The sequence below is a fragment of the Bacillus sp. LUNF1 genome (genome assembly GCF_011008975.1).
Classification (GTDB): Bacteria; Bacillota; Bacilli; order Bacillales; family Bacillaceae; genus Bacillus; species Bacillus velezensis.
Map to the genome: position 1 here is coordinate 3,549,170 of NZ_CP048876.1, position 230,686 is coordinate 3,779,855.

The 230,686-nt window shown below is 46.8% G+C and carries 237 protein-coding genes and 7 pseudogenes (2 of these 244 cut by a window edge); 73 read left to right on the forward strand and 171 right to left on the reverse strand.

Annotated elements, in window-relative coordinates; genetic code table 11:
- The 3 genes from G4O42_RS17590 to G4O42_RS17600 form a co-directional block, all read right to left on the reverse strand.
- Positions 1 to 317 carry the 5' portion of an NCS1 family nucleobase:cation symporter-1 gene (locus G4O42_RS17590; protein WP_032875989.1) on the reverse strand. It extends 1,138 nt beyond the left edge of the window, so only the first 317 of its 1,455 coding nucleotides appear in the window; the start codon lies at positions 315 to 317; its stop codon lies beyond the left edge, outside the window.
- Between the two features lie 163 nt (positions 318 to 480).
- The gene (locus G4O42_RS17595) at positions 481 to 1,845 is read right to left on the reverse strand and encodes an MFS transporter (RefSeq protein WP_032875986.1); all 1,365 of its coding nucleotides are present in this window, start codon (positions 1,843 to 1,845) and stop codon (positions 481 to 483) included.
- Positions 1,842 to 2,408, reverse strand: a complete 567-nt coding sequence (locus G4O42_RS17600; RefSeq protein ID WP_003151227.1) for an isochorismatase family protein — start codon at positions 2,406 to 2,408, stop codon at positions 1,842 to 1,844. The genes G4O42_RS17595 and G4O42_RS17600 overlap by 4 nt, the downstream gene beginning before the upstream one ends.
- A gap of 252 nt (positions 2,409 to 2,660) precedes the next feature.
- Here G4O42_RS17600 and G4O42_RS17605 point away from each other — a divergent pair, with 252 nt between their 5' ends.
- Positions 2,661 to 3,872: an ammonium transporter gene (locus G4O42_RS17605; RefSeq protein ID WP_003151223.1), complete on the forward strand. Its 1,212-nt coding sequence runs from the start codon at positions 2,661 to 2,663 to the stop codon at positions 3,870 to 3,872.
- Between the two features lie 17 nt (positions 3,873 to 3,889).
- Complete coding sequence (locus G4O42_RS17610; protein WP_014419080.1) at positions 3,890 to 4,240, forward strand: P-II family nitrogen regulator; 351 nt, start codon at positions 3,890 to 3,892, stop codon at positions 4,238 to 4,240.
- Between the two features lie 53 nt (positions 4,241 to 4,293).
- Here G4O42_RS17610 and ftsW read toward each other — a convergent pair whose 3' ends face one another.
- Positions 4,294 to 5,448, reverse strand: coding sequence for a putative lipid II flippase FtsW (ftsW, locus tag G4O42_RS17615; protein WP_032875983.1), 1,155 nt, complete (start codon positions 5,446 to 5,448; stop codon positions 4,294 to 4,296).
- Positions 5,449 to 5,612: 164 nt separating this feature from the next.
- On the opposite strand from ftsW, the gene G4O42_RS17620 reads away from it, so the two are divergent.
- Positions 5,613 to 6,188, forward strand: coding sequence for an undecaprenyl-diphosphatase (locus tag G4O42_RS17620; protein ID WP_003151220.1), 576 nt, complete (start codon positions 5,613 to 5,615; stop codon positions 6,186 to 6,188).
- A 17-nt stretch (positions 6,189 to 6,205) separates the two neighbouring features.
- Here the strand turns inward: G4O42_RS17620 and G4O42_RS17625 are convergent, their stop codons facing one another.
- Positions 6,206 to 6,628: a VanZ family protein gene (locus tag G4O42_RS17625; RefSeq protein WP_007407570.1), complete on the reverse strand. Its 423-nt coding sequence runs from the start codon at positions 6,626 to 6,628 to the stop codon at positions 6,206 to 6,208.
- 90 nt (positions 6,629 to 6,718) lie between these two features.
- A complete protein-coding gene (spoIIQ, locus tag G4O42_RS17630) occupies positions 6,719 to 7,588 on the reverse strand; it encodes a stage II sporulation protein SpoIIQ (protein ID WP_032875980.1) in 870 nt (289 codons plus the stop codon).
- Between the two features lie 138 nt (positions 7,589 to 7,726).
- On the opposite strand from spoIIQ, the gene G4O42_RS17635 reads away from it, so the two are divergent.
- Entirely contained in the window at positions 7,727 to 8,218 is a 492-nt protein-coding gene (locus tag G4O42_RS17635) for a GNAT family N-acetyltransferase (protein WP_087920810.1), read from the forward strand.
- Positions 8,215 to 8,664: a DUF5362 family protein gene (locus G4O42_RS17640; RefSeq protein WP_032875976.1), complete on the forward strand. Its 450-nt coding sequence runs from the start codon at positions 8,215 to 8,217 to the stop codon at positions 8,662 to 8,664. The genes G4O42_RS17635 and G4O42_RS17640 overlap by 4 nt, the downstream gene beginning before the upstream one ends.
- Before the next feature lie 31 nt (positions 8,665 to 8,695).
- On the opposite strand, the gene G4O42_RS17645 is transcribed toward G4O42_RS17640, so the two are convergent.
- Positions 8,696 to 9,133 carry a DUF5392 family protein gene (locus G4O42_RS17645; protein WP_014419085.1) on the reverse strand — a complete coding sequence of 146 codons (438 nt, stop codon included), beginning with the start codon at positions 9,131 to 9,133 and terminating at the stop codon, positions 8,696 to 8,698.
- Between the two features lie 220 nt (positions 9,134 to 9,353).
- Between G4O42_RS17645 and cls (G4O42_RS17650) the strand changes: the two genes are divergently transcribed.
- A complete protein-coding gene (cls, locus tag G4O42_RS17650; RefSeq protein ID WP_007407575.1) occupies positions 9,354 to 10,802 on the forward strand; it encodes a cardiolipin synthase in 1,449 nt (482 codons plus the stop codon).
- Positions 10,803 to 10,937: 135 nt separating this feature from the next.
- Positions 10,938 to 11,324: a DUF5362 family protein gene (locus G4O42_RS17655; protein ID WP_032875973.1), complete on the forward strand. Its 387-nt coding sequence runs from the start codon at positions 10,938 to 10,940 to the stop codon at positions 11,322 to 11,324.
- 37 nt (positions 11,325 to 11,361) lie between these two features.
- On the opposite strand, the gene G4O42_RS20125 is transcribed toward G4O42_RS17655, so the two are convergent.
- The gene (locus G4O42_RS20125) at positions 11,362 to 11,487 is read right to left on the reverse strand and encodes a hypothetical protein (protein WP_255322061.1); all 126 of its coding nucleotides are present in this window, start codon (positions 11,485 to 11,487) and stop codon (positions 11,362 to 11,364) included.
- A gap of 312 nt (positions 11,488 to 11,799) precedes the next feature.
- Here G4O42_RS20125 and xynA point away from each other — a divergent pair, with 312 nt between their 5' ends.
- Complete coding sequence (gene xynA / locus G4O42_RS17660; RefSeq protein WP_007407578.1) at positions 11,800 to 12,441, forward strand: endo-1,4-beta-xylanase XynA; 642 nt, start codon at positions 11,800 to 11,802, stop codon at positions 12,439 to 12,441.
- 108 nt (positions 12,442 to 12,549) lie between these two features.
- On the opposite strand, the gene G4O42_RS17665 is transcribed toward xynA, so the two are convergent.
- From G4O42_RS17665 to G4O42_RS17745, 17 genes are all read right to left on the reverse strand, one after another.
- Entirely contained in the window at positions 12,550 to 12,726 is a 177-nt protein-coding gene (locus G4O42_RS17665; protein ID WP_223204425.1) for a hypothetical protein, read from the reverse strand.
- Positions 12,727 to 12,771: 45 nt separating this feature from the next.
- Positions 12,772 to 13,176, reverse strand: a complete 405-nt coding sequence (locus G4O42_RS17670) for an Rrf2 family transcriptional regulator (protein ID WP_032875964.1) — start codon at positions 13,174 to 13,176, stop codon at positions 12,772 to 12,774.
- A gap of 141 nt (positions 13,177 to 13,317) precedes the next feature.
- Entirely contained in the window at positions 13,318 to 15,027 is a 1,710-nt protein-coding gene (gene ureC / locus G4O42_RS17675; RefSeq protein WP_032875961.1) for an urease subunit alpha, read from the reverse strand.
- Complete coding sequence (ureB, locus tag G4O42_RS17680; protein WP_003151199.1) at positions 15,024 to 15,398, reverse strand: urease subunit beta; 375 nt, start codon at positions 15,396 to 15,398, stop codon at positions 15,024 to 15,026. Before ureB ends, ureC begins: the two co-directional genes overlap by 4 nt.
- Complete coding sequence (ureA, locus tag G4O42_RS17685; protein ID WP_007407581.1) at positions 15,395 to 15,712, reverse strand: urease subunit gamma; 318 nt, start codon at positions 15,710 to 15,712, stop codon at positions 15,395 to 15,397. The genes ureB and ureA overlap by 4 nt, the downstream gene beginning before the upstream one ends.
- A gap of 353 nt (positions 15,713 to 16,065) precedes the next feature.
- On the reverse strand, positions 16,066 to 16,254 hold the full coding sequence (locus G4O42_RS17690; protein ID WP_003151197.1) for a CsbD family protein: 189 nt from the start codon (positions 16,252 to 16,254) through the stop codon (positions 16,066 to 16,068).
- Between the two features lie 74 nt (positions 16,255 to 16,328).
- Positions 16,329 to 16,808: a hypothetical protein gene (locus tag G4O42_RS17695; RefSeq protein ID WP_012118654.1), complete on the reverse strand. Its 480-nt coding sequence runs from the start codon at positions 16,806 to 16,808 to the stop codon at positions 16,329 to 16,331.
- 121 nt (positions 16,809 to 16,929) lie between these two features.
- Positions 16,930 to 18,060 carry a response regulator aspartate phosphatase gene (locus tag G4O42_RS17700; RefSeq protein ID WP_007407584.1) on the reverse strand — a complete coding sequence of 377 codons (1,131 nt, stop codon included), beginning with the start codon at positions 18,058 to 18,060 and terminating at the stop codon, positions 16,930 to 16,932.
- 190 nt (positions 18,061 to 18,250) lie between these two features.
- A complete protein-coding gene (gene moaA / locus G4O42_RS17705) occupies positions 18,251 to 19,276 on the reverse strand; it encodes a GTP 3',8-cyclase MoaA (protein ID WP_032875958.1) in 1,026 nt (341 codons plus the stop codon).
- 17 nt (positions 19,277 to 19,293) lie between these two features.
- On the reverse strand, positions 19,294 to 20,082 hold the full coding sequence (gene fdhD / locus G4O42_RS17710; RefSeq protein WP_032875955.1) for a formate dehydrogenase accessory sulfurtransferase FdhD: 789 nt from the start codon (positions 20,080 to 20,082) through the stop codon (positions 19,294 to 19,296).
- Between the two features lie 94 nt (positions 20,083 to 20,176).
- On the reverse strand, positions 20,177 to 20,341 hold the full coding sequence (locus G4O42_RS17715) for a hypothetical protein (protein WP_003151191.1): 165 nt from the start codon (positions 20,339 to 20,341) through the stop codon (positions 20,177 to 20,179).
- An 85-nt stretch (positions 20,342 to 20,426) separates the two neighbouring features.
- Positions 20,427 to 21,107, reverse strand: coding sequence for a VWA domain-containing protein (locus G4O42_RS17720; RefSeq protein ID WP_012118657.1), 681 nt, complete (start codon positions 21,105 to 21,107; stop codon positions 20,427 to 20,429).
- 309 nt (positions 21,108 to 21,416) lie between these two features.
- Positions 21,417 to 22,103 carry a VWA domain-containing protein gene (locus G4O42_RS17725; RefSeq protein ID WP_007407590.1) on the reverse strand — a complete coding sequence of 229 codons (687 nt, stop codon included), beginning with the start codon at positions 22,101 to 22,103 and terminating at the stop codon, positions 21,417 to 21,419.
- A gap of 264 nt (positions 22,104 to 22,367) precedes the next feature.
- Positions 22,368 to 23,399 carry a stage II sporulation protein D gene (spoIID, locus tag G4O42_RS17730; protein WP_007614360.1) on the reverse strand — a complete coding sequence of 344 codons (1,032 nt, stop codon included), beginning with the start codon at positions 23,397 to 23,399 and terminating at the stop codon, positions 22,368 to 22,370.
- A gap of 199 nt (positions 23,400 to 23,598) precedes the next feature.
- On the reverse strand, positions 23,599 to 24,909 hold the full coding sequence (murA, locus tag G4O42_RS17735) for a UDP-N-acetylglucosamine 1-carboxyvinyltransferase (RefSeq protein ID WP_007614362.1): 1,311 nt from the start codon (positions 24,907 to 24,909) through the stop codon (positions 23,599 to 23,601).
- A gap of 33 nt (positions 24,910 to 24,942) precedes the next feature.
- Complete coding sequence (locus G4O42_RS17740) at positions 24,943 to 25,683, reverse strand: YwmB family TATA-box binding protein (RefSeq protein WP_032875952.1); 741 nt, start codon at positions 25,681 to 25,683, stop codon at positions 24,943 to 24,945.
- 141 nt (positions 25,684 to 25,824) lie between these two features.
- On the reverse strand, positions 25,825 to 26,055 hold the full coding sequence (locus tag G4O42_RS17745) for a DUF1146 family protein (RefSeq protein WP_007614366.1): 231 nt from the start codon (positions 26,053 to 26,055) through the stop codon (positions 25,825 to 25,827).
- Between the two features lie 172 nt (positions 26,056 to 26,227).
- Here G4O42_RS17745 and G4O42_RS17750 point away from each other — a divergent pair, with 172 nt between their 5' ends.
- A complete protein-coding gene (locus G4O42_RS17750) occupies positions 26,228 to 26,698 on the forward strand; it encodes a hypothetical protein (RefSeq protein ID WP_032875950.1) in 471 nt (156 codons plus the stop codon).
- A 44-nt stretch (positions 26,699 to 26,742) separates the two neighbouring features.
- On the opposite strand, the gene G4O42_RS17755 is transcribed toward G4O42_RS17750, so the two are convergent.
- From G4O42_RS17755 to spoIIR, 18 genes are all read right to left on the reverse strand, one after another.
- Positions 26,743 to 27,141 (reverse strand): F0F1 ATP synthase subunit epsilon, encoded by a 399-nt coding sequence (locus G4O42_RS17755; RefSeq protein ID WP_003151176.1) that lies wholly within the window; start codon positions 27,139 to 27,141, stop codon positions 26,743 to 26,745.
- A 23-nt stretch (positions 27,142 to 27,164) separates the two neighbouring features.
- A complete protein-coding gene (gene atpD, locus G4O42_RS17760) occupies positions 27,165 to 28,586 on the reverse strand; it encodes a F0F1 ATP synthase subunit beta (RefSeq protein WP_003151173.1) in 1,422 nt (473 codons plus the stop codon).
- Positions 28,587 to 28,611: 25 nt separating this feature from the next.
- Positions 28,612 to 29,475, reverse strand: coding sequence for an ATP synthase F1 subunit gamma (gene atpG / locus G4O42_RS17765; protein WP_003151172.1), 864 nt, complete (start codon positions 29,473 to 29,475; stop codon positions 28,612 to 28,614).
- A 75-nt stretch (positions 29,476 to 29,550) separates the two neighbouring features.
- A complete protein-coding gene (atpA, locus tag G4O42_RS17770; RefSeq protein WP_003151170.1) occupies positions 29,551 to 31,059 on the reverse strand; it encodes a F0F1 ATP synthase subunit alpha in 1,509 nt (502 codons plus the stop codon).
- Positions 31,060 to 31,075: 16 nt separating this feature from the next.
- Positions 31,076 to 31,621, reverse strand: coding sequence for a F0F1 ATP synthase subunit delta (locus G4O42_RS17775; RefSeq protein WP_032875948.1), 546 nt, complete (start codon positions 31,619 to 31,621; stop codon positions 31,076 to 31,078).
- Positions 31,618 to 32,130: a F0F1 ATP synthase subunit B gene (gene atpF, locus G4O42_RS17780; protein ID WP_003151168.1), complete on the reverse strand. Its 513-nt coding sequence runs from the start codon at positions 32,128 to 32,130 to the stop codon at positions 31,618 to 31,620. Before atpF ends, G4O42_RS17775 begins: the two co-directional genes overlap by 4 nt.
- A 142-nt stretch (positions 32,131 to 32,272) precedes the next feature.
- Entirely contained in the window at positions 32,273 to 32,485 is a 213-nt protein-coding gene (gene atpE, locus G4O42_RS17785) for a F0F1 ATP synthase subunit C (protein ID WP_003151167.1), read from the reverse strand.
- 45 nt (positions 32,486 to 32,530) lie between these two features.
- Positions 32,531 to 33,265, reverse strand: coding sequence for a F0F1 ATP synthase subunit A (atpB, locus tag G4O42_RS17790; protein WP_029325729.1), 735 nt, complete (start codon positions 33,263 to 33,265; stop codon positions 32,531 to 32,533).
- A 7-nt stretch (positions 33,266 to 33,272) separates the two neighbouring features.
- Positions 33,273 to 33,656 carry an ATP synthase subunit I gene (atpI, locus tag G4O42_RS17795; protein ID WP_003151155.1) on the reverse strand — a complete coding sequence of 128 codons (384 nt, stop codon included), beginning with the start codon at positions 33,654 to 33,656 and terminating at the stop codon, positions 33,273 to 33,275.
- Between the two features lie 421 nt (positions 33,657 to 34,077).
- On the reverse strand, positions 34,078 to 34,707 hold the full coding sequence (gene upp, locus G4O42_RS17800) for a uracil phosphoribosyltransferase (protein ID WP_032875946.1): 630 nt from the start codon (positions 34,705 to 34,707) through the stop codon (positions 34,078 to 34,080).
- A 134-nt stretch (positions 34,708 to 34,841) separates the two neighbouring features.
- Positions 34,842 to 36,089, reverse strand: a complete 1,248-nt coding sequence (gene glyA, locus G4O42_RS17805) for a serine hydroxymethyltransferase (RefSeq protein WP_007614376.1) — start codon at positions 36,087 to 36,089, stop codon at positions 34,842 to 34,844.
- Between the two features lie 147 nt (positions 36,090 to 36,236).
- A complete protein-coding gene (locus G4O42_RS17810; protein WP_007407598.1) occupies positions 36,237 to 36,779 on the reverse strand; it encodes a TIGR01440 family protein in 543 nt (180 codons plus the stop codon).
- A 13-nt stretch (positions 36,780 to 36,792) separates the two neighbouring features.
- A complete protein-coding gene (rpiB, locus tag G4O42_RS17815) occupies positions 36,793 to 37,242 on the reverse strand; it encodes a ribose 5-phosphate isomerase B (RefSeq protein ID WP_003151149.1) in 450 nt (149 codons plus the stop codon).
- Between the two features lie 133 nt (positions 37,243 to 37,375).
- Positions 37,376 to 37,831, reverse strand: a complete 456-nt coding sequence (locus G4O42_RS17820) for a low molecular weight protein arginine phosphatase (RefSeq protein WP_003151148.1) — start codon at positions 37,829 to 37,831, stop codon at positions 37,376 to 37,378.
- A gap of 73 nt (positions 37,832 to 37,904) precedes the next feature.
- Entirely contained in the window at positions 37,905 to 38,462 is a 558-nt protein-coding gene (locus G4O42_RS17825) for a manganese efflux pump MntP (protein ID WP_021494810.1), read from the reverse strand.
- A gap of 68 nt (positions 38,463 to 38,530) precedes the next feature.
- Positions 38,531 to 39,571, reverse strand: a complete 1,041-nt coding sequence (locus G4O42_RS17830) for an L-threonylcarbamoyladenylate synthase (protein WP_032875942.1) — start codon at positions 39,569 to 39,571, stop codon at positions 38,531 to 38,533.
- Between the two features lie 156 nt (positions 39,572 to 39,727).
- Positions 39,728 to 40,171, reverse strand: coding sequence for a GNAT family N-acetyltransferase (locus G4O42_RS17835; protein WP_032875939.1), 444 nt, complete (start codon positions 40,169 to 40,171; stop codon positions 39,728 to 39,730).
- Between the two features lie 70 nt (positions 40,172 to 40,241).
- The gene (gene spoIIR, locus G4O42_RS17840) at positions 40,242 to 40,922 is read right to left on the reverse strand and encodes a stage II sporulation protein R (protein WP_032875936.1); all 681 of its coding nucleotides are present in this window, start codon (positions 40,920 to 40,922) and stop codon (positions 40,242 to 40,244) included.
- Positions 40,923 to 41,082: 160 nt separating this feature from the next.
- Between spoIIR and G4O42_RS17845 the strand changes: the two genes are divergently transcribed.
- Complete coding sequence (locus tag G4O42_RS17845) at positions 41,083 to 41,457, forward strand: UPF0715 family protein (protein WP_032869468.1); 375 nt, start codon at positions 41,083 to 41,085, stop codon at positions 41,455 to 41,457.
- On the opposite strand, the gene G4O42_RS17850 is transcribed toward G4O42_RS17845, so the two are convergent.
- The 3 genes from G4O42_RS17850 to prfA form a co-directional block, all read right to left on the reverse strand.
- The gene (locus G4O42_RS17850; protein WP_045555081.1) at positions 41,444 to 41,677 is read right to left on the reverse strand and encodes a DUF5316 family protein; all 234 of its coding nucleotides are present in this window, start codon (positions 41,675 to 41,677) and stop codon (positions 41,444 to 41,446) included. The two genes, G4O42_RS17845 and G4O42_RS17850, sit on opposite strands and share 14 nt — an antisense overlap.
- 116 nt (positions 41,678 to 41,793) lie before the next feature.
- Entirely contained in the window at positions 41,794 to 42,654 is an 861-nt protein-coding gene (gene prmC, locus G4O42_RS17855; protein ID WP_032875933.1) for a peptide chain release factor N(5)-glutamine methyltransferase, read from the reverse strand.
- Position 42,655: 1 nt separating this feature from the next.
- On the reverse strand, positions 42,656 to 43,726 hold the full coding sequence (gene prfA / locus G4O42_RS17860) for a peptide chain release factor 1 (protein ID WP_003151139.1): 1,071 nt from the start codon (positions 43,724 to 43,726) through the stop codon (positions 42,656 to 42,658).
- 111 nt (positions 43,727 to 43,837) lie between these two features.
- Between prfA and gloA2 the strand changes: the two genes are divergently transcribed.
- On the forward strand, positions 43,838 to 44,221 hold the full coding sequence (gene gloA2 / locus G4O42_RS17865; RefSeq protein WP_007614387.1) for an SMU1112c/YaeR family gloxylase I-like metalloprotein: 384 nt from the start codon (positions 43,838 to 43,840) through the stop codon (positions 44,219 to 44,221).
- A gap of 110 nt (positions 44,222 to 44,331) precedes the next feature.
- Positions 44,332 to 44,895, forward strand: a complete 564-nt coding sequence (racA, locus tag G4O42_RS17870) for a chromosome-anchoring protein RacA (RefSeq protein WP_029325733.1) — start codon at positions 44,332 to 44,334, stop codon at positions 44,893 to 44,895.
- A gap of 33 nt (positions 44,896 to 44,928) precedes the next feature.
- Here racA and G4O42_RS17875 read toward each other — a convergent pair whose 3' ends face one another.
- From G4O42_RS17875 to spo0F, 11 genes and pseudogenes are all read right to left on the reverse strand, one after another.
- Positions 44,929 to 45,885, reverse strand: coding sequence for an AEC family transporter (locus G4O42_RS17875; protein WP_007407608.1), 957 nt, complete (start codon positions 45,883 to 45,885; stop codon positions 44,929 to 44,931).
- Between the two features lie 86 nt (positions 45,886 to 45,971).
- Positions 45,972 to 47,669 carry an oxaloacetate-decarboxylating malate dehydrogenase gene (malS, locus tag G4O42_RS17880; RefSeq protein ID WP_007407609.1) on the reverse strand — a complete coding sequence of 566 codons (1,698 nt, stop codon included), beginning with the start codon at positions 47,667 to 47,669 and terminating at the stop codon, positions 45,972 to 45,974.
- 283 nt (positions 47,670 to 47,952) lie between these two features.
- Positions 47,953 to 48,537, reverse strand: coding sequence for a thymidine kinase (locus tag G4O42_RS17885; RefSeq protein ID WP_007614390.1), 585 nt, complete (start codon positions 48,535 to 48,537; stop codon positions 47,953 to 47,955).
- Between the two features lie 84 nt (positions 48,538 to 48,621).
- Positions 48,622 to 48,822, reverse strand: coding sequence for a 50S ribosomal protein L31 (rpmE, locus tag G4O42_RS17890; protein WP_003151132.1), 201 nt, complete (start codon positions 48,820 to 48,822; stop codon positions 48,622 to 48,624).
- A 121-nt stretch (positions 48,823 to 48,943) separates the two neighbouring features.
- Positions 48,944 to 50,230: a transcription termination factor Rho gene (rho, locus tag G4O42_RS17895; RefSeq protein WP_003151107.1), complete on the reverse strand. Its 1,287-nt coding sequence runs from the start codon at positions 50,228 to 50,230 to the stop codon at positions 48,944 to 48,946.
- Positions 50,227 to 50,436: pseudogene (locus G4O42_RS20295) on the reverse strand (hypothetical protein). Before G4O42_RS20295 ends, rho begins: the two are co-directional and overlap by 4 nt.
- A 201-nt stretch (positions 50,437 to 50,637) precedes the next feature.
- Entirely contained in the window at positions 50,638 to 51,603 is a 966-nt protein-coding gene (gene glpX / locus G4O42_RS17900) for a class II fructose-bisphosphatase (RefSeq protein ID WP_003151105.1), read from the reverse strand.
- 33 nt (positions 51,604 to 51,636) lie between these two features.
- Positions 51,637 to 52,926, reverse strand: a complete 1,290-nt coding sequence (locus G4O42_RS17905) for a UDP-N-acetylglucosamine 1-carboxyvinyltransferase (RefSeq protein ID WP_007407612.1) — start codon at positions 52,924 to 52,926, stop codon at positions 51,637 to 51,639.
- A gap of 309 nt (positions 52,927 to 53,235) precedes the next feature.
- On the reverse strand, positions 53,236 to 53,874 hold the full coding sequence (gene fsa, locus G4O42_RS17910) for a fructose-6-phosphate aldolase (RefSeq protein ID WP_007407613.1): 639 nt from the start codon (positions 53,872 to 53,874) through the stop codon (positions 53,236 to 53,238).
- Positions 53,875 to 53,992: 118 nt separating this feature from the next.
- Positions 53,993 to 54,850 (reverse strand): class II fructose-bisphosphate aldolase, encoded by an 858-nt coding sequence (locus G4O42_RS17915; protein WP_003151102.1) that lies wholly within the window; start codon positions 54,848 to 54,850, stop codon positions 53,993 to 53,995.
- 175 nt (positions 54,851 to 55,025) lie between these two features.
- The gene (gene spo0F / locus G4O42_RS17920) at positions 55,026 to 55,400 is read right to left on the reverse strand and encodes a sporulation initiation phosphotransferase Spo0F (RefSeq protein WP_012118670.1); all 375 of its coding nucleotides are present in this window, start codon (positions 55,398 to 55,400) and stop codon (positions 55,026 to 55,028) included.
- A gap of 164 nt (positions 55,401 to 55,564) precedes the next feature.
- Here spo0F and G4O42_RS17925 point away from each other — a divergent pair, with 164 nt between their 5' ends.
- Complete coding sequence (locus G4O42_RS17925) at positions 55,565 to 56,086, forward strand: DUF2529 domain-containing protein (protein WP_007614394.1); 522 nt, start codon at positions 55,565 to 55,567, stop codon at positions 56,084 to 56,086.
- 47 nt (positions 56,087 to 56,133) lie between these two features.
- Here G4O42_RS17925 and pyrG read toward each other — a convergent pair whose 3' ends face one another.
- From pyrG to G4O42_RS17940, 3 genes are all read right to left on the reverse strand, one after another.
- The gene (gene pyrG, locus G4O42_RS17930; RefSeq protein ID WP_007407615.1) at positions 56,134 to 57,741 is read right to left on the reverse strand and encodes a glutamine hydrolyzing CTP synthase; all 1,608 of its coding nucleotides are present in this window, start codon (positions 57,739 to 57,741) and stop codon (positions 56,134 to 56,136) included.
- Between the two features lie 240 nt (positions 57,742 to 57,981).
- Positions 57,982 to 58,509 (reverse strand): DNA-directed RNA polymerase subunit delta, encoded by a 528-nt coding sequence (gene rpoE, locus G4O42_RS17935; protein WP_032875929.1) that lies wholly within the window; start codon positions 58,507 to 58,509, stop codon positions 57,982 to 57,984.
- 227 nt (positions 58,510 to 58,736) lie between these two features.
- On the reverse strand, positions 58,737 to 60,845 hold the full coding sequence (locus G4O42_RS17940; RefSeq protein WP_032875925.1) for a (Fe-S)-binding protein: 2,109 nt from the start codon (positions 60,843 to 60,845) through the stop codon (positions 58,737 to 58,739).
- Positions 60,846 to 60,983: 138 nt separating this feature from the next.
- On the opposite strand from G4O42_RS17940, the gene cls (G4O42_RS17945) reads away from it, so the two are divergent.
- The 3 genes from cls (G4O42_RS17945) (at position 60,984) to G4O42_RS17955 (ending at position 63,499) form a co-directional block, all read left to right on the forward strand.
- On the forward strand, positions 60,984 to 62,183 hold the full coding sequence (cls, locus tag G4O42_RS17945; RefSeq protein ID WP_032875922.1) for a cardiolipin synthase: 1,200 nt from the start codon (positions 60,984 to 60,986) through the stop codon (positions 62,181 to 62,183).
- A 12-nt stretch (positions 62,184 to 62,195) separates the two neighbouring features.
- The gene (uvsE, locus tag G4O42_RS17950; RefSeq protein WP_014419117.1) at positions 62,196 to 63,158 is read left to right on the forward strand and encodes a UV DNA damage repair endonuclease UvsE; all 963 of its coding nucleotides are present in this window, start codon (positions 62,196 to 62,198) and stop codon (positions 63,156 to 63,158) included.
- A gap of 68 nt (positions 63,159 to 63,226) precedes the next feature.
- A complete protein-coding gene (locus G4O42_RS17955; RefSeq protein ID WP_003151087.1) occupies positions 63,227 to 63,499 on the forward strand; it encodes a hypothetical protein in 273 nt (90 codons plus the stop codon).
- A 66-nt stretch (positions 63,500 to 63,565) separates the two neighbouring features.
- Here the strand turns inward: G4O42_RS17955 and G4O42_RS17960 are convergent, their stop codons facing one another.
- The 8 genes from G4O42_RS17960 to G4O42_RS17995 all read right to left on the reverse strand — a co-directional run bounded on the left by G4O42_RS17960 (position 63,566) and on the right by G4O42_RS17995 (position 74,785).
- Positions 63,566 to 65,293 (reverse strand): ABC transporter ATP-binding protein, encoded by a 1,728-nt coding sequence (locus tag G4O42_RS17960; RefSeq protein ID WP_032875919.1) that lies wholly within the window; start codon positions 65,291 to 65,293, stop codon positions 63,566 to 63,568.
- Between the two features lie 80 nt (positions 65,294 to 65,373).
- On the reverse strand, positions 65,374 to 66,876 hold the full coding sequence (cls, locus tag G4O42_RS17965; RefSeq protein ID WP_032875916.1) for a cardiolipin synthase: 1,503 nt from the start codon (positions 66,874 to 66,876) through the stop codon (positions 65,374 to 65,376).
- A 95-nt stretch (positions 66,877 to 66,971) separates the two neighbouring features.
- A complete protein-coding gene (locus G4O42_RS17970) occupies positions 66,972 to 67,601 on the reverse strand; it encodes a YitT family protein (RefSeq protein WP_032875913.1) in 630 nt (209 codons plus the stop codon).
- A 139-nt stretch (positions 67,602 to 67,740) separates the two neighbouring features.
- Entirely contained in the window at positions 67,741 to 68,412 is a 672-nt protein-coding gene (gene narI, locus G4O42_RS17975) for a respiratory nitrate reductase subunit gamma (RefSeq protein WP_032875911.1), read from the reverse strand.
- A complete protein-coding gene (narJ, locus tag G4O42_RS17980; protein ID WP_032875908.1) occupies positions 68,409 to 68,966 on the reverse strand; it encodes a nitrate reductase molybdenum cofactor assembly chaperone in 558 nt (185 codons plus the stop codon). Before narJ ends, narI begins: the two co-directional genes overlap by 4 nt.
- A 25-nt stretch (positions 68,967 to 68,991) precedes the next feature.
- Complete coding sequence (gene narH, locus G4O42_RS17985) at positions 68,992 to 70,455, reverse strand: nitrate reductase subunit beta (protein ID WP_032875905.1); 1,464 nt, start codon at positions 70,453 to 70,455, stop codon at positions 68,992 to 68,994.
- Entirely contained in the window at positions 70,445 to 74,131 is a 3,687-nt protein-coding gene (locus G4O42_RS17990; RefSeq protein WP_032875902.1) for a nitrate reductase subunit alpha, read from the reverse strand. Before G4O42_RS17990 ends, narH begins: the two co-directional genes overlap by 11 nt.
- A 177-nt stretch (positions 74,132 to 74,308) precedes the next feature.
- Positions 74,309 to 74,785, reverse strand: a complete 477-nt coding sequence (locus tag G4O42_RS17995; RefSeq protein ID WP_032875899.1) for a cyclic nucleotide-binding domain-containing protein — start codon at positions 74,783 to 74,785, stop codon at positions 74,309 to 74,311.
- Positions 74,786 to 74,993: 208 nt separating this feature from the next.
- Here G4O42_RS17995 and G4O42_RS18000 point away from each other — a divergent pair.
- Positions 74,994 to 75,646, forward strand: a pseudogene (locus G4O42_RS18000) (YwiC-like family protein).
- A gap of 31 nt (positions 75,647 to 75,677) precedes the next feature.
- Here the strand turns inward: G4O42_RS18000 and G4O42_RS18005 are convergent.
- The 4 genes from G4O42_RS18005 to G4O42_RS18020 all read right to left on the reverse strand — a co-directional run bounded on the left by G4O42_RS18005 (position 75,678) and on the right by G4O42_RS18020 (position 79,911).
- Entirely contained in the window at positions 75,678 to 76,394 is a 717-nt protein-coding gene (locus tag G4O42_RS18005; protein WP_032875896.1) for a fumarate/nitrate reduction transcriptional regulator Fnr, read from the reverse strand.
- A gap of 97 nt (positions 76,395 to 76,491) precedes the next feature.
- The gene (gene narK, locus G4O42_RS18010; RefSeq protein WP_032875893.1) at positions 76,492 to 77,682 is read right to left on the reverse strand and encodes a nitrate transporter NarK; all 1,191 of its coding nucleotides are present in this window, start codon (positions 77,680 to 77,682) and stop codon (positions 76,492 to 76,494) included.
- 133 nt (positions 77,683 to 77,815) lie between these two features.
- Positions 77,816 to 79,486 (reverse strand): arginine--tRNA ligase, encoded by a 1,671-nt coding sequence (argS, locus tag G4O42_RS18015; RefSeq protein WP_007407633.1) that lies wholly within the window; start codon positions 79,484 to 79,486, stop codon positions 77,816 to 77,818.
- Positions 79,483 to 79,911 carry a YwiB family protein gene (locus G4O42_RS18020; RefSeq protein ID WP_032869448.1) on the reverse strand — a complete coding sequence of 143 codons (429 nt, stop codon included), beginning with the start codon at positions 79,909 to 79,911 and terminating at the stop codon, positions 79,483 to 79,485. Before G4O42_RS18020 ends, argS begins: the two co-directional genes overlap by 4 nt.
- A gap of 153 nt (positions 79,912 to 80,064) precedes the next feature.
- On the opposite strand from G4O42_RS18020, the pseudogene G4O42_RS18025 reads away from it, so the two are divergent.
- Positions 80,065 to 80,577 (forward strand): annotated as a pseudogene (locus G4O42_RS18025) (bacteriocin biosynthesis protein AlbG); the annotation flags it as partial.
- Positions 80,578 to 80,583: 6 nt separating this feature from the next.
- Here G4O42_RS18025 and G4O42_RS18030 read toward each other — a convergent pair.
- Positions 80,584 to 81,960: a YncE family protein gene (locus G4O42_RS18030; protein WP_032875890.1), complete on the reverse strand. Its 1,377-nt coding sequence runs from the start codon at positions 81,958 to 81,960 to the stop codon at positions 80,584 to 80,586.
- Positions 81,961 to 81,999: 39 nt separating this feature from the next.
- Entirely contained in the window at positions 82,000 to 83,355 is a 1,356-nt protein-coding gene (locus G4O42_RS18035; RefSeq protein ID WP_032875887.1) for a YncE family protein, read from the reverse strand.
- Between the two features lie 230 nt (positions 83,356 to 83,585).
- Between G4O42_RS18035 and G4O42_RS18040 the strand changes: the two genes are divergently transcribed.
- Both G4O42_RS18040 and G4O42_RS18045 read left to right on the forward strand, forming a co-directional pair.
- Positions 83,586 to 84,731, forward strand: a complete 1,146-nt coding sequence (locus G4O42_RS18040; RefSeq protein WP_074534220.1) for a Rap family tetratricopeptide repeat protein — start codon at positions 83,586 to 83,588, stop codon at positions 84,729 to 84,731.
- Positions 84,715 to 84,834 carry a PhrC/PhrF family phosphatase-inhibitory pheromone gene (locus tag G4O42_RS18045; protein WP_017418707.1) on the forward strand — a complete coding sequence of 40 codons (120 nt, stop codon included), beginning with the start codon at positions 84,715 to 84,717 and terminating at the stop codon, positions 84,832 to 84,834. The genes G4O42_RS18040 and G4O42_RS18045 overlap by 17 nt, the downstream gene beginning before the upstream one ends.
- A gap of 122 nt (positions 84,835 to 84,956) precedes the next feature.
- Here the strand turns inward: G4O42_RS18045 and speB are convergent, their stop codons facing one another.
- Both speB and speE read right to left on the reverse strand, forming a co-directional pair.
- Positions 84,957 to 85,829, reverse strand: coding sequence for an agmatinase (gene speB / locus G4O42_RS18050; protein ID WP_032875884.1), 873 nt, complete (start codon positions 85,827 to 85,829; stop codon positions 84,957 to 84,959).
- A 58-nt stretch (positions 85,830 to 85,887) separates the two neighbouring features.
- A complete protein-coding gene (gene speE / locus G4O42_RS18055) occupies positions 85,888 to 86,718 on the reverse strand; it encodes a spermidine synthase (RefSeq protein ID WP_003151052.1) in 831 nt (276 codons plus the stop codon).
- Positions 86,719 to 86,917: 199 nt separating this feature from the next.
- Here speE and G4O42_RS18060 point away from each other — a divergent pair, with 199 nt between their 5' ends.
- Positions 86,918 to 88,990, forward strand: a complete 2,073-nt coding sequence (locus G4O42_RS18060; protein WP_032875881.1) for a transglycosylase domain-containing protein — start codon at positions 86,918 to 86,920, stop codon at positions 88,988 to 88,990.
- Between the two features lie 24 nt (positions 88,991 to 89,014).
- Here the strand turns inward: G4O42_RS18060 and G4O42_RS18065 are convergent.
- From G4O42_RS18065 to G4O42_RS18075, 3 genes and pseudogenes are all read right to left on the reverse strand, one after another.
- Positions 89,015 to 89,448, reverse strand: a pseudogene (locus G4O42_RS18065) (hypothetical protein).
- Positions 89,449 to 89,591: 143 nt separating this feature from the next.
- Entirely contained in the window at positions 89,592 to 90,110 is a 519-nt protein-coding gene (locus G4O42_RS18070; protein ID WP_007614452.1) for a YwhD family protein, read from the reverse strand.
- 12 nt (positions 90,111 to 90,122) lie between these two features.
- Positions 90,123 to 90,782, reverse strand: coding sequence for a site-2 protease family protein (locus tag G4O42_RS18075; RefSeq protein WP_003151043.1), 660 nt, complete (start codon positions 90,780 to 90,782; stop codon positions 90,123 to 90,125).
- A 105-nt stretch (positions 90,783 to 90,887) separates the two neighbouring features.
- Between G4O42_RS18075 and G4O42_RS18080 the strand changes: the two genes are divergently transcribed.
- Positions 90,888 to 91,076: a 2-hydroxymuconate tautomerase gene (locus G4O42_RS18080; protein ID WP_003151042.1), complete on the forward strand. Its 189-nt coding sequence runs from the start codon at positions 90,888 to 90,890 to the stop codon at positions 91,074 to 91,076.
- 37 nt (positions 91,077 to 91,113) lie between these two features.
- On the opposite strand, the gene G4O42_RS18085 is transcribed toward G4O42_RS18080, so the two are convergent.
- Positions 91,114 to 91,533, reverse strand: coding sequence for a MarR family winged helix-turn-helix transcriptional regulator (locus G4O42_RS18085; protein WP_007407650.1), 420 nt, complete (start codon positions 91,531 to 91,533; stop codon positions 91,114 to 91,116).
- Positions 91,534 to 91,918: 385 nt separating this feature from the next.
- Between G4O42_RS18085 and G4O42_RS18090 the strand changes: the two genes are divergently transcribed.
- Positions 91,919 to 93,298: an amino acid permease gene (locus G4O42_RS18090; protein ID WP_032864567.1), complete on the forward strand. Its 1,380-nt coding sequence runs from the start codon at positions 91,919 to 91,921 to the stop codon at positions 93,296 to 93,298.
- Between the two features lie 64 nt (positions 93,299 to 93,362).
- Here the strand turns inward: G4O42_RS18090 and G4O42_RS18095 are convergent, their stop codons facing one another.
- The 3 genes from G4O42_RS18095 to G4O42_RS18105 form a co-directional block, all read right to left on the reverse strand.
- Entirely contained in the window at positions 93,363 to 93,863 is a 501-nt protein-coding gene (locus G4O42_RS18095; protein ID WP_007407653.1) for a YwgA family protein, read from the reverse strand.
- 39 nt (positions 93,864 to 93,902) lie between these two features.
- Positions 93,903 to 95,204, reverse strand: a complete 1,302-nt coding sequence (locus G4O42_RS18100) for an HD domain-containing protein (protein WP_032875878.1) — start codon at positions 95,202 to 95,204, stop codon at positions 93,903 to 93,905.
- Positions 95,205 to 95,364: 160 nt separating this feature from the next.
- On the reverse strand, positions 95,365 to 95,589 hold the full coding sequence (locus G4O42_RS18105) for a YuzB family protein (protein WP_003151034.1): 225 nt from the start codon (positions 95,587 to 95,589) through the stop codon (positions 95,365 to 95,367).
- 202 nt (positions 95,590 to 95,791) lie between these two features.
- Between G4O42_RS18105 and G4O42_RS18110 the strand changes: the two genes are divergently transcribed.
- The 5 genes from G4O42_RS18110 (at position 95,792) to G4O42_RS18130 (ending at position 99,663) form a co-directional block, all read left to right on the forward strand.
- Positions 95,792 to 96,565 carry an RsfA family transcriptional regulator gene (locus tag G4O42_RS18110; RefSeq protein WP_012118695.1) on the forward strand — a complete coding sequence of 258 codons (774 nt, stop codon included), beginning with the start codon at positions 95,792 to 95,794 and terminating at the stop codon, positions 96,563 to 96,565.
- Positions 96,566 to 96,825: 260 nt separating this feature from the next.
- Positions 96,826 to 97,140, forward strand: a complete 315-nt coding sequence (locus G4O42_RS18115) for a PadR family transcriptional regulator (protein ID WP_007614461.1) — start codon at positions 96,826 to 96,828, stop codon at positions 97,138 to 97,140.
- Positions 97,141 to 97,695, forward strand: coding sequence for an HAAS signaling domain-containing protein (locus tag G4O42_RS18120; protein ID WP_032875875.1), 555 nt, complete (start codon positions 97,141 to 97,143; stop codon positions 97,693 to 97,695). It begins immediately after the preceding gene.
- Positions 97,696 to 97,792: 97 nt separating this feature from the next.
- Positions 97,793 to 98,713 carry an ATP-binding cassette domain-containing protein gene (locus G4O42_RS18125; RefSeq protein ID WP_032875871.1) on the forward strand — a complete coding sequence of 307 codons (921 nt, stop codon included), beginning with the start codon at positions 97,793 to 97,795 and terminating at the stop codon, positions 98,711 to 98,713.
- Complete coding sequence (locus G4O42_RS18130) at positions 98,710 to 99,663, forward strand: ABC transporter permease (protein WP_007407660.1); 954 nt, start codon at positions 98,710 to 98,712, stop codon at positions 99,661 to 99,663. Before G4O42_RS18125 ends, G4O42_RS18130 begins: the two co-directional genes overlap by 4 nt.
- On the opposite strand, the gene G4O42_RS18135 is transcribed toward G4O42_RS18130, so the two are convergent.
- The 6 genes from G4O42_RS18135 to G4O42_RS18160 all read right to left on the reverse strand — a co-directional run bounded on the left by G4O42_RS18135 (position 99,653) and on the right by G4O42_RS18160 (position 104,359).
- Positions 99,653 to 100,489, reverse strand: a complete 837-nt coding sequence (locus G4O42_RS18135; protein ID WP_032875868.1) for a hypothetical protein — start codon at positions 100,487 to 100,489, stop codon at positions 99,653 to 99,655. The genes G4O42_RS18130 and G4O42_RS18135 overlap by 11 nt on opposite strands.
- The gene (locus tag G4O42_RS18140) at positions 100,480 to 101,277 is read right to left on the reverse strand and encodes a hypothetical protein (protein WP_032875865.1); all 798 of its coding nucleotides are present in this window, start codon (positions 101,275 to 101,277) and stop codon (positions 100,480 to 100,482) included. Before G4O42_RS18140 ends, G4O42_RS18135 begins: the two co-directional genes overlap by 10 nt.
- Positions 101,246 to 102,169, reverse strand: coding sequence for a DUF6895 family protein (locus G4O42_RS18145; RefSeq protein ID WP_032875862.1), 924 nt, complete (start codon positions 102,167 to 102,169; stop codon positions 101,246 to 101,248). Before G4O42_RS18145 ends, G4O42_RS18140 begins: the two co-directional genes overlap by 32 nt.
- A 48-nt stretch (positions 102,170 to 102,217) precedes the next feature.
- Positions 102,218 to 102,397: a hypothetical protein gene (locus G4O42_RS18150; protein WP_003151018.1), complete on the reverse strand. Its 180-nt coding sequence runs from the start codon at positions 102,395 to 102,397 to the stop codon at positions 102,218 to 102,220.
- A gap of 152 nt (positions 102,398 to 102,549) precedes the next feature.
- Complete coding sequence (gene lipL / locus G4O42_RS18155) at positions 102,550 to 103,413, reverse strand: octanoyl-[GcvH]:protein N-octanoyltransferase (RefSeq protein WP_032875859.1); 864 nt, start codon at positions 103,411 to 103,413, stop codon at positions 102,550 to 102,552.
- A gap of 46 nt (positions 103,414 to 103,459) precedes the next feature.
- Complete coding sequence (locus G4O42_RS18160) at positions 103,460 to 104,359, reverse strand: cysJI operon transcriptional regulator CysL (RefSeq protein WP_007614474.1); 900 nt, start codon at positions 104,357 to 104,359, stop codon at positions 103,460 to 103,462.
- A gap of 115 nt (positions 104,360 to 104,474) precedes the next feature.
- On the opposite strand from G4O42_RS18160, the gene G4O42_RS18165 reads away from it, so the two are divergent.
- Positions 104,475 to 105,452 (forward strand): YeiH family protein, encoded by a 978-nt coding sequence (locus G4O42_RS18165; RefSeq protein ID WP_045555059.1) that lies wholly within the window; start codon positions 104,475 to 104,477, stop codon positions 105,450 to 105,452.
- Between the two features lie 38 nt (positions 105,453 to 105,490).
- Here G4O42_RS18165 and pta read toward each other — a convergent pair whose 3' ends face one another.
- A complete protein-coding gene (gene pta / locus G4O42_RS18170; protein WP_003151012.1) occupies positions 105,491 to 106,462 on the reverse strand; it encodes a phosphate acetyltransferase in 972 nt (323 codons plus the stop codon).
- A 257-nt stretch (positions 106,463 to 106,719) separates the two neighbouring features.
- Between pta and hemQ the strand changes: the two genes are divergently transcribed.
- Positions 106,720 to 107,484 carry a hydrogen peroxide-dependent heme synthase gene (gene hemQ, locus G4O42_RS18175; RefSeq protein ID WP_003151011.1) on the forward strand — a complete coding sequence of 255 codons (765 nt, stop codon included), beginning with the start codon at positions 106,720 to 106,722 and terminating at the stop codon, positions 107,482 to 107,484.
- 123 nt (positions 107,485 to 107,607) lie between these two features.
- A complete protein-coding gene (gene bacG / locus G4O42_RS18180) occupies positions 107,608 to 108,387 on the forward strand; it encodes an NADPH-dependent reductase BacG (protein WP_007407669.1) in 780 nt (259 codons plus the stop codon).
- 16 nt (positions 108,388 to 108,403) lie between these two features.
- Here bacG and G4O42_RS18185 read toward each other — a convergent pair whose 3' ends face one another.
- From G4O42_RS18185 to G4O42_RS18215, 7 genes are all read right to left on the reverse strand, one after another.
- Positions 108,404 to 109,603 (reverse strand): transaminase BacF, encoded by a 1,200-nt coding sequence (locus tag G4O42_RS18185; protein WP_032875852.1) that lies wholly within the window; start codon positions 109,601 to 109,603, stop codon positions 108,404 to 108,406.
- Positions 109,604 to 109,616: 13 nt separating this feature from the next.
- Positions 109,617 to 110,798 (reverse strand): bacilysin exporter BacE, encoded by a 1,182-nt coding sequence (locus G4O42_RS18190; protein WP_007407671.1) that lies wholly within the window; start codon positions 110,796 to 110,798, stop codon positions 109,617 to 109,619.
- Entirely contained in the window at positions 110,795 to 112,213 is a 1,419-nt protein-coding gene (gene bacD / locus G4O42_RS18195; protein ID WP_032875848.1) for an alanine--anticapsin ligase, read from the reverse strand. The genes G4O42_RS18190 and bacD overlap by 4 nt, the downstream gene beginning before the upstream one ends.
- 17 nt (positions 112,214 to 112,230) lie before the next feature.
- Positions 112,231 to 112,992, reverse strand: coding sequence for a dihydroanticapsin 7-dehydrogenase (gene bacC / locus G4O42_RS18200; RefSeq protein ID WP_032875845.1), 762 nt, complete (start codon positions 112,990 to 112,992; stop codon positions 112,231 to 112,233).
- Positions 112,989 to 113,699, reverse strand: coding sequence for a 3-((4R)-4-hydroxycyclohexa-1,5-dien-1-yl)-2-oxopropanoate isomerase (bacB, locus tag G4O42_RS18205; protein ID WP_003151000.1), 711 nt, complete (start codon positions 113,697 to 113,699; stop codon positions 112,989 to 112,991). The genes bacC and bacB overlap by 4 nt, the downstream gene beginning before the upstream one ends.
- Positions 113,689 to 114,303 (reverse strand): bacilysin biosynthesis protein BacA, encoded by a 615-nt coding sequence (locus G4O42_RS18210; protein ID WP_032875842.1) that lies wholly within the window; start codon positions 114,301 to 114,303, stop codon positions 113,689 to 113,691. The genes bacB and G4O42_RS18210 overlap by 11 nt, the downstream gene beginning before the upstream one ends.
- 161 nt (positions 114,304 to 114,464) lie before the next feature.
- A complete protein-coding gene (locus G4O42_RS18215) occupies positions 114,465 to 115,703 on the reverse strand; it encodes an MFS transporter (RefSeq protein ID WP_032875839.1) in 1,239 nt (412 codons plus the stop codon).
- A gap of 222 nt (positions 115,704 to 115,925) precedes the next feature.
- Here G4O42_RS18215 and G4O42_RS18220 point away from each other — a divergent pair, with 222 nt between their 5' ends.
- Positions 115,926 to 117,128 carry a multidrug effflux MFS transporter gene (locus tag G4O42_RS18220; RefSeq protein WP_032875836.1) on the forward strand — a complete coding sequence of 401 codons (1,203 nt, stop codon included), beginning with the start codon at positions 115,926 to 115,928 and terminating at the stop codon, positions 117,126 to 117,128.
- Between the two features lie 32 nt (positions 117,129 to 117,160).
- Here the strand turns inward: G4O42_RS18220 and G4O42_RS18225 are convergent, their stop codons facing one another.
- From G4O42_RS18225 to G4O42_RS18320, 20 genes are all read right to left on the reverse strand, one after another.
- Positions 117,161 to 118,579 (reverse strand): amino acid permease, encoded by a 1,419-nt coding sequence (locus G4O42_RS18225; RefSeq protein ID WP_032875833.1) that lies wholly within the window; start codon positions 118,577 to 118,579, stop codon positions 117,161 to 117,163.
- Between the two features lie 24 nt (positions 118,580 to 118,603).
- Complete coding sequence (locus G4O42_RS18230) at positions 118,604 to 120,286, reverse strand: M20 family metallopeptidase (RefSeq protein WP_032875829.1); 1,683 nt, start codon at positions 120,284 to 120,286, stop codon at positions 118,604 to 118,606.
- A gap of 71 nt (positions 120,287 to 120,357) precedes the next feature.
- Positions 120,358 to 121,905: an L-glutamate gamma-semialdehyde dehydrogenase gene (gene pruA / locus G4O42_RS18235; RefSeq protein ID WP_032875826.1), complete on the reverse strand. Its 1,548-nt coding sequence runs from the start codon at positions 121,903 to 121,905 to the stop codon at positions 120,358 to 120,360.
- A 207-nt stretch (positions 121,906 to 122,112) separates the two neighbouring features.
- The gene (locus G4O42_RS18240; protein WP_003150991.1) at positions 122,113 to 123,399 is read right to left on the reverse strand and encodes a Glu/Leu/Phe/Val family dehydrogenase; all 1,287 of its coding nucleotides are present in this window, start codon (positions 123,397 to 123,399) and stop codon (positions 122,113 to 122,115) included.
- A 234-nt stretch (positions 123,400 to 123,633) separates the two neighbouring features.
- Entirely contained in the window at positions 123,634 to 124,569 is a 936-nt protein-coding gene (locus G4O42_RS18245; RefSeq protein ID WP_032875822.1) for a sensor histidine kinase, read from the reverse strand.
- Positions 124,570 to 125,268, reverse strand: coding sequence for a response regulator transcription factor (locus G4O42_RS18250; RefSeq protein WP_032875820.1), 699 nt, complete (start codon positions 125,266 to 125,268; stop codon positions 124,570 to 124,572).
- A gap of 191 nt (positions 125,269 to 125,459) precedes the next feature.
- Entirely contained in the window at positions 125,460 to 126,326 is an 867-nt protein-coding gene (locus G4O42_RS18255; RefSeq protein WP_032875817.1) for a DUF4097 family beta strand repeat-containing protein, read from the reverse strand.
- A gap of 20 nt (positions 126,327 to 126,346) precedes the next feature.
- Complete coding sequence (locus tag G4O42_RS18260) at positions 126,347 to 127,051, reverse strand: ABC transporter permease (RefSeq protein WP_012118718.1); 705 nt, start codon at positions 127,049 to 127,051, stop codon at positions 126,347 to 126,349.
- Between the two features lie 64 nt (positions 127,052 to 127,115).
- Positions 127,116 to 128,042 carry an ABC transporter ATP-binding protein gene (locus G4O42_RS18265; RefSeq protein ID WP_032876931.1) on the reverse strand — a complete coding sequence of 309 codons (927 nt, stop codon included), beginning with the start codon at positions 128,040 to 128,042 and terminating at the stop codon, positions 127,116 to 127,118.
- Positions 128,043 to 128,390: 348 nt separating this feature from the next.
- On the reverse strand, positions 128,391 to 128,846 hold the full coding sequence (locus G4O42_RS18270; protein WP_003150986.1) for a dTDP-4-dehydrorhamnose 3,5-epimerase family protein: 456 nt from the start codon (positions 128,844 to 128,846) through the stop codon (positions 128,391 to 128,393).
- Positions 128,843 to 129,691 carry a dTDP-4-dehydrorhamnose reductase gene (rfbD, locus tag G4O42_RS18275; protein WP_032875814.1) on the reverse strand — a complete coding sequence of 283 codons (849 nt, stop codon included), beginning with the start codon at positions 129,689 to 129,691 and terminating at the stop codon, positions 128,843 to 128,845. Before rfbD ends, G4O42_RS18270 begins: the two co-directional genes overlap by 4 nt.
- Before the next feature lie 20 nt (positions 129,692 to 129,711).
- Positions 129,712 to 130,659 carry a dTDP-glucose 4,6-dehydratase gene (gene rfbB / locus G4O42_RS18280; RefSeq protein WP_032875811.1) on the reverse strand — a complete coding sequence of 316 codons (948 nt, stop codon included), beginning with the start codon at positions 130,657 to 130,659 and terminating at the stop codon, positions 129,712 to 129,714.
- A gap of 2 nt (positions 130,660 to 130,661) precedes the next feature.
- On the reverse strand, positions 130,662 to 131,399 hold the full coding sequence (locus G4O42_RS18285) for a sugar phosphate nucleotidyltransferase (protein WP_032875808.1): 738 nt from the start codon (positions 131,397 to 131,399) through the stop codon (positions 130,662 to 130,664).
- A gap of 27 nt (positions 131,400 to 131,426) precedes the next feature.
- Positions 131,427 to 132,431, reverse strand: coding sequence for a PseG/SpsG family protein (locus G4O42_RS18290; RefSeq protein ID WP_032875805.1), 1,005 nt, complete (start codon positions 132,429 to 132,431; stop codon positions 131,427 to 131,429).
- A gap of 1 nt (position 132,432) precedes the next feature.
- A complete protein-coding gene (locus G4O42_RS18295; protein WP_032875802.1) occupies positions 132,433 to 133,173 on the reverse strand; it encodes a cytidylyltransferase domain-containing protein in 741 nt (246 codons plus the stop codon).
- Positions 133,166 to 134,287: an N-acetylneuraminate synthase family protein gene (locus tag G4O42_RS18300; RefSeq protein ID WP_032875799.1), complete on the reverse strand. Its 1,122-nt coding sequence runs from the start codon at positions 134,285 to 134,287 to the stop codon at positions 133,166 to 133,168. Before G4O42_RS18300 ends, G4O42_RS18295 begins: the two co-directional genes overlap by 8 nt.
- Entirely contained in the window at positions 134,287 to 135,150 is an 864-nt protein-coding gene (locus G4O42_RS18305) for a GNAT family N-acetyltransferase (RefSeq protein ID WP_032875796.1), read from the reverse strand. Before G4O42_RS18305 ends, G4O42_RS18300 begins: the two co-directional genes overlap by 1 nt.
- Positions 135,151 to 136,320, reverse strand: a complete 1,170-nt coding sequence (locus tag G4O42_RS18310; RefSeq protein ID WP_032875793.1) for a DegT/DnrJ/EryC1/StrS family aminotransferase — start codon at positions 136,318 to 136,320, stop codon at positions 135,151 to 135,153. It abuts the gene before it with no gap.
- Positions 136,321 to 136,342: 22 nt separating this feature from the next.
- Positions 136,343 to 137,767 carry a capsular polysaccharide export protein, LipB/KpsS family gene (locus G4O42_RS18315; RefSeq protein ID WP_032875790.1) on the reverse strand — a complete coding sequence of 475 codons (1,425 nt, stop codon included), beginning with the start codon at positions 137,765 to 137,767 and terminating at the stop codon, positions 136,343 to 136,345.
- Positions 137,768 to 137,771: 4 nt separating this feature from the next.
- Positions 137,772 to 138,542 carry a glycosyltransferase family 2 protein gene (locus G4O42_RS18320; RefSeq protein ID WP_032875786.1) on the reverse strand — a complete coding sequence of 257 codons (771 nt, stop codon included), beginning with the start codon at positions 138,540 to 138,542 and terminating at the stop codon, positions 137,772 to 137,774.
- 280 nt (positions 138,543 to 138,822) lie between these two features.
- On the opposite strand from G4O42_RS18320, the gene gerQ reads away from it, so the two are divergent.
- Positions 138,823 to 139,368, forward strand: a complete 546-nt coding sequence (gerQ, locus tag G4O42_RS18325; protein WP_007614539.1) for a spore coat protein GerQ — start codon at positions 138,823 to 138,825, stop codon at positions 139,366 to 139,368.
- Between the two features lie 46 nt (positions 139,369 to 139,414).
- Here gerQ and G4O42_RS18330 read toward each other — a convergent pair whose 3' ends face one another.
- The 8 genes and pseudogenes from G4O42_RS18330 to G4O42_RS18365 all read right to left on the reverse strand — a co-directional run bounded on the left by G4O42_RS18330 (position 139,415) and on the right by G4O42_RS18365 (position 144,795).
- Complete coding sequence (locus G4O42_RS18330; protein WP_003150969.1) at positions 139,415 to 139,786, reverse strand: DUF423 domain-containing protein; 372 nt, start codon at positions 139,784 to 139,786, stop codon at positions 139,415 to 139,417.
- A 63-nt stretch (positions 139,787 to 139,849) separates the two neighbouring features.
- Entirely contained in the window at positions 139,850 to 141,169 is a 1,320-nt protein-coding gene (locus G4O42_RS18335; RefSeq protein ID WP_032875783.1) for a purine/pyrimidine permease, read from the reverse strand.
- Positions 141,170 to 141,187: 18 nt separating this feature from the next.
- Positions 141,188 to 141,610 (reverse strand): YwdI family protein, encoded by a 423-nt coding sequence (locus G4O42_RS18340; RefSeq protein ID WP_032876928.1) that lies wholly within the window; start codon positions 141,608 to 141,610, stop codon positions 141,188 to 141,190.
- A 58-nt stretch (positions 141,611 to 141,668) separates the two neighbouring features.
- Complete coding sequence (locus tag G4O42_RS18345) at positions 141,669 to 142,352, reverse strand: uracil-DNA glycosylase (protein WP_012118732.1); 684 nt, start codon at positions 142,350 to 142,352, stop codon at positions 141,669 to 141,671.
- Between the two features lie 14 nt (positions 142,353 to 142,366).
- Complete coding sequence (locus G4O42_RS18350; protein WP_032876926.1) at positions 142,367 to 143,173, reverse strand: glycosyltransferase family 2 protein; 807 nt, start codon at positions 143,171 to 143,173, stop codon at positions 142,367 to 142,369.
- Between the two features lie 84 nt (positions 143,174 to 143,257).
- Positions 143,258 to 143,785: a hypothetical protein gene (locus G4O42_RS18355; protein WP_032875781.1), complete on the reverse strand. Its 528-nt coding sequence runs from the start codon at positions 143,783 to 143,785 to the stop codon at positions 143,258 to 143,260.
- A 44-nt stretch (positions 143,786 to 143,829) separates the two neighbouring features.
- Positions 143,830 to 144,464, reverse strand: a pseudogene (locus tag G4O42_RS18360) (permease prefix domain 1-containing protein).
- Complete coding sequence (locus tag G4O42_RS18365; protein ID WP_007614551.1) at positions 144,457 to 144,795, reverse strand: PadR family transcriptional regulator; 339 nt, start codon at positions 144,793 to 144,795, stop codon at positions 144,457 to 144,459. Before G4O42_RS18365 ends, G4O42_RS18360 begins: the two are co-directional and overlap by 8 nt.
- A gap of 149 nt (positions 144,796 to 144,944) precedes the next feature.
- Here G4O42_RS18365 and G4O42_RS18370 point away from each other — a divergent pair, with 149 nt between their 5' ends.
- Positions 144,945 to 145,757 carry a bifunctional hydroxymethylpyrimidine kinase/phosphomethylpyrimidine kinase gene (locus G4O42_RS18370; protein ID WP_032875776.1) on the forward strand — a complete coding sequence of 271 codons (813 nt, stop codon included), beginning with the start codon at positions 144,945 to 144,947 and terminating at the stop codon, positions 145,755 to 145,757.
- 30 nt (positions 145,758 to 145,787) lie between these two features.
- On the opposite strand, the gene G4O42_RS18375 is transcribed toward G4O42_RS18370, so the two are convergent.
- From G4O42_RS18375 to G4O42_RS18395, 5 genes are all read right to left on the reverse strand, one after another.
- The gene (locus G4O42_RS18375) at positions 145,788 to 146,063 is read right to left on the reverse strand and encodes a hypothetical protein (RefSeq protein WP_042635591.1); all 276 of its coding nucleotides are present in this window, start codon (positions 146,061 to 146,063) and stop codon (positions 145,788 to 145,790) included.
- Between the two features lie 63 nt (positions 146,064 to 146,126).
- The gene (locus G4O42_RS18380) at positions 146,127 to 147,566 is read right to left on the reverse strand and encodes a sucrose-6-phosphate hydrolase (RefSeq protein WP_032875773.1); all 1,440 of its coding nucleotides are present in this window, start codon (positions 147,564 to 147,566) and stop codon (positions 146,127 to 146,129) included.
- Positions 147,563 to 148,945: a sucrose-specific PTS transporter subunit IIBC gene (locus G4O42_RS18385; RefSeq protein WP_032875772.1), complete on the reverse strand. Its 1,383-nt coding sequence runs from the start codon at positions 148,943 to 148,945 to the stop codon at positions 147,563 to 147,565. The genes G4O42_RS18380 and G4O42_RS18385 overlap by 4 nt, the downstream gene beginning before the upstream one ends.
- A gap of 218 nt (positions 148,946 to 149,163) precedes the next feature.
- Complete coding sequence (locus tag G4O42_RS18390; RefSeq protein ID WP_012118737.1) at positions 149,164 to 149,994, reverse strand: PRD domain-containing protein; 831 nt, start codon at positions 149,992 to 149,994, stop codon at positions 149,164 to 149,166.
- A 23-nt stretch (positions 149,995 to 150,017) separates the two neighbouring features.
- Positions 150,018 to 150,332 (reverse strand): hypothetical protein, encoded by a 315-nt coding sequence (locus G4O42_RS18395; RefSeq protein ID WP_032875769.1) that lies wholly within the window; start codon positions 150,330 to 150,332, stop codon positions 150,018 to 150,020.
- Positions 150,333 to 150,857: 525 nt separating this feature from the next.
- Between G4O42_RS18395 and G4O42_RS18400 the strand changes: the two genes are divergently transcribed.
- Positions 150,858 to 153,269, forward strand: a complete 2,412-nt coding sequence (locus tag G4O42_RS18400) for a S8 family peptidase (RefSeq protein WP_032875766.1) — start codon at positions 150,858 to 150,860, stop codon at positions 153,267 to 153,269.
- Between the two features lie 41 nt (positions 153,270 to 153,310).
- Here the strand turns inward: G4O42_RS18400 and G4O42_RS18405 are convergent, their stop codons facing one another.
- The 4 genes from G4O42_RS18405 to G4O42_RS18420 all read right to left on the reverse strand — a co-directional run bounded on the left by G4O42_RS18405 (position 153,311) and on the right by G4O42_RS18420 (position 157,175).
- Complete coding sequence (locus G4O42_RS18405; RefSeq protein WP_032875763.1) at positions 153,311 to 154,312, reverse strand: LLM class flavin-dependent oxidoreductase; 1,002 nt, start codon at positions 154,310 to 154,312, stop codon at positions 153,311 to 153,313.
- A gap of 163 nt (positions 154,313 to 154,475) precedes the next feature.
- The gene (gene nfsA / locus G4O42_RS18410; protein ID WP_032875761.1) at positions 154,476 to 155,225 is read right to left on the reverse strand and encodes an oxygen-insensitive NADPH nitroreductase; all 750 of its coding nucleotides are present in this window, start codon (positions 155,223 to 155,225) and stop codon (positions 154,476 to 154,478) included.
- A gap of 102 nt (positions 155,226 to 155,327) precedes the next feature.
- The gene (locus G4O42_RS18415; protein ID WP_007614568.1) at positions 155,328 to 156,515 is read right to left on the reverse strand and encodes an FtsW/RodA/SpoVE family cell cycle protein; all 1,188 of its coding nucleotides are present in this window, start codon (positions 156,513 to 156,515) and stop codon (positions 155,328 to 155,330) included.
- A 201-nt stretch (positions 156,516 to 156,716) separates the two neighbouring features.
- Positions 156,717 to 157,175, reverse strand: a complete 459-nt coding sequence (locus G4O42_RS18420) for a GNAT family N-acetyltransferase (RefSeq protein ID WP_032875758.1) — start codon at positions 157,173 to 157,175, stop codon at positions 156,717 to 156,719.
- A 292-nt stretch (positions 157,176 to 157,467) separates the two neighbouring features.
- Between G4O42_RS18420 and ywcE the strand changes: the two genes are divergently transcribed.
- The gene (ywcE, locus tag G4O42_RS18425; RefSeq protein WP_003150937.1) at positions 157,468 to 157,728 is read left to right on the forward strand and encodes a spore morphogenesis/germination protein YwcE; all 261 of its coding nucleotides are present in this window, start codon (positions 157,468 to 157,470) and stop codon (positions 157,726 to 157,728) included.
- A gap of 43 nt (positions 157,729 to 157,771) precedes the next feature.
- Here the strand turns inward: ywcE and qoxD are convergent, their stop codons facing one another.
- From qoxD to qoxA, 4 genes are read right to left on the reverse strand one after another with little or no spacing between them, the layout of a single operon-like run.
- Complete coding sequence (gene qoxD / locus G4O42_RS18430) at positions 157,772 to 158,140, reverse strand: cytochrome aa3 quinol oxidase subunit IV (protein ID WP_014419185.1); 369 nt, start codon at positions 158,138 to 158,140, stop codon at positions 157,772 to 157,774.
- Position 158,141: 1 nt separating this feature from the next.
- The gene (gene qoxC, locus G4O42_RS18435) at positions 158,142 to 158,756 is read right to left on the reverse strand and encodes a cytochrome aa3 quinol oxidase subunit III (RefSeq protein WP_003150930.1); all 615 of its coding nucleotides are present in this window, start codon (positions 158,754 to 158,756) and stop codon (positions 158,142 to 158,144) included.
- A gap of 14 nt (positions 158,757 to 158,770) precedes the next feature.
- Entirely contained in the window at positions 158,771 to 160,720 is a 1,950-nt protein-coding gene (gene qoxB, locus G4O42_RS18440) for a cytochrome aa3 quinol oxidase subunit I (protein WP_007614578.1), read from the reverse strand.
- 27 nt (positions 160,721 to 160,747) lie between these two features.
- Complete coding sequence (gene qoxA, locus G4O42_RS18445) at positions 160,748 to 161,713, reverse strand: cytochrome aa3 quinol oxidase subunit II (protein WP_087920812.1); 966 nt, start codon at positions 161,711 to 161,713, stop codon at positions 160,748 to 160,750.
- Between the two features lie 503 nt (positions 161,714 to 162,216).
- On the opposite strand from qoxA, the gene G4O42_RS18450 reads away from it, so the two are divergent.
- Positions 162,217 to 162,462, forward strand: a complete 246-nt coding sequence (locus tag G4O42_RS18450) for a GlsB/YeaQ/YmgE family stress response membrane protein (protein WP_003150926.1) — start codon at positions 162,217 to 162,219, stop codon at positions 162,460 to 162,462.
- 17 nt (positions 162,463 to 162,479) lie between these two features.
- Here the strand turns inward: G4O42_RS18450 and galT are convergent, their stop codons facing one another.
- The 4 genes from galT to G4O42_RS18470 all read right to left on the reverse strand — a co-directional run bounded on the left by galT (position 162,480) and on the right by G4O42_RS18470 (position 166,336).
- Positions 162,480 to 164,021 carry a UDP-glucose--hexose-1-phosphate uridylyltransferase gene (galT, locus tag G4O42_RS18455; RefSeq protein ID WP_032875756.1) on the reverse strand — a complete coding sequence of 514 codons (1,542 nt, stop codon included), beginning with the start codon at positions 164,019 to 164,021 and terminating at the stop codon, positions 162,480 to 162,482.
- The gene (locus tag G4O42_RS18460; RefSeq protein WP_032875753.1) at positions 164,011 to 165,195 is read right to left on the reverse strand and encodes a galactokinase; all 1,185 of its coding nucleotides are present in this window, start codon (positions 165,193 to 165,195) and stop codon (positions 164,011 to 164,013) included. The genes galT and G4O42_RS18460 overlap by 11 nt, the downstream gene beginning before the upstream one ends.
- 51 nt (positions 165,196 to 165,246) lie before the next feature.
- Positions 165,247 to 165,633, reverse strand: coding sequence for a GtrA family protein (locus G4O42_RS18465; RefSeq protein ID WP_029325749.1), 387 nt, complete (start codon positions 165,631 to 165,633; stop codon positions 165,247 to 165,249).
- A gap of 79 nt (positions 165,634 to 165,712) precedes the next feature.
- Positions 165,713 to 166,336, reverse strand: a complete 624-nt coding sequence (locus G4O42_RS18470) for a TetR/AcrR family transcriptional regulator (RefSeq protein WP_007614590.1) — start codon at positions 166,334 to 166,336, stop codon at positions 165,713 to 165,715.
- A 335-nt stretch (positions 166,337 to 166,671) separates the two neighbouring features.
- On the opposite strand from G4O42_RS18470, the gene G4O42_RS18475 reads away from it, so the two are divergent.
- The 3 genes from G4O42_RS18475 to G4O42_RS18485 all read left to right on the forward strand — a co-directional run bounded on the left by G4O42_RS18475 (position 166,672) and on the right by G4O42_RS18485 (position 168,404).
- Complete coding sequence (locus tag G4O42_RS18475) at positions 166,672 to 166,833, forward strand: anti-repressor SinI family protein (RefSeq protein WP_003150917.1); 162 nt, start codon at positions 166,672 to 166,674, stop codon at positions 166,831 to 166,833.
- Positions 166,834 to 167,049: 216 nt separating this feature from the next.
- Positions 167,050 to 167,730, forward strand: coding sequence for a class I SAM-dependent methyltransferase (locus G4O42_RS18480; protein WP_032875750.1), 681 nt, complete (start codon positions 167,050 to 167,052; stop codon positions 167,728 to 167,730).
- Positions 167,730 to 168,404 (forward strand): glycosyltransferase family protein, encoded by a 675-nt coding sequence (locus G4O42_RS18485; protein WP_032875747.1) that lies wholly within the window; start codon positions 167,730 to 167,732, stop codon positions 168,402 to 168,404. The genes G4O42_RS18480 and G4O42_RS18485 overlap by 1 nt, the downstream gene beginning before the upstream one ends.
- Before the next feature lie 20 nt (positions 168,405 to 168,424).
- Here the strand turns inward: G4O42_RS18485 and G4O42_RS18490 are convergent, their stop codons facing one another.
- The 6 genes and pseudogenes from G4O42_RS18490 to cidR all read right to left on the reverse strand — a co-directional run bounded on the left by G4O42_RS18490 (position 168,425) and on the right by cidR (position 173,182).
- Positions 168,425 to 169,027, reverse strand: coding sequence for a DsbA family oxidoreductase (locus G4O42_RS18490; RefSeq protein WP_012118748.1), 603 nt, complete (start codon positions 169,025 to 169,027; stop codon positions 168,425 to 168,427).
- An 85-nt stretch (positions 169,028 to 169,112) separates the two neighbouring features.
- Positions 169,113 to 170,369: an iron uptake transporter deferrochelatase/peroxidase subunit gene (gene efeB, locus G4O42_RS18495; RefSeq protein WP_032875744.1), complete on the reverse strand. Its 1,257-nt coding sequence runs from the start codon at positions 170,367 to 170,369 to the stop codon at positions 169,113 to 169,115.
- 18 nt (positions 170,370 to 170,387) lie between these two features.
- A pseudogene (locus G4O42_RS19830) lies at positions 170,388 to 170,706 on the reverse strand (Efem/EfeO family lipoprotein); the annotation flags it as partial.
- 75 nt (positions 170,707 to 170,781) lie between these two features.
- Positions 170,782 to 171,456 carry a thiamine phosphate synthase gene (gene thiE, locus G4O42_RS18500; protein WP_032875742.1) on the reverse strand — a complete coding sequence of 225 codons (675 nt, stop codon included), beginning with the start codon at positions 171,454 to 171,456 and terminating at the stop codon, positions 170,782 to 170,784.
- Entirely contained in the window at positions 171,453 to 172,271 is an 819-nt protein-coding gene (gene thiM, locus G4O42_RS18505) for a hydroxyethylthiazole kinase (protein WP_032875739.1), read from the reverse strand. Before thiM ends, thiE begins: the two co-directional genes overlap by 4 nt.
- Before the next feature lie 2 nt (positions 172,272 to 172,273).
- Entirely contained in the window at positions 172,274 to 173,182 is a 909-nt protein-coding gene (cidR, locus tag G4O42_RS18510; protein WP_003150908.1) for a cidABC operon transcriptional activator CidR, read from the reverse strand.
- A 106-nt stretch (positions 173,183 to 173,288) separates the two neighbouring features.
- Between cidR and G4O42_RS18515 the strand changes: the two genes are divergently transcribed.
- From G4O42_RS18515 to G4O42_RS18535, 5 genes are all read left to right on the forward strand, one after another.
- A complete protein-coding gene (locus G4O42_RS18515; RefSeq protein ID WP_007407725.1) occupies positions 173,289 to 173,675 on the forward strand; it encodes a CidA/LrgA family holin-like protein in 387 nt (128 codons plus the stop codon).
- Positions 173,657 to 174,337, forward strand: a complete 681-nt coding sequence (locus G4O42_RS18520; RefSeq protein ID WP_012118753.1) for a CidB/LrgB family autolysis modulator — start codon at positions 173,657 to 173,659, stop codon at positions 174,335 to 174,337. The genes G4O42_RS18515 and G4O42_RS18520 overlap by 19 nt, the downstream gene beginning before the upstream one ends.
- A 129-nt stretch (positions 174,338 to 174,466) precedes the next feature.
- A complete protein-coding gene (locus G4O42_RS18525; protein WP_003150901.1) occupies positions 174,467 to 174,661 on the forward strand; it encodes a YwbE family protein in 195 nt (64 codons plus the stop codon).
- Between the two features lie 153 nt (positions 174,662 to 174,814).
- Complete coding sequence (locus G4O42_RS18530; protein WP_032875736.1) at positions 174,815 to 175,576, forward strand: MerR family transcriptional regulator; 762 nt, start codon at positions 174,815 to 174,817, stop codon at positions 175,574 to 175,576.
- Positions 175,566 to 176,465: a DUF2268 domain-containing putative Zn-dependent protease gene (locus tag G4O42_RS18535; RefSeq protein WP_205067862.1), complete on the forward strand. Its 900-nt coding sequence runs from the start codon at positions 175,566 to 175,568 to the stop codon at positions 176,463 to 176,465. The genes G4O42_RS18530 and G4O42_RS18535 overlap by 11 nt, the downstream gene beginning before the upstream one ends.
- A gap of 89 nt (positions 176,466 to 176,554) precedes the next feature.
- Here the strand turns inward: G4O42_RS18535 and G4O42_RS18540 are convergent, their stop codons facing one another.
- Positions 176,555 to 177,742 carry a class I SAM-dependent rRNA methyltransferase gene (locus G4O42_RS18540; protein WP_032875734.1) on the reverse strand — a complete coding sequence of 396 codons (1,188 nt, stop codon included), beginning with the start codon at positions 177,740 to 177,742 and terminating at the stop codon, positions 176,555 to 176,557.
- Positions 177,743 to 177,836: 94 nt separating this feature from the next.
- Between G4O42_RS18540 and G4O42_RS18545 the strand changes: the two genes are divergently transcribed.
- On the forward strand, positions 177,837 to 178,220 hold the full coding sequence (locus tag G4O42_RS18545; RefSeq protein ID WP_032875731.1) for a glyoxalase GlxA: 384 nt from the start codon (positions 177,837 to 177,839) through the stop codon (positions 178,218 to 178,220).
- A gap of 27 nt (positions 178,221 to 178,247) precedes the next feature.
- Here the strand turns inward: G4O42_RS18545 and celB (G4O42_RS18550) are convergent, their stop codons facing one another.
- A complete protein-coding gene (gene celB, locus G4O42_RS18550; protein ID WP_032875728.1) occupies positions 178,248 to 179,582 on the reverse strand; it encodes a PTS cellobiose transporter subunit IIC in 1,335 nt (444 codons plus the stop codon).
- Positions 179,583 to 179,743: 161 nt separating this feature from the next.
- On the opposite strand from celB (G4O42_RS18550), the gene G4O42_RS18555 reads away from it, so the two are divergent.
- Positions 179,744 to 181,489 (forward strand): S8 family peptidase, encoded by a 1,746-nt coding sequence (locus G4O42_RS18555; protein ID WP_032875725.1) that lies wholly within the window; start codon positions 179,744 to 179,746, stop codon positions 181,487 to 181,489.
- 58 nt (positions 181,490 to 181,547) lie between these two features.
- Here the strand turns inward: G4O42_RS18555 and G4O42_RS18560 are convergent, their stop codons facing one another.
- From G4O42_RS18560 to G4O42_RS18570, 3 genes are all read right to left on the reverse strand, one after another.
- On the reverse strand, positions 181,548 to 182,408 hold the full coding sequence (locus G4O42_RS18560; protein WP_029325753.1) for a glycosyltransferase family 8 protein: 861 nt from the start codon (positions 182,406 to 182,408) through the stop codon (positions 181,548 to 181,550).
- 259 nt (positions 182,409 to 182,667) lie between these two features.
- Positions 182,668 to 183,300 (reverse strand): GTP pyrophosphokinase YwaC, encoded by a 633-nt coding sequence (ywaC, locus tag G4O42_RS18565; RefSeq protein WP_007407732.1) that lies wholly within the window; start codon positions 183,298 to 183,300, stop codon positions 182,668 to 182,670.
- Between the two features lie 130 nt (positions 183,301 to 183,430).
- Positions 183,431 to 184,366 carry a 1,4-dihydroxy-2-naphthoate polyprenyltransferase gene (locus tag G4O42_RS18570; protein ID WP_003150884.1) on the reverse strand — a complete coding sequence of 312 codons (936 nt, stop codon included), beginning with the start codon at positions 184,364 to 184,366 and terminating at the stop codon, positions 183,431 to 183,433.
- Positions 184,367 to 184,808: 442 nt separating this feature from the next.
- On the opposite strand from G4O42_RS18570, the gene G4O42_RS18575 reads away from it, so the two are divergent.
- The 6 genes from G4O42_RS18575 to G4O42_RS18600 all read left to right on the forward strand — a co-directional run bounded on the left by G4O42_RS18575 (position 184,809) and on the right by G4O42_RS18600 (position 190,370).
- Entirely contained in the window at positions 184,809 to 184,958 is a 150-nt protein-coding gene (locus tag G4O42_RS18575; protein WP_003150882.1) for a teichoic acid D-Ala incorporation-associated protein DltX, read from the forward strand.
- A gap of 15 nt (positions 184,959 to 184,973) precedes the next feature.
- A complete protein-coding gene (gene dltA / locus G4O42_RS18580) occupies positions 184,974 to 186,485 on the forward strand; it encodes a D-alanine--poly(phosphoribitol) ligase subunit DltA (protein ID WP_032875723.1) in 1,512 nt (503 codons plus the stop codon).
- Entirely contained in the window at positions 186,482 to 187,663 is a 1,182-nt protein-coding gene (gene dltB, locus G4O42_RS18585) for a D-alanyl-lipoteichoic acid biosynthesis protein DltB (protein ID WP_012118762.1), read from the forward strand. The genes dltA and dltB overlap by 4 nt, the downstream gene beginning before the upstream one ends.
- A 16-nt stretch (positions 187,664 to 187,679) precedes the next feature.
- Positions 187,680 to 187,916 carry a D-alanine--poly(phosphoribitol) ligase subunit 2 gene (gene dltC, locus G4O42_RS18590; protein ID WP_003150875.1) on the forward strand — a complete coding sequence of 79 codons (237 nt, stop codon included), beginning with the start codon at positions 187,680 to 187,682 and terminating at the stop codon, positions 187,914 to 187,916.
- Complete coding sequence (dltD, locus tag G4O42_RS18595) at positions 187,917 to 189,095, forward strand: D-alanyl-lipoteichoic acid biosynthesis protein DltD (RefSeq protein ID WP_032875719.1); 1,179 nt, start codon at positions 187,917 to 187,919, stop codon at positions 189,093 to 189,095.
- Between the two features lie 183 nt (positions 189,096 to 189,278).
- Complete coding sequence (locus tag G4O42_RS18600; RefSeq protein WP_025650062.1) at positions 189,279 to 190,370, forward strand: branched-chain amino acid aminotransferase; 1,092 nt, start codon at positions 189,279 to 189,281, stop codon at positions 190,368 to 190,370.
- Positions 190,371 to 190,411: 41 nt separating this feature from the next.
- Here G4O42_RS18600 and licH read toward each other — a convergent pair whose 3' ends face one another.
- The 7 genes from licH to G4O42_RS18630 all read right to left on the reverse strand — a co-directional run bounded on the left by licH (position 190,412) and on the right by G4O42_RS18630 (position 196,747).
- Positions 190,412 to 191,740: a 6-phospho-beta-glucosidase LicH gene (licH, locus tag G4O42_RS18605; RefSeq protein WP_003150870.1), complete on the reverse strand. Its 1,329-nt coding sequence runs from the start codon at positions 191,738 to 191,740 to the stop codon at positions 190,412 to 190,414.
- Entirely contained in the window at positions 191,737 to 192,069 is a 333-nt protein-coding gene (gene licA, locus G4O42_RS18610; RefSeq protein WP_003150867.1) for a PTS lichenan transporter subunit IIA, read from the reverse strand. Before licA ends, licH begins: the two co-directional genes overlap by 4 nt.
- An 18-nt stretch (positions 192,070 to 192,087) precedes the next feature.
- Complete coding sequence (celB, locus tag G4O42_RS18615; RefSeq protein WP_032875716.1) at positions 192,088 to 193,446, reverse strand: PTS cellobiose transporter subunit IIC; 1,359 nt, start codon at positions 193,444 to 193,446, stop codon at positions 192,088 to 192,090.
- Positions 193,447 to 193,461: 15 nt separating this feature from the next.
- Positions 193,462 to 193,770, reverse strand: a complete 309-nt coding sequence (gene licB / locus G4O42_RS18620) for a PTS lichenan transporter subunit IIB (protein ID WP_003150863.1) — start codon at positions 193,768 to 193,770, stop codon at positions 193,462 to 193,464.
- 98 nt (positions 193,771 to 193,868) lie between these two features.
- Positions 193,869 to 195,824 carry a transcriptional regulator LicR gene (licR, locus tag G4O42_RS18625; protein WP_032875713.1) on the reverse strand — a complete coding sequence of 652 codons (1,956 nt, stop codon included), beginning with the start codon at positions 195,822 to 195,824 and terminating at the stop codon, positions 193,869 to 193,871.
- A 146-nt stretch (positions 195,825 to 195,970) separates the two neighbouring features.
- Complete coding sequence (locus tag G4O42_RS20130; protein ID WP_369719122.1) at positions 195,971 to 196,105, reverse strand: hypothetical protein; 135 nt, start codon at positions 196,103 to 196,105, stop codon at positions 195,971 to 195,973.
- Between the two features lie 51 nt (positions 196,106 to 196,156).
- Positions 196,157 to 196,747, reverse strand: coding sequence for a DNA-3-methyladenine glycosylase (locus G4O42_RS18630; protein WP_032875710.1), 591 nt, complete (start codon positions 196,745 to 196,747; stop codon positions 196,157 to 196,159).
- A gap of 209 nt (positions 196,748 to 196,956) precedes the next feature.
- Between G4O42_RS18630 and G4O42_RS18635 the strand changes: the two genes are divergently transcribed.
- The 13 genes and pseudogenes from G4O42_RS18635 to katX all read left to right on the forward strand — a co-directional run bounded on the left by G4O42_RS18635 (position 196,957) and on the right by katX (position 209,876).
- Positions 196,957 to 197,985 carry a FecCD family ABC transporter permease gene (locus G4O42_RS18635; protein ID WP_032875707.1) on the forward strand — a complete coding sequence of 343 codons (1,029 nt, stop codon included), beginning with the start codon at positions 196,957 to 196,959 and terminating at the stop codon, positions 197,983 to 197,985.
- Positions 197,986 to 198,999 (forward strand): FecCD family ABC transporter permease, encoded by a 1,014-nt coding sequence (locus G4O42_RS18640; RefSeq protein WP_021494727.1) that lies wholly within the window; start codon positions 197,986 to 197,988, stop codon positions 198,997 to 198,999.
- 16 nt (positions 199,000 to 199,015) lie between these two features.
- Positions 199,016 to 199,912: an ABC transporter substrate-binding protein gene (locus G4O42_RS18645; RefSeq protein ID WP_032875702.1), complete on the forward strand. Its 897-nt coding sequence runs from the start codon at positions 199,016 to 199,018 to the stop codon at positions 199,910 to 199,912.
- Between the two features lie 102 nt (positions 199,913 to 200,014).
- Positions 200,015 to 200,365, forward strand: a complete 351-nt coding sequence (locus G4O42_RS18650; RefSeq protein ID WP_032875699.1) for an ArsR/SmtB family transcription factor — start codon at positions 200,015 to 200,017, stop codon at positions 200,363 to 200,365.
- Between the two features lie 13 nt (positions 200,366 to 200,378).
- Entirely contained in the window at positions 200,379 to 201,677 is a 1,299-nt protein-coding gene (locus G4O42_RS18655; RefSeq protein ID WP_032875696.1) for an arsenical efflux pump membrane protein ArsB, read from the forward strand.
- A 153-nt stretch (positions 201,678 to 201,830) separates the two neighbouring features.
- Positions 201,831 to 202,142 carry a PTS sugar transporter subunit IIB gene (locus tag G4O42_RS18660; protein ID WP_007614670.1) on the forward strand — a complete coding sequence of 104 codons (312 nt, stop codon included), beginning with the start codon at positions 201,831 to 201,833 and terminating at the stop codon, positions 202,140 to 202,142.
- 14 nt (positions 202,143 to 202,156) lie between these two features.
- Entirely contained in the window at positions 202,157 to 202,474 is a 318-nt protein-coding gene (locus G4O42_RS18665) for a PTS lactose/cellobiose transporter subunit IIA (RefSeq protein ID WP_032875694.1), read from the forward strand.
- An 18-nt stretch (positions 202,475 to 202,492) separates the two neighbouring features.
- Entirely contained in the window at positions 202,493 to 203,812 is a 1,320-nt protein-coding gene (celB, locus tag G4O42_RS18670; protein WP_032875691.1) for a PTS cellobiose transporter subunit IIC, read from the forward strand.
- Between the two features lie 29 nt (positions 203,813 to 203,841).
- Positions 203,842 to 205,242 carry a glycoside hydrolase family 1 protein gene (locus tag G4O42_RS18675; RefSeq protein WP_032875688.1) on the forward strand — a complete coding sequence of 467 codons (1,401 nt, stop codon included), beginning with the start codon at positions 203,842 to 203,844 and terminating at the stop codon, positions 205,240 to 205,242.
- A gap of 19 nt (positions 205,243 to 205,261) precedes the next feature.
- A pseudogene (locus tag G4O42_RS18680) lies at positions 205,262 to 206,142 on the forward strand (ROK family protein).
- A complete protein-coding gene (gene manA, locus G4O42_RS18685; protein ID WP_032875685.1) occupies positions 206,139 to 207,083 on the forward strand; it encodes a mannose-6-phosphate isomerase, class I in 945 nt (314 codons plus the stop codon). Before G4O42_RS18680 ends, manA begins: the two are co-directional and overlap by 4 nt.
- Before the next feature lie 19 nt (positions 207,084 to 207,102).
- Entirely contained in the window at positions 207,103 to 208,185 is a 1,083-nt protein-coding gene (locus G4O42_RS18690; RefSeq protein ID WP_032875682.1) for a glycosyl hydrolase, read from the forward strand.
- Between the two features lie 77 nt (positions 208,186 to 208,262).
- Positions 208,263 to 209,876, forward strand: a complete 1,614-nt coding sequence (gene katX, locus G4O42_RS18695) for a catalase KatX (RefSeq protein ID WP_032875677.1) — start codon at positions 208,263 to 208,265, stop codon at positions 209,874 to 209,876.
- A 39-nt stretch (positions 209,877 to 209,915) separates the two neighbouring features.
- Here the strand turns inward: katX and G4O42_RS18700 are convergent, their stop codons facing one another.
- Entirely contained in the window at positions 209,916 to 210,902 is a 987-nt protein-coding gene (locus G4O42_RS18700; RefSeq protein ID WP_007614685.1) for a choloylglycine hydrolase family protein, read from the reverse strand.
- Between the two features lie 316 nt (positions 210,903 to 211,218).
- Here G4O42_RS18700 and G4O42_RS18705 point away from each other — a divergent pair, with 316 nt between their 5' ends.
- The 4 genes from G4O42_RS18705 to G4O42_RS18720 all read left to right on the forward strand — a co-directional run bounded on the left by G4O42_RS18705 (position 211,219) and on the right by G4O42_RS18720 (position 215,455).
- Positions 211,219 to 212,616 (forward strand): purine-cytosine permease family protein, encoded by a 1,398-nt coding sequence (locus tag G4O42_RS18705; RefSeq protein WP_032875674.1) that lies wholly within the window; start codon positions 211,219 to 211,221, stop codon positions 212,614 to 212,616.
- Between the two features lie 198 nt (positions 212,617 to 212,814).
- Positions 212,815 to 213,045, forward strand: a complete 231-nt coding sequence (locus G4O42_RS18710; protein WP_017418614.1) for an AMEP412 family response elicitor — start codon at positions 212,815 to 212,817, stop codon at positions 213,043 to 213,045.
- A 125-nt stretch (positions 213,046 to 213,170) separates the two neighbouring features.
- Positions 213,171 to 213,902, forward strand: coding sequence for an ABC transporter ATP-binding protein (locus tag G4O42_RS18715; protein ID WP_017418613.1), 732 nt, complete (start codon positions 213,171 to 213,173; stop codon positions 213,900 to 213,902).
- The gene (locus G4O42_RS18720) at positions 213,899 to 215,455 is read left to right on the forward strand and encodes an elicitor-associated permease-like protein (RefSeq protein WP_032875670.1); all 1,557 of its coding nucleotides are present in this window, start codon (positions 213,899 to 213,901) and stop codon (positions 215,453 to 215,455) included. The genes G4O42_RS18715 and G4O42_RS18720 overlap by 4 nt, the downstream gene beginning before the upstream one ends.
- Positions 215,456 to 215,671: 216 nt before the next feature.
- On the opposite strand, the gene G4O42_RS18725 is transcribed toward G4O42_RS18720, so the two are convergent.
- Positions 215,672 to 216,388: a LytR/AlgR family response regulator transcription factor gene (locus tag G4O42_RS18725; protein ID WP_032875666.1), complete on the reverse strand. Its 717-nt coding sequence runs from the start codon at positions 216,386 to 216,388 to the stop codon at positions 215,672 to 215,674.
- Positions 216,389 to 216,640: 252 nt separating this feature from the next.
- Between G4O42_RS18725 and G4O42_RS18730 the strand changes: the two genes are divergently transcribed.
- Complete coding sequence (locus G4O42_RS18730) at positions 216,641 to 216,850, forward strand: response regulator transcription factor (protein ID WP_017418609.1); 210 nt, start codon at positions 216,641 to 216,643, stop codon at positions 216,848 to 216,850.
- Positions 216,851 to 216,964: 114 nt separating this feature from the next.
- Here the strand turns inward: G4O42_RS18730 and G4O42_RS18735 are convergent, their stop codons facing one another.
- Entirely contained in the window at positions 216,965 to 217,861 is an 897-nt protein-coding gene (locus G4O42_RS18735; RefSeq protein WP_017418608.1) for an ABC transporter ATP-binding protein, read from the reverse strand.
- 246 nt (positions 217,862 to 218,107) lie between these two features.
- Here G4O42_RS18735 and G4O42_RS20185 point away from each other — a divergent pair, with 246 nt between their 5' ends.
- Positions 218,108 to 218,611 (forward strand): hypothetical protein, encoded by a 504-nt coding sequence (locus G4O42_RS20185; RefSeq protein ID WP_322975840.1) that lies wholly within the window; start codon positions 218,108 to 218,110, stop codon positions 218,609 to 218,611.
- Between the two features lie 599 nt (positions 218,612 to 219,210).
- Here G4O42_RS20185 and G4O42_RS18745 read toward each other — a convergent pair.
- The 5 genes from G4O42_RS18745 to G4O42_RS18765 form a co-directional block, all read right to left on the reverse strand.
- Positions 219,211 to 220,041 (reverse strand): NAD(P)H-hydrate dehydratase, encoded by an 831-nt coding sequence (locus G4O42_RS18745; RefSeq protein WP_032875660.1) that lies wholly within the window; start codon positions 220,039 to 220,041, stop codon positions 219,211 to 219,213.
- 90 nt (positions 220,042 to 220,131) lie between these two features.
- Positions 220,132 to 221,862 carry a thiol reductant ABC exporter subunit CydC gene (gene cydC / locus G4O42_RS18750; protein ID WP_032875657.1) on the reverse strand — a complete coding sequence of 577 codons (1,731 nt, stop codon included), beginning with the start codon at positions 221,860 to 221,862 and terminating at the stop codon, positions 220,132 to 220,134.
- The gene (gene cydD, locus G4O42_RS18755) at positions 221,859 to 223,562 is read right to left on the reverse strand and encodes a thiol reductant ABC exporter subunit CydD (RefSeq protein WP_032875654.1); all 1,704 of its coding nucleotides are present in this window, start codon (positions 223,560 to 223,562) and stop codon (positions 221,859 to 221,861) included. The genes cydC and cydD overlap by 4 nt, the downstream gene beginning before the upstream one ends.
- Positions 223,562 to 224,578: a cytochrome d ubiquinol oxidase subunit II gene (gene cydB / locus G4O42_RS18760; protein ID WP_007614694.1), complete on the reverse strand. Its 1,017-nt coding sequence runs from the start codon at positions 224,576 to 224,578 to the stop codon at positions 223,562 to 223,564. Before cydB ends, cydD begins: the two co-directional genes overlap by 1 nt.
- Entirely contained in the window at positions 224,562 to 225,968 is a 1,407-nt protein-coding gene (locus G4O42_RS18765) for a cytochrome ubiquinol oxidase subunit I (protein ID WP_007614697.1), read from the reverse strand. The genes cydB and G4O42_RS18765 overlap by 17 nt, the downstream gene beginning before the upstream one ends.
- A 502-nt stretch (positions 225,969 to 226,470) precedes the next feature.
- On the opposite strand from G4O42_RS18765, the gene cimH reads away from it, so the two are divergent.
- Positions 226,471 to 227,814, forward strand: a complete 1,344-nt coding sequence (gene cimH / locus G4O42_RS18770) for a citrate/malate transporter CimH (protein WP_032875651.1) — start codon at positions 226,471 to 226,473, stop codon at positions 227,812 to 227,814.
- 34 nt (positions 227,815 to 227,848) lie between these two features.
- Here cimH and G4O42_RS18775 read toward each other — a convergent pair whose 3' ends face one another.
- The 3 genes from G4O42_RS18775 to G4O42_RS18785 form a co-directional block, all read right to left on the reverse strand.
- Positions 227,849 to 228,691 (reverse strand): polysaccharide deacetylase family protein, encoded by an 843-nt coding sequence (locus tag G4O42_RS18775; protein WP_032875648.1) that lies wholly within the window; start codon positions 228,689 to 228,691, stop codon positions 227,849 to 227,851.
- A 99-nt stretch (positions 228,692 to 228,790) separates the two neighbouring features.
- On the reverse strand, positions 228,791 to 229,891 hold the full coding sequence (locus G4O42_RS18780; protein ID WP_029325758.1) for an ABC transporter ATP-binding protein: 1,101 nt from the start codon (positions 229,889 to 229,891) through the stop codon (positions 228,791 to 228,793).
- Positions 229,892 to 230,007: 116 nt separating this feature from the next.
- On the reverse strand, positions 230,008 to 230,686 hold the 3' portion of the coding sequence (locus G4O42_RS18785) for a PucR family transcriptional regulator (RefSeq protein ID WP_032875645.1). It continues 215 nt past the right edge of the window; only the last 679 of its 894 coding nucleotides appear in the window; its start codon lies beyond the right edge, outside the window; the stop codon is at positions 230,008 to 230,010.

Sequence of the window (230,686 nt, forward strand, 5' to 3'; positions counted from 1 at the left end):
AGCGCCGGAATGTTAGCTCCGTATATTCCGTAAGAAGCCCTGATAATGACCGGAAAAGGCAGGCCGTATTTCGTTCCGGCATGGCCGTTCAAGGCCAAAGCGGCGAACAAAATGAGTGACGCCGTCACGATAATGGCAAGCACCTGCCACGGAGAAAGGCCGATCGCAATGAGCCCGCCCACAGTCGCATAGGTCGGGATATTATGAATACAGCCCATCCAAATGGATGCAAAATTCACCGCTTTCCATGTCCGTTCGCCGTCTTCTAAAGGCAGTAAATCTTTGTTGCTTAGCCGATCACTCGTTGTTTTTTTCATTTTCTCCCTCCCACATGTACGTTTTCCTTACATCACATGTGAAAAAATATAACTGAAAATTCCGTAAATAACATTGGTCGCTGTCGACAATAATCGTTTTAATTTTTGAGCACATTACACAAAAAAAGAGACGGGGAGAGCCCGTCTCTTTTTTTTGCGCCTGTTAAGAGGCTTTTTTGAGGAGAACCGAAAACCGGAACGCCATCAAAAGGCTTACGGCGCCGACAACGATAAGAATCGTGCCGAGCATATGAAAATGGCCGGAGGTAATTTCTTTTCCGAAAAGAATGCCCAAAATGACAGAAGACAAAATCGAACCGAGATACCGGCAGGTCTGAAACAGGCCGGACGTTGTTCCGACCATGTCGGCGGGGCTCGTTTTCAGCATGGCCGCCTGAAACGTGACATTTCCGAAGCCGTAGCCGACACCCAGCACGGATAGGATCAGCCCTTTTCCTATCATAGGCGCCTGAAGAAAGAAAAACGTTAACAGCACCGCCCCGATCGCGGTCAGACAGGTTCCGGCAACAATCGGCTGAAGAAGCCCTTTCTTATCTATCCATTTTCCGGTCAGGGGCGACACCAGAATACTCATGCCCGACATAAACAGCATAATCAATCCGCTTGTCTGAACGGACAAATGCATTTCATCCTGAAAATAGCTCGGAAGCCCGAAAAAGATGCAGTAAAAGAATATATTCAGCAAAATAAATTGAATATACACCGACGATAGTTTCCGGTGCGTTTTAAACAGCCTGACATCTATAAACGGCTTCTCTGTTTTCAGCTCGCGCCAGATAAACAGCCCGACAAACAAAAGCCCGAATACGCCTTCTGTATAGTGAGGCTTCGTACTGAAGGACAATAAAAACGACAGAAGAAGGATAATCGCTCCGGCAAACAGGAGTATCCCGATCGTATCAAGCTGGCGAAGCACGCCTTTCAAGCCGCCGATCTCGCGTTTTTCATCTTTCGGAAACATATACATTCCGAGAAAAAAGCTGAGAATGATAAACGGCAGATTGACGAAAAAGATTGCCGGCCACCCTCCCCAAACGATCAGAAAACCGCCGAGAGTCGGACCGAGCGCCGTCATGGCTGATGCAAAGATTGACAGGACGGCCAGCGCCGAAGCCTGCTTCTCCTGTATATTTGAACGGATCAATCCGACGCCGGACGGATATATCGCGCTGCTTCCGATCGATTGAAAAAGCCGCATGATCAGCAAAGTCATAAAAGTCGGCGCAAACGGCGCGCCGACCGCCGAGACGGCAACAAGCAGAAGCCCGATCAAAAACAGCTTCTTCCTGCCGAGCATATCACCGAGCTTCCCGGTAACAGGCTGCGCCACCGCGCTGGCAAGATAAAAGGACGATATCAGCCAGGACACCGTTGTAAACGACAGGTGAAATTCATGCTGAATACTGTGAAGCGCAAGAGAAATCATCGACGAGTTCAATGGGTTCAGCATCGTCCCCGAAGCCACGGCCGTCAAAAACAGGACGCGGCTTTTTTTGGAGATTGTCATTTTGTCTGTGCGATAAATTCTTCCGTCGTCCGGCTTCTGCCGATTTTCGGGAAGATAAACTTGAGTGTCGCTTCGTGCTGTTCATCGCTGAATGTCGCCATCGCGTCAGTTACGAAAACTTGCTGATACCCGAGCTGAAAAGCTTCTCGCGCCGTGCTTTCCACACCGATGTTTGTCGCAATCCCGCATAACACAATTGTGTCGATTCCCCGTCTTCTGAGCTGAAGGTCCAGGTCCGTGCCGAAAAACGCGCCCCACTGCCGTTTTGTTACCGTATAATCGTTTTCTTTCACTCCGATTTCAGGCACAAATTCAGCCCAATCCGCCGGCGGAGCCGAATGGCCCGCCGCCTCTTCATCCGTCAGCGGCTTCAGCGCATCCGCTCCGTCATGAAAATCCACGTTTACAAAGCTGATAAATCCGCCTTTTTCCCGGAACACATCAATTAATTTTTTCGCGTTCGGCACAACGGTACCGCTTTTATCCATCGGCACAATGCCTTTTTGTAAATCAATAAGGACCAAAGCCGTTTTTTCAAATTGCAGATTTAATGATGTTGTCATAATGATTCCTCCTGATGCAGTTAGTGTTTCTCACCCCGTTTATTTTACTCTTTCCCGGACAGGATTTCTTCCGCCATGCTCCGGCACTCTTTTTATGGATATAAAGTCGCACGGCACCCATTTGAAAAAGCAGCATTATGAACGCAAAAAACCATGTCAGATAACCTTACACGACAATGTTTTATCGTTCTTTTTTCTCTATAATAATGAATTAATCACAATTACATTCTGAATGAGACGGAGGAATACAACATGCAGATGGGCGATACAGTATTTATGTTCTTTTGCGCTTTACTCGTGTGGCTGATGACCCCCGGGCTGGCTTTGTTTTACGGCGGAATGGTAAAAAGCAAAAACGTGCTCAGCACGGCGATGCATAGTTTTTCTTCTCTCGCCATCGTATCCGTCGTTTGGGTTTTGTACGGATATTCACTTGCTTTTGCCCCCGGGAATACATGGCTTGGCGGGATTGAATGGGCGGGGCTGAAGGGGGTCGGCTTTGAACCCGGAAGTTATAGTGATACGATCCCGCATTCCTTGTTCATGATGTTCCAAATGACGTTTGCCGTACTGACGACGGCCATTATTTCCGGAGCATTTGCTGAACGCATGAGATTCAGTGCTTTTCTTGTATTTTCCTTTTTGTGGGCTTCCCTCGTATATACCCCCGTTGCGCACTGGGTATGGGGCGGCGGCTGGATCGGCCAGATGGGCGCTCTTGACTTCGCAGGCGGAAACGTCGTCCACATTTCTTCCGGAGTCGCCGGGCTCGTGCTGGCGATTGTGCTCGGGAAACGCAAGGACGGCACGGCGGCTTCCCCTCACAACTTAATTTACACGTTCTTGGGCGGAGCGCTCATTTGGTTCGGATGGTTCGGCTTCAATGTCGGCAGTGCCCTCACGCTTGACAGTATCGCGATGTTTGCCTTCATTAACACAAACACCGCGGCTGCGGCCGGAATTATCGGCTGGATTTTAATCGAATGGATGCTGAACAAAAAACCGACCATGCTGGGTGCTGTATCAGGCGCTATTGCCGGGCTTGTCGCCATTACGCCGGCTGCCGGGTTCGTTACGCCATTCTCTTCCATCGTAATCGGTTTCATCGGCGGGCTTGTCTGCTTCTGGGGCGTGTATTGGCTCAAAAAGACTTTCGGTTATGATGATGCGCTTGACGCTTTCGGCCTGCATGGGATCGGCGGGACATGGGGCGGCATTGCGACCGGTTTATTCGCCACCACTTCCGTCAATGACGGCGGGGCAAACGGGCTGTTTTACGGCGATCCGGGACTGCTCTGGAAGCAGATTGCGGCCATTGCGGCAACCTATGTATTTGTATTTATTGTCACTTTCGTTATCATTAAAATTGTAGGTCTGTTCATTCCCCTTCGCGCCAGTGAAGAAGAAGAGTCACTTGGGCTTGATTTAACGATGCACGGGGAAAAAGCATATCAGGACTTATAAAGTGAGGAGTGGCTTAGATGAGCGGTCAAATGTTCAAGGTAGAAATCGTTACGCGTCCGGCTAAGTTTGAAACATTGAAACAGGAACTCGGTAAAATCGGAGTCACATCGCTGACCTTCTCCAACGTACACGGCTGCGGCCTTCAAAAAGCCCACACCGAACTGTACCGCGGAGTCAAAATTGAAAGCAATGTGTATGAACGGCTGAAAGTGGAAATCGTTGTCAGCAAGGTTCCCGTTGATCAAGTCGTGGAAACGGCGAAAAAAGTGCTGAAAACGGGAGAGCCCGGAGACGGCAAAATATTCGTCTATGAAATCGGAAACACGATTAATATCCGCACCGGAGAAGAAGGACCAGAAGCTTTATAAACAGACAGAACGCCCGGAGACAGAAATGTCCCGGGCGTTTTTTTCAGGCTTCATTAAAAAGAAGAAGCCTTTTTTTCATGCGGGACAGGCCGCTTATGCCGTACGGGTTGTTTTTTCGCATATGTACTGATATTGACCAGTATGCCGCATAAAAACAGCGTCATAATCAATGAAGAACCGCCGTAGCTGATAAACGGAAGCGGTACACCCGTAACCGGGAGGAGTCCGCTCATCGCTCCCAAATTCAATACAACCTGAAACATTAATTGAAACGTAATTCCGATGGCAAGAAGCTTCCCGAACGGGTCATCAGCCCGCACGGCCGTTTTTACGCCGAGAAGCATTAACGCAAAATATAATCCCAAAACGATCAGAACACCGAATATCCCCAGCTCTTCGCTGATCACGGCCATAATGAAATCGGTATGCGCCTCAGGCAGATAGTTCATTTTTTCAACACTGTTTCCAAGCCCTCTTCCGAAAAACCCGCCTCCGGAAATAGCAAAATAGGATTGAATCAGCTGATAGCCGTCCCCGTTCGCATCACCAAACGGATTGGTAAAGGAAACGAGGCGCTTCACACGATAGGAAGCGGAAAATGCGAGATAAACAACCCCGGACACCGCCGTCGCGCCGAGCACGAACAGATGGCGCTTTTTCAAGCCGGCACATAATAAAATCGACCCGCATGCCGCCAGGATTAAGGAAGCCGTCCCTAAATCAGGCTCCGCCAATGTCAGCAGAAAAGCGGTCCCCAAAATCACTAAAGGCGGCAGAACCCCTTTCACAAATTGATGAATGTACGGCTGCTTTTTCGTGTAAATCGAAGCGAAATACAAAATCATGGCGATCTTCGCCAATTCAGACGGCTGTACGACAAGCGGGCCCGCTCCCAGCCACCTGCGGGAAAAATTCCGCTCCAGCCCGATTCCCGGTATCAATACGAGCAGCAGCAATACCAGCGAACCGACCACAAACAGCGGTACAAGCCGCGCATACCGCTTATACGGCAGACAGGCGGCAAATAGAAATAAGCATAATCCGATCAGTAAAGAGGTACTTTGTTTATGGAAGAAATAGGATGGATCTCCGTACCGCTGAGACCCCATCACATCACTGGCGCTGTACACCATTAACAAGCCGAATCCGCAAAGCAGCATAATGACAAACACAAGCGGCAGATCGGCGTTTTTCAAACGTTTCAGCAACGGACAAAACTCCTTCGGCTATTCTTTTCCCGCATACTTGACGCACAGTAATACAGTCACGTTTCATTCTGTTTACTTTTTTATGATTATTTTTAATACCAATTGTGTCTCATAGAAAAAAGCATTACACTGTTCATATAAAATAAAGATAAAAGGTGATATTTGTGAATTACGAACTATTTAAAGCGATCAATGGTTTGTCGCACCATAGCGCCATTCTCGACTCTATCATGGTATTTATAACGGAATACGCCATTTACGCCTACGCCCTTTTCCTGCTTGCCATGTGGCTGTTCGGAAGCACAAAAGGCAGACAAAACGCCCTGTACGCGGGCTTCACGGGTGTTGCGGCGCTTATCATCAACTACCTCATCACGAAAGTCTATGTCGAGCCGCGCCCCTTTGTCGAGCATACGGTTCATACGCTGATCCCTCATGCCGCGGATGCTTCATTTCCGAGTGACCATACGACAGGCGCTTTGGCGATTTCAATTGCGATTCTGTTCCGCAACAAAAAACTCGGCTGGCCGCTTGTGATTTTCGGCCTTTTGACCGGCTTCTCAAGAATTTGGGTCGGCCACCATTATCCGATCGATGTGCTCGGAAGCATTATCGTTTCCCTCATTGTCGGATTCCTGCTGTTCAGATTTTCAAATGTGCTTCGTCCGATTGTCGATCTGATCGTGCGAATCTATGAAAGTATCGTTCATAAAAGCAAATCGACAAACCATAATATATAAAAAAAAGCCGGCGTCTGTCACAGACTGCCGGTTTTTGTATGTTTGGCTGTATGCTTTTTCCTTTGTAAAGCACAGAATGCGGCAATGCCGAGACTGTCAATCAGCACATCGCGGAGGCATCCGTTTCTGCCGAAAAAGAGCTGGACGATTTCTGTCAGGAAAGCGGCGGCCAATGCATACAGCACCGCCCTCTTCATGCGCCTGCGCTCCCTGAAAAACAAATAGGCGAGCACAAAAAATGAAAACGCGTGCCCAAGCTTTTGAATCGCCGCTTCCGGTATGGCGAGCTCCGCCATATCGAACACAAAGAAACCGGACACATCCGGATGGGGCGTGAAACGGAAGGACACCGTCTGCGACACAATCATATCGTGAAAGCTTTCAGTCAAAGCAGAAACGAAAACAAAGACGAGCCACCCGGCCGCCAGACATTTATTCATTCAGCATCTCCTCGTTTTCTACTAGTATAAAGGCACATGCGGCAATATGAAAAGCGCCTATCAGAGCTGATAGGCGCTTTGGGATCAAGATTACTTGCCCGAATCTTTCATTGAGCCGTCATCTTTACCATCTGTCTTGTCTTTTGTGCCGTCCTCTTTGTCACCTGGTTTTTCTTCGGTTTCTTTTTTAGGCGTCACATCTTTTTTCTCGGAAGACTGCTGAATTGCCCCTTCCGTTTCTTCTGTCACAGCGTTTTTCTCTTCAGCCGCCGCTTTTTCAATAGATGTTACCGGCTTGTCCATAAAATTGAGCGGGTTCATCGCTACGCCGTCCTTGCGGATTTCAAAGTGCACGTGATTTCCGCTTTCTTCACTGTAAAGGTTTTTTCCGGATTTACCGATGACCTGGTTCTGCTTTACTTTGTCGCCCTGATCCACGCTGACTTCAGATAAAGACTGATAGACAGTAGACAGGCCGTCTGAGTGTTCAATTTCAACCACATATCCCAGCACCGGGTCTTTAGCAGCTTTAACAACCGTACCGCTCAGAGAAGCAGAAACATCAAATGATTTTCCGTCTTTCTCAGCTAAGTCAATTCCTTTACTGAGGCTGTACGTGTTATTATAGTTAACAAGTGCTGCTTCTTTCTCTTTTTTTGCGGCATCAGTTTCATAAAACTTTTTCACAACAGAAACATTTTCAGAATGAGCAGCCGGCATTGCGACGTTTTCCATTGACTTGCCTACTTCGATGGCATCGTCTTTGCCGCTGTCATACGCGGAGTTTCCGCCGTTGTTCGTCAGATTGTCCTTCACATCATTCGAAACGGATTGATACCAAAGGACAGCTGTTAAAATGACGGCCGCACTGACTAAGTAGATTGCAGGGAATATCCAGCGTTTGCGAAAAAACCGCTGAAGTTTTTTGACTTGAGAAGTTTTCTTTTCTTCCTCTCTCATTTGTTCATCACCTCAGCAACATTCTGAACACTTTTCTGAAAATATATACACATCCATAAAAAACTTTTTTGGAAATAGTATGTGCAGATTGCACTTATTTATGTAATGAAATGTGAAGGGAGATCCCGGAATATGAATTTGACCCTGCGCAAAGCCGTATTGGAGGATTTAGATGCGGTGGTGGCCATTTACAACTCGACGATTGCCTCACGAATGGTAACGGCTGATACGGAAGAAGTGACGCCCGCAGACCGGATGGATTGGTTTTTGCGGCACACGGACCGGCGCCCGCTGATGGTCGCGGAAGATGAAACCGGCAAAGTGGCGGCCTGGATCAGCTTTGAAACGTTTTACGGCCGTCCGGCCTATGACAAAACGGCGGAGATCAGCATCTATCTGCATCAGGATTGCCGCGGCAAAGGAGCAGGAAGCTTTCTGCTGAAAGAAGCCCTGGCACTCGCTCCGGCAATCGGCATCCGCAGCCTGATGGCTTTTATCTTCGGACATAATGTGCCGAGCATTAAGCTGTTTGAAAAATTCGGTTTTACCGAATGGGGCGTATTCCCGGGTATCGCCGAAATGGACGGAAAACGATATGACTTGAACATTTTAGGGAGAGAACTGTCATGATCACCATCGATAAAGACAAAGACGAAAACCAGCCGCTCAATAAAAAAACCCGTTCCCTTGCCGACATCGCCAAATGGGGAAAGATCACCGCCGTGTTTCTGATCATCACGGGCTCTCTTTCCGCTCTGTCAGCGATTGTGACGCTGCTTGGAGCCATTCCGGGGGTTCTGCTCATCATTTCCGGCGTTATGCTGATGCGCTCGGCAAAAGCGGCTGCCGCCCTTCAGGAAGGACTAGAAGAAAACGCGGAAGAAAATATGCTTGCACATTACGCCTCATTTATCAAAATGCAGTTTTTTTATGCGGCATCCAGTGTGGTATTGGGCATTCTCGCTTTTATTTTAGTCGTCATCTTCGCTGTCATCGGAATTATCGCTTATCACAGCACTGATACGTATGACACGCCTGATTCATATTACTATGAGAACGACCCGGTGTTTGAATGACAAAAAGAGCTGATCGCGCGTCAGCTCTTTTTTAATAAAGCATTTCTTTTTTCCGGTCTTCTTCCGTTAAAAATTCAATAAAGCTCTTCATCGCAGACGGCTCCTCGGCAATCAGCCGGGTATAGGCGCTTTTCCGTTCCTCGGACAGAATATCGCTTTTTCTGATTCTGTTCAGCATATAAAGGCGGATCGTTTTTTGCACCTGTTTCCGCTGATAGCCGGCTTCCTTAAACAACGCAAGACCCAAGGCCGCAAGGAGTGCAAAAATGCCGGCCGACACGAGAGCTCCTCTCCCGGAAGGGGCCTGAATCAAAAGCGATGCCAGATGAAACAGACTAAAAGCGGCGAGCGGGAAAGCAAGAAAACGGTAAATGATGCTTTTTTTCATCAGCGGCGCAATGGCGATTTGTATTTTCTGAATTTCTTTTTTTATGAATCCCGGCAATTGTTCCGCATGCTCCAGCTTCATGCCCTCTCCCCTTTGCTGTCATTTTTGTCTTCTTTTTCATATATGCATATTTTAACGCACCCGGAACTTCCTTTGAAAGAAAACTGCATTCAACTTTGATTCCGGCTCTTTATTCTTTCAAAATGTCAATGTTATAATTTGAAATGGGAATCAGATTGCTGCACTTGTCGGAATACTAATGGGCACAGTCTTGATAAATATGATATAGCGGGGTTGCAAAGTGAGCATTTCATTTATTTTATTCGGATTTTTTTTCGTTTTAAATATACTTTTGGCCGTCATCATGATTTTCAAAGAAAGACGCGATGCCAGCGCTTCATGGGCTTGGCTCTTGGTTCTTTTTTTTATTCCCATTTTAGGGTTTATTTTATACCTGTTATTCGGCCATAACCTGAGACGCAAGCATCTGTTTCAATGGGAAGACCGTAAAAAAATCGGGATTGAAAAGCTGCTGAAGTCTCAGCTGAAAGATCTGAAGTCGAGGCAATTCCAATTTAACAACAGAGCGACTGTGGATAATAAAGACCTCATCTATATGCTTGTCATGAACAACCACGCAGTCTTTACAGAGGATAATTCGGTGGAGATTCTGACGGACGGGCGCGATAAGTTCAAACGCTTAATGAAGGACATTTCCAACGCAAAAGATCACATTCACCTTCAATACTATATTTATAAAGGTGATGAACTGGGAAAAAAATTGCGCGATGCCTTAGTGAAAAAAGCACGCGAAGGCGTAAAAGTCAGAGTGTTATATGATGAACTCGGTTCAAGATCACTCAGAAAAAAATTCTTCAAACCGCTGCGGGACGCCGGCGGCCATGTGGAAGTCTTTTTTCCTTCCAGGCTTCGTCCGATTAATTTGCGGCTCAATTATCGGAATCACCGCAAGCTCGTCATCATTGACGGCGAAACCGGCTATGTCGGCGGCTTTAACGTCGGAGATGAGTATCTCGGCCTGAATCCGAAATTCGGCTACTGGCGCGATACGCACCTCAGGCTTCAAGGCACGGCGGTACACGCCATTCAGACACGGTTTATCCTCGATTGGAACCAAGCCTCCCATCATCATACGCTCACATACGTTCCGAATCATTTTCCGGAATGCGAGCCGAAGGGCAATGTCGGGATGCAGATTGTCACGAGCGGACCGGATTCAGAATGGGAACAAATTAAAAACGGCTATATCAAGATGATCTCAACGGCCAAACGGTCGATCCTGATTCAGACGCCTTACTTTATTCCTGACTCAAGTCTTTTAGATGCCCTCAGGATCGCCTGTCTGTCAGGCATCGACGTCAAAATCATGATTCCGAACAAGCCGGATCACGCTTTCGTTTACTGGGCGACTTTATCTTACATCGGCGACCTTTTGAAAGCCGGAGCCTCAGTCTACATTTATGATAATGGCTTTATTCATGCAAAAACGATTGTCGTCGATGATGAGACGGCTTCAGTCGGTACGGCGAATATCGACGTCAGAAGCTTCAGACTTAATTTTGAAGTCAACGCCTTTATTTATGACGTCACCATCGCGAAAAAACTCATTTCCTCATTTAAAGAAGATCTGCTCGTCTCCAGAAAATATACGTATGAAGAATATCAGGAGCGTTCGCTGCGGATCCGCATTAAAGAATCGATTTCAAGACTTCTTTCGCCGATTTTGTAATTCCCGGGGTGTTTCTCGGGAATTTTCTGATATAAAAACGGACACGGCACGAAAAAACACATTTTATATTCAAAAGAATGACCGAATAGTGTATAAATGAAAAGTGAGTATTTTTTTGTAAAGGAGTGCCATAGTTTGAAACCTGAATCAGTGAATCGTTCGCTTATTTCTATTTCGAAATGGGGAAAAGCGACAGGTATTTTATTTATTATCATGGGTGCGTTTGCGGCGCTGTCGGGCGCGTTTTTCTTTTTAATCGGAGCCATTCCCGGCGTTCTGCAGATCATTGCCGGCATTTTTCTGATGCGCTCGGCAAATGAAGCGGGACAGATGGCGGAGCAGTTCAATGAACTGACAGAGGAACATATGCTGGAGAATTATGCAAAGTTCGTGAAAATGCAGGGGATCTACCTGATTGTGACGGTCGGCTTGTCCGTTCTCGGTATCGTTCTCTTCATTGTCCTCATGACGCTCGGCATCATGGACGGCGTGTTTAATAATATTGATGCCAATACATATTAAAAAGGAAAATCCCGGCGCATCCGCCCGGGATTTTTTCTTATTCCGCTTCTTCGACAACGGGAAAGTTTTTCTGCTTTGGATTTGCCAATACGGCGATGGCATAATAGCGCAGCTGAGACGCTGTCTGCAGATATTCTTTCAGACATTCCGGCTTCAGCCACACGTGTCGCCGTCACATCAAAAAAGCTTTTCCTCAGAGTTTCAGCTGAAATCACTCAATTGTTCGCCTGTTCCTGATCAGGTTTAGAAGCAAGAATTGTGATTCTGCAAAATAAGGATAAAAGCCATGGTGGAACAAGACCGCTTATCATACATTTTTTTGGGTCTTTGTAATTAAATTACAATTGTTCTTAATATTCACTCATGTATTCATGCTATTATATTGAAAGGAACGATCAAAAGCGTTGGCGTTCGTTAAATATTTACGAGTGCTGCCTCATGTCAAAGTCAGAAAAAATAGTATAGGAGGTAACATATGTTTAAGTTTAAAAAGAAATTCTTAGTTGGATTAACGGCAGCTTTCATGAGTATCAGCATGTTTTCGGCAACCGCTTCTGCAGCTGGCACAGATTACTGGCAAAATTGGACTGATGGGGGCGGAACAGTAAACGCAGTCAATGGATCTGGCGGGAATTACAGTGTTAATTGGTCTAATACCGGAAATTTCGTTGTTGGTAAAGGCTGGACTACAGGCTCGCCATTTAGAACAATAAACTATAATGCCGGAGTCTGGGCGCCGAATGGGAATGGATATTTGACTTTATATGGCTGGACGAGAGCACCTCTCATCGAATATTATGTGGTGGATTCATGGGGTACTTACAGACCTACCGGAACGTATAAAGGTACCGTAAAAAGTGATGGAGGTACATATGACATATATACAACGACACGTTATAACGCACCTTCCATTGATGGCGATAACACTACTTTTACGCAGTACTGGAGTGTTCGCCAGTCGAAGAGACCAACCGGAAGCAACGCTGCAATCACTTTCAGCAATCATGTTAACGCCTGGAAGAGCCATGGAATGAATCTGGGCAGTAATTGGGCTTATCAAGTCTTAGCGACAGAAGGATATAAAAGCAGCGGAAGTTCTAATGTAACAGTGTGGTAACAGCTCATCTTTAATTAGGGGCAGCTAACGGGCTGCTGATCGTTCCTTGAGACATTTTATAATGATTATTAAGAGGCGAACGGTTTTGGCATTGCTGGAAGCAGGATATCATTTTTTGTTTAACTTGCTCACAGCTGACACCTTCACATAAGCCTTAAGCAAAATAAAAATATCCCGGTAACCGCCTCCTTTAGTTTCGGAGGATTTTTTCATTAAACAGATCGCAATCCCGCATCCAGGCTTGTCTGAATATAGAGCCAATACCGTGATTTCCTCATTACCCATTGTAACCATCCTTGTTACACCGATAGCGGGATGAACCATCTCTTTTTAACAAAAGAGATGATTCATTACATCATAAAGGGACTTGCTCGCAAGTTCATTCTCCATTGCCCGCTGTACGCTTCCGAACGTCTCATCGAGCGCGCGCTGAATATTTTTGCCGACCGGACAGTCGGGGTTCGGATTGTCGTGAACCGCAAAAAGCTCTTCCTTATTCTGCACCGCCTTGTAAACCTCTAAGAGGGTGATCTCCGCCGGATCTTTTTTCAGGCTGGCTCCCGGAACACCCGCCCGGGATGTCAGAATACCCGCTTTTTTCAGCTGGCTGATCGTTCTCCGCACGACGACGGGATTGGTGTTTACGCTGCCCGCAATCATGTCCGATGACGCCCGTTCATCCGTTGAGATCAGCGATAGAATGTGAATGGCCACAGCAAGACGGCTGTTAATCATGTTTTTCACCACCGTTGTAACCACAATAGTTACATTTCATTTGTTTGTCAACTACTAATATACACTAAAACGGGCGGCAGGATGAAATCAAGTTGGCAATAGAGGTGTAAACAGGCCGGCGGGAAACCGGCCTGAGAGGGATTAAAATAAGAAATAACGCTGTCCGAGCGGAACATAGCTGACGGGCTGGCATGCCAGCTCTTCTCCGTCGGCGAACACCTGATAGGTTTTCGGATCGACTTGTATATTCGGCATCGCGTCATTCAGCTTCATGTCGAGCTTACTCAGCTTACGGATATTCCGTACGGGAGAAATCATTTTTTCAAGGCCGAGCTTTTCCGGCACACCGTTTGCGATACCGGCCTGGGACATAAATGTAATAGAGGTATTTCGGTTTGCTTTACCGTATGATGCGTACATCTGCCGCATAAACACGGGCTCAGGCGTCGGAATGGAAGCATTCGGATCTCCCATTTGGGCGCGGGCGATCATGCCGCCTTTGAGCACAAGTTCAGGTTTGACGCCGAAGAAAACCGGGTCCCATAGTACGAGGTCGGCGAGCTTTCCTTTTTCAACGGAACCGACTTCATGGCTCAGGCCGTGAGTGACGGCCGGGTTGATCGTGTATTTGGCGATATAGCGTTTGGCGCGCACATTGTCATTGCCGTTTTCTCCTGATAGAGCGCCGCGCTGCTTTTTCATTTTATCGGCCACCTGCCATGTCCGGATAATCACTTCTCCCACCCTGCCCATCGCCTGCGAGTCAGATGACGTCATGCTGATCGCGCCGATATCGTGCAGAATATCCTCCGCCGCAATGGTGGCCGCTCTGATGCGTGAATGACTGAATGCCACGTCTTCAGGCACTTTTGAATCTAAATGATGGCAGACCATCATCATATCAAGATGCTCGTCCATCGTGTTGACGGTATATGGAATCGTCGGCGTCGTAGAGGACGGCAGAATATTGGCGTAAGATGCGAGTTTCATAATATCCGGTGCGTGGCCTCCGCCGGCTCCCTCTATGTGATATGTATGGATAACCCGATCGCCGATCGCATCAAGCGTATTTTCTAAAAAGCCCGCTTCATTTATCGTGTCTGTGTGAATCGCCACCTGAATGTCCGCCTCATCCGCCGCTTCCATACAAGCTTTAATGGCGCTTGGCGTTGATCCCCAATCTTCATGCAGCTTCAGGCCGATCGCGCCTGCTTCCACCTGCTCGATCAGCGGCGCTTTATCGGATGCATTCCCTTTTCCTAAGAAACCGACGTTGATCGGAAACTCCTCGGCCGCTTCCAGCATTCTCGACATGTACCATGCACCGGATGTACAAGTCGTCGCTTTACTTCCCGTCGCAGGACCCGTTCCGCCGCCGAGAAGCGTGGTCACGCCTGAAGAAAGCGCGACTTCCATCTGCTGCGGGCAGATAAAGTGGATATGCGTATCCACCCCGCCGGCCGTTACGATTTTCCCTTCGCCGGAAATGACTTCTGTTCCGGCACCGATAATCATGTGCGGGTCCACCCCATCCATAATATCAGGGTTGCCGCTTTTTCCGACGCCGACAATCCGGCCGTCCTTCACCCCGATATCCGCCTTGACGATTCCGGTATAATCCAGGATAACGGCGTTTGTAATGATCAGATCAAGCGCTCCGTCTTTCCCGGTGATACGCCCGTTCTGCCCCATGCCGTCCCGGATTGTTTTCCCTCCGCCGAAAATCATTTCTTCACCGTAATTCGTGAAATCTTTTTCGACTTCAATCCATAAATCCGTATCTCCGAGTCTGACTTTGTCTCCCGTTGTCGGTCCGAACAGTTCTGCGTATTGCTCACGTGACATTTTCATCGGATCGCCTCCTCCATCCATCCGGCTTTTTTAAGATTTGACAGCGTCTTCTCTTTTCCCCGCTCATCCATATAAGTATCGGCCATGCCGTTGAGACCTCTGACCGTTTTTCGCCCTCCGATTTCCACAAGCGTGACGGTTTTCTCTTCTCCCGGTTCAAAACGGACAGATGTGCCTGACGGGATATCAAGGCGCATGCCGATTGCTTTGTCCCGATTGAAGGAAAGGGCGCCGTTGGCCTCGGCAAAATGAAAATGCGATCCTACCTGCACTGACCGTGTTCCGTTATTGGTGACTGACACCTCCAGCGTCTTCCGGCCTTCGTTAATGGTGATGGTCCCCTTTGCGACTTGAATCGCTCCCGGCTTCATGACTTCACCTCCGCTTTGATCGGCTGATGAACGGTGACAAGCTTAACCCCGTCCGGGAACGTCGCTTCCACCTGAATGCTGTCCAGCATTTCCGGAACGCCTTCCATAACGTCTTTTTCCGTCAATACATTGCGGCCGGATTCCATCAGCTCAGCAACGCTTTTTCCGTCTCTCGCGCCTTCCATCAGATAACAGGTCAAATATGCGGCGGCTTCAGGGTAATTCAGCAGAACGCCGCGCGCCTTCCGCTGCTTAGCGAGCTCTCCCGCCGTAAAAATAAGCAATTTTTCTTGTTCAACCGGTGTCAGTTTCATCTGTATTCCCCCTTAGTGATAGTCAAACACAATCCGCATGGTCATACCGAAACGATGCAGGCGGCCGTCACCCCCTTCACCTCATGAAATGTTAAGTGATAAAAGTTATTCGACGGTGAACGGCCCGATTCCTTTTGCAGAAATTACCGATTTCTCATTTTTTTCTTCAACAAACGTTTAATCAAATGTGAAGAAAGGTTACATTCTATGTGAATATTATAAAGAAATCGTCGATAAATTTATAGAATATTTAAAAATTTAGTGAATATTAACCAAATGAACTGGAATTTTTGTCATTTCTCATAACAAAAAGCCCAAAATATTTTGGGCTTTTGCTGTGTTTCACTATCAAATTAATCATCACTGAGTTTATCTTTCGTTTTGCCGACACCCTTTTGCAGGCTGCCTTTCGCTTTGTCTTTTTTACCTTCCGCTTTTAAGTCGGACTTGTTTGCCATGTCACCTGCTTTGTCCTTTGCTTCCCCTTTCATTTTGTTCATGCCGCCTTTTACTTTGTCTTTTAAACCGTTATCTTCACTCATGATCTCTTCAGCTCCTTTTTTATTCTGTGTACTTGTTTTCTTCCCTTTCAGCCCGAACACAAACATGTAAACTCTCAATTATTGATTTCACAGCGTTCCCCGTAGCGGAGCACTTTGTAAACGGCCAATCCGTCTGACAGCTTATTATCCCCGTATTGCACCGGCAGAAGAGCAAAGAAAACATAATAAGTTGAAAAATAGACAAATTGGTAAAAAAATAAGTTTGGCTCAAGGACATCTTTTATGATCAGCAGATTTATTAAAAAGATAGAAGCGAGATTAAACAGACAGCCTCCGGAATAGACGAGCGCGCTCGTCAGACGGTTATCTATCCGCAATTCGCCGAACTTGCAGAAAGAATCTATGAAGTAGATACGCCGAACCTGAATCGGCCCTACTTTTAAAAGACGTTTCCCCATTCCGATATCCAATGATGCCTTGCCTCCGAACAGCATGGCCATAAAGCTGTGTCCCGCCACATGGATGACAGACACCATCGGCAGAATGATGAGAAATGATACAAAAAACTTTATCATATCATTGAATCCGAACAACAAATCCCTCCTTCCCCTCGTGCTTTTTTCTCTCTTTTGCGATTTTTCCGTTTTTTCCTATGGTCAAACGTTATGATGTGCATAAAAAAATAACCATCTGCTGAGCAGATGGTTAAGAAAATTATATATCGTATAAACACTGTTCTTTTTGAATGTTTTCTCTCATGCGAATCGCTTTTTCATAAAAATACGCCGCTTCTTTATATTGCTCATGTGCGCTTGTGTAAACGGCGGCCTCCAAGGCGAAATCTTCAATATACACATACAGCGATTTTTCATTCATATAGTCAAACACTTCATGGATTAAATCCATATTGAGTGACTCCAAATAAAGCGCTTGTAAAAACTTATACTTCTCTAAACTGAATCGGTCGCCCCGTTCTTTCGCGATCATGACCCCTCTTTCATAATAGGTAAGGGCCGCTTGGTCATCATGCAGCCTGAAAAGGGTGTGCGTTAAGCTGAACAGCGCCTTCGGAAGCTGTTCAAGCTGATGCTCTTCAAAAACGGGAACCGCTTTTCTAAAGTACCGGGCCGCTTCATCCAGATCGCGCTTTTCAGAATAACAATTCCCCAGATTGTAAAGCGAAGACCCGATCAGGCGGGGCTGTCCTTCAAGCAAAGAAAGGCGGAGGGCTTCGTCTAAATGCTCAAGCGCTTTGTCGTAGTTTTTGCAGTCGATGTAGTTTCCTGAGATGACGAAATGGCATTGAATTCTCCGCACTCTGTAGAAATCGTGTTTCATATACGTATCCAGCGCCTGAATCCCGTGATTCATGGAAAAATGAGTCTGCTTCATGACATAAAACACTTCAGACATCTTGAAATGGAATTCCGCCCTCTCTATATCATCCTCGACAAATGAAAGGAGTTTTTCCGCTTTCCGGTAAAAAGAAATAGCCGCAACATAGTTATTGTGATCGAATTCATACATCCCTCTGAACAAATGGAAATAATACTCAGACAGTCCCGATATGCTGTCCGTGCTTTCGATCGTCTTTTGCAGCTCGCTGTACTGAATCTGTGATTGTTCGGTGCATTCCGGCTTGACGTAATCAAGCATAATATGATGGCGGTAGCTGATCAGCTGATAATATAACAGCAGCAGCTGGTCTTCCTCCATACGTTGTATATCCTCATCAATTTCCTCTTTCAGCTTTATGGCATCAGCCGCTTGAAACGCTAAAATGTGCTTGTACCATTTGTTGATCTTAACTCCAACTTGAGATGACGGAATCTCGTATGCGGTCATGCCCCTTTCACAACCTTTTCTAATTTCTATTGGTTATATTTTAACATATTGTATGGCTTTGGAATTGCATAACTTGATTGTCCTGCATCAAAATTCCTATCATATATTTCGGCTGTCATCGGTATTTTTTGAACAGACCGCTCTCATATTGTGAATAAAAAAGCCTGCCCTTGTCCGGGCAAGCTTTTCTTCATCCGCCTATATAAGACATTTCCACTTTCTTTTTCCCATCCGTTTTAGAAAGCGCGCGGTCAATTGAATACTGATCCGTGCGATTTCTCCAGACAGAGGCGATGGATTCCGTCAATTCGTCATCGGTCAGACCGCCGCGCACGAGTTTCCGAACATCATAGCCGCTTGACGCAAACAGGCACGTAAACAGCTCGCCTCTCGCCGACAGGCGCGCTCTGTTGCAGGAGGCGCAGAATGCATCCGAGACGGAGGAAATCACGCCGATTTCGCCGGAACCGTCAAGATAGCCGAACCTGGAAGCGACCTCTCCTTTATAATTCGCTTCTATCGGCTCCGTCGGCATGTGCTGGTTGATCAAATCAATAATCTCGGCCTTCGTGATCACGTCTTTTTTATTCCATTGATTCGTATTGCCGACATCCATAAATTCAATAAACCGGAGAATATGACCCTTTTCTTTAAAATAGCGGGCCATCGGCAGGATATCTTTTTCATTGACGCCCTTTTGAACAACCATATTGATTTTCACACCGAGTCCGGCCGCTTTTGCCGCCTCAATGCCCTCAAGCACCTTGTTCACCGAAACCCCGCGGCCGTTAATGGCCTTAAACCGCTCATCCTCTAAAGAATCGAGGCTGACTGTCACGCGATGCAGCCCCGCCTGCTTCAGTTTTTCCGCATACACGGGAAGCAGAGAGCCGTTTGTCGTCATCGCGATATCTTTAAGTCCGGGGATGCGCGCAAGTTTTTTGATCAATTCAGGCATATCTTTTCTCATGAGCGGCTCTCCGCCCGTCAGCCTGATTTTTTCAACGCCGAAGCGGCCGACAAACAGCTTCGCAAGCCGCTCAAGCTCCTCGAAGGAGAGCAATTCCGTCTTTTGTAAAAATGGATAATCCGGTCCGAATAATTCGGCTGGCATACAGTACGTGCATCTGAAGTTGCAGCGGTCGGTTACAGAGATACGAAGATCCCTGAGCGGCCTTTCCCTTTTGTCTGTCACCCGGCGCGTTTCTGTATTCATAAGCCCAAGACCCCTTTCTATTGTTCAACCCGTTCAGGATGTGTGTATATGTTAAATGATCCGTTTCTGACAAAACCTATCGCGGTTATGTTCAGCTCTTCCGCCATTTGCAGCGCGAGCTCCGTCGGCGCCGATTTTGAAATGACAATCGACACGCCGATTTTTGCGGCTTTTAATAAAACCTCTGAGGAAATCCGGCCGCTGAAGACGATCAGCTTGTCACGGACCGGTATTCCGTTTTTCAAACAGCAGCCGTACAGCTTATCCAGCGCGTTGTGGCGCCCGATATCCGTCCTCATAAAGAGCAGCTTTTCCGTATCGCACAGCGCCGCATTATGGACGCCGCCCGTTTCCCGGAAGGTGCCGCTTCCGCTTTGCATCTCCTTCATCAGGCGAAGGCACGTCTCAGGAGTTATGGTGATACGGCTGACGGCGGTTTTGGCCGTTTTCGCATCCTGCTGAAAGTAAAAATGGCGGCCTTTCCCGCAGCATGAACCGATGACCCTCTTCGTATAGTCTTTTTGCTCAAGCACCCCGGGATTCGTCAGTTCAACATATGCAAACCCGAGACTTTCATCTATAGTAAAGCTTTTGATTTCTTTTTCAAAACGAATGACGCCTTCTGATGCAAGAAATCCGATGACGAGTTCCTCTAAATGGTCAGGCGTGCAGACGAGTGTAACAAATTCCTGTCCGTTCACCATGACGGTCAGCGGATACTCTGAAACCATCCGATCCGCCGTCTTTGTTAATACCCCTTTTTCATAGCGGTATATGTCCCTTACCGCTGTTGTTCTTTTATCCACTGTTTTCCCCTCCGCAGTATCCTTCTCTTTTATTCTTCCACAATCCCTGTATTTTGTCGAATTTGCGGTTTAAAAAAAGAGCCCTCTTAGGACTCTATGTTTCATTGCGATGATGTCTGCTCAGAATGGTGAATAATATAACTGCGGCGATAATGGCCAATATACTGACGAATATGAAGGCGGCAAGCTTCAGAAAAATTCCGATCAGAACAAAAACGACTGCCGCCAGCACTAATATAATGCCTGCTCCTTTTAACAACAGCGTTCATCTCCTTTTATCCGTATCATTCCCACGGTTCCGTTTTCTAAACAAAAAAGACGCCGCGCGGGCGTCCTTTTTTAACCTATTCTTTTGCTAAATCCTTTGCAGCGTCTTCCCAAGCCTGTTTGAACTCGTCCGCGCTGTCAGCTGAGACATATGTGCCGCCTCCCGCTTCCGCCGCTTTTTCAAGGCTTTCGCTTCCTTTCATGCCGAAGTTGAAGCCGATGATATTGACGATCGTGTTGACGTTCGCTTTACGGAGCTTTTGAATTTCGGCCTGAGGATTACCGCCGCATGTTTCTTCACCGTCTGTGATCAGATATACGACGTTTTTCCCCGTGGCGCCGGCCCGCTCAAATTCTTCACGCGTATCAGAAAGCGCTTTCGCTATCGGTGTCCAGCCGGTCGGTTTAATCTTGCTGAGTGATTGCTCAAATGGAGTCACGGCGTACGGCTGAAGGCCGTATAACGTTTCTGTCGCATTACATGATACGGCTTTGCCTGAGTTTTTATTATTGCCCTTATGCCCGAATACCCGAAGCATCAGATTCGTGTCTTCAGGAAGAACTTCCGCAAAAGAAGTGACAGACTCTTTCGCGACATCTATTTTACGCTCTCCCCCTGTTTTTTGTATCATGCTTCCGCTTGCGTCAAACAGCACGGCAACGTTTGTTTCTTCGTGCTTTTTCTCAGCTGCAAAAACAGGTGATCCGAGTGAAAGCGTCAAAAGTCCGACAATCCCCGCAGTGAACATTTTTTTCATTTCCTTCATTCCTCTCCGTTTGTTTTTGGCCGATGGGCCCCCGGCTCTTCTCTATGCTAGATGACGAGTATGCAAAAAGATATAGGGCGGGATTCCTTTTGTATAAGCGGCTGTATGCCGTTAAAAATGAACAGAATTATGCGCATCATCCTAAAAAGATTGGATAAATGATGACAGATTTAATGCCTTTTTCGCCCTTTTTGTAATATAAGTCCGGAATCTGATTCTTTTTACAGTTTTCTCTTCACCTTTTCTTGAAATTTTTGTTAAATAAAAATAAAAAAAAGGGCCGATAAACGGCACCTTTTCTTATTCCGCTAATGAACTCGCTGCCATTGTAAAGATGCGGTTCATATCCTTTTGGCTGTGAGCTTCGTAATATTTTCCTCCGCCCGCTTTGGCAATCTCGTGAAGCTGGCCGTTGAAGCCTTCCTTAAAGTCAAAGCCGATCACGTTGACTTTAATATGCTGTTTGCGAAGTTCTTTCGCTGTCTTAACAGGATCTCCTCCGCATGTCTCCTCGCCGTCCGTCAACAGGAAAACGGATTTACTGCCAAGTTTGTGCAAACCGGTAAAGGAAGCCTTCGCATCCTCTAATGCTTTTGCAATCGGTGTCCAGCCCGTAGGCCCGATTCCGTTAAGAGAGTTAAGGAAGCTCTGTCTGTCAAACCTTTGGAATCCGTACACACCGCGAATGGATTCACAAGATTGAACCTTTCCGGAGTTTTTATTATTGCCTTCCGAACCGAAAACCGTCATTCTGACCTGTGATTTAGATTTAATTTGATCCGCAAAACGGACAATTTCTTCTTTTGCCATGTTGTATTTAGAAACACCGTCAATCCGTTTTGCCATACTGCCGCTCGCATCAAGTAAAATGGCTGTATTGTTTTTAAATGAAAGAGTCTTCTCGTTTGCATTCTCGGCAGCAAAAGCAGGAGATGCAGCAGTCAGCATCAATCCGAGCATGAGTATGAGTGAAAATGTTTTTTTCATTGCTTTTTCCCCTTTTCAATAGATTTACGTTCAACGCCGAACAATATTTATCGTAAATGAGATGAATAGGGAAATAAATAGGACGGCGTTCCTCATTATTTTTGCGTATATTCACATAGAAGCGGCATTTTTATCAGTGATTTACACCCGGCGCTCAGCCTTCAATCGACATTTGTCAGCCTTTAGGCTTTCGTTATATGAGTCTGTTGGTTGCTTTACCGTTTATGGAATAGTTTTCAAAAAAATAGACGCTCATGAAAGCGTCTATTTTTTCGCCATATATTTGTTTAAAAATGAATCTGCTTCGGAAATGTCCACTCCCTGATAATAATGCTTGACGATGTCCGCCACTGATTTTCCCTGCTCCGCCATGTAATTGGCCCCGTACTGGCTCATCCCGACGCCGTGGCCGAATCCTTTTGTCGTAATGGTGATGCTGCCGCCGTTCCGTTTCCATTCAAAGTCGGCAGAACGGAGTCCGAGTTTTTCCCGGATGTCTCTTCCCTTCAGCTTTTTGCCGTTGATAACGGCCGTCGCCACTTGATGGCCCGGCGTTCTGGCTGTAATCTGTCCCACCGTGTTTTGTCCCGAGAGCTGTACGCCGAGCTTTTGCTGAAACTCCGGCACACTGAAGGTCTGGGTGGCGAGATATTTCGGCGATTGCTTATCCCACGGACTTTTCACGCTCTTTAAATAAGGAATGGCGCTTGTCCAATAGGCTTCCGCATTTTCCGTATACCCGTTGCTCGTAGAGAAGAAAGATGCCTCAATCGGCTTGTTATCGTACGTTAAAATCTTTCCTTGCGTGCCGGCCACCGCGTTTGTGATTTTCTTGAGGTTGTGTGCGTACTTAGAACCCCATTCTTTTTTCAGCTGGCTTTTGCTTTGATAGACTTGGAACATTTGCGTATCATCCACCAGTGATCCTTTCGGCGCCTGAACGGCTGAGTCAGCGACCATCAGTCTGACGATGAATGTCCGGGCGGCGAGCGCCTGGGCTTTTAAGGCCTCCGGTTTAAAGTTTGCGGGCATTTCGGAAGCCACGACACCGACCACGTACTCTTCAAGCGGAATGTTCTCTACAGAATGATTGGATGTCCGATAAACCGGAATGGATACAGGTGATTCTTTCAATGTTTCTGCTCCTTTTGTTTCTCGTGTGGTGTGTGCTGTTTTGTGTCCGGGCTCTCTATTTACGGCTGCTCCTTTTTCTGCCTGAAACGGAAGGACGAGAATGGTGGGGACAAGAAGAATAAGTATACACAGCCCGGATAGTAGAAATACAATCGGTTTCATATATCAGCTGCCTCCTGCTTGGGATTCGACTCTACTTCATCTTATGGGCAGGGACAAGCTAATATGACTTCCTTTTGGACAGAATCTTTATTCCATTTTTCACGCGAAAAACGTATTCTTTTTTGGAAATCAGAGCATAATAATGATGATAAACCATAAAAAAACAGTATGCCAGATTGACATACTGTTTTTACAGCCATTATGCGTTTAGGTCAGTTACGACTTCTTTGCTTTCTTGTTCAGCGGCCGTTTCATCAACGACACGCTCGATGTCAGCGCCGAGAGCCGCAAGTTTTTGATGGAAATTCACATAACCGCGATCCAAGTGCTTCAGTTCCGTGACACGTGTATGACCTTCAGCCACTAATCCCGCAAGAATCAGCGCCGCGCCCGCACGCAGGTCCGTAGCGGCAACTTCTGCGCCTTGCAGCTGTACAGGACCATTAATGATCACAGAACGTCCTTCAATTTTAATGTCGCCATTCATCCGGCGGAATTCTTCAGCATGCATAAAACGGTTTTCAAACACAGTTTCAGTAATCATGCTTGTTCCGCTCGCACGGAGAAGCAGCGCCATCATTTGCGACTGCATATCAGTCGGGAATCCTGGGTGAGGCATCGTTTTAATGTCGATCGGCTTCAGCTGGGCAGGACCGATGACACGAAGGCCTTCTCCTTCATCCGTAATTTTGACTCCCATTTCTTCCATCTTCGCAATTAAAGACGTAAGATGCTCAGGAACCGCACCTTTGACTAATACATTTCCTTCCGTGATCGCCGCAGCCACCATGAAAGTACCCGCTTCAATACGGTCAGGAATGATGTTGTGTCTTACGCCGTGAAGCTTTTCGACACCTTCAATTTTAATGGTGCCTGTGCCGGCTCCGCGGATTTTTCCGCCCATCGCATTGATATAGTTCGCTAAGTCAACGATTTCAGGCTCTTTTGCCACGTTTTCAAGCGTTGTTGTTCCTTCAGCTAAAGCAGCTGCCATAATCAAGTTTTCTGTCGCACCCACACTTGGGAAATCTAAATAGATTTTTGCGCCCTGCAGACGGCCTTCCACTTCTGCTTCAATAAAGCCGTTGCCTACTTTGATTTTTGCACCCATTGCTTCAAAGCCTTTTAAATGCTGATCAATCGGTCTTGAGCCGATTGCGCAGCCGCCCGGAAGCGCTACTCTTGAATGACCCGTACGGGCTAACAGAGGGCCCATAACAAGCACTGACGCGCGCATTTTGCGCACATATTCAAAAGGTGCTTCTGTTTCTAAAGCGTAAGAAGCGTTTACGGTAACTTCATTATTCTCAAAATGCACATCTGCTCCTAAATGACGCAACACTTCATTAATTGTATATACATCGGAGAGCGTAGGTACATCACATATTACGCTTTTTTCTTCACTTGCTAATAAAGATGCAGCGATAACTGGTAAAACGGCATTTTTTGCTCCTTCAACTTTCACTGTGCCGTTTAACTTCTGACCGCCGCGGACGATGATTTTTTCCAAGGTATTCCCCTCCGCGTCCCTATATTCTCTATATTAATATTCAGTCGTCACGATTGGTGTGCCAACCGTAACGGTATGTTTTTCGCCCATTCCCGCACTTCTAAGCGCAACTTGCACATTCATCTTATGTTTCGATGTCATGATGTAATCTGTCCACTTATATGTAAATGCAGAAACAGAAACGAAATGAGGCTCAACTACATGTTCAACTGGACTTGCTTCAAATTCTTTCATGAGCTGTTCTGCTTTTTTTTGCAAAACAATACTCATATTATCATTTAAATGACCCTTTAGACAAGTAAAAATAAATACTTTATTTTGAAATATGTCATGTGCCTGCCGTTCAAACTGTTCATATGTATCATTCCAGTTTTTCGGTTGCTCCGGGCTCATTTGCTCATATAATAAATACGAAGTTGGGTTCTGGTTTTTGAGGGTAGTGACGAGCTGCAGTTTAAAAGTTGTGTGATTTTTTTTGTCAGAATACGTGCCGACGGCCTTTACGATTTTATCTTCCCGCGCGGATTCCCAATGATATTGCGGATACTGCGTCTTCAGTTCTTTTACCTTGTCATCAAATTCACTCAGTGACAGGTTCAGATTTTTTTTCGCATGAAGCGTCCATTCATCTACAGTGACCTGCTGCCGCTCCATTCCTTCGGCAATCTGGGCAAGCGGAGACAGCTCACTTGCATGAATGGAATGAAATACCGCTATTAAGGCGCTTAAAAAAACAAAAAACAAGATGATGCGGCCTGCTCTTTTTTTCTTCATATCGATCTCTCCCCCTTACTCCCATTTTTGCCGGAGCCGGGGAAAGCAATACATGGAAAACTTCGTCAAAACTCGCCAAGCGGGTGAAGAAAAATTGGTTTCTCACCCAGCGATTCCCTTCATTTTAACAGACGAAACATCTTAAAATAAGTATGGAAGCTGTTTCGAATAGGTAAGATAATCTAAAAAGAAGTCAGCGACTGCCGTACCGATCGCAATGGTAAGAAGAATGATCAGCAGCCTCGCCTGCACTATTTTTCCTTTTCGGATCAGCGGATCAAAGTTGACGGCCTGAAGCGCCCACCATGTCACCGCAATGCATACCAGGTGAACCAGGATGCTGATTGCGGCCTGCTGCCCCAATACATTCACAAATTCCATCTCCTTTCATTTTTTCCGCCCCTCATATCCTCTCTTATTATATAAGAAGAAGAGAGAAAGATGATCATTTTTACATCAGAATTTTTATCCAAAATTAGGGGCAATCCCCGCTTAAATGTCCGTTCTCCGGCATGATATACTTTTTTGGAAAGGAGATGGGAATATGAATCATTCCTTTTTTCATCCGGAAAAGCAGTATGGAGAAACTCTTCCCGTATTTGACCACGAGTGGGAAGCGATAGCATTCTACTATGATTATAGACAGTCTCAAACAGAGGAACTGAAAGAATTATGTCAGTTTTTCAACATTTCTCTTGATTATTCACGCGGCAGCCTGCTGGAAGTGGAAGCTCTTTACTTCCGCAGCATACAAGAGCTGCTTTTGGCGGATTGGAACCTGCCGATTGACGAATTTGAGAAAATGCTCAGTGTGTATGTCATCGATTGCGCCATCAGACACCATGACGATGCCGAATGGGTCGTCAAACCTTATCCGTATACGGACGGCGCTTATACGACGGGTGTGCGGAGAGGAAACAAAACGTGGCACACCGACAACTGCTGCGAACATTTATATCTGCAAAAAGAAGAGGATCATCCGCTTATCTGCGTCTATGAATCTCTTATGCGTTAATATAGAAAAAGAATCCTTCTCAGACAGCCGAGAAGGATTCTTTTTTAGTTTCCTGCAACATCCAATCTGTTTACAGCCCGCTGTAGCGCAAGCTCAGCCCGACGAATGTCAGTATCATCTGATCGTTTGTTCAAACGGTCTTCCGCCCGCTTTTTCGCAGCAAGGGCGCGCTCTTTATCAATGCTTTCCGCTGTTTCAGCGGCTTGTGCAAGGATAGTGACCTGATCAGGACGGACTTCTAAAAATCCGCCGCTGACAGCCGCCAATTCGGTCTGCCCGTCTTTTTTAAGGCGGACAGCGCCGATTTTAAGCGGAGCCACGGTCGGAATATGGCCAGGCAAGATACCGAGATCACCGCTCTCGGCTCTTACACTTACCATTTCAATATCAGCATCATATACTGGGCCGTCGGGAGTAACGATATTGACTTTAACGGTCTTCATGCTTTTACCCTCCTAGGACCAGATTAAACTTCTACACCCATCTCTTTTGCATTCTCAATGACTTCTTCAATGCGTCCCACAAGACGGAATGCATCTTCCGGAAGATGGTCATATTTACCGGAAAGGATTTCTTTAAAGCCTCGTACCGTTTCTTTAACAGGCACGTAAGAACCCTTTTGTCCCGTAAACTGCTCAGCTACGTGGAAGTTTTGAGAAAGGAAGAACTGGATACGGCGTGCGCGGTGAACGACAAGCTTGTCTTCTTCACCTAATTCGTCCATACCGAGAATCGCGATAATATCCTGAAGTTCTTTGTAACGCTGAAGCGTTGACTGGACTTCACGCGCCACCGCATAATGCTCTTCTCCGACAATTTCCGGAGCAAGCGCGCGGGAAGTGGAAGCCAGCGGATCAACCGCAGGGTAGATACCCATTTCAGTTAATTTACGCTCAAGGTTAGTCGTCGCATCCAAGTGAGCGAACGTTGTCGCCGGAGCCGGGTCAGTGTAGTCATCGGCAGGCACGTAGATCGCCTGGATAGATGTAACTGAACCAACGTTTGTAGACGTAATACGCTCTTGAAGCTGACCCATTTCTGTCGCAAGCGTCGGCTGATAACCAACCGCAGAAGGCATACGGCCGAGAAGCGCGGAAACCTCTGAACCCGCTTGTGTGAAACGGAAAATGTTATCGATAAAGAACAGTACGTCCTGTCCTTGTTTATCACGGAAATGCTCAGCCATTGTAAGACCCGTCAGTGCTACACGCATACGTGCGCCCGGCGGCTCGTTCATTTGTCCGAAGACCATGGCTGTTTTCTTAATAACGCCTGAATCGCTCATTTCGTAGAAAAGGTCGTTCCCTTCACGAGTACGCTCTCCTACACCGGCGAATACGGAAATACCGCCGTGCTCTTGCGCGATATTGTTGATTAATTCCTGGATTAATACGGTTTTACCTACGCCGGCGCCGCCGAACAATCCGATTTTACCGCCCTTGATGTAAGGAGCGAGCAGGTCAACAACCTTAATTCCCGTTTCAAGAATTTCAACCTCAGTTGAAAGCTCATCGAATGAAGGAGCTGATCTGTGGATCGGGTCCTTTTGAGCATCCGCAGGCAGCGGTTCATTTAAATCAATTTTATCTCCCAGTACGTTAAATACGCGTCCGAGAGTCACATCACCGACAGGAACGGAAATCGGAGCACCTGTATCAACTGCTTCCATTCCGCGCTGAATTCCGTCCGTAGATGCCATGGCAATTGTACGGACTGTATCATCGCCTAAATGAAGAGCAACCTCTAGCGTTAGGTCGATGCCTACTTCATTTTCGCCTGTAGCTGGCTGTGAAACTTTAATCGCATTATAAATCGCAGGCAAATGGCCGTCCTCGAAACGTACGTCGACAACCGGTCCAAGCACCTGACTTACGCGTCCTTTCTTCATCGCTATCCCTCCTGACAAAATCTTTCTATTCTAAAGCGGCTGCACCGCCGACAATTTCGGTAATTTCTTGTGTAATCGCCGCTTGACGCGCGCGGTTATATGAAAGCGAAAGTGAATCAATGAGTTCTTTCGCATTATCCGTCGCATTTTTCATTGCTGTCATTCTCGCAGCGTGTTCACTTGCTTTACTGTCAAGAAGCGCGCCGTAAATTAAGCTTTCCGCATATTGAGGAAGCAGCACTTCGAGCACCTCTTCTTCATCCGGTTCGAACTCGTAAGAAGCCGTGCGCTTCCCGCCGCTCGTTCCGAAATCCGTTAAAGGCAGCACTTTTTTCTCCGTCACTTCCTGTGAAATCGCACTGACGAAATGGTTATACACCAAATGCAGTTCATCAAAAGCGCCGTCGATAAACATTTGAACCGTCTGACGGGTCAAATCTTTAATCTGAGCAAAAGTGACCTCGTCGCCAAGCCCCACTAACTCAGACAAAATCGGCATTTCCCGTTTTTTGAAGAAATCGCGGCCGACTCTGCCGATTGCAATCACCGTGTATTCATCTTTAGACTGATGGCGTTCTTGAATGGTGCGGTAAGCGTTTCGCAAAACCGAACTGTTAAACGCACCCGCAAGCCCGCGGTCAGACGTAATGACGAGATACGCCGTCTTTTTCACTTCTCTTGAGACAAGCATCGGGTGTTTCGCGTTTTTCGCGCCTTTTCCGACGTTAAACACAACCTCCTGGATCTTATCCATATACGGAGCAAATGACTTTGCGTTGGTTTCCGCACGGTTCAGCTTCGCAGCGGATACCATCTGCATGGCTTTTGTAATCTGGCTTGTTTTTTTCGTTGACGTGATCCTTGACTTAATATCGCGTAATGAGGCCAAAGATTTCACCACCTTTATTCTTCATTTGCGTAAAAAGAGAGAAAAAGAGAACCTTTTTCTCTCATCTTCTAAGGGTTAGTTGCTTGGTGCAAATGTGCGTTTGAAGCCTTCGATTGCAGCTTTGAAGTCTTCATCAGCAGGAAGGTTTCCTGTTTTCGCAATGCCGTCAAGCAGATCTTTATGGTTTTGATCAAGGTACATGTAGTACTCTTCTTCAAAACGTCTGATATCCGCAACCGGAATATCATCAAGATATCCTTTTGTCAGCGCATAAAGAATGGCTACCTGTTTTTCAACCGGGAGCGGTTTATTCAAGTCTTGTTTCAGCACTTCAACTGTACGCGCACCGCGGTTCAGTTTCGCCTGAGTCGCCTGGTCAAGATCAGATCCGAATTGGGCGAACGCTTCAAGTTCACGGTATGAAGCCAGGTCAAGACGCAATGTTCCAGCTACCTTTTTCATCGCTTTGATTTGGGCTGATCCGCCGACACGGGATACGGATAATCCGGCATTGATCGCAGGACGCACGCCTGAGAAGAATAGGTCGGATTGAAGGAAAATCTGTCCGTCAGTAATGGAAATGACGTTTGTCGGGATATAAGCGGAGATATCTCCTGCTTGTGTTTCGACGAACGGCAGCGCCGTAATTGATCCTGCGCCTTTTGCGTCACTCAGCTTGGCTGCGCGCTCAAGCAGACGGGAGTGAAGATAGAATACATCCCCAGGGAATGCTTCACGGCCCGGCGGACGGCGAAGAAGCAATGACAGCTCACGGTAAGCGGCCGCTTGTTTGGATAAATCATCATATACGACGAGAACGTGCTTGCCGTTGTACATGAATTCTTCACCCATTGTCACCCCTGCATACGGTGCAAGGTAAAGAAGCGGAGCCGGCTGTGAAGCGGACGCCGTCACGACAATCGTGTAATCAAGCGCGCCATGCTTACGAAGTGTTTCCACCACGCCGCGCACTGTAGATTCTTTTTGACCGATCGCTACGTACACACAGATCATGTCTTGATCTTTTTGGTTTAAGATTGTATCAATCGCAACAGATGTTTTACCTGTCTGACGGTCACCGATAATCAGCTCACGCTGTCCGCGGCCGATCGGAATTAACGCGTCAATCGCTTTGATACCCGTTTGCAGCGGCTCATGTACCGATTTACGGTCCATTACGCCTGGAGCCTGGCTTTCGATCGGACGTGTTTTGCTTGTCAGAATCGGACCCAGTCCGTCTACCGGCTGTCCTAACGGGTTGACGATACGTCCGATTAATTCTTCACCTACAGGAACTTCCATGATGCGGCCCGTTCTTTTGACCTCATCACCTTCACGGATATCTCTGTAAGGTCCTAAGATAACGATACCTACGTTGGATTCTTCAAGGTTTTGAGCCATACCCAAAACGCCGTTTGAAAACTCAACAAGTTCACCGGCCATACAATTGTCAAGGCCGTGCACACGCGCAATACCGTCTCCGACTTGGATGACTGTACCTACGTCATGAACTTCAATTTCAGATTGGTAATTTTGAATTTGCTGCTTTATCAGCGTGCTAATCTCTTCAGCTTTGATGCTCACTTAGGTTTCACCCCTTCTATCGATTTCCTCCGGCAAGTTGACGTTCCATGCGCTCAAGCTTTCCGCTTACGCTTCCGTCATATATCCGGTTTCCAATGCGGACTTTAATGCCGCCTATTAAATCCGTCTGCACTTCATTTCTGATTCTGAGCGAAGCGATTCCGGCTTTTTTTGCAAACACTTGAGACAATGATAACATTTCCGCTTCTGACAGCGGTTTTACTGAATAAACAACCGCGTCCTCTGTCTGACGGGCCTGATTGGCAAGTTTGATAAACTCGTCTGTGAGATCAGGCACAATCGAAGACCGGCGGCGGTCAATCAGAAGAAAAATCGTATGCAGCACAGACTCAGACAGTGCGCCGAACGATTGCTGAATCAGCTCTTTTTTCTTAGCGGCCGATACCTTCGGATGGCTTAACACTTCCTGTAATCCGGCTTCGTTCCGGAACACTTCTTTTAGTACGGTAAGCTCTTCTTCGACTTCATTGATTTGAGAAGTCTCAACGGCAATGTCGAAAAGCGCTGACGCGTATCGTTTAGAGACAGCAGATCCACTCATCGGCTTTCTCCTACCTCTTTAAGATAGTCCTGAATCAGTTGTTCCTGGGCTTGTTCATCAAGCTCTTTTTCAATCACTTTCGATGCGATTAAGACAGAAAGTGATGCGACTTGCTCGCGAAGTGCGGAAACCGCTTGTTCTTTTTCTTTAACAATTTCGGTTCTCGCCGCTTCTTTCAATCTTTCAGACTCGGCGCGTGCAGCCTGGATAATGTCTTCCTTCTGCTTTTCACCCAGTTTTTTCGCATTTTCAATGAGTGATTGTGATTCCTGTTTCGCTTCTTTTAAAAGAACACGCTGCTCTTCAATCAGCTTCTGCGCTTCTTTATTTCTTTCTTCAGCGGACGTAATTTCGCCGGCGATATGATCTTCACGCTGTTTCATTATATTTAATAGCGGTCCAAGAGCGAATTTCTTGAGAAGCGCTAATAAAACTAACATAGCTAACAATTGGAATAGGATATCTCCGCCGTTAAACGACAGTCCTAATTCAAGAGGTAATTGAGACATCTACTACGGCAACTCCCTTCTGCAGGTTTTCTCTGCTGATAAAAAGCCGTTTCGGGACGGCCTGCTTATCAGACATAAAGCAATGGCGAAGGTTCTCTTAGAGTGATCTTCGCCATTTTTAGTTCATATAAGGCTTTTTTGCTTAGCCAAAGAACGCTAAGAACGCGATAACGACAGCGATAATCGGAAGGGCCTCAACCAATGCGATACCCATGAACATAAGAGTTCTAAGTTCTTTTCCTGCTTCCGGCTGACGGGCGATTCCCTCTACCGTACGTGAAACGATCAGACCGTTACCAATACCTGCACCAAGTGCACCTAAACCGATTGCAATTGCAGCTGCTATTAAATTCATGAAAAAGTTCCTCCTTTAAAATGTTATCCGAATGGATATATGATTTTAATGATCATGACTGATTTTGTGTGACATGTACACCATCGTCAGCATCGTAAAGATAAATGCCTGGATGGTACCGATGAACAAGCTGAACGCCTGCCATGCAAGCATCGGAAGAATGGCTCCGACTGTGCCGACCAAACCGAGAAAGAAGCTGTTTGAGTAGAAATTCGTCGCCAGATTCGCAAGCAGGCCAAGAAGAATTTCCCCGGCGAAAATGTTACCGTAAAGACGAAGTCCGAGTGTCAGCGTATTCGCAAACTCCTCAATGATCTTCATCGGGAACATAAGCGGAACCGGTCTGAGGTAATCCTTAGAGTATTCCTTCAAACCTTTCATCTTCACGCCGTAATAGTGCGTTAACGACACAACCATAACGGCTAGAGTCAGAGTAATAGCCGGATCGGCCGTCGGTGATTTCCACCAAAGCTCGTGTCCGACCGTTACAGAAAACGGCAGCCCCAGCATATTTGATACAAATATGTACATCAGCAAGGTTACACCAAGCGCCAAGAAGTTAGCCCCTGTTTTTAAATCCATTGTACTGCCTATAATATTGCGGACAAAATCAACAATCCATTCCATGAAGTTCTGGGCTTTTCCTGGACGGATGGACAGCGTTCTCGTAGTGAGAATCGCAATCAGCAGCACAATCACACTTGCCACAGTAATCATCAGAATGTTTGTCAGATTAAAAGTAAGACCAAACAAATCCATAGTTCTGTAATCGTGATTCAATGGGTTTTCACCTCTCTTCCATTGATGAACGTTTGAGCTGAATAATGGAATCTATCATAATGACGGGATAAATTGTCATTAATCCAATAATCACACTTGCCACACTGACTTTATCGGGATATTTAAAGGCGACAGCCATCGCAAGTATCGCATTGCACCAACGCGCTGCGCTCCCGAGTGATCGTATGGACTTTCCTTTCGCCACGGCCTTGTCAAAAGCATTCATTCTTCTGGTCAAGAGCCATAAATTAAACAAACTGAAAACAGTTCCCAAAAAGAGGCCTAGAAAAACAGTTTTATACGCCGTAAGACCATATCCCAGCAAATAGATTGCTAAGATCACAAATACATATCTCCGTTGTCTGCTGAATGTAAGATTGGGATCGTCCATCAACTATCTGTCTCCTGATGAAAATGTAATATAATTCCTGGATACGGCAAAACATGCGGTTAACCCTTTGCAGAAGGCCTTTTTTTGTCCCGCAAAACGGCCTGTTCGAAAAAACCACTCATCCTCCTGATGCCACGGGATGCTGTTTCATTCGCTTAGATAAATCCTCATATAACGGGTTTTTTGGAGGATTTAAAATGAGGATGGATACTAGAAATGAAAGGAATGAAAACCTTCTCATAATACCCTCGTTTAGCATACAATAGCCCCTAACATGTGTCAATCTGTTTAAAGTTAAAAAACTTTTTATACCGAAAGCATACACAGAATGTTCACAAATTCACCTATAAATGTATGAAGTCTGCCCATTCAGCAAATATCTGGATAAAAAAAGAAAACCCCCTGAATGAGGTTTTCCGATTTATTTGGTTCCGTACAGTCTGTCACCCGCGTCACCGAGGCCCGGAACGATATAGCCTTTTTCATTCAGTTTTTCATCAAGGGCGGCGATATAAATATCAACGTCAGAGTGATGTTTCTGCAGCTCTTCCACGCCTTCCGGAGCCGCTACAAGACACATAAAACGAATGTTTCTCGCGCCGCGCTTTTTCAGGCTGTTTATCGCTTCCACCGCAGAACCTCCCGTAGCAAGCAGCGGATCCACGACAATAAATTCGCGTTCTTCTACATCAGAAGGAAGCTTGACATAGTATTCCACCGGTTTTAAGGTTTCCGGATCACGGTATAATCCGACATGTCCCACTTTAGCGGCCGGGATTAATTTCAGCATGCCGTCAACCATTCCGAGACCCGCTCTCAGGATCGGCACGATACCGAGTTTCTTCCCTGAAATCACTTTGGATGTCGCTGTTTGAACAGGTGTTTTCACTTCCACTTCTTTAAGAGGAAGATCACGTGTAATTTCAAACGCCATCAGTGACGCGACTTCGTCCACAAGGTCTCTGAAATCCTTTGTGCCTGTATTTTCATTCCGAATATATGTCAGCTTGTGCTGGATTAAAGGATGATCAAATACGTAAACCTTTCCCATACTGTGTTCAGCTCCTTTTTTGTTGTCCGAGTGACTTTTTCACACTTCTATTGATTCTACAGAAAAAGACAAACAGTTTCAAGAAAATCATAAAAAAACCCGCCGGATTAAGGTTCCGGCGGGTTTCTTCCTTATTAATAGTCCAGTTCTTTATATAAAGGAAACTTTTCAGTCAAGGCAGATACGCGCTGTCTCGCTTCTTCAAGTTTTGCTTCGTCTTCATGATTTTTCAGTGCGAGGCCGATGATGGCGCCGACTTCTTCAAGCGCGTCACCGTCAAAGCCGCGGCTTGTCACAGCTGCCGTACCAAGACGGATTCCGCTTGTGACGAACGGTTTTTCCGGATCGTAAGGGATCGCGTTTTTATTAGATGTAATGCCGATTTCATCAAGAACGTGTTCAGCGACTTTTCCGGTCAGACCGAGAGAACGGAGGTCGACAAGCACAAGGTGGTTATCCGTTCCGCCTGATACGAGCTGAATGCCCTCTTTGTTCAGAGACTCAGCCAGGCGCTTCGCGTTCGAGATGACGTTTTGTGCATACGTTTTGAAATCATCTTCAAGCACTTCTCCGAAAGAAACGGCTTTGGCCGCGATGACATGCATAAGCGGTCCGCCTTGGATTCCCGGGAAAATGGATTTATCAATCTTTTTGCCGAACTCTTCACGGCAAAGGATCATTCCTCCGCGGGGTCCGCGAAGTGTTTTGTGAGTCGTTGTCGTTACAAAGTCAGCGTAAGGAACCGGATTCGGATGAAGACCGGCTGCGACAAGACCCGCGATATGCGCCATGTCTACCATGAAGTAAGCGCCGACTTCATCAGCGATTTCGCGGAATTTTTTAAAGTCGATCGTGCGGGGGTACGCGCTCGCTCCGGCAACGATGAGTTTCGGCTTATGCGCCAGCGCTTTTTCACGCACATCTTCATAATCTATATATTGCGTGTCTTTATCGACACCGTATTCTACAAAGTTGTATTGAACGCCGCTGAAATTAACCGGGCTTCCGTGTGTTAAGTGGCCGCCGTGGGAGAGGTTCATCCCGAGCACCGTGTCGCCGTGCTCTAAAATCGTGAAGTAAACAGCCATGTTCGCCTGAGCGCCTGAGTGCGGCTGAACGTTTACATGCTCAGCTCCGAAAATCTCTTTCGCGCGGTCGCGGGCGATGTCCTCGACGACATCAACATGCTCACAGCCGCCGTAGTAGCGTTTGCCGGGGTAGCCTTCAGCATATTTGTTTGTTAAAACAGAGCCTTGTGCTTCCATTACCGCTTCCGTCACGAAGTTTTCAGAAGCAATTAATTCGATCTTAGTCTGTTGACGCTTACGCTCATCTTTGATGGCGTTAAACACTTGTTTGTCTTGTACAGGTAAATGTTTCATCAGCGAGATCCTCTCCTATCCGTTTCCTGTTCTTTATTTTTACCACCCTTATTGTACATGGTTTTTCAGGTGAATGTAACAGCTTATTTAAAAAAATCACAAAATTTAATTAGAAAACACGAACATTATACAGGAAAAGTATTTTCATCATTCGCATTCATAAACGGCGCGAATTCCGCCTATCAGCTTCGGTCTTGTCCGGGCCATCGTCACATGTGCTTCTCCAAGCTCACGGCTTGATATCCGGACAGGGACGGCAACGGGTTTCAGATGCATGCCGATGAACGTATCACCGATGTCAATCCCGGCGTCAGCCTGAATCGATTCGGCGAGCACGGGAGAACGCATCTGCCGGTATGCATAAGAGGCCATCGCTCCGCCCGCTTTCGGGACGGGGACGGCTGAAACAATGGGGAGCCTGAACCGCTCGGCCGTTTCCGCTTCAATGACAAGCGCCCTGTTTAAATGCTCGCAGCATTGAAAAGCAAGATGCACACCCGTTTTTTCCTTAAACCGGTTAAGTCCGCCGTATATCAATTCAGCCCAATCTCCGCTTCCGGCGGTGCCGATCCGACTTCCGGCGGCTTCACTTGTACTGCACCCGATCACCAGCAGACTGCCGTCCGTCAGTCCTGCCTGCTCTTGAAACTCAGTCAGCATGTCCGTCCATTTTTGCTTCATCTCTTCCATTGTCCAGCACCTCTTACAGATTTTTTTCTTCGTAATCTGCGATTTTGCCGATCCGCCGTTCGTGGCGGCCGCCCGTAAATTCAGTCGTCAGCCAGACTTTTGCGATTTCGCGCGCCAGCCCCGGGCCGATGACGCGTTCGCCCATCGCAAGAACATTCGTGTCATTGTGTTCACGCGTCGCTTTTGCGCTGAAGGTGTCATGGGCAAGCGCACAGCGTATGCCCTTTACCTTATTTGCGGAGATGCTCATGCCGATGCCTGTGCCGCAAATTAAAATTCCCCTGTCAGCTTCGCCGTTCACCACTTTTTCCGCTACCGGAAAAGCGTAGTCTGAATAATCGACAGAGCCGGCGCCGCATTCACAGCCCATATCAATGTATTCAATCTGCAATTCATCCAAAAGACTTTTTATTTCTTCGCGGATATGGACGCCGCCGTGATCTGACGCAATAGCTACTTTCATTCATTTACCTCCTAGGTGTGGCTGGGCGAAGACAGCCCAGTGTGCTTGTCCTTTTTATTACGAAATCCGTTGATTTCATTCTACTCTTTCACATTCGTTTTGCAAATGACCTGTTTGCAGATTTTCTGACAGATTACTTGCTTTTTCCGTCAAGCAATTGATCAGCCAAAAGGGTCAGCAGCTCCTCCAGTTCGTCCCGCGTCTGTTTATAAACATCAAGCGGACCGCCGAACGGGTCAGAGATATCGCCGTTTTCCCCCGTTACGTATTCTTTAATGGTAAAGACTTTGCCCTGACTGTTTTGATACCGGCCTTCAATCAGCTGTTTATGCTGTTCCGTCATCGCCAGCACCAGATCAGCCGTCTCGATATGTTCTTCCGATAAGGGAGATGAACTGTGATTGAGAGCGATCCGTTTTTCAAACAGCGCTTCTACGGCATGGGCCGACGCTTTTCCGTGCGGAGACGCGAATACGCCGGCCGAGCTTACGCTGACATCCAGCCCTTTCGTTTCTGCAATGGATTTAAAAAGAGCCTCAGCCATGGGACTGCGGCATGTATTGCCTGTACATACAAAGATTATTTTCATGTCCGTCACCTCTTACTGCCTATTATAAATGAAGAAAAAAGAAACGGCATCTTCGTTTCTTTTTTTACGTATCTTATATCGGTAAAAGCAGTTTCAGCCCGAATCCGATCAAAATGGCTCCGCCAAGCGCTTCGCTGTAGGAGCCGAGCCACGACTGCACCTTTCTTCCCGCCAAAAGGCCCGCCCATGTTAAAACGGTGCTGAAGACCCCGAACAGCGTAACGGCCAGAAACGGATTGGAGCCGTTCATCCCGAGACTGAGCCCGACAGAAAAGCTGTCCAGACTGACACCGACCGCAAACAGCAACAGTCCCGAGCCTGCCGGAGATATGAGCGGCCCGTCTGATTGTTTAAACGCGGCGATGATCATCTGCACCCCTAAAATGAAAAGAAGAGATCCGCCGATGTAAACGGCGAGCATCCCCAAAAAACCGGACAGCAGATGCCCGGCCGCCATTCCCACAAGCGGCATCATGACATGAAACAGCCCGATGACAACCCCTATATGAAAAATCTGTTTTTTCTTCAGCTGAATCATTCCCATTCCGAGTCCGACGGAAAAGGCATCCGTCCCCAAAGCAAATGCCATGATGCTTAAGGAGACAAGTTCCCCGATGAATAGATTCGACATGAAATAAAAACCCCCTTGGACGTGCCCGCATGTTTAGCTTATGCATGTCCGATAAGGGGTAGAACAAGTTAATGGATAACGGTGCCGCCTGCGGCTTTCATCAGCCTGTTCATCACGGCGAGCCCCACTCCGGTATCCGGAAAGGACTCAGAAATAATCATGTCCACTTCCGCTTCATCAAAGCTGCGGAGCGCATCGTATAAGGCGGATGCCACTGTTTCAAGGTCGGCGCGTCTGCCGCAGACCTTGATATAATCAGCCTGGTAACTATCGGCGTTCTCTTCTGTTGTCAGAATGCCGATTCGTTTTCCCCGGCTTTTATATACGTCTGCCAGTTCTTGAATTCTCCGGGCGCCGCCGTCGGCAATAGCCATCGGCGCAGAAGGCGCGTAATGTGTATATTTCATACCCGGAGAAATAGGAACCTCATCTTCTTCGGTCAGCCCTTTATCCACAAGAACCGGACCGGCGGCGGATTCAATCTGCTCTTTTGTCACGCCGCCCGGACGAAGCAGCACGGGCTGTTTCCCCGTACAGGACAGAACGGTTGATTCCACTCCGATTCCCGTCGCGCCGCCGTCCACAATACCGGCAATGCGGCCGTTTAAATCATGAGCTACATGCTCGGCCTTCGTCGGGCTCGGTTTCCCTGATAAATTGGCGCTCGGCGCGGCGATCGGCAGTCCGGCCGAGCTGATGAGGGCTAATGCCACCGGATGATCAGGCATTCTGACCGCTACCGTCTCAAGTCCCGCGGTGACACGGGGTGACAGCACACCGGGCTTACACGGCAGGACAAGGGTCAGCGCCCCCGGCCAGAATAGCTTCATAAGCTTTTTCGCCGTATCAGGAATATGGCTGATAAAACGATCAAGCTGGCTGATATGGGATATATGCACAATCAGCGGGTTATCGCTCGGCCTTCCTTTCGCCTCATATATTTTCGTTACGGCTTCCGTATTTTCAGCGTTAGCGCCCAGTCCGTAAACGGTTTCTGTCGGAAAAGCCACAACCTCATTCTGCCGGAGCAATTCCGCGGCTTGTGTAATCTGGGGATCGGTTGTGGATAATTCGCGCGAACAATCCACAAACCATCTTTTTGTTTTCATGTATAACCAAACTCCTTATTTTAAAGCGGTAAAACTTTATTTTCTCTCGTGTATTCCTTTTGAAAGTATAAAAGATGTCCTTTAATAAAACAAGTGTTATCCACAAACTGTGGACAACACTTTTTAATAAGTGGATAACCTTGTGTATAAGTTAGATCAGGCAGAGGTTTTCACCATTAAAAACGAACCTTCTGTGTATAACGAGTTGCGGAAATGTTCGGACGTATACAGTTCATCAGGCGCATCGGCGCACGCTTCAAATCCCATCACATTCAGAAACTCAGCAGATGAGGGCTGATTGGCGACTAAGTAGACATCTTGAATCTCATGTTTTTTGCACAGCACATCCATACTTTGAAACAGTGTAACGATATGGCTTTGATTCAGCCTGTCCGACATGACGAGTGAACGGAGAAGCCCTTTTCCGCCGCTGAATTTTTCGATCCCGAGACAGGCGGCAATCTTTTTTTCGCTGTCCTCCAGCACGATAAACCGGCTGATCTGCTGATCGATTTCCGCATGTGCCGTATCAGCCTTTTTCAAAAAGGCCTCCAGCGCCTCCGTATCTTGATCTCTTGCCACTCTCAGCTGATAAAACATATATTTCCCTCCGTTTCGATCAACTCTTTCTTCCAATCTATGAATCGAATCCGGATTTATGCCTTTTGCTTCAGGAAAATAGATCTGAAATCCAATCGACGAGGAAAAACTTCACTTCTGTATCATCGTCTTCTTTATTTTCTTTCTTCGCTTTATCAGCCTTTGCTTTTACGTCATCCAGCACTTTTTTAGTCTGTTTCTGCGTTTCTTCCTGCTTCTGTCCGCCGTCTTCCTGATCTTTCACCGCTTCGCCGTTTGAGAAATCAAGGAAGCACAGCGGCGGAAACAAGACGCACCACCAGTTGGCGCCCTCGCCATTGCCGAGTGTAATTAAAATCGCTTCATATTTTCCGGCCGGATAGACCATATTGCCGTAGAGCTTTGTCGGAAACGAGATTTTATTGAATTGAACTGAAACGGATTGATGCGCACCCTTTTCTTTCATTGTTTGTTTGACGATTTCTTTAATTTCAGGAAGCTTCGAACGAATGAGCCGCCGCGCTTCTTCAATGGAAGTGATATCTTTCACCCAGTCCGTGATTTGCTTGTTTACAGCATCTCTGATCTGGCGCTTGAGCTTTTGATCCTCATCGTTATCACTGTTGGCCAAAATCCTGAGCCGGATCGCTTCATCCGGTATGACAACGGGCTCATTGGCTGATGCCCGCGCCGTTTCTTCTTTTGTCAAACCCGCAAGCGCTCCTGATAATAAAAGAAAAATATATATGCAGATCATCATTGTCTGTTTCATCGGTCCCCACCGTTCCTCTCCGTGCTTTTTTTATCTAGTCCCATTATGGACATGACGGAAAAGGTTTAAACCGGCGGGAAGAAAAAAATCTAGCAAGCTGATAATCTGCATTGACAGATTCAAAATATGGTACGATATTATTTTGATAGGAGGTTTTCAGATGAAATATAATTACACCGTGCTGCTGTCGGCGGCATGCATGTCTGTCATTTATTCTATTTTGTATGTTCATCAATTCATTATCGCGGCTTTCATTTCGATGGCGTTTTATTTTTTGTTTCCTTATTTGATTTTTGCGCTGCCGCTTCAATACTTTCTGAATAAAAAGCCGAAGAGATTTCATCCGCTGTATCTTCTTTATTATTTAGGGGTGTCATTCATTGCAAACGGGATCATCTTCGGTCTTTTGCAGCCGTCAGGCCAATCTCTGTTTTCTAATTCAGCCTTTTATATCTTTGCGGTTTTAACAGCCGTCGTCTATTGGGTATGGGATTCCGTATTGCTGCAAAGACAAAATCCGGCTACAGAAGCGTAATCAGCAGACAGCCGGCTGAAGGGAGAGCGGCGCAAAAGAAAACGGCGGCCATCTTTAAACGGGCGTGCCGTCCTTCTTCTGTTTCAGAATGATAATTGGCCCGCTGCTCCGCTCCGCTTACGGCCAACCCGGAAACGATGATCGCTGTGACGATAAGAACAGCCGTAACGGCGCCGAAAATGATGTCAAAGCCAAACGGCAGAACAAACCCCCGCCGCATAAGCTGCGGCGGCGAGTATACATCCGAAGGCGAACGCTTTTTTCTAGGCGGATGCCCCTTTCATTTTCTTTCCATTGTAACAAAAGCCCGCCGTGTGCGTCACCGGCGGGCTTTTTTCATGATGTGATGATCGCGGATACGGTTCTGTCTTTTCCGTTGATGTCCTGTACGACTTCCACTTCCGCATTCGGAAAGGAATGACGGAACAGGTCTTTCACGGCTTTTCCCTGATTATATCCGATTTCAAAGACGACAAGCGCTTTATCTTTCATGACAAGAGGCAGCTCCTCCATAAACCGCTTGTAGAATTTCAAACCGTCACCGCCGTCCGTAAGAGCATGAAGCGGCTCATGGAAACGGACGATATCCGACAAATCCGCCATTTCTTCTTCAGAAATATACGGCGGATTGGAAACAATAATATCCGCTTTTTTCCCTGATGAAATAAAAGGAGTTAACAGATCTCCCTGCAAAAAACAGACGTCCGCTCCGAGGTTCTGCGCATTTCTTTCCGCCACCTGCAGCGCTTCTTTTGAAATATCCGAAGCCGATATTGAAAAATGTCCGCATTCAAGCGCGAGCGTCACCGCAATGGCTCCGCTCCCCGTACCGATATCAATGACGTTCAGGCGTTCTGCCTCGGAAAATACCCGCTTCTGTCTGTCCAGCAGATGAAAGACGACTTCTTCCGTTTCCGGACGCGGAATGAGAACATCGTCATTCACAAAAAATTCCCTGCCGTAAAACTGTTCTTTCCCGATAATATATTGAATCGGAATACCTTCTTTATGCATCTCCACGTGCCGTCTGAATCGATAAAGCTCGTCCTCGCCGACGGGCTCCTGCAGACTTGCGAGAAGTTTGCTCCGATCCATTCCGGTATCATTTAACAACAGCAGCTCGGCCGCGTTTTTTTCTCTTCCCGCTTCGGTTAAATAAGAAGAAGCCCAGCTTAGGGCTTCAAAAACGGTCTTCATCTTAATTTTCCGCCTGCTGGAGCTTGCTTGACTGGTCTTCTACGATTAACGCTTCAACCACTTCATCAAGCTTGCCTTCCAGGATTTGATCCAGCTTTTGAATCGTCAGGCCGATACGGTGATCCGTCACACGGTTTTGCGGGAAATTGTATGTGCGGATACGCTCGGAACGGTCGCCTGAACCGACGGCTGATTTACGGGTCTGATCATATTCAGCCTGAGCTTCCTGCTGGAATTTGTCATAGATTCTGGCGCGGAGCACCTTCATCGCTTTTTCTTTGTTTTTAATCTGAGATTTTTCATCCTGACAGGATACGACGACACCGGTCGGTAAATGCGTCAGGCGTACGGCCGACATCGTCGTGTTTACGCTTTGTCCGCCCGGTCCGCTTGATGCGAATGTATCGACGCGGATGTCTTTTTCGTGGATGTCCACTTCTACTTCTTCCGCTTCAGGAAGACACGCCACCGTCGCCGTGGATGTATGAATACGGCCGCCTGATTCCGTTTCCGGAACACGCTGTACGCGGTGCGCGCCATTTTCATACTTCAGCTTGGAGTATGCGCCTTTTCCCGTAATCATAAAGATGATTTCTTTGTAACCGCCCGTTCCGGTCACGTTTGCTTCCATGACTTCAGTCTTCCATCCTTGGATTTCGGCGTAACGGGAGTACATTCTGTAGAGATTTCCCGCAAACAGCGCGGCTTCTTCTCCTCCCGCCGCTCCGCGGATCTCCATGATTACGTTTTTGTCATCGTTCGGGTCTTTCGGGATGAGGAGCACTTTCAAACGCTCTGATAAGGTTTCCGTCTCTCCCTGCAGTTCGGAGATTTCTTCCTTCACCATTTCTCTCATATCGGCATCAAGCTTTTCCTCAAGCATCGCTTTCGCATCGGCAAGCTGTTCTGATGCGTCTCTGTATTGTCTATAGACTTCAACGGTTTCTTGTATATCAGATTGCTCTTTCGAATATTCTCTAAGCTTTTTCGGATCGTTGACCACTTCCGGATCACTTAAAAGCTCATTTAATTTTTCGTATCGTTGTTCAATTGACTGTAAACGGTCTAACACGGTCTTCACCTCTGTTTTCCTGTGCGTAACATTCTCATTATAGTATAGGGCTTATCGCCAGTCAAAAGCAATTCGCCTCTGTTATACTGAAGCAAAAAAGGAGGGGCGGATATGCTGAAATCCATCCACCATATAGCAATCATATGCTCTGATTATGAAAAGTCGAAAGCTTTTTACACCGAGATTCTCGGTTTCGGCATTATAAAAGAAACATACCGAAAGGATCGCGGATCTTATAAACTTGATCTGGCGCTGGACGGCGCGTATGCGATTGAATTGTTTTCCTTTCCCGATCCGCCTGAACGGCCGACCAGACCGGAAGCCGCGGGTCTCCGGCATCTTGCCTTCACCGTGAACGATCTTGAAGCAGCCGTCAGGGAGTTAAAGGAAAAGGGCGTCGGCACAGAACCGATCAGAACCGATCCGCTGACGGGGAAACGGTTTACCTTTTTCTTTGATCCCGACAAGCTTCCGCTTGAATTGTATGAAGCGTAACGTTTTTTGAAGAAATGCCGCTTTCTTTGGCGAATTCCTTCTTGTTTTGTCTAACATGAAGGGAACGCCGCCTCATGGTCGAATACCTAGCAAAAAGGAGGTATGTGATCATGAATACAAACATGGCCGCGAAAGAGCTCGGTGTCTCCGCAAAAACGGTGCAAAGGTGGGTCAAGCAGCTGAATCTTCCGGCTGAACGGAATGAGCTCGGACATTATTCCTTTACACCTGAGGATCTTGATGTGCTGAAATCGGTCAAACGGCAAATTTCTGAAGGCACTGCCCTTCTGGACGTTCAAGTGCCCCGGCAGCCGAAAAAACGGACGGGCTTCATTTTGCAGCGTCCGAAAATCAATGGCGGCGCTGAACAAAGATTGGCAGAGCTGGAGCGCAAACTGGACATTCTCACAAAAGAGAAACAAGGTGAGAACCATCTGCTTTCAAGGATAGAGGAGCTTGAACGCCAGCTGAAACAAAAGGCGGATGAAGGGGTGTCTTATCAGCTTCTTCAGCACAGGCGGGAAATTGACGACCTCAATACCGAATTGCAGACATTGGCCTCCCGCATCCAGGAACTTTCCCAGACAGCTCCCCTCTCAGAAACAGCCGCTTCTTCAGAACATAAGAAACCCAGAAAAAAAACGAGATTTTCGCCTTTTAAATTTCAATTCTAATCAAAAAAGCTCCCTGAAACAGGGAGCTTTTGATTATGCAGTCAGCGCAATGATGATCGGCAGTGAGATGAGAGATAAAATCGCACTGATCACGAACGCGGACGCAGTTTCTTCCTCTTGTTTTTCGAAACGTGTGGCAATCATCGCCGCTACCGCAGATCCAGGGAATGCAACGAGCAATACCGCTTTAGTGATCTGGTCAGCCGGAAGTCCGACTGCAAGAGCGATCAAGTACATCAGCGCAGGCTGAACGGCAACTTTTAACAAAGCGATACCGAAAGCCGGCAGACTGAGCTTAATGTTGCGGATACCGACAGTTACACCGACGGCGAAGAGCGCAACACCTGATGTTGTGCTTCCGAGCTGATCAAGCATTTTTTCTCCCAAGCCAGGGAGTGTTACACCGCAGAGTACCAGAATGATACTGATAAGCGGTGCAGCCGCAAGCGGTTCGGAAAGACCGTGAAGAATAGACTTACCAGTCATTTTCCAGAAGTTCTCGTTTTCAGTGTCTTTTTTCTTAGATGACTCACCGACAGTAGCGATAATGATCGCAAGCGGGTCAAGGATGGCGTTAACCACGATACCCGTAACGGCGATAGGAATCGCTACTTCGCTTGCTCCGAATAAGCTTCCTAGTACGGGAATACCCATAAAAGCAAATGTCGGCTGTGCAGAGTTTAAAGAAAATACAGATGAATTCGTTAAATCATACTTGAAGATAAATTTACAAACCAACAGAATGACGATAAAGAATCCGACAATCCCAATGATCAAAGCGACCATCAATGGAACCTGTGATAAAAACGCACTTCTTGAAGTGGTTAAAATACTTGCGATAAAATGCGCCGGAAGCGCGTACTTCGTAACTAAGGTGCTTACCCCTTTTGCTGACTTCGCGTCATAACTTCCGAAGCGACCTGCGAACCATCCCAGCACGATCACGAAAAAGATCGGCGCCAGGAGGATTAAAATATCTAAGAAGCTCAAAATATTCTCCTCCAAATCCTTAATGTCCGTATACTTTAGCCTTTACATAAAAGCTTTCCCTCGGACTGTAAAATTAATCGTAAAAATTATTTAGCGACAACTTGCTTATATTGCGGTTTCCACATTGCATCAAGAACGGCTTGTTCTACATTTTCAGGAATGCGGTTTGCCACGCCTTCTTTAATTGCAGTTTCCGCTACGGCGATCGCAACTTTAATTGAAACTTCTTGTAAGTCGCTCATGCTCGGCAGAAGGCCTGCACCCGGTGTTTCAAAATCAACGCTTTCTGCGATTGCGTCAGCAGTTGCCGCAAACATTGCAGGAGTAATCACTTTCGCTTCTACAACGATTGAACCGAGACCAAGTCCAGGGAACGCGAATGCGTTGTTAGATTGTCCGATTTCATGAGAAACGCCATTGTACTCTACATTGTCAAACGGACTTCCTGTCGCCACAAGCACTTTGCCGTCAGTCCATTTGAAAAGATCGCTAGGAACGGCTTCAGCAAGCGGTGTCGGGTTAGACATCGGCATGATGACCGGACGCTCAACGTGTTTTGCCATTTCTTTGACGATTTCTTCACTGAACGCGCCGCTTTGGCCTGATGTACCGATTAAGATTGTCGGTTTCGCTTGACGGATCACTTCAATGAAAGGAATTTGTCCGTTTTCATCGCGTTTCCAATCTTTAATTTCTTCAGCTGTGCGCAGGTACGGCTCTTGGAAATCAAGAATGTTTTCCATACCTTCAATTAACAAGCCTCTGTAGTCCATTGTGTAGAACGCTTTGTTGGCTTCTTCTTCAGAAAGACCTGCAAGCACCATAGTGTCGCGGATTTGGTCAGCGATTCCGATTCCGGCAGATCCTGCACCGAAGACAACCACACGCTGGTCTTTAATAGACGCGCCTGTTTTCTTCATAGCCGCAAGCACACCTGCAAGCGTAATCGCACCTGTTCCTTGAATGTCATCGTTGAATGTAAGAATTTCATGGTTGTATTTCTTCATGATATTGCGCGCGTTTTTGTTTCCAAGGTCTTCCCAGTGAAGAAGAGCTTTAGGGAAATATTTAAGCGCAGCTTTTACATAAGCGTCAACGAAAGCTTCGTAACGTTCGCCTTGGATACGTTCATGGCGGTTACCGATGTATAAAGGATCGTTCAGAAGTTTTTCATTGTTCGTACCGACGTCAAGAACGACAGGAATAACACGGCTTGGGTCAATACCGGCAGCAGCTGTGTATACCGCTAATTTACCGATGGCGATGTTGATACCGCCTACACCCCAGTCACCGATTCCGAGGATGCTTTCTGAGTCTGTCGCAACGATCAGATCAATATCTCCGGCAGTGGCATGAAGGTTTTCAAATGCCTCTTCGATTCCTTCCACGTTGTCGATAGAAAGGTAAATCCCTTGAGGTCTTCTGTACTCATGGCTGTATTCTTGAATCGCTTCACCGACAGTCGGTGTGTAAACAACCGGCAGCATTTCACGAAGATGGTTTTGAAGCAATTTAAAGAAAAGAACTTCGTTACGGTTTTGCAAATCATTCAAATACACGTTTTGGCGAAGGCGGTCCGGCTGAGCTTGAAACTGCTCGTATGCGCGTTTTGCCTGCTCATCAAGAGACAGAATTGTCGGAGGAAGCAGCCCGTCTAATCCAAGGCTTTTTCTTTCTTCTGCTGAAAACGCAACACCTTTATTTAAAGTAGGGATAGATAGAACTTCTTTTCCTCTTAAAGTAGTTTCTAAGTTGCCTTCCTTCGTTACTTTAATATTATTCAAGAAAATCTCCTTCTTTCTTCAAATAGTTAACAAAGTTAAGTAATTACCCATTTTGGCTAGTGTGATCGCGATCTGCTATATCTTTTTTTGACAATTATTCGAACAATGTCTCATAACTATTTACATTACTTAGTCATTTTATGCCTGTAAAAATGAAAATTCAAGAGATGAAAATTACTTAATTTTTTCATACTCTTTTTTAAGTTATTTAACTACAATTTTTGAAAAAACGTCAAAAAAACACCGGATTTTTTACCGATGTTTTCATGAAAAGGGTTATTTATCAGTCTGTTTTTTTCGGCACTTCGTGATGATGCCTGCATCTCGCTTCGTATGACTCCGACGCGCCGACTAAAATGACCGGATCATCATAGGAAGCGGGCTTCCCGTCAATCAAACGCTGCGTACGGCTTGCCGGCGACCCGCAAACGGAGCAGACCGCCTGCAGCTTCGTCACCGATTCGGCAACCGCCATCAGATTCGGCACCACGCCGAACGGCTCTCCCCGGAAATCCATATCAAGTCCGGCCGCGATGACACGATAGCCTTTATCCGCAAGCGAGGATAAGTCGCCGATGATCGATTCGCCGAAAAACTGCACTTCATCTACCGCGATGACGTCCGTGCTTTCACTGATATGATCCCATATTTCAGCCGAAGACGAGATGACGTGGCTTGTCATGGATGTGCCGTTGTGAGAAACGACGGCCTCCTCACTGTAGCGATTATCAATGGCAGGTTTGAATACTTTGACCTCCTGCTTCGCATATGTCGCTCTTTTCACTCTGCGGATCAGCTCTTCTGATTTCCCAGAGAACATGCTGCCGCATATCAGCTCAAGCCATCCGCTTTGCTTCATTATGTACATAGGCTATCCGCTCCCCTTTTTTCCCTGTTTATGGACATAAAAAACAGGCAAGAAGCAATTCTTGCCTGCCTGTAAAATCTATTATTACTTAAGACCGTATTTTTTGTTAAAGCGATCAACACGACCATCAGCAGAAGCGAATTTTTGACGTCCAGTGTAGAATGGGTGGCATTCAGAGCAAATCTCAACGCGTACCTCTTCTTTTACTGAGCCTGTTTCAAATTCATTTCCGCAAGCGCATTTAACTGTTGCTTTTTTGAAATTAGGATGAATTCCTGCTTTCATTGTATCCATCTCCTTCCGCCCTGAATCCCGTGTGGAAACAGAGTTATTATTCCGGAGTAATCCGGAACGCATATGAGAGAATTATATCAGTCATTTACTGCATTTGCAAATACATTTTTTATCAGCGGCGGGCTGATGATGAAAGGTTTGCCTGCTTCCATTCTTGGTTGATCAAATCGAAGAATTCCTGATTCGTTTTTGTTTTTTTCATTTTTCTCATAAACTTCTCTGCGAAGTCCGGAGAATCAGACATCGATTTGCGGATCGCCCATAGACGGTCAAGATGCTCTTTCGGCACGAGCAGCTCTTCCTTCCGTGTGCCGGAGCGGCGGATATCGATCGCCGGGAAAATCCGTCTTTCCGCAAGAGAACGGTCAAGGTGAAGCTCCATGTTGCCCGTTCCTTTAAACTCTTCATAGATGACGTCATCCATCCGGGAGCCCGTGTCTACGAGCGCCGTCGCCAAAATGGTCAGGCTGCCGCCCTCTTCAATGTTTCGCGCGGCACCGAAAAAGCGCTTCGGACGATGGAACGCAGCCGGGTCAATCCCGCCGGAAAGCGTACGTCCGCTTGGCGGGATAACGAGGTTGTAGGCCCGTGCCAGGCGGGTAATGCTGTCCATCAGAATGATAACGTCTTTTTTGTGTTCAACGAGACGCATCGCCCGTTCAAGCACAAGCTCCGCTACCTTAATGTGATTTTCCGGCACTTCATCGAATGTCGAGCTGACGACATCGCCCGCTACGGAACGTTCAATATCCGTTACTTCTTCTGGTCTTTCATCAATTAAGAGAACGATCAATTCAGCGTCAGGCTGATTTGTCGTAATGCTGTTAGCGATTTCTTTCAACAGCATGGTTTTACCGGCTTTCGGCGGCGCCACGATCAGACCGCGCTGGCCGAAACCGACGGGAGCCATCATATCGAGAATTCTTGTTGAGAGATAATTCGGTTTCGTCTCAAGCACCATTTGGCGGTCCGGATAAAGCGGAGTCAGCGCAGGAAAATGGACGCGCTCTTTCGCAGATTCCGGATCATCTCCATTTACCGCTTCAACGTGCAAAAGTCCGTAATAGCGTTCGTTTTCTTTCGGCGGACGCACCTTGCCGGATACTTTGTCACCGTTTCTTAAATCAAAGCGGCGGATCTGGGAAGCAGAAATGTAGATGTCTTCTGAGCTTGGCGAGTAATTAATCGGTCTGAGGAAGCCGAATCCTTCCGATTGGATGATTTCGAGCACGCCTTCCATAAACAGAAGATCCTCCTGCTCGGCGTTGGCTTTCAGAATGGCAAAGATTAATTCTTTTTTAGTCAGTTTGCTGTAGTAGGAGATTTTATAATGTCTGGCCAGTTCATATAGTTCTTTTAATTTCATATTTTCCAAAGAGGAAATAGATACGTCTTTCATAAAAACACCACGCTTTTCATAGTCAATGTATTGCTGTTTTCATTCAAATCGGCTGCTTCGCATGATTCCGCCAAAGCACATTCTTTTATAAAACGTTAAGGAACTTCTATCGGTAACACTTCCACCCATGATCGGCGCTTTTTTTAAAAAAGGAATGTCTTAATGAGTTTTGAAGGAAGCGAGGACAAAAACTTGAGAAGATCAATATTTATATCGTCTGTATGCGGTAGAATTTGAAAATTTCCCAGTACTCAAAAGAAGGAATGACACAGAAAAATCGCAGCACTCTTTATTTTTACCTCATTTCAAAAAATTATTCAACTTAAATAATGCTTTGACATATAAATGATAGGGTTGACTCTTTATTGCAAAAGAAAAGCGAGACTTTCCGTCCCGCTTTTCTCTATTTATGGCCGGATCACAAGATTTGGTTTTTTCTTCAGGCTGTGTCTTCCGTCAACGAATCGAACCGTTCCTGATTTCGCACGGATGACCAGACTTTCAGTCGTACCGACGGAGCCTTTGAACTGAACGCCTTTCAGCAGCTCTCCGTCCGTGACGCCCGTTGCGGCAAAAATGGCGTCATCCCCTCTCACAAGGTCCTCCATCCGGAGCACTTTGGATACATCAAGGCCCATTCGCTCACAGCGGGCCTGCTCTTCCGCACTTTGCGGCAGAAGCCTGCCGATGATTTCGCCGCCGAGCGCTTTTAACGCAACGGCAGACAGCACGCCTTCAGGAGCCCCGCCTGAACCGAAGAGAATGTCTACTCCCGTATGGTCAAAGGCCGTATTGATGGCGCCCGCGACATCACCGTCGTTGATCAGTTTGATTCTGGCGCCCGCCTCACGCAATTCAGAGATGATTTTTTCGTGTCTGTCACGATTTAAAATGGTTGCCACGACATCTTCAATGTCTTTGTTTTTCGCTTTCGCAACGGCTTTTAAGTTATCAATGACAGGCGCTTCGATATCGATGCAGCCTACCGCTTCGGGACCGACCGCGATTTTTTCCATATACATATCCGGGGCGTTCAGCAGTGTTCCATGGTCGGCGACCGCGATCACCGTCAGCGCATTCCAGCCGCCGCTCGCTACGATGTTTGTGCCTTCAAGAGGATCGACGGCGACATCGACGCGCGGGCCGTATCCGTTTCCGAGCTTTTCGCCGATGTAAAGCATCGGCGCTTCATCCATCTCGCCTTCCCCGATCACGACCGTGCCTTTCATCGGCACCGTGTCAAACACGTCACGCATTGCGCTTGTCGCCGCATCATCAGCTTCATCTTTTTTCCCGCGGCCCATCCATCTGGCAGATGCTAAAGCCGCCGCTTCAGTGACTCGAACCAATTCCATCGATAAGCTTCTTTCCATTTCAACACGATCTCCTCTCAAAAGTCCGCATTTCTATGAATTTTGGAGCTGTTCTATCTCTTCGTCCGTCAGTCTTTGCCGCCAGATTGTGGCGCCCAGACCTTCGAGTTTTTTCTCAAGATTGCTGTAGCCGCGGTCTAAATGCTCGAGACCGGTAATTTCGGTTACGCCGTCAGCCATGAGCCCGGCGACGACCAGACAAGCGCCTGCACGCAGATCGCTCGCCTTTACTTTTGCGCCCTGAAGCTCAGCCGGACCGGTGATAATGGCCGACCTGCCTTCCACTTTCATGTTGGCCCCCATCCGTCTCAGCTCATCTATATGTTTAAATCGGGCCGAGTAGATGGTGTCGGTTACGACGCTCGTGCCGCTGGCTCTCGTTAACAGAGATGTCATCGGCTGCTGAAGATCAGTCGGGAATCCCGGGTAAACAAGCGTTTTTACGTCGACCGGTTTTATCTGCTTCTGCCCGCCGAGCATAAGAAGCTGATCGTCGCTCGTCTCAATGTGAAAACCCATTTCCCTGAGCTTCGCCGTTAATGACTCCAGGTGAGTCGGTATGACATTATCAATAATGACTTCTTTCCCCATCGCGGCGCCGGCGATCATAAAGGTGCCCGCCTCAATTCTGTCCGGAATGATCGTATGCCTGCATCCGTGCAGCTCTTTTACGCCGTCGATTCTGATTACATTGGTTCCCGCGCCTTTGATCTTTGCGCCCATGCTGGTGAGCAATGTGGCAACATCAATAATCTCAGGTTCCTTGGCGGCGTTTTCTATCACGGTTTTACCTTCAGCCAGTACAGCGGCAAGCATGATATTGATCGTCGCTCCGACGCTGACGACATCTAAATAAATCCGTGCGCCTCTCAGCCTTTCGGCGCGCAGATAAATCGCGCCTTGTTCATTGGTGACTTCCGCCCCAAGCGCTTCAAACCCTTTGATGTGCTGGTCAATCGGCCGCGGCCCGAGATGGCATCCGCCCGGCAGTCCGATGACCGCCTGCTTGAAGCGGCCCAGCATCGCGCCCATTAAGTAATAGGAAGCACGGAGTTTTTTCACTTTGCCGTTGGGAAGCGGCATGCTGATCATCGGGGAAGGGTCGACGACCATTTCTCCTTTTTCAAAATGGACGTTTCCGCCGATTTCTTTCAGCAGGTCACGCAGCGTTTCAATATCTGAGATCTCCGGAAGCCCTTCGATCGTTACTTCGGAATTTGCCAGAATGGTTGCGGGTATCAATGCGACGGCGCTGTTTTTCGCACCGCTGATATGTACGGTTCCGTTTAACGGATCGCCGCCGGCAATATTCAACTTTTCCATGATAGTCTCCTTCCATAAGAAGATAGCTGCGGAGCGTAAATAAAATGGCATTTTATTCTGTCTCTGCAAATAAAGCTCTTGTCCAAAATGTAGCCAATTCGAAGAGAAAGAATACAAGGACATTATAAAATAACAGGAAGAAAATAGCGAAGCTTTGCGGGGCATTTTTAACACAGGATGCACAGAGGCCCGCCGGGTTCACATTCCGGGGAAACACACTCTTCACTTTGATACTGAAGGCCCGCTGCCAAACAGGAAAACATAAGGGTGCGGCAAACGGATGCAACCGGTTTGCCGCCCTTTTCACCCTTATTTATTCCAGTCTGCCAAGAATTGCTCGATGCCTTTATCCGTTAACGGATGTTTCGCCAGCTGGTGAATGACTTTAAGCGGCATCGTACCGATATGCGCACCGCGTAAAGCGGCTTCAGTCACGTGCTGCGCATGACGGATGGAAGCTGCGATGATTTGTGTATCAATATCATGAATGTCAAAAATCTGTCTTATTTCTGAAATCAGTTCAAGACCGTTATGGCCGATATCATCCAGACGGCCTAAGAACGGAGATACATAAGTCGCTCCGGCTCTTGCCGCCAAAAGCGCCTGGTTGGCACTGAAGATGAGCGTTACGTTTGTTTTAATGTTCAGGTCGCTCAGCGCTTTTACGGCTTTTAACCCTTCAGACGTCATCGGGATTTTCACCGTGATATTCGGTGCGATTTTCGCAAGTTCTTTACCTTCTTCAATCATCTCTTCAGCATTCAGGGAAATGACTTCCGCGCTTACTGATCCGCTCACGACTTCCGTAATCTCACGAAGTCTGTCATGGAAAGACACGTCAGCTTCTTTCGCCACTAAACTAGGGTTTGTCGTAACTCCGGCAAGAACGCCAAGTTCATAAGCTTCTTTAATCTCGTCAATGTTTGCTGTATCAATGAAAAATAACATAAGGAAAGCCTCCCCAGTAATAAATTTTCAGAACTGTAAAACATGATTGCGCTTTCTAAAGGTAAGACATAAAACCGCCTGTCAATGCTGTCAGGCGGTTTATGGATGTTACATTGGATTAAGCTTGGTTTGAAGAACCGAACTCACGCATTTTGCCGATAACCGTTTCTTTGATCGCTTCACGAGCAGGTCCAAGATATTTACGAGGATCGTATTCGTTCGGCTTAGCTGCCAATGTTTCGCGGACAGCTTTTGCAGAAGAAATTTGGTTTTCAGTGTTTACGTTGATTTTAGCCGTACCAAGTGAGATTGATTTTTTAATGTCGGCAGTCGGAATTCCTGTACCGCCGTGAAGTACTAACGGAAGGCCGGTTGATTTGCCGATATCTTCCATTTCTTTGAAACCGAGGTTCGGTTCGCCTTTGTAAGGACCGTGAACAGAACCCAGTGCAGGTGCAAGGCAGTCGATGCCAGTACGCTCTACAAGTTCTTGACACTCTTTAGGGTCAGCATAGATTACGCCTTCAGCGATCACGTCATCTTCCTGTCCGCCTACAGTTCCAAGCTCAGCTTCAACTGAAACGCCGTGGAAATGAGCAAGCTCAACCACTTTAGCTGTAGTTGCTACGTTTTCCTCAAACGGGTGGTGAGATGCGTCGATCATTACAGAAGTGAAACCTGCATGAATCGCTTTCGCACAAGATTCAAAGCTTGAACCGTGGTCTAAGTGAATGGCGACAGGAACTGTCACTTTGTATTCTTCCATAAGAGCTTTAACCATGGCAACCACTGTTTTGAAGCCGCCCATGTAGCGTCCCGCGCCTTCTGAAACACCAAGAATAACCGGGGATTTTTCCTCTTCTGCTGCTTGTAAAATAGCTTGAGTGAACTCAAGGTTATTTAAGTTAAATTGTCCAACAGCATATCCTTTTTCTTTAGCTGTATTCAACATTTCCGTCATTGAAACTAAAGGCATGTCGAAAGTCCTCCTTATGTAGCCTGATTTGCTTCTTCTCGAAAAAAGCTTTCCACCTATAGCATGACCATAAAAACCTGTCATATGTAAAACAACAGATCGCTTTTTCTCCATCTCTAGGATACCAACTTTTCGACAAATCGGCAACACAATGACATAATTGTTTCTAATTTTATTAATTCGATTTTAGAGGTAAATATTTTTTCACCGCGTCTCTGATCTCATCAATGTCAAAAGGTTTCGCAAAATGGGTCAGCGCTCCGAGCTCTTTTGATTCCTTAATCATATCGAGTTCTCCGTAAGCGGTCATGATAATGACGCGGATGGATTCGTCAATCATCTTCATGCGCTTGAGAATTTCGATTCCGTCCATGCCGGGGATTTTCATATCTAAAAGCACGAGATCGGGCCGTTCTTTCGTTACGATGTCCAGCGCCTGTATGCCGTTGGCGGCCTGAAACGTCTGGTACCCTTCTTTATGAAACACTTCATTGAGCAATATGCGTATACCGTATTGGTCATCTACGATTAAAATCTTTTCATTCATCATTTTACACCCCAATATTATCATTTTCGTCAAAAGGAAGCAGTTGTTTATGTATTCTGTTTGATTTTCACATTTCCTTTAATTATAATAGTCTACTTTCCGACATTTTCTGAGCATTTTCTCTTTTGTTGTATACTGTTCTTGTATGTGTAAAGGAGGTTTCACTCATGTTAAAGATATTTACGACGCAGCTTGCAGGCATTTTTTCCCGCATTCAGGATAAGGAATCCGAAGCAATAGAAGACGGCGCGCGCCTGCTGGCGCAGGCAGCCGTCAGCGGTCATACCATTTATTTATACGGCGCAAATGAGATGCAGGGCATTTTGTGCGAGGCGGAACTCGGCTCAGAACCGATGCCTTCCGTCAAAGCGTTTCCGGATACAGCTGATTCGATTACAGAAAGCGACAGGGTGCTGATGTTTTGTTCAGGTCCGGGCACGGCTGAAGAACAGGCTCTGGCTCAAAAGCTTTATGAAAAAGGGATCGGCCTCGTTGGCGTATCTCCTGTCATCAAAGATCAAACCGGGATTGAGGCATTTTGTGATGTTCATATTGACAGCAAATTAAAAATGCCGCTTCTGCCTGATGAAGACGGGACAAGATACGGCTTTCCTTCATTAATGACAGGCCTGTATGTCTATCACGCACTGTCCTTTACGTTAAAGGAAATGATGCAGGAATATGCCTGATGCAGAAAAAAGACTTGCCGCTTTTAAAGGAGGCAAGTCTTTTTTTATTACTTCTGTTCTGCAGCTTGTACGGAAGCGCCGATAAAGTCTTTGAATAAAGGCTGAGGTCTTGTCGGTCTTGATTTGAACTCAGGGTGGAACTGGCAAGCGACATACCAAGGATGGTCTTTCAGCTCGATGATTTCCACAAGACGGCCGTCAGGGCTTGTTCCTGAGAACACAAAACCGTTCTCTTCCATTTGCTGTCTGTATTCGTTGTTGAATTCATAACGGTGGCGGTGGCGTTCGTATACCACTTCATCCGCATACGCTTCGAAGGCTTTCGTGTCTTCCTGGAGCTTACAAGGGTACAGTCCGAGACGAAGCGTTCCTCCAAGATCCTCGACATCTTTTTGTTCTGGCAGAAGGTCGATGATCGGATAAGGAGTGGACGGATCGATCTCCGCAGAGTGAGCCCCTTCCAGACCTAATACGTTTCGCGCATATTCAATGGATGCAATCTGCATACCGAGGCAGATGCCGAAGAACGGAATTTTATTCTCACGCGCATACTTGGCGGCGATGATTTTCCCTTCTACGCCGCGGTCTCCGAAACCGCCGGGCACGATGATTCCGTCTGTGCCGCTAGTCAGCTCTTGAATATTGCTTTCTGTCACTTCTTCGGCGTTAATCCATTTGATCTTCACATCAGCGTCAAACGCATAGCCGGCGTGGCGCAGTGATTCAACGACTGAAATGTAAGCGTCCTGAAGCTCGACGTATTTACCGACGAGGCTGATTGTAATGGTTTTAGACAAGTTTTTCACTTTCGTGACAAGGTCTTTCCATTCCGTCATATCCGGGTCTTTGCATTCTAATTTCATATGATCGCAGACAAGCTTATCGAGTCCCTGCTCCTGAAGGTTAAGCGGGATGGAGTAAAGGTTGTCCGCATCTTCGCACTCGATGACCGCTTTCGTGTCAATATCGCAGAAGAGTGCGATTTTATCTTTCATATCTTGAGAAATCGGCATTTCCGTGCGCACGACGATGATATTAGGCTGAATACCGAGGCTTCTCAGCTCTTTTACGCTGTGCTGCGTCGGTTTTGTTTTCAGCTCGCCCGCCGCTTTGATGTACGGAACAAGCGTACAGTGAATGTACATCACGTTTTCATGGCCGATGTCGCTTTTCATTTGACGGATGGCTTCAAGGAACGGAAGGGATTCGATGTCTCCCACTGTTCCGCCGATCTCAGTAATGACTACATCTGCGTTTGTTTCTTTGCCTGCACGGTACACGCGGTCTTTCAGTTCATTTGTGATATGCGGAATGACCTGAACCGTTCCGCCGAGGTAGTCCCCGCGGCGCTCTTTTTTCAATACGGCGGAATAAATTTTACCGGTCGTCACGTTGCTGAATCTGTTCAGATTAATGTCAATGAAACGCTCATAATGCCCTAAGTCAAGGTCAGTCTCAGCGCCGTCATCGGTAACGAATACCTCACCGTGCTGGTACGGGCTCATCGTTCCCGGGTCAACGTTGATATAAGGGTCAAATTTTTGGATAGTGACGCTCATGCCTCTGTTTTTCAAAAGGCGGCCAAGTGACGCAGCCACAATTCCTTTTCCGAGTGATGATACAACTCCCCCGGTTACAAAAATATATTTCGTCATTTCGTTTGCTCCTCTCTTCGGTCTGCGCTACATTCCTTAAAATGTGCCGTTTTATAGAAAATCATTTCACTAAAAACAAATGATGTGTAAAAGAATTTGGGAGATGAAAATAAGAAAGCTCCCTTTCAATTTCTTGAAAGGGAGCGTAGCACTCTTATGAATTCTCTTCTTTTTGAAGAGCCCAAAATACATACTACATAGTTCGACAATGAAAGTCAAGATCGTTTTGCTGATATAAAATCAGTCTTTGCGTTCCTCTTCCTCATCATCATAATCTTCCTCATCTTCTTCAATCACATCGTCTTCGATCTCAAGCTCGTCGTCATCTTCTTCATCGATATCTTCGTCGTCAAAGCTGTCTGCGTCAAGGTCAATATCTTCTTCTATTTCATCGAGATCGATGTCATCTTCATCAACTTCCTCGAATTCATCAAGGTCGAGATCTTCCTCAACGACTTTTTTCGCTTTTTTCTTTTTCGCTTTTACAGTCGGCTGTGTTTCTTCGTCCAGCTGATCGTACGGATACCAGCTGCGAAGCCCCCACGTCTGGTCTGACAGAGCAATAAAGCGGCCGTCAATGTTCAGGTCTGTATAAAATTGGGCGATACGGTCGCCCAGTTCCTCTTTCGTAACACCGAGCAAGGAGATCATTTCATTCAGCAGCTCCTGGAACGGAACCGGTTTTTTATGTTCTGAGAAAATTTCGTGAGCGATTTCAACTAAAGCCATCTGCTTCAGCTGTTCCTGAGAATATTGTTTGATACTCAAGGTCGGACACTCCCTTTCTATTACTTATATGTATCTGTTTCTATCCTATAATAAGAACGAATTTGTATTGTTTTGTTCATAAACCATACCTCTCATTATAAACAAATTAAAACAGAATATGCTACCCTTAACAGCGTAATTTAAGAAATTTTAGAGCCGTCCCGTCATAAATCGGCTGATGTGCGAAAACAAAGCCACCGGCATATGCGCCGGCGGCCCGCTTCTTTCTATAAAGACTCTTGTTTTTCAGCGCCGAATACAGACATGGCGAGCAATTCACTGACATCATAAGTGCCGACCGCGTCTTCGGCTTCTTTCGCTTTCGTACCGTCACCGAGCATGGTCAGACAGTAAGGACATCCGGAGCTGATGACCGTCGGACTGACAGAAAGCGCCTGCTCAGTCCGGGCCGTGTTGATTCTCGCTCCCGTTTCTTCTTCCATCCACATGAGCCCTCCCCCGGCGCCGCAGCACATCCCATTTTCGCGGCTGCGCTCCATTTCCTTCAATTGAACGCCCGGAATGGCTTTTAAGATCGCTCTCGGCGGCTCATACACTTCATTGTATCTTCCTAAATAGCACGAGTCATGGAAGGTAATCGTTTCATTCACCGGGTGAAGCGGTTTTAGTCTCCCCTGTGACACAAGCTCGGCTAATAATTCAGTATGATGATAGACTTCGGCCCGGAATCCGAAATCAGGATATTCATTTTTGAACATATTATAGGCGTGCGGATCAATCGTGACGATTTTTTTGATCCCGTGTTTTTCAAATTCGCCGATGTTGTGTTCCGCCAGCTCTTGGAACAGAAACTCGTTGCCCAAACGGCGCGGCGTGTCGCCTGAGTTTTTTTCCTTATTGCCGAGAATCGCAAAGGATACGCCCGCTTCATTAAGCAGCTTTGCAAATGAGACGGCAATCTTTTGGCTCCTGTTATCGTAGGAACCCATTGAGCCGACCCAAAATAAGTAGTCGAACTCTTTGTCTTGTTTTTTCATTTCTTTCACTGTCGGAATCTCTGTATCGGCCTGCTCCCGCCAGTTCTCCCGCTCTTTCCGGTTTAAGCCCCACGGGTTTCCCTGTCTTTCAATGCTTGTCATGGCCCGCTGCGCGTCGCTGTCCATCTTCCCTTCCGTAAGCACAAGATAGCGGCGCAGATCGATAATTTTATCAACGTGTTCATTCATGACCGGACATTGATCTTCACAGTTGCGGCAAGTGGTGCATGCCCAAATCTCCTCTTCCGTGATGACCTCGCCGATTAAGCTCGGGTTGTAATCAATGGCTGCCGCCGCTTCACGCGATCCTCCCCCTGAGGAAGCCGCGGCGAGCTGATTCGCCTTCGTGTGCTGAAAAACGGGCGCGGGCACCCACGGAGATTTTGACGTCACGGCAGCGCCTTTCTCCGTCAAATGGTCTCTGAGCTTTAAAATGAGGTCCATCGGCGAGAGCATCTTGCCCGTACCGGAGGCCGGACACATATTTGTACAGCGGCCGCATTCGACGCAGGCGTATAGGTCGACAAGCTGAGAGCGGCGGAAGTCTTCAATCTTTCCGACGCCGTAGCTTTCTTTCGTCTCATCGGTGAAATCGATTTTTTCCAGCTTTCCTTTTGAATCCAGCCTGCTGAGGAACACATTCGCCGGACCCGCAATTAAGTGCGCATGCTTTGATTGCGGCACGTACACTAAAAAGCTGAGCAAAAACAACAGATGAAGCCACCATGAAACATAAAACACGGCGGCGGCCGCCGGCGCTGAAAGACCGCCGAGCACAAACGCAATGGAGGAAGCGATCGGTTCCGTCCAAGACAGAGAATGATCGTGCCATAAAAGGTTCATGGCGTTCCCGAGAAGCACTGTCACCATCAGTCCGCCGATAAACAGCAGGACAAGCCCCGCTTTAAACCCGCGTTTCAGTCTGACGAGTTTTTCAATGTAGCGCCGGTAAAACGCCCAGACTACGGCGATTAAAATCAAAAACGTGACGATTTCCTGAAAAAAGGTAAACGCCGGATAAAGCGGACCGAACGGCAGATGGCGGTCAGGAAGCAGCCCTTTCAGAATAAAATCAATTGCGCCGAACTGAACGAGTATAAAACCGTAAAAAAACAGAACGTGGATGATTCCGCTCTTTTTATCTTTCAGCAGTTTTTTCTGTCCGAACACATTCACCCATATCTTCTGAAGACGTTCTTTCAGGCGTTTATCAAATTCTTCCCTTTGGCCGAGCTTAATATAAGCGATCCTCGTTCTGATCAGGTAAACGAATAAATAAACGGCGTAAGCGGTTACAGCTGAAAACAGCAGCGCGTTTACCATGAGAAATGCGTTCATCTTGTCTCCCCCTTTGTTCTGATACCCCTCTTCATTGTCATATCTTTACTTTATCATAAATAATGAATGAGTGTTCAGTCAATAATTAAATTCACATTCTCAGGGCACACTACGAATACTTCGGAAAGGAGCGTCGGTATGAAGGTCATTTTTGTGTTGCTTGTCATTTTTATCATATTGATCGCACTTATACTGCTTGATATGCTGCTTGGCCGGGCGGCGTACAAAAAACAGGCGTATGAGCCCGTTTTTGACCCGAAAAAGAGTGATATCACACTCATTCACTGCGGCAGCGAGCTTGTGCGGCAGATGACGGTTGATATCCGCCAAGCCGTCTCTTCTATTCATATGATGTTTTTTATTATGAAGAACGACCAAGTCAGCCATGAGATGTTTGATTTATTGAAAGAAAAGGCCCAAGCCGGCGTCTCCGTATATCTGCTGCTCGATTGGGCGGGCAGCCGCCAAGTGAAAAAGCCTTCCATTCAAACGATGAAAAAAGCCGGCGTTCACGTTCATTTTCTAAATAAACCGGCATTTCCGTTTCTTTTTTTCAGGCTGCAAAAACGGAATCACCGGAAAGTGACCGTCATTGACGGCAAAATCGGGTATGTCGGCGGTTTTAATATCGCTGAAGAGTACCTCGGCAAAAAAGCGAAGTTCGGAAACTGGGAGGATTATCACCTGCGGATGACCGGCGAAGGCACGGCGGATCTTCAGACTCTTTTTGTAAGCGATCTGAAACGAAACACCGGAAAAGCACCCGGATCACCCGGGGTTTATCCGGCATTATCCGAAGGGAATATCTCTCATAGGACATATGCATCTGACGGGTTTTCGCTTGAATCGCATTATGAAAACTGCATCCGTAAGGCGGAAAAAAAAATCATTATCGGCACGCCTTATTATGTACCGAGCAAAAAGCTTCAGGAAGCGCTTATTTCAGCCTGCCGAAAAGGCGTCAAAGTCATCTTGATCGTTCCGATGAAATCAGACCACCCGCTCGTTCGGGAAACAGCTTTTACCTATTATCCCGAGCTTCTGAAGGCCGGCTGCCTCATCTATCGGTATTATCAAGGCTTTTATCATGTCAAAGCCTTCATTATAGATGACCGCATCAGCATTATCGGCACGCCGAATTTTGATAAACGGAGCCTGTTCTGGAATGAAGAGGTGAATGTCATCATTCATGATGAAGCCTTTACAAAGGAAGTGCTTTCAACCATAAAGCAGGACATCGAAAAATCCGAGCTTCTCACATTAGAAAAAGTGAAACAGCGCTCCGTCAGACAGCTTCCTGCAGAATGGCTGGGAAAGGCCATATCTTACTTTTTATAAAGGAGAAACCATATGCTGTTCAGATTCGGATTCGTCGCAAACGCCATGTGCCTTTGGGACGCGTCCCCCGCAAAAACCTTAACATATGCGCGCTATACCAAGCTTTCCCGCAGTGAGCGGAAAGAGGCCCTGCTTTCTGTGACGAAAGCCAATCTTACCAATACGCTGCGCACGATCCATTATGTGATCGGACACGGCATCCCGCTGTACAGGTTCTCAAGCTCGATTGTGCCGCTGGCCACCCATCCGGATGTGCTGTGGGATTTTGTCACGCCGTTTCGCCAGGAGTTCCGTGAGATCGGCGGGCTGGTCAGAAAATATGACCTCAGAACGAGCTTTCATCCGAACCAATTCACGCTTTTTACAAGCCCGAAACAGGAGATCACCGCAAATGCGGTCAAGGATATGGCCTATCATTATGACATGCTGGACGCAATGGGCATCGCGGACCGTTCCGTCATCAACATCCATGTCGGAGGCGCTTACGGTGACAAACAAAGCGCGCTTGGCCGTTTCCGCGTGAATCTGAAAGAACTTCCCGATGTCATCAAACAGCGGATGACTTTAGAAAACGATGATAAAACATATACGTCCGAGGAAACACTCAGTGTATGTGAGCAAGAAGGCATTCCGTTTGTGTTTGATTATCACCATTTTTACGCCAATCCGACCGATGACGCTGATTTAGATGACATTCTTCCGCGGATGATCAAAACATGGCAGCGGATCGGCTTAAAGCCGAAGGTCCATCTCTCCTCGCCAAAATCAGAATCAGCCGTACGCAGTCATGCGGACTATGTGGATGCGAATTTTATTCTGCCGGTGCTGGAGCGGTTCAGACAATGGGATACGGACATCGACTTTATGATTGAGGCGAAAGAGAAAGACCGGGCGCTGCTACGGCTCGTCGAAGAATTAAGCGCCATCCGCGGAGTCAAACGCCTGGCGGGCGGAGTGCTGAAGTGGAAGGCATAACCAGGTTTATCACCCGTTTATATGGGGAATTTCCGAAATAACAGACCATCAGACGGAGGAGAAAACATATGAAAAACATTACATCTTTGAAAATAGCCGCTAAGAAGTTCACTTTGCGAAACATGCTTCAGCTTTATCAGCTTTGCCACACGGGAGGCCACGAGCTGTATATCTACTCTAAAAAAACGATGTGCAAAATCAAAGATATCATTGAGCTGGAAACGTTCAGAATGGCCCATAAAGAACAAGAATATTTAATTGTAGTGGAAGGAAAGAAAGCGGTGCAGCTTGTTGACCGTTTCAAACATATCATCGAACCTGCGCAAAAAGAAGCCCATTAAATACGGACTACATAAAAAAAGGATAGACAGGAGGCTGCCCGGCCCCTTTTGTCTATCCTTTTTCTTTTATTGATGTATCAGCTCGCCGAATTGGGCCTGATGGAGTCTCTGGTACATGCCGCCGGATGCCAGCAGTTCCTTATGATGACCTTGTTCAGCAATGCCTTCTTTCGTGACGACGACGATCCGGTCCGCATCCTTAATCGTAGCCAGCCGATGGGCGATCACAAGCGTTGTGCGTCCTTCAGACAGCTCTTGCAGCGATTTTTGAATGGCGGCTTCTGTTTCTGTATCGAGGGCTGATGTAGCCTCGTCTAAAATTAAGATCGACGGGTTTTTCAAAAACATTCTGGCGATGGAAAGCCGCTGCTTCTGCCCGCCTGACAGCTTCACGCCGCGCTCGCCGATCACCGTGTTTAAACCGTCGGGATACCCGTTTACCAAATCCTCTAAATGCGCCTGGCGGACGGCCTGCCAGATTTCTTCCTCAGACGCATCGAGCCGCCCGTAAGCAATGTTTTCCCGCAATGTGCCGGAAAACAGAAAGACATCCTGCTGGACGACGCCGATTTGTCCGCGCAGAGATGACAGCGTCATGTCCTTAATATCGATTCCGTCGATGGAAATCACGCCTTCAGACGGCTCATAAAAGCGCGGCAGCAGACTTGTCAGCGTTGATTTTCCCGCTCCCGAAGGCCCGACGAATGCGACTGTCTCCCCGGCATGAATGGACAAATTGATTCCCGACAGAACCGGACTGTTTTCTTCGTAACCGAATGACACACGATCATAACGGATATTCCCTTTTAAACCGGACACATGTCTCGCGTTCGGGGCGTCCTTGATATCAGGCTCCGTTTCCAGTATTTCTATAAAGCTTTTAAAACCGGCAATGCCTCTCGGATACATCTCAATAATCGCGTTGATTTTATCAATCGGACGGAACAGAACGTTCGTCAGCAGCACAAAAGCGACGAATTCCCCGTAAGATAGCGATCCGCGGATCACGAACCATGTCCCGCACAACAGGACGAACAGCGTGACGAATCTTGTCAGCATGTAACTGATCGAGCCGTTTTTCGCCATGATTTTATATGACGTCAGCTTTGTTTTGCGGAAACGCTGATTGTTCACGTCAAACCGCTTCATTTCAAACGCTTCATTGCTGAAAGCCTGAACAAGACGGATGCCGCCGATATTGTTTTCAACCCTCGCGCTGAAGTCCCCGACGTCTTTGTTCAGTTTTGTAAACGCAGAGGTCATTTTTTTATTAAAATACAAAGCAAGCCAAATGACGACCGGCATAATGATAAAAGTCAACAGCGCAAGCTGCCAGTTAATAAACAGCATCACACCGAACGCGCCCAAAATCGTCATAATCGCGATAAACAGGTCTTCAGGTCCGTGATGGGCGGTTTCTCCGATATACATCAAATCATTGGTGAGCTTGGACATTAAACTGCCAGTTTTGTTGTTATCGTAAAATTTGAACGAAAGCTTTTGCAGATGGTCGAAAAGCTTTTTCCGCATATCGGTTTCAATGTTAATGCCGAGCATATGGCCCCAATACGTCACAACATACTGAAGCGCCGAGCTGAGGGCGTAGACCCCGAATAAAGCCGCTGAAGTCAAAATAATCAGACTCCAATCCCGCCCCGGGAGCAATGTATCGATAAAGTAATTGACAATCAGAGGAAAACTCAGCTCCATCAATCCGCCGGCGATGGCAGAAAAGAAGTCGAGAAAAAACAGCTTTTTGTACGGTTTATAATAAGAAAAAAATTGTCGCAGCACGATTCCGTCCTCCTTGTGCCTCGTTCTTAATGATAATATTTCTCAATTATACTATACACAAGGAGTTTTAAAAGCGTTTTTTATAAAACGCCGGAAAATAACCGTGCGAAGGATTCCTTCGTTCTTTCCCATAATGTGCGTTTATAGAAACGGACGGGGCTGATTTTTTCAGACTCCTTCATATCCTCCAGATAATGCGCTTCAAGATCTTTGATCGCCTCTTGATCTGTAAAAAAGACATTGACTTCAAAGTTCAGCTGAAAACTTCTCATGTCCATATTCGCTGTCCCGACAGAGGCGAGGTTTCCGTCAGTGATGAGCACCTTTTGATGCATAAAGCCTTTTTGATAGGAATAGACTTCGATTCCTTCGCGAAGAAGCTCGGGGAAATACGATCTCGTCGCGTACTGGGTTAAAAACCCGTCATTGGTTTCCGGCACCATGACACGCACCCGGACGCCTCTGGCAGCAGCCTCCTTTAGCGCTGTGCGGATCGGCTCATTCGGCACGAAATAAGGCGTCGCGATCCATACAGACGATTCGGCCGCCGCTATCATGGCGTAATACAGATCGCTCATCCGCTCCTTCATATCGGGGCCTGTCGGAACGACTTGATAGACGCCGCCGCTTTCTGCAGGGACCGGGCGGCTGTATGCTTTCTGATCAATCAGCACCTCATCCGAAACGTATTCCCAATCAAGCATAAAAATGCTGTGGAGCGTCTGAACGATTTCTCCTTCGACTTTCATATGGGTGTCCCGCCAAAAGCCGACATCTTGGTCTTTGCCGATATACTCCTTGCCGACATTCAGCCCGCCGACAAAACCGGTTTTCCCGTCAACGATGACGATCTTGCGGTGATTTCTGAAATTGAATTTTTGGTTGAAAAAACCGTATTTCAGCGGCAGAAACGGGACGATGTTCACGCCCGCGCGTTTCAGTTTTTTAATATCTTTTCCGGCCAGCTTCAGGCTGCCGGCCGCGTCGAACAAAAACCGCACTTCCACGCCTTGACGCGCCTTTTCCATCATAATGTCCATCATCTTGTGCCCGAGCATGTCTGATTTGAACATGTAATACTCAATATGTATAAATGACGCGGCCTCCCGGAGCGCCTCAAACAGCTCAGGAAATGTTTCGTCCCCGTTTTTGAGCACCTTCAGCCTGCTTTTTGTATTGATATTCATATGGGACGCCTTGATTGAATATTGAAAGAAACGCTTCTGATTTCCTTTCAGCTCGGTCAGATCGGGTGTCTGTTCCATATCAAATATCGTTCTCAGCTTTTCCCGGTTGTATGTCCGTTTCGACCTGAACAGCTTGCCTTTTTCATAAAGCTGGCCGGAAAAAAGGTAAAATAAGTACCCGGCGATCGGAAAAAACACAAGAATATGAATCCATAACAACGTGTGCTGCGAGGTGCGGTTTTCAAGAATTAACGAATAGATGCTGAACAAAATAATGCTTGCATAGCAAAGCACCCCTCCGTAAAACTCAAGCCTGGAAACCGGAAAAAACCATATGACATATGCTCCGATAAGCATCATATATAAAAAGCAAAATTCCAGTCTCCTTTTCAGCATCCCGACTCTCTCCCATCTGATCCGATATCTCTGTATACCCTCTGTTTTCCGGCTTGTAAACATATGAAAAAGCCTCTCCGCACGAGCGGAAAGGCTTATGATGAAGCTTCTTGTGATTGGCCGGGTGTGATGTTCTGAAGCAATGCCGGATTGAGCGAGCAGCTGCCTTTGATTTTATTTTTGAAGATGCCGATGATCAGACCGGTGACCGCTATCGACACTAAGGAGAAGAGCCCTTTCAGCAATCCGACGGAGAAAATGCCGGCCAGCACGACGCCAAAATCGAAGAGGAAATTAACGGCACCCGGATTCCATCCGCAGCGCTTTTGCAGAAATAAAGCGAGGATATTGGCGCCGCCGAGCGATGCCTGATGATAAAACATGAGCGACAAGCCCAACCCGATCAGCGCCCCGCCGCAAATCGCCCCGGCAAGCGGTGAAACAGAGACCGGCGGCAGCCAGTGATCCGCGCCGGTAAACAGAGTCAGCACTGTGACTGCAAAAACGGTGGATAGAGTGAATTTGATTCCCATTCTGATGAGAGAAAATATATAAAACGGGATATTAATCAGAAAGAAGATAATCGCAAACGAGGAATGAAACACGTATGACAGGCTTAGTGACAGTCCCGCTGTGCCGCCGGTTAATACATGAGAATGTCTGAGTGTCAGGACGCCGGCGCTTGTCATCAGACAGGCGGCTAAAATGAGGAAAATCCGCTTCATTCTTCACTCTCCTTTCGTTGATGTTATTTCCAAATAAAACATAACATGAATCCCCGCTTACCAGCCATTACCTTGGCAGAAAATATCTTATGTTTTTATTTTTTCACCATAAAAAATCCCCCTCTTGCAGGGGGGATTTTCACGTGCGTTTCCGATAGACAACATAGCTGCGGGTCAAATACTTGAGGGGCAGGCTGAACACGTGAACCAATCTTGTAAACGGCCAAAGGATAAAAACGACGTACCCTATGATGATATGAAACTTAAACCATAGCGGGACACTTTCCATCAAAGAAGCGTCAGGGCGGAACAAAACAATTTCCCTGAACCACGGCCCGACTGTTGCCCTGTAATCAAATCCTTTCGAGTCAATGTTGAGGAACGTGGCCGCAACGCCCGACAGCATCATAAAAAGCAGCAGGATGAGCGTCAGGATATCCGATGGCGAGCTGGTTTTGCGGATTCTTTTGTCAAACAGCCTTCTGTACGTCAGGATGACAAGTCCGGTACATGCCGCGATCCCCGCCGGCAGGCCTGCGCCAATCGCCATTTTGTGATACATATGCTCGGAAATGCCAAGAGAAGCATACACGCCTTCCGGGATCAAAATTCCCATGACATGTCCGCCGACAACGCATAGCAGTCCCCAATGAAAAAGTGTGCTGCCAGCGGCGAGTTTTTTCTTTTCTAACAGCTCGCTTGATTTCGCCGTCCAGCCGAATTGGTCATGCTGATAGCGGTAAATATGCCCGCCGATAAAGATCGTCAATACAATGTATGGCATAATACCCCAGAGGATCTGTCCGTTCATGCCTGAACAGCCCCTTCTTCAGTGCTTTCACGTACACCGATGTTTTCAAGCGCGGCCAGCAGCACGTGCAGCAGTTCAGCGTATATACTGTCATTTTTTTCGAGGCGGGATGCCAGTTCCCTCACATTGGAAAGATATTTCTCAAACACGCTTCTCGCTGCTTCAATCTCCGCAACTGCGGCGAATTCCAGCATCAGCGGCAGGTAATCTGGCAGTTCTTTATCTGTCGGCAGGAAACCGGATTGCTGGTAGGTGTTTTTTAAATGCAGCAATTCGATGCCGCGTTCCCTTTGTTCGCCTGAGTTAAAGTAAGTGACGTACATATTCGTTTTTTTCCCAAAATCGAACGTATACACATAGTGTTCAATCAGCGCTTCCGGAGAAAAGCCGGCTGCCGCCTCTAAAAAGTGCAGCAATTTCTCCCGGATTTGCTGATTGGTGATGTCATGGATAAGAGCCTTCCAATCGGGAAGCCCGGCTCTCCACTCTTCATCCGGATATGAGAGAAGAACGGAAAGAGCGGAGAACGTCATTTGCCGGTCTGTGGTGTTCATGTTATTACACCTCATTTATGAAAAATTAGAAACAAGAGCCCGGGCCGCCTGAAAATGATAAGCCGCAGCTCCCTTGTTCAGCGTATAAATCAGACACTTCTTCACGATGGCTGCTCGGGATCACAAAGCGGTCATCATATTTGGCGATCGCCAGCAGCCGGTACATGTCTTCAATTTGCTGTTCTGTTAAGCCGACACTGGAGACCAATGCCGGGTCGATGGATTTATTCGTCTGAACCGCCCTCATATACTGGCGCATGACAGACATTTTCTTTAACGTGGACCGAATATGATCCGTATCCCCCGCCGTTAATAACTGCGCCAAATAGTCAATCGGAATTCTCATTTGGTCGATAGCCGGAAAAATCGCTTCCGCCGTTTGCCGGCTGCCTTTTCCTTCAAAGAGATTCATAATCGGGCTGAGCGGCGGAATGTACCAAACCATCGGCAGCGTACGGTACTCAGGGTGAAGCGGAAGCGCAATCTTCCAGTCAATGATCATTTTATAGATCGGCGATCGCTGCGCAGCCTCTATCCATTCAGCCGGGATGCCTTGTTCTTTTGCCAGTTTGGCAATCTCAGGATCATTCGGATCAAGAAAAACGTCCAGTTGGGAATGGTAGAGATCCTTTTCATTTTCAACCGATGCCGCTTCCTCCACTTTGTCCGCGTCATACAGCATGACGCCGAGATAGCGGATTCTGCCCACACACGTTTCAGAGCAGATAGTCGGCAGCCCCGCCTCCAATCGCGGGAAGCAGAGTGTGCATTTTTCCGCTTTGTTCGTTTGCCAGTTAAAATAGACTTTTTTATAAGGACAGGATGACACGCAATACCTCCATGAACGGCATGCGTTTTGATCCACAAGCACAATGCCGTCTTCATCGCGTTTGTACATGGCGCCGGAAGGACAGGATGACACGCACGCCGGATTGATGCAGTGTTCGCAAATACGCGGCAGATACATCATAAAGACCTCATCGAATTCCGTTTTAATGGATTCCTCCATTTTTTGAACGTTTGGATCTTCAAGCCCTGTAATATGGCCGCCCGCGAGATCATCTTCCCAGTTCGGGCCCCATTCGATATTCATGAAATCCCCCGTTAAGGACGATTTCGGGCGCGCCACCGGCTGGTGTTTTTTCTGCGGGCTGTTTGTTAACGTTTCATAATCATAGTTCCAAGGTTCATAGTAGTCATCAATCGTCGGCTGGTTCGGGTTATAGAAAAGGCCTGCAAGCCGGTTTGTTTTCGGGCCTGACTTCAGTTCAAGCTTTCCTTTTTTCAACGTCCAGCCGCCTTTATATTTGTCCTGATCCTCCCATTGCTTCGGGTAGCCGATGCCAGGCTTTGTTTCTACATTATTGAAGTACATATATTCCGCACCGGAACGGTTTGTCCACGTGTTTTTGCAGGTGACGCTGCACGTGTGGCAGCCGATGCATTTATCCAAGTTCATGACCATCCCGATTTGCGCTTTAATCTTCAAGCCAATCGACCTCCTTCAGCTTGCGGATGACGACATTCAGATCGCGCTGATTCCCCGTCGGACCGTAATAGTTAAAGCCGTAGCTGAGCTGGGCATAGCCCCCGATCATCTGGGTCGGCTTGACGTGGATCCTTGTCGGGCTGTTATGGGTGCCTCCGCGGTTATTCGTCAGTTTTGTGCCGGGCACATTGATGTGGCGGTCCTGGGCATGATGCATAAACGCCATTCCTTTAGGAATCCGATGAGACAAAACCGCTCTCGCGACGACAACGCCGTTTCGGTTGAAGCATTCAATCCAATCGTTGTCTTTGATATCCGTATCCGCAGCATCATCTTTATTCATCCACACGGTCGGCCCGCCGCGGAACAGCGTCAGCATCGGCAGAGAATCAAAATACATGCTGTGGACGGACCATTTATTATGCGGCGTCAAATAATTAAGAACGATCTCTTTGCCCTCTTGATCAGGCCGCTTGCTTAGGAACGGACGGTGCTGGAGGATCGGTTTAAATGTCGCCATCGTTTCACCGAATTCCATCATCAGTTCATGATCGACATAATAGGATTGTCTGCCTGTCAGCGTCCGCCACGGAATTAATTTTTCCACATTCGTCGTAAACGGCGAATACCTTCGCCCTCCTTTTTCTGAGCCGGTAAAGGCCGGAGAGGTGATGACCGTTTTCGGCTGGGCTGTAATTTGCTCGAACGTAAAGCATTCTTCCTCGCGCTCTTCCGCCAGGTCTTTCAGCTTCAGGTTTGTGATGTTTTCAAGCGATTCCCATGCTTTCACGGCGACTTTTCCATTGGAGGTGGACGACAGGGTTAAAATCGCTTCCGCCGCCTGCTTCGCTTCACTTATATTCGGACATCCTTTGGCAACGCTGTTTGAATCGGTTTCTCCCAGTCTCTGTTTGAGTGATTCATATTCATCCGCAATCGACCAGCTCATCCCTTTTGTTCCGCTCGGTTTTAAAGCCGTATGAGGACCAAGCGCGGTCATTTTATGAAAAATGTGTTTGTAATCCCGTTCAACGACATGGATGTTCGGCATCGTTTTTCCCGGAATGGCTTCACATTCACCCTTGCTCCAGTCATTGATTTTGCCGAACGGCTGGGCCAATTCCTGCATCGTGTCGTGGAGGAGCGGCGTGGCGACTACCTCTTTCACCGGCTCCATATCGACTTCTTCCGCCAGATCGGAAACGGCTTTTGACAGCGCCTTGAAAATATCCCAGTCTGACTTCGATTCCCACGGCGCCGAGATGGCCGGAGCAAATGGATGAATAAACGGATGCATATCCGTGCTGCTGAGATCGTGTTTTTCATACCATGTCGCCGCCGGCAGCACGATATCGGAATACAGCGCCGTACCCGCCATTCGAAAATCGAGGTTGATTAACAAGTCGAGCTTTCCTTCCGGTGCCTGCTCCCTCCATTTGATTTCTTCAGGGCGAATGCTGTCGCTGTCGTCATTCATCAAACCGTTCGTCGTCCCCAGCAGATGCTTAAGAAAGTATTCATGCCCTTTTCCTGAGCTTGAGATCAGATTTGCCCGCCATACGAAGAGATTCCTTGGGAAATTCACTTCATTGTCTGGGTCTTCAATCGCGAATTTCAGTTTTTTCTCTTGAAGCCGTGAGGCCACGTACGCACCTACGTCTTCAGGTGTCGCCGCCCCCGCCTTCTCAGCTTCTTTGTACAGATCAATGCCGTTTTGATTGAATGTCGGGTAAGACGGAAGCCACCCTAATCGCGCCGCCAGCACATTGTAATCGGCGTGATGCTTGTAGCGGGATGACGCGGCGATCGGTGAAGCCAAGTCACTGATCGGCTGGTCTTCATAACGCCACTGGTCTGTCGCAAAGTAGAAAAACGAGGTGCCGTTTTGCAGTTTAGGCACGCCTTCCCAGTCCTTTGCGGTTGCAATCGTCTGCCACCCTTCAGCGGGACGGAGCTTTTCCTGACCGACATAATGAGCCCAGCCTCCGCCGTTTACGCCTTGGGCGCCTACGAGTAAAACAAGATTTAACACCGCACGGTAAATCGTGTCGGAGTTGAACCAGTGGTTAATGCCGGCCCCTACGATAATCATGGATCTGCCGTCTGTATCGATCGCATTTTGGGCAAACTCCCTGGCAATCTGTATAACGGCTTCTCTTTTAATTCCCGTGATCTGTTCCTGCCAGGCAGGTGTGAACGGACGGGGATCATCATAAGATGCGGCTGATTGTCCGCCGATGCCCCGGTTCACGCCGTAGTTGGCCAATATCAAGTCAAACACGGTCGTGACGTACGTCTCCTCACCATTCAGATCCAATTTTTTAATAGGAAGATTCCGCTCCAGCACTTTGTTTCCGTCATTTGAAAAATACGGAATGCGCACCATGCCGATTTCGTCCTCTATTCCGAGCACGGAGAGACGGGGCTCAATCTGTTCCCCGGTGTCTTCGTCGATCATGTGCAGATTCCATTTCTGCTGCCCGTCCCAGCGGGAGCCCATTGTTCCTTGCGGTATGGCAAACGCACCTGTCTGTTCATTCCAGACCGCCGGCTTCCACTGATCATTTTTTGTCTGCCGCCCGATGTCTTTTGCATGCAGAAACCGCCCGGCTGTATACACGCCGTTTTCTTTTGACAGAGTGACGAAGAATGGAAAATCGGTGTATTGCTTCGCGTACTCAATAAAACGTTCAGTTTCTTGGTTCACGTAAAATTCCTGCAAAATGACGTGACCCATCGCCATCGCAAGCGCCCCGTCAGTCCCCTGGCGGATACTCAGCCAGTCATCCGCAAACTTTGAGGATTCCGCAAAATCCGGGCTGATTGAAATGACCTTGGCGCCTTTATAGCGGGCTTCCGCCAGAAAATGCGCATCAGGCGTTCTCGTTAACGGAACGTTGGAGCCCCATGTGATGATATAGCCTGAATTGTACCAATCACTGCTCTCCGGAACGTCCGTCTGGTCGCCCCAAATTTGCGGGGACGCCGGCGGAAGATCCGCATACCAGTCATAAAAACTGAGCATTGGGCCGCCGATTAACGACATGAATCGCGAACCTGATGCGTGGCTGATCATGGACATCGCCGGGATCGGAGAAAAACCGACATTCCGGTCAGGCCCGTATTTCATCACTGTATACAGCAGAGAGGCTGAAATCAGCTTCAGCACCTCCGGCCATTCCGCGCGGACAAAGCCGCCTTTCCCCCTTGCCTGTTTATAGGACTTCGCTTTTTCAGGGTTTTCGACGATCGATTTCCAGGCATCCAGCGGATTTTGATGCGCCTGCAACGCTTCCCGCCACAAATTGATCAGCACACCGCGGACATATGGATATTTCACACGGAGCGGGCTGTAGATGTACCAAGAAAAACTGGCCCCCCGCGGACAGCCTCTCGGTTCGAAATCAGGCATATCCGGGCCTGTTGATGGATAATTCAAGTTTTGTCCTTCCCACGTGACAATTCCGTTTTTCACATAAATATTCCAGCTGCAAGAACCCGTACAGTTGACGCCGTGGGTGGAGCGAACGACTTTGTCGTACTGCCATCTGTTTCTGTATACATTCTCCCAATCACGATCTTCGCTTGTCGTTTGGCTATGGTTATTTGAATGATGTTCGATAGGAGAAAAATAGTTTAATCTCCTGAGCAACGGACTCATTTTCTTTTTCTTCATGATCGTTCACTCCTTCCGAGTCAGGTAATGCTATGTACACTATAAACAGAGACGGCGCATCACCTTGTGAACTATGTCACACACTCTGCTTTTTTCACAAAACGTTCACACAAAGCAGCAGGAAGGATTTTCAAACGATATGGGGACGCCCGGCGTCATCAAAAAAACCGGTTCTGTTTAAGAACCGGGTTCGGCGTTTTCATCCCGTGATGTATGCAGGTACCGCAAAAACAATTGATAGGAACAGAAGACATTTTGCTGAAGCATCGCCAAAAAGTTCATTTGCAGCCGCGGATGGTAAGACATCATTTGCTTAATTACGGAATATGGAATATGGAGTACCAGAATATCCGGTGAGGCATTGACTGAGATAAAAGGCGATAAAGAGAGCCCGCCTTTTTCATCAATCGGAAACACATCGCCTTTTTCCCACAGCGCAACGGTTTGCGATCCTTCAGGGAGCCTGCTGTCCGTAAAACGGATATTGCCTTTTAATACAATATAAACGGATTGTGAATGAAGAAAGGATGGAGATTGGTCAGATGAGCCGCGGATAAACGTCCCGTTTTTCAGCAAGGTTTCGACAATGGACAGAGGCACTTCATTAAACATAGGAAGTTGTTTCAGAAATAATAAATAGTCACACTGATTCATAGGAAAGCCTCCTGTGCTAAGGATAGCTTTAGTGTAGCCCGATTGAGCCTGCACGGCAGTGATGTATTTCACAGCTTGTATGATAAAAGTCACTTATCAGGAGAGTGTTTGCACTTATAATGAAATAAAAAGGAGGGTTTCGATGAAGGCGATGATTCCGAAGCAGCACGGCGCATGGGCGATGCTGCTGATTCCATTTTTACTCGGCATGGTCAAGGGAGGCCCGGTTTTCTGGCATATTCCGCTCTTTTTGGGCTGGCTGTTCCTTTCTTAACGGTTTATCCCGTTTCGCTCGCTTTGAAAAAGAAACAGCTTCAGCTCTATCAAAAGTGGATATGGTATTACGGTTTTCCGGCCTGCTGCTTTTTGATCATTTCTGTCTTTCATAAGCCGCAGCTCGTCTGGATCGGCGTTTTTTTATTGCCGCTGTTTCTCATACATACGCATTATGCCCGCCGAAAAAACGAACGGGCGCTCACGAATGATATTGCAGGTGTTCTGTTCTTTTGTTCAGGCGGGCTTGCGAGCTGCTGGCTGGGAACGGGAACCCTTGACGGCTGGGCCTGGTTTCTATTCTTGCAATCCGCTTTATTTTTTGTCGGGAGTTCTTTTTATGTGAAATCGGTCATCCGGGAGAGAAAAAACAGAACCTTTGCATACTGGTCGTGGGGATATCACCTCTTGCTCCCCTTTTTATCGGCTCTTCTCGGGGCAGGCTGGGCGTTTCTCGCTTTTATCCCAAGCAGTCTGCGGGCCTGGTTTTTTCACGGAAGAGACTGGCCGGTGAAAACGATCGGCATTCTGGAAATCGTAAATGCCGGCTTCTTTCTTGCCGTCATGTGCCTGTTTATCACAAGGTAAAAAAACAAGGACACCGCTGTCCTTGTTTTTTTCAGTCAATATTGCAGATCTCAAGCGGACAATTTTCACACTCGATCTCACACCGTAAATAGTCCCGCTTGTGCAAAATAATTTTTCCGGTTTCGTCTATCGAAATAACCCCTTGTTTGCGGAGGTCTCCCAGCATGCGGTTGACGCTCTCCCTTGCCGCCGCGCAAAACTTAGCCAAATCCTGATTTGTCAGCACAATGTTAATCAGAATCCCGTCGCTTCGATCCACCCCGTAGCTGTTTGATAAGCGGATAAGGGTGGAATAGAGCGCCCCCTTTTTGCCGTGAAGAAGCAGGTCCCTGATCTTGGACTGGATTTTTCGAAGATGGGTGCTCATCCATTTCATAAATTCAAACGTCAAAACACCGTTTTGGATCAATTCCTTTTCCAGCTTGTTTTTATTAATGACGAGCACCTCGCCATCCTCTAACACTTTCGCACTGAGCATATATCTCGGCTCATCTGTGAATAGCGTCAATTCCCCGACAATATCGTTTTTTTGGCAGATTCTAAGCGTCAGATCTTTTCCGTCAGACGTCAGCTTGCCGATTTCAATGAGTCCTGATTGAATCAGATAAAGCTCTTTTGCATCCATTCCTTCTTGAAACAAATACGTGTGTTTTTTCATTTTCCTTTTCGTACTGATCGATTCCAGCAATTCATGCAGTTCGCGGGAAAGAAGTTCTTTATCAGATTTTCGGACAGAGAGAATATTCATGAGCTCACCTCGAAGAAAGTCACGTTGCGTATGTATATTGTAACGTGACTTGATTTGCACTCACCCAGAAAAAACTAACAATCTTGTGAATGGATCATTATGAATTGAGGCTCTGACTGTTTCTCTCCGTATGTGTTTTCATTTTTTCCTGCCAATACATCCAGATCACAAGGACAAAGCTGGCTAACGCGACCTCTGAAAGCGCCATAAACCCGATCGCGTATTGGCCTGTTGCCTGAAATACACTTGCCAGAATCAGCGGAGGGAAAAAACCGCCCAGTCCGCCCATAGCTGACACAATACCGTTGGCAATCCCCGCTTGCTTCGAAAAGTAGAAAGGCACCAGTTTAAATACAGTCCCGTTTCCAATCCCTGAGCAGACTGCCACCGTCAGCGATCCAAACGCATAAAGACCGATCGTCGGGGAGAATGACAGCATGACGCCTGACAGCGTAAGCCCTGCGAAAACGAACATCAGAATACGGAGCGGGCTCAGTTTATCTGCAAGAAACCCTCCCACAGGCCTGAGCAGTGTAGAGACCGCAATAAAGCCGGCCGTCCGCAGACCGGCGTCCGCAGGGCTCAGCCCAAAATGCTCAACCAAAAAATTCGGAAGATAGATGGTAAAGGCGACAAAGGCGCCGAACGTAATAAAATAAAACAGGCTCAACATCCACAGCACATGATTTCGGTAAACGGCTTTCATTTGTGTCTTTATGGAAACTTTGACTTTCTTCTCATGCCGGTCGCCGAACAAAACGTGCAGTAATGCGAAAACAGCCAGCAAAACAAGATACATCTGCACGGTTGCTTTCCATCCCGCGGCTTGAGCGATAACCGGCGCCGCAAAGGTAGTAACGGCAGTTCCGATGTTTCCGGCACCGTAAATCCCATTGACGACACCGTGCTTTTCTTTCGGATAATATTTCGGGAGGGACGTCACTCCGATGGAGAATACCGCTCCCCCGATCCCTAAGAAAAAGCCGCCCGCGATTAAATCAAATAAAGAATCCGCGATACTGATCCAAAATACAGGAAACAAAAGCAGGATGAAGCTGATCATAAACATCAGCCGCGCGCCATATCTGTTCGTTAAATATCCTAAAGGAATACGGAGAAGCGATCCGAGAATAACGGGAATCGCCGTCACCAATGAAATCTCGCCTTTGCTTAAATGAATATCTGATGTCATTTGAGAAATGAGCGATGAAATCAGCACCCACACCATAAACCCTGCCACTAAGCTTAATGACTGCAACGATAATTGAATATGTTGACGATTGATCATTCGGCTTGCCCCTTTCACTGATTCAATATCAGTCTTATCATACAAAAACTCAGTGTGCGGGATTGTGAATTACATCACACGCTTTATATACAAAAAAAGAACAAAGCCCGAAGACTTTGTCCTTTGATCATCATTACATTTTTTCCGGAGCGGATACGCCGATCAGCTGAAGCGCATTGTTCAGCGTAATTTGCGTCGCCTTCATTAAAGCGAGACGCGCGCGGCTCTTCTCTTTATTTTCCGGATCGATGACTTTCTCCGCATTGTAGAAGCTGTGCAGAGCGGAAGCCAGATCATAAATATAGTTTGTGACACGGTGAGGAATGCGTTTTTCCGCCGCTTCTGCCACTGCCTCAGGGAAGCCGCCGATCGTTTTCAGCAGGTCATATTCTTTTTCTGATTGAATATGGCTGAAATCAAGATCTGCCGCCGGTTTAAGTCCCTGCTCCTCCCCTTGGCGAAGCATGCTGCAAATACGTGCATGTGCGTATTGCGCATAATACACAGGGTTTTCGTTAGATGTGGATACGGCAAGATCCAAGTCAAAATCCATGTGCGTATCAGCACTGCGCATCGCGAAGAAATAACGGACCGCGTCAAGGCCGACCTCTTCAATCAGGTCGCGCATCGTTACGGCTTTCCCCGTACGTTTGCTCATCTTCATTTTTTCGCCGTTTTTGTATAAATGAACGAGCTGAATGATCTCAACTTCCAATGTGCCTTTCTTGTAACCGAGCGCTTCAATTGCCGCTTTCATACGCGGAATATACCCGTGGTGATCCGCGCCCCATACATTGATGAGCTTGTCGAATCCGCGGTCAAGTTTGTCTTTATGGTATGCGATATCCGGCAGCAAATAAGTGTATGAGCCGTCTTTTTTGATCAGCACACGGTCTTTATCGTCGCCGAACGTTGTGGAACGGAACCATGTCGCGCCGTCCTCTTCGTATACATGGCCCTTTTCGCGAAGCGCCTCGAGCGCCTGATCAATTTTTCCGTTTTCGTACAGTGACGTTTCAGAATACCATACGTCAAACGGCACGCGGAAATTTTCCAGGTCGGAGCGAAGTTTATCAAGCTCGTACTTTAAGCCGTATTCACGGAAAAACGCCTGACGTTCGCTCTCCTCTTCATGTACGAAACGGTCGCCGAAATCTTCGGCAAGCTTTTTCCCGATGGCGATAATATCCTCGCCGCGGTAGCCGTCTTCCGGCATCGGTTTCTCGAGACCGAGCGCTTCAAAATAACGGACTTCAACGGAAAGCGCCAGGTTGTTAATCTGGTTGCCCGCATCATTAATATAGTATTCGCGGCTCACATCATAGCCCGCTTTAGAAAGCACGCTGCACAGCGCGTCACCTACCGCCGCGCCGCGCGCATGGCCTAAGTGAAGATCTCCCGTCGGGTTGGCCGATACGAATTCGACCTGAATCTTTTCGCCTTGTCCGATGTTTGTCTCTCCGTAATGTTCACCCGCTTCAAGCACGGACGGAATCAGTTTTGTTAAGTAGCTGTTGTTCATGTAAAAGTTGATAAAGCCGGGTCCCGCAATATCCATCTTTTCAATGGAAGCTTTGCCTTTATCAAATGACGCCACGATCTCCTCAGCGATTTGACGCGGCGCTTTTTTTGCGATTCTCGCCAGCTGCATCGCCATATTTGTGGAATAATCACCGTGTGTTTTTTCTTTCGGCGTTTCTAACAGTACGCTTGGAATCTGGCTTTCGTCCGCCAGGCCCGCTTTCAGAACGGCCGCTTTGATCTCTTCCTTCAGCACGTCCTTCATTTGTTCCGCAATGTTCATGCGTGAGTTCCTCCCTCATACGTGATCGTCATATTATGTAAATGCTGCTGCTCGTCTCCGACATGCATGTCATATGCGATGCTGATTCGGCCTTTTTCTTCACCGAGATCAGATTGAATCGATTTTGTGCTTGTTTGCAGCTCAAGCTCACCAAATGACATTTTATATTTCGCAATTGTGGAAGCTCCCGTTATGAAACGCTGATTCATTTTAACAGCGCCTGACCTCATGATCAGGACTTCGCCTTCGCTCACCTTCACAATCGTTTTTACTTTGCCCAGGTCGTGTTCTTCATAATAAGATAGATACACTTTTTGTTGTTTTACATAGTAAAATCCGGTAGTACGGAATTCGATGACTTCCTCATTTCCGTCATCCTCGATCACAGACTTCACATGGAGTGTTATCGGTGTCTCTTGTTTCATTTTGACACGTCCTTTTCATCATTCCGCTTTGACTTGAATAGTATAATCCTTCAGTTTGTAAACTTCAACTGCTTCTATCTTACCATCATTGCTCATTAGATTTGAAGATAAACCTCATAAAAAGCAGTTCCTTATGAGAAGAGAAAATCATATCACTATGTCACCCAATCCGTGAAAAACATGACAGCAGCTTTTCAGAAACCCAAACAGTCTCATCGAAGCTGCTGCGACTTCCAGCAGCATAGATTGTGCAGCAGAAATGCCAACGATGTCAAAGCGCTGCGTGACAGCTATAAAAACGTCCGCCAAACACACGTGATGGCTGCTGTATTATGCCAAGTCATCATATTCGGCTGCGTGTTCGAAATCGTCAAAGCCGTCCCTTTCCGCTTTCACACGCCCCTTGCCGTATCAATGGGACTCACGGTGTTACTGATTTTGTATTTATTGTATTTTATGCGGACGTACTTGCTGCAGCTTTTCCAGCATGGCAGCCTGTTCAAAAAAGGGCTTGCGGGAGCGCTGACAGGAGCCGGGGTTTGGTGGATGCTCAGTTTCACCATAAGTGAACTGCTGTTTTTAATCATCCTGGCTGCCATCCAGCAGATCGGCTCATTTATTTATAAACGATTTTTTTATCGCAGCTCTGCTTCTCTCAACCTGTGAAATAAGCTACATCGCAATCGCTGACGGACCAGCCCCAACCGGAATCACCGTCATGGCTGTATAATCACTCGTGCGGTATACGGTTACGGTATTGTCGTCGGGCTGTGCTGCATAAATGTACTGATTATCAGGTGTTACGGCGAGGTCAAAGGCGCCGGGCAGAGACACGTTTGCAATGATCCTCTGTCCAGCCGTATTAACTACGTATAAGTTATTAATGAGAAACGGTTCACTATATGGCTCTAGAAAATAAGCCCTAGTGCTATCGCGAGAAAATACAATCGTCCTCAGAGTTTCAAATAAACGGTTGAAGTCGCCTCCCCTGCTTAATGGTGACAAACTGATCTCCGTTACACCTTTCGGCAGCAGCTCACCATTCAACACATACGCAAAATTTCCAGCGTAAGGAGTGGCAATTAAACTGGGAAATTCAAATGTATCTATGATACTTTCTACCAACTGCCCAGTATTTACATCATATTTATCAACCGACCAACTGCTTCCATTAGCGGTATAGACATACTGTCCATTAGGATCAAGAGCAAAGTCTAAAGCGCCGGGTATCGGAATGACATCAATGACCGATTGAGAGGCCATGTTGATCATATATATAGATCCGGCGGCCATCACGTACGCGAACTCATCTGTTGAATCAAATTCAACCTTTCTCGGCCCTCCTCCAACAGTGATGGTATTTATGATGGTTAAAGTTTTATTATCTAGCACTGAGACAAGGTTGGTATTCCCATGGAGGACATACGTGAAAGCTTTATCGAAAGTAACGCCTAGATTAGTTGGCACGTCAGAAAAATGGATTGTTTTTACAACAGTGTTTAAATCTGAATCAATAACCGAAACCGTGCTGTCTCCTGAATTGGCTGTAAACACATACGATTGAGGGTCTCTCGATGGCGGTAAAACAAGTGTCCCGGTCACCGTAAGCGGACTGCCGTAGAAAGGCGGTACAATGAGAAGATCTTCCACTGTTATTTGACTGAAATCAGGACAGCGGCCAGACTGCGCTGCATAATAAACAACTTGATCAATCTCTTCAGTATGAATCACAGAAACAGACCCGTCCCCTTGTCCATATTGATTTCGTACAGGCGACACACTGACAAGAAGCGTAACGGTCCCTTTAACTCTCACGGCATATCGAACACCGATATCTTCTGGTTCCGGCCCAGTCTGGATTAAGCAAGGCTCACTGATACATAATAAATGAGCAGTACTCCATGTAACCGTCGCAGCTGCTTCGGCAGAATCAATGGTGAACCCCTCGGGAATGTCAATCGGCACTTGAAACGGCGCTTCTCTGCTAATTTCCTCATCACAAAAACAGAAACAATTTTCCTGTAAAGCAGACAGATCATTCTTTTTCATCAATTCACGTCCTTTTAGAAATGTACAGCATGCAGTTGGTTAAATCACAATAGCTCCCGGTGAAACCCCAAGAGATATCACAGTTTCCACAGAATAATCATCCGTGTTGTAAACAGTGATGTTCTGCTCTAAAAAATGAGCAGCATACAGAAATTCGCCATTCGGAGTAAACGCAAAGTCTCTTGCCGATTGCGGAACATTACCTATAACGCCTGCACCATTCGGACTGACAGCATATAAATTGCCAGTGAAGCTGTCATATAAATACACCTCTGATCCACTCGTAAACATTACATATTGGCCATCAGGCTCCAGCTCTTGGGTAATGCTGATCGTAAACGTATTTAAGTCAATAACCGTCAAATAATTGAATAAGAATTCTTGTTCTAAGACATACGCATACCGCTCCGGCCAATTTGTTTCTATAGATGATACGATAAGCTCTCGTTCAATCGTTCCTGTGACTTCACCGGTGAATAGGTCCGCTTTTTGCACTAAACCAAAATCAAGAACATAGGCGAATAACCCATTGGGATCAATTGCAAAATCAAATCCTTCCACAGGAATCGACCTATCCACAGTTAACGTATCAATTCCAATCACATAAATCGCAGTATCGCCGAGAACATAAGCAAACTCATGATTTGGGATACATTTTATCGATCCAGGCGGCTGATCCAGCAGTATGGATGCTGTCACTGTTAAAGTGTCATAATCGATGACAGAAATCACATTATTGTTGAAGTGCAAAACAAACACAGCGCTTTTATCCGGAGTTATTTCAATACCTGTCGGCCGGTACGGTAGAGCAATCGTTGTCACAACAGTATGAGTGTTTGTATCAATCACAGAAACTGATTGATCATTTGGATTCGCTGTAAACGCATAAACGGGTTCCGGCTCAGGAACAAACACAATCGTGCCCGTCACCGATAAAGGACTGCCATAGAATGGCGGAACGACAACAAGGTTCTCGATCGTAATGTCACTGACATCCGGGCAATCATTTGGTTCATCAGAATAATAGACGACTTGGTCAATCTCTGCATTGCGGATGACAGAAACAGACCCGTTCCCTTGTCCATATTGATTTCGCACTGGTGAGACACTGACGAGAAGCGTAACAGTTCCCTGCAGGCGCACTGCGAATTGAACACCGGTTTCATCAGGCTCTGGCCCCGTCTCAATGAAACAGCGTTCAATGACACAAGAAAGGCTGTCTGCATTCCACGTCACGTTTGCAACAGCTTCAGCCGGATCAACAACAAATCCCTCAGGCAATTCAATCGGCGCTTGAAACATCGCTTCACGGCTTGCTTCTTCCTCGCAAAAACATAAACATTCTTCTTGTGCGGCTCCTGCTTTTTCTTTAAAGGAAAGCTTGTTATTTCTCATATCTTCACTTCCTTTTCAGACATACACTGCTCACGCAGATACAACAGAATATGGGAAGGTGTATTTGTTTGCTTGTACAAATTGTGGGGATAATAGTGGATTTTTGAAATGATATCCGCAGACATGCGGTTTTAACGAAAGAAAACATTGCGGTATTTTTGCGCTATCCTTCCGAATGAAAATGATAAAATATGTCATATACATAACGTGGAAGGGAGGGATTGGGAATAGTGGCGAGTGTTTTATCATCTTCAGCGGTTGGAGAAAAAATCAACGAATGGTATATGTACATTCGAAGGTTCAGCATCCCGGACGCCGAGTACTTGCGGAGAGAAATCAAAGAAGAACTTGCAGGTCTGGAAGATGATCAGGATCTTCATCTATACTATTCTCTCATGGAATTCCGTCACAATCTGATGCTCGAATACCTCGAACCGCTGGAATCGCAGCGGATAGAAGAACAGCCGAGACTATCGGATCTGCTCGCGGATATTGATAAAAAGCAGGCCCGGCTGACCGGACGTCTTGATTATTATTTTAATTTTTTCCGGGGGATGTATGAGCTGGAATGCCGTGAATATCTTTCAGCGATTCAGTTTTTTAAGAAAGCTGAAAGCAAACTGACGTACGTTAAAGATCATATAGAAAAAGCTGAATTTTACTTTAAAATGTCAGAAGTCTATTATTATATGAAACAAACTTATGTATCGATGGATTATGCGCGGCAGGCTTATTTAATTTATAAAGATGCAGAAAAATATAATATTAGATTAACCCAGTGCCATTCTTTATTTGGGGCTAATTATCTTGATGTAAAGCAATACGATCACGCGATTTCCCACTTTCAAAAGGCATATACGATGGCTGAATTGGAGCAGCAGCCGCAATTAATGGGGAGGACACTTTTTAACATCGCTTTATGCCATAATAATCAAAACAATAAAGTCGAGGCTATTCCCCATTTAAAAGAAGCCATAGCTGTTTTTGAAAAAGCTCAAATGAGTCATTCACTTCCGCAGCCCTACTTCTTACTTACACAGATTTATTTTAAGTTAAAAAATATAGATAACGCGTACGATTATCATAAAAAAGGTATCTCAATATGTAAGGAAATAGATGATATAATTTACGAGGAAAAATTTAAATTTTTAGAATACTTGTATATGCCGGATCCAAGAGATACATTAATAAACGATTGTCTGCATTTTCTTGAAAATAAATTGATGTATGCTGATATTGAGGAATTAGCCCTTGATGTAGCTAAATATTATTACACACAAGAAGAATATAAAAAAGCTTCTGTCTACTTTTTAAAGGTTGAAGAAGCCAGACAGCAGATCGAAGGAGGAGTGAATTTATATGAAATTGAAGTATAAATTACTTATAGTCTGTTTTGCTGTGAGTACGATATTAGTATCAGCAGGGATAATGAATAGCTTAACTCCTCATTATTATGTGTCTGAACGCGCCATGATCTAAATTTATGATGAAAGATTTCATTTTAGGTTTACGGGTACAATCCCCTCGAGTGTTTTAATTCCTATTACAAAAAACCCGGAACAAAGGCTGCTTCTGCCCTGTTATTCCGGGTTTTCTTCTTTCTATTTCACAAACCCAAGCAGCATTTCACGAATCATCTTGCTTGCCGTGTTTGCGGTTTGTTCTGAGTGGTCATAGACCGGCGCGACTTCTACGAGGTCAGCGCCTTTTACGTTGACTTCTGAGCGCGCGATTTCATGGATGGACGCGAGCAATTCTTTAGACGTGATGCCTCCTGCGTCAACCGTGCCCGTGCCCGGCGCATGAGCGGGGTCAAGCACGTCGATATCGATGGTGACATAAACAGGGCGTCCCGCAAGCTGCGGCAGCACTTTTTTCAGCGGCTCAAGCACTTCAAATTTAGAAATGTGCATGCCGTTTTCTTTCGCCCATTCAAATTCTTCCTTCATTCCGGAACGGATGCCGAATGAAAATACGTTTTGCGGCCCGATGAGCTCGGCCGCTTTGCGGATCGGAGTAGAATGGGAAAGCGGTTCGCCTTCATAATCCGTGCGCAGGTCGGTGTGCGCGTCAAAATGAATGATGGCAAGGTCCGGAAACTTCTTATACATGGCTTTTATGACAGGCCATGATACAAGGTGCTCCCCTCCCATGCCGAGCGGGAACTTTCCTTTTTCTAAAATGCCGTCCACGTATTCTTCAATCATATCAAGGCTTCTTTGCGGATTGCCGAACGGAAGCGGAATGTCGCCGGCGTCAAAGAAATTCAAATCAGCCAAGTCACGGTCGAGATACGGGCTGTATTCTTCAAGACCGATAGACACCTCGCGGATTCTCCCCGGGCCAAACCGCGAACCCGGACGGTAGCTGACCGTCCAATCCATCGGCATGCCGTAAAGGATGGCGTCCGCCTCTTTCCAGTCGGGGCGGCTTGAGATAAATACTTTTCCTGAATATGCTTCATCAAACCTCATGATAAAACCCTCGCTTTCCTGTAAAAAAGCGCAAGATTCGCTCCTGCGCCGTACGTTTTTATTTGATTAAATCGCTCACAAATTTCGGAAGAACAAATGCCGCTTTGTGAAGCTCTTTCGTATAATATTTCGTATCGATGTCAAAGAAACGGCTGTCCTCCACTTCAAGCGGATCGTACTTTTTAGAACCGATCGTAAATGTCCACAGGCCGCTCGGGTACGTCGGGATATTAGCCGTATACAGACGGGTGATCGGGAAGATTTCTTTCACATCACGCTGTACGTTTGTAATCAGTTCCGGTGTAAACCACGGGTTGTCCGTCTGCGCGACGAAGATGCCGTCTTCTTTTAACGCCTTGGAAATTCCGGCATAGAAGCCTTTTGAGAACAGATTGACGGCCGGTCCGACCGGTTCTGTTGAATCAACCATGATGACGTCATACTCATTCTCTGATTTCGCGATGTGCATGAAACCGTCATCGACTCTCACGTCGACGCGCGGATCATCAAGCTTGCCCGCAATGGACGGAAGGAATTTTTTAGAGTATTCAATAACCTTGCCGTCAATGTCGACAAGCGTCGCTTTTTTTACGCTTGGGTGCTTCAGAATCTCTCTGATGACACCGCCGTCTCCGCCGCCGACAACGAGGACGTTTTCCGGATTCGGGTGCGTAAATAACGGGACGTGCGCAACCATTTCATGATAGACGAATTCGTCTTTTTCAGAAGTCATGACCATTCCGTCTAAGAACAGCATGTTGCCGAATTCTTCTGTCTCCACCATTTCCAGATGCTGAAATTCCGTCTGTTCCGTATGTAATGTTTGTTTCACCTTTAATGTAATGCCGAAATTCTTCGTCTGCTTCTCCGTATACCAAAGCTCGCTCAATTGTCATCTCCCTTTCAAGGCTTATTTCATTTATTGTAAGCGTCTGTATCGCTTTTATTCCGGTTAAAATCTCATTTTCACCTAAGGAAAAAGTATAGAGGATGGAGGGGAAAAAGTAAAGAAGTGTCCGGTTTGATATGTTTAAAAAACCCCCTTTTTTCACATAATAATAGAATCATGAAAAAGGGGGTTCCCAAAAGTGGATAAAGTATCTGGAAAACAGCTCAGAATCACGTTCAAAATCATCCGCGCCTGCATCTTTCTGACACTGATCGGCGGGATGCTGGCCGGCGTCTGCTTCACATCCGTTCTTCTTGCAGCGAAATGGCAGGGGGCCCCCTCCGTCCGGGTCCCTCAGTCTACGATTCTTTATGCAAATGACGGCTCAAAGCTAGGTGAGACCGATTTCGGGGAAAAGCGCTACTGGGTCCGGTTAAAAGATATCAATCCGATAGCGGTGCAGGCCGCGATTGCGGTGGAGGATCAAAACTTTTACAATCACCACGGTTTTGATTACCGGCGGATGGCCGCCGCCGCGCTGGCTGACATAAAGGCAATGGCCAAGGTTCAGGGCGCAAGCACCATCACCCAGCAATACGCGAGAAATCTCTACCTTGAGCATGATAAGACATGGAAACGAAAATGGAACGAAGCATTTTACACGATCCGCCTTGAACAGAACTATTCTAAAAACGAGATTTTAGAAGGTTATGTAAATACGATATATTACGGCCACGGCGCATATGGAATTGAAGCCGCCTCGCGCCTGTATTTCGGCAAACACGCCAAAGATCTGAACGATGCGGAAGCCGTGCTTCTGGCGGGCATACCGAAAGGCCCGTCCGGCTATTCGCCATATGTCAGCGAAAAGAAGGCCAAACAGCGCCAGGAAACCATTCTCCGACTGATGACTGAACAGAAAATGATCTCAAAAACGAAGGCAGAAAGGCTTAAGAAAATGCCGCTTGCCTATCAGCCGCTGAAAAACAGAACCGCAGCGAAAACGGCGCCTTATTTTTACGATGATGCGATGAAAGAACTCGAGAAAAAGCTCGGCATGACGCGCGAACAGCTCGCAACGAGCGGATTGCGTGTTTATACGACGCTTGATAAGCGCATGCAGCGGATTGCGGAAAACACTGTGGCACATACGATCCGTACCGGCTCTGACATTCAGGTCGGCTTTTCCGCGATTGATCCGGCAACAGGGCGCGTGCTTGCGCTTCTCGGCGGACGTGACTACGAAAAAAGCCCGTTTGACCGGGCGACACAGGCGAAACGGCAGCCGGCTTCCACGATCAAGCCGCTTTTGTACTACAAAGCGATTCAAAGCGGCTTTACACCGGTCACGCTGATGAAAAGCGAAGCCACAGAGTTCCAGATTGACGACAACGGAGATACTTATTCTCCAAGCAATTACAACGGCTACTACGCCAATAAACCGATTACGCTGCTTCAGGCGCTTGCGTTGTCAGACAACATTTATGCCGTGAAGACCCATCTCTTTCTCGGCATGAATAAGCTCGTGTCGGCGGCAAAGGAATTCGGCATCAGCGAACATTTAAAGCCCCTTCCGTCTCTGGCGCTAGGAACTGAACCCGTGCGCCCGATTGAGATGGTTAATGCCTACGCGATGCTCGCAAACGGGGGAAAACAAATCACCCCTTCCTTTATCACAAAAGTGACGGATACCGCCGGCAACGTCTTGTATGAACAGCCGCGCGGACATCAGCAGACGCTTGATAAAAAAGCCGCTTTTGTGACGGCGAGCATGATGACGGGCATGTTTGATCAGGATTTAAACGGCTATACTTCCGTCACGGGACGCACCATTTCTGACCGGCTGACCCGAACCTATGGCGGTAAATCAGGCACGACCAGCGCAGACAGCTGGATGATCGGCTTTAACCCGGCTCTTGCCGCCGGTGTATGGACAGGCTATGACAAAAGCAGCACGATTGATTCAGTAGAAGAAAAAAGCTATGCGAAGACGATTTGGGCGGACTTTATGGAGAAGGCGCTCGAAGGAGAACCGGAAATAGCGCTTAAACCGCCGAAGGGCGTCACGGGCGTCTATATCGATCCCGCTTCCGGCTACACTTCGGGACCCGGCTGCGCCGCAAAGCATTATACGTATTTCATCGCAGGCACTGAGCCCGCGGATGTGTGCTACGGAGCGGAACCGTCTAAAAAAGAAAAGAAACACGCCCCCGCCCGCAAAGAAGCTCCGCGCAAAAAATGGTGGGATAAGTGGCTCGGCAAAAAAGACTGAGCCCGGTGCATTGCGCGCCGGGCTTTAATCCGCGTCTTCCTCAAGCACCCATGGGAGCAAAAGAGAAAAGTCGAGATGGATAATAGGGTCAGGAAAACCCTTCGGTATAAAAAATGTTGTACTCGGCAATGAAAACGAAAAGCGGATATCTCCCGCCCTCTCGATATGAAACTTCGGCCAGCCTTCCCTAAACCTGCCGACAATCGGATAGCTGCCCGCATAATGATGCAGGCCGTTTTCCTTTCCATGCTCCCCCAAGTCGTGACAGACAGCCGGACGAATCCCAAACTGCGTAAACAGCCTTGTTTTCTCGGCGGAAAGGAGATTCACCGCCTCGGAAAAGTTCCGGCAGCTCCCGCAATCGCGCAAGGATCAGGCCATGAGTTTTCGTATTGTTTTCTCGTTTCCGCCGCATCTGCTTCAATGACCCAAGGCCCGATTTCAAAGACGGTGAACATGATGAAACCTCCGCGTAAACATGAAAAACCCCGAGTCTTGGTTCGGCTCGGGACTTTCCATGTCCTGATTCTGTATCAACAGTTTACTCAGTACAATTGCAAAATAGTGCAAATATTTATAAAGTTCACAAAAAGTTCACAAATTATTTTTCTTTCGGAAGCAGACCTGTTTTCAATTCATCGGATGAACGTTCCCAGAGCCCTTGGTCATGCTTCTGCAGAAATTCAGCAAGCACCTGCTTTGAGCTGGCGTCCATTTTGTCCACGATAATGCAGCGCTTCATTGATTTATCCATTAAATTCACATGCTCCGGCAATGACTTATAGCCTCTGCGGATACTTCTGTCCACGGTCATTTCACAAGCCGTCACACCCGCGTAATAAGGGCCTTCTTCTTTTCTGTCGATGGTGACCCACACGAGCCAGTACGGTTTTCCGTTCGGCACTTCATCTTTGTTCGGCAGGAATTTGATGCCTTTTTCAACGACACTGCGGGCATGCATTGCGCCGATGTCAACGAAGGCTTCCTTCTCTTCCACATCGACAAATACCGGAGAAATATTGTCAAGGCTCAGCGCCCCGGCGCCAAAACCGCCATGTCCGTCGGTCGGATCACTTTTAATAATATTAAATCCGATTGTTTTCTTCTTTTTTTCTTCCATGAAAATACCCTCCTACAAAAGCGGTTGAAATATAATGGCAAATACCTTGAGAATCCAGTCTCTCCCCTCGCTTAACAGCGGCCACACGACATAGGAGCCGACCGGTGTCACAAACAGCACGAGAAACACGATAATCCCGTAGCTCTCAAACTGAGTCATTTTGGCGCGCACCCGCGGCGGCACGAGATCCTCAATAATCCGGTAGCCGTCAAGCGGAGGAAGCGGCAGCAGGTTGAATAAACACAGCGCGAGATTCAGCTGAATCCAAATAGAGAAAAAGCGGTCAAGCCCCATGCTGAATGCAGAAAGCAGCTCCATTCCGTAAGCATGCATCAACACTAGCAAAAAGAAACCGATAAAGGCAAGAAGCAGGTTGCTTACAGGCCCGGCGACGGAAACCAGCACTCCCGCCAGCCGCGGTCTTTTAAAGGCGCGGCGGTTCACCGGCACCGGACGGGCCCAGCCGAAACCCGCGACCAAAATTAGAATCGTTCCGAAAACATCAAGATGTTTAATCGGATTGAGCGTTAATCTGCCCTGTCTCGCCGCGGTATCGTCTCCGAACCGATACGCGACATACGCGTGCGCCAGTTCATGCATCGTAAATGCCACGATCAGCGTAATCACGACATAGGGCATAAGCTCCAGCGGATAATATAAAAATCTGTCCAAATGTAAAAATCCCCTTTTTTAAAAAATGCAAGATTGTCCTTCATTCAGTATACTATAAGTGACCTCTCTTCCAAAGAGAGGAAACGATAAAGGAGGATCAGCACCATGCCGCTCGTAACCGTTAAAATGCTTGAAGGCCGCACAGATGAACAAAAACGGAATCTGGTTGAAAAAGTGACAGAAGCCGTAAAAGAAACGACAGGCGCAGCCGAAGAAAAGATCATTGTCATGATTGAAGAAATGAGAAAGGATCATTACGCCGTCGCCGGCAAACGGATCAGCGATACGGAGTAATCCTTGATAACGGCCGGCGCTGCTATGTCAGGCCGGCTTATTTCATTACTTTTTCAACGAGGCTGAAAAAGGTGTTCTTTTCTTCCTCTGTCAATGCTTCAAACAGCTCGTCAATGAGCATCTGCCGGTTTTCAATCATTTGCATGGCCGCCATTTTCCCCGATTCGGAAAGCGTCATCCATACCGTGCGCCGGTCTTCGTTATTTCTCGACCTTTCCACGAAACCCTCTTTTTCTAAATGATTCAGAGCGGTTGTCGTGGCCGAAGGCGATAATGTGACTTCCTGCAATATATCTTTAATCGTGCACGTGCCGTGCCGGTAAATAATCCTGAGAATAAATCCTCTGATATTGTTTATACTCTTCGGAATTGTCGCCTCATCAAGCTTTTTAGTGCTCTTTAAATATTTCGTGAGCGCGTAATCCAGTACATTTGCTTGCAATATATCATGCTCCATGCAGAAACTCCCCATTTCAAGATGCATCCATCATCATTTGATTGTTTTTTATTACATTTTACTGATACCTCGCGGGGAAAGTCAAAATTTCGGCCGGAAAGCCCGCAACTTTTATCCTGCTCTATACAGACTATTATCTCCTACTTTTTCACCTATCCCTTTTATGCAATGCTGGTTTTATAGACATGATTCAGGTAAAATCATTAAGGGTGACTGCGTTTGACGGAAAGGATAATCTGATCGGATGCGGCAGACAATATGACTGGAAAAGAAACGGAACAGACGGGGAAACAGAACACAGGATTGTCGATTACACAGAAGATGTGACACGGGTAAAAGCCAAAGAGCCCCTCTTGGCTTTTGCTTTTGGATGGAGGGATGCGTGTTGCGGAATATCCTACAAAAAAAAGACATCACCCAGCTGCTTGAACAAAGCAGAAACAGGCAGACTGCCAAAACGATGGGTGGATTTGATTTAACTTTACTGGGCATCGGCGCCGTCATCGGGACGGGCGTCATGGTTCTTACAGGCATTACGGCCGCGAAAAATGCCGGGCCTTCCGTAATCTTTTCTTTTATCATTGCAGCCGTTGTCTGCAGCCTTGCAGCATTATGTTACGCCGAAATCGCTTCTGTTCTCCCGGTTTACGGAAGCGCCTATATTTACTCTTATACCACCATGGGAGAAATTGTCGGCCATTTAATGGGCTGGACGCTCTTATCCGTTTATATGGTGACGGCGTCGGCGGTGGCAAGCGGCTGGTCAAGTTATTTTAATAATCTGTTAGCCGAAATCGGCATGCCTTTGCCGGACAGTCTGCTGCACGTGCCGAGCCAGGGGGGCATCGTCAACCTTCCTGCCATCATCATTACTCTATTAATTGCCGTCGTTCTGTCACGCGGCTCCAAAGAGAGCAAAACCTTTAATAATATAATGGTTCTCGTAAAAATCGGAATTGTTTTGCTGTTTATCATCACAGGAAGCTTTTTTGTAAAGCCGGGCAATTGGCATCCTTTTATGCCTTTTGGAATCAAAGGCGTCATTACGGGGGCTTCTGCCGTCTTTTTTGCGTTTCTCGGATTTGACGCGATTTCCGCTTCGGCTGAAGAAGTCAAAAAACCGCAGCGCAACCTGCCGATCGGTATTATCGGTTCACTGGTGATCTGTACATTTGTATACGTCATCGTCTGTCTCGTCATGACGGGTATGGTTCCGTATTCACAGCTTAATGTGCCGGAAGCCATGTCTTATGTGTTACAGACTGTAGGACAAAACGCGGTGGCGGGCGTTATCGCTGCCGGTGCGGTGATCGGACTGATGGCCGTCGTTCTCGCCCATACATATGCGGCGACCCGTATATCTTTTGCGATGGCAAGAGACGGAATGCTGCCGAAAGTCTTTACCATTGTCGGAAAGAAATCGGGAGCTCCGATCTTTAATACGTGGCTGATCGGACTGATCAGCGCCTGCATCGCGGGTTTTGTTGATCTGAAAGAGCTGTCAGATCTCTCAAACATCGGCGCGCTATTGACATTTGCCATGGTCAGTCTGTCCGTGCTGATTCTGCGCCGCACCCATAAGGATCTGCCGCGGGGATTTAAAGTGCCTTTTGTACCAGTACTGCCGATTTTGGCCATTATCTGCTGTTTGTTTTTAATGGTCAATCTGCCGCTGAAAACGTGGCTTTATTTTGCTGTCTGGCTGATCATCGGCGTCATCGTTTACTTTTTATATTCGTACAAGCACAGCAAATTGAGACAATAAACAAAACCAGGCCCGCTTTATCGCGGCCTGGTTTTTTCATCAAAAAAGACGAAAGCCATCGCCTTTAACAAATGTGTTTCAGCTCTTCTATGTAGTGAAGCGCCTCATCATATTCTTCATCTGTATATTTCTGTTTGCTTTTTATCGTAAACACTTTCTCTTTCTTTTCCTCAGCTTCAAGGCCGTCAAAATACAAAATCGTAGACACCAGCTCCAGAAACCGCGATGAGCGGCTGTTGACGCTGTCGATGTACTTCTTCATATCCGGCATCGTAAGCTCCGCATGATGTAAAAACTCGGCTCCCGTCTCCGTCAGCGAGTACCGGTATTGAAAGTAGCCGCCCTTTTTTTCCTTCACCTCATCCAGAAACCCAAGATTGCACAGCTCTTCAATTCGAAGCGTCAGTTCTTCGGAATACGGGCCGTAAAAATGAAAATCATATTTTTCGTAGAAAGGATACTGCATTTTCTTCGCGATATAAATGATTTTCTGCAGCTTTTTCCGCCCGATGATTTCTCCAGAATCCGAGAACACCTTCATCAGTTTTGCATGTTCTTTCAACAAATTCCCGACATCTCCTTTTCCTTCTTTACCAAAATCCTTCTATGTCAGTCCCAGCAGCTGCCGGATTTTCAATTTTGCTTCAGGGTTTTCTGAATCGTCACAAATGAGGTCCATCGGATAGTAGAGCTTATGGTCCGTCCGGCGTTTGCCCGAAATGGATTCGACAATGGCGGACTGCCTGGACAGCTCTTTGATCTGGCCGTTCTGCGTTAACAGGTGAATCGGCAGACGCTCCTCCTCTTCACCCGGCCGGTAAAAATCATACGGCAGATCCGATGAAGAATCGACCACTAAATAGTAATTGGGATCAATTCCCGCCTCTTTAAACAGAGCGGTCAGTTCAAAATAAGCCGACATTTCCTCATTGGGGTTAAATTCGGCATATTGAAACAGCTGACGGTTAATGAAGCGGCGGCACAAGTCGGACAGAATCGGGTCCTCTTCTTCCTCCCAAGCCTGGAAATAATATAAAATGATGGCTTCATCAAGCTTCAGATAATCCGCAAGCGTCAGCTTCCCTTCAAAAATGGAATAAAAATGAACGGGAGCATGAGTGAATATATACCCTTCTTCATGGAGCTGCTTCGCACGGTGGAGAATTTTCGTCAAAATGACTTCAGCGCTTCTCGTCACGGGATGAAAATACACCTGCCAGTACATTTGATAGCGGCTCATAATATAGTCTTCCACGGCGTGCATGCCGCTTTGCTTAATGACGATCTGGTCCTCACGCGGACGCATCACCCTTAAAATCCGTTCCATATCAAAATGTCCGTAGCTGACGCCCGTATAGTACGCGTCCCGCTGAAGGTAATCCATCCGGTCGGCGTCAATCTGACTCGAAATCAGGCTGACCACCTGCTTGTTTTTGTATGTTTTGGCAATGACTTCGGCAACATCCTGCGGGAATCCCGGCCCCGCCTTTCTGAGAACCTGATTCACCTCAGTATCGCCGAGGATGATTTCCCTCGTAAAGTCTTCATGATCCAGATGAAAAACCTTTTCAAAGGAATGTGAAAACGGCCCATGTCCCAAATCGTGCAAAAGCGCAGCGCTGAGACAGAGTTCGCGTTCATTGTCATCCCATTCAGGACGCCCTTTAAAAACATCATCAACCATTCGTCTGACAATCTCATAGACGCCGAGAGAATGGTTAAAACGGCTGTGTTCCGCGCCGTGAAACGTCAAATACGTCGTACCGAGCTGTTTGATCCGGCGCAGCCGCTGAAATTCACGGGTGCCGATCAAATCCCAGATCAGCTTGTCCCGCACATGAACATAGCGGTGAACGGGATCTTTAAACACTTTTTCTTCTGATAATTTTCCGTTTGGATACGCCATCGTCATTCCCTCTTTTTTTTAGCCGTGATTCTATTATATCGGCTCTGTAATTTGAAAACATCCTTGAATTTGTCCGGCGTTTTGTTCCAGTTTTCCGACATTGATTTTTTGAAGCAAAAAAGCCTGACCCATCGGGCGAGGCTGTCGTAAAAATACACATTTACTTTTTGATCTTCTTTTTCACTTTCTCAATCAGCTCGTCCTCAGTCGGCGCCGACAGCGGGCGGTTGTTTACGAAAGCAAACGATTTTTTGCGTCCGGGCCCGCAATATGACTGACATCCGACCTCCACTTTTGCATCCGGGTCAGCTTCTTTCAAACGCGGCAGCAAAGTCTTAATATTGGTGGCCTGGCAATCATCACACACTCGGAATTCATTAGCCATGATGTACGCTTCCCTTCATTCAATGTTCCTCTATGTTAAATCTTAATTTTAAAAAAGAAAAAAATCACATCACATCTCATTGTACAAGGATTCATCTTATCCTGCAAGGCTCTGCGTATCTCTCATTCTTTCAGCCAATTTGTATAAATATTTTCCAATCTGGACATTCTAATACCATCAAAGATATTGGGGGTTGAGAACATTGACAAAACAAAGACAGGACGCCTGGTCGGAGGAAAACGACCTGCTGCTTGCGGAAACCGTGCTCCGTCACGTTCGGGAAGGAAGCACGCAGCTGAACGCCTTTGAAGAGGTAGGCGATAAATTAAACAGAACGTCGGCAGCGTGCGGTTTCAGATGGAATGCCGTCGTCCGCCATCAATACGAAAAAGCGCTTCAGCTCGCCAAAAAACAGCGGAAACAGCGGATGCGCGCGCTCGGAAACGGCCAGCCGGCCAAGAAGAAACTATTATATCAGCCGCCTGCACCGGATGCGGATATCATGCAGGAAACCGCAGCCGAAGAGACGGTTCAAACGGAAGCGCCAAAAGAGGATCGGCAAGCCGTCATGTCCGGCGAACATATGCCTTATGTCGATGAAAGCTTCAAGGAAGAGTTAGCTAGTTTATCACATTTGCTGGCGCCTCAGCAGCCGAGCCAAAAGGCGGAGCTCACAATGGCAGATGTCATTCAATTTCTGCAGAGCTATGAAGGCAGCGGAAAGCAAACTTCCGCCCTGCAAATGGAAAATGACCGTTTAAAACGGGAAAACCAAGAACTTCAGTCTAAAACCGAGCAGCTGGAAGCGGCCGTCGAAAAGCTTGAAAAAGATCAAAAAACCATTCAGGAAGACTACGAAACCTTGGTGAAAATTATGAACAGAGCCAGAAAACTAGTTTTATTTGAAGACGATGAACATGCCTCTCCGTCCTTTAAAATGGACCGGAACGGCAATTTAGAAAAAATGGCCGAATAATGGAAAAACCCCTTTCCTTGTCATGGAAAAAGGGGTTTTTGCCATTTGTCAATGACGCGCATCCTGATCTATATTAATGTAAACATTGTTCAGGAGGCCTTCTTCCCGCAAGGGGTGCGCATCTCGGTCCCCGCCCGCACATAAGCATAAAGATTCAATTCCTCATCCGAAATGGTTCTTGGGAATTATTGATCGATTAGCTACTGTGCAATACACTGTATAGAGAATACAATTATTAGATATGATGGGAATGATAGTAAATGAGTAGCCAATTACGAAAAGGAGCGTTGGAACTTTGCGTGTTGTCCCTGCTTCTTTATGAAGATTTATATGGTTATGAATTAATCAAGATCATAAGTGAAACGTTCCCTGTATCGGAGGGCACCATCTACCCCATATTACGAAGACTCACAAAAAATAACTACCTAAAAACGTATACAGCAGCTTCCGATCAAGGCCCATCACGCAAATATTACAAAGTAACAGAAGAAGGCGCCTTTTATCATCAAACATTAAAATCGGAATGGCTTGACCTGTCCGAAAAAGTGAACAGCATCATTAAGGAGGGAAAATGAATGTGTAAAGACCAATATTTAAAACATCTCCGGCGGGAAATAAAAGATCTGCCGGAACGTGAGCAAAAAGAGATACTGGCCGATATCGGCGAAATATTCCAAATGGGCGGCGCTGAAGGAAAAAGCGATGAACAAATCGCGGGCAATTTAGGAAACCCCAAAACACTTGCGCGCGCCTTAAAAGCGGATATTTTCATCAGTGATGCCGAGGAGCAGAAAACATGGCGCTCCTTTTTCAAAGCATTCGGCCTGATGCTGGGGATGGGCATGTTCAACTTCATGTTTATGCTGACACCGTTTCTTTTTGCCTCTGTTGCGGTGTTAAGTTTGATGGCGATCGGCCTGATGCTGATGACCGGATCATTCTTTCTCCTTGTAAAAGTGCCGATTGTAACAGCCATTTTTAACGGATGTATGGTTCTTGGAGCGGGTATGGCGGTGTTTATGGCCGGATTTGATCTTTCGAAACTGATATTCCGCATCTTTTTGCGCTATTTCAAATGGAATGTCAGCGTTGTAAGGAGGGAAACCATTGAATCGAAAAATGTGGTATAGCATTGCTCTCATTTTAATCGTTGCCGGCCTGATCGGAAGCATGTTCTTCGGTTTTGACGGCTTTTACCCTAAATCATAAGGAAGGTGTGCAAATATCATGACTGAACCAGCCCTGTTATTAAAAGATGTCTCTAAAACAATCAATCATACCCCTATTGTACAGTCAATTTCTTTCGATGTGAGAAAAGGCGAGATATTCGGCCTTTTAGGGCCGAACGGCTCAGGAAAAACCACTATTTTCAGAATGATCGTACAGCTTATTAAAAAAACAGAAGGAGCCATTTCATTCAGAGGCAGACCGGACAGCGACTTTGAATATTTTATGAGACATATCGGGGTTATCATTGAAGGCCCGGATATGTATCCGAATATGAACGCTTTGCAAAACCTAAAATATTTTACTAAACTGCGCAGCACCTCGCTGCGAACGGATGAGCTTATGAATACCCTTGCAAAAGTCGGATTGGAGCAGGCTGCCCGCAAAAAAGTGAAACATTTCTCATTAGGTATGAAACAGCGCTTGGGGCTCGCTTATTCTCTTCTTCACAATCCCGGATTATTAATTCTGGATGAACCGATGAACGGCCTCGATCCTAAAGGTATGAAAGAATTGCGCACCATTCTTTCCGATTTAGCGAAGCAAGGGGTTTCTATTTTATTATCAAGCCATTTATTGTCGGAAATGGAGGAGATTTGCGATAGGGTTGCCTATATTAAAAAGGGACGGATTTTAGGAATTGAAGACATGAAGAACAGACATGACCTTGGTCAGAAAAAGCTGTTTACCGTCACGGTCGATCATCCGGCAAGGGCGAAAGAAATATTAGAGCAGGACGGTATTCTTCAAGTACAGCAAAAAGACAGCCGCATCATTGAATTGGAAGCGGAAGAAGATACCATCCCGTATGTCATTAAATCTTTGGCAGAGAAAGAGATTCTGATTTCCCGCGTTTCTGCAAGAACTTTGTCATTGGAAGAGAAATACATGATGATTACAGATCAGGAGGACGCGGTATGAGCATATTTCATCTGGCGCAGAACGAATTCATAAAAATAACCCGAAAAAAAGGCACACTTTTATCTCTTTTTTTCCTGTTTCTCATCGTTTTGCTGGCCGGCCTTATTATGAATCATGAGTTAGATGCTTCCTCGGATAACAATTGGAAAGAACGGCTTCTCGCCGAAAAAAAACAGGAAGAAATTGATAAACCGGCTGAAACGACAGGCGTTTATTATTCTGCTGATGTTAAGAATAAAGACTATTATTTGGAGCATAACATCAACCCTTATGAATGGAACGGCTGGAGGTTTTTCGGCACGGTTACTTCAAACGGGCTTGAGATTTTCGTAAGCTTAACCGCAATTTTAACCGTCAGCGGGGTTGTTTCTAAAGAGTTTGCCCTTGGGACGATTAAGTTTATCGCTACAAGCCCGAACCGAAGATGGCGGATTTTAACATCGAAATTTCTGGCGTCTCTTCTGTTTACCGGCATGGTTTACTTATTTTACTGTGTGAGCTGTTTGCTGATCGGCGGCGTGTTATTCGGTTTTTCCAATGCTTCATATCCGCTCGTCTATACTCATTTAAATGACAGTCTGTATACCATCAGTTCAATCAAAGCATCCGGAATCATTCTGCTTTTGCGTTTCATATCAATTATAAGTATTGTCACCATTGCGTTCACTTTGTCAGTATTGTGCAAAAGCCAGGCGCTCTCCCTTTGCTTATCCATTTTACTGCTGTTTGCCGGCAGTATATTGGGCGGAACTGATTTGCTTGCCCAATTTACATGGTATAAATTTACACTCTTTCCGCATTTAAATCTCGTTGCTTATGTAAATAAAAGCGCGGGTGATGCGATTTCAACGTTAAACATCCCCTATTCCATGACGGTTATAGCGATCTACTTTCTTATTTGTTTATTGATTTCTTTTTCCGTCTTTCAAAAGAGAGACATTACAGCATAGACAGAGAGGCGGCGGCATAATGAGCGGACGGCAGGAAATATTGACGGGCCAGCAATTTGCCGCTGACCGCCCCTTGGTCCATCGCTAATGGGTTCAAATAACCGAAGCTCCCGCTGCTTCGCTGCTGAAAGCGTAGAAATTCCCGCCCTTCCCGTATAAAAAGCGCCTCATCGAATTGGAGAAATTTCATAATGGCTGTGTATTTTGCAACGGCGTCAATGTGATACTTTCTGCACTCGGCTAACATTAAACCTGAAAAAGCAAAGTCTGATGTTTTGTACCATTCCGTGAGAAAAGGCTGCAATTCTTTCATTTGCAAATAAGTGACGGCATAAAGGGCATCCGCCTGTTCTTCCTGAATGCCGCCCGGTGCCATGAGCAAATCGGCCTCACGTTTCATCCCGGTTTCTAAGAACACGATCAGTTCTTCCGGAGTCACCGCCCCAAAATAAGCCCCTAATACCATGAGGATCATAGAGGAAGGCTGTGATTTCAGTTCCTCTTGTAAACCGCGGACCATTTGTTCAAGTCCGTTATGAAAAAAGATGCTTTTTGCGGCATCTATCCTGCGGTACACATGATACGCATACGCGAACAGGACCGGATGGCATTCGTGCGTTTTTTCTCCAAAATAACGGTCTAAGAATAGAATGACTTCTTCTGTATCCTTTCTTTTTTCAAAGTGATGACATGCCGCTAAACCGCAAAACAGGTGCATGAGATCATCTGCTTCTATTTCTTCCGGCTGCAGCTGAATGTTCTTCCAAAAACCCAGCAGCCATTCTTCTGTTTTTTTTATATTAAAATGTTCCTTGACTATCCGCATGTTCCACACTCCAGATTCAGAATCTCAATCGCCGGCAGAAGAGCCGGAGCACAATGAATGGATGGACTCTCGTTATTTATATGATGAAGAGCCGCTTGACAGCCATAAAAAAATGGATCGATACACGATTGGATAAATAACATATTGCACAGCTGTTTCATTTTTCGGTTGCCGAGACAAAATACAAGCCATTTTTGAATGGAAGCCTTCAAGCCGGGATGAAGCAGATGCTCTCCCTGATCTAAATGAAGAAGACAGTACTCGACAAACTCCAGCTCGTTTTCAGCTGTTCTTTTCCATGCGTCATGGAGCAAAGGCTGAAACATCGAATTCTTGTAAAAGCGCACTTTTTCATGGTCAGTTGACAATCCCAGCTCGCTCAGCAAACCGACGAATTCGGCGTATTTAAAATAAGGCCATTCTTTTTTTATAAGATAGCCGTTTTGCAATCCGTGACGTATGACCTGATCATCCGAATCCATTCCCTGCTTCTTTTTATAAGCTTTTGCCGTTAAATAGATATGAATCAACTCATTGACAATGGCCGTGTTACAGTGAAACAGATCTTCCCAGCATGACTTATCAACGAAAGCGGAGGCAATCCTTTCAGTATGTTCTTTTACAGCGGAAGAATGGCTCGTCTTCCTGTAGTACTTGCAGAAGCCGGCAAACAGCTGAATGCTCTTTTGATCCGGAAGCGATTGTTCAGCAAAAGATAATAAAAATTGATCTGTCTCTTCAGCTAATCTATTCAAGTTAATCGTTCCTTTCTGCTCTAAGACAGGCATGCGCGGCACCCGCGGCGACAAGTGTTGTATGATAGCAATGTTTAAACACATCTTCTCTTCGCTGTTCACCTTTCAAACCGGGTTTATGTTGATAGGTGACGCTCGGGACATTCCCCTCTTTCATTCGGCCCTGATAGATTTTATTCCAGGCTGCTTCATAGAGCGGTTTATGGTTGTCCTTATCCATGTCGATATGTAAAAAAGAGCTGCACATCAATAATTCACTGGTAATATCTAAATTCTCAAGACAGATATAGATCCCGAGAAATTTCAGGACCTTTTCTTTTAAGGACGGCAGATGATACTCTTTATCCGTAAGCGAAGAACATCCCATGTCTGTTATATAAAAAATCGTATGAGTGATACTGTACGCATCATGATCCGTCATATATGTATTTGGGACATCCTGACCAGCTGCTGTGTAGTGATATAAGTCAGAAAAATCCGTTATTTCCGAGGTTACGCCTGCTCTTTGCAGACTGTACTTCAGATCCATTTTCCGAAAGGGAATTTTAGCAAGGCTGCAATCAAAACGTGCTGCCGTGAATTTTTCCAGCTCCCATATCACCAAAGCCCGTGACGGATGATCAGTCAAGGTAAGAAATTCACCCGCAATAGCCAATCCGGCGAGACCGTCCGGATCAAAATGAATAAATTCTTCAAGCTGATCATTATGGAGCCTTTCTGTAATAAACTCCGTTAAAACAGCAACTTCCTTATCATCTGCCTGATTTCTGATCAGGTAATTGGTAAGAAAAATGAGTTCTATAAATGTTTTAAGGCGCCACCTGAAATCACTCGCTACTTTATGATTCATATCAAAATAATGGATATTTTTAACAATCCATGACAGTGCTCCCCGCTTAATTTCTGTTATATACTCTTGTGTCACACTCTCACCGCCTCGTCTCAGATGTGTAGGCTCCAAACAGTGATTATCCTACTTTTGAGCGGCTAAATCAGAGAAATTTAAATTCGGGTTTTGATTGTCTTCTTGGCTCGGCACTACAAGCACCCAGCCGCTCCAAGCGAAAGAATTGCCTGATTGTTCCGCATCTCCGGCTAACAAATGTGTCGGGATCGTGATTCTTTTTTCTTCTTTTATTTTTTTAAAGTTCATATCTCCATCTCCTTCAGTTTATAGAATTATTTGGAACCTACATAAATATATTAATCAAATAAGGTATATAATGTAAACTAGTTTTGGTATAACACTCCTTTTTTACTATAACTAAATAGTATATAATTACCAAAAAGCAAAAAAGCCCGGACTCAGTCCAAGCTTTCCTCCGTGCCGAACACCTTCTCATTCCGTTCCAGCATTCGGGTCAGATTTTTTTCAAATACCATTTCCTCTTCCGGCGATAATCCGGCTGCATACAGGCGGCCGCTGAGTTCCTTCAGTTCGGTCAAAAGCGCCAGCATTAAGTCTTGCACGGTAATGTCCGTTTGCAGCAATTCGCTTAATGAAGCCATCGTTTCGGGCCGGATATCGGGATATACGCCTTTTGTATCGTTGCTTTTGTCTTTTAAAGCGGCTTGATAGAAACGTCTGATCAGATCGGCGCGTTCGCTTCCGCTTTTATCGGCGCAGAGGTAAATCTGAACCGCGGTTCCGCCCCGCAGGCGTCTTTGTGAGATTCCCGCGAATTTTCGGCCGCCGATGCTGAGATCGTAGCTGCCCGGACAGTACGATCCTTTAATTTCATATGCTTCAATTTCGGCATTGTGCGGACGCAGCATCCGCCGCACCAGCTCTGTCATCGCCTCGTAGCCTCTGTCGATGTCGATGCCTTTTTTCTCGTCTTCAAAAATAAGCGAGATATTCAATACGCCTTCGTCCAGTACGACGGCGAGGCCTCCGGAATTGCGGACAATGACACGGTAGCCTTCGTCCTCCAGCAATTTCACGCCGTCCTCTAAAAACGGCAGGCGCGTGTCCTGAATGCCGAGCACGATCGTCCGGTGGTGCACCCAGGAGCGTGCCGTCGCAGGCGATTCCCCTTTGCCTACGGAGGCGCACAGCGTATCATCCATTGCGAATGACTGCTTCGCATCAAAATAAGGGCCGAGGCTGGATTGGTCAATGATTCTCCAGCTCGGCTGCATCAGTAAATCAATCGGTTGCTTTCCCATCTATATTAAATCCCTTTCGTCATAGGCTTTCTATGCATTTATTATATCACTCCGCTTGAGATGATTGAAATTGGCTTTTCAAAAGTGCGATGAAGATTTCTTTGTTTTTTGTGTTCTCCATAATGGAAGATTGGATGATAGACAGTTTCCGTTTTAAGGAGAATCCTTTTATCTCAAGCACGGAAATGCTGCCGTGAAGCAGATCCTTTTGCACCACGCTTTTTGACAGAACGGAAAGACCCATTCCGCTGATCACGGCTTCTTTGACGCCCTGGTTGCTGCTGATCGTCATCATGGATTTCGGCCGCAGTCCGTTTGATTGAAGAACGTGGTCTAAATATTCCCTCGTTCCCGAACCCTTCTCCCTCGTCACCCACGCTTGATTTTGCAATTCGGCAGCCGGGATGTTTTTTCTGCCGGCGAGCGGGTGTCCGTTCGGTGCGGCAATGCACAATTCATCCTCCATAAACGGCTGAATGTCAAGCTCGTTTTTCCCCGTATGCCCTTCAATTAATCCGATATCGGCTTGAAGCATCCGAACCGCTTCGCTGACCTCCTCCGTGTTTCCGATCATGACGTCCAGGTTCAGCTCGGGATACTCATTATGAAGCTTTGCGAGAAGCGGCGGCAGAATATATTCGCCGATGGTAAAGCTCGCGGCTATTTTGAGCTTCCCTTTGACATAATGATGATGGGCGTAAATTTCGGATTTCGCCTGTTCGTACAAAAAGACCATCTGCTTGGCGCGCTGATAGAGAATGTCCCCCGTCGGCGTAGTCGTAAAGTGCTTCGGAGAGCGGTTCAGCAAAGCGGTTTGAAATTCTTTCTCCAGGTTTTTAATGTGGAGGCTGACGCTCGGCTGAGAAATCATCAGCTTCTGCGCCGCCTTTGTAAAGTTTTTTTCTTCCACGACGGCAATGAATGTTTTCAGTTCCCCATAATACAAAAAGCATCGCCCCTAATCATTATTTTTCCTAATCGTTTAGATCATATAAATATATTTTACTAATGATTAAGACCGCAGTAAAGTGGAGTTATCAAGATAATGGGAAGTGACTGAGATGAAGATGGTAAAAGGTATTTCAGTTACCGCAGGAATTGCGTTTGCGGCTTTCTACGTCAGCCGCCTGCCGTTTTTGCAAATGCTCGGAATGCTTGTCCTTGCAATGCTGATCGGCATGCTTTGGCGCGCCGTATTCGGACAGCGGGCGGCATTAGAGCCGGGGATCGCGTTCTCAAGCAAATACTTGCTGAAAGCAGGCATCATCCTGCTTGGCATGAGACTGAATCTGGCGGATATCTATCATGCGGGCTGGCACGTATTTGCAATTGCCGTCTGCTGTATGATGTTTGCGGGTGCCGTTGTATACGGACTGTCCCGGCTGTTCCGTATAGATCAGACACTCAGCACGCTGACAGCCTGCGGCACAGCGATCTGCGGAGCGGCTGCCATTGCCGCGATCGCGCCGCAGATCAGATCAAATGAAAACGCAGCCGCCATCAGCGCGGCCGCCGTTTCGTTATTAGGAACCATTTTTACTGTTGTATATTCTCTTGCTTATCATGGATTAGGCTTTTCTCCTGCGGCTTACGGAGCCTTTTGCGGGGCAACGCTTCACGAGGTGGCGCATGCGGCGGCGGCCGGCAGCGCCGGAGGAAAAGCAGCTGTCGAGATGGCGGTCATCGTCAAACTGACCCGGGTCGCGCTGCTCGTCCCGGCCGCATTCATGCTCGGAATGCGGGCGCGCCGCAGCGGAAAGTCAGAGACGGCTTCTGCCGCTTCGCTCCCCATCCCTTGGTTTATCTTCGGATTTCTCGGAATGAGCGCCATCCATACATCAGGCGTTATTTCAGCCTCGTTTTCCGCGTTTCTTGTTCAAGTGTCTTATGTTTTAATCGGCATGGCGATGGCGGGTCTCGGTTTGAAAGTCCATATATCGGCGTTTCGTCATAACGGCTGGCGCGCGCTCGCAGCAGGCTTGATCGGTTCTCTCTGTTTGTCCCTGTTCGGCTGGGCCGCAGTGACGTTCTTTCTATAAAAAAATGCCGGCCCTCATAAAGGCCGGCATTTTGCGGATTACAGCGCTTGAGCAGCCGTAATTAACGCAAGATTGTAGACGTCTTCCGCATTACATCCTCTGGAAAGATCGTTTACAGGCATATTCAATCCTTGCAGAATCGGTCCGACCGCTTCAAAGCCGCCTAAGCGCTGAGCGATTTTGTAGCCGATGTTTCCTGCTTCAAGGCTTGGGAATACAAATACATTCGCGTCTCCTTTAATGTCGGAGTCCGGCGCTTTTTTCTCCGCGACAGACGGCACAAATGCAGCGTCGAATTGGAATTCGCCGTCAAGCGTAAGCTCAGGCGCTTTTTCCTTCGCAATTTTCACGGCTTCAGCCACTTTGTCCGTCTCGTCTGATTTCGCTGATCCTTTTGTAGAGAAGCTGAGCATTGCAACGCGCGGGTCAATGTCAAACATTTGAGCCGTATTGGCGCTTTCAATGGCGATTTCGGCAAGGTCCTGGCTGTCAGGGGCAATGTTGATCGCGCAATCAGCGAATACATATTGCTCGTCACCGCGGGCCATGATGAAGACGCCTGATGTTTTTTTCACGCCTTCTTTTGTTTTGATGATTTGCAGTGCAGGGCGCACCGTATCAGCAGTAGAATGTGCAGCTCCGCTGACAAGTCCGTCTGCGAGACCTTTGTACACAAGCATCGTGCCGAAATAGTTTTCGTCCAGCAAAGCTTTGCGGGCCTGTTCTTCCGTCGCTTTGCCTTTGCGGCGTTCTACGAAAGCCTGAACGAGTTCTTCCATGCCTTCATATGTATGCGGGTCAAAAATGTCCACGCCGTCAAGCGTAAGATTTAATTCTTTCGCTTTTGCTTGAATGTCTTCTTTATTGCCGACTACGATCGGCTTTAATACCTTGTTGCCCGCCAAGTTGTTGACCGCAACCAGGATACGTTCGTCCAACCCTTCAGGAAATACGATTTTCACATCTTTTCCTGCGACTTTTTCTTGTACTTTTGTAAATAAATCTGCCACGATATACCCTCCTCTATGTTGACAAAAAACGCTTACTTTTACAGCATACTCTTCTTCCAGCTAAATTCAAATAACCAACTTCCATTATAGCGCTTTCAAAAAGAAATCTTATTTTTCTAACTAATTTAATTGACGGTTTGTTTCACGGCTTATTTTCTGACACAAGGCTTCGGATTATTCAAGGTTTCTCCACAGCCGAAACGGTTAAACTGTGATATAGTGAAGGCATCAATGAAAAGATATAGGAGTGAAGATACATGAGTGAGCAGCAAAAAACGAACGAAGCCGCCCAAACGCTTGACGGCTGGTACGCGCTTCACGATTTCCGCACAATGGACTGGACGTCATGGAAAATGTTATCCAGCGATGAGCGCCTGTCGATTATTCACGAATTTACGGGACTGCTTGAAAAATGGGGCGTCGCCCAAAAAGAAGGCAAAGGCTCGCAAACCATCTACAGCATCGTCGGACAGAAAGCTGATTTCATGCTGATGATTCTTCGCCCGACAATGGAAGAGCTGAACGAAATCGAGCTTGAATTTAACAAATCAAAGCTTGCTGAATTTACAATCCCGGCTTATTCTTACGTGTCCGTGGTTGAGCTGAGCAACTACCTCGCAAGCGGAGAAGGCGATCCGTATGAAAATCCGCATGTCCGCGCCCGCCTGTATCCTGAGCTGCCTGAAGCGAAATACGTCTGCTTCTATCCGATGGATAAAAGAAGAAGCGGCAATGACAACTGGTACATGCTTTCTATGGATGAACGCAGAAACCTGATGAGAAGCCACGGCTTGATCGGACGGAGCTATGCCGGCAAAGTCAAACAGATTATCACGGGATCTGTCGGTTTTGACGATTACGAATGGGGCGTCACGCTCTTCAGCGATGATGTGCTTCAGTTCAAAAAACTTGTTTACGAAATGCGCTTTGATGAAGTCAGCGCGCGCTACGGCGAATTCGGTTCATTTTTTGTCGGAAACCGCTTGTCCCTCGACACGCTTCCGAAGTTTTTGCACGTGTAACACCCACCCACCCGCCTGTCCGGCGGGTTTTTTCTTTGTCAGAATTTAAATAAAATTTGCTATTTTTATCATTTTTTTTTACGATGTAAAGGAGATTCCATTTTGGTAAAGGGGTGCAGACAGTTGTCAAAAAGAACCGCGTTTATTATGGGAGCCAGTCAGGGGATCGGCAAAGCGATCGCTCTGAAACTGGCGGACAATGGCTTTCATACCGTCATTAATTCACGAGTTCCCGAAAATATCGAATCGGTAAAAGAAGAGATCCTCGCCAAACATCCGGATGCGGGCGTCACCGTTCTGGCCGGGGATATGTCGGACCAGAAGACAAGAGCCGGCATTTTTGAAGAGATCAGATCACAATGCGGACGGCTTGATGTATTGATCAACAACATTCCGGGCGGCTCGCCGGATACCTTTGAAAACTGTGATATAGAGGATATGACAAATACCTTTACGAATAAAACGATCGCCTATATCGACTCTATGAAAACGGCCGCAGCAATCATGAAACAGCACGAATTCGGCAGAATCATTAATATCGTCGGAAACCTATGGAAAGAACCCGGCGCCAATATGTTTACCAACAGCATGATGAACGCCGCTTTAATTAATGCCAGCAAAAACATCGCCATTCAGCTTGCGCCTTTTCACATTACTGTCAACTGTCTGAATCCCGGGTTTATCGCCACAGACCGTTATCACCAATTCGTGAAGAATGTCATGAAGCAAAACGGCATTTCTAAAGCGGAAGCGGAAGAACGGATTGCATCAGGCGTCCCGATGAAGCGTGTCGGAACTGCGGAAGAAACCGCGGCGCTGGCTGCCTTTCTTGCCTCTGAAGAAGCCTCCTATATTACCGGACAGCAAGTGTCAGCCGACGGCGGCAGCATGAAAAGCATATAATAAAAACATCCCGCTCTCAGCGGGATGTTTCTTGTAATGAAGGAAAGGACAAACCGAGCTTTTGAATCCGCACCACAAATTCCCTCAAATCGCCCTGCTTGGCCACCATTGATATTCTGACATAACGCTTTCCGCCGCTGCCGAAAATCTCGCCGGGCGTCACGACAACATGGGCATGCTCCAGCAGATAGTCCGAAAACTGGTGTGAAGACTCGAATTCATTCGGAATTTCAGCCCATACATAAAAAGTCCCTTTCGGTTTTTCAATGCTCCAGCCTAATTCCTTTTCACATAACGCCGTGAAAAAGTCAATCCGTTCTTTATATGTGCGCTTCAGACGCTCGGTATGCTCAGGATTTCCTGACAGCGCCGCCGCTGCCGCCTGCTGAAGACCGCCGAACATGCCGACGAAGACGTGATCCTGAAACTCATTGACCGCCTGAATGATTTTTTCATTTCCCACGGCAAATGCCATTCTCCAGCCTGCCATATTGAAGGTTTTCGAAAATGAATAAAGCTCCGCGCCGACCGTTTTCGCTTCTTTTGCCTGAAGAAAGCTGGCCGGGTTCTGATCAAATTCGAACGCGCCGTATGCAAAATCGTGAATAAGGTGGATGTCATGTTTTTTTGCAAACGCTGCCGCTTTTTCATAAAACGCCTGATCTGCAGTCGCGCCCGTCGGGTTATTCGGGTAATTCAAAAACATCAGCTTGGCTTTTTTCAGGACGGCGGGATCAATCCGCTCAAAATCCGGCAAATAGCCGTTTTCCGGATGAAGCGGCATCTCATGCAGCTCCGCTCTGGCCATTGTAATGCCCGATAAATACTCAGGGTAGCCGGGGTTCGGGACTAAGGCGATATCGCCGGGGTTCAGCAGGCATTGCGTCAAAACGTACAAACCAGCTTTCCCTCCGCCGAACAGCGCGACTTCTGTCTCCGGATTGACCGATACCCCGTACTCTCTCTCATAAAATTCCGCGATGGCTTCTTTCAGAAACGGATAGCCTCTGAACGGGCCGTATCCGTGATACGAAGGATTCAGCGCAGCCTCCCGCAATGTTTCAACGATATGCGGCGGTGTGGGGAGATCGGGATTCCCCTGCCCGAGGTTAATGATCTGAGCTCCCGTTTTCTCCATCTCTTTTACCTTTTGAAAAACGAGCGAAAATTCCTGTTTCGGAAGTGTCTTAATGACGTCGGACGGTATGATTTCCATCTGAAAAGGCTCCTTATAAATGAATTTGCTCTGATTCGTTATTCCGTTCTGAAAAGGATTTATTGACCAGTTTTGTATGCAGAAACAGCCCGCTGACCAAAAGGACGATAAACGCCATGATGACTGCCGCGTCTACAATGTTGATCAGCATGGAACCGACGGCGATGCACAATCCGATGGACGCCTCCGCCACCGAAAAGATCCGGCCCTGAATCTGGTTCGCCGCGTTCTCCTGAACTTTGACCTTTGCCAGCACTTCACCGTATTCCATTGCGATAAAGAAAAGAATGGCGGCAATGACTGACACGGCGAAAATCGGGGTAAACAAAAACAGCGCAAGCGAGACGATCGATAACACTGTAAAATACATCAGCCCTTTATTGTTGTTAAAGCCCCATTTGCTGACAAGAGCGGCGCCGATAAAGCCGCCGAAGCCGATACAGAACGTCAGGATGAAATTGCCGATTTCCCCGTCGCCTAAAAAGCGGCTGACAATCGGGAAATAGCTGTAGACGACACCCCACAAAAGCGCCATCGTAATCATCGTGAACATGGCGTTTAACACAAAAGCATTTGTTTTGATTTCCTTCAGGCCTTCTTTAAACGACTGAAAAGCTTCTCTCACGTTTTCTGACTGAATCGGCACGTATTGAAGCTTAATGCGGCTGATGAAAAACGCGGAGACAAGATAGGTCACCCCGTTAAACGCGACGGCAAGCTCCACAGAACCGCCCAACAGAAAAAGTCCGCCGGCTGCAGCGCCGACAATAATCGAAATCGTCGTGGCTTTTGCAAACAAAGTGTTGATATTTTTAATATCCGCTTCTAAAGACGACATGACCGCGAGACGTGCCGGGTTAAAAAACACGCCGCTTCCGTAAGAAACAAACAGCAGCGCCAGAAAAAGCAGCGGATATTCGCCTTTCGGGAGAAATGTCAGCCCCAAAAAGATGACACCTCTGATCACATCCGTCCACAGCATGATTTTCACCCTGTCGAGCCGGTCCACGAGCACGCCTAAAAACGGCTGAAACACCATCGGAATACTGCGGACCGCGATGACGCCGGACGTCACCCAGTAGTCGTGATAGTATGTAGACAAAATGAGCAGAGCCGGGAGAACGCAATAGTCTCCCATAAACGAAAGCGCCTGCCCGAAAAGCAAATACTTAGAGTTCGGTTTCAGCTGTTTCATACCGGTAACGCATACTTTGCAGTCAGCTTCGCCTGCTGCTGAATTTGTTTGATTGATTCGGCCACGTCACCCGAATTGCTTCCTTTCAGCTCAAACGCCGCAATGCTGTTGAACGCTTCGAACAGCAGCAGATCGACGGATGTACCCGCTTCGGCCGCTGAGAAAGAAACGATTTCGGTGTCTCCCTTTAAGACGCCGTCGGGAATGTCAATGCTTTCAATGACGAAATCGACAGCCGTCTCAGGCAGCTGGCCGTTCTCTTTGAAATGCTGAGGATACAAGTGGCAGTCGGCGACATAGCATGGCTCCTGCTCCAATAATCCTTTCGGCAGATCGGCTTCTTTTCCGAAACAGAGAACATCCAATAACAGCTGCGCCATATCGACGCCGAAGACCTTTTTAATATTCGGAATCATGTTCCAGCCCGCAAATCGTGCCGCTGATTCAATCAGTCCGGCTTCCCGGTTTTTCATTAATTTTATTTCTGTATGTGTTGCGCAGTTTTCGAGGCCGAGTCCTTCATTCGCCTTTTTGGCTGCTTCGACGATTTTCCGCTTCGCGTCATCATCCAAGATGGACGGCGTAATATGCGATGTCTCCGTGAATCCGATTTGCGGTGTTTTATCATGAATCGCGACGGGGAAGTATTCCCCGTCGGCCATGATGCCTTCTATGCTGATATAGTCGGAATAACCGCTTGTTTCGTACCAGTCGTCATACTCGCCCTGTAAAAATTCTTCCGCGATAAACGGCGCTTCAAACGTGACCGCTTTCGGTACGTTAATCGACTTCAGATATTCATTGACTCTGTTAAACTCGGCTTCGGCCGTTTCCATCTCTTTGATAAGCGTCACGCCGATGGAGCTCGCCAGATATGTAGGCTTCAGAATGAGCGGCGTTCCGATTTCCTGAAGCGCGGCGCGGAAATCTTCCAGCGTCGTCACCCGTTTGTTTTTGATGGACTTGACGCCGGCCCGGTTGAAGGCGGCTCTCATTTTGTTTTTATCTCTGGCATTTTCAGCGGCCTGTACGCCCGCTCCCCGCAGGCCGAGACGTTCACACGCTTTTGCCATCGGAGCGATAAACAGTTCATTGTTGGTCGTAATGGCGTCAACCGCGAACATGCCGGCCACCTTGACGATTTCTTCGACGACTTCTTCCTCAGGTTTGTCATGATCTTCATGAGCCCAGTAAATCGAATCGGGATGCTCAAAATCAGCCAGACTCTTAAAATAGTCTTTATCTTTAATGACCGCGACCGAGTATTTTTCAATCAAAGCTGCATGAGAGGCTGTAATTGCAAAAGGTCTCGGAATAAAGCTGACGAGGTTGTATTTTTCGGCTGCGCTTTTGTAAAACATATGCGGCGGGCATCCCCCAAGGTCAGCGATAACCAATACTGTTTTTCTCTCCATATGTAAACACTCCTTCTCTATTGTGCGGTGTATCCACCGTCTGCGGTGATCGCGCTTCCGGTCATATAGCTTGATAAATCCGACGCGAGAAACAGCATGACGTTCGCTATTTCTTCAGGCTTGCCGAGTCTCAGCAGCGGATTGACTTTCGCTTTTTCTTTTTTGATTTCTTCAAGCGTGCCTTCGTTGTTTTCAAGGAACGACTTTTCATTCAAAGGTGTGTCAATGATTCCCGGGCACACGCAATTGACACGTATGTTGTGTTTGGCGTAATCGACGGCCATCGAACGCGTCAGCTGCAATACGCCGCCTTTAGAGGCGTTATATGCGGGAATGTCGGGCCATGCAACGACTCCTCCGACGGAGCACGTGTTAATGATATTGCCCTTGCCGCTTTTGAGCATATACTTGAGCGCGTGCTTGCTCATAAGAAACATGCCCGTCAGATTGACGTTGAGCACCTTGTTCCAATCGCTCAGCTCCATCTCATGAATCGGGGCGACAATTTCGATGCCGGCGTTATTGATTAACACGTCCAATCCGCCGAACTTGTCCGCCGCTGACCGGATGGCGTTTTGACATGCCGGTTCATCTGTAATATCCGTCCGGACAAAATACAGCCTGTCATTGTTTTCTTTCCGGATCATCGCTTCTCCCTGCGCCTCATCAATATCCGCGACGACCACATTCGCCTGCTGATTCAGAAACGCCTGAACCGCGGCATAACCGATGCCTGATGCGCCCCCTGTGATGAGGACGGTTTTATCCGTCAGGTTCATGACTCTTTCGCCTCTAATTTTTTCGCTTTTGCTCTGTTATAGCGCGGAGGGAAAAAGATATTGACTGATTTTGAATCTTTTTCAAATCTGTTGATGGCGCCGTGATCTTCTCTCGGATCGCAGAAATAAGCTGTGCCGAATGTCATATCCACTTTGCAGCCTTCAATGGTCATATCATAGCCGCCGCCGATGCAGATGCCGATCTGTTCATTGCGGTGTTTATGGAACGGCATTTCTCCCCCGTTGCCCGGAATGTTGGCAAGCATGATTTCCACCCAGTCTTCCACGAAGAACGTGACTTCCATCCCAGGCAATAAGTCTCTCGTTTTAAAAATATTCAAAAAATAGTCCTCGGGGCTTGTGTAGGTTTCACCGGCTTTCAGGCGTTTGATATCAATGGCGATCACTTCTTGATCCGTCTCATTTCTTGCGCCGTGAGGCACGTTAGGAGGCGCGATATAGGCTGATTCCAGCGCTGTCATCTTTCTTGTGACATCTCCGACAGTCATGGACAGCTCGCCGGAAACGACAAGGCCGATTTGGACTTCCTTATGCTGATGCGGTTCCACGTTTGTATGCGGCGGAACGTAAGAAAGCAGAACTTCCGTATCTCCTCTGACGGACGAATATTGTCTTACTCCGTTATCCCATTCTATTAATTTAGGCGTCGGGAAATAAAGTTCCTGCAAATCTTGTTCAGTTTTCATCATGAATCTCTCCTTTTCCGAATAATGACCAGCTCATGGGAATGCTTTTAAATGTTTTGACAAAGTGAAGGCCGTACTTTTGTCTGGCCAGCTCATTTGTCAGCGCGATGTCGGACAAACCGTCCTTCACTCTTTTCGCGGCTGCGCTCGTCGAGTTCACCAGATCAAACGTGACATCTTTACGGGTAAAATACTTAATCAAATTGATAGGAGACGGGTGGGATACGATGACAGCCTGTTCAAGCATGTCATCTGTATATTCAAAACCGGGCCGGACAGCCAGGCCGTACATCGGGGTGTCGCACCTGAAAATTTGCAGAAGCTGCAGATCCGGTCTCATGTAGAAGTGCTTAATGCCGTCATACGCGTGAGGCACAATTGTGTATTCCAGCGGACTTTGAAGCGTTTTTTCAATGCACGATTCAAATGTATCATGCAGTGATAATTTGCTGTTCACCCCTTGGAGAAGGGTAAAATTGGTGATGAAGTTTTTTGCTGCGTACTCACTGCTTGTCCCTTCAGGACCGAGCGTGTTGATCGTAATCAGTTTAGATATTGAATAAGCCTTGCTTTTTGTTTGAATGCTATTATCCAATATAATCATGAGCACCAACCAATCTGTTAAATTTTAAGTAAATATTATCCATAGATGTTCAAGCTGTCAATATTATTTGAAAATATTGATAATTATTCCTATATATTAGAAAACACCTTAAGATATAAGGTGTTAAAAATTAACATTTATAAAATTATAGAAACTTTATTTTACCGATACAATGATTGGTCGGCCTGATGCTCATATTTCCCATACCTTCTGTATGCGAAAACACTGAGGACAAAGCCGATGAGGGTGACGGCCGCACAGATAAATCCGACAGCTGCATATCCGTATCCGACATAGACCGGACCCATGACAGCAGAACCCAAGGTGACGGCCAAATTAGACGCCAGGCTGTAAAATGCCATGATTTTGCCCCGGCGGCTCTGTGAGCAATCACTTAAAATGGTGCTGAGCAAGGTCACCGTCAGGCTTTGCATCAATCCCCAGACGAATAACCCGATGACCAAAAACGGCATTGATGACGGCGCATAGGCGAGACAAGAAAGCCATATGCTGATCACGGCCAATGCCGCGATCAAAGCGCGCATTTTCCCCGCCTTATCTGCGATTTTTCCGGTGAACACGCTCATGGAAAAACCGATTCCGTACACCATGATCAGCAGCCCTGAAGCTGTATTCCCCCCCGGCAGCACGCGGTGAAGATAGGTGCCGAGAAAGGAATACATGCCGTAAAAACCGATCATGTTGCAAAAAGTGATCGTGAGGTATACAGGGACACGGGGCACCTTCAGCGCATCCCGGAAAGTGCCTGCCTGCCGTCCGTTTTCCTCTTCTGTTTTATCCCCATCCGCCGTGCTGCGGCGCGCCTCAATGAAAATGAGCGAAGCAACGAGGACAGACATGAGGGCGAAAATCCAAAACGTCCACCGCCAATTCAAAACGCCGCCGATAAAAGAGCCGATCGGAACGCCGAAAATCAAAGCGAGCGACCAGCTTGACACGATCAGACCCATCACCTTGCCGCGGTACGCATAAGGCACACGGTCGCCGACCACCGCATAAGCTGTCGGCACAAACGCACCCGCCGCAAGCCCGGAAAGCGCCCTGCCCAGAAAGAAGAAAAAGAGATTGTGCGCCAGCGCGCAGATCACCGTGCCGGCCGTAAATATAAGCAGCCCCGTCATCAGGCTGAGCTCCCGGGAATATTTATCTCCCAGCGGAACGAGAAGCGGCGCCCCGATAAAAATCATCACTCCGTAAATACTGATGGAAAGCGCCAGCACACTGACATCCGAGCTGAAAGCCCGCGCTAAATCCGGAAGCAGCGGAGAAATCACCAGCTCTTCAGAACCGGCGGCAAATACGCCTAATGTCAAAGCAAGCGCGAGACAGATCGGAAATCGGCGTTTCGTTTCGATGTGATCGGTTTGTTTGCTGTTCATGCTCTTTGAACACCTCTTCCGTAAAACTTTTCTACCTTTTGTTTCTTTATAGTTTAGCATCCTTATATTTCATTTTACATTTCACATGAAAACTAATTCTAATTTTTTATTTACATTCAGATTTTAAATAAAATATTTAGTTTGTATTCAATAAATGATATAAAATACACCGTCCGGTTATGCTATAGTGATAGAATCATTTGTTAAGGTGGGGGTCATGGAATGAATAACGCTGATTCAAAGGCCGCCCGCGCAGGCCTCGGCATGGTACTGATTCTCGGGACGCTCGCTTCATTCGGGCCGCTTTCGCTCGATATGTATCTGCCCGCTTTGCCTGAAGTGGCGGCCGATCTTCATACGACAGCGTCACTTGCGCAGCTGAGCCTGACGTTTTGTCTTTTGGGGCTGGCGGTCGGGCAGATCGTTGTCGGGCCGCTCAGTGATATGATCGGGCGCCGGAAGCCGCTCATTCTGTCATTGCTGCTTTATACGCTGTCTTCTTTATTATGCGCCTTCAGCCCTTCTGTTTCGTTTTTAATTGTCATGAGGTTTATTCAAGGATTCACCGGGGCGGCCGGAATCGTCATCGCACGGGCTTCCGCGCGCGATATGTATTCCGGAAAAGAATTAACGGCTTTTTTCTCATTACTGATGCTCGTCAATGGGGCGGCGCCGATTTTAGCGCCGATTACAGGGGGATTTATCCTTCAGTTTGCCGGCTGGAAAATCGTATTTGTCGTGCTGGCGGTGATCGGCTGTATCATTTCCGCCGCCGTGCTTACGGCGTTGCCTGAATCACTCCCGCCGGAAAAGCGGACAAGCGGCGGACTCCGGGAGACGCTGATGACATTTCGCGGCCTGCTTGGCGACCGGATGTTTATGGGATTTGCGCTCAGCCAGGCATTTGTGATGACCGGCATGTTCGCATATATTGCCGGGTCGCCGTTTGTACTGCAAAACATCTACGGCGTATCAGCGCAAATGTTCAGCCTGCTGTTCGCCGTAAACGGTGCGGGAATCATATGCGCCACCCAAATCACCGGACGGATGGCTAAAACACATGATGAACGGAAGCTGTTTGTCTCCGGGCTGTTGATCGCCGTCATCGGAAGCATCACTTTGCTTTTATCACTTGCGTTTGGTTTAGGCCTGACGGCGGTCTGCATTTCTTTATTCATCATTGTTTCTTCTGTCGGGATCGTCACGACGACGGGATTTTCTTTAGCTATGCAAAAACAGGAGAAAGGCGCGGGAAGCGCTGCGGCTCTTCTCGGACTCCTGCCCTTTATCGGCGGTGCGGCTGCCGCTCCCCTTGTCGGTATTGCCGGAGAAGAAAATGCCTGGCCGATGGCCGTCAGCATTTTCGGTTTTGAGTTCTGTGCCGTTCTATCCTATGTGCTGTCGGCAAAACGAAAAACAAAGTAAAGCCCGCCGCTTTAAGCGAAGGGCTTTTTTTCTTATCCGGCAGCGCCTTTTTTCGAAGAAGCCGGCTCACGCTTCAGGCGTTTTTTGATACCGAAGTGATAATACGCGTAACAAATGATCATCAGCGGGACGCCGCAGTACAGACCGATACGCTGGTCGGGGATAAAGATGAGACTGATCAAGATAAGACCGTAAACCGAAAATCCGAGAATCGGCACGATCGGATAAAGAGGCGTTTTAAATGCCAGGTCTTTCAGATTTCCTCCTTCAGCGAGAAAGCGCCTCCGGAAAACGAATTGTGAAGCGCAGATTGACATCCACGCGACGACGGTAATCATACCGGAGATGGAAATGAGCCACACATACACCGTTTCAGCCGCGAATACACTTGTCAGCAGGGATAAACCGGAGATGGCGATGGTGATGGAAAGAGCTTTCAGAGGCACGCCTTTTTTCGTCAGTTTCGTTAAGGAAGCGGGGCCCATCTTAGTTTTTGATAGGGACCACATCATTCTGGACGAAGCGTACAGCCCGGAATTCGCCACCGACAGCATGGCGGTCAGAATGACAAAGTTCATGATATCAGCCGCATAGGGAACGCCGATTTTATCCAGCACAGCCACAAACGGGCTTTCGATGACGCCTGCGGTTTGGTACGGCAAAATGGACACGAGAACAAACATCGCCAGCACGAAGAAAAACAGCGTCCGCCATATGACGTTTCGGATTGAGCGGGGAAGCGTCTTTTCCGGATTTTCGCTTTCTCCCGAGGCGATTCCGACCAGCTCGGTGCCCTGGAATGAAAAATTCACCATGACAAGGGTAAACAGCACGGCTTGGGCGCCGTTCGGGAAAAGCCCTTTGTCCGTCGTAAAGTTTGACAGATACGGAGCCGTCTGCCCGCCGTTAAAACCGACAAAGCCGAATACCGCAGCGCAGCCGAGAATAATAAACAATACAATGGCCATGACCTTAATGCTGGAAAACCAAAATTCCATTTCCGCAAAACTCCGCGCAGACAGCGCGTTAATGGAAAAAATGACGACGCCGAATACAAGGCACCACACCCAAATCGGAACGGCCGGAAACCACCGCTGCATTAAAATCCCCGCCGACGTCAGTTCAAGCCCCACTGTATTGGCCCAGCTGAATGCGTACATCCATCCGATCGTAAACCCCGTCGACGGCCCGAGAAACTTTGCGGCATACGCCTGAAATGATCCTGCGACCGGCATGGCGACCGCGAGCTCCCCCAAACAAAGCATCACCAGATACATTAAAACTCCGCCGATCACATAAGCCAATATCGCGCCGATCGGTCCTGCTTCACTGATCGTAAAACCGGAGCCCAGAAAAAGCCCCGTCCCGATCACGCCGCCGAGGGCGATCATAAACAAATGCCGGCCCTTCATCGTGCGCTGCAATTCAGTTTGATTGGTATCTCCCTGCATATACATCCCCCTTATTCCGTTATGTCAGCCATTTGTGCGTATGTCTAATCGGCAGCTGTGCAAAAGGTGCATTGTCGTCTGCTGAATGAGTTCCGGCAGCACATGGAATGTGTACGGCTTGTACACGCGTTCCGTCCATTTATGGCCGTCCTTTCCGTATACCCCTATATTGACCGACGGAATATTCAATTCCCTTATTTCTTTAAAAGGAATCGTCCCGATGACATCCCAGCCCGGAAAATTATCGGTAAAGGCGGAGACCTCCTCGTCTGTTTCATGCAGCGATAAAAAGCTTCCGTCCGCTAAATAAGGGAAAAACTTTTTAAAGACGAATGTTTCTCCGGTTGATGCCGCTGTTTTATCGACCGCTTCTTGAATGACATGCTGCAAAAGCCGGTCCCGTGTGCTCTCTTCTTTCAGATAATTGTGCGGAAGGTAAGGCGGCGCATAGAAAATAATGACCTTGGCTCCCTGCTCAGGATCGAGTTTTTGCAGTTCCTCGACGGCTTTAAAGCATCTCATCCGCAGTTCAAGATGTTCATATGTTTTAAATGTCTGCTCGATACACTGTGCAGGGTCTATCCCGCGGTTTCTCAGCCTTTTCAGGTAATCTTCCAGACTGTACACTTGAACGTTCCATGACATCTCTTTTTTCGGCAGGCTCGTTCTCTCGCAGTATTCGTCATAATAATCAGATAATTTTCGCTCTGTCTCTCTGCAAGCTTCGTCAGCCACGGCAGTCAGCTGATCCATGACTTCTTTGGCGGTTTTCTCGTAAATAAAATAATTAAAATAGACATAGCTGCTGACGGCGGTCTGCACGTTATACGCTTCCTTATTGTCACGCTGGTACAGGCAGGTCGGCGGAAGCACAAGCTCCCCTTCAATGTTTTCCGCCATATGAATATTGTTGTGAATTCTTCTGGTGATTTCTGATGCGATCAAATTCGGGTCGATGCCGGACAGCGTATCACCGACATGCACCTCCCGCCCGTAAATCGCAAAGCAAGGCAAAAGCTTCCCTGCCGCGCCCGTGTAGATGTACCTTGTCGTGTCACCCTCATACAGCGGCGTGATAAAATCGTTATTAATCGCTGCTAAATAACGAAGCTGCTTTTCTTGTTTCAGACGTTTTAATTCAGAAATGCTGGTTAAAATGCCGGAATGCTGGCTTTCTTCATCCGGGTTTGCCATGAACAGAATATGGCCCGGCAGCTGATCGCGCCGTTCAGAAAAGTGAAGCAGATTGGCGAGATGAACGGCAATACCGCTCTGCATATCAACCGAACCCCTTCCGAACATCCACTCGCCTGAGCGGGCGTCCCGCTGCACATCCCGATCAAATTCATAGTTTGAGAAATACTCCGCGAGACGGTCGGAATCAAAAGCGATATCTTTTAAAGGGCCGAAATCCTCGATGCCGACCGTATCAAGATGAGCGTGATAAATGACCGTATTCAGGCTTTCGCCGTTTCCCTCAATAAATGCGAAAATATTTTTGCGGCCGTAAGGGTCCTCAGGAATCGCCTGCTCCCACACATGTGACGGATTCTCCTGAAAGTAGGGAAAGCTCTTGATCATATCTTTGATATAGTCGGCTTTTTTTCCTTCTCCCAATGTGCCGTTGATGCTGTTTAACGCCACCAGTGATTTCGTAATGGCTTCTATTTTCTCCTCCGGAAGCATTTTGCTGAGCTGCTGATACATGTTCCATCCTCCTTACCCTCATATAGAGAAAATAGCGCGACTCTCTTTTTCATCGCGCTATTTCCGAAAGATTAATAGGCTTCAGACGTTGTTTTTGCCTGCATATGAAGAATCAGATAGTCAGGTCCTCCGGCTTTTGAATCGGTTCCTGACATATTGAAACCGCCGAACGGCTGGTATCCGACAATCGCTCCCGTACATCCGCGGTTGAAGTATAGATTCCCGACGTGAAAATCTTCGCGGGCGCGTTCAATGTGCGCGCGGGTTTTCGATAACAGAGCGCCCGTCAGTCCGTAATCGGTATTATTGGCAATCTCAAGCATATGGTCGAAATCACGGGCTTTTGAGATCGCGACGACCGGCCCGAAAATTTCCTCCTGCATCAGGCGGGCGTTTTCATCAACATCCGCAAAAATGGTCGGCTGAATAAAGTATCCTTTTGAATCATCACCTTCGCCTCCCGTCAGGAGTTTTCCTTCTGTTTTGCCGATTTCGATATAACTCATGACTTTATTATAAGATGCTTCGTGGATGACTGGCCCCATGTATGTATCAAAATCTTCCGGACTTCCGACGGTGAGTGATTTTGTTAAAGCGACGGCTTTTTCAACAACTTCATCATAGACGTCCTGATGAATGACCGCACGGGAACCGGCTGAACATTTTTGGCCTGAGAATCCGAAGGCGGAATACACGATTGAGGAAGCGGCAAGATCAAGATCAGCATCTCTGTCTACAAGCACCGTATCTTTCCCTCCCATTTCGGCAATGACCCGTTTCAGCCACTTTTGGCCCGGCTGTACTTTGGCGGCGCGTTCATAGATGCGGCATCCGACTGCGCGGGAGCCTGTAAACGACACAAATCTCGTCTTCGGATGCTCAACCAGATAGTCGCCGATTTCTCCTCCGTCGCCCGGTATGAATTGGAGCACACCGTCCGGCAGGCCCGCTTCTTTCATCACTTCAACGAATTTCGCCGCCACGACAGGCGCCGCATCCGCCGGTTTCAGCAGTATCGTGTTGCCTGTTACGATGGCTGCCGCCGCCGTTCCCGCCATGATCGCAAGCGGGAAGTTGAATGGAGAAATGACGATTCCCACCCCAAGCGGCTCATAGTGATACTGATTATATTCTCCGTCACGGCTCTTTACAGGGGAACCGTCTTTCAGTTTCAGCATCTGACGGGCATAATACTCTAAAAAGTCGATCGCTTCCGCCGTATCAGCATCCGCTTCCTTCCACGGTTTTCCCGCTTCTTTCACTAGATACGCGGAGAATTCGTGCTTTCTTCTGCGGATGATCGCCGCCGCTTTAAACAGCACATTCGCGCGGTGTTCCGGCCGTACTTTTTTCCATGTTTGAAATGCCTGCAGCGCAGCCTGCATGGCCTTTTCCGCAAGTTCTTTTCCGGCGGCTGATACAGAACCGATCACTTCTTTTTTATCTGCCGGATTGACGGAAACGATCTTTTTATCCGTTTCAATCGCTTCACCGTTGATGATAAGCGGATAATGCTTGCCGAGCTGTGAATTCACATAAGCCAGCGCTTCCTGAAACGATTGTTTATTTGTCTCTTCCTGAAAATTTGTAAATGGTTCGTGTGCGTATGAAACTGTCATTAGAATTCCTCCCCGTATTTTGTAATGTGTGCTCACGCTTTATGAAGATGCAAGAAGCATACCAGCATAGCAATTTGTGATAAAAATAAGAAAATCTTTGCCGAAAGCGGACGAAGCTTGTCCGAATCTGTCAGCTGCAATCTGAAAATGCAAAGAAATTTTGCGATCTGCTATATAACTGATGCAAAATCTCTTTGCGGATAACACTTATACCCAGCCGCGGAACCGGGCCGCTTCAGCCGACTTTCTGATGCCCGTCATATAGGCGGCCAAACGCATATCGACTTTGTGGGTATGCGCTGTCTGATAAATGGATTCAAACGAATTCACCATGACGCTGCGCAGTTTTCCGGCGACTTCCTCCTCAGACCAGTAAAAGCCTTGATTATTTTGCACCCATTCAAAATAAGACACCGTCACGCCGCCGGCGCTTGCCAAAATATCCGGTACGAGAAGCACGCCTCTTTCATTCAGAATTTTCGTGGCATCTATCGTTGTCGGGCCGTTTGCCGCCTCCACAATGATTGAGGCTTTAATGTGATGGGCGTTTTCAGCCGTAATCTGATTGGAGATTGCGGCGGGCACGAGAATATCACAGTCCTTTTCCAGCAGCTCCCGGTTCGTTATGACATCCGAGAAGAGATTCGTCACCGTGCCGAAGCTGTCCCGCTTATCCAGCAGGTAATCAATGTCAAGGCCGTCAGGGTCATACAAAGCGCCGTGGGCGTCTGAGATGCCGATCACCTTGGCGCCGGCGTCATGCATAAATTTAGCGAGAAAGCTCCCCGCATTTCCGAACCCCTGAATGATGATCCGTGCATTTTCCAATGGAATCCCTTTTTTCTTAACGGCTTCCTCAATACAAATCGTGACGCCTTGCGCGGTCGCCGTCTCCCGCCCCTGTGAACCGCCGAGAACGATCGGTTTGCCCGTAATGAATCCCGGTGAATCAAATTCTCTCAGGCGGCTGTATTCGTCCATCATCCATGCCATAATCTGCGAGTTGGTATATACGTCAGGAGCCGGAATATCCTTTGTCGGACCGACGATCTGGCTGATCGCGCGCACATATCCGCGGCTCAGCCGTTCCAGCTCTCCGAATGACATCGTCCGCGGATCACAGATGATGCCGCCTTTTCCGCCCCCGTAAGGAAGATTTGTGATACCGCATTTTAAAGTCATCCAGATGGAAAGCGCCTTGACCTCTTCTTCACTGACTTCCGGATGAAACCGCACGCCCCCTTTTGTCGGGCCGACTGCGTCATTATGCTGTGAGCGGTAGCCCGTGAAAACCTGTACTGAGCCATTGTCCATTTTGACAGGGATGCGGACGGTTAAAAGCCGCATCGGCTCTTTCATCAGTTCATACATATTGTCAGGATAGCCCAGTTTGCGCAGAGCTTCTTTTATGATCGATTGTGTTGACAAGAACAAATTAAGAACTTCTTTTTCTTCATCTTTCTGATTGCTTTTAGAAAGCGGGTTGGCTGACATGTTTTATCACCTCATCGTATTTTACGTGTAAGCTTCAATTACCGGCAGAACAAAATGTAAGCGCTTTTACACCAAAACCCATCAATCCCTTTCACATTGTCGTTACGCCCCTTTTTATATGCAAGATTCATGCCATCCTTTTGCGTATAAAAAAAAAAGAGACTGTTGTCAGCCTCTCAGATTAAAGAGAAAGGGGATTTGAAGACGTATACAGAAGAAACCTTACTGCTTTTATTAAAATTTAATACGTCTTAAACGTACAGAAAACGTTGTTTCTTTGAAGGGGACACTATTTAGAGATATACTTCCTTCCATTTGCTCTACTAATCTCTTAGTAATCGTCAGCCCCAATCCGCTTCCCTGATAATTGGTATTTCTCGAGTCCTCCAATGTGTACATTCGTTCAAAGACACGGTCTTTATGCATTTCATTTATTCCTTTTCCTTTATCTGATATTTCTACAAAAACATCATTATCAGTTATTCTGATCTTTAAACCCACCATCTTACCATCGGAACCATATTGAATTGCATTCGTAATTAAATTATTCAGAACCCTCTCAATTGCTTCTTCATCTCCGCTAACAAAGATAGAATCATCGGGTATATCAATCACTACTTCAAATTCTTTGCTGATTAAAATTTCGTAGTAATCCAAAATTATTTTTCGGCTGACTTCACATATGTCAATTCGTGAAGAATTTAATTTTTTATCTCCTGACTCTAATTTTACAAGTTCAAAAAAACGGTTTATTAACGCTAATACCTCGACCGTTTTTAAATTAACTGTTTTTAGTAAACTCATAACCTTTTCCGAAGTCAGACTTTTATCGTTATTTATCATTTCAATATAACCTAGTATAACTGTTAAAGGCGTCTTTAAATCGTGTGAAATATTTGATAGCATTTTTCGCATGGACAGTTCAATACTATTGCAGTTCCCTTTGATCTTTTGATTATGGTCTAAAAGACGGTTTATTTGAATTAACAAGGATTTTATATATTTATCTTCCGTGTTAAGCAATAATCTTTCGCCTGTCTCTTCATTTACAACTTTTCGAAGTTTATTTCTTATATATTTAATCTCAGTCCTTAGATTTAATCGGCTTCGGAAAAGAAATATATTTACTGCTGCAGAGCATATAAATAAAATAACCACTAGATAAAACATTCAAAAATCTCCCAACTTATAACCGATTCCCCACAAAGTTTTTATGTACGTTGGATGAGATGGATCGTCCTCAATTTTCTCTCTGAGCCGTCTAATATGAACATTAATTACATTCTCATCTCCATGATACTCATCTTCCCATACGGACTTATAAAGTTGAGACTTAGTATATACTTGTGAAGGATTAGAAATAAAGAGTTTTAAAATATTAAATTCTTTTGCCGTGAGATTAATCTTTTCATTGAATTTTTTAACAGAAAAGCCATGCAGGTCAACACTTAAATCACCTATTTTAATGATTTTTTCTTCCTTTGAAGACAGGGAGCTCTTATAGTGTCTTTCTCTTCTAATGGTTGCTTTAATTCTGGCTATTACCTCCAGCATAGAAAAAGGTTTAGAAATATAATCATCAGCTCCGAGGCCGAGACCAAGTGCCTTATCTACATCTTCATCTTTTGCAGACATGATAAGAACGGGAACCATACTTTTGGAACGAATCATTCTTAAACATTCCATCCCATCTATCTTCGGAAGCATTAAATCCAACATTATAACCTCAAACTTTTGGGTGTTCAATATGTCTAAAGCTTCTTCACCATCAAAAGCTGCTGTTACTTCAAACCCTTCTTTCGTTAAGCTTTCGCTTACCATATCGCTTATGAATTGGTCGTCTTCTACAATTAATATTTTGTAACCCAAGCTTTCCGCTCCTTAAATATAAAACTGATATTCTTAATTCACTGTTTATTTCAATCATTATACAGATAATTAATCTCATTATAATTATTTTTTATACAAAAGGAGATAAATATTCCAAAACATTTTAAATACAAACAAATAAGACAACCATTCTTCAATAGCGGGAATTGTTGTCTTGTGTTTTTCTCTTTTTATCTCACCTTTATCGAACCATCTTCACTAGATAGACTTACTTTATTACTTCCCGCGCCAATTTCACCTTTTTTCAGTTTTACGCCATCATGGCTCTTATTAAGCCCATCTAAATCAAACGTTACATCAGAATTACTCTGAGCAAAAACAGCAAGTGAAGTTGGCGCTTTTTTATAAGATACACCTATATCTCCTGATTTCGTATTTACTGATAAAGATTTTCCTTCTGTTATGTCCTTGATTGAAACCGCTCCATCTTTAGAAGTAACCTTTACATTGGAACTATGTATTTCCTTCATCTCGTTATCGCCGCCTGCAGATGTTATATTTAATTTCTCAAAAGAACTATTTTCAACGCTTAACGCCCCATCCTTGGATGAAAACTTTCCAGTATGAGCCGAAACATTATTGATTTTTTCATCACCGGAATTATTTTCAACGATAATATTTTCAGCTGAAATCTCACTTAATTGTATATTCCCATCCTTATTAGTTATTTCAATATTGTTCATACCTGAATCGGGAACATTAATATAGATTGTGCCGCCCTGCTTCCCAAAAGTAAATCCATCCAAAAAGCCGCCATTCTTTTGTTCTTTTTGACTAACGACCAAATCCCCCCCATCTCCTTGAAATGTAACTGGAGCCTTATCTTTCTGCTTCCCCTCAGCAGATATTGTTGCCTTATTTGAATTACTCTTTTTAAACTTCACATCCCATGAGTCAGTATATACTTTTAAAGTATCAATTTTTTCAACATTGCAGGACACGTTCTTTTTAAAGTTTTTTGTATCTGTCTTATAAAGGCTTAAAACAATTCCGCCGATTACGATTAACACTGCACATGATGCTATAATCTTCTTCATTGTATAATTTCTCCTTTTATCTACAATAAATCTTTCTGATCCACCTTACGGTAAGAAAGATAACCCACTAAAAAACCAAATAAACAAAGTATAATTGGAATGATAATAAATTGACTTAAACTGACTGTTTCTCCTCCGTCGGAAACTGTTGCATTGATAAAAACCCCGATTATGACAGCCCAAGTGATTGTAGCAGAAGTTGATTTTTTTCTCATGCCGAAAAATAAAGGAATCAGACTCACTCCTCCCATCATAAAAGCGGTGAGAAGAGTCGATGGCATAGCGGAAATAACTTCACTCATTTCAACAGGCTTCTCGAATAAATATAAGTGCGGACTCACGAAGAGAATTAACAAGTTAATAACAAACGTAGCAATAACAATACTTACAAAGCAGAATAGGAAGACAATAGATAGTTTAGCTTGCATTAATTTTTTTCTTTGTAAAGGATAAGTAAACAGCAATTGTATTGTTTTATTTTTATATTCATCAATAACTAAACGGGATAAAATCACAGCAGAAAAACTAATAAACACAATTCTAATTAAAATATTAGTTAGAGATATAAAATCTGCATAATCACGAAACATAAGTTCATTTTCATTTTTAGATTCCCATCCCATAAAAGCCGCTAAGGCAAAGATGATGAATATCCAAAGTGCCACCCATTTAAAATACTGTGATAAGTGATGTTTTTTGTACTCTAATTTCATAAGTTTTAACATGCTAATAGCCTCCAGCTGAAGAATTTAAGACAATGCAAATAGGTGCATAACACAGACGGGCAATCTATCTAGTGTGTATTCCCTCCCCATTCATAGAATTTAAGAAGTATTCTTCTAAAGAACTGTGTTTTTTATTTATACTTTCTATACCAATGTCATTCAGAATAAGTGCTTTAGAGATTTCTTGTTGTGTAACTGCTGTTTCATAGATACGAATTAATTGTTGATCAATCATTTTAAAATTTCTTATCCCCAGATTTTGCTCTAAAATATATAACGCTTTTTTTATATTTTGGACTTTTACCTCTATATACTCTGTTTGTTTTCCGTTAATACTCTTCATAGAAACTTCTTTTATTAACTTGCCATTCTGTATGATACCAACAGTATCTGACATTTGTTCCATTTCGGCTAAAATGTGACTGGAGACTAATAATGTAATTCCATATTCTCTGCAAAGTAACTTAAAGAGATCCCTCAACTCTTTTATACCTATTGGATCCAGGCCATTAATCGGCTCGTCTAAAATGAGAAGTTCTGGTCTTGTAGAAATAGCTCTGGCTATTCCTAACCTTTGTTTCATTCCTAAAGAAAACTCTTTCACTTTTTTATTATCAATATTATGTAACTTTACAAGCTCGATAGCATGGTCAATGGATTTTTTATCGTAATAGCCCATATATTCACAATGGAAATCTAAATTTTCTTTAGCCGTGAGGTTGTCATAGAAAATGGGATATTCAATAATGGTGCCCATTCTTTTTAAAACTTCAAATGACGTATCTGTTAATTTCTCACCGAAAATTTCTATTTCACCACTTGTTGGCTTGATTAAATTGGTAATCATTTTCATAATGGTTGTTTTACCTGCACCATTGGGACCCAAGAATCCATAAATCTCCCCTTTTTTCACGTGCATATTAACCCCGGAAACAACTTCTTTTCCTTTAAATGTTTTTGTAAGCTGACTCGTTTTTAAGATGTATGTCATTCGCTTTCCCCTTTCCATATATACTCCTACTATATAAAGGAAAGTTCTCTTTTCTCTTAAGCAAATATTACTTTTTTCTTAAGATTTTTCTAATTAAATCCTATCCCCATTCTATAAATCATTTTTTGTTTTTTAGGATGCATGATGTCCATAGGAGAAGAAAGGGAGGATCTCTTAAATTTCAGGTCCCTAACTGACCGCCATCTTCCAAGACATTTTTGATGAAATTGTCCTTCAGGCCAGCAATCATGATATAGTGGGCGGTCGTATCTTATTCACTGGCTCCACTCATATCAAAGTCAACAAAACACAAAAAAACGAAGACATCCGCTGTCTTCGTCTTGTGCGCTACCGGTGAGCCGTCTGCCAATCAAATCCGATGGTGTCATCATTCCACGGGATTCTTTTTTCGTCAGGCTGATCCGGATTGTAGGACATCGTCGTGAAATAAATAATGGTCAGCGGGGTTTCACCCAGCACTCTGTACCCGTGTGCGACGCCTTTGGGAATGAGAAGGAGCATCGGATTGTCTTCTCCCATGTAGTAGACATCCGTTTCTCCCTTGGTTGCCGACTCTTCGCGAAGGTCATGGAGCACGACCTGGGCATGGCCTGTCGGGAAAAACCACAGGTCATCCTGTTTCTCATGATAGTGAAACGCTTTAATGACGCCGGGATAGCTTTTGGACCAGGAAGCCTGCCCGAAACGCTCTAAGAGATGTTCATCGTCACGGACGAGTTCTGAGAAAAAACCCCGGTCATCGCTGTGTTTGATCAGCTTTTTGATTTTTACGCCTTCGATCACTTGCACTGTCCCTCCCCTTGTAAATAATCCCGCAGCGCTTCCCGCCAATGCCTCATGCCGAGCCCCTGCCGTTCAATCGACTCAAGACTCAACACCGAATAAGCGGGGCGCGGCGTCTCATTTCCGTATTCCTCCGTCGTGACGGGCAGCACGGCGGCGGTTCTGCCGCTTTCTTCAAAAATAGCCTTGGCGAATTCATACCAGCTGCACACTCCGCTGTTTGCGGCGTGGTATAAGCCCGGCGGCCTGTCAAACAGACCGATCACCGTTTCGGCTAAATCTTTTGTATACGTCGGCGCTCCGACTTGATCGTTAACGACACGAACCTGATCATGTGTATCCGCAAGCTTCAGCATCGTATTGACAAAGTTGTGCCCGCCGCTGCCGTACACCCACGATGTTCTGATAATGGTGTGTTTTTTTCCCGTCAACCGGATCAGTTCTTCGCCGAGTTTTTTGCTTTTTCCGTAAATCGTGCCCGGATCTGCGGGATCATCGGTCTGGTATGGCCGTGTTCCTTTGCCGCTGAAGACGTAATCGGTGCTGATGTGAATGAATTTCGCGCCGGTGTTTTCAGCCTCAAGCGCGGCATAATAAGCGCCGATTCCGTTTATTAAATACGCTTTGTCGAGTTCCGTTTCACATTTGTCAACGGAGGTGTATGCCGCCGTATTGACGACGATATCCGGCTTGTAATGGCTGAACGAGTGCCGCACCGAACGCTGGTCGGATATGTTCATCATCGCTTTTGTCAAGGCGATCACTTCATACCCTTCCCGCTTCAGCTGGCGGCATAACTCCCGCCCCAGCTGGCCGGCCGCTCCGGTTACTAATACCTTCGTCAATCGGATCCCCTTCTTTCCGATTAGTCTTGGCTGTCTGTATACCAGCGAATGGTTCTTCTCATTCCTTCTTCAAATGTGACGTCCTGCCGCCATCCCAGCTCATTTTTCAGCTTTGAAGCATTGATGGCGTAACGGCGGTCATGCCCTTTTCTGTCTTCGACATGAGCAAACCGTTCCTCGACACCGAGCTCCTTCATGATAAATGACGCAAGCTCTTTATTCGTCCGTTCATTTCCTCCGCCGATATTGTAAATGTCACCGAGTGTTCCTTTTTCCAGGACGAGCTTAATGGCGCGGCAATGGTCTTCGGCAAACAGCCAGTCTCTGATCTGCAATCCGTCGCCGTACAGCGGAACCGGCGTGCCGTTTACGGCATGCCTGATAATGGTCGGAATCATTTTCTCATGATGCTGGTACGGCCCGTAATTGTTGCTGCATCTTGTAATAATGGCAGGAAGCTTATGGGTTCTCACATAAGACATGACGAGCAGGTCTGAGCTTGCCTTGCTGGCCGAATACGGATTGTTCGGAGAAAGCGGCGTCGTCTCTGTAAAAGCGGGATCATCCGGCGCCAAATCTCCGTACACCTCATCTGTGGAAATGTGAATCAGCCTGCCGGCTTTTCCCTGTAACACCGCGTCCGCCAGTCGGTATGTGCCCATTACATTTGTTGTGATGAACGGCTCTGCCTGATTTATGCTTCTGTCCACATGGGATTCAGCCGCAAAATGAATGACAGCGTCATACATTTGGGAAAAGACTTTGTCAATGTCCTCTTTTTTAGAAATGTCACCTTTGATAAAACGAAAACGGTCGTTCTTTTTTAAGGCTTCTATTTCAAGCGGCCTGCTTGCATACGTGAGATTATCCAGGACGGTAATCTGCGCATCTGTTTCTTTCAGCATCATCTTTGTGAAGGTAAGGCCGATAAATCCAGCGCCCCCTGTAATTAAATATGATTTTGGCATGATTAATGCTCCTGTCCTTTCTGTAATACCTGATGCGCCAGGCTTCCGGCGAGGTAGAGCGATTCATGCGTGCCCGCATCCACCCACCAGCCCGTTAACACATCATACGTCAGCTCACTGTGTTCAATGTATAAATTATTGACATCCGTAATTTCCAGTTCGCCGCGTTTTGAAGGGGAAATTTGTTCAATATAAGAAAACACTTCTGCGTCGTACATGTAGATCCCTGTGACGCATAGTCTGGTCGGCGGCTGCTCCGGCTTTTCAATGATCGACTTGATCCGTTTGTTTTCCTCATCAATCTCGGCGATGCCGAAGCGCTCCGGATCGTCCACTTCTTTCAGCAGCACTTTTGCTCCTTTTCCCTGCTTTGCGAAACGCTCCGTATAAGGTTTTAATGAATCTTCAAAAATATTATCTCCCAAAAGCAGAACGAACGGATCGCGCCCGGTAAACCGCTTTGCGTATGATAAACCGTCGGAAATGCCGGATGCGGCTGGCTGAACCTGATATGTGATTGAGACGCCGAGCTCTTCTCCGGTTTCGAGAAGTTTATGAAATTGCGGAATATATTCTTTTTGCGTAATCAGCAAGATATCTGTAATCCCCGCTTCTTCCAGCTTCATGATCGACCAGTAAATCATCGGATATGGACCGACAGGGAGTAAATGCTTATTGACCGCTTTTGTCAGCGGCATAAGGCGTGAGCCGGTGCCTCCGGCTAAGATAACACCTTTCACATGAACACTTCCTTACGTGTGGTTTTATCACAAATCATAAAGAATCGCCGCCGCCCGTTTGATGCCCCTGCCGTCAACCAGCGGCTTTCCGTTTTGATGAAGTCCGGTCCGCAGAGGATAATCAGCGGCCATGTCAGACATATGCCGTGCGAGAACGTCCGCTGATATGCATTCACCAAGGCCGAGGTGAACGGCGGCCCCCCGTGCGGCGAATTTTCCCGCCGTCTCAGTTTGATGCTCCACTTGAGAAAGTACGATGCAGGGCACACCTGTACAAATGGTTTCATATAAAGTGATCCCGCCGGACACGACGGCCATATCAGCCCTCGAAAGAAGCGCGGCCATGTCATTTGTCTGCCTTACCATCTCGGCATACGGCATTTGTATAAGATGCGCGCGCACGTCATCAGCATGAGGCGCAGCGCCGCCCATGACGATGATCACTCGTTTTCGCTGAATGGCGGGGATGCGGCGGCATGCTTCCATCACTTTAAAGACAAGCTTCTTCGGGTCGCTTCCTCCTAATGAGACCAATATGGTACGGCATTCTTTATTCAGCTGATAAAGCTGTTTGGCTTTTTCAAAACCCGGATGAAGAATGATATAATCCGGGCCTTCATATACCGCGGCGCTGCCCATTTGAACCGTCCGGCTTTTCAGCCCTCCGTAAATGCCGTTTATAACGGCATCGCATATATGAATGACATGTTCCCGTTTTTCTTCAAATAAGACGATGCGTGCCGATGAATGCTTTTTGATTTCCTCTAACCAGTCACACGGTATATCGAGCAGATCGAATATGAGAAGGTCAGGAGCCTGCCTGTTTATTTCCCGGACAATAAATTCCTTCTGTCCCTTGTCAGGCTTGATGATCACTTCCCATTGATCAGAAGACAGATAAGAAGAAGCCTCTTTATTTGTGTAGAACGTTATTGAGCAATTATTCTTAATGGCACCGGCAAGCAGCTTCATCCGCACCGCGTGCCCCATGCCGATGTCACGGCCCCCGTCCGCGAAAATCAAAACCCGCATGCTAATCAGCCTCTTTTTGCCGGATCATTTGATTAATGGCCCTGAGCTCCGGATCACGATTCAGCAGATGGATCAATTCTTTTGCCGGAATATCAGGACGCGAGCCCGCTTTTACGTACAGCTCGCGGGCCATCCTGTAGTCCTCTTCGGTATCGACGGTCATCCGCAAGTGGGGAGCCCGGAGTTCCTGCGGGGGCTCAGGAAAGAGAAGCCGGTACTTCTCAGGAGATTCTCTTATTAAAAGCGTGATATGCTCCTGATATTTGTCCGCCAGCGTTTTGTCGGCATTGATCTCCGTTAAAAGGCGCGCGTTTACCGCCTCGCCGCCGATGCCGAGCGGTGTACCGCAAATATACGTGTAGTCTGCGTGCTGGTCTAAATGCGATTGAATCAGAAAATCAAGCAGCGAAGAGTCGACAAACGGGTTATCCCCCGTCAGTCTGACTGCGATATCCGGTTTTACTTGTTCGATGACTTGTGCAAACCGGTCAAGCACGCGCTGCTCGCTGCCGCGGTGCACACGGTAGTTCTTGCTGAGGCAGTGCGCAGACAGAATGTCGTCGGTCTTGCTGTCAGACGAGGCGACGATCAGATTATCCCGCGATTGATCATAATACGCGCTTTGCCGAACCCTTTTGACAATCATATCGAGGATCGTATACCCGCCGATCGGTTTCAGCACTTTGCCGGGAAGACGCCCGCTTCCCATCCGCGCCTGAATGATAAACAAAATGTCAGTCATCATATGGGCTGCCTTTCGTCAAAAGGTCATCCCAAGTGATGCCCGTGTCGGCGGGGATATCCCTGACCGCACGCGCGCCGTCAGTTAAAAGCTCAAAATATCTCGGGTGGAGCCCCTGCGGTTTTTGACCGGGACGAAGGACGGCAAGGTTTTCAGCCGTAAAACATTCGCCTTTTTGAATCGGCGCTGTTGAAAAAATGCCTCTGTAAGCGAACCTTCTGATATCCCCTTCAATCGGTGTCGTGGTTTTATGGGAGCTTCCCGACAACACTTCCGGCACCGGAGCGTGGTGCCCTTGCCGCAACTCCGCTTCAACCGAGCGGATCGCCGCAACCATTTCTTTTAATTCATCCGGATTGAGGGCGAAAGAGTGATCAGCACCGGGCAGGTTTTTATCGATCGTAAAATGCTTTTCAATCAGTTTCGCTCCGAGCCTGACCGCCGCGCACGGCACATCATACGGATGGGCGCTGTGATCGGAGAAACCGATCACTGCATCCGGGAATGCGGCGGCAAGCATGGGAATGACGCTCAGATTGCTGTATTCAGGCGGCGCAGGATATTTCGCCACACAATGCATGATCGCAATTTCTGTGTTCCCCTCGCCGGTAATGGTTTGATAAGCCTCCTGAATATCTGAAATATCAGCGCCCGCGGTGGAAAAGATAATCGGTGTCTTCAGTCCTGCGACATATTTCAATAACGGCAGATGATTCAGCTCGTAGGAGGCGATTTTAAAGGCTGAAGGCGAAGTCGCATACAGTAAGTCGGCAGAGCCTTCGTCACAGACCGTGCTTAAAAACAGCACGCCTTTTTTCTTACAATATTCAAGCAGCGGTTCGATCCACTCAGCGGGCATTTCCATTGATTGCACCAAAGAAAATATCGAGACATCTTTTCCCGCAGCGGTTTTGTACAAGCCGGGGTCTTTCTGATACATTTTGTCAGCCTGAAACATTTGGAACTTGACCGCGTCCGCGCCGGCCTCACTGGCCGCATCTATCAATTCAAACGCCTGGCTCAGTTTTCCGTCATGATTAATTCCGGCTTCGGCGATGATGAATACGGGCGAACCTTCGCCGATTGACTTCGTTCCGATTTTGCATGATGCCATCAGTCCGCCTCCTTCCCGGGCCACACATGATAGTAGTAATAGGACGCATCCGCTTTAAATCCCATTCTTTCATACAGGCGGATGGCTCTTACATTGTGGAGCTGCGTTCCCGCTGATACAGTCTTATGCTGAAAGCGCAATGATTGTTCAATCACGTGCGCCGCTAAATGGAATCCCGCTCCTTTTCCTTCAAATCCCGGCTTTACCGCCATCAGATCAAGGACGAATTCATCGCCTTTAGACAGCCCCTGAACAAAGCCCACGGTCTCTCCCTTATATGTGGCGGCGAATTGTAACGAAGCTCTGCCTTCCGCGTTATTCCGCGCCCACTCTTCAAACAGGCGGTTTGCACTTTCATAGCTGAGATGGGGGTCTTGGTAATACCTGCTTTTTGTAAAGGCGTCGCGGGCCAGCCGGCTGATCGCTTCCGTGTCGCCGGGTCCGGCTTCTGTAATCTCAAATGGCGGCGTGCTGTTATATACACGCACCGGGCTGACGAGTTTGAGCAGACTCCCTACAAAATAAGCGTTCGGAAGCTGCTGAACGACCTGCATCGCCCCGATATCTTCAGCCGGTATTTTAATAAATATAAAATCAGTGCCGGCCGCCCGCCTTGCCGCGTAAAATTCCTGAAACAGCCTTTTGAGCTGTCCGGTACTGTTTGCGGCTGCAAGCTTCACATTGATGATATTTTTTCGGAACAATTGACTTTCCCACGAAGAGTTTTCATATAAAATCACGCCTTGAAGGCTGTTTTCTTCCAATAAACAGAGCGACGATTCATAGGCTTCCGGCTGGATGCCCTTCTGATGCAGGAAGGCATGAATCATGTCCTGCGCAAGATTTTCCCTCAGTCTGTACACCTAATCAGCCCCTTTGACGATATCGGTAACGGCTGCAATGACGTATTCAACGTCGTCATCTGTCATTGACGGATAAAGAGGGAGTGACACGGTGCGGTGATAATACGCTGCCGCGGCCGGAAAGTCAGTTTCCTTATATCCGTACGTTTTTTGATAATACGGATGGAACGGAACCGGAATAAAATGAACACTTGTGCCGATATTATATTGGTCTTTTAAAGCGGAAATCAGATCGTTCCGGCTGATCCCGGCCTCCTGCTCCTCTATTTGAAGAACATACAGATGCCATGCATGCCGCCCGTCATCACTGACATGCGGGATGGTCAGCCCTTTCATGTGTCTGAAGGCGTCCTGGTAGCGGCTCGCAATGTCGGCTCTTCTTTGCTGCATGCTGTCAATCCGTTTCAGCTGATGAAGCCCAAGCGCTGCCTGAAGATCAAACATATTCATTTTATAGCCGGGCGTTTCGACCTCGTAGTACCAGCTTCCGTTTGAAGAATAGCGGTTCCAAGCGCCTTTGCTCATGCCGTGAAGACTGAGCACCCTGATCTGATCGGCAAGCCCGTCATCGTCCGTCGTCAGCATGCCGCCTTCACCGGTTGCCAGGTTTTTTGTCGCGTAGAAGCTGAATGCCGTCGCATCACCGATTGATCCGATCATTTTCTGTTTATAAGTGGTATACACGGCATGTGCGGCATCCTCTAAGACAAACAGCTGATACTTTTCGGCGATGGCCAGAATCCGATCCATATCACACGACTGGCCGGCGAAATGAACGGGTACAATCGCTTTTGTCCGCGGGGTGACGGCCGCCTCAATTTTTTCAGGGTCCGCATTCAGCGTAAGCGGATCGATGTCAACAAACACCGGAACGGCGCCTGTGTGCACGATTGTATTGGCTGTTGAACTGAACGTCACGGCAGACGTGATGACCTCGTCGCCGGGACCGATCCCTTTCGCTTTCAGGGCCAAAAACAAAGCGGCGGTACATGAGTTCAGCGCGATCGCGTGCTTTGCTCCCGTCCAGGCAGCAAAGGCTTTTTCAAACGCCTCTACTTTCGGTCCCTTTGAAAGCCAGCCCGATTCAAGCGTATCAATAACCTCCTGAATTTCGTCCTTCCCGATCATGGGCAATGAATAGGGAAGAAAAGCTGATCTTTTTTGCACCATTTTCTTTGCGCTCCTATCTTTTTTATGAAGGGTCAACCCGTCTGAAGCTGACTCCGGTTTTTTCCTGAAGCACTTGGCATAAAGCGGCAAGCGAATCCTGAACCGGGTAGTTCGCGGCGACAAAAGCACGGCGCGCCTGTTCCGCTTTTTGATATTCTGCGGGGCTTTCGCATATCCGGATTAATTCCTGAGCGAGTGCCTGCGGGTCCTCAAAGACAAATGCTCCAAGTGAGTGATAATAAGGGTATCTGTGGGTTCCCGCTGATTTTCCGATTAGCACGGGCTTTTGAAACAGCATCGCTTCAAGACCGACCGTTGATGTCTGAGTCACCGCAGCGTCAACATACGGGAGAATGTCATACAGCTCCATCTCTTTTTTGATGATTTTTCCTGCTTTATATTTCCGCAGCACCTGATTGTAAGCATCCAGCTTGTTTTTGCCGATTTCCCACGGATGCGGTTTAATAATGAGCTGCATGTTCTTTTGGCCGACAAGCTCTTCAAGCACTCCCGTATAAAATTCATCAGAAAACGGCTGCGTGGCGATCAGCACCGTCCGCTGTGACGGGAGAAAAGAAAGTTTGCGGTAAAACGTATCCTGATCTATCGGTTCTCTTGAGAAAATCTCGTCGAAACGGGGATGCCCCGTGATGATGATTTGTTCATCCCTGCAGCCTTTTGCTTTATACCACTCCGCTTCATAAGCCCCGAATACAGCCTGATAGTCCGTAAATACGGGCAGAAACGCTTCATCTCCCATGAGCGCTCCGTGCTGCAGACAGATGCTGACGGCGTTTTTTTTCGCGGACATCAGCGCCAGCACACGGCTGTAAATATCCTCCGTCGTGCCGACTACAACGGCGGAAATCTTCTCGGCCGTAAACAAAATATCAACGGCATCAATCGCTTCAATAAATAATGGAATGTCTTTATACAAACGTTCCTGAAATTCTCTGTTTCCGAAAGCGGGATGGCTGTGAAGCTCTTTCAAAATGGAATGGGCTTTTTCAATATAAGGGACGGGGTTCCCTTTTTGCCCCATTCCCGTCAGCTCCAATTTGCAGATAACGGGCAGCCCGTAATGGTCAGGCAGACTCCATCTGGCCAGTACCGCTGTTTTTGCCGGATCAAACTGCCGGTAATTTCCCTCGGTGAACCGAAGATGATCGAAATGCAGAATGACTTTTCCGTTTACCGGTTTCTCATCTGTTTTCTTAATGTTTTGCCTTTTTTGATCATAATATGGCTGTATACCGGCTTCAGGAATATGCTGATCAGCCGGACCGAAAAGCTCTGGGTTCTGCTCCATGCTCTCCCGAAGCGCCGGACTGATATATTGATAAAAATTACTGATCAATGCGAGCGGGATGTCTTTGTAGCGAAGTGACTGAAAAAGGTCAATATACTGCCGGTACAGCACCCAATAATTCGCTAAGTATGCCGACAAGCCCTCACCCCTTTCCAAGCTTTTTTAATGATTCCCTCAGCTCCCGGCACGTGGTCTGCCGCGGAAGGCTGTTCACAAACTCGTTTTTCTCCGCCGCGAAAAGCTGATAATGGATGGATTGATCGGTAATATAATTGATATCAAGCTCCTCAGAAATCGGGTAAAACGGATAAAAATGATTCACTCTCCAGAAGAAACGGGCGTCACCGATCCGGTAAAACGCGGGGCTTTCATCCCAATAGGAACCGAATGCCGATTTGACCTGTTCCAGCACGGAAAACCGGTGCATGACCGAACAATGGTCAATGGCGCACGGCGCGTTCCACACGATCCGTTCGGCGGGCCTGGCCGTCTCCTTCACCGTCTCTTTCCGCTGATTCAGATGATAGGTTTTGGAACTTGAATACACGACGGCTTTTTCCGGGTCTTCATCAAGCTCTTTCACCATTTTCTCAAGCCGTTCCGGCACATACGTGTTGTCGTCGGTCGCATATGTCACGTACTCGCCCTCCGCCATTTCTATTGCCTGATTAATCAAGGCGGCGTAGCGTGTTTTTTCCGTTCTTTCTTTGACGCCCGATACATCGCTTTGATAAAACCGGACGCGGTCATCCGTGAGAAAAGGACGTATTTCCGCCAATGTCGCTTCATTTGAGTTGTCATCCATAATGAACAGCTCAAAGTCCGTAAACGTCTGAGACAGAATACTTTTAATAGAGCGGGCCACATAGTCACTTTTGTTATAGCTCGTCATGATCACTGACACTTTAGGCAACTCGTCACCCCCTTTTCGCACCTGAAACTACCGCTATCATATGTTCCTTATGCGGAAGATGCGCTAGGAATACAGACTATTATGTGAAAAGTCAGCATTGCGCGCACAAAAAAAGCCGGCTCTGATGTCCGGACTTATTGGAGCGTATTTTCTTTTTCCGCATAAATCTTTCTTTGGGCTCATATGGTGGAATAGATAAAAACAGCAGCCTCTCTGTCGGCTGTCTGATACTTTTCAGGAGGTTTCAGCATCAAGAGGTTTTCATCAAAGGAGGAACAATATGAAACCGAAAAAGAATCAATATCAGCAAATGCAAGGGATGGGGATGGGAATGGATATGCAAGGATACCAGCCGCAGCTCGGGCCTAATCCTTATCCGCAGCCACAGGGCCAAGGATCACAGATGATGCCGATGCAGCAGCAAATGACAATGCCGATGCAGCAAGGCCAGCAGAGCTTCGGCGGGGGGTTCCCCGGTCAGCCGCAGCAGCAGGGCGGCGGCAGCTTTCAAATCCCGTCAGGTCCATCATCGTCACAAAACGTTCCCGGCATGCTGCCGATTGAAGAGTCATACATTGAAAATATTCTGCGGTTGAACCGGGGCAAAACGGCGACGATTTATATGACATTTGAAAACAGCAAAGAATGGAATTCAAAGATTTTCCGCGGTGTGATTCAGGCAGCGGGACGTGACCATATCATCATCAGCGATCCGAAAACGGGCACCCGCTATCTGCTTCTGACCATTTACCTTGATTACATCACGTTTGATGAGGAAATCGCTTATACTTATCCGTACTCCATGTCTTCTTATTCGCCGAGATAAATCAAAAAGCCAATCGCTCACTTGACAGAGGATTGGCTTTTTTTCTTTATAAATATTTGACGGCCGCGACGATAATCATAATCCAAGAGATGATAAACGCCACGCCGCCGAGCGGTGTAATCGCGCCGAGAATGGAAATCTGCGTCACGCTCAATACGTACAGGCTTCCTGAAAACAGAACGATGCCCGCAAACATCAGCCAGCCCGCAACAGAAACACTGCCTGCGCCAGAAAGCTTTTCGGCCAAAAACGCGACAGCCAGAAGACCGAGCGCGTGATACATATGATATTGCACGCCTGTGTGCCACACCTGCAAATATTTATCGGGGATTTTCCCTTCAAGCCCATGCGCGCCGAAAGCGCCCAGCGCCACGGCCAATAAAGCGTTAATCGCACCAAGAATAATAAACACTTTCATCTATTTTTCTCCCGCCTTTTCGTTAAAGTTTCCAATTCAATCATAACCCAACATCGGCAAAATTCAACGTCCGCCGTGCGATGACACGAGATTGTCGGATTTTTTCTTTTTGATAAGCTGGATTCGGTCAATCGCTATCGCCAGCAGCGTCCCGAGCACAAGACCGTTGCTTAAGAGCGAAATCAGGATCGGGTGCATCCCTGATAACGCGCTCTCCGGCACAAACATTACGCCGACCCCCGTCAGGAGCGCCAGACCGATAATGGAGCGGATTCGTTTTTGCTCCGCTTTCTCATAAGAGTCAAACTCTGTAAAGGCAAGACCCGCCATCGTGGAGAAAACGACGAAGTTTACCGCAAATCCGACCGGTGAGGGCAGACTCGCGAACGCATTCATAAATAGCGGGATCATACTGATGATCATGACAAATACACTTCCCAAAAGAAACGGCTTTTTCGAAGGAAGCTTCGTCGTCTCAATAAAACCGGCCGCCCCTGAAATCGGCACAGGCGCAATGCCTCCTGACAGCCCGCTCAAAAGGTGGCTGATCGAAGCCGCAAACCCTGCCGGACGCTCACGCCGCTTTCCAACGGTGCCGCCGAATTTTTTCACCGCCGCTTCTACAACCCGTATGCTCGCGAGCATGTTGACAATCAAAAGAACGGTAATGAAGAGTGACGTAATGATCAGGCCGCTGTCAAACACGGGTTTTCCAAACGGAAAAAGAGCCGGCAGCTGAATCACGCGGTCCGGTATTTGAATCGGTTTGGCTGCGCCGAAGACGGCGAATAAGATCCATCCGCCGGCAAGCGAAAGGAGAATCGCATACTGTCTTAAGAACGTAACATTCGATCGGGACATGATGAACATCGCCGCCGTCACAACCATGGCGAGCCCGAATACAAGGCCGTCGACGCTGTTTTTTAAATAGCCGATGCCCAAAAGGCCTTTCACAATCGGCTGACTCAGCTGCATGACCAACAGCAGCAGATACACACCAGTCACAACCGGCGTAAACAGCACGGCCAGCCGTTCAATCACTTTAAAAAGGCTGAACAAAAAGAAAAAGACAGCGCTTAATAACAGCGCCCCCTGCAGCGCCCGCAGCGTCTCGCCGAATGTCACAAACACCGTGCCCGTCAGTCCGCCGTAAATCGTGTATACGCCCCACCATAAGCCTGCCGGGCTTTCATTAATCGGCAGACGATGTCCCTGGAGACATTGGATGACCGCGGCGACGCCAAGCACAAAAAATGTGCTCTGAATCAATGCGGCAGAATCGGCATGGTTCAAGTGAAATGATTGTGCGATGGCGACAGGAACTACAATCGCAGCCGCAATCATAAATGCCGTCCATTGCAAACCCCCGAGTATCAGTTTCAAGTCAATCAACCTCTCCTGTTAAAAATCGAAAATGGAATCCCCGTTTCCGTCTTCCTCACGTTCGTCTTTCGCTTTTTTCTGATATTGGTTCAGCCCGGCGCTGCCCATCATTTTTTCAAGCAGCAGCGGGTCTGTCGAAGGAGACGCGGAAGGTTTCGGCGCCGCTTTCGGAATCGGATTCTGCACAGGCGCCGGATCGGTGTGCGTCTGAGTGCCGAGCACGACATCACACAGAGAGCGGATGGCGGCCGCGTGCATTTTGACCTCCTCGGTGCGGGCCGCCGTTTTCGCCTGCCTCAGTTCTTCTTCCATCTTCTGAATCAAAGCAGAGATATGTATGTTCATGAGTAAATCCTCCAGCAGTAATTTGTCTTCTTCCTGCATTTTATCAAATTTCTGAGCGAATCGCAGAATTGAGTTTGTTATTTTTTCTGACGGCATATCGCCCTGAACGTCAAAAAAGACGCTTCCGCCGGGCGGAAGCGCCTCAAAAAAACGTTTATTGCGGCAGGTCGGGGATGCACCAATCGATCGGCTGCTCCCCCATTTTTTCAAGGGCGGCGTTTGTACGGGAAAACGGTCTGCTCCCGAAAAAACCGTTCCTTGCCGAAAACGGGCTCGGATGAGTCGATTCAATAATAATGTGTTTCGATGTGTCAATGCGCTCTTTTTTCATCTGCGCGTGACGCCCCCATAGGATAAAGACAATCGGCTTCTCTCTTTCATTCACCACATCAATGATGCGGTCAGTGAGCCGCTCCCATCCCTTGCCTTTGTGGGAGTTGGCCTGACCGCGGCGAACCGTAAGCACTGTGTTTAACAAAAGCACTCCCTGCTTCGCCCAGCTGACGAGCGATCCGTGGTTCGGTACGGAGCAGCCGATATCGTCCTGAAGCTCTATGAAAATATTTTTCAAAGACGGCGGCTGTCTGACCCCGGGCTGAACGGAAAAACTAAGCCCGTGCGCCTGTCCTGGCCCGTGATACGGGTCCTGTCCGAGAATGACCGCTTTTACATCCTCATAGGGCGTATAATGCAAGGCGTTAAAAATATCATGGCTGTCAGGATAAATCGTTTGGCTGCTGTATTCTTGTTTCAGCATTTCTCTCAGCTCTTGATAATACGGTTTGTCAAATTCATCTTTCAGCTGATTCCACCAGCTGTCTTTTAAAAGCTGTTTCAAACTGTCCGTCCCCCTTATGAACTGTGCAGTCTTGAATGGACGGGCTTTCCGTCCCACACAATGTCAGTCGGCGCCTCCCGCCTCTTCATGTCCGGCTCTTCAAGAAGAACCGCGAAGTTTTTCGTCGGGAGCTCCCCAAGCCCGTGCTTTTCGCTTAACCGGTCTAAGTACCGCTTCCGTTTGCCGCCGAGATCCGCGGACTGATTGCCGCCTCCCTCAAAAAACGCATATATGACGCTCGCGCAAGGAACACGCTTCACGCGGTGCTGTTTCGCGGCGCGCAAATAAAAGTCCCAGTCCCAATAATTATGGACATCCGGATCAAAATACCCTAACGTGTCATGCAGAGAACGCCTGTACATGCTGCCTGACGGAACGTACGTGGAAAATACCCGCATATCCGCATAATCCGCCGTATAGGCGAACGGCTTCCGTGACATCGGATATCTCGTGCCGCCCCGTTCTTCAAATGACACAATTTCCGCGTCAGAATGGACAAAATCCGCATCAGCAAGTGCAGCCGCCATTCTTTCCAAATGGCCCGGCGTAATGAAATCATCATCATCGCACAGCATGATATAATCACCCGACGCTTTTTTCACACCTGCGTTCCGCGCTTCCACATGTCCGGCATTCTGTTCTAAATCAATAATCTGAATCGGCAGATCGCTGTACAGCTGCTTCGCTTGTTCGACCGATTCCCCGGCATCATTTACAATGATCACTTCATAAGGCTTTATGGTCTGCATGGAAATCGACTCCAGCAGCTCACACAAAGCCGGAATCCGGTTATACGTGACTATAACAATTGATATATTCATGACCCGCTCCTTCTGCTTTTTCTCATGTTCTATTAAAACATAAAGCGGCGGAGAGATCAGGGGGGATTTTTGATTTCGGCCCATTCAGAAACAAATCCAGGTCATACCCGCCAGCAAAACGAGAATGATCAGAAGGTCTTCCCAAACAGTGCATACCGCCTTGGCATTAAACCTGCCCGCCTCCATGGCGTTCCAAAGTTTTGATTGATAAACAGGCACCAACACCATCGCATAGCATGTGCACAAACAGACAAAAGCCGGCGGGACAAGCGCACATCCATCCTCATCCCAATCATGAATCAGTTCCGGTATACTCACCCCGCTGTCAATGTACAAGTATAATATACCCGCCAGCGGAATGAGCGAACTGATCTGCATCTCGAAAAGTTTCACCTTCCACTCACGCGCAAACGAAACGGCCCAAATCCATCCCAGCGCATAAAACAATAGAAGAAGCAAAATACTGAAAACAACAAATATAGCATCTTGCATCCCATTCAGAACCATAATAAAAAGACTCACAACGGGCAATGCAAGAACCAAGCCGCAGACGGTAAATACGGTAACGGCTATTTGGGCGCACGCGCCGTACATCCACGAACCTAATCTCATTTTAACACCCCTATATAGATTCCCTATGTATATAGTGAAAAAGATCAGGCAAGCCTCTGCCTGCCTGCGTAAAAACCTATTTTGCCGCAAAACGGAAAACATACCGTCACAACGGCGCATACTGCCGCAAAACTCGGTGTGACCGCCGAAGGAAACAGCCCAGCCGGAACCAGATTGAACAAAAAGACAAACATAAAACATAGATTCGGCACCATTGAAGCCCATACCGTCCGCTCAGCAAGCTTTTTGCCGCCAGCCCCGAACTCTTTGCCAGCTTGATAGCCGATTTGGAACCAATACAGCACATAACTGATCATAATCAGCCATACTGACACGGAAATCCCTTTCCACAGCGCGTCAACAGCGGGATGAATCCGCCACGCGTGCATCATCGTAATCATCGCCCCCATCACAAAAAGACCGCAGTTGCAGAACAGATAAAAGAGCATAAAAGTCCGCGCGGGCACCGCCGAAGCTTTTTGAAAAGCAGAGATAATTTCAGACGGAGTCCCCACTTCCCGCAGAATAAGCGCCATCGCTTCGCTTTCGGTTTTGCCTTTTTCAGATGATCACAAATGGCATGATGAATATGACTTTCGATTTCCTTTAATAATTCACGGCTTCCGGCCTTGCCTTCCAGCCCTTTTCTGATTTCCTGCACATAAAGGTCCTTATCCATTCTGCCCGCCCCGCTTCAGCATCCGGTCCATCAGAGCAGAGAACAGATTCCATTCCTTCGTCCGTTCGGCTAGAATGGTCTTTCCTTCATCGGTGATCCGGTAATATTTTCGGTCCGGCCCTTTGGTCTGCTTTTCCCAGTAAGAAGAAATATAGCTTTGGCGTTCAAGCTTATGAAGCGATGGGTACAGCGTGCCTTCCTTCATTTGCAGTTCATTCCCGCTTCTTTTCTCCATTTCTTTCACAAGTTCATACCCGTACATGGGCCGTTCATTCAGCAGCGTCAGCACCAGAATGACCGTGCTTCCCTTTACAAGCTCCCTGTTGAGCATTTATTTTCTCACCCTTACCTAGTATTCTTATGTAGGTATTGTACGCACAGCCCCCGCGGCTGTCAAATCATTCCTCCAAGCCTTCCGTATTGTGATCGGGAGAAAATCTAACTATAATGAGATATAAAACACTGATGGAGGCCATTGATATGTCAATGCACAAAGCACTTACTATTGCCGGTTCTGATTCCAGCGGCGGCGCGGGAATTCAGGCCGATTTAAAAACATTTCAAGAAAAAAACGTATACGGAATGACGGCTTTGACCGTGATCGTAGCGATGGACCCGGAGAACAGCTGGGATCATCAAGTATTTCCGATCGATGCCGATACGATTCGCGCACAGCTGGCGACGATTGTTGACGGAATCGGCGTAGACGCCATGAAAACGGGAATGCTCCCTACCGTGGAGATCATAGAGCTTGCGGCGAAAACGATTAAAGAAAAACAGCTGAAGAATGTCGTTATCGATCCTGTCATGGTCTGCAAAGGAGCGAACGAAGTGCTGTATCCGGAGCATGCCGAAGCGCTTCGCACCCAATTGGCGCCTCTGGCAACCGTCATCACGCCAAACCTGTTTGAAGCAAGCCAGCTGAGCGGTATGGATGTATTAAAAACAGTGGAAGACATGAAAGAAGCGGCAAAGAAAATTCACGAACTCGGCGCGAAATATGTATTGATTACAGGCGGAGGCAAATTGAAACATGAAAAAGCGATCGACGTGCTGTATGACGGAGAAACCGCGGAAGTATTAGAAAGCGAAATGATTGATACACCTTACACACACGGAGCCGGATGCACATTCTCCGCCGCCGTGACGGCAGAACTGGCCAAAGGCGCTGAAGTGAAGGAAGCCATCTATGCGGCAAAAGAATTTATAACCGCGGCAATCAAAGAATCCTTCCCGCTGAACCAATACATCGGACCGACTAAACATTCGGCGATGCGCCTTAGCGGAAAATAAAATAAATATCCCCCTCATGATCGAGGGGGATTATTTCATTTTTTTCGCGGATGACCGCAAAAACATCTCAATAGACTGCACAAACAGCGCATATTCCTTCATCTGTTCATATGTATGCATTAGCCGATCACTCCATTCATTGTGCGGCTCAGCTCTCTTGAGCATGCGATTCAGCTGAAGCAATACTTCTTTATATTCTTCCCGCTTATCTTCCACTTGCTCTGCGGCTTTGACAAGTAAACATTTCGGCGTCATCTTCTGATTTTTCAAAACTGAGAAAACAACTCCTTTTATTCCTGGAATCATAGGCTTTCGTTTGAAGAATAGCACAGATGGCATAGGTTTCACATAAGAAAAAAGAACGATTTTCTACAAAAGTGTCCAAATTGATCCATTTATTTCCGTTTTTCCTACCGAAGTGACGGTTACGTCATCATTTCCCGGGAAAGGAAAATATCTGGCGCTGAATACCTCTTCTCCATCATTCAAAAACAATTCAATCGAGGATGCATCCAGAAAGAGCTGCACGGAATGCACCTCGCTAATGGCGCAGCTTCTCGTTTCTTTTTCTTCTCCGCTGAAAGCAGTGCGCTCCAGCACAGCCAGCCCCTCTTCCTGATGAAATATAAACCGGGCTGCGCCCCGAATTGAGATTTCAAAACCGGATTCGCAAGTGATGTCTTCCAGCAGCACTTCAGCCCGGGATGCATCTTTCACCGGGAGGCTTACAGACGAGCAATTCAATTGAAGCCGGCGCTTTTGTTCATCCGTGCGGCGTGATTTCATTTCCGGGAGCGGGCGCTGTATGATTCTGCCGTTGGACAGTGACAGCTGTCTCGGCATCGTTAAGCAGTGAATCCAGTGATACGCATGTGTCGGATGTTTGTCCTCATGCTGATCCGGAACGCCCATCCACGCGAACAGAATTCTCCGTCCCTTATCATCTTCCAGCGTCTGCGCCGCATAAAAATCAAATCCTCTGTCAAGCTCCGTAAATTCACCATGCTTAAACTCTGGCGGCTCTGTATGCAGCCTGCCGAGGAAATAGCCCGCCTGGTGGCTGTTATGATATTTTATCCCGTCGGCTTCAAGCCCCTGCGGACATACGAGCAGCACGTCGGTTCCGTCAAGGGAAAACAGGTCGGGACATTCCCACATATAGCCGAATGATCCGAGACCGCCGGAGTCCGCCCCCGCAATCGCACCGAGAAACGTCCAATCCGTCAAGTTCTCTGATGTGAACAATACAGCGCTTCCGGTGAGCTTTTCTGTCTGCGCGCCGAGCACCATGTAATACGTTCCGCCTTTCTTCCAAACCTTCGGATCACGGAAATGAGCGGTATAGCCTTCCGGGAGACGCGCGACGACTCCTTTTTTTTCAAATACGATCCCGTCTTCAGATACGGCGAGGCATTGATACGTTTCCCGATTGCCTTCTCCGTCACGGACATTGCCTGTGTACATCAGGCAGAGCCGCCCGTCTTTTTCGATGGCGCTTCCGGAATAACAGCCGTTTTTGTCATACCACTCACCCGGCGCAAGCGCGATTTCTTCCTCTTTCCACTCAACGAAATCCTTCGTCGTCACATGCGCCCAAAATTTCGCGCCGTGCCCCGTATGAAATGGCTGCCATTGAAAAAACAAGTGATATACGCCGTTCCATTGGATCACGCCGTTCGGATCATTTAAAAGCCCGACCGGCGGCATAATATGATAGTTCTGGCGGTATGGATCTGACGCGGCTGTTTCTCCCCGCTTCTTTTTCGCTTCCTCAGCCTGCAGGCGCAGCTCTTGATCCGGTGTCCTCATTTGACGGCCTCCTTTTCTTTAGCTCCCATAATGTAAGCGGCAATAAACGCCGAGACAGAGGCGATGCCCATTCCGATCAGATAGTTTATAAGATTTCCTAAACCGAGCGGAGCCGTGATGGCAATCATCGGAATTCCGGTCAGACCGTAGGCATTGGCGGCGACACCGGTCACCACGACATAGGCTCCTCCCAGCGCTCCGCCGATCATTCCCGCGATAAACGGCTTACGGTATCTTAGGTTCACACCGAAAATGACTGGTTCGGTTACGCCGAGAAAAGCGGAAAATGCGGCAGGCAGAGCGATTTCTTTCATTTTCGCTTTTTTCGTCAGGAAAAATACAGCCAGTCCCGCCGCACCCTGAGCGACATTCGCCATCGACCAGATAGGAAGGATATAGTTTCTGCCCAAATCAGCGATGAGGCCGGCCTCAATCGCATGAAAGCTGTGATGCACACCGGTAAGCACAATAAGCGGATAAAGACCGCCGAAAAGCAGTCCGGCAACAATTCCCGCATGATCATACACATATGTCAGCGAGACGGTAATGCCTGATCCGATCGCCCTGCCAAGCGGACCGATTGCGATAAAGGTAATAAATCCTGTGACAATCACCGTGACAAACGGCGTGACCAATAAATCGAATGCGTGAGGCACAATTTTTCTCGTGCCCTTTTCCACTTTGCTCATAATGTAAACGGCTAACAGTACGGGGATGACCGTCCCTTGGTAGCCGAGCAGCGCAATGTCGAAGCCGAAGAGCTGCATAAAATCAGGTGATGCATCCGCAAGCCCCCACGGATTCAAAAGCGCCGGATGGATCATAATTCCCCCGAGCACGGCACCGAGATAGGCATTACCTCCGAATTCCTTCGCCGCGCTGAACCCGATGTATACGGGCAGGAAGATAAACGCCGCACTTGAAAACATGTCTAAAAGCTTAAACAGCGATGATTGTTCAGACACCCAGTGAAAAGCCTTCATCATGCCGAGCAGCCCCATTAAAAGTCCGCTTGCCACGATAGCCGGAATGATGGGAACGAATATATTAGACAGTGTCTTCGCAAATCTTGCGGCCGGATTCAGCTTTTTTTTCGCTGCGTCCTGATGTGTCTCACGATCTTCCCGCCCCAAATCGGCTTCTTTTGAAAAAGCGTCATACACTTTATTCACGAGGCCGGTGCCGAATATAATCTGATATTGCCCCGAGCTGCTGAAAGCCCCTTTTACGCCTTCTATTTCTTCAATGCCGGCCTGGCTGATCTTCTGTTCATCTTGAATGACGAGCCTGAGCCGCGTCGCGCAATGTGTCGCGCTGATGATATTTGATTCCCCTCCGATATGTTTGATAAGCTGTTTTGCCGTTTCTTGATAATTCATTATGTATCCCCCTTTCTAAAATCAAAAAAGACCTAAAATTCGCCAACGAAAAAGGTCAGCATGATCCCTTTTTCATGTACGCAAATTTTAGGTCTTGCCTGCATTACCAGTCACAATCCCGCGGATTCAGTTTTTTTAATGCGCTTTCATTCTATTTCATGACAGCGCTTTCGTCAATATGTTTTCAAAAAAAAAGTCTGTTTCTCGAAACAGACGCGTTATTCCGGGTTTTTTTGCAGACGCTGGACATGCAGCGTAATATAGCCGGCCTCGGATTCCGGCAGTTCCAAATCATATTCATTTTTTAAAAACGCCGCCAGTTCAAGCGCACACCGATAAGCAAACGGATACTTTTTTTGGATGAAATAAAGCATCTCCTCGTCCATGGAATGGAGTGCTTCATTTGAGTCCAACCGGCTGACCGCATACCGTAAGTGCGTGACGAGGCGCTGATAGGAAATACTGTCTTCATCCACCTTCTGTTCGAAAAAGGATTCGATCTTTTCGATCATTTCTTTGATCATGGTTGTATGCTTCATCGCCGAATACATGCTTTTGGCATCCGCCTTGGCAGTGTGGATATGAAGCGCGATATACCCCGCCTCATCATCAGGCAATGATATACCGAGGGTTTGTTTCACGTGTTCAACCGCCCAGCGGCCGATCTCATATTCTTTTTTATAAAGCGCCTTAATTTCATGAAGCAATCGGTTATGCACCTGAAGGCCGTTTTGAATCCTTTCGATCGCAAAGGATAAATGGTCCGCCAGCGCAATGTGGATGTGATCGCTCAAAGGTGCCGCAAGCTCTCCCTCCGCATGGCTGATGATATCTTCAGCCGCCTCTATATGCTCTTCGGGAAGCGTTTCTAACACTTGTTTGAACTTTTCATTTTCGTCGTGCACGACAAATATTTTTTCAATTTTATGTTTTTGAATCACATCATTTTTTCTCTTTTGAAAAGCGATTCCGGGACCCATTACGATCTTTTCCCGTCCGTCTTCTTTTATTAACGCCGCATTGTTATTTAATACTTTGTCTATTCTCAAGAGGTTCGCTCCCGTTCTTATGTTTAGTGGGATTGTACCCTCTTTTTCATATGATGTAAAGGTGTCGGACCCGCGCGCTCCCGTTTCGGCAATTCTTTGCGGACAGGCATCCATCGGTTTTTATCCAGCCTGCCGCGGGCCGATTTTGTTTCATCGGTCAAATCCGCCGATCGGACACGGCTCACAAACGAAAAAGCCCCAGCCGTCCGCTTCGCTTTCTTATGATAAGCCGCTTGGTTTCCGTACACGGCGGCTAATGGATATCTTCCGTTACCCGGCGCCATCCAGTTCATCAGAAAGACCATCCACACCCGTAAAGATACTAGCAAACGTTTCATTGCAAATCATCCCTCCGCTTCTTTTTGACAGACAGCTTGTTCGCAGGCCTGTTTTTCTCTCCGCTTTAACGGAAAAGGCGGCCGATCCTTCTCCGCTAAAAACTAGCGGGTCTAGCAACCCTATGACTCTATGATAGACGCGGCCGGTCGAATTGTTTGTCACAATATGAGTGAAAAAACAAACTAGTTTTCAGAAGTTTTGTTGAAAGCTGATGGAAATGACCTGAAAAATGGAAAAGCCGATAAAAAAAGTTATACACACTTTATCCCTTGGTTAAGCACAGCTTAAACACAGGGTATATCCACATATCCACAAACTCGGTCTATATTTTGTATAGGAACGTTCGTTCCCAACAATATATATACACAAATTTATTCAGTTATGCACAGGATTCTGTGTATAACTCCCTCCTTATTCACAGACCAATTTCCATAAATGAGTCATATGTCACAAGGATTATTTTGAATTTTCAAGAAATATATACTAGATTTCTAATTTAGATAAAGAAAAAGGGGGAAACACGATTGAAAAAAGGAATCATCCGTTATCTGCTTCCGGCTTTTGTCTTATCCTTTACCTTATCCACAAGTTCACAGGCTGTGCCGGCTTCAAAACCGCAAACTCCTGATCTTGAGAAGGCTGAGGTGTTCGGTGACATTGATATGACCACCGGCAAACAAACGACAGTCATCGTGGAGCTGAAAGAAAAGTCGCTGGCGGAAGCAAAGGAACTCGGTAAAGCACAGACAAAAAGCAAGCTGAAAAGCGAACGCGCAAAAGTGAAAAAGAAGGCGCTCAAAATCGTTAAACACGGAAAAATCAACAGGGAATATGAGCAAGTGTTTTCCGGCTTCTCCATGAAACTCCCGGCAAATGAAATCCCCAAACTGCTGAGTGATCAGGATGTCAAAGCGGTTTATCCGAATGTTACCTATCATACCGATCAGCTCAAAGATAAAGACATCACCCTATCTAAAGATGCCGTGTCCCCGCAGATGGATGACAGCGCGCCTTATATAGGGGCAAATGACGCGTGGAAGCTCGGCTATACGGGTAAAGGCGTCAAGGTTGCCATTATTGACACCGGTGTCGAATATAAACACCCTGACTTAAAGAAAAATTTCGGACAATATAAAGGATACGATTTTGTGGATAACGACTACGATCCTGAAGAAACGCAATCCGGTGATCCGAGAGGCGCGTCGACTGACCACGGAACCCATGTCGCGGGCACGGTAGCGGCAAACGGAACGATTAAAGGCGTCGCGCCGGATGCTACACTCCTTGCCTACCGTGTGCTCGGTCCGGGCGGAAGCGGAACAACGGAGAACGTCATCGCCGGCATCGAACGCGCCGTACAGGACGGAGCGGATGTCATGAACCTTTCTCTCGGCAATTCTGTGAATAACCCAGACTGGGCGACAAGCACGGCGCTTGACTGGGCGATGTCAGAAGGCGTCACGGCCGTTACATCAAACGGAAACAGCGGGCCGAACAATTGGACCGTCGGCTCTCCGGGAACGTCCAGAGAAGCGATCTCCGTCGGAGCGACCCAGCTGCCGCTGAACGAGTACGCCGTCTCCTTCGGTTCCTATTCCTCAGCGAAAGTAATGGGCTACAACAAAGAAGATGACATAAAAGCACTGAATAAAAAAGAAACAGAGCTCATAGAGGCGGGTATCGGCGAGCAAAAGGATTTTGAAGGCAAAGATCTGAAAGGAAAAGTCGCTGTCGTCAAACGGGGCAGCATCGCCTTTGTGGATAAAGCCGACAACGCCAAAAAAGCGGGCGCGATCGGTATGGTTGTGTATAACAATGCCCCGGGAGAAATTGAAGCCAACGTACCGGGCATGTCCGTGCCGACGATTAAGCTTTCATCAGAAGACGGCGAAAAACTCGTCAGCCAATTAAAAGCGGGCGGCACAAAAGCGACTTTCAATTTATCCGTGGCTAAATCGCTCACTGAACAAATGGCAGACTTTTCGTCACGCGGTCCGGTTATGGACACGTGGATGATTAAACCTGACGTCTCCGCTCCCGGCGTAAACATCGTCAGCACCATTCCGACACATGATCCGGCCGACCCGTACGGCTACGGATCGAAGCAGGGAACGAGCATGGCTTCCCCGCATGTAGCCGGCGCAGCTGCCGTCATCAAGCAGGCCAAACCGAAATGGAGCCCGGAACAAATAAAAGCCGCTCTCATGAACACCGCGGAAACCTTAACGGACGCGGACGGTGACGTATACCCGCATAATGCGCAAGGCGCCGGAAGCATCAGAATCATGAAGGCGATCAAAGCAGACTCCCTTGTCGCCCCGGGAAGTTATTCTTACGGAACGTTTATGAAAGACAAAGGCAATGAAACGAAAAAAGAAACCTTTACAATTGAAAACCAATCGTCCATCAGAAAATCATATCAGCTCGAGTACTCTTTCAACGGCACGGGCATTACCGTTTCGGGCACAGACCGGGTCGTGATCCCCGCTCATCAAACCGGAAAGGTCAATGCGAAAGTAAAGGTCAATGCCAAAAAAGTAAAGGCAGGCACCTATGAGGGAACCGTCACAGTGCGTGAAGGCGGAAAAACAGTCGCAAAAGTGCCGACGCTGCTGATTGTAAAAGAGCCGGACTATCCGCGCGTGACGTCAATCGACGTGCAGGACGGCACAACGCAGGGAACCTACCAAATTGAAACCTATCTTCCGGCGGGAGCCGAAGAGCTTGCCTTCCTTGTATATGACAGCAATCTTGACTTTGTCGGCCAAGCCGGCATCTACAAAAAGCAGGATAAAGGCTATCAATATTTCGACTGGAACGGCAAAGTCAATGGTGACACCGCACTGCCGGCAGGAGAATATTATATGCTGGCCTATGCCGCGAACAAAGGGAAATCAAGCCAGGTGCTGACTGAAAAACCTTTTATCATTGAATAACCGAACAACCCTGCTGGAGCATCAGCAGGGTTTCTTTTTGATTAATCGGCAAAAGCTTCTCGAAGCAGGCGATATGACTGAAGTTTATCTTCAAAATGATGAGTAATGGTTACAGCCATCACTTCTTCCGTTCCGTATGCTTTACTGAGAGCCAGAATCTGTTCTTTCACTTGCTGCTTCGTTCCGATGATCATTCGATTCCGATTATCGGCAATTCGTCTTTGTTCATACGGTGTATACGTATTGCCGCGGACGGTTTCGTAAGACGGTACGCCGTGAAGCGGAATCCCCTGTTCACCCGCAAGCAGCGTATAATCCATGACGGCCGCGAGTTCCTCCGCTTTCTCTTCCGTGTCCGCGCACAGCACAAACACCGCCACGGCTGTTTTTGGTTCTTTTCCTAATAGAGAAGGTTTAAATCTGCGCTTATATTGTGCCGTCGTGCTTTCTCCGCCTTCTCCATTAATAAAGTGGGCAAACATATAGCCTGCTCCCGTTTCTGCGCTCAGAAGCGCGCTTTCCCCCGAAGAACCGAGAAGCCAGACTTCCGGCGCCGTCTTAATAAGGGGTGATGCGGTCAGATTCGGAAAACGGTGATTGTCGTCGGCTGCATCATGCAAATACATCGCCAGCTCACGAAGCTGCTGCGGATATTGATCAGCGTTACGCTTCCCGCCGTCATTCAGCGCCCATGATGCGATCGGCATTCCGCCCGGCGCTCTCCCTAATCCGAGATCGATTCTGCCCGGCGTCAACCCTTCAAGCACGCGGAAATTCTCCGCCACCTTATATGCGCTGTAATGCGGAAGCATGACACCGCCCGAGCCTACACGAATCTCATTCGTTTTCGCCGCAATATGGCTGATCAGCACTTCAGGGCTTGAACCCGCCAACCGCTCTGAAAAATGATGCTCTGACACCCAAAACCTCTTATATCCGAGCTTTTCCGCCTCCTGCGCCAGTCTTACTGTATTCCGCAGCGCGCTTTCCGCAGAACTCCCTTCTGATACAGGAGATTGATCTAATATGCTTAATGAAATCATCACTGTCACCTCATCAACATCGTACCACTGCTAAGCCATTTTTTCTTTCTGTATGCTTATAAGCATCCCTGATGATAAACATTTATATACCTTGTTCCATTTTGTCGAAATATGTTACACGTGAAACATAAAAAAACCTCTCCCGGTCAGGAGAGGTTTTTTCTTAATTCTTTTGAAAACCTTTATCTTTTACATATTGATTCAAATAGGTTCTCGGTTTTTGTTTCATGAACTGCAGGATTTGATCAGACCACGTTTCAATCCGCTTGCCGTTTGTCCGTTTATCATAATAAGCGGAAATGGTTTCATCATATTCCTTCATATAACTGCGGAAGTGTTCTTCATTCGTATCGTATGTGTTTTCATGATATACGGCTTGTTTCGGCAGGCGCGGCTTTTGACCGGACGGATGAGCGGGATGACCGACTACCAAGCCGAACAGCGGCAGCACATGGTCAGGTGTACCAAGCACTTCCGTCACCTGATCAAGTTCATTTCGAATGCCTCCGATATAACAAATGCCGAGTCCCATTGATTCCGCGGCAACACTTACGTTTTGTGCGGCAAGTGCGGCATCAATGACGCTGACCATAAACATTTCCGTATTCTCAAGAAGCTCGGTAATGTTTTCGCCTTTTTCCTCAGCAAGTTTTTTATGGCGGTACAAATCAGCGCAGAACACAAACAAGTGCCCGTTATTTTCGACGTAAGGCTGGTTTCCGGCCAGCGCCGCCAGCTTCCGCTTTTTCTCCTTATCGGTTACGCCGATGATGGAGTAAGCCTGCACGTAACTGGACGTTGACGCCGCCTGAGCGCTTTTCACTAATGTATCTATCTCTTCTGCGGTCAGAAGCTCGTCAGTAAATGATCGGATCGACCGATGATTAAGTATCGTTTCGATGGTATTGTTCATATAAAAGCCTCCTTCTCTCTATATCATATCCCAAAGGGAATCATGTCAAAAGCGAAATGCTCTAAACAAAAAAAGACAGCCCGAAAAACGAGCCGTCTCACATTAAGAATTGAACAAGTAGCTTTTATATTTCGTCAGCTGCACACTTGCGTTATATACGATCCCGAAGCTGATTAATGTAGAAAGCACCGAGCTCCCCCCATAGCTGACAAACAGCAGCGGAATACCGGTAACCGGCATAATGCCGATATTCATCCCGATGTTCTGGAAGGTGTGAATCACGATAAGTGCAGTAAATCCTACGCAAAAAAACGCGCCAAACCGGTTAAACGCATGCAAGCGGTCAATCAGCACCACAAGCCTGTAAATTAAAAAGAAAAACATGACGACCGCAATGGCGCAGCCTAAAAATCCAAAACTTTCACCCAAAATCGCAAAGATAAAGTCGGTCTGCCCCTCAGGTACGTACACCTTCAGATTATGAACGCCGTTTCCGGTAATGCCGCCCGATCCGATCGCCATAACGGCCTGATCCACCTGCCAGCTTTTATCGCTCTCTGCCTGAGTCGTTGCCGCACTGGAGTCAGACATCCACGATGTAATCCGGTTAATTTGATAATCCGCAATGCCGATTGAATTCGCCACATGGGGAAATTCAATCACGAGAACTAAGAAAAGGCCAAGCACGAGCGCGGCCGAACCGCCGATGATGGTGATCAGCTTCCAGTTTACACCTGACATAAACACCATCACCATAACGATAAACAGACAGATCGCACCCGTTCCGGCATCCTGCAAGACGATCATCCCGATCGGAATAACCGTCCATGCCGCAATTTTCAAAAGCAGATTCACATCTTCCCGAAGCGACCTTTGATCCTTCGGGCCCGCCTTCGATATAATGGACGCGACCATCATCATAATTCCTATTTTCGTGAACTCTGAAGGTTGAAGAGTGAAGCTGCCGATTTTAAACCAGCTCTTCGCTCCGTTTTTAATCGGCGCGATGGATTCCGGCGCCACACGTAAAAGGAGCAGTGACAGCACGCCGGCAATTAACACGTACAGACTCAGTTTTTCAAGCTGCTCTAAATCAAAATACATGATACTGACCATGAGACCGGCTCCGATGACATAAAAGACGATCTGTCTCATCCAGGCATCACTTCCGTACTGCCCAAACTGTCCGGCCGCATAAATCGCCGCAACACTAATTATTAAAAACACACCAAATATAAAAATCAAATCCCCCTGATAATAGGGATTTTGCTGTTTCTTATATCGACTCATTCTATCCCGCCTTACATTTTCATCGGAAGTCACTATTGTTTATTATACATGAACACTGTTCAAGAAAACATGATGAGGTTGCTTCCTTTTTATTTTTTACGGTTTGGGGACTACACGACATATGACGTGTCAGAAAAGGAAATGTTTCGGTCATGACGAAACTTTTCCGATAAAAAACCCCTTCTCGTCAGAAAAGGGGTTTCAGTCTATGTTTAACGTCATAAACAAGCTGTTCGGGTCCTCTTTATAATGTGCAAACGGATTACAATATTGAAACCCGGCTTTTTCATACAGGCGTCTGGCGGGGAGAAAAGCCTCCATAGAACCGGTTTCCAAGCTGATCCGCTGATAGCCCCGCCGCCTTGCTTCTTCAAGCATATGGCGGAGGATCCGGTTGGCTGCGCCTTTTCTGACATGATGCGGAAAGGTTTTCATTGATTTGATCTCACCGTGCCGGCTGTTTAGCTCCTTTAAGGCGCCGCAGCCGAGCAGGATGCCGTTTTCCCTCACACTCCAAAACGTAACGTCAGGCTGACGCAGCCGGTCCGCATTGAGCGCGTGTATACTTTCCGGAGGAGAATGCATGGTCATGCTCTTCAGATGCTCCTGTAAAAGCGCAATGACATCCGGCGCTGTGACATCTTCTTTCCTTACGTCCACTTCAAACCACCCTTGCTGTGCATATTTTCTTTGACCATAGCAAAGGTTCACAGCCTGCGCCATTCCATTGTCCGGAAATGTGACAGGGTATTTGGCCTTTCCGGTTTCTTGTACCTATCCAAAAATGAGGCAATAGTTGCAATACATTTCTCGAAAAAGCGGTATCAAAAATTGGAAAACATGGTATAATAATTGTAACAAAATGTTCAAAAAACGACCACAAAACAGACACATTTCACTCTCTGTATTTCATTTTGGAAACGCTCCCATAAAATGAAAGGAGACATGTAAGATGGACATGTTTTTTGCTTATTTACTGGTCGCAAGCGCAACACCCCTCTTTATCTGGCTGGATAACAAAAAAGTCGCTCTTTCGGCCATACCGCCAATTATTCTCATGTGGGTTTTCTTCTACTTTTACGCAACCAGCAGCCTATCCCCTCTCGGCCACACACTTATGATCATCCTGTTTGCCGTCAACGTCATCGTTGCCCATATCGCCGCCTTTATCATTTACGGCCTCCCGCGCCTGCGCCGGAGAAGAAGCCAATAAAGGCACAAAAAACCCTCTTCGCCTGAACGAAGAGGGTTTCTTTTTATTCCTGATGTTCGGAATGTTGCTTCGCACCGCCAGGAGGGTTTCCATCCATATGGTCACCGTGATGGTAGTGCGCCGCAAAGATCCAGATGGAACCAAGGATGATAACAATCGCTCCGAAAAATCCGAAGAGCGTGTTTCCGACTTGAATTCCGCCGTTTTCGCTTTCTGTCATGTGCATGAACATGAGAAGCTGAAGACCGGCTTGGATAAATGCGAATCCGAAAATGATCCAGAGTTTTGCTGATGGGCTTAATTCCGTATATACCGCAACCCAAAGGGCCAGCAGGGTCAGAATAATAGACAACGCAAAACCTACGATATGCTTCCACGGAAAGTGGCTGTGTTCAGCAGATTTGTTTGCCATATTATAGTCCCCCCAATCCGATGAGATAGACGCCTGTAAAGATGAAGATCCAAACAACGTCTAAGAAGTGCCAGTATAAACTTGAGATAAAGATTTTTGAAGACGTCTGCGGCGTTAATCCGCGTTTCTTCAATTGCAGTAAGATGCCGGCAATCCAGAAGATACCGATCGTTACGTGCGTTCCGTGCGTTCCCAGAAGGACGAAGAATCCAGACCAGAAAGCACTTGTACCGAGAGATGCTCCTTCATGTACATAGTGGATGAACTCGTTAAGCTCACATCCGACGAAGCCCGCGCCGAGAAGAAGCGTAATGATCGTCCAAATGACGACGCCTTTTAAACTTCCGCGACGCATTTCATGAACAGCGATCCCGCAGGTGAAACTGCTGATCAGAAGCAGGAATGTCATGATCATGACAAGCTTCACTTCAAATAATTCAGCCGGTAAGACTCCTCCTGCTGTTCTTCTTTGAAGAACGAAGAAGGTTGCAAATAGTGTTGAGAACAACACAATCTCTGCCCCTAAAAAGATCCAAAACCCGAGAATATTGAGTCTGCCGGTTTCAGATTGATATTCCATAGGCGCGTTAGAATTGCCGTGTTCTGCATGTTCCATAAATCACGCCTCCTTTATTCGGAAATCTTTCTTTCCGTCTCTTTTATTTCTTCAACAGGTATATAGTAGCCATTGTCATATTCAAATGAACGAAGCACCATGCAAAGCAGAATGCCGATCAAGCCGACAATGCCCATCCAGAACCATTCAAATACAAGTCCGAAGCCTGCAATACCGAACGCCACTGACATAATAAGCGGTCTTCCGGAGTTGTGCGGCATATGGATTTTCTTGAACTTGCTTTCCGGATGAATATCCGTTTTGTCTTCTTTCAATTGCAGTAACGCATCTTGAGATTTCACTTCAGGAAGCACCGCAAAGTTGTAATGCGGCGGAATCGCAGATGAAGTCGCCCACTCAAGCGTACGTCCCACGCCCCATGAATCTCCGCTGATCTCGCGAGTAGAGTAGCGGAAGCTGTAGTAGATGTTGTAGCAAAGGATTAAGAATCCGACACCCATCATGAAGGCTCCGACAGTTGAAATAAAGTTCAATGCAGTCCATCCGTCATTCGGTCCGTAAGTGTAAATACGGCGAGGCATACCTTGCAGCCCCAAGAAGTATTGAGGGAAGAAACATACATTAAATCCGATCATAAAGATCCAGAAGAACCATTTTCCGATTCTTTCGTTCAGCTTGTGGCCGAACATTTTCGGATACCAGAAAATAAATCCTGCGAAACATGCAAATACCGTACCCGCGATCAGCACATAGTGGAAGTGAGATACGAGGAAGTACGTATTATGGTATTGATAATCCGCTGCAGCCATCGCAAGCATAACCCCTGTTACCCCGCCGACAACGAAGTTCGGGATGAACGCAAGCGCCCACAGCATCGGTGTTGTAAAACTGATCCGGCCTTTATACATCGTAAAGAGCCAGTTAAAGATTTTAACCCCGGTCGGAACCGAAATCGCCATCGTTGTAATCGAGAAGAAAGAGTTAACGGACGCACTGTTCCCCATTGTGAAGAAGTGGTGAGTCCATACAAGGAAACTCAGGACGGAAATGGCGATAATTGAGCCGACCATCGCTTTGTAACCGAATAACTGCTTTCTTGCAAACGCTGAAATAATTTCAGAGAAAATACCGAATGCCGGTAAGATAACGATATATACTTCAGGGTGTCCCCAAATCCAGAACAAGTTAGCCCAAAGCATCGGCATACCGCCGGCTTCCAGCGTGAAAAAGTGAGCGCCGAACAAACGGTCAAATGATAACAGCGCCAATGCCACTGTCAAAACAGGGAAGGCGAATACGATAATAACCATTGTAATCAGCGTCGTCCATGTGAACATCGGCATACGCATCAGCGTCATGCCTTTCGTACGCATTTTCAGGATCGTCACCATAAAGTTGATACCCGTCATCAGCGTACCGATACCGGCAATCTGAAGACCGAGCAGGTAGAAGTTCTCACCAGGCCCGGGACTCATGTCGTTGCTTGCCAGCGGCATGTAACTCGTCCAGCCTGCGTTCGGAGAACCTCCGATAACGAAAGAAATATTGAAAAGCATCGCACCTACGAAGAACGTCCAGAAACTCAGGTTGTTCAAGTAAGGGAATGCTACGTCGCGCGCACCGATCTGCAAAGGTACGACAACGTTGATCAGACCGATTAAAAACGGCATCGCCATGAAGATAATCATGATCGTACCGTGAGTCGTAAAGATCTCATTATAGTGGTTTGAGTCTAAAAAACTGTTATTAGGAAGCGCTAACTGGGCGCGCATCATCAAGCCGTCGACCCCGCCGCGGAACAGCATGATAACAGCAGAGATAATGTACATGATTCCAAGTTTCTTATGGTCTACAGACGTAAGCCATTCAGACCAGAGCCACTTCCACTTTTTGAAGTATGTGAGTACAACGATGATAGCGATAGTGGAAAGCGCAATGGAAACTTGTGCGCCCAGAATTAATGGGTCACCTGTTACAAAAAATTCATCCCATCTCAATTTCATTCGGGCTTCCTCCTTTCTTGTTCAATTTCAATCTTGTTTATCGTCGGATACTTTAAATTCGTTTTTCTTTACATTTTCCCACGGATCTGTTTTAGAGTGCGGTGATACGGCTTTGTAGCCAAGGCGTTTGCGCGCCTCCATCGCATATTCGGCATCTTGGCCGTGGTCAACGTATTTTAAGTGTGTAGAAGAGAACGTTAATTTACCGACATTCTCCGGAAGCATCAGTTCGTCATACTTCTCTTTCGTCAGCTTTGGAGAATCGCTTTGGGCTTTTTTCACCCAGCTGTTAAAGTCTTTTTGCGTAACAGCTTTTACGTTGAATTTCTGGTCGGCAAAGTGTTCGCCGGTGAAGTTCGCGTTGCGGCCTTCATATGTTCCCACTTTGTCAGCCTGTAAGTATTGATCCATCAGCATTCCCGCCATCGCGTATTTTTGTCCCCCAAGCTGAGGAATCCATAGCGATGCCATTGAATCGGCTGAAGAAATTTTAAATAAAACCGGACGGTCTACAGGAATGTTCAGGTAGTTAACCGTCTCAATATCCTGCTCTGGGTAGCTGAATACCCATTTCCAGTCTACCGAAGTAGCATAAACAACAAGAGGCTCTTTATCCTTTGTCGCTTCAGGCGCTTTTTCTAACGAATATATCGTCTGTACGGTAGGCACAGAAAGTGCAATAACAATTAAAATTGGGATCACTGTCCAGACTACTTCTAAGAACGTGTTGCCGTGCATCTCGGGCTTGTAATTTCCGCTGTCTTTGCCTTTGCGGTCGCGGTATTTCACTAAAATGATTGTAAATAGTACGAATACGACGCCGACAATGAACAGCATAAATCCGATTGACAAGAGAATCAGATCTTTCTGCTGGTCTGCTACAGGTCCTTTCGGATCTAAAACGGAAATGTCGCTGCATCCGCCCAGTACGAAAACAACAGCCAACATCGCTATTAAAAGTAACGGTTTAAATGCTCTGAACAAGAAGATCACCATCCTTCCTATTGATGTAGTGAATCTGAAATGTACTTTCTCAAAATCTTTTCTCTATCTACCTTGTTATGCTATCAAAATCTGCCCTTATTAGCTTTATTTTTTTCTAAAGTTCATCTTTTTTTCGACCTAATGTCACAAAATCGTCAAAAAATGCATGAACTTTTTCCACTTGCGCAAATCAAACATAAAAAGTTTTAGATCATTTAGCATATATAGAGAAAAAAGATAGTGAGAACGAATAATACCAAATAAAGGTTTACCATAATAAAAAACGCTGGTCAACAAAAAGTTTCATTTTGTTAAACATTCTACAAAAGAAATATTTTTTCCTTTGCTCACACCTTTTCACACGGTTTCCATTTTAACGCAACGCATTGTGAAAAAAAAGACCGGAACGCGCCTTGATATGTTCATTATAAAAAACGCATTCATATGTTTAATATGGACAAAACGAAGGTAACATATAGGCATAAATAAATAAAAAATAGGAAGTGATATTTATGGGTTTTATCGTATCTCTGATTGTCGCTATTATTATCGGCTGGATCGGAAGTTTATTTGTAAAAGGCAGTATGCCCGGAGGAATCATCGGGTCAATGATCGCCGGTCTGATCGGCGCATGGATCGGGCACGGACTGCTCGGCACATGGGGTCCTCACCTTGCCGGCTTTGCCATCATTCCGGCAATCATCGGAGCTGCGATCGTGGTATTCTTATTCAGCCTGATCGCCAGAAGCAGAGGATAAAAAAAAAGCCTCGTCCCTTATGGGATGGGGCTTTTTTCCGGTAGAGCGCCCAAATGGCGGATAAACCGCCGGAAAGCCGCTCTGCCTTCTTCTGTCTGTTTAAAGACGCCGGCATGCTCCAGTATCCGCGCAAAGGCATGGCCGATTTCCTCTTTCAGAATCTGTTCCGCGTTTTCTTTCGTTATCTTCCGCTTATGCAGCACACTGAGCGCCCAATCTTTATGCGCTGCCGCAGAAGGGTCTGCCGTTAAGACCGCTTCCGGGTCCGGTGAGCACAGCGCTTCAGCCGTGTATTTCATTTCTTGTTCAAGGCGGCCCGGCAGAATCGCAAGCCCCATTACCTCAATCAGTCCGATATTTTCTTTTTTCAGGTGATGAACTTCCTGATGGGGATGAAAAATTCCCAGCGGATGCTCATCAGAGGTGCGGTTATTTCTGAGGACGAGATCTAATTCGAATAAACCGTTTCTCCGCCGGGCAATCGGCGTAATTGTATTGTGCGGTGTTTCTCCTGAATAGGCGAGGAGATCAGCCGCCTCATCGGAATAGCCGCGCCATGCCCGCAGGATGGCATCCGCCGCGCCGGAAAGCTCAGACGCACTCTCGCTTTGCAGGCGGATGACCGACATCGGCCACTTCACAATTCCCAACACCGTTTTCGGATAGTCAGGCAGCCTGTACCGGCTTTCTGTCTCCGCCCGCGCCATCGGGAATTCATAATTGCCCCCCTGAAAATGGTCGTGGCTTAAAATACTGCCGCCGACAATCGGCAGATCAGCATTGGAACCGAGAAAATAATGAGGATACTGGCTGACGAACGACAGCAGCCGGTCAAACGTTTTTTTGCTGATCTTCATCGGTTCGTGCCGGTCTTTCAAAACGATGCAATGCTCCCGGTAATACACATACGGAGAAAATTGCAGAAACCACTGCTCATCGCCGAGAATCACCGGAATGACACGAAGGTTTTGACGCGCCGGGTGATCCGGTCTCCCCTCGTACCCGACATTTTCTTTACAAAGAACACATCTCGGATAATCGGATTGAGGCTGCTCTTTGGCAGCCGCAATTGCTTTCGGATCTTTTTCCGGTTTTGAAAGGTTGATCGTGATGTCCAGCTTTCCGTAAGCCGTCTCAGCCGTCCACCCGACATTCCGCTTTATTCTGTCCGAACGGATATAATACACATCCTCTGAAAATCGGTAAAACGCCTTTGTCGCCTGCTCCGGCCCGTGCACCGCCTTTGTTTCTTCAAAACGACGGACAATCTCGGACGGCTGCGGGGCAAAGCAGCCCATGATCTTCGCGCTCAGCAGGTCGCGATAGGTGTCTGTATCGGCTGCAATCCGGCCCGTTTCTGCCGCCCATTCATAAATCGGGGCCAATATGTCCGGCAATGATGCCGCCGATTCATTTTCTTTCTGTTCTGAAACTTCCGGATGGGTGATATGCAAAGCTTCATATAAACGGTTTCTTGTATATTCAATATCAAGATAGGAAATCAGCTCTTTTTGCAATCCGTACCGGATTAAACGTTCCACATGCCGCTCAATTGCCATCGTCATCCCCCTTTAGTTCTCTCGCTCCGGCTCCGACATCCGCCGTGTAAAAGTCAGCTTTTCTCCCTGTCTTTTCCTCATAGCGGGCTCCTGCCGTTTCAATAAAATCCGAAACCGCATCGTCCTTGACGATACTGACTGTACAGCCGCCGAAACCGGCTCCAGTCATCCTTGATCCGATCACCCCGCCGTGGCGCCAGGCCGCTTCAGCCAGTGTATCCAGCTCATGACTCGTCACCTCGTAGTCATTGCGTAAAGAGAGATGCGAATCCCTCATTAATTCACCGATATGATGAAGCTGATTGTTACTGAACATGTCGGCGGCCTCTATTGTGCGGTGATTTTCATAGACGGCGTGTTTCGCCCGGCGTCTGTTCACTTCATTCTGAATCAGCTCCGCATGAGCGTCAAAAGCGGAAGGGGTCAGCTCTCCCAGTGATTGAACGGAAAGATGCTTCTGAAGATCACAAAGCGCTTCCCCGCACTCCTTGAGCCTCGTATTATAGCCTGAGTCTGCAAGCGTTCGTTTTTTATTGGTATTTGCAATAACGATCGACAGCCCCGACAGCCCGAGTTTTGTATATTCAAAGCTGAGCGTCCCGCAATTTAGCAGAATCGCATGATGTTTCTTTCCCATTCCGATGGCGAATTGATCCATTATTCCGCAGCTGACGCCGATAAAGGAATTTTCCGCCGTCTGAGCGAGCTTCACCAAGTCGAGCATATCCGCCTCAAGCTCATGGCATTCCTTGAGAATGACCGCCGTAACAAGTTCAATGGAAGCCGAAGATGACAGCCCCGCGCCGTTCGGGATATTTCCCCAGAACACAATATCGAAGCCGTGCGGAAGGGAAAAACCGCTGCCGAGACATTCCGCCATGACCCCTTTCGGATAGTTGGCCCACCCGTCCTCTTTTTGATAACGGATATCATCGAGACTGCATTCCTTTATGCCCGCTTCCTTAAATTGATGAGAGTACATTCTGACGAGCCTGTCCCCTCTCTCCCGGACGGCTGCATATGTACCGATCGTCAGCGCGCACGGAAAGACATGGCCCCCGTTATAATCCGTATGCTCTCCGATGAGATTCACTCTGCCGGGCGCAAAGAAAATGCGCAGGTCCTCCGATTCCCCGAATACATCAGCAAACGCTTTCTTTATTTTGTGCTTCATACGCATCCCCTTTCACCATTACACTTTCCCCCGGGGTGCGGAAAGAAACCGTTATGACACGCCCTCTTCTTTCGCTTTTCTGAAGACAATCCACTTGCTGGCCGCATAGTTGACGACTACGATAATGACGTTATCGGCGATTTTCGCCAACGTTTCGTTCATATGAAATTGACTGACCAGAAGAATCATCATGGCGAGATCGATGGCGAGAGACAATACCCGCACGCTGAAAAAGGCCGTCAATTCTTTCATCAGACTCCGCATCCCCGCGGTCTTTTGCTGAAATACATACAGTTTATTCGTGACATATGCAAATAGAACGGACAGAATCCAAGCTGCGACGGTCGCCGCCTTGTAATCCATCTCAAAGGCCGACGTCAGAATGTAAAAACTGACGATATTCACGATGGTCGTGAATATCCCCATAATGATATACATCATAATTTCTCTGTAGCGCATGGCAGTTCCTCGCTTTCTGAAAGACTTTTCTAAACCTTTTGTCAAATCAAGAAGAACGTTACCCCGATTTTCTGCCGCTGACAAAAACATAGAGCGCGTCAAACATGCTGCGGAATGTAACCGGCCTTCCCAGCACATTGGATTGCTTAATCATCCCGTCGATGAGCGCGCACATCATGTTAGCGGTATGCTCGGTATCTATATGGTCTTCTATTAAATTTCTCGATTTGAGCCAATTTATGTACATGGTGCTTTCTTCTATCCATAACTTATAAAGACGGATATAAGCTTCATATTCACTGACGACTTTGTAAGTAGGCATATGAACGGCAAAAGACACAACATTCCAGGCAGGCTTGCTGTTTACAAACCGCATCAACAGGCTGGCCGCGCTTGCCGCAGCTTCACAAAGCGTCAACGGCCGTGCTGTTTGCTTTTCTAATTCGTCGAGATAGCCAGTGATGATCCTTTTTTTTATCTGACGCCTGTCTAACAAATGCTTCAGAAAATCTTCCTTGCTTTCAAAATGAACGTAAAACGCGCCTTTGCTGAAACCCGCCGCTTTACTGATGTCATCGATTGAGACTGAATCGTAAGCTCTTTCAATCAGGAGATGAAGGCCTGCGTCAATAAAACTTTCAAATGTTTCTTCTCTCTTAATTTGAAATTTGTTTTTTTTCATTTTTTACCCCAGCTGTTTGATCATTCACTTTATCTTACACCGAATCATTCTTTTGCGGTATTTTTTATGCAAAAAGAATATGCTAGTCGACGCTTTGAGGGTAAATGTTAATAGGTCATATGATTTATTTTTATTTGCATACTATCCAGTCAGTATTTATTTGTTTATTATTATACGTAAGAATTCTTGAAGGATTTTGGTTATTTCAGTCATTTTCTTAGGGAATAGGTAGGTGAATTCATCTTCAATTTGGGATTACCGGCCAACTATGTGTGATATTTGTTATACATTGGCTGCTGTAGCTGGGCAAATCAATTTTTCAATTGGAGGTTCTTATGAAAACTCATGTAATGAAAGATATAGATCAAGATTGGCAATTGTTAATTCAAGAGGCTAGAATCATGGGTTTGCACATTGACGATGTGAGGCGCTTCTTAAATACTGAAAAAGCGGTGAAGAAAAAAACACCAATGAAAAACACCATCCGCCAGCGGTAAGATTACAGGCGGATCCTTTTACTATATGACCTGCCACAGTCCGCCCGCACCCGAGTTTTCAAAGGAACATCCGCAATAAGAGGGGAATCAGAGAACAAACCGTATACCGGACAACCATTCCCGTCCGCATTCCGCAATTGAACAGCCAAACATGGTGATATGAGATCCCCCCGCTGCATATCTTGTGTATATGCCCATTTATGAGGTGATACACAGATGGATACGAATCCCTATTATGATGAAAAACAACAGAACTACTACGAAGGCCTGAATCCTTATTTATTGAACAAAATAGACGAAAACTGGCGGACAGTGCTTGATGTCGGCTGCGGCACAGGCAATTTAGGAGCGGCGATCGAAGACCGCGGAATAACGGTTTACGGCATTGAAGCGTATCCCGAAGCCGCGAAAAAGGCGGAAAGCAAATTGAGCCACGTCCTTTGCGGCGACATTGAATCCGCCATTCTTCCGTACGAATCAGAACAATTCGACTGCATGCTGTTCGGAGACGTTCTTGAGCATCTTATCGACCCGTGGTCCGTGCTGAAAAAGCTTCGCCCGTATGTAAAAAAAGACGGCACGGTGCTTGCGTGCATACCGAATGTCGGCCACATCTCAGTGGTGCTGGAGCTTTTAGCCGGCAAATGGACTTACAGGGACGCCGGATTAATGGATCAGACCCACCTGCGTTTTTTTACCCGTGAAGAGACGCTTTCATTATTTAAAGCCGCCGGCTATGAGGTGAAACGCATTGAAGCGATCCGCGTTGATCACCCCTCTTATCACAAAGCCACCGCATCATTGCACGAAGTATGCGTACAGCTTGGCATAAGGCATGACTTTATGACAGAAGCATCGGCGTATCAATATGTGATTGAGGCCGAGAGGAGCATGTAATGGATTCACATTCATTTCTGTTTGTCGTCTGTGTGAATGACGAGTCGCTGTACTCCCGGTGCAAAAGCCATATCATACAGCTTACCGTCCCCCCTTCATACTCCGTTGATATCATGCCGATATACGATTCAGCAAGCATGGCCTCGTCCTATAACAAAGCGCTGAGACACCCCTCCAAATATAAAATTTATCTGCATCAGGATACCTTTATCATTCATCAGCATTTCCTTCATGACATGCTTCATATCTTTCAATCTCATCAGGAGCTCGGCCTTCTCGGTGTCGCCGGCTGCAAAACCCTGCCGCCGAACGGCATTTGGTGGGAAAGCGGAGAGCGGATGGGAAAAGTGATTGAATACCGGGGGAATGCTTATCACCCGCTGGTCTTTGAGCACGGTGATGAAGACGGCCTGTTTACGCCCGTTGACGCCATTGACGGCTTGTTAATGGCGGCTCAATATGACGTGAAGTGGCGGGAGGATTTGTTTCGCGGCTTTCATTTTTACGACACATCACAGTCGCTTGAATTTCAAAAACACGGCTATCAAGTCGGCGTCGCCTGCCAAAAAGACCCTTGGTGCCTTCATTTTTGCGGCGACTCATTTGACGCCGCGGCTTATGAAGCGGACAGACAAACATTTGTCAAACACTATATGGCAAAGCCCTCTCGCTGATCGAGAGGGCTTTTTTCGGGTTAACGTTTATTCAGTTCCCGCTCAATGATTTGTTCAAAGGTTTCCTTTCCCGCCGCGCCAGGGATTCTCTCATCGCCGATGATAAACGTCGGCACTGCCGTAATGCCGGCTTCCTCATAAGCATGGCGGAGCGCTTCCCGCTGTACGTGTCTGTACGCTCTTGTCTCAAGCGCCTCTTTGAAGGCAGCGCCGTCAAGTCCGGCTTCTTCCGCAAGCTTTGTCAGCACGCCAACGTCACCGATATTTTGTTCTTCCTGAAAGAACGCCTGAAAAACGCGTGTATGGTATTCGCTTCCTTTCCCATGTTCCTTTGCGAAATGAAAGCCTTCAAATGCCAAATCCGTGTAAGGATGCGGTGACACGCGGGGGAACGTGATTTCAACGCCTAAAGACTGCGCCATCGGCTCAATGGAGTTTTTCCACATCTGCCGCTTGGCGGGATCATTCACCGGATCAAGTTTCGGCGAGGGGCTCGGACGCAATTCAAACGGCATCCATTCCACCTGTACGTCCTTGTCCTTGATTGCTTCTTCAAACGCCGCTTTGCCGACAAAGCAAAACGGACATACATAATCAGAATATACTTTAATCTGCAGTGTCATTGTAAGTCTCCTTTCCTTTTCATTTTAAGTTGTAACATATATAGTTACAAGTGTTTTTTAAAAAACACCCTCCATATGGAAGGTGTCACGATTCCAGCAGCCTTTGGGCGATATATTCTCCTTTTTTACAGCCGCCGGGACAGGCGAATAAGGAAGAGCCGATCGTTTGTGTGTATTCATTCAGCGCATCCTTTGCCGCCAAAGCCTTCAGCATCGGGACAAATTGGCGGTCCGGGTCTTTTTGAAAACAGATAAACAGCAGGCCTGCGTCAACATAGCCCGTCTTCGGATCAATTCCGTCCGTATAGGAAAATGCCCGGCGCAGGATCTGTCTGCCGGTTGATTTTGCCACGCTGACATGCGAGTCGGCAGGAATTTGATTCAGCTTCACGGGATCGGTTTCCTTTTTTTGTCCAAAAGGCGCGCCCGAGCTTTTCACCCGCCCGAACGTGTCCTCTTGTTCCTTCAAGGATGAACGGTCCCATATATCTAAAAACATCTTAATTTTCCTAAACGCCATGTACGTGCCGCCCGTCATCCAGTCCGGCTCTCCTGATTGAACCCAAACGATCGAATTCATCAGGTTTTCATCCTTTGTGCTTTGGTTGCCGGTGCCGTCTTTGAATCCGAAGAGGTTGCGCGGCGTTTCCCCGTTTTTCCCGCCGCTTAAGAAACCTTTATTGAGAAAACGGACTTCGCACACGCCTGCTGCCTGTTTCATCAGGTTGCGCACCGCGTGAAACGCCGTTTGTTCATTATCCGCGCAGACCTGTATGACGATATCACTGCCGCCTTGTTTCTTATCGAGCTTGTCGTTAGGCATCGGCGGAATATCGGCGAGGTGCTTCGGTTTTTTATCTTTCAGTCCGAAGCGGTCCTTCCCGTCTTTCTCGAAAAACCCGGGGCCGAAGCCGAAGGTAACGGTCAAATTCGCCGGGGCCAGATCCTGCGACTCCCCGGTATCCTGCGGAGGTATATATTTATTTTTCTGTTCGCCCGACGGGACGGCGCCTGAAGTCAGCAGCTGCGTCAGGCTTGTCCATTGTTTGAAAAGGGAGATGACATCGGCTTTGTCGCTTGACATGACATCAAGCGCTGCAAAATACACATACGTCTGATGCGCCGTTGTGATTCCTGCTTGGTGCTTTCCGTAAAAAGGAACGATTTGATCACGATCACTTTTTTCATCATTCTTCTTTGAAGCGGTGGCCGCCGGTTTGAAGAGCGGCGCGAGTCCTCCGAGGCCGCTCGCTCCGACAGCGACGGCGGCGCCCGCGACGGCGCCCCACTTCAGGACATCCCGTCTGTGGATCTGTTTTTCCTTGTTTTGTTCATCACTCATGCTGTGTCTTAACTCCTTTTAAAGCACATCGGCAATCTTCGCCATGGTTTCAGAAAGGGCCGTCAGCTTCGTGCTTATCTCTCTGATTTGATCTGTACTTAATGTATCACAAGACGTATACGATTGATCGCACGTTTTGATTTCGACATCAAAACTTCAAATTCGCTGAATTCCGCATCAAGTTTTTCCGTGACCTCGAAATGATCTCTCACTGCGCGCTTTTTACTGGTTCATAGAGTGCTTTTAAGCCTTCGGCGCCGGCGGTGATTGGTTCAGGCATCACTTTGAGCAAAGCGATAGAGCCGTCAAACACTTCGGTCGATATTGCAAGCTGATTGCCCTGTTCTTGACATACGGCTTATATTCTCCAAGTCCGTCACTGCCTTTTTGCGCACACAGAAAAAGGGCCGCCCTATCGGGACAGCCCTGCTTTGGAGCGCTGAATTTCCTCTGAAAACTTCCGCGCCGCCGCTTTTGGATCTTCGGCTTGGCTGATGGCGCTGATCATGCTGACGCCGTCTGCCCCCGCTTCAATGACGGGCGCCGCGTTGTCAGCCGTAATGCCGCCGATTCCTACAATCGGAATAGTGATGCCCTGACGCCTTACCTCTTCAATCAATGTAACGCCCTGCACAGCTTCAGCATCTTTTTTTGTTTCGGTCGGATAGACCGGGCCCATTCCGACGTAATCGGCTCCGGCGGCTTCCGCCCGCTTCACCTCGGAGACGTTATGTGCTGACACACCGAGAATCATATCGCCGATTGCCGCTCTCGTTTCTTCGGCGTCTGCGTCATCCTGTCCGATATGCACTCCGTCCGCCTGAAGGCGCAAGGCCAATTCGACATCATCATTAATGATGAAAGGAATCCCGGCCTGCCTGCAGACATCCTGCACCTGCTTCGCGAACAGGACACGTTCATCCCCTGTTAAAGAACCGCTCCCCTTTTCCCGAAATTGAAAAAGCGTAGCGCCGCCCTCAATGGCTTTTTTCACCACAGAAACGGGGTCTGCGCTTGTATTGTTTGATCCCATAATAAAATAAACCGATAACATATCCTTCATCATTTCCCGAGAAATACGCGTCATTTTTCTGTCACCCTTTCAATTGCAGCAAGCTCGGCCGCTTCTTGTTCTGAGATGCTTGCCAGCTTGTTTAAAAGCTCAATCTGGAAGCTGCCCGGCCCCTTTTGGGAGGTGTCCAAAGCGGCAAGCTGAGCGGCGCTTCCGTATACAGAAACGGCTGAAACGGCCGCTTGCAGAACGTCCTGCTCCGCTGCGCAGAAGGCTCCGATTACAGACGTCAGCAGGCATCCCGCCCCCGTCACCTTCGTCAGCAGTTTATCACCGTTATGTACGGCGTATGTGTCGGTGCCGTCGGAGATGACGTCGGTTTTTCCGGTAATCGCAATGACCGTCTTCAGCCCGCTTGCAGCCGTCTTAGCGAGGTGAACCACATCTCCTCCGGCTTCCCCCGCATCCACGCCTTTTATCTTCCAATCAGGGGCGCCGGCAATATTGGCGATTTCCGCGGCATTTCCGCGAATGGCGGACAAGCGGACCTCCTGTATGATCTTGCGGGCTGATGCCGTCCGAAACGGCGTGGCGCCGGCGCCTACCGGATCAAAAATGACCGGAACACCGTTTTCATTGGCCGATTTTCCGGCTGCAATCATAGCTTCAACCGACGCCGAACTGAGGGTGCCTATATTCAGGACGAGCGCTCCTGCGATTTTCGCCATGTCGGCGGCCTCCTCAATTGCATAAGCCATAACGGGCGATGCGCCGAGCGCGAGCAGTCCGTTAGCGGTGAAGTTCGTGACGACATTATTGGTGATACTGTGAACGAGCGGGTTTTGATCCCGCACTTTACTCAAGTGTTGAGCTGCGGTTTGTGCGTCCATGCTTAATCATCCTTTTTTCTCTTTTTCGGATTCCATAAATACGATTTCGTATGCTCCAGCCAGGCTCTGGCGGCAAAGGACATATAGCGGTCTTTCCGCCAAATGATGGCTAAATGCCACGGAATAACCGGATGAACGAGCGGAATGGTTCTGACTTTGTCAGGATCAAGACCGCGGCAGATTCTTTCCGGCAGCAGGCCGATACCGAGATTGGCGGATACCATTTCGCTGATAAAGTCCCACTGTGACGTTTCATAAATGACGTGCGGCCTGAATCCGGCTTTCACGCATTCCGTCATAATTCGATTATGAAGGACAAAATCCTCCCTGAAAAATATGAACGGCTCTTCTTTCAATTCGTGAAGACTGCATTCTTTCTCGTCGGCGAGCCGATGTGACGGATGGACGACGAGCATAAGGGTTTCCTTGACGATTGTGAACGTATGAAAAATCTCTTCATTCGCGGGAAGCACGACGACCCCGATATCAAGCGAGCCGTCCTCCACCCCTTGCTGCACTTTAATAGAGCCGTCCTCAACAAGCTGAAACGTCACATCGGGATATGTGACGCGGAAGTCACCGAGCACTCTCGGGAAAAAGCCGGACCCGATCATCGGCGGAAGACCGATGCGGACGTGCCCTTTCTTCACTTCCATAATATCGTTCAGCTCTGACGTCAGGTTTTGGAATGACTTTGTGATTTCCTGCGCCTGCACATACATGCTCTGCCCGGCGTCAGTCAGTTCAACTTGCCGGCCATTGCGGTAAAACAGCTTAATGCCGAGCTCCGTCTCCAGGTTTTTAATCATTTTTGAGATTGTCGGCTGTGAAACATACAGCGACTGTGATGCCTTCGTAAAGCTTTTCAAACGGGCCACTTCCAAGAAATACGTTAAGTGCCGGATATCCATTACATTTCATCCTTTCTATAGACAAAAGGAATACACATTATTCTTTATATGTATTTTACCTATAGCAAAACCTTCTGTACAATATAAATATAAGGGAGGCATCATTATGAAAAAATTGCTGCTTACCGTTATTCAAATCGCTCTGCTGTTTATATTTGCGCGTCTGATCAATTGGGTCACGGCGGCTCTTCATATAAATATTCCCGGCAGTATAATCGGGATTGTGATTCTTTTCACATTATTGCATTTCAAGATTATCAAACTTGAATGGATTGAGCTTGGCGCAGCATGGCTCCTCGGTGAGCTGCTGCTGTTTTTCATCCCGTCTGCCGTCGGAGTGATTGAATACGGAGATATTATGTCTAAGTTCGGCGTAAGCATTTTACTTGTCGTCGTCATCAGCACATTTGTCGTGATGGTTTCAACAGGTACGCTTACACAGCTGATAGCAAAAAGAAAGGAGAAAAAACAAACGTGTTCATCGGAATCATAAGTTTATTCTTAACTGTCTTAGTATATTTGGGCGCGAAAAAACTCTACATTCGTTTTCCTCGGGTGTATACGTCGCCGCTTCTGATTACGCCCGCTGTTTTGGTCGTACTGCTGCTTCTTGTCAATGTCCCGTATCAGACATACAATCTCGGCGGCGGACTGCTGACCGATATGCTTCAGCCGGCAACAGTGGCGTTCGCTATCCCGCTTTATAAATATTTCCCGATTTTAAAGAAATACGCCGTGGAAATTATTTTGAACGTAGCGGTTGGTTCATGTATCGCCATTTTGTCAACAGCCTTTATCGCAAAATGGTTCCATCTCGGCAGCAGCTTAGTCGACAGTCTCGTGCCGCGATCCGTGACGACGCCGATTGCCATGAACGTTTCAGAAATGATCGGCGGGATGCCGGCCGTTACAGCGGTTTTCGTCATTTTAACGGCTTTATTGGGAACGATCATCGGGCCGATGGTCATCCGCTATTTCCGCATTGATAACGAAATTGCCCGGGGCGTGCTGCTCGGAACTAGCGCGCACGGAGCGGGAACATCTAAAGCATTTGAGCTCAGCTCCGTATCAGGAACGATCTCAAGCGTGTCGATGATCCTCGCCGCGATTATGACACTGTGCGCGGCCCCGATTTTGCTTTCGTTTATGTCATAAAAGACTGCTCCTTACAGAGCGGTCTTTTTTTAGTTGCCATGAAGAATTGATTTGTCTGTCCTTCATAAAAAGACGAAAACACGATATGATAAGACATGAAGTGAAAAGACTGAAGAACGGATGTGTCATATGAACGGCCAGCAGCGAAGCAGCATCAGAAAAGGACTTGAAGTCGATATCGTCCTGAAAGCCGATCAGCGTTCAGGAAAGCTGACAAGAGGGATCGTGAAGGATATTTTGACGAACTCAAGCTTCCACCCGCGCGGCATTAAGGTCCGCCTTGAAGACGGGCGAATCGGCCGGGTGCAGCACATTATTGAATAGAAAAAAGCCGGAGCTTCACGCCCGGCTTTTTTTCTTTAATTTCAGCAATGAACTCCTCATATGTTCCCCTTTATATACAAAAAATTTTTAACCAACTATTGACTCTTACGTTGCGTAATACTTTAGAGTAGCCATTAAGGAGGCGGCAAACGTATGGGTATGAAAGTAAAAGAAGTAGCTGAACTGATTGGAGTAAGCATACGCACTCTCCATCATTACGATCAAATTGGATTATTGACTCCTCAGGAAACGACCGATTCCGGTTATCGGCTTTATTCTGAAGAGAATCTTGAACAGCTGCAGCAGATACTATTTTTCAAGGAGCTCGATTTCTCCTTAAAAGAGATTAAAGAAATCATTACTAATCCTTCATTTAACCGAAGGGAGGCATTCATTTTACAAAAGAAAATGCTGATTGAGAAACGGAATAGAGTCGATAAGATGATTGAAACCATCGATAAATCAATCAAACATATGATGGGAGAGATTTGCATGACGAACAAAGAGCGGTTTGAGGGAATTAACTTTAATGATAATCTTTATGAACAAGAAGCCCGCAAACGGTGGGGTGATCAACCTGTCGATAAGGTAAATATTAGATTGAAAAACATGACTGATGGTGAGCAAAAAGATTTATCTGATAAGTGGACTGCAATGTTCAATAAATTTGCACTCCTTATTAACCAATCTCCTGAGTCCCCAGACGTACAAACCGCTATCAAAGAGTGGTTTGATTTTCTCAATGAAAATTTTGGTGAATATTCTTTTGATGCCTTTTACGGATTAGGTCAACTCTATATTGAAGATGAACGCTTCACTAAGAACATCGACCGGTATGGTGAAGGGTTGGCGAAGCTCATGAGTGATGCCATTACAATTTATATAGATACTCAAAAAAAGGGTGATGCCCATTAAAATCATTATCGAGGATACAATTGGGCAATACGAAACGTTATTTTCAATGATTGAAAATAGAGAAGATTATTATCGGTATTCAATGATGAAACCTTTTGAAGATATGTGGAAAAAGATGAATGTTCCCTTAAAGGCAAAGGAACCTAACGGATATGATGTAATCATGGCTTCAAATATGCTGGGCTATCTGAGCATATTTGATACGGAAACCGGAAGAAAAGCATTAGAGAATCTAAAAGAAATTCAAGCTCTTCAAATTGCATATGGCACTTTAACTCATTGTGTAGAATTTATCAAACAAAACCGCTTAAAAATAAATGCTGATGAAATAAGGTTTGGGATGTATCTGGCTAATCAAAAAAAGCTTGAATTACATAGAGGGTATTGTGGATTCGGAGGAATTCCGGGATTTATTCAAGTTTCAATATTCCCCAATTCATATAACATACCGAGACTGCCTGCTGTAATCGCACATGAATTTCATCATAATATTCGTTTTTCGTATTTCAATTGGGACTATGGGAACGTAACGGTTGGTGATTACTTAATTATAGAGGGGCTGGCAGAATCGTTTGCCAAAGAACTTTACGGAGAAGCTCTGTTAGGTCCCTGGGTTACTTCTTTTGAAAAAGAAGACTTAGAATACTCAAAAGAAATTATCAAAGACTCATTAAATGTGAAAGGGTTTGCTGAGGTCAGCAGTTACATGTTTGGTGACACCTTTGCAGCCGAACAAGGTTATCAGCCTGTCGGCTTATCACCGTTTGCAGGTTATGCGGTTGGCTACCAAGCGGTGCAATCCTTCATGAAAGCCAACAATGTGGGGATTAGAGAGGCCACTTTACTTGGCACAGATGAGATACTAAGTAATAGCGGGTTGTTTCTTTAAACAGTAAGATATGAAGATTATTTTATCCCGTATTAAAGCGATGGAAGAGGGTTTTCTTTTCCCCTCTTTCCACGCTATAAATGATCATCCTATTTTTTCCGCAAGAAAACAACCTTCAAATAATTTCCTTCTTTAAACGCGGGAATCGTTTTGAAATCTTCCGGAAGCGTGTATTCTTCCAAAATGTCGTAACGCTCATTTGTTTCTTTAAAGGCGGTCTCTATAAAACCTTTAAATTTCTTCATATTGAAGGCGCTGCTGTTTGTCGAAGCGACGATGATGCCGTTTTTTGCAGTGATGGCGATCGTTTCCTTCAACAGGTTTTTATAATCTTTCGCTGCGCTGAACGTCCGTTTTTTTGTGCGGGCGAAAGAAGGCGGATCAAGGATGATGAGGTCAAACTCCAGCCCTTTTTTCTCCGCATAGCCGAAGTATTTGAAAACATCCATGACTTTAATGTCATGCGCCTCATAATCAATTCCGTTGGCGCTGAACTGTTCAATCGTTTTTGCGAGACTGCGGTTGGCGACATCGACGCTGGTCGTTTTCTCAGCTCCGCCAAGCGCCGCCGCGACAGAAAATGCCCCCGTATAAGAGAACGTATTCAGCACCCGTCTGCCGTTTGCATACTTATCCCGAATCGCTTTGCGCACATGACGCTGGTCTAAGAAAATGCCCGTCATCGCCCCGTCGTTTAAATCCACCGCGTACTGTATGCCGTTTTCTTGAACAATGACCGGAAAATCTCCTCTTTCACCTTTGACAAAATCGTCGTCTTCCACGTATTGCCCGGCCGTATCGAATCGTTTCTTTTCATAGATCGCTTTATATGAAAGCTCCAGTCCGTCAATCGCCTCAATCATGCTGTCCTTATAAGCGTAAATGCCTTTACTGTACCATTGAATCAGCAGATAACCGTCATAAAAGTCAATCGTGACGCCGCCGATGCCGTCGCCCTCACCGCTGAACAGCCGGAACGCCGTCGTATCGGGCGCCTTAAACAGATGGGCTCTTGCTTCAGCCGCTTTTTTCAGCTTGTCCAGAAAGAAACGTCCGTCGATCCGTTCATCTCTCGCGCGGGACAGCACCCAGCCGACTCCTTTATTCTGCAAGCCGTAATAGCCTTTTCCGATAAACTCACCCTTCTCGGATGTCACATCAAAAAGATCGCCCTCTGTTAAGTGAGCCGAGCTTCCGGACAGAGCGTCTTTTTCAATCAGGGGGAATCCTTTTTTCAGCTTTCCGGCAAATGTATCTTTCACTGTAAGTAGCTTCATTGTGCATTCCTCTTTCGTTTTGCTTTCTCTTATCGTACCATAAAACATGATCAACACCGCATTGTCCCGAAAAATTCAAAACAGGGGGAAAACCATGACAGCCAAAAGAATCGACCATACAGGCATTATGGTCAAAGATATTGAAACATCCATCGCCTTTTATCAAGACGTTCTCGGTATGCAGTTAAAGGATCGTATCACTCATACGAACGGCATTATTGAACTTGCCTTTCTCGGCTTTCAAGAAGGGCCGGAGACAGAAATTGAGCTGATCCAGGGCTATAGCAGCGAGCTTCCCGCAGAAGGAAAAGTGCATCACATCGCTTTATTAACTGAAGATATCGCGGCGGAGTTCACGCATGCGAAGCGTCAGGGCGCCGTATTTATCGATGAAGAAATCACGACGCTTCCGAACGGGTACCGCTACTTTTACATTGAAGGACCTGACGGCGAATGGATCGAATTTTTCCAGCGTTAAAAAAAACGGGCGAAGGCGCCCGTTTTTTTATGTTTCTTCAGTGACGTTTTGTTCCGCCGCCCGTTCCTCTCTCCATTTTTGAAGATCCCAAATTCGGAAAAACGGATAATAGATGATAAATGTAATCAGGAGATTGATCAGCTGCATGACCGAACCGGAGATTTTCCCGCCCGTCGCCAAATAACCTGAAATCAGCGGCGGCATCGTCCACGGCACGGCGATTCCCGCCGGTTTTGCCACCATCCCCGTGCTCATCCCGATGTACGTCGCCGTAATGGTCAAGAGCGGCGCAATGATAAAGGGCACGATTAACAGCGGATTCATGACGAGCGGCATCCCGAAAATAATCGGTTCGTTAATGTTAAAAATCGCGGGCCCGATGCCGAGACGGCCGAGCTGTTTCATCTGTTTGCTTCTGGAGCGCACAAGCATGGTCAGCACAAGGGCAAGCGTCGCTCCGCTTCCGCCGACATTAATCCATATTTGAAAGAACTGTGTCGTAAAAATGCTCGGCAGCGCTTCTCCCGCCTGAAAAGCCAAACGGTTGGCGTCCATCGCCCCGTACCAGATCGGCGACATGACGCCGCCGATAATGGACGCGCCATGTATGCCGCACGACCAAAGCAGCATTTGCACGAATTCGGCGATAAGACTTCCGCCGAGACTCCCGCCCAGAATAGACAGCGGGGTCCCCAGCAGATCGCCTACGACATTGTGGAGGCTTTTAAAGGGAGTTATTTCAATAAACAGACGGGCCAGCCATACAAGCGTAATAATAATGAAACCGGGGATGAGCGCAACGAACGATTTGCTGACCGCAGGCGGCACTCCGTCAGGCATCTTAATGACGATATTTCTTTGTATGATAAACCGGTACACTTCCGTAGACAGCATTGCAATGATCATCGCGACAAACAGACCTTTGCTTCCGAGCAGCGAAATCGGAATGCCGCCTCCCACCATAATCTCTGTTGCCGAGCCGTCAGGAATAAACGGAATCTGATACGGCGTCGCCAATAAAAAGGCGGCAAGGGCAATGGCTCCTGACGACAGGGCATCCACCTCATAGCTTTCCGCAAGCCGGTAAGCAATCCCAAAGGCGGCGACAAGCGCCATAATGTCAAAGGACGCATTCACGGGATACCCGAGCTTTTCAACCCAATTTTCACCGAAAAGACCAGCCATAAAATCGGCATAACCGGGAATCGGAAGACTCGTCAGAATCAGAAAAACCGATCCTATGATGATAAGGGGCATAGTCAAAATAATGCCGTCCCGCAAAGCTCTTAAGTGCCTTTGGCCGGCGACTTTTCCGGCAACAGGCATGATTTTTTCTTCCATGACCCGATTGAACTTACTCATTTATCAAAAACCCCCTTTTTGAGTTCATTGCGCAGATGTCTTAAAGCATTTTCTCCATCATATTTTGGAAACGCTTACATTTGCATACAGAAATTTTCCTTATCCCTTAGGAAAAAAAGAATTCCGCACTGCCGATATATAAAGAAAAAGGGGGAATTGCAATGTATCACACCCTGAAACCGATAATGGCCGCGGCCTTGTGCGTCAGCCTGTTCTCCGCCGCGGCGCCCGCGCACGCCGAGACGCACGACCGGGACGTTATCGTGGTGTACAAAAATCAAGACGGCAAGGAATCCGCTATAGACAGCGGAGCGGATGTGGAACAGACCTATCAGCATCTCCCGGCAGTCGCCGTGTCAGCCGATTCACAAACGGTGAAAGACCTGAAACAGGACCCTGACATCTTATATGTAGAAGACAATGTATCTTTTCAGGCATCAGGCGGTTCTGATATCCGCCCGTTATCAGCGGCCCAAAGCAGCAGTTACGCGCTGCCGCAATGGGATATAGAACCGACTCAGGTCAAGCAGGCGTGGAAAGAAGGCTTGACAGGAAAAAAGGTGAAAGTGGCTGTCATTGACAGCGGCATTTACCCTCATGATGACCTTTCCATTGCCGGAGGCTATTCCGCAGTCAGCTATACTTCCTCATACAAAGATGACAACGGACACGGGACGCATGTCGCCGGAATCATTGCGGCCAAACATGACGGATACGGCATTGACGGCATCGCGCCGGATGTCCGGTTATATGCGGTTAAAGCATTAGACAGAAAGGGTGCGGGGGATCTTAAAAGCCTTCTTAAAGCGATCGACTGGTCGATCGCCAACAAAATGGACATCATTAATATGAGTCTCGGAACTAACGCTGACAGCAAAATTCTTCACGACGCCGTAGATAAAGCATACAAAAAAGGAATCGTGATCGTAGCCGCCGCAGGAAACGACGGCAACAAAAAACCCGTCAATTATCCGGGCGCCTACAGCAGCGTAACGGCAGTCTCAGCGTCAACTGAAAAAAACGGGCTCGCGGCTTTTTCCACGACCGGAAAACAAATTGAATTTGCCGCACCCGGCACCAATATTACGAGCACGTACCTGAATCAAATGTACGCCGTAGCTGACGGCACATCTCAAGCCGCACCGCACGTCACCGGCATGTTCGCGCTGCTCAGGCAAAAATATCCCGAGGAAACAAATACACAGCTCCGGCAGCAGATGCAGCAAAACGTCAAAGATCTGGGCGCTCCCGGACGTGACAGCCGATTTGGGTACGGCCTGGTGCAATATCACGTAAAGCAAAAGAGCTTTGCCGAACGGGCTGTAATAAAAGCGGAAAAGACGAAAAAACAGGCAGATATCAATCAAGCAAAAACGGCCGTCAGCAAGCTGTCCAAGTCAAAGGGAAAAACCGCTCTCGAGTCCCGGATCAATAAAGTTCAGACGGCAAGAAATGTGACGGACGCAAGAGACAAAGTCCGGACTGCCGAAAAACAAAAGAAAAAAACCGCCGTCAATGCCGCACAAAGCGCCATTCGCAAATTACCGGCCGGTTCAGAGAAAAAAGGGCTGCAAAAACGGCTGAACGCTGTCAACTCAAGCCTTTTGAAAACAGCTGAGGCCAGCGTCAAGCAGGCGGAAAAAAAGACCTCTGAGGCCAACACCGCAAAAGCCCAAAAAGCAGTCAGCGAAATCCAGCCGGGAAAAGAAAAAACTGCTCTGGAAAAACGGCTTGGCCGGATAAAAGATAAACTCAACCGGCAGCAGGCTAGAGACAAAGTAAAAGCCGCGGAAAAAAACAAGACGAAAAAAGCAAAATCAGCGGCGCAAACAGCAGTCAGCCGATTGAAGCCGTCTGCCGAAAAGACCGGCCTGCAAAAACGCATGCGTGCGATTCGGGTGAAATAATAAAAAAAAACGCTTATGAGCCGGATAACGGCTTCACAAGCGTTTTCATCATACCTGCCTATTGGTTCATGGCCGGGCGGTCAATCGTGTTCCATTTCGTAAAGGACATATATCGGAAATAATGATCACGATACGGGTGCGAGGTGCCTGTATTCCAAGGCTTGTCGCTGCCGCAGAAATGGACGATGGCCGGTTCGGCACGTGTTTCTCTGTAACGTATACGGTCGATCAGTTCAGGAGGCGTTTTCTCATTCATGATAATATGCGTCTGCGCGTTCCAGCGCGGATGCAGTTCATGCCATTGATCATATAAGATCGCGTTAAGCGCGTCCTGATCATGGAACACGAGAAAATCCTCCGAGCTGTTTTCGTTGATAAAATCAATCACCTTTTCGGAAATATTTTGTTTTCTCCAAGGTTCGAAATCTATAATCATAATGCCGGAATTAAAATACTTGGCAGTGTCGCTGATATTCATTTTTTTCAGTCTTTCATGCTGTCCGGCGTCTTCTACCGCCGCAACTATTGCCGGGGAAATATCCAAATCCCATAAAACCGAAATATCTTCCATCACAATTGCATCGCAATCAATGTAAATCATCCGCTTTACGGACTCATCCTTAATTAAATCAGGGATGGAAATGCGGTAATAAGCCGCTTTTGTAATGTGGCTGCTTTCGACTGCATGCTTGTATTGATCAGCGTCTACTTCTAAAAATTCAAGCGGCGTCCCGAATGACATCGCGGTCTGTTCAAGCTTGTCCTTGTTTTCGGCAGTAATTCCGCCGTCGATCACATATAATTTGGCATTCCTTGTTTTATCCATATTCATCAATAAAGAAGCGAACATCCCACCCAAATGACGAGCATAATGATCATCGGCACATGATACGATATGCATTGTTTCATTCTTTCCCACTGATATTCATCTCCCTTTTTGTTGTACAAATGTCTTTCCCTTTTTTTTAAAAGTAAACCTTGATCTTACACATTTTTTCTGGGGGAATGTGCTGTTTGCGATTTGATATCTTTTGCATTCTCTGTTCAAATTCAATCAGCATTTCAGCCTGAATCATCGTCAGAATAAATCGCGCGGGAAAGCGAAAACACGTAAACATAAAAACAACCAGCCGGACTGCGTATAATAGCGGTCCGGCTGGTTGTGATGGGTCAATCGTTTAATCGACTTCTTTCTTAATCCCAAGCATCTTTTCGTCTAAATAATGGGCGATGTCCGCCGCTTCCTTCAGCTCGTCGGTCAGATGCTTTGGGACTTCGTTATTTAATTTGTAATAAATTTTATGTTCAAGGCTCGCCCAAAAATCCATGGCAATGGTGCGGATTTGAATTTCCGCCTTCACATATTCCACACGATTCGTCAAATAAACGGGAATTTCAATAATCAAATGCAGGCTGCGGTAGCCGTTCGGCTTCGGATGTTTGATATAATCCTTCACCTTTACGATCTTCAGGTCCTTATGCTGCTTCAAAACCTCAGCGACATTATAAATATCGGAAATAAAGGAACAGATAATCCTGACACCCGCAATATCATGAATATGCTCTTTCATTTCCTGCGTCGTCACATCGCAGCCTTTGCGCATCAATTTATTGACGATACTCTCGAAACTTTTTACGCGTGATTTTGTATGCTCGATCGGGTTATGCCCGTGAATCAGATTATATTCCTGGCTGATGATAGAAAACTTCGTATCCAGCTCATCTAAAGCGAATTTATAAACTAACAATTCATTTTTCCAATCTTCCATGACCGTTTTCAAATCATCCATATGGGCTGTTGACAAGTCCATTTTTTTCATCTCCTTGCTTTGCTGTCCGTATATAAGACGTGTCAGTCCTCAGTCAGGTTCTTTACAAAATCGTGAAGATTATGTCATAAAAAAAAGCAAATGCCGGTTATGGCATTTGCCTTTCATTTGATCAGCGGAAATAACTGATCAGGAGTCCGATTGAAAGCAGGAATCCGAAGAATGTATTGGTTTGCGCCGTTGATTTCATCGCAATAATCATGTTCATCGGCATTTCGTTTTTCACAAAGCCTTTCACGGCCTGAACGGGTTTCGGCACGCTCAGGAAGACCAGGAACAGCCACGGGCTTGTGTAACCCATGATGACAAGACCGACGATCCAGATGTAAGCGATGGCAAATGATGCGGCCAGTATCATGACGGCCCCTCTATGCCCCATCAAAATGGCCAGCGTTTTACGTCCGCCTTTTTTATCTTCCTCAATATCACGGATATTGTTGGACAGGTTAATCGCTCCGACCAAGATAGCGATCGGGATAGAAATCAAAATGCTCTGTTCATTAATTCTGCCTGTCTGAATGAAGAAAGAAATAAGGACAAATACAGAGCCCATGCAAATGCCGGAGAACAGTTCCCCGAACGGTGTATACGCAATCGGCAGCGGGCCGCCCGTATACAGATAGCCGATCAGCATGCCGGCAAGGCCGATAGCCGCAAGCCACCAGCTGCTGCTCATGCAGATATAAACACCGAGCACGAGGGCAATCGCATAAGAGCCGAGCGCCAGCTGCAGAATTGTTTTCGGCTTCATGCCGTGGCGGACGATCGCTCCGCCGATACCGACGGAATCCTCCGTATCTAAACCGCGTTTAAAATCGTAATATTCATTGAATAAGTTCGTGGCGATCTGGATCCAAAGGCAGGAAAACAGCATGGCCAAAAACAGCAGGAAATCAACCTTTACGTAAAACATCGCCAATACGGTGCCGAGAAGTACGGGCACAAACGATGCCGTCAATGTATGAGGGCGGGTTAGCTGCCACAAAATGCGGCCCATGCTTTCTTTCTCGGGCGTCTTTTGGCTGCCCCCCATATTGTTTTGATTCATTTTCCTCTTCCTTTCTATTAAAAGGCTTTCACAGTCAGCCGATAACAGTAGTGTTGAATTGGGGTTTTCACGTTTCTGCTACCTTATCTATCATAATAATTTCTTCCTCATTTCACAAGATGCGGCGCTTTATCGGCTATCCTGCCGGAAACGGCTTTTCGCCCTTCTCCATTGGGGTTCGGCACAAGCCTGCTTAAGAAAAAGCCGCCAAAATTTTTTTACCTCGTTTATATTTACGATAAGTTAAAAATCCCGCCTGAACAGCGCCTTTTTAGTATGATCATTTGCCAATTTATACATGCGTGTTTTCCATCCTTTTGTTCCTCATTCATTTTTAAGGAAATTTTAAGCTTAGGATATTAGACATATTTTGAAACTTTTTGTTAATCTAATCGTCATATACTGGTGTAATTATTGAATACGCGGGGAAGGAATTTTGAATATGATGCAAAAATTAAAACGTGCTTATGAAAATACATTGATCAAATGGACGTTTCATACGGGCTTTTATTTTCTGATATTAGTATTGCTCTTTTGGATGTATGGATTTCATACAGCGAATACCGGCACTTATATTTACAACGATTTCTAATCGGGGAGGATAACTATGAAACTACTTGATGCTATAAAAACATACGCAGACGCCAAGCCGCAGGCCGAAGCGTTTCGTTCCTTAGATCATTCCCTCACTTACGGGGAATTATGGGATTTGTCGGAGCGGGTTGCTTCCGGCATTCAAAAACATACAGCTGACGGTTCGAAAGCGCCTGTCCTGGTTTACGGACATATGGAGCCGAATATGATCGTTTCTTTCTTAGGAAGCGTCAAAGCGGGCCGCCCTTACATCCCTGTCGATGTTTCCATTCCGGCGGAGCGGATCGTCAAAATCATTGAAAGCTCAGGCGCAGAGCTGCTTATCAGCGTATCGGGCGATGCAGTCGATACGGGAAGCAATCTGATTAAAACCGTTACGCCCGAAGAGCTTGCAGCTGACGGAGATGCAGACCTCAGCCGTGAGAACTGGGTAAAAGAGCTGGATACGTTTTACATTATTTACACGTCCGGCAGCACGGGAAATCCGAAGGGCGTGCAGATATCGGCCGATAACCTGCAAAGCTTCACTGACTGGATCTGCAGGGATTTTCCTGTGGGCGAGGGTAAGACATTCTTAAACCAAGCTCCGTTTTCTTTTGATTTATCGGTCATGGACATTTTCCCGTCGCTTCAAACGGGAGGTACGCTGCACTGCGTAACGAAAGACAAAATCAATAAACCGAAAGTACTATTTGAAGAATTGGAGAAATCCAAACTGAACGTCTGGACATCGACGCCGTCTTTCGTCCAAATGTGTCTGATGGACCCCGGCTTTACGCAGGAACTCCTGCCTGAGGCAGAAGTATTTATGTTTTGCGGAGAAGCGCTTCCGGCTGCCGTGGCACAGGAGCTGTTAAACCGTTTTCCGAAGGCGCGCGTATTCAATACATACGGCCCGACTGAAACAACGGTTGCCGTCACCTCCGTTGAAATTACGCAGCAGATCATCGATGAACATGAATCTCTGCCTGTCGGTTTTGCAAAACCCGATATGGATATCTTCATCATGGATGAAAACGGGAATAAGCTTCCGGACGGAGAAAAAGGGGAAATCATCATCGCGGGCCCGAGCGTAAGCAAAGGCTATCTCGGAGAGCCTTCTCTGACGGAAAAAGCGTTTTTCCCGATCGACGGCCAGTGGGCATATCACACGGGTGATGCCGGTTATGTTCAGGATGGTCAGATTTTCTGCCAAGGACGCCTTGATTTCCAGATTAAGCTTCACGGCTACCGCATGGAGCTGGAGGAAATCGAAGTACATGTAAGGCAGTCTCAATATGTGCGCACGGCGGTTGTCATCCCGTATCAGCCTAACGGACCTGTCGAATATTTAATTGCCGCCATCGTGCCTGAGAAACATGATTTTGAAAAAGAATTCCAGCTGACAAGCGCCATTAAGAAAGAACTGGCTACTTCGCTTCCGGCCTACATGATTCCGAGAAAATTCATTTATCAGGATCACATTCAAATGACTGCGAACGGAAAAATCGACCGTAAACGCATTGGCGAAGAGGTTCTTGTATGACGCCTTACAGCTCGTTTTTCTTCTTTATCTTACTTGGAATCCTTCTTTTGCCGACGATTATTTTAGGGCTGAACGGCAAGAGATTCCAAGGATACAACATGTTTATATCCATCATCGTATTGGCTTTGATTTTCGCGCATGATCTGCACGGCGTGATCGCACTATGTATCTTTACGCTGTGGCAGGTGCTTTTAATCAGGGGTTATCTCGCTTACAGACTGAAAGCCAACAGCGGCTTTGTCTTCAGTATGGCCGTGATCGCGTCCATTTTACCCCTGTTTTTATCTAAATTATGGCCGTTTTTCTTTCCGCCGGCGCCTCATCACCCGGTTCATAACCTGATCAGTTTCTTAGGAATTTCTTATTTGACATTTAAAGGCGTCCAGCTGATCATGGAAACGAGAGACGGGCTGATTAAAGAAAAAATGCCGCTTCACCGCCTTTTGTACTTTATTATGTTTTTCCCGACCATTTCTTCCGGTCCGATCGACAGATACCGCAGATTTGCCAAGGACGAACAGAAAGTATGGACAAAGGGAGAATACGCTGATTTACTGTATACCGGCATTCATAAAATTTTTATCGGTTTCTTATACAAATTCATTATCGGATATGCGATTAACACGTATTTCATTATGAATCTGTCTCATATCACCCACAGCAAACTGTGGGGTAATGTGCTGTACATGTACGGATACAGCTTGTACCTGTTTTTTGATTTTGCGGGTTACACGATGTTTGCCGTCGGTGTAAGCTATATCATGGGTATCAAATCTCCGGAAAACTTTAATAAGCCGTTTATCAGCAAAAACATTAAAGACTTCTGGAACCGCTGGCACATGTCCTTATCCTTCTGGTTCAGAGACTACGTATTTATGCGCTTTGTTTTCTGGATGACAAAGAAAAAATGGATAAAGAACCGGATGGCCGTCTCGAACATCGGGTATTTCCTGCTGTTCATGCTGATGGGCGTCTGGCACGGACTCGCCCTGCAATATATTGTATACGGCCTGTACCACGCCGTATTAATGACCGGGTATAACTTTTTTGAGAAATGGAATAAGAAATACAAATGGCTGCCCGCCAATCGTTTTACGGCCTTTTTAGCCATCGTCATCACATTCCATTTCGTATGTTTCGGATTTTATATTTTCTCAGGAAAACCATTTCATCACTAAAGGAGATTGAAAACACATGGAATTTAAACAGGAAGTATTAGACGTATTAGCTGAAGTTTGTCAGGAGGACGCTGTGAAAGAAAATCCTGATATTGAAATCTTTGAAGAAGGACTGCTTGATTCTTTCGGAACTGTAGAACTGCTGGTCGCCATCGAAAACCGCTTCGGCATTACAGTGCCGATCACTGAATTTGACCGTGACGAGTGGAATACGCCAAACAACATTGTAAACAAACTGACTGAGTTGAAGTAAATGAAAAAGCGTTTCTTTGGACCAATTATTTTAGCGTTCGTCCTGTTTGTCGGAGCTATCGCAGTTCCGGCTTCATGGCTTACGCGCTTCATTCCTGAAAAACGTGTCGAAGAGTCGGCGGCAGCCTTAAATCCGAATATGTTCCAGGGGCTCTATCTGCAAAACAAAATGTTCGAAGACTCGAAGTATATGCCGATTTTCGGTTCTTCCGAGCTTTCAAGACTGGATGAGTTTCACCCGTCCAACTATTTCCAAGTGAACAACCAAGGCTTTACTCCTTATCTTGTCGGAAAAGGCGGGGACCAATCCTTGATACACGCCGTGAACTTTGCGGCGCATTATCAGCAGCTGAAGGGCAAAAAACTGGTATTCATTGTTTCTCCGCAATGGTTTATCAAAAAAGGTTCTGATGAACAGCACTTTGCGCCGAATTTTTCATCACTTCAGGCATTGGATTTAGCATTTAATAACCAGATTGATCCCGCGGTCAAAAAGAACATGATGAAGCGCATGCTCCGTTTTAAAGTCGTTCAGCATGATGCCGTCCTTTCTGAATTATACAAGGGAATGGTCAACGGACAATCATGGAAAGTGAAAGCGGTCATGCCGGCTGCCAAAGCTTATTATTCTCTGCTTGAGAAAAAAGATCTTTATTATTCAATGGGAGAAACCAAGGGCCCTGAACGGACGATCTCTGAAAACCTGAAAGGGAAATCGTGGTCAGAGTTAAAAACAGCTGCCGCTCAATTAGGAGAACGGAGCTCCAAGTCCAATCCTTTCTATATCGATGACGCTTCTTATAAAAAGATTAAGAAGAAAGTAAAGAGAGTGAAAGGAATCAACAAAAAAAGAACATACGCCAAATCAGTCGAATATCACGACTTTGCGGATATGCTGGACATTCTGAAAGATGCCGGCGCTGAGCCGATGTTCGTGGTTATTCCTGTCAACGGAAAATGGTATGACTACACCGGCTTCCCGAAAAAAGGCCGGACTGATTACTACAAAAAAGTCACTAAGCAAATTAAAGCGAAGGGCTTTCAGGTTGCCGACTTATCCGGGCACGAATATGATCCGTACTTTATGAAAGACACCATCCATATCGCCTGGAAGGGCTGGGTGTACGTCGATAAAGCAATGGAGCAGTTTTACAAAACCGGCAAGGTGACGGTTCACTGAGCACGGTGATGACAGAATACGTAAAAACGAACAAGCAGGGGGCATTCTCTCCCCTGCTTTTTATGTGATTTGATTTTTTCACAAATTTGAGGAAAACTATTGCGAATATTTGTTGAAGGTATACAATAGAATATAAATTATTTTCAAATAAGTTTGACAATAACACCAATAGGGAGACAGAACATTATGAAACAAGATATTCGTGTTGAATTGACTTCAGCCAAAAAACCGAAACCGGACCCCCATGACCTTGCGTTCGGCAGAATTTTCACCGACCATATGTTTGTTATGGATTACGATGCTGATCAAGGCTGGTACGATCCGAGAATTATCCCTTATCAGTCCATCTCAATGGATCCTGCGGCCATGGTTTATCATTACGGCCAAACCGTTTTTGAAGGGCTTAAAGCGTATGTAACGAAGGATCAGGAAGTGCTTCTGTTCAGACCGGAGAAAAATATGGAGCGCCTGAACCAGTCAAATGACCGCCTTTGCATCCCGCTCATTGATGAAGAGCTTGTTCTTGAAGGCCTGAAACAGCTCGTAGCCATCGACAAAGACTGGATTCCGAAAGCGGAAGGCACTTCCCTTTATATCCGTCCGTTTATCATTGCGACTGAGCCTTTCCTCGGTGTAGCGGCATCCCATACGTACAAGCTGTTTATCATTCTTTCCCCGGTCGGCTCTTATTACAAAGAAGGCATTAAACCGGTAAAAATCGCCGTGGAAAACGAATTCGTGCGCGCCGTCAAAGGCGGCACCGGAAACGCGAAAACCGCCGGCAACTACGCATCAAGCCTGAAAGCGCAGCAGGTTGCGGAAGAGAAGGGATTTTCCCAGGTTTTATGGCTTGACGGCATTGAGAAAAAATACATCGAAGAAGTCGGCAGCATGAACATCTTCTTCAAAATCAGCGGCGAGATCGTGACGCCGGAGCTGAACGGAAGCATTCTTGAAGGAATTACGAGAAATTCCGTCATCACCCTTCTCAAACATTGGGGACTGACTGTGTCTGAGCGAAAGATTTCGATCGATGAAATCATTCAGGCGCATCGTGACGGCCGATTGGAAGAAACATTCGGAACCGGTACGGCGGCGGTCATTTCTCCGGTCGGCGAACTGATCTGGAATGATGAAAGTCTTGTCATCGGCAGCGGTGAAACCGGAGAGATCTCGAAGAAATTGTACGATACCATTACAGGCATTCAAAAAGGCGCGGAAGCCGACGTGTTCGGCTGGACGACAGAAGTCGCCTCACTAAGCGAATCAAAATAAGCAAAAAACCCGGAAGCGAATCCGGGTTTTTTTTACTGCTCTTATGCTTCAATCGACTTAAAGAAATGAGGCAGATGTTCTTTGTGGGCCTCAAGCATTTCATCCAGAATGGCCTTTGCCACGGAGTCTGACGGGACGAGAGGGTTGATCGTCATCGCAAGTAGCGCCGTTTGATAATCTCCCGTGACGGCTGCTTCAGCGGCGACGCGCTCAAATGATTTGATTTGCTGGACGAGTCCGCGGACAGACACCGGCAGATCACCGACGGCGATCGGTTTCGGACCGTCTTTCGTCATGACACAGTTCACTTCGACCGCTGAGTCATTCGGAATGCTGGCGATCGCGCCGTTGTTTATTGTATTGACGGGCTGGATATCATGTTTGTCGTTATAGATGGAGCTGATCAGGTTGCAGGCCGCGTCACTGTAGTACGCTCCGCCCCGTTTTTCAAGCTGCGGCGGTTTGATAGCGAGATTCGGATCTTTGTACAGTTCGAACAGTTCTTTCTCAACCTTCTGCACGACCTCGGCGCGTGTGCCCTCCGTCTGTGACGCTTCTATTTCATGCTCGAGCATTTCTTTCGTTTTGAAATAATAGCGGTGGTAGCCGCAAGGAATCAAATCAAGCGCCTTCAAGAATTCAGGCTCCCATTCCGCGCCTGAAATATTTTTCATCGTCATGGCGTTTTCCGGGTCTCCCATGGCTTCAATGACTTGATCTTTCACGCTGACGCCGTCTAAGAAAACATCTAATCCGAAGACCATGTGATTCAGCCCGGCAAATTGCACTTCGATCCGGCTGACATCCACATCCAATGCTTTTGCGACGCCCATTTTAATGCCGATCGGCACATTGCAGAGACCGACGACTTTTGTGAGATTCGAGTAGCGGAGCAAGGCCTCGGTAACCATGCCGGCAGGGTTTGTGAAATTCACGAGCCATGCATTCGGACAAAGCTCTTCGATGTCTTTCGCGATTTCCAGAATAACCGGGATGGTGCGCAGCCCTTTGAATAAACCGCCCGGACCGTTTGTCTCCTGGCCGATTACGCCGTATTTTAACGGAATCCGTTCATCTTTGGCGCGGGCCTCAAGAAGGCCGACGCGGAATTGAGTCGTTACGAAATCCGCATCCTTCAAAGCTTCTCTCCGGTCAAGCGTCAGGTGAATCTCTATCGGAACACCCGCTTTTTCGACCATGCGTTTTGCAAGCGTGCCGACGATATTGAGTTTTTTCTCGCCTTCAGGAATGTCGACGAGCCATAATTCTCTGACAGGCAGTTCCTCATAGCGCTTAATGATGCCTTCCACAAGCTCCGGTGTATAGCTTGAACCTCCGCCGATCGTTACAATTTTAATTCCTTTTGTCATATTTTTGCTCCCCCTTGCAGACTCACTTTTTCGTAAATCTCGACTAACTCAGCGGCCAAGTCTTTCACGGTCATGGCATTCATTAAATGATCTTGCGCATGCACCATCAAAAGCGTCATGTCTGTTTTTTCTCCGCCGGCTTCATTTTGGATCAGTTCTGTCTGATAATGATGGGCTTCGGTCAGTTCCCTTGCGGCTTCCTGAAGCTTTTCCTCGGCCATGGCTCTGTCCCCCCGCTTTGCGGCGGCAATGGCTTCCATTGATGCGCTTCTGCCGTTGCCGCCATGCAGGATGATCTGAAAAATGGTCTGTTCCATTTTTTCATTCATGTGTTTCACTCCCTTTCTCTACAGCACGGCTTTTTCGTCTCCCTGTACGGCTGGCGCCTGCGATTGTTCAAGTTCGTTTTCTTCTTTCAGCTTTTGCGAATCCCACATTCTGAAGAACGGATAGTACACGATAAAGGCTGTGATGATATTAATCGCCTGCATGACAGCCCCTGATATTTTTCCGCCCGTGGCAAGATAGCCGGAGAAAATCGGCGGCATCGTCCATGGGACGGCAATGCCGGCAGGTTTAGCGACGAGGCCAGTGCTCATGCCGATATAGGTAAAGACCAGTGTGACAAGCGGTGTGATAATGAACGGAATGAGAAGCATCGGGTTCATGACGATCGGCATTCCGAAAATAATCGGCTCATTAATATTAAAGACGGCCGGCCCGATGGCGAGTTTCCCAAGCTGCTTCATCTGCTTGCTTCGCGAACGGAGAAACATGGTGACCACGAGCGCCAGTGTCGCGCCGCTTCCGCCGATGTTGATCCAGATTTCAAAAAACTGCTGGGTGAAAATATTCGGAAGCGCATCGCCCGCCTGAAACGCAATCCGGTTGGCATCCATCGCTCCGAACCAGATCGGCGCCATGACGCCGCCGACTATGTTTGCCCCGTGTAATCCGCACGCCCACAAGAGCATTTGAACCGCTTCGGCTATCAGGCTTCCGCCGAGACTTCCCCCAAGAATCGAGAGCGGCGTCCCCAGTACAACGCTTACAATGTTATGAAGGCTTTCAAACGGCGTCGCTTCGACAATTAAACGCGCGCCCCAGATCAGAAAGATGACGGCAAAGCCGGGAATTAAAGCGACAAATGATTTGCTGACCGCCGGAGGCACGCCGTCCGGCATTTTGAAGACGAAATTCCGCTGGATGATCAGGCGGTAAATTTCCGTCGACAGCATGGCGATGATCATCGCGACAAACAGCCCTTTGCTTCCCATGAGAGACAGCGGGATGCCGCCGCCCACCATGATTTCCTCTTTGGCGCCGGAAGGCAGAAACGGAACTTTGTACGGCGTTGCCAAGAGAAACGCCGCCAAAGATATCGCACCGGCCGATAAAGCGTCCACCCCGTATTTTTCGGCCAGGCGGTAGGCGATTCCGAAAGCGGCGACAAGACCCATGATTTCAAAGGTCGCATCAACCGGATATTGCAGTTTTTGAGACCAGGCGCTTCCGAACGTCTTTGCCATGAAATCCGCATATCCCGGAATCGGCAGGTTGCCGATGATCAGAAAAAACGAACCGATGATGATAAGCGGCATGGTGAGGATGATCCCGTCACGCAATGCTTGCAGATGCCGCTGGGAGGCAATTTTTCCGGCAATGGGCATGACTTTCTCTTCTAAAAACTGGTTCACCTTATTCACACGGCCCGCCCCTTTCTACGATGCGTTTCCGAGCTGTTCCGCTGATTTCAGAACCTCCGCTCCGTTGCACGTGCCGTAATGGACGGTATTGATGACTTCAACCGGCACTCCTTTTGATTCACCCAATTTTTTCAGCTGCGGAAGCAAATAACGGACTTGAGGCCCAAGCAGCAATACGTCCGCTTTATCAATATGCTGGTTGACTGAATCGCCTGACACCGCCCAGATTTTATATTCTTTTCCTTGTTCCTGCGCGCTTTTTTCCATCTTGGTGACGAGTAAGCTTGTTGACATCCCTGCTGCACAAACGAGTAATATATTCATGTAAAAGACCTCCTGAAAGTTTGATATTTTGTATGTCTCGATGTTAGTACCATCATATTATGAAATCGCTTTCATAACTACTCAGGCTTTTTCCGCTGCTAACGGAAAAAAGGTGTATCCCGGTCTTTCTCTGATCGTTTGTCTCTGAATACTCGTAAAACCTCCTGATAGGTTGTGCATTTTAAGAGACGGCTTACCGCGGCCGGATCATCTAACATCCCGCCGAGCCATTTGTACATATGCTGGAGGTCGGCCTTGCTTTCTTTCTCGACGCAGAGCAGGCAGACAAATTGGACACGCTTATCCGCCCAGTCAATCGGTTTCTTCAGCGTGCATACCGCCCAAAACGTCGTGTCTGTCTGCGGAACGAGCGGGTGCGGAATCGCCGTAAGATTGCCGAAACTCGTAGGAGAAATCGCTTCCCTTTCAAAAATAGAATCGGTCAGAGAATCAGAAGCGAGGCCGGCTTCTGCAACCTGCTGTCCGAGAAAACGGATAACGTCCTCCTTCGTCTCCAGATCCTGCTGCAAAAATACCAGCTCCGGTTTCAGAAAGTTCAATTGTTCCCGCTTTTCTTCCAGCATGGCGTCGATTTTTGTAAAATCCCCGCCGCCCAACAGCGTCTGAACCTTTAATACGGGAACTGGCAGGTCTTTTTTGATCGGCACTGTGCTGACCACAAAATCAATCGACTCAAAGGAAAGCTGGTCAAGGCTGCAGTAATCAGCCGTTCCGACGATTTCAAGACGCTTTGCGAACCGGGAACGGAGCTTTTCTCTTAAAAGCTGCGCGCTGCCGGCGCCGGACGCACAGACAATCAGACAGCGCTTAGGCGGCCGTTCCGTCTTTCTCCTTTCGATGGCGGCTCCGAAATGAAGCGCCAAATATCCGATCTCATTTTCATGAATATCAATGCCGGTTTGCTCCTTGATCACGATTCCCGCAATCACTCCCGCTTCAAATGCGAGCGGATAATTTTCCTTTATGGCGGCGAGCATGGGATTTCTCAGGTTCATTCCGTACCGGTTTCGGTTAATCGCCGGCTTGATATGGAGCGCAAGACCCGCTTTCAGCTCATTGTCATCCGTGATTCCGAGCTTCAGCTCCCGCTCAATGGCTTCGATCATGGCCTCCGTCAAATGGCTGGTTTCTCCGTCTATCAGCCTTGTAAGCTCTTTTCCTTCCAGTTGTGACTGGGTCATGCGCTTTGTCCCGAGCAGGTGAATGGCGATATAGGCGGTTTCCTGTTCGGGAAAGGTGACCGAAAGCGCAGATTCAAGCTCTTTTACGATGGCTTCCGCTGACTGATATTCTGTTTCAAGCTTAATATCATGAAGATCTTCCGGAATGAGAGATACATAGTTTTCTGTCCGGATTCGTTTGCAGGCAATGGCGATATGGATGATGAGATTGTTCAGGCCGAAGAAAGAAAGCGGGATCTTATGGTTTCGAACCTGCTTCATAATGGCTGTGCGGATCACATGAATGTCGTCTTTCGGCAGAATACCGGCCTTTTCACTCAGGAGATCAGGCTCAGGCTCGCGGTCGTCCACTAAGTATTCCGCCATACAATAACGGAGGCGGAGCTCTTCGCCGCGCAGCTTAAAGCCGTAGTTCGGCCTTGTTTCCAAAATGATGTCATAGGGGCGGAGCCGTTTTTTGACTTCTTTTAAATCAGATTGAAGTGTGGATTTACTGATGAACAGTTCTTCCGCCAAGTCATCCAGCTTGAGGTAGCCGTCGGTCAGAAGCATTCTTTTCATAAGGTAATCTATCCGTTCATCGGGAAAAATCGGCACGGTGCTGTTTTGCTGGAAATTGTCCTGAAGCCAGTTTTTAAACGGCTGTTCATTCCGGATCAGCAGCTTATAGCCGCTCCCTCTGACAGATTGAATGGATGCGCCGTGTTTTTCTACAATGGTTTGCAGTTCCTTTATGTCATTGCGGACCGTCCGTGTCGTTACCTTTACATTTGCAGCGATGACTGAGCTTGTAACCGGTGTTTCAGCAGCTAAAAGCAAGCGCAGAAGTTCACGAAGCCGCCCATGAAGCATGAGAAAAACCTCCTATCAGATCAGATGCAGACGTGAAAAATGGGCAAAAAGAATGAGGAAGGGGTAAATGTATGTAAATTCTATAATGGGAAGGATTTCAAGTCAATGCGGCAATCCGATGCCAAGCCCGTAAAAAAACAGCCGGATCAGCCGGCTGTTCGGGATGCGGACATGCGGTTCCGCTTAGATGCCTTCCGTTCTTTTATGATTTTTCTGATGATCGGATAGATGACGGGCGCCCATTTGATAATCGTTTTGAAAAATTTTTTCAATGTCTGAATCCCCTTTCTTTTACCTTGTCTTTCCCCTGTTATCAGCGGTTATAAACATGGTCAGCGTGAGACATACCGGTTCCCCGTCACCCAATAGCGCCACGGATAATCCCGGGCTTCTCCGCTGTTGTCAATCCCGATTCTCGGGCCTGTTGATATATGTTCAGGCGTAAAGCCCTCGGTAATATACAGCGGCGGTTCCGTGATCATGCCGCCGTAGTCGTTCATTGAAATGCCCATCGCTTTCGTCAGTTTTCCCGGGCCGTTTGTCCACTCTCTCGGGGGTCTGCCCGGTCTCCTGCTCTCCATCAGGAACTGTCCTTCATGAGGCTCCGCCGCCCTGATTAACACGGCCTGCGGAATGCCGATGTCCGCGGCGACGACGTTCATTAATGTATGAGTGTGCATGACATATGTATAAATGCGGCCCGCCTCATGGAACATAATTTCCGTCCGTTTCGTACGCCGGTTGCCGAAGCTGTGCGCCGCCCGGTCATCCGCTCCCATATAAGCTTCCGTTTCCACGATAAAACCTGAAGCCGTTCCCTCGTCCGTCTCCTTCACCAAAAGACAGCCGAGCAATAAAGGGGCAAGCTCCACTGACGGCCTCTGGTAAAATTCAATCGGCAAAGGCTTTCGTTCTCCCGCCATTTGCCTCCCTCCTTTCTGAATATAGCTATTTCCTCTTTCACGTTTTTCACTTCTTTTTTACAATATAAACATGAAAAAAAAGGACATCATTGTTGAACGCTCTATTGCGTTTTGAAAATCGGCTCGGTATAATATGATGGTTCAAATGAAAATGATTCTCATATTCAATAAATACCGGACAATGATCATAAAAGTAGGTGAATTGATTTTTGAGCGATTCTGTCACGTCCGCAAACCGTCTGATCAGCATCTTAAAAAACGGGGTTTTCTTCCTGATCGCGGTGATCGGGCTGCTTGTATCTATTTTTTTCGCCGTCTCATTCGGCGCGAAAGACATTACTTTACATACGGTTTGGTCGGCTGCTGCTGATTACAATCCGAACATAACGGGCCAGCAGATCATTCATGAATTGCGTCTTCCGAGGGTGCTAGGGGCGGCCGTTACAGGAGCCGCTTTTGCCGCAGCCGGCGCCCTCATGCAGGGTGTCACGAGAAATCCGCTTGCCGATTCGGGTGTCTTAGGCGTAAACGCGGGCGCCATGTTTGTTGTTGCGCTCAGTTTTGCTTTTTTCCCTCATTTGTCATACGCCCTGCTGATGGTGATGTCATTTTTGGGAGCACTGGCAAGCACCGGCTTGATTTTCTTTATCAGTGCGGCGGGAAAAGGCAGCATGACACCTTTAAAGGTGACGCTTGCCGGGGCGGTCGTGGCCGCTCTTTTACATTCACTCAGTACCGGTGTGGCGATTTATTACGATTTAAGCCAGGATTTGGCCTTCTGGTACGCCGGCGGGGTGTCAGGGATCAAGTGGGCTCATTTACAAGTCCTTGTTCCCGTGATTGCAGTCTTCATCATTCTCGCGACATTCATGGGCCGGTCCGTCACCCTTCTCTCAATGGGAAATGACGTGGCGGCGAATTTAGGGGTGAACACGGTGCTGACGCGTGCCGCCGGATTAATGATCGCCGTCGTTCTTGCCGGTGTGTCTGTTTCCGCTGCCGGCGCGATCGGCTTTGTCGGGCTGGTTATTCCCCATATCGCGCGAAAGATCGTCGGCGTTACGTACAGGCTGATTATTCCGATGTCCGCGTTACTCGGCGCGATTCTATTGATTTTGGCTGACCTGGCCTCGCGCACGGTCAGTCCCCCGAGGGAATTGGCGATAGGCATTATGGTCGCACTTGTCGGTGTCCCTTTCTTTCTTTATATTGCCCGCAAGGAAGGGAGAGACTTATAAATGAAAGTGCAGAAAGAAACAAAAAAAGCGGCGGCGGCAGGACTCATTCTGCTGGTCATCGCCGTTTGCATGATTCTGATCGGGCTGCATACGGGCTCATTCCGGCTTTCTCCTCTCACCGTGGGAAAAACGCTGTTCGGATACGGCACGTTTCAGAGCACAACCGTTTTATTCGATTACCGGCTTCCCCGGATTCTGGTGACGATGCTGGCCGGCATCGGTTTAGGAGTGTCGGGCGCTATTTTGCAGGGTGTATCCCGAAATCCGCTTGCCGATCCGGGCATTCTCGGACTGCATGCCGGCGCTTCCTTCGGTTTGATGATGTATATCACATTCTTTCATTCCTTGGAGGCGCAGGCGTCGATGTTCATCCCGCTGTTTACGTTTGCGGGCGGAACACTCGCCGCCCTGCTGATCGTAGTGCTTACGTACGACAGGCTGAACGGTTTTTTAACGATCCGCATGCTGTTAGTCGGGATCGCCGTTTCCGCAGGCTTCAGCGCCGTTACATTGTTTATGTCGCTGCGCCTGAATGAAGAAACTTATACATTCGCTTCCCGCTGGCTGGTGGGAAACGTCTGGGGCAGGGATTGGATTCACGTGTGGTCGCTATTGCCCTGGATCGGCATTCTCGCACCGCTTGCATGGCTGAACGCCCGGTCTTTGAATATTTTAATGCTCGGTGACCAGGCAGCCGCGGGGCTCGGCGCACACGTGCAGAGAAAAAGGATCATGCTGATCGCCATAGCGGTCGGCTTGTCCTGCGCGAGCGTTGCGATGGCCGGGGGAATCGGCTTTATCGGCTTTGCCGCCCCTCACTTGGCAAGACGGCTCGTCGGCACCATGCATCAGCATATTATTCCGATTGCAGGATTAATCGGACTTGTCATTCTTGTCGCGGCAGACACCATCGGCCGGTCTTTGTTTCAGCCGAACGCCATTCCGGCCGGCGTGGTTGCTGCAGCCATCGGCGCGCCGTATTTTCTCTATCTCGTCATGAAAATCAAATCATAAAACAAGGAGTATTCCCATGAAAAAAATAATTGCGCTCATCAGTTTCATGTGTATTTTCTTATTGGCTGCCTGCCAATCCGATTCAACACAGCCGGAGTCAAAAAAGAAATCCGGCGATCATAAAATCGCTTCGATGTCCATTCACCTGACAAATGATCTGCTGGCTCTCGGCGTTACACCGGCCGGTTCCGTCGTGGGCGGAGAATTAAAAGATTTTCTCCCTCATGTGAAAAATCAGCTGAAAGACACGAAAAAACTCGGACCTGCCTCAGACCCGGATATGGAAGCTTTACTTGAGCTGAATCCAGACAACATTTATCTTGATAAAGAATTTGCGGGAAAAGATTTGTCAAAATACAAGAAAATCGGAAACACACACGTTTTCGACCTTGATAAAGGCACATGGCGCGATCATTTAAAAGACATCGGAAAAATCGTCAACCGTGAAAAAGAAGCGAAAACATTTATTCAAGATTACGAAGATGAAACAAAACAAGTCAGATCCATGATGAATAAGGAATTAGGGAAAAACGCCAAAGTCATGGCGATCCGCGTGAACGCAAAAGAGCTTCGCGTCTTCAGCACACGCCGTCCGATGGGACCGATTCTGTTTGACGATCTGAAGCTGAAACCGGCTGACGGCATTAAAGAAATGAACACCTCCCGCCCTTATGAAGTCATTTCTCAAGAAGTGCTGCCTGATTACAACGCGGATGCGATTTTCGTCGTCGTTAACAGAGACGACAAGTCACAGCAAGCCTATAAAGAATTGCAAAAAAGCGCTGTATGGAAAGGGCTGAAGGCCGTGAAATCAAACCACGTCTATAAAATTGCCGATCAGCCTTGGCTTGATTATTCAGCACTGGGAAATAAATTAGCAATGGATGAAGCGAAAAAACTGTTCCAAAAATAAACATGAGCCGGTTTTGCAAAAAGAGCAAGACCGGCTTTTTTATATTGTCGTTTACTTATATAAACATCTGCTTATATAATAGTGTGAAAAAGGAGTGAGCGCATGGAACGGCGGCATCATGTTTTAAGTTCCGAAGGGATCAGCCAGTGCCTCAAGCTTCTAAGCGACCGGACGAGGCTTTTGATGCTGAAGCTTCTGGAGGATAAGGAATATTGTGTCTGCGAGCTGACAGCTATTTTTGATATAAGTCAGCCCGGCATCAGCCAGCACTTACGGAAATTAAAGAACGCCGGCCTTGTGCGGGAAAGACGCGAGGGCCAGTGGCGGTACTATGCCATTCATCCGTCCGGTCCGAAATACGCGCTGGTTTGCTCGATTCTGCAGCAGATAGATGAAAAGGACGAAGTTTTACAGACATTGCGGCAAAAAGAAGTCACTGTTACATGCCGGTAAGGGGGATATATTCTTGGGAGTTGCGGTTTTATCAGCGCTGATTTTTGTGCTGACACTTGTGTTTGTCATATGGCAGCCGAAACATGTATCAATCGGCTGGTCTGCCTGCGGCGGAGCGGTCCTCGCTTTGATCGCCGGAGCAGTCAGCCTGCACGATATCGCGGAAGTGACGGGAATCGTCTGGAATGCGACACTTGCCTTTATCGCCATTATTATCATTTCATTGATTCTTGACAGTATCGGTTTTTTTGAGTGGGCCGCGCTGCATATGGCCATGGCGGCCAAAGGCAGCGGGCTGCGGATGTTTCTCTATGTGTCGGTCTTAGGGGCTGTTGTCTCCGCCCTGTTTGCCAATGACGGAGCGGCGCTCATTTTGACGCCGATCGTACTGGCGATGGTGCGGGCTTTGAATTTACCTGAAAAGCTGGTTTTTCCGTTTATTATCGCCGGAGGATTCATCGCCGACACCACCTCGCTTCCGCTCGTTGTAAGCAATTTGGTCAATATTGTATCCGCCGATTACTTTCATATCGGGTACATTGAATATGCATCACGCATGCTGGTGCCCAACCTTTTTTCTCTGGCGGCAAGCATTTTGGTGCTGTATCTCTATTTCAGAAAAAACATTCCGAAACGGTATGACACCGGTCTTGTGAAACATCCGGCATCCGCGATTAAGGATGAACGCCTTTTCCGGTTATCGTGGGCTGTGCTGGCCGTTTTATTGATCGGATATTTCGTCAGCGAACTGCTGTCGATACCCGTTTCCTTCGTTGCCGGCTCCATCGCGGTCATTTTTCTCATTCTGGCGCAGCGAAGCCCCGCCGTCCCTGCGAAACAAGTCATCAAGGACGCCCCGTGGGCCATCGTGTTTTTTTCTGTCGGCATGTATGTTGTCGTGTACAGCTTGCGGAATGCCGGACTGACGGATCTTCTTTCTCAGCTTATTCAGAAAGCGGCGGATCACGGTTTGTTTGCGGGCACACTCGGAATGGGGTTTATCGCTGCGATTCTCTCCTCCGTTATGAATAACCTGCCGACGGTGATGATTGACGCCATAGCCATCAGCGGAACGGGCACTCACGGGCTGATGAGAGAAGCATTGATTTACGCGAATGTTATCGGTTCGGACCTCGGGCCGAAAATCACGCCGATCGGATCGCTGGCGACATTGTTATGGCTCCACGTGCTGAGCCGGAAAAACGTGAAAATTTCCTGGGGAATGTATTTCAAGACAGGTCTGATATTAACCATTCCGACGTTATTTATCACCCTGATCGGACTCTATTTATGGCTGTTATGGCTCGCTTGAGATGAAAAACCTTTTAAGTTGAATCTTAAAAGGTTTTTTTGTGTCAAAAATCCGAAAAGTAAAACTTTTATATTTTAAAAGTATAGACATTTAATTTGAAAAGATTATAATATTCATGAAAACGTTTTAACTTTACGAAAGAAGGGATTCCTCATGAAAAGAATTTTATTAGCCTGCAGCTCAGGCATGTCCACCAGCCTTCTTGTCACGAAAATGCAGAATTACGCCCGCTCCATCGGTGAGGAAGCCGAGATTTGGGCAGTCGGACAGGATAAAGCAAAAGAAGCGATGAAAGATGCAGACGTCGTACTTATCGGCCCGCAGATGAGTTTTTTAAAAGGTGAGCTTCAGAAAGAGGCGGACCCGCTTCACATCACCGTTGATGTGATTGATATGATGGCATACGGCATGGGGGACGGCAAAAAAGCATACGAACAGGCCGTTGCCTTGATAGAGAACAAATAAAGGAGGCGATAAGCATGGAAACGTACACGGATGAACAGATCAGTTTTCAGCTGATTCTTCACAGCGGCAATGCCCGCAGCAATATTATTCAATCGATACGCGCATATAAAGACGGCCGGACAGATGAGTCAGGCACCTTTCTGACAAAGGCTGAAGAAGAACTGGGGAAAGCGCACGACATCCATTTTCAGATGATTCAAAAAGAAGCCGGCGGCGCCAAGACGGATGTCTCTCTGCTTTTTATGCATGCTGAAGACCACTTAATGTCAGCGCTTTCAATGAAAGAGCTCGTTAAAGAAATGCTCGACTTATTTCAATCAAAAAATTTATAGAAAGCCGGGGGTGAAGACGTGTTTGAGAAAATCAGCCAATTCCTTATTCCGATCGCTGGCAAATTAAACAATAACCGCTACTTGCAAGTCTTACGGGATGCTTTTATGCTGGCGTTTCCGCTGACCATTTTCGGTTCGGTGTTCGTCGTGCTGACGAACCTGCCATTTTTAAACAAAATCATGAGCAGCTCCGCACTGTCTGTCTTTCAATCCGGATTTGGCGGCGCTTCGACGGCGACGATGGGGATTATGTCCATTTTTGTCGTCTTCGGGATCGGCTATTACCTTTCCAAAAGCTACGAAGTGGAGGCCGTATTCGGCGGAGCGATCGCATTGGTTTCTTTTCTGCTGCTCACCCCGTTCGTCTTAGAGCCGGAAACGGGCAAAGCGGTCGCAGGCGTCATTCCGGTTGACCGGCTTGGAGCAAAAGGGATGTTTCTCGGCATGATTACCGCGTTTTTGTCAGGTGAAATCTACAGAAGAATCGTCCAGAGAAACTTAACGATTAAGATGCCTGCCGGTGTTCCTCCGGCTGTTGCTAAATCGTTCGCCGCATTGATTCCGGCTTTTATCACGCTTACCGTCTTCCTCTTGATCAATGCGGCTGTCACCCAAATCTTTCACACCAATCTGCATGATGTCATTTATCATACGGTTCAAGCCCCGCTTGTCGGACTTGGAAGCGGCATCATCCCTACATTAATCGCTGTTTTCTTTATTCAGATTTTATGGTTTTTCGGACTTCACGGACAAATCATTATCAATTCCGTGATGGACCCGATTTGGAATACATTACAGGTCGAAAATTTGGCTGCGTATACAGCGGGAAAAGAGATTCCCCATATTATTTCTAAGCCGTTTATGGAGATTTACACCGTCGGAATGGGCGGAACCGGAATGACATTGGCCATAGTGATCGCCATCTTGCTTTTTATGAAAAGCAAACAGATGAAACAGATATCCAAACTCGGTCTCGCGCCAGGCATTTTCAATGTCAATGAGCCGGTTATTTTCGGTTTGCCGATCGTGATGAACCCGATCATTATCATTCCGTGGGTGATCGCGCCGATGGTTGTCACCCTTGTCACCTACCTGGCCATGTCGGCGGGGATCGTGCCCCCTCCTACCGGCGTGACCGTGCCTTGGACCGTCCCCCTATTCATTAACGGGATTATGGCGACCAATTCCGTCATGGGCGGCATTATGCAGCTGGTCAACCTCTGTATTGTGTTTGTCATCTGGCTCCCGTTTCTTAAAGCGCTGGACAAATTAAACATGGCAAAGGAAAAAGAAGCTGAGACCGAGCAGCATGCCCGGGATGACAGCATGAGTATGTAATCAAAATCGCAGTAAGGGAGAGAAATCAATTGACTGAATCAAATATTCAATATCGTTTTCCGGAAGGATTCTGGTGGGGGTCTTCCGCCTCCGCCACCCAAACAGAAGGCGCCGCCGACAGAGACGGAAAAAGCCAAAACATATGGGATTACTGGTATGAAAAAGAGCCGAGCCGTTTTTTTAACGGCGTCGGTCCCGGCGACACGTCACGTTTTTACGATCAATACAAGGAGGATATCCGGCTGATGAAAGAAATCGGCCACAACTCCTTCCGGCTGTCTATTTCCTGGTCAAGATTGATTCCGGACGGAACTGGCGAGGTCAATCAGAAAGCGGTCGCGTTTTATCAGGACGTCATCGATGAAATGCTTGCCCATCACATTGAGCCGTTTGTCAATTTGTTTCACTTTGACATGCCGCTCGCCCTTCAGCGTAAGGGGGGCTGGGTCAGCCGGAACACCGTTGACGCGTTTGAACATTACGCCAAAACATGCTTTTCGCTATTCGGTGACAAGGTGAAAAAATGGTTCACTCACAACGAGCCGATTGTGCCGATTGAAGGCGGCTACTTATACGACTTTCACTACCCGAATCACGTTAATTTTCAAGAAGCGGTGCAGGCCGGCTTCCATACCCTGCTGTCGAATGCAAGGGCTGTCAAAGCCTACAGAGAATTGAAACAGGATGGACAAATCGGAATCATTCTGAATCTGACGCCTTCTTATCCGAGAAGCTCACATCCTGAAGATGTCAAAGCGTCCCGGATTGCCGACGCCTTTTTCAACCGTTCATTTCTAGATCCCGCCGTAAAGGGCGAATTTCCTGAGGAGCTTGTCGAGATTCTCAAGGCGGAAGGCTTTCTGCCGCATTATGAGAAAGAAGATCTCCGCCTCATTCAGGAGCATACGGTTGACCTGTTAGGCGTGAACTACTACCAGCCGAGGCGCGTCAAGGCAAAAGAACATGTTCCGAATCCGCATGCCCCTTTCCTGCCTGAGCGTTTCTTCGATCCGTATGTCATGCCCGGCCGGAAAATGAACCCTCATCGCGGTTGGGAAATTTACGAAAAAGGAATCTATGACATTCTCACCAATCTCAGAGAACATTACGGAAATATCGAGTGTTTTATTTCTGAGAACGGCATGGGAGTAGAAGGCGAAGAACGCTTCCGCGATGAAAACGGCATCATTCAGGATGATTACAGGATTGAATTTATCCAGGAACATCTGAAATGGGTGCATCGGGCCATCGGAGAAGGTTCAAATGTAAAAGGCTATCACCTGTGGACTTTCATGGACAACTGGTCTTGGACAAACGCTTATAAAAACCGCTACGGCTTTGTATCTGTCAATCTGGAAAACGGGGGCGAACGGACCGTCAAAAAAAGCGGCCGCTGGTTCAAATCCGTTTCCGATCAAAACGGATTTTAACAGATGAGGAGGGACGGCCATGCTTGGAGGTATTGAAGCCGGCGGCACGAAATTTGTCTGTGCCGCCGGACAAAGAGACGGCACCATTCTGGACAGAGCAGAGTTTCCGACGGGAGAACCGGATGACACACTCAGACAGGTGATCCGTTACTTTGAAGAATTCCCGATAGACGCCATCGGCATCGGGTCGTTCGGGCCGATTGATATCCGTCCCGACAGTCAAACATACGGGTGCATCACCGCGACGCCGAAGACAGCCTGGCGGAACTGCCCTATTCTTCAAACGATCAAAAGCGCTCTGGATATTCCCGCAGGCTTCACCACCGACGTTAATGCGGCGGCGCTTGGAGAAGCTTCTTTCGGCGCGGCCAAAAACGCGGACAGCTGCCTCTATTTGACGGTCGGCACAGGCATCGGCGCGGGCGCCATCATGAACGGCAGATTTGTTCAAGGGCTGTCTCACCCTGAAATGGGCCACATTTATGTCAGAAGACATCCGGACGACGGCTACAAAGGCAATTGCCCTTACCATACAGATTGTCTGGAAGGCCTCGCGGCAGGCCCCGCCATAGAGAAACGCTGGGGGAAAAAGCATTTCTGCTCACGGATCAGCAGGAAGTGTGGGAGCTTGAGGCCTATTATATTGCCGAAGCGCTTGTGCAGTATATTCTCATACTTTCGCCGGAAAAAATCATCCTCGGCGGGGGTGTTATGAAACAGCATCAGCTGTTCTCTTCTATCCGTCAGCACGTGAAAAAGCGGCTGAATCAATATATTGATCTGCCCGATATTGAAAAATACATCGTTCCCCCTCAATTAGGGATTCACTCCGGTGCGGCCGGTTCGCTCGTATTGGCGGAGCAGGCCTTAGAAGCGGCAAACCGGGAGGCGGGAAAATGACGAAGCTCTTATTTTTGGAACCGGTTTTTAAAGAAAGATTATGGGGCGGGACGAAGCTGCGCGATACATTCGGGTATGAGATTCCTTCTGAGCGGACGGGAGAGTGCTGGGCGATTTCAGCTCATCCGCACGGCACATCCATCGTGCGGAACGGGCCTTTTTTCGGAACATCATTACACCGTCTCTGGAATGAACACCCTGACCTGTTCGGACATCCGAAAGAAGACGCTTTTCCCCTGCTCACAAAAATTCTTGACGCAAATATGGACTTATCCGTACAGGTTCACCCGGACGACGCATATGCACATCGGCATGAAAACGGAGAACTCGGAAAAACGGAATGCTGGTACATATTGGACTGCAAAAAAGACGCGGAGCTCATTTTAGGGCATCGCGCCCAAACGAGAGAAGACTTCGTTCGGCTCATTGAACGAAACGAGTGGGATCACCTGCTCCGCCGCATCCCTATTAAACCCGGCGACTTTTTCTATGTCCCGAGCGGCACACTGCACGCTTTATGTGAAGGTACGCTCGTTCTTGAAATCCAGCAAAGCTCTGATGCCACCTACCGGCTTTACGACTATGACCGGACGGATGGGAACGGGAATAAACGCGAGCTTCATCTTCAGAAAGCAATTGACGTAACAGAGATTCCTCATACCGATGAAAAAGTAAAAAGCACAAAGCATCGGATCGGAGATGCTCTTATTACAACACTCGCCGAAACACCGTTCTTTTCAGTTTATCAATGGAATGTGAGCGGGAAAGCATCATTCCCCGCACCCGGCCGGTATTTACTCGCAAGCGTCATTAAAGGACACGGAGAACTGGATGGATGCCCCGTTCACAAAGGCGATCACTTTATCGTGCCGGCGGATTCCGGAGATTTTGTTATAGAAGGAGATTGTGAGGTTATCGTTTCACATCCTTCATCACCCTAAAAATCAGGAGGTCTTTTTTATGCTCAAAAAGTTAGCAGTCTGCCTGTCTATCGTTTTATTACTCTTAGGAGCCGCCAGTCCGATATCGGCTCACACCGTTTATCCCGTCAATCCAAATGCCCAGCAGACGACAACAGATATCATGAACTGGCTGGCGCACCTGCCCAACCGTTCAGAAAACAGGGTCATGTCCGGGGCGTTCGGCGGGTACAGCGATGTCACTTTTTCAATGACAGAGGAAAACCGTTTGAAAAACGCGACGGGACAGTCTCCCGCCATCTACGGCTGTGACTATGGGAGAGGATGGCTTGAAACAGCGGATATCACCGATACTATCGATTACAGCTGCAACAGCAGCTTAATCTCATACTGGAAAAGCGGCGGCCTCCCTCAGGTCAGCCTGCATCTCGCAAATCCGGCTTTTCCATCCGGAAACTATAAAACGGCCATCTCAAACAGCCAGTACAAAAACATCCTGGACCCTTCAACTGTTGAAGGAAAACGCCTTGAGGCGCTGCTCAGCAAAATCGCCGACGGCCTTACTCAGCTGAAAAATCAAGGCGTCACCGTTCTGTTCAGACCGCTGCATGAAATGAACGGCGAGTGGTTCTGGTGGGGGCTGACAGGCTACAACCAAAAAGACAATGAAAGAATCTCGCTGTACAAAGAGCTTTACAAGAAGATATACCGCTATATGACAGAGACAAGAGGATTGGATAACCTTTTGTGGGTGTATTCGCCGGATGCCAACAGAGACTTTAAAACAGACTTCTACCCAGGCTCATCTTATGTGGATATTACCGGTCTGGACGCTTACTTCACTGATCCGTATGCGATAGCAGGCTATGATGAAATGCTGTCTCTGAAAAAACCGTTTGCCTTTGCCGAAACCGGTCCGTCCGGCAATATCGGAAGCTTTGATTATGATGCTTTTATCAATGCGATCAGGCAAAAGTATCCCGAGACAACGTACTTTTTGACATGGGATGAACAATTAAGTCCGGCGGCCAATCAAGGCGCGCAAAGCCTTTATCAAAACAGCTGGACGCTGAACAAGGGCGAAATATGGAACGGCGGGTCCTTGACGCCGATCGCGGAATAACTGTTTCTTTTGAAAATCGGTTTTAAGAAACGGCTCTGCTGGGCATATTGTTACCGTTCAAAAAGGAGGGTTCAACAATGGAAAATAACAAAAACAGCGAAGAAACGCTTTCCAGTAAGACGACCGGTAAAGGCGAGTCAGAAGACACGCTGACAAACCGGCAGGGCCATCCGGTCACTGACAACCAGAATGTCAGGACAGTCGGCAATAGAGGACCGACGACATTGGAGAATTATGATTTTTTGGAGAAAATCAGCCACTTTGACCGCGAACGGATTCCCGAGCGCGTCGTTCACGCGCGCGGCGCCGGGGCACACGGATACTTTGAGGCGTACGGAAGTTTTGGAGACGAGGCGATTTCTACATACACAAGAGCGAAAGTGTTTCAAAAGAAAGGAACGAAAACTCCGGCGTTTGTGCGGTTTTCTACCGTCAACCACGGAAAGCATTCCCCCGAAACATTGCGTGATCCCCGGGGTTTTGCCGTTAAGCTTTATACCGAAGACGGCAACTGGGATCTGGTCGGCAACAACCTGAAAATCTTTTTTATCCGTGATCCGCTGAAGTTTCCGGATCTTGTGCACGCATTTCAGCCTGATCCGGTTACGAACATTCAGGACGGCGAGCGTATTTTCGACTTCATTTCCCAATCACCGGAAGCGACTCATATGATCACTTTCTTGTTTTCGCCGTGGGGCATCCCGGCCAACTACCGGCAGATGCAGGGCTCAGGCGTCCATGCCTACAAATGGGTCAATGAAGAAGGAAAAGCCGTGCTCGTCAAATATCACTTTGAACCGAAACAGGGCATCCGCAACCTGACACAGAAGGAAGCGGAAGAGATTCAGGGGAAAAACTTTAACCATGCGACACAGGATTTGTATGAAGCGATTGAAAAAGGCGATTACCCTGAATGGGAAGTGTATGCGCAAATCATGACTGATGACGAACACCCCGAGCTGGATTTTGATCCGCTTGATCCGACCAAGCTGTGGTATAAAGACGATTTCCCTTGGAAGCCGATCGGTAAATTGGTTCTGAACAAAAACCCGGAAAACTACCATGCCGAGGTGGAACAGGCCTCATTCGGAACGGGCGTGCTTGTGGACGGCCTTGATTTTTCAGATGACAAATTACTTCAGGGGCGGACATTCGCCTATTCAGATACCCAGCGGTACCGGGTCGGCGCAAATTACCTGCAGCTTCCGATCAACTCGCCGAAAAAGCATGTCGCCACCAACCAGGAAGGCGGGCAAATGCAGTATCGGGTCGATCGGGCAGAAGGACAAAACCCGCACGTCAACTATGAGCCGTCCATTATGGGAGGACTCAACGAAGCAAAGCAGGATGGGAAAGACCATACACCTCATGTCGAAGGCGATGTGAAGCGGGAAGCGATCGACCGGTCGAATAACTTCGGCCAGGCCGGAGAAACATACCGCAGATTTTCGGAATTTGAACGGAACGAATTGATCACAAACTTGGTCAATACGCTTTCTTCCTGCCGGAAAGACATTCAGGATCAAATGATTGAGAATTTCACAAAAGCAGATCCGGACTACGGAAAACGTGTTGCGGAAGGGCTGAAAAAAGCCTCCGAAAGCAACAGCGGCGGGCCGATCGGCACTACTGATACGGCACAAGCCGCAAAACAGGCTGAACAGGAAAGCCATCCGTCTGATCCGTATTAAATAAAAAAACAGGACAATCGCGTCCTGTTTTTTTTTGAGCTAATTCAGCTCCTGTATATTCTGCTCCGCCGCGGCCGCAAATACTTTCGGCTCCGGACGGTCAAGATCTTCATGGAATAAACTTACTTTGTGAATCTGCCGGTTGTCGTACAGATGAAAGTAGTAGTTCCCGGTGTCACAGCACATAACCGACGTATACTGCGTATAATCAATTTCATTCTCCTCCGTGATCACCGCGCCTTTTGGAATATTCACATTGGACAGCACGTGAAAAGCGGCCGTAACGCCATCCGTTTCATGGGCGGCAGGCTCTAAATGCTCTTTCAGATAAGCGGCTCTGATGAATCGGGATGGCGGCGTGTAATCACCGGGAAGCCCGATTGTTCCAGATCCTTGGCCGAAAGCGGTTAATGTCATTCCGCCCAATGTTTTGCTTTCTGACTGCTGCGGCCTGATTCCGATATAATGGCGCAGATTGGTCACATGCCAAGGAAATTCCGGACTGTTGGTCATCACTCCGGGTTGGTTGTCATATACTTTCATTCCCTCCGGTGTCGGCTCGATGACAATGCAGCCGCCCGTGCGGTCTGATAAAATCCAATGAAGAGGCAGCACCGTATCCAATAACATTAACTTCTTCTCTACGATCGTCAGCATTGAGAGCTTTTCCTTTATGTCTTCAAGAGATTCACAGTTTGATAAGGCCCAGGTGACAAACTCATGAGGAGCGATGTGACAGGTGCCCTCCCGTTCCGCTTTCTCGTATCCCGCAAAGCCCGGAAAATACAGCGTCGCGCACGACAGCCCTTTTTCATTTACGCCATCGGCAAACAGAACATTGCCGAGATTTCTCCCCATGCCGATAAATGCGTATTTCGTCTTATGCATCCTGCCGTCAGCTTCGCTTTTCCAGCTGTACTGACGAGGGTAAAGCACGACGTCCGTACCGAGCTGAAATGCAAAATCCATCGTTCGCGCCAATAGGTGATTACCGTCTGTCGTTTTCAATGTAAGACTTGTACACATATCATCAATCCCCTTTTCATTTATGAAATTTACACAAAGTAAACTATTCTTTCAGCTTAACGAATAATGGCTCCATTCGTCAAAAGATTGACACATTTCTCCTTAATACATATTAGTCCGTAAGCATATCCATGCCTTTTAAACCCTGGCAAATCGTTTTGGCGGCAGTGTTTGTTCCGTTTTTCAAAAAAACTTTTGAACGGCTGTCAGCGAGGCTTTTCAATGTTTTTCCTGCATGCTGGAATTTGTAAACGGCAGGTCAATCTGTTAAGCTATGTCTTTATGTTAAAGAAGAACATACGGAGGAGATTATCTATTGAAAGTAGAAAGGCGAACGATTGAACATATTCCGCATGACGAAAGACACGGAAAGGCTAAAGATTTATTCCCCGTCTGGTTCGGGGCTAATATGCATATTACGACGTTAGTCACAGGCACACTGCCCGTTACAATGGGACTCGATCTCTTTTGGAGTATCGCCGCCATTATTATCGGGACCTTTATCGGCGCAATCTTTATGGCGTCTCATTCCGCACAAGGACCTCAGCTCGGAATTCCGCAAATGATTCAAAGCCGCGCGCAATTCGGCGTGATCGGAGCGATTCTGCCCCTCTTTTTGGTCATGTTTATCTACCTGGGCTTCTTTGCGAGCAGTACGATTCTCGCAGCCGGTACACTGAGCAGCTTTGTACCGATTCCGGCTTCATGGTGTATTATCGGCTTAAGCGCCATCTGTTTTTTACTCACGATCTACGGTCATGATCTGATTCACAAAATGCAGAAAATCCTCTCTTGGACCTCCTTTGCCGTTTTTTTTGCTGCAACGATTCTTATTTTTCAACTGCCGATTCCTTCAGGAAGCTGGGTGCCCGGCTCATTAGATCTGCCTGTTTTTCTAGTGGCGGTCAGCGCGGTGGCCACATGGCAGCTGGCATATGCGCCATATGTCGCAGATTATTCCCGTTATCTGCCGGTCAAAACACCGGCATCGCATACCTTTTGGTACAGCTACGCAGGTACGTCAGTCAGTTCCATCTGGATGATGCTTCTCGGCGCCATTTTGACGACGGCGCTCCCGGAATTTACCGCTAATGCGGGAAATGAGATTGTCCGATTGTTCGGTCCGTTTTCCTTTATTATGCTGATCATTGTCCTGTTCGGACAAATGGCGATCAACGTCTTTAATTTATACGGAGCCTTTATGTCAACGACGACTACTTTGGAGCCGTTTTTAAAACTGAAGGTGACGCCGAAAACGAGAGTGGTAATGATCCTTTGTGTGACGGCAGCGGGTACTGTATTAAGTCTCTTGGGCCAAAGCAATTTCATGGAACTGTTTTTAAATTTCATCTTTTTCATCAGTTATTTCTTAATTCCATGGACGGCGATCAACCTCGTGGATTACTATTTTATCCGACGCGGAAAATACCACGTCAAATCGATGTTTGACGTCAACGGACAATATGGCAGGGTCAATTGGATTACAGCGGCCGCCTTCGTTTTGTCGATTATATTAGAAATCCCGTTCATCAATACATCCTTTTACATCGGGCCGCTCGCTGAAATATTCGGCGGAGGCGACATTGCCTGGGTCATCGGCCTGGCCGTTCCGTCGCTGCTGTATTATGTCCTGATGAAGCACCGTCTGAAACAACGTGTGATCAAAATCATCTCTAGAAAGAAAGTTCTAGATGAATCTAAAAAAATCAATTAAATTAACCCATACCTTATCCCTAAATTAATCCTTCTCCCGCAAGTTCTAAAGAACAATATTTCAAACATTCTATCCATAAAACATTTCGGATAACCGAAATTAAAACTGGAATATATTGAATTTGCTTATTTTTCTAGTTAATATAAAAAGCGACAAAGGCCTTTGTAAATAATTTCTTGAAAAATAGGAGGAAACAAATTGTTCGGACCAATTTTAAAAGCATTAAAAGCTCTTGTATCTAAAGTACCGTGGGGTAAGGTCGCATCATTCTTAAAATGGGCAGGTAACTTAGCTGCTGCAGCCGCTAAATATTCATATACAAGTGGAAAGAAAATCCTTGCGTATATCCAAAAACACCCAGGAAAAATCGTTGATTGGTTCCTAAAAGGATATTCTGTATACGACGTTATTAAAATGATTCTTGGCTAAGTAATACAAATGAACTACACAACAAGTTGGATTATACCCCATTCTTGATGTGTAGTTCTTTAAATGTTATTATATATTAAAAGAATAATCCATATAATATATAATAAAAAAGGAGATTTATCTACTTGGAAATTCTTCGTATTGAAAATGTTAAAAAAACCTATGACGAGAAAAACATTCTTTCTATTGAATCTCTCAAGATAAAAAAGGGAACGATTTGTGGGTATTTAGGACGAAATGGTGCTGGGAAGTCAACTACTATTAAGATTGTTATGGGTATTGAATTGCCAAATCAAGGTGAAGTCTACTTTTTAAATAATAAGATTAATTATAATCAAAATGACTATAAGAGATATATTGGTTACTGTCCGGATTACCCCGCTGTTTTTGAGAAGCTGACTGTTTTTGAACATTTAAATTTTATAGCCTATCTTTATGGAATGAAAGATGAAGGTCAAATAAAAGAAGCAATAGACAAATACCTAGAGCACTATGAAATGGAAGAGTACAGAAATACCCTTATTCAGTCTTTATCGAGAGGGAATAAGCAAAAAGTATGTATTATCTCATCTATCATACATCAACCAAAACTGTTATTGTATGATGAACCTACATTAGGCCTTGATCCCCTAAGTATTAAACAATTCAAAAAAATGCTGAACGACTTTACTGATAATGGTGGAACTGTTTTTTTATCTTCTCATTCATTAGATATTATTGAAGAAATTGCTGACGTTGTATATATTATAGATAAAGGAAAAATAATTAGAGATAATATCTCAGTAAGCGAAATACGTAACACGCTTAACAGCGTTGAAGAATATTTAGTTTCTGCGGTAGAAGGAAGAGAAGTATGAATTTTTATAATTATTTAAAGTTTAAATATAAAATCAGCAATACTGCTAATACCAAAAAAAATTCTAGGATTGACTTATACGCCCAAAGAATTGCTTTTGTTATTTTAATTTCCTTTTTAACATTAATCCTTTATTTCATTATAAAATTGTTCCCTCATAATATACAAGTTAATATGAATAAGTATACCCTTGGGCTTTATGCTTTCCTTTGTCTTATATCCTTTTCTTCTTCAGTAAAACAATATTATAAAGAGTACTTCCTTTCAATTGAACGCGAGATATTAATTATAGCTCCAATCCAAAAATCTCAAATAATACTTTCAAGATTTTTTGTTGTAACTTTAGAAACAATGATTTTAACTGGATGTTTCTTAACTCCATTTGTTATTGCGAATTTCTTCGCCGGGAATTTAGAATTTAATATTGTATTAGCCACAATGATTCAGATTATTTCTGTATCTTTCTTTTGCAGTTCTCTTACTCACATTTTCTTTGCCCTTGCCTTTCTTATCTCTAAAGGACATGGTCTAAAAACTGTTGCCTATACTTTAATGACTATTTTTGCAGTCGCAGTAATTGGATTAATAATCTTTTCAAATAACTATAAATCTTATTTTATAGCACAAAATAGCACCACAAAGTACATACTTTACGGAGTTGTGAAATATTCAGACTTTTTAATATTAAATCATGCAGATGCCTCCGATGTATTGATTTTTATCCTGTTGATAATTTTCTACAGTTTAGTAATAACAGCAATCGCTTTTTATCTCACAAAGCATTGTTATCGTAAAGGATTATTATCAATCTCATCCCGGGAGCTTGAAAAATCATTTTATGCAAGGAAAGTTTCTTTATTTATTAATAAGTATATTCAAAACTATTTTTTGAAAAAAGATATTCTTTATCTCATTAGATCTCCGAAAATGTTTTCAATATATATAACACCTATACTTTTCACCAGTGTAATTGAAATTAGAAATAAATTCGTATCTTCGGAGCATTTGTTACCTATTTTTATTACTGTTTTTGCTATGGTCATTACCTCTATTTCATTATCTCTTGTGCAATCAGACGATCTTAATCATAAAGATTTATTGTTTACAATACCTTTTGATTTGGAGTCGTTGTACAGAATAAGAAGTCGATACCTATACTTGATATCGACTGGCATCGCAGGAATTTATTTGGTTATAGTATTTTTAACGGAATCTTTAAGATGGGAGTATTTTCTTTTCGGCTTGTTGGAATTGATGATTCTGACATATATTAATTCAAAAGTAATGCTGAGAAGAGTTTTCCAAAAAAGTAATTATAATTCTCATGGATATAGATATAATGGGTCTTTAGCTTTTATTATTTTCACTCATTTTCTTATATGGAATGTTCCTTTAATAATTTCATTTAGTCTCATATATGAAATTATTAACTTAACACTTCTTCAAAATCATTTATCAAACCGTTCTATTTTTATATTAATAACCCTATTAATAATAATATTTATTATGCTGTATAACAGCAAAAAAACATATGTATCAAAAAAAGGAGATTAATATTATGTCAAGTAAAAATGAGAAAAAGACAACTTTAGAGAAAATTAGTTTGGGCTTCTCTATTATCTGTGTAATATTTCTTTTGTTGAAATTCACCGGTATTCTAAATACCATTATTGATTTTTTTAAATAATAATTTTCAAAACTGCTGTCCAGACTTTAACAAACAATTCCATCTAATCTATAGATGGAATTGTTTGTTAATGAAGCGCTATATCAATCAAATAACATATCTTTTAATATTTTATATTTATTCCGACTAAGTGATAAAATTTCATCTGTATCTTTAAGTTTAAGATTATATGATTTCATATAATTATCAGGTTTTATTTCTTCTATTTTTTTAAAGGGTACTATATAGGACTGATGTATTCTGAAAAAACCATAACTCTGAAGTTTAATTTCTAAATCATTCAAACTTTCCTTACTATCAATAATTTCCTCATTTACTAAATGAATTTTCGTATTGTCTTTTTTTTTCTCAATATAATTTATATCTTCTATATCAATGAACTTTGATAATCCCTTATTTTTTATCACTATTTTTTTACTTTTATAAAAATTAAAGGCATGACTCATAATTCTTTTTACAGTTTGATTTAAACGAAATACATTAATTGGTTTAACCAAATAATCTTCCGGATAATACTTATAAGCTCTAATTCCAAACTCAATGTAGGAACTTATGAATATTATTTTCACATTCGGATAATTAATCGTTAGAAACTCTGCAACTTCAAAACCATAAGTATTTGAAATACTCAGGTCTAAGATGGCAATATCAAATTTATTTGTGTTAATTTCCTTCAGCAGCTCTTCTGCTCTTGTAGTAGCAAAAACCAACTCTAATTCAGATATACTGTTTACTAAATTGACTAATCTATACAAATCGGATATATCGCTTTCTAAAATCATTACTTTTAATTTATTCATATTAAAATCACACTTTCAAACATACTTTTACAAAGAAACAACACAAGGATCTTTTGTACTAGGTTCTTTCAATATTTAGAAAGTCAGTACCCAAAAAGGTGAAGATGTTACTTTATAACTAGGTTTCCCTTACCTTTTCATGACACAATAATTAATAAAAACAACAAATTAAATAGGTTTAGGTACCTAAAACCTCTGATTGGCAAAAAATTCCCGTTAATTTGTTATAATATATTCAAAAAGGAGATTGTGATGGCAAACAGAACAAATAATATATCTGAAATTGAACAAGAAATAATTAAGTTAATTGCATGTGAGATGCCCAATAAACAAATTGCAGATAAACTAAATTATTCTCAAAGGATGATCGAGTATTATATAGCTCGGATATCCAAGAAACTAAATGCGCAGACCAGAGTGGGGATTATTGTTAAAGCTTTCAAACAAAAACTCCTGATATAAATTTAATTTTTCATTATATAAAGAAATTTTTTTGTTAGTCCCTTATTATAAAAAATTATTGTTGCAACCTGGAAAGTAACCCCCGCTTTTATAAAAACGGGGGACTTATTTTAATTATCCCATGAATATTTCCTCAAGGCTTGGCTCTTCAACTATTACTCTATATATATCGATATTCCTTTCAGTTAATATCCTAATAATAGCTGGAATTTTGTCTTCAGAACTTACAGAAAGTGAGAATTCATTCTTCTTAATGAAAATATCGGATCCAAAGTTGCCCACTGCATCTTTAATATCATTAAGATTTTCTTCTTTTACAGAGTGTTTAAATTTCACTTTAATATTAGATGTATATTGCTTTTTCAACTCAATTAAAGTACCTTCATTGAAGATACTTCCTTTTTTCATAATAGCAATCTTTGAACAGATTTTTTCAATTTCGTTTAAATTGTGAGATGTCATAAAAATAGTTTTACCTTCTTCTTGTAAGCTTACGATTAAACTTTGAAGAAGTAATGCAGATTCTGCATCAACCCCTGATGTAGGTTCATCCAAGAAAATTAAGTCAGGATCATGTACAATTGATTGCGCAATTCCAAGTTTCTTTTTCATCCCGAATGAGTACTTACCTACTTTTTTATTTGCATCTTTGATCAATCCTACTCTTTCCAAAACATTCTCACATTGGGGAGTTGAAATTTTTCTTCCATTAATTTTTGAGAAATACTTTAGATGGTCAACAGCTGACATAGAGTCATACAAAGTAGAATAGTCCGGAAGTACACCTATACGATTTTTGATTTTGTCAAGGGATTCTTCATTAAGCAATTTAAAACTTCCAGAGGTCGGTCGAATTATTCCCGTAATCATGTTTATAAAGGTTGATTTTCCGGCTCCATTTCTCCCCAAGAATCCATATATCTCCCCACGTTCTACCTGAAGACTGACTTTATTGACTACAGTTTTTGAACCATACACTTTAGTTAGATCATTAATTTCGATAGCGGTCATTACAAATCTCTCCTTTTAAATAGAACTATTGCGACATATAATATGATGGTGGCGTAAACAAGATTTATTAAAATAAAGTATCCGCCTAAATATGAGTAATAAAAAGGTGTAAGATACTTAAACCAACTAATCCAACCATTCGATGAGAAGAGAGCCCACAGACTTATCGCAGGAAAAACCAAAGAAAATATAATACTAAAAAACATTGATACTCCGGGTTTTGGAATAACCACAGAAAAAAGTATCGTGAAAGATATTCCAACAGTTATAAACGTCATACATTCCGCGACACCTGACCAAAAAAATTCTTTTGATACAAAAGAGATTAATATGTATGAGGCTATAATACAAAACAGCCAAAATAGCCATATTCCAAAAAATTTCCCCAACAAAATTTTCAATCTTGATGATTTAGTTACTAAAAACCGCATAGTCCTCATATTAATTTCTCTATTTATAATATCGTGTGATAGCCCTGAAATTAATAAAAGACCGATAAGAAACACAATACTAAATATCCCCATCGCATATCCATTTGAATCCAATCCTAAATCTTCGATTTTAGAAACACTCTCCATTAAATCAGCAACTAAATACGAAACTGCAAATAGAATTGCTATCGTTATAATGGATTTCACGCTCTTAAACAGACTTTTAAATTCTTTAAAACAAATGGTCCACACCATTATCACTCCTTTTAATAAATATTTACTTATATATAGTATTATAGGTGAATTATTTACACAATAATTAATCACTTTAATATTCCCTTAAATATTAAAAATTACCTATTATGATTTAAATTAAGTTGATATAATCTTTATATTTAGCAAAAATATAACCACCTCTTATTGCTGATATTATGTAGCAACAATGTGTAAATTGGTGTAATCCCAATAATAGGATCTCTAGGTAAAGAATATATTCAGTCATGTCTGGTCTGACACAGTAACCTTAAAGTATAGCTTATATATATTTGTGTATCTTGTTCGTTCGTTCTTCTTGTGTATTCATGCTTTTTGCTACTCACTTTTAAAATACGCGGATCAGTGAATAAGACACGGCTGCACACCATATCATGCATAGATTAAATAAAAACGACACCAAAAATTTTTTAGGGTAGTTGTATGTGTAAAACGGGTCATCTCTTCCCGCTACAGTGATTCCAAAAGGATGGTTGATATCTAGTTAATTTCTTTTTCAAGCAGACCTGCGAAACATGAGAAAGTCACCATCTTTTGAAATCTATCTTTTTTATTTTATCGGATTAGAATGAATACTCAAAAATAATTGCTGTTAAAGTTTTTCCGCAACCGAAAAGACGCCTTCCCTATGAAGACGCCTTTTCTTTATTCATATTCCTTCCATACACGCGGCAGCAGTTCAGAAAGTTCGTGCGCCAATAAGGTATGGGCGGAGCGCTCTTTCGTCCATAATTCCGCACATTCGCCGTGAAGGCGGACGGCGTTCAATACGGCATGTTTCGGGTCTTGATGACAGCACAGCATGCCGAGAATCATTCCCGTCAGCGTGTCGCCGGTCCCCCCTTTTGCAAGCGCGCCGTTTCCGGTTGTATTTCTGCGGCATTCCCCGTCGGGAAAAGCGATAATGGTTTCGTTTCCTTTCAGGACAATCGTGGCGTGAAGCCGCTCCGCCCATTCCGCGGCATATCCCGCTCTGTTCTGCTGAATCTCTTGAATCGGAAGGCCTGTCATTCTGGAAAATTCGCCGGGATGAGGCGTCAAGATCACAGGGGCTTTCCTCTTTGGATAGGTTCTTTTCGTAATGGCGCCCGCGTCCAGTATGACGGGATAATCGGCAGAAAGCAGCTGATCAGCCGCCTGCTGCACTTCGTCTGTTTGGGGAAGGCCCGGCCCGATGGCAGCGGCCCGGATGGTTTCCCCGGGCTGGCCCGCCGCGGCTTTTTTCCAGCCGTCACGCCAGTACGTCGCTTCCGGCAGCACCGGGACGATAAGCGGGATGACGCCTGCCGATGTACCGATGACGAGCTTGCCGACACCGCTTCTCATCGCGCCCAATCCGGCCAGAAGGGCGGCTCCCGGCATGTCATCGCTCCCGGCCAGCAATAACGCCGTCCCGAACGTTCCTTTATGGCTGTCTGCCTCCCGCTTCGGCAGCGTATCTTTCACATCCTGTTCCGTCCAATCCATTATATTCATCTCTGTACCTCCTCTTCTGTCTCCTATTTATATTCCAAACAAGAAGAGATTTTAAACCGCACAAAAAAACAGCCGCTCGTTTGCGGCTGTTTATGTTCTGATCGGAACATCAAGACGGTAAAGCTTCCGGTACCGTTCGTTTTCTGCAAGCAGCTCTTGATGGGTTCCTTCCATTTCTGCTTTTCCATTTTCTAAAAAGACGATTTTATCAGCTGTTTCCACACCAGCTAAATGGTGTGTAATCCAGAGGATCGTTTTCTCTTTAAAGACATCAAAAATCGTATCAAGCAATTCGCGTTCAGTGACCGCATCAAGGCCGACCGTCGGTTCATCAAGGATAATGACCGGCGTGTCTTGGAGAAGAATACGGGCAAGCGCGATCCGCTGCCGTTCCCCGCCTGAGAAACGAATCCCCGTCTCCTGCACGGACGTTTCATATCCGTCAGGCAGTGATTCAATATAATCATGCAGCTTCACTTGCCGCGCCGCACGCTTAACATCTTCATCACTCGCCTTGCCGTTTCCGAGCCGGATATTGTTCATAATGCTCGTGTTAAAGAGATGAGGTTTCTGATTCAAAACGGCCACCGCTGAGGAAATCTGCTCCCGCACGGCCGCAGTTTCCAGCCCGTTCAGCATCACTTTGCCCGAATCGGGAACTAAGGCGCCTTCAATTAAAGCGAGAGAGGTCGACTTACCGGAGCCGCTCCTGCCGAGCAGCGCCATTTTTTCACCTTGGCGGAGAGTGAAGGAAAAACGGTCAAGCACATGACTGTGCTGATCATAAGAAAACGTCACGTTATCAAATGTAAGTGTCACATCCGATACATCCAGTTTCTCATCCGTCTGCTTCACCTCACCACTTCGCAGCTCCGGAGCCGCCTTACTCATTCTTTTGATGGAATCCTGATAAGAAGGCACTTCCGTCAGCGCATCCGAAAGGGGCAGAAACGCCTCCGTCAATGGAAATACGACAAGCACAAAGGCCGCGATCATCGTGTTGGCGATGCTGCCGTCCGCATACTGACCCGCCGTCCAGAACAGCATGATCAATATGAAGCCGCCGACAAGACATTGCGCGGCGAGATCACGCCATCTCGTAAACCGCTGACGTTTGCTTTCAAGGTCAAACCACGCCTTCTCTTTCTCTTCATATGAGGAAATAAAGGCCGCCTGGCGTCCCGAGAACATCCAGTCGCTCACGCCGAGCACGGCATCTGTCAGCCGGCTGTAGAGCGTATTCCGGCCGCTTTTCAGCCTCATGTTTTTCGCTCTCGTCACAAGAAGCGACACAACCGGAAACAATACAACCAATATAAACAGGTAAATCGCCGCAAAAGCGGCAAACGGCCAGGAAAAAAAGCCGAGTCCGATAACGGAGGCCGCATACAGCAGCAAAGCGGAAACCGCCGGGAAAATCGTTTTTAAAAACGCATCCTGCAAATGCTCAATATCCTCAGCCAAAATGCCGAGCATGTCGCCCGTCCGAAAACGGGATGAAAGCATGAGCGAGGCCGGCTCCAGCATATTGTAAAGCCGCACCCTCATGTCGGACACGATTTTCAAAATGATATGGTGCCCCGTCAGACGCTCGGCGTACCGTGAGACCGAACGGGCAATCCCGAAGGTCCGCACGGCCACAATCGGAACGTACACCAGCAGGATATTCTCAGGCCTGGTCGCCGACTTAGAGATCAAAAAACCGGAAGTGAACATGAGAAAGGCCGCCGAAAAAATCGTCACCGCGCCTAAAAAAATCACAAGAACAAACAAACGGGCATTTTGCTTCATATACGGCAGAATCCATTCTTCTTTTCTCATGTTCTTTCCCCCAGTTGCGCCTTTACAAGTTTGGCGTATACGCCTTGTTTCGCCATCAATTCGTCGTGGGTGCCGATTTCCGCCACCGCGCCGTCATCAAGCACGATAATTTCGTCCATCTCAAGCATCCAGTGAAGACGGTGAGTGGCCAGAAAGACAAGTTTGTTTTCAAACAGGTCTTTCATCGTTTCTTTTATTTCATATTCTGTTTCAATATCAAGGTGAGCGGTCGGCTCATCCAAAAGGAGAATCGGACGGTTTCCTAAAAAGGCTCTGGCCAGCGCGACACGCTGAGCCTGCCCTCCGCTGAGCGCCCGTCCGCCCTCGCCGATCCGGCCGTCAAGACCGCCGGGCAGATCACGGATCAGTTCGGAAAGACCCCCCGAAGCAGCGGCCTGCGCCGTTTCCTCACGGGAAGCATCAGGATGATAAAACCGGATATTATTCAAAAGCGTGTCATCAAAAATGTACGGGTGCTGCGGAATATAGAGCAGCTGCTTCTGCCAGCCGTCCGACTGCAGATGCGAGCGGGATTCACCGTTTACCTTGATCTCACCGGACGCAGGCTCTAAAAAGCCGCCCAGCACATCAATGAGTGTCGATTTTCCCGCACCGCTTTCCCCGATAATTCCGATTTTCTTCTTCCCTTTAAAGGACAAATGAAATTCAGACATCGATTCTCGGACGGACAAACGCGTAAGCTGTAATTCATCCCCGTCAGTCCACGTATCAAGTTCGAGCGGCTTTTCTTCTTTAAAACCGGGCTGCGCCAAAATCGCTTGAATGGTTTTCCCCGCCTCCTGCCCGTTTAACGTCGCGTGGTAATCATTCCCCACTTCGCGGACCGGGAGAAAATATTCAGGCGCGAGAATGAGCGCGGTCAATGCCGGCCCGAGCAGAATTTGTCCGTCTATCAGCCGCAAGCCGAGAAACACCGCCACTGTCGCCACCGACAGCATCGTAAAGAAATCCAGGGCGAATGATGATAAAAACGCGACCCGAAGCGTGCTCATCGTCGCCTTGCGGTATCTCTCACTGACATGAAAGATGTTTTTACTGTGTGATTTGCTTAATCCTAAAAACCGCAATGTCTCCAGTCCGCGGAGCGAATCCACGAAATGATTGGAAAGCGTCTGATAGGACTTCCATTGGCGATCGGCTTTTTTCTGTGCCACAAGTCCGAGCAGAATCATAAATACAATCAAAATCGGAAGCGCAAGAATCAGAATCAATGCCGATGTTTTATCCTGAAAAAACACGTAAATAACAACGGCCGCCGGCACAATCGCCATGCTGACCATTTTCGGCAGAAACAGCTCTAAATAACGGCGGAACTGGCTGATGCCTTCCATCGCCAGCGTCACCATCCGGCCCGTCCCCTCTTTTTTCGCAAAGCGGGGGCCGAGACGGAACAATTGCTCAAGAAATCTTTTTCTTAAGTCTGCGCCGGTTTGCGCGGCATATTGGTACACGATTTTCTGCCGGACCGTTGTCACCGCATGCCGGACCAAAAACGCAAGCAGGAAAAAGCCGATAACCGGATAAAGAGAAGCAATCCGCTTCCCGTTAAATAATCCGGTTACCGCCTGGCTCAGCCATTCCGCCTGCAAGATGATGGCGGCCGTTTGTATAATCGTTAATCCCGTAATGATCGCAAGAATCCGCTTCATTCCTTTATAAAGAAACAGGTCTTTTCCCATTAATAAGTCATAGGCTCCTTATGGCTGACGCGTTTCCGGAAGACATAATAGCTCCAGATCTGACTGCCGATGACAAACGGCAGCAGAGTCAGTGCGACAATTGTCATGACCTTAAGTGAATAATCACCGGAAGACGCGTTAGCTACTGTTAAGTCATACGCGCTTGTCAGCGAGCTGACCATGACGCGCGGGAACAGAGAGATAAAAATCATCGCAACTGTCAAAGCAAGACCCGCGCCGGTCATACCGAATGCCCAGCCGTCTTTTTTCTTGCTCATGAACACAACGGCAAGAACGTTGCAGATGACAATCAGCACGAATACCGGAATCGTGATGTTTGCCCGGCGTGTAAACATATCCGTATCGTATGCAGACATCGCAAAGAAAGCAAGTACAACAAGAAAGATAACACCGATTACGCGTTTTGCCATTTTTCTCGCACGCTCTTGTAAATCACCGATCGTGCGCAGGGTGATAAACATTAAACCGTGCAGGAATGAAAGAAGGGTGACGGCTGCTCCGCCAAGAACGGAATACACGTTCACAATATCTGAAAAACCTGCGTGAATGTTCATATGTCCGTCAATCGGCACACCGCGGAACAAGCTTGTGAAAATAAGTCCGAATACAAATGGCGGGATAAGGCTGCCGAAGAAAATCACCCAGTCCCATGTTTTGACCCATTTCAGATTATTCACTTGGCCGCGGAATTCAAATGCCACGCCGCGCCCCATCAAGGCAAGAAGAATGATGATAAACGGAATGTAATATCCGCTCAGCATCGTCGCATACCAGTTCGGGAATGCCGCGAAGATCGCTCCCGTACCTGTGATAAGCCACACCTCATTCGCATCCCAGAACGGGCCGATGGTGTTAACCAGCACTCTGCGTTCTAATTCATTATGGCCAAGAAATCGGGTCGAAATGCCGACACCGAAATCAAAACCCTCTAAAAAGAAAAATCCGACAAACAAAACTGAAACGAGTATAAACCAAAGATCATGAAGTGACCCCATGGTAGACCTCCTGACTGAACGGATCCGTTGACACAGGAACATCCTTATGATCATCATGGTCCGCACCTTTTTTAATTTCACGAACGAATAGGAAAACAAGCAGCGCGCCTAAAATCAAGTACATGACGCCGAAGCTGATAATTGAAAACAGCAGAGATCCCGTCGTTACGTTAGGAGAAACGGATTGTGCGGTCGTCAATTGTCCCATGACCGTCCACGGCTGGCGGCCGATTTCAGTCATAATCCAACCGGCAGAGTTCGCAATGAATGGAAATGCGATCAGTGCGATCATGCCCCGTAAATACCACTTGCTCGTATGAAGCTTTTTGCGGCGGTTCAGAATAAAGCCGGCAATCGCGGCAAAAATCATAAGCGCGCCCGCTCCCGCCATAATGCGGAAACTCCAGAACGTCGTTTTAACAGGCGGGATATAGTCGCCTTTTCCGTACGTTTTTTCGTATTCTTTTTGAAGTGTTTTCATCCCTTTCACACTGCCGCTGAACTTCTGGTAAGCCAAGTAGCTGAGTGCGTAAGGAATTGAAATTTCTGATGTGTTTTTTTCTTTATTCGTATCAATATTCGCAAAAGCCGTCCACGCGGCAGGATCACCGCTGTCATCCCAAAGCGCTTCACTGGCAGCCATTTTCATCGGCTGCGATTCCATTAAATGCTCAGCCTGCATATGTCCGCTGAACGCAACGCCGATACCGGCGATCAGACCGACAATCATCGAAAGCTTGAAAGATTTATGGAAGAAAGGCACTTCTTTTTTCTTCAATAATTTAAATGCGCTGACACCGGCGATAAAGAAAGCACCCGTCGCAAGCGCCCCGAAAATGACGTGAGGGAATTCAACCCAAAGCTGAGGGTTTGTCAGAAGCGCCCCGAAATCATTCATTTCCGCGCGGCCGTTTTTAATCGCAAAGCCGACCGGCTCCTGCATGAATGAGTTTGCCGTCAAAATCCAGAAAGATGACATAATCGTTCCGAAGGACACAAGCCAAATGCAAAGCAAATGCACTTTTTTAGATAAACGGTCCCAGCCGAAAATCCATAATCCGATAAAAATAGACTCCATAAAAAACGCCAAAAGCGCTTCAACCGCAAGCGGAGCACCAAATACGTCTCCGACAAAACGGGAATAATCAGACCAGTTCAATCCGAACTGGAATTCCTGAAGAATCCCTGTGACGACGCCGACAGCGAAGTTAATTAAAAAGAGATGCCCCCAAAATTTAGCCATTTTGAGATAGGTCTCTTGTTTTTTGACAACATAAAGCGTCTCCATCAAAGCAACCATAAACACAAGCCCGATAGACAAAGGCACAAACAAGAAGTGAAACAATGTTGTAGATGCAAATTGAATGCGGGCTAATACCAACTCACTCATGATGTTTTTCCTCCAATCTGGTAAATTGCTCAACATTTCACAAACATAGCGAAATCATTGCTCGGTATTTCACAAAAAATGATATATTTGCTCAATGTTTCACAAATTCGTCAAAACTATTGAAATATCAGCCTGTACACCCTGGGGGACAGCGGCTGTCATAGAAATGATTCAATATCATTACTTTACAACGATTCAGCCTAAAAAAAAAGATCAATATACCTAAAATAAGGCTGAAATTGTGACCGATTAATGTCGGATTTGTAGAGATTTTATGTCAGCACATAGGATATTTGTCCCTTTGATATCGTACCTCTTTTTTATTCGTGTGGCGAACAAAATGCTTTTCTCGGTGAAAAAGCCCGCCAAATTGCCATTTCGAGAAAGAAAATGTGAAGAAAACATGTCCTCTAGTAAATTCATAATATATGAACAATTTAAATTTTTTAGTAAACTTTAAATGGGGATATTTTTTCACTACATAACGACTGGGGGAACAAGCATGGGAGAACTTCAACCAAAATTGCAAACGGATTCAATCCAAAAACAGGAACGGACTGATAACTGGTTTGCCAGAGCAATGAATATAAGAATCGGCATTATTCCTCTTCCTATTTATATCCTGCTTTTTTTGCTTATTACGGTGTTTGTCATGAGCCGTGATGTAAAAAGCGACATTCTGACATCAATTGCCGTCATGAGTTTTTTCGGATTTACCTTCGGCCAGATCGGAAAATCCATTCCGATCGTGCGGTCCATCGGCGGCCCTGCGATTCTCGCAACCTTTATTCCATCCGCTGTCGTCTACTACCACTTGCTTCCGAAAGACATTATTACTTCAACAACAAAATTCACGGAAAGCTCCAACTTTCTCTATCTATTTATTGCCGGTATCGTCGTCGGCAGTATTCTCGGGATGAAAAGAGAGACGCTCGTCAAAGCTTTCGTCAAGATTTTTATTCCGCTGATCGCCGGCTCAATCGCGGCCGCCATCGTCGGCTTATGCGTCGGGACGCTGCTCGGGCTCGGCTTTCAGCACACGCTGCTTTATATTGTCGTTCCGATTATGGCGGGGGGTGTCGGTGAAGGCGCGATTCCTTTATCCATCGGCTACTCCGATATGATGCCGATGTCCCAGGGAGACGCCTTTGCGCTTGTGCTGCCGTCCATCATGCTCGGCAGCCTGTGCGCCATTATGTTATCGGGTTTGCTGAATGTCATCGGGAAACGCAAACCGGAATGGACGGGCAACGGGAAGGTTGATAAGTCTGATCATTCCGCTCCCGCATTGGAACAGCCTACCAATGATAAAACGTTTGATTTGTCCTTTTTCGCTTCGGGCGGTATTTTAGCGGTTTCCCTCTATTTGGTCGGCATGCTGGCGCATGATTTCTTTCAGCTTCCGGCTCCTGTCGTGATGCTCGTCCTTGCCGTTCTCATTAAGCTGTTCAGGCTGGCGCCGGCTTCGATTGAAAACGGAGCCTTCGGCGTCTCGCGCTTTTTCTCGACAGCCGTGACCTATCCGCTCTTATTTGCGATCGGCGTTTCAATGACACCGTGGGACAAGCTGATTGCGGCGTTTACGATCAGCAACATCATTACCATTTTATCAATCGTCGTCACGATGATGGCCGTCGGTTTTCTGACCGGAAAATGGCTGAATCTGTATCCGATTGAGACGGCGATTATTAATGCCTGCCATTCCGGCCAGGGCGGCACCGGCGACGTCGCGATCTTGAGCGCCGCTGAACGGCTTGAGCTGATGCCGTTCGCCCAAGTGTCGACCAGGATCGGCGGAGCGATTACCGTGAGTGTCACCCTTCTGCTGCTTCATCAATTCTATTAAACTGAAAAAAGCCTCCGCATATGCGGAGGCTCTGTTATTTCATCACATTTTGAATATAAGAGCCGAATGCCGCGCCGGACATGCCCGGCGACACACGGACGCGGTGAAGCCCGTAAAGCCCCTGATCTCTTGACGCCGCTCCCGGCTCCGTCGTGACCGCCATACGGTAGCCTGACGCGGCGGCGGCTTTTAATGTTTCCTTATTATATCGTCCGACAGGGTAGCTGATCATAGACGTCCGCTGCCCGAACATTTGATCAAATAAACGCTTAGAGTCCCTCATTTCACGTCGCTGCTGCTGCGGTGTGAGCCCGTTCAATTCGAGATGGTTCATCGTATGGCTCTGAATGGAAATGCCGTGGGCGGCCATCTCCTTCATCTGCTTCTCAGTCAGATGATTCTTATGCCCGATAAAGTTTCCGATCATAAAGATTGTCGCTTTCATCTTGTATTTCTTTAAAATGGGATAGGCCGCTTTCACATTGTCGGTATAGCCGTCATCAAATGTGATCAGAACACATTTTTCACGCGGCTCCTTATCCTCCGTCAGCATCAGATAGGCCTCTTCAGGAGTCATCGTATAATAGCCGTGATCATGAAGCCACTTCATATGCTGCCGGAATTCTTCCTTCGGCACACGCAGGCTGTTTCCCTCAGAAATGCTGTGGTACATCAGAATCGGCAGTCTTGCCGTTCCTTTCGTTTTAACCCAGGCGGACGTATCCGGCTCTTTTTTGATTTGGCGCTTTACAGATTTTTTATCGTGGTGCGCTTCTGCCTTCGGAATGCTTTGTTCGGCGCTTGCCTCATGGCCCGAGCAAGCGGCAAGCGTAAACACGGCAGCCAAAAGGCACATGCACATGATCATGCGTTTCATCGTTTTCCTGCTTTCTGTCTTCTATTTACTTTTTATATCGGTTATGCGTCATAAATTGTTACATCAAAAAAGCCGGACATCCAGCTGTCCGGCTTTGCGTTATGAGCGGATTCTGATTTCTGTTTCACTGTCAAAAAAGTGAGCCTTATTCATGTCGAAAGCGACGGTCAATTCCTCACCGGCACGAATGTCATGGCGGGCGTCAATCCGGGCGATAAAATCCTGATCCCCGATCCGGGAATAGACCATAATTTCTGACCCGAGCAATTCCGCGACATTGATTTTAGCTGTGATGGATGAATTCTTATAGGATTCTACCACAATCAGCTCGTCATGTATGTCTTCCGGGCGGATGCCGAAGATAACATCTTTGCCGGCATACCCTTTTTCCCGTAGCATTTTCATTTTCCCTTCCGGCACGCTGAGAGCGGCTGAACCGATCTGAATGGCGCCGTCCGTCAGCTTTCCTTTGAAAAAGTTCATCGCTGGGGAGCCGATGAACCCGCCGACAAATACGTTTTCCGGATGTTCATACACGTCTTTCGGGGTGCCGATCTGCTGAATTTTTCCGTCCTTCATGACTACGATGCGTGTCGCCATCGTCAGTGCTTCTGTTTGGTCGTGCGTCACATAGATTGTGGTTGTTTGCAGCCTTTGATGCAGCTTAATAATTTCTGCCCGCATCTGCACCCGAAGCTTTGCGTCCAGATTTGACAGCGGCTCATCCATTAAGAACACTTTGGCATCCCTGACAATCGCCCGTCCCAATGCAACCCGCTGCCGCTGCCCGCCGGAGAGCGCTTTCGGTTTGCGGTGCAGATACTCTGTGAGCCCCAGCATTTTCGCCGCTTCTTCGACCCGTTTTTTAATCTCAGGTTTCGGCATCTTCCTCAGCTTCAGACCGAAAGCGATATTATCATAGACCGTCATGTGCGGATATAACGCATAGTTTTGAAACACCATGGCGATATCCCTGTCTTTAGGAGCGATGTCATTCACTCTCGTGTCACCGATATAGAAATCACCCTTCGTAATATCCTCCAGCCCGGCAACCATCCGCAAAGTTGTCGACTTGCCGCAACCCGACGGACCGACAAACACGATAAACTCTTTATCTTTAATATGAAGGTTAAAATCATCGACAGCCGCTTCTTTTTGATCGTAATACTTATAAATATGCTCCAGCCGAAGTTCCGCCATGTCATCTCTCCTTTTTTGTAACCGCTTTCTTAAATAGGATTGTAACAGCGTCAGACGGCGGCGGATATAGGCAATGTTCATAAAAAAAGTCCGCTGCCTTCGTGCACATTTCCCATTTAATGTGATTTTTCAGACTGCAGACAAATGAAATAAGCCAGCAGGGCGCCCCGATATGTCTTAATATCAATACCTGAGCGTTCCGCGAATTTATCAATCCGATATTGAAGACTGTTGCGGTGCAAATGCAGTTTTTTCGATGTGAGCGACATGTTCGAGTTATGTTCAATAAAAGTCTGAATCGTATGCTTCAGCCCCGGTTCTTTCTGAAACAGCAGCGCCGCTTCTTCGTGAAGCAAGGCTGAGAGCTTTTCTCTGCTTTCTTCCATGAGCATGGCCGGAAATACCGTTTCCGCGGTCAGCGTGCTCAGCTGCGGGAGATGTCGCCGGCCAATCTGACAATATTGCTGTTCTCTCCGATAATGAAGGCGCAGACGTTCTCCCGCGCCGTAATACCTTCCGATGAAAAAACGGACACTGAAATAAAAATCGCCTTCGAGAATCTTCACAAAAGATGCGATGTCATCCGAATCTGGCGCTTCCAGCTTTTCTTCCTCCACAATCACGCCTTGATCCCTTCCCGTCCGGACAACTGTATATGAAACCGGCCAGAAATGGCGCAGCGCTTCCGTAAATGCCCCCCAGTCCCGTTCTCTCAATAAGTCATAATGGATAAAACGGACACGAGGCTCCTTGACATCAGGCACCGGACCCTCTTCCAGCAGAAACCGCCGCCAC

Coding starts and splice junctions, on each gene's coding strand:
- ureB (WP_003151199.1), bottom strand. CDS start 15,398: ATGAAGCCGGGAGCGATTCAAGTCGCAAAGGGGACCATCACCATTAAC.
- G4O42_RS17775 (WP_032875948.1), bottom strand. CDS start 31,621: ATGAGTGGATCTGCTGTCTCTAAACGATACGCGTCAGCGCTTTTCGAC.
- G4O42_RS18465 (WP_029325749.1), bottom strand. CDS start 165,633: ATGTATATCATTATGGGGATATTCACGACCATCGTGAATATCGTCAGT.
- G4O42_RS18260 (WP_012118718.1), bottom strand. CDS start 127,051: ATGTTAAAACTTATGAAATTAGAGTACAAAAAACATCACTTATCACAG.
- xynA (WP_007407578.1), top strand. CDS start 11,800: ATGTTTAAGTTTAAAAAGAAATTCTTAGTTGGATTAACGGCAGCTTTC.
- G4O42_RS18080 (WP_003151042.1), top strand. CDS start 90,888: ATGCCGCTCGTAACCGTTAAAATGCTTGAAGGCCGCACAGATGAACAA.
- G4O42_RS18780 (WP_029325758.1), bottom strand. CDS start 229,891: ATGGCGGAACTTCGGCTGGAGCATATTTATAAGTATTACGATCAAAAA.
- atpD (WP_003151173.1), bottom strand. CDS start 28,586: ATGAAGAAAGGACGCGTAAGTCAGGTGCTTGGACCGGTTGTCGACGTA.
- cls (WP_032875922.1), top strand. CDS start 60,984: ATGAAGGTCATTTTTGTGTTGCTTGTCATTTTTATCATATTGATCGCA.
- G4O42_RS18045 (WP_017418707.1), top strand. CDS start 84,715: ATGAAATTGAAGTATAAATTACTTATAGTCTGTTTTGCTGTGAGTACG.
- katX (WP_032875677.1), top strand. CDS start 208,263: ATGGAAAATAACAAAAACAGCGAAGAAACGCTTTCCAGTAAGACGACC.
- efeB (WP_032875744.1), bottom strand. CDS start 170,369: ATGAGTGATGAACAAAACAAGGAAAAACAGATCCACAGACGGGATGTC.
- glpX (WP_003151105.1), bottom strand. CDS start 51,603: ATGGAAAGAAGCTTATCGATGGAATTGGTTCGAGTCACTGAAGCGGCG.
- G4O42_RS17820 (WP_003151148.1), bottom strand. CDS start 37,831: ATGAAAATAATCTTTGTATGTACAGGCAATACATGCCGCAGTCCCATG.
- G4O42_RS18100 (WP_032875878.1), bottom strand. CDS start 95,204: ATGGCGTATCCAAACGGAAAATTATCAGAAGAAAAAGTGTTTAAAGAT.
- pyrG (WP_007407615.1), bottom strand. CDS start 57,741: ATGACGAAATATATTTTTGTAACCGGGGGAGTTGTATCATCACTCGGA.
- G4O42_RS18210 (WP_032875842.1), bottom strand. CDS start 114,303: ATGATTATATTGGATAATAGCATTCAAACAAAAAGCAAGGCTTATTCA.
- celB (WP_032875728.1), bottom strand. CDS start 179,582: ATGAGTAAGTTCAATCGGGTCATGGAAGAAAAAATCATGCCTGTTGCC.
- G4O42_RS18475 (WP_003150917.1), top strand. CDS start 166,672: ATGAAAACTCATGTAATGAAAGATATAGATCAAGATTGGCAATTGTTA.
- G4O42_RS18525 (WP_003150901.1), top strand. CDS start 174,467: ATGAACGGCCAGCAGCGAAGCAGCATCAGAAAAGGACTTGAAGTCGAT.
- G4O42_RS17940 (WP_032875925.1), bottom strand. CDS start 60,845: ATGAACGCATTTCTCATGGTAAACGCGCTGCTGTTTTCAGCTGTAACC.
- G4O42_RS18165 (WP_045555059.1), top strand. CDS start 104,475: ATGAAGATGGTAAAAGGTATTTCAGTTACCGCAGGAATTGCGTTTGCG.
- G4O42_RS18735 (WP_017418608.1), bottom strand. CDS start 217,861: ATGACCGCTATCGAAATTAATGATCTAACTAAAGTGTATGGTTCAAAA.
- dltC (WP_003150875.1), top strand. CDS start 187,680: ATGGAATTTAAACAGGAAGTATTAGACGTATTAGCTGAAGTTTGTCAG.
- G4O42_RS18375 (WP_042635591.1), bottom strand. CDS start 146,063: ATGATTCCAGGAATAAAAGGAGTTGTTTTCTCAGTTTTGAAAAATCAG.
- glyA (WP_007614376.1), bottom strand. CDS start 36,089: ATGAAACATTTACCTGTACAAGACAAACAAGTGTTTAACGCCATCAAA.
- dltB (WP_012118762.1), top strand. CDS start 186,482: ATGACGCCTTACAGCTCGTTTTTCTTCTTTATCTTACTTGGAATCCTT.
- qoxB (WP_007614578.1), bottom strand. CDS start 160,720: ATGAAATTGAGATGGGATGAATTTTTTGTAACAGGTGACCCATTAATT.
- thiE (WP_032875742.1), bottom strand. CDS start 171,456: ATGACGCGTATTTCTCGGGAAATGATGAAGGATATGTTATCGGTTTAT.
- G4O42_RS18350 (WP_032876926.1), bottom strand. CDS start 143,173: ATGAATATATCAATTGTTATAGTCACGTATAACCGGATTCCGGCTTTG.
- cimH (WP_032875651.1), top strand. CDS start 226,471: ATGGGAGAACTTCAACCAAAATTGCAAACGGATTCAATCCAAAAACAG.
- G4O42_RS18255 (WP_032875817.1), bottom strand. CDS start 126,326: ATGAAGAAGATTATAGCATCATGTGCAGTGTTAATCGTAATCGGCGGA.
- G4O42_RS17700 (WP_007407584.1), bottom strand. CDS start 18,060: ATGACCGCATACGAGATTCCGTCATCTCAAGTTGGAGTTAAGATCAAC.
- G4O42_RS18745 (WP_032875660.1), bottom strand. CDS start 220,041: ATGAATATAATGGATTGGACGGAACAGGATGTGAAAGATACGCTGCCG.
- G4O42_RS17995 (WP_032875899.1), bottom strand. CDS start 74,785: ATGAATCAGTGTGACTATTTATTATTTCTGAAACAACTTCCTATGTTT.
- G4O42_RS17720 (WP_012118657.1), bottom strand. CDS start 21,107: ATGAAAAAAATGTTCACTGCGGGGATTGTCGGACTTTTGACGCTTTCA.
- G4O42_RS17645 (WP_014419085.1), bottom strand. CDS start 9,133: ATGAAGCTGGAGCATGCGGAACAATTGCCGGGATTCATAAAAAAAGAA.
- G4O42_RS18265 (WP_032876931.1), bottom strand. CDS start 128,042: ATGACATACATCTTAAAAACGAGTCAGCTTACAAAAACATTTAAAGGA.
- G4O42_RS17825 (WP_021494810.1), bottom strand. CDS start 38,462: ATGTCGAATCTATTCATCGGGGAACTTGTCTCCTTAAGCATCATGGCA.
- G4O42_RS17740 (WP_032875952.1), bottom strand. CDS start 25,683: ATGAAGAAAAAAAGAGCAGGCCGCATCATCTTGTTTTTTGTTTTTTTA.
- licH (WP_003150870.1), bottom strand. CDS start 191,740: ATGACAAAAGGAATTAAAATTGTAACGATCGGCGGAGGTTCAAGCTAT.
- G4O42_RS18030 (WP_032875890.1), bottom strand. CDS start 81,960: ATGAAAAAGAATGATCTGTCTGCTTTACAGGAAAATTGTTTCTGTTTT.
- G4O42_RS17610 (WP_014419080.1), top strand. CDS start 3,890: ATGAGCGGTCAAATGTTCAAGGTAGAAATCGTTACGCGTCCGGCTAAG.
- narI (WP_032875911.1), bottom strand. CDS start 68,412: ATGAACGGACAGATCCTCTGGGGTATTATGCCATACATTGTATTGACG.
- nfsA (WP_032875761.1), bottom strand. CDS start 155,225: ATGAACAATACCATCGAAACGATACTTAATCATCGGTCGATCCGATCA.
- G4O42_RS17885 (WP_007614390.1), bottom strand. CDS start 48,537: ATGTACATAATGAAGCAAAGCGGATGGCTTGAGCTGATATGCGGCAGC.
- ureC (WP_032875961.1), bottom strand. CDS start 15,027: ATGAAAATGTCACGTGAGCAATACGCAGAACTGTTCGGACCGACAACG.
- G4O42_RS18240 (WP_003150991.1), bottom strand. CDS start 123,399: ATGTCAGCCAACCCGCTTTCTAAAAGCAATCAGAAAGATGAAGAAAAA.
- G4O42_RS18730 (WP_017418609.1), top strand. CDS start 216,641: ATGGCAAACAGAACAAATAATATATCTGAAATTGAACAAGAAATAATT.
- licA (WP_003150867.1), bottom strand. CDS start 192,069: ATGAATGAAAAAATGGAACAGACCATTTTTCAGATCATCCTGCATGGC.
- G4O42_RS18125 (WP_032875871.1), top strand. CDS start 97,793: ATGACTGAACCAGCCCTGTTATTAAAAGATGTCTCTAAAACAATCAAT.
- G4O42_RS18490 (WP_012118748.1), bottom strand. CDS start 169,027: ATGACACTGCAGATTAAAGTATATTCTGATTATGTATGTCCGTTTTGC.
- spoIIQ (WP_032875980.1), bottom strand. CDS start 7,588: ATGAGAGAGGAAGAAAAGAAAACTTCTCAAGTCAAAAAACTTCAGCGG.
- G4O42_RS18020 (WP_032869448.1), bottom strand. CDS start 79,911: ATGAAACAAGAGACACCGATAACACTCCATGTGAAGTCTGTGATCGAG.
- G4O42_RS18295 (WP_032875802.1), bottom strand. CDS start 133,173: ATGACTGACATTTTGTTTATCATTCAGGCGCGGATGGGAAGCGGGCGT.
- G4O42_RS18450 (WP_003150926.1), top strand. CDS start 162,217: ATGGGTTTTATCGTATCTCTGATTGTCGCTATTATTATCGGCTGGATC.
- G4O42_RS18085 (WP_007407650.1), bottom strand. CDS start 91,533: ATGGAGCATGATATATTGCAAGCAAATGTACTGGATTACGCGCTCACG.
- G4O42_RS18775 (WP_032875648.1), bottom strand. CDS start 228,691: ATGAAACGCATGATCATGTGCATGTGCCTTTTGGCTGCCGTGTTTACG.
- G4O42_RS18310 (WP_032875793.1), bottom strand. CDS start 136,320: ATGGTGCAAAAAAGATCAGCTTTTCTTCCCTATTCATTGCCCATGATC.
- G4O42_RS18340 (WP_032876928.1), bottom strand. CDS start 141,610: ATGCCGTCAGAAAAAATAACAAACTCAATTCTGCGATTCGCTCAGAAA.
- ywcE (WP_003150937.1), top strand. CDS start 157,468: ATGGACATGTTTTTTGCTTATTTACTGGTCGCAAGCGCAACACCCCTC.
- G4O42_RS18515 (WP_007407725.1), top strand. CDS start 173,289: ATGAAAAAATTGCTGCTTACCGTTATTCAAATCGCTCTGCTGTTTATA.
- galT (WP_032875756.1), bottom strand. CDS start 164,021: ATGGCAATTGAGCGGCATGTGGAACGTTTAATCCGGTACGGATTGCAA.
- G4O42_RS17915 (WP_003151102.1), bottom strand. CDS start 54,850: ATGCCTTTAGTTTCAATGACGGAAATGTTGAATACAGCTAAAGAAAAA.
- G4O42_RS18120 (WP_032875875.1), top strand. CDS start 97,141: ATGTGTAAAGACCAATATTTAAAACATCTCCGGCGGGAAATAAAAGAT.
- spo0F (WP_012118670.1), bottom strand. CDS start 55,400: ATGATGAATGAAAAGATTTTAATCGTAGATGACCAATACGGTATACGC.
- cydD (WP_032875654.1), bottom strand. CDS start 223,562: ATGGGAAAAGACCTGTTTCTTTATAAAGGAATGAAGCGGATTCTTGCG.
- G4O42_RS18115 (WP_007614461.1), top strand. CDS start 96,826: ATGAGTAGCCAATTACGAAAAGGAGCGTTGGAACTTTGCGTGTTGTCC.
- G4O42_RS18460 (WP_032875753.1), bottom strand. CDS start 165,195: ATGAAGCACAAAATAAAGAAAGCGTTTGCTGATGTATTCGGGGAATCG.
- G4O42_RS18690 (WP_032875682.1), top strand. CDS start 207,103: ATGCTCAAAAAGTTAGCAGTCTGCCTGTCTATCGTTTTATTACTCTTA.
- ureA (WP_007407581.1), bottom strand. CDS start 15,712: ATGAAACTGACACCGGTTGAACAAGAAAAATTGCTTATTTTTACGGCG.
- bacD (WP_032875848.1), bottom strand. CDS start 112,213: ATGGAGAGAAAAACAGTATTGGTTATCGCTGACCTTGGGGGATGCCCG.
- G4O42_RS18185 (WP_032875852.1), bottom strand. CDS start 109,603: ATGGAAATCATACCGTCCGACGTCATTAAGACACTTCCGAAACAGGAA.
- rfbB (WP_032875811.1), bottom strand. CDS start 130,659: ATGCCAAAATCATATTTAATTACAGGGGGCGCTGGATTTATCGGCCTT.
- G4O42_RS18300 (WP_032875799.1), bottom strand. CDS start 134,287: ATGGCATCATGCAAAATCGGAACGAAGTCAATCGGCGAAGGTTCGCCC.
- ywaC (WP_007407732.1), bottom strand. CDS start 183,300: ATGGACTTGTCAACAGCCCATATGGATGATTTGAAAACGGTCATGGAA.
- bacB (WP_003151000.1), bottom strand. CDS start 113,699: ATGAAAACTGAACAAGATTTGCAGGAACTTTATTTCCCGACGCCTAAA.
- moaA (WP_032875958.1), bottom strand. CDS start 19,276: ATGAATACAGAAACGCGCCGGGTGACAGACAAAAGGGAAAGGCCGCTC.
- manA (WP_032875685.1), top strand. CDS start 206,139: ATGACGAAGCTCTTATTTTTGGAACCGGTTTTTAAAGAAAGATTATGG.
- G4O42_RS18035 (WP_032875887.1), bottom strand. CDS start 83,355: ATGAGAAATAACAAGCTTTCCTTTAAAGAAAAAGCAGGAGCCGCACAA.
- rho (WP_003151107.1), bottom strand. CDS start 50,230: ATGAAAGACGTATCTATTTCCTCTTTGGAAAATATGAAATTAAAAGAA.
- G4O42_RS17625 (WP_007407570.1), bottom strand. CDS start 6,628: ATGAATAAATGTCTGGCGGCCGGGTGGCTCGTCTTTGTTTTCGTTTCT.
- G4O42_RS18570 (WP_003150884.1), bottom strand. CDS start 184,366: ATGAATCAAAACAATATGGGGGGCAGCCAAAAGACGCCCGAGAAAGAA.
- G4O42_RS18555 (WP_032875725.1), top strand. CDS start 179,744: ATGTATCACACCCTGAAACCGATAATGGCCGCGGCCTTGTGCGTCAGC.
- G4O42_RS18640 (WP_021494727.1), top strand. CDS start 197,986: ATGAAAGTGCAGAAAGAAACAAAAAAAGCGGCGGCGGCAGGACTCATT.
- G4O42_RS18535 (WP_205067862.1), top strand. CDS start 175,566: ATGCCCATTAAAATCATTATCGAGGATACAATTGGGCAATACGAAACG.
- G4O42_RS17990 (WP_032875902.1), bottom strand. CDS start 74,131: ATGAAGAAAAAGAAAATGAGTCCGTTGCTCAGGAGATTAAACTATTTT.
- G4O42_RS18365 (WP_007614551.1), bottom strand. CDS start 144,795: ATGCTCAACAGGGAGCTTGTAAAGGGAAGCACGGTCATTCTGGTGCTG.
- G4O42_RS18130 (WP_007407660.1), top strand. CDS start 98,710: ATGAGCATATTTCATCTGGCGCAGAACGAATTCATAAAAATAACCCGA.
- G4O42_RS18330 (WP_003150969.1), bottom strand. CDS start 139,786: ATGAAAGTGTTTATTATTCTTGGTGCGATTAACGCTTTATTGGCCGTG.
- G4O42_RS17970 (WP_032875913.1), bottom strand. CDS start 67,601: ATGAAGCGGATTTTCCTCATTTTAGCCGCCTGTCTGATGACAAGCGCC.
- spoIID (WP_007614360.1), bottom strand. CDS start 23,399: ATGAAACCGATTGTATTTCTACTATCCGGGCTGTGTATACTTATTCTT.
- G4O42_RS17600 (WP_003151227.1), bottom strand. CDS start 2,408: ATGACAACATCATTAAATCTGCAATTTGAAAAAACGGCTTTGGTCCTT.
- licR (WP_032875713.1), bottom strand. CDS start 195,824: ATGCTTCATGGGCGGCTTCGTGAACTTCTGCGCTTGCTTTTAGCTGCT.
- G4O42_RS17850 (WP_045555081.1), bottom strand. CDS start 41,677: ATGCGGCGGGGGTTTGTTCTGCCGTTTGGCTTTGACATCATTTTCGGC.
- G4O42_RS17605 (WP_003151223.1), top strand. CDS start 2,661: ATGCAGATGGGCGATACAGTATTTATGTTCTTTTGCGCTTTACTCGTG.
- G4O42_RS18485 (WP_032875747.1), top strand. CDS start 167,730: ATGGATTCACATTCATTTCTGTTTGTCGTCTGTGTGAATGACGAGTCG.
- G4O42_RS18405 (WP_032875763.1), bottom strand. CDS start 154,312: ATGATTTCATTAAGCATATTAGATCAATCTCCTGTATCAGAAGGGAGT.
- G4O42_RS18290 (WP_032875805.1), bottom strand. CDS start 132,431: ATGCGGGTTTTGATTTTCGCGGACGGGGGCCGTGACATCGGCATGGGG.
- atpF (WP_003151168.1), bottom strand. CDS start 32,130: ATGTCTCAATTACCTCTTGAATTAGGACTGTCGTTTAACGGCGGAGAT.
- qoxD (WP_014419185.1), bottom strand. CDS start 158,140: ATGGCAAACAAATCTGCTGAACACAGCCACTTTCCGTGGAAGCATATC.
- hemQ (WP_003151011.1), top strand. CDS start 106,720: ATGAGTGAGCAGCAAAAAACGAACGAAGCCGCCCAAACGCTTGACGGC.
- G4O42_RS18650 (WP_032875699.1), top strand. CDS start 200,015: ATGGAACGGCGGCATCATGTTTTAAGTTCCGAAGGGATCAGCCAGTGC.
- G4O42_RS18645 (WP_032875702.1), top strand. CDS start 199,016: ATGAAAAAAATAATTGCGCTCATCAGTTTCATGTGTATTTTCTTATTG.
- thiM (WP_032875739.1), bottom strand. CDS start 172,271: ATGGACGCACAAACCGCAGCTCAACACTTGAGTAAAGTGCGGGATCAA.
- cidR (WP_003150908.1), bottom strand. CDS start 173,182: ATGGATATCCGGCACTTAACGTATTTCTTGGAAGTGGCCCGTTTGAAA.
- G4O42_RS17670 (WP_032875964.1), bottom strand. CDS start 13,176: ATGATTAACAGCCGTCTTGCTGTGGCCATTCACATTCTATCGCTGATC.
- G4O42_RS18415 (WP_007614568.1), bottom strand. CDS start 156,515: ATGAGTCGATATAAGAAACAGCAAAATCCCTATTATCAGGGGGATTTG.
- G4O42_RS18005 (WP_032875896.1), bottom strand. CDS start 76,394: ATGAATATTCTCTCTGTCCGAAAATCTGATAAAGAACTTCTTTCCCGC.
- G4O42_RS18530 (WP_032875736.1), top strand. CDS start 174,815: ATGGGTATGAAAGTAAAAGAAGTAGCTGAACTGATTGGAGTAAGCATA.
- bacC (WP_032875845.1), bottom strand. CDS start 112,992: ATGAACCTGACGGATAAAACCGTCCTCATCACAGGGGGCGCATCAGGC.
- atpE (WP_003151167.1), bottom strand. CDS start 32,485: ATGAATTTAATAGCAGCTGCAATTGCAATCGGTTTAGGTGCACTTGGT.
- G4O42_RS18380 (WP_032875773.1), bottom strand. CDS start 147,566: ATGAGGACACCGGATCAAGAGCTGCGCCTGCAGGCTGAGGAAGCGAAA.
- cls (WP_032875916.1), bottom strand. CDS start 66,876: ATGCTGAAAAGGAGACTGGAATTTTGCTTTTTATATATGATGCTTATC.
- prmC (WP_032875933.1), bottom strand. CDS start 42,654: ATGAAGACCGTTTTTGAAGCCCTAAGCTGGGCTTCTTCTTATTTAACC.
- upp (WP_032875946.1), bottom strand. CDS start 34,707: ATGGGAAAGGTTTACGTATTTGATCATCCTTTAATCCAGCACAAGCTG.
- gerQ (WP_007614539.1), top strand. CDS start 138,823: ATGAAACCGAAAAAGAATCAATATCAGCAAATGCAAGGGATGGGGATG.
- dltD (WP_032875719.1), top strand. CDS start 187,917: ATGAAAAAGCGTTTCTTTGGACCAATTATTTTAGCGTTCGTCCTGTTT.
- rpmE (WP_003151132.1), bottom strand. CDS start 48,822: ATGAAAGCAGGAATTCATCCTAATTTCAAAAAAGCAACAGTTAAATGC.
- fsa (WP_007407613.1), bottom strand. CDS start 53,874: ATGTTATTTTTCATTGATACAGCAAACATTGACGAGATTAAAGAAGCT.
- G4O42_RS18190 (WP_007407671.1), bottom strand. CDS start 110,798: ATGAAACAGCTGAAACCGAACTCTAAGTATTTGCTTTTCGGGCAGGCG.
- gloA2 (WP_007614387.1), top strand. CDS start 43,838: ATGCTGAAATCCATCCACCATATAGCAATCATATGCTCTGATTATGAA.
- G4O42_RS17690 (WP_003151197.1), bottom strand. CDS start 16,254: ATGAGTGAAGATAACGGTTTAAAAGACAAAGTAAAAGGCGGCATGAAC.
- G4O42_RS18660 (WP_007614670.1), top strand. CDS start 201,831: ATGAAAAGAATTTTATTAGCCTGCAGCTCAGGCATGTCCACCAGCCTT.
- G4O42_RS18140 (WP_032875865.1), bottom strand. CDS start 101,277: ATGCCTGTCTTAGAGCAGAAAGGAACGATTAACTTGAATAGATTAGCT.
- qoxC (WP_003150930.1), bottom strand. CDS start 158,756: ATGGAACATGCAGAACACGGCAATTCTAACGCGCCTATGGAATATCAA.
- G4O42_RS18220 (WP_032875836.1), top strand. CDS start 115,926: ATGAATAACGCTGATTCAAAGGCCGCCCGCGCAGGCCTCGGCATGGTA.
- G4O42_RS18765 (WP_007614697.1), bottom strand. CDS start 225,968: ATGAGTGAGTTGGTATTAGCCCGCATTCAATTTGCATCTACAACATTG.
- G4O42_RS18720 (WP_032875670.1), top strand. CDS start 213,899: ATGAATTTTTATAATTATTTAAAGTTTAAATATAAAATCAGCAATACT.
- G4O42_RS17830 (WP_032875942.1), bottom strand. CDS start 39,571: ATGAAAACAAAAAGATGGTTTGTGGATTGTTCGCGCGAATTATCCACA.
- G4O42_RS17925 (WP_007614394.1), top strand. CDS start 55,565: ATGTTAAAGATATTTACGACGCAGCTTGCAGGCATTTTTTCCCGCATT.
- cydB (WP_007614694.1), bottom strand. CDS start 224,578: ATGGGGTCACTTCATGATCTTTGGTTTATACTCGTTTCAGTTTTGTTT.
- spoIIR (WP_032875936.1), bottom strand. CDS start 40,922: ATGAAACAGACAATGATGATCTGCATATATATTTTTCTTTTATTATCA.
- G4O42_RS18470 (WP_007614590.1), bottom strand. CDS start 166,336: ATGAAAAAAAACAAATTTCAAATTAAGAGAGAAGAAACATTTGAAAGT.
- lipL (WP_032875859.1), bottom strand. CDS start 103,413: ATGGGAAAGCAACCGATTGATTTACTGATGCAGCCGAGCTGGAGAATC.
- G4O42_RS18105 (WP_003151034.1), bottom strand. CDS start 95,589: ATGGCTAATGAATTCCGAGTGTGTGATGATTGCCAGGCCACCAATATT.
- G4O42_RS18245 (WP_032875822.1), bottom strand. CDS start 124,569: ATGTTTTATCTAGTGGTTATTTTATTTATATGCTCTGCAGCAGTAAAT.
- uvsE (WP_014419117.1), top strand. CDS start 62,196: ATGCTGTTCAGATTCGGATTCGTCGCAAACGCCATGTGCCTTTGGGAC.
- G4O42_RS18370 (WP_032875776.1), top strand. CDS start 144,945: ATGTCAATGCACAAAGCACTTACTATTGCCGGTTCTGATTCCAGCGGC.
- G4O42_RS18230 (WP_032875829.1), bottom strand. CDS start 120,286: ATGTATCAGCAGCTCAGCAAAATGCTTCCGGAGGAGAAAATAGAAGCC.
- atpI (WP_003151155.1), bottom strand. CDS start 33,656: ATGGACGATCCCAATCTTACATTCAGCAGACAACGGAGATATGTATTT.
- G4O42_RS18070 (WP_007614452.1), bottom strand. CDS start 90,110: ATGGAAGAAAAAAAGAAGAAAACAATCGGATTTAATATTATTAAAAGT.
- G4O42_RS18135 (WP_032875868.1), bottom strand. CDS start 100,489: ATGCGGATAGTCAAGGAACATTTTAATATAAAAAAAACAGAAGAATGG.
- G4O42_RS17845 (WP_032869468.1), top strand. CDS start 41,083: ATGAAATATAATTACACCGTGCTGCTGTCGGCGGCATGCATGTCTGTC.
- racA (WP_029325733.1), top strand. CDS start 44,332: ATGAATACAAACATGGCCGCGAAAGAGCTCGGTGTCTCCGCAAAAACG.
- G4O42_RS17810 (WP_007407598.1), bottom strand. CDS start 36,779: ATGGAAGAGATGAAGCAAAAATGGACGGACATGCTGACTGAGTTTCAA.
- G4O42_RS18630 (WP_032875710.1), bottom strand. CDS start 196,747: ATGGCGGGAGAACGAAAGCCTTTGCCGATTGAATTTTACCAGAGGCCG.
- G4O42_RS17665 (WP_223204425.1), bottom strand. CDS start 12,726: ATGGGTAATGAGGAAATCACGGTATTGGCTCTATATTCAGACAAGCCT.
- G4O42_RS17755 (WP_003151176.1), bottom strand. CDS start 27,141: ATGAAGACCGTTAAAGTCAATATCGTTACTCCCGACGGCCCAGTATAT.
- G4O42_RS17595 (WP_032875986.1), bottom strand. CDS start 1,845: ATGACAATCTCCAAAAAAAGCCGCGTCCTGTTTTTGACGGCCGTGGCT.
- G4O42_RS18355 (WP_032875781.1), bottom strand. CDS start 143,785: ATGAGATTAGGTTCGTGGATGTACGGCGCGTGCGCCCAAATAGCCGTT.
- cydC (WP_032875657.1), bottom strand. CDS start 221,862: ATGAGAAAAGAAGAATGGATTCTGCCGTATATGAAGCAAAATGCCCGT.
- G4O42_RS17835 (WP_032875939.1), bottom strand. CDS start 40,171: ATGTTTTATCAGCTGAGAGTGGCAAGAGATCAAGATACGGAGGCGCTG.
- G4O42_RS18575 (WP_003150882.1), top strand. CDS start 184,809: ATGATGCAAAAATTAAAACGTGCTTATGAAAATACATTGATCAAATGG.
- G4O42_RS17640 (WP_032875976.1), top strand. CDS start 8,215: ATGATCACCATCGATAAAGACAAAGACGAAAACCAGCCGCTCAATAAA.
- G4O42_RS18215 (WP_032875839.1), bottom strand. CDS start 115,703: ATGAACAGCAAACAAACCGATCACATCGAAACGAAACGCCGATTTCCG.
- licB (WP_003150863.1), bottom strand. CDS start 193,770: ATGAATATATTACTCGTTTGTGCAGCAGGGATGTCAACAAGCTTACTC.
- G4O42_RS18665 (WP_032875694.1), top strand. CDS start 202,157: ATGGAAACGTACACGGATGAACAGATCAGTTTTCAGCTGATTCTTCAC.
- dltA (WP_032875723.1), top strand. CDS start 184,974: ATGAAACTACTTGATGCTATAAAAACATACGCAGACGCCAAGCCGCAG.
- G4O42_RS18150 (WP_003151018.1), bottom strand. CDS start 102,397: ATGAACTTTAAAAAAATAAAAGAAGAAAAAAGAATCACGATCCCGACA.
- argS (WP_007407633.1), bottom strand. CDS start 79,486: ATGAACATTGCGGAACAAATGAAGGACGTGCTGAAGGAAGAGATCAAA.
- G4O42_RS17750 (WP_032875950.1), top strand. CDS start 26,228: ATGAATCATTCCTTTTTTCATCCGGAAAAGCAGTATGGAGAAACTCTT.
- G4O42_RS17955 (WP_003151087.1), top strand. CDS start 63,227: ATGAAAAACATTACATCTTTGAAAATAGCCGCTAAGAAGTTCACTTTG.
- G4O42_RS17725 (WP_007407590.1), bottom strand. CDS start 22,103: ATGAAAAAAACATTTTCACTCATACTCATGCTCGGATTGATGCTGACT.
- G4O42_RS18480 (WP_032875750.1), top strand. CDS start 167,050: ATGGATACGAATCCCTATTATGATGAAAAACAACAGAACTACTACGAA.
- G4O42_RS17905 (WP_007407612.1), bottom strand. CDS start 52,926: ATGGAAAAGTTGAATATTGCCGGCGGCGATCCGTTAAACGGAACCGTA.
- G4O42_RS18540 (WP_032875734.1), bottom strand. CDS start 177,742: ATGAAGCTACTTACAGTGAAAGATACATTTGCCGGAAAGCTGAAAAAA.
- G4O42_RS18545 (WP_032875731.1), top strand. CDS start 177,837: ATGACAGCCAAAAGAATCGACCATACAGGCATTATGGTCAAAGATATT.
- speB (WP_032875884.1), bottom strand. CDS start 85,829: ATGAGGTTTGATGAAGCATATTCAGGAAAAGTATTTATCTCAAGCCGC.
- G4O42_RS18225 (WP_032875833.1), bottom strand. CDS start 118,579: ATGCAGGGAGATACCAATCAAACTGAATTGCAGCGCACGATGAAGGGC.
- narJ (WP_032875908.1), bottom strand. CDS start 68,966: ATGAACACCACAGACCGGCAAATGACGTTCTCCGCTCTTTCCGTTCTT.
- G4O42_RS18725 (WP_032875666.1), bottom strand. CDS start 216,388: ATGAATAAATTAAAAGTAATGATTTTAGAAAGCGATATATCCGATTTG.
- pruA (WP_032875826.1), bottom strand. CDS start 121,905: ATGACAGTTTCATACGCACACGAACCATTTACAAATTTTCAGGAAGAG.
- G4O42_RS18385 (WP_032875772.1), bottom strand. CDS start 148,945: ATGAATTATCAAGAAACGGCAAAACAGCTTATCAAACATATCGGAGGG.
- G4O42_RS18700 (WP_007614685.1), bottom strand. CDS start 210,902: ATGTGTACAAGTCTTACATTGAAAACGACAGACGGTAATCACCTATTG.
- rpiB (WP_003151149.1), bottom strand. CDS start 37,242: ATGAAAGTAGCTATTGCGTCAGATCACGGCGGCGTCCATATCCGCGAA.
- G4O42_RS18395 (WP_032875769.1), bottom strand. CDS start 150,332: ATGAAACGTTTGCTAGTATCTTTACGGGTGTGGATGGTCTTTCTGATG.
- narK (WP_032875893.1), bottom strand. CDS start 77,682: ATGATCAATCGTCAACATATTCAATTATCGTTGCAGTCATTAAGCTTA.